Below are 225,105 nucleotides of genomic sequence, written 5' to 3'. Positions count from 1 at the left end.
GCCACTCCCATGGAGCTGGCCTCGCTGGTCGCCGGCAAGTCCGGCTACACCCTGGACCAGACCGCGGAGATCACCGCGAAGTTCTACAACACGGCCCGCGTCAAGAAGTAGCGGGGCGGCAGGACATGCAGAAGGGGCGCCCCCGGCCGGGGGCGCCCCTTCTCCGTGCTGTTGTGCGGGCTACGCCGACTTCTCCTGCGGGCCCTGGTCCTTCGGGACGATCCTCGGGACCAGCGTCGGGTTGACGTTGGAGCGGACCACGTCCGAGGTGATGACCACGCGGGCCACGTCCTTGCGGGACGGGACCTCGTACATCACCGACATGAGGACCTCCTCCATGATGGCGCGCAGGCCGCGCGCGCCCGTCTGGCGGAGGATGGCCTGGTCGGCGATGGCCTCGAGGGCCTCGCGCTCGAAGTCCAGCTCCACGCCGTCGAGTTCGAACAGCCGCTGGTACTGCTTCACCAGGGCGTTGCGCGGCTCGATCAGGATCTGGAGCAGGGCCTCGCGGTCCAGGTTGTGGACGGAGGTCAGCACGGGGAGGCGGCCGATGAACTCGGGGATCATCCCGAACTTCACCAGGTCCTCCGGCATGACCTCCTGGAACTGGTCGCTGGCCTCGATCTCGCGCTTCGAGCGGATCGTCGCCCCGAAGCCGATGCCCTTGGCGCCCGCACGCGACTCGATGATCTTCTCCAGGCCGGCGAAGGCGCCGCCCACGATGAAGAGCACGTTCGTCGTGTCGATCTGGATGAACTCCTGGTGCGGGTGCTTCCGGCCGCCCTGCGGCGGGACGGAGGCGGTCGTGCCTTCCAGGATCTTCAGCAGGGCCTGCTGGACGCCTTCGCCCGAGACGTCGCGCGTGATCGACGGGTTCTCGCTCTTGCGGGCCACCTTGTCGATCTCGTCGATGTAGATGATCCCGGTCTCGGCCTTCTTGACGTCGTAGTCGGCGGCCTGGATCAGCTTCAGGAGGATGTTCTCGACGTCCTCGCCGACGTACCCGGCCTCCGTCAGCGCCGTCGCGTCGGCGATGGCGAACGGGACGTTCAGCATGCGGGCCAGGGTCTGCGCGAGCAGCGTCTTGCCCGAGCCCGTGGGGCCCAGCAGCAGGATGTTGGACTTCGCGAGCTCGATCGCGTCGTCCCGGCCCTGCGCGCCGCCGTTCTCGCCGGCCTGGACCCGCTTGTAGTGGTTGTAGACCGCTACCGAGAGGGCCTTCTTTGCCGGCTCCTGGCCGACGACGTAGCTCTCCAGGAACTCGTAGATCTCACGGGGCTTGGGGAGTTCCTCCCACCGGACCTCGGAGGTCTCCGCGAGCTCTTCTTCGATGATCTCGTTGCAGAGGTCGATGCACTCGTCGCAGATGTACACACCGGGTCCTGCGATGAGCTTCTTCACCTGCTTCTGGCTCTTTCCGCAGAACGAGCACTTGAGCAGGTCGCCGCCGTCACCGATGCGTGCCACGAGGTGCTTCCCCTTCGCCTGGGAGACGCCTGGTTCAGCGCTCCTGGTGCCTCATATCCGACGGTACCTTGCCGGGGGCCCCGTGCGGGGCCCCCTTGACGTGGTTCACATCGCCGAATCCGGCGACGGTTCCACGCCAACTGACGGCAAGGATCAGTGGGAGTTCTTGCGGGTCGAGACGATCTGGTCGATCAGGCCGTACGCGAGCGCGTCCTCGGCCGTGAGGATCTTGTCGCGCTCGATGTCGTCGCGGATCTTCTCGATCGGCGTCGTCGAGTGCTTGGCCAGCATGGTCTCCAGCTGGTCGCGCATGCGCAGGATCTCGTTGGCCGCGATCTCGAGGTCCGAGAGCTGCTCACGACCGGTGCCGCCGGACGGCTGGTGGATCAGCACGCGGGCGTTCGGCAGGGCCATGCGCTTGCCGGGGGTGCCGGCGGCGAGCAGGACCGCGGCGGCGGAGGCCGCCTGGCCCATGCAGACCGTCTGGATGTCCGGCTTCACGAACTGCATCGTGTCGTAGATCGCCGTCAGCGCGGTGAAGGAGCCGCCGGGGCTGTTGATGTAGATCGAGATGTCGCGGTCCGGGTCCATCGACTCCAGGCACAGCAGCTGCGCCATGACGTCGTTGGCGGAGGCGTCGTCGATCTGCACGCCGAGGAAGATCACGCGCTCCTCGAAGAGCTTCGCGTACGGGTCGTACTCGCGCACGCCCTGCGAGGTGCGCTCGACGAAGCGCGGGATGACGTAGCGGTTGTCCACCTGCGGGCCGGTGTAGAGGCCGCTCGCGGAGAAGTTGTTCTGCATCTGGGTGTTCACCATCCTGGTGGCGTTCTGCGGGCTGTCGGCTGCGGGGTACTGACGGTGGTGCCGGGATCAGGCCCCGGTGCCGCCGCCGCCCGGAACGTTGGACGCGGCCGAGATGATCTCGTCGATGAGGCCGTACTCCTTGGCCTCCTCGGAGGTGAACCAGCGGTCGCGGTCACCGTCGCGGATGATCGCCTCGACGGTCTGGCCCGAGTGGAACGCGGTGATCTCGGCCATCCGCTGCTTGGTGCGCAGCAGGTACTGGGCCTGGATCTTGATGTCCGACGCGGTGCCACCGATGCCGGCGGAGCCCTGGTGCATCAGGATGTCGGTGTTCGGCAGGGCGAAGCGCTTGCCCTTGGCGCCACCGGTGAGCAGGAACTGCCCCATCGAGGCCGCCATGCCCATGCCGATGGTCACGACGTCGTTGGGGATGTACTGCATGGTGTCGTAGACGGCCATGCCGGCCGTCACCGAGCCACCGGGGCTGTTGATGTAGAGGTAGATGTCCTTCTCCGGCTCGGCGGCCAGGAGCAGGAGCTGCGCCGTGATCTTGTTGGCGATGTCGTCGTCGACCTGCTGGCCGAGGAAGATGATGCGCTCGCCGAGCAGCCGGTTGTAGACATGGTCGCCGAGGCCGCCACCGATGGACGGCTCACCCGCGGCGTAAGGCTTCAGATTCGTCACGTATCCACCTGCTCGTCTCCGACGGCCATGTGCCGTCTCAGCGTCTCGTTCTGGGGCGCGGACCGGCCGGTGCGGACGAGTCCGCCGGCGCCCGGGTACTCACGTGCCCCCGTATTCATGGACCCTAACGCGCAGGTCGGACAACGCCATCCCGCTTCCCGAACTGTTCGCTCGGAGCGCAAGCTCCCAGGGCCTTTCGGGGACCATGCCGGAGGGCCCGGACGCGGCTGCGTCCGGGCCCTCCGGGGCACTGCTCAGCGGGCTTCGCCCGGGGTGTTACTTGGCCTCGTCGGCCTTGACCTCGTCGTCGCCGTCGACAGCGGCCTCGACGGTCTCGGCGGCCTGCTCGACCTCGTCCTCGTCGTCGGACAGGTCCACGACGTCACCGTTGGTGTCGACGACCTTGGCGGCCTCGACGACGACCGCGAGGGCCTTGCCGCGGGCGACCTCGCCGACCAGCATCGGAACCTGGCCACCCTCGACGACCGCCTGGGCGAACTGGTCGGGGGACATGCCGGAGGACTGGGCACGGCGCATGAGGTGCTCGGTGAGCTCCTCCTGGTTGACGCCCAGCTTCTCCTTGTTGACCAGCGCGTCGAGGACGAACTGGGTCTTGATGCCCTTGATCGCCTGCTCGGAGGTCTCGGCGTCGAACTCCTCGACCGTCTTGCCCTGGAACTCCAGGTACTTCTCGATGGTCAGACCCATCTGGCCGAGCTGGTGGTGCTCCAGGTTGTGCTTGCGGGTCTGGACCTCGTCCGCGAGGAGCTTCTCGGGGATCGGGACCTCGACGAGCTCCAGCAGCTTCTCCAGGACGCGCTCCTGGGCCTGCGTGGCCTGGTCGTACTGCTTCATGTTCTCGAGGCGCTTGCGGCTGTCCGCCTTGAGGTCCTCAAGGGTGTCGAACTCGCTCGCCATCTGCGCGAACTCGTCGTCCAGCTCCGGGAGCTCCTTGGCGGAGACCTTGGTGACCTTGACGGTGACCTCGGCGTCCTTGCCCTCGGCGGAGCCGCCCTTCAGCTGGGAGGTGAAGGTGGCCTCGCCACCGGCCTCCAGGCCCGTGACGGCCTCGTCGATGCCCTCGAGGAGCTCGCCCGAGCCGATGGTGTACGAGACGTCGGAGGCGACGCCGTCGGGCAGCACCTCACCGTCGACCTTGGCCTCCAGGTCGATGGTGACGACGTCACCCTCGGCGGCGGCGCGCTCGACGTCCTTGGTGGAGCCGAAGCGGCCGCGCAGCTGCTCGACCGACTTCTCGACGTCCTCGTCGGAGACCTCGACGGCGTCGACCTCGACCTCGATGCCGGAGTAGTCCGGGATCTCGATCTCGGGACGGACGTCGACCTCGGCGGTGAAGGCCAGCAGTTCGCCGTCCTTCAGCTCCGTGATGTCCACCTCGGGCTGGCCCAGCGGGTTCAGGTCGGCCTCGTTGACGGCCTCGGTGTAGAACTTCGGGAGGGCGTCGTTGACGGCCTCCTCCAGCACCGCACCACGGCCGAAGCGCTGGTCGATGACGCGGGCCGGGATCTTGCCCTTGCGGAAGCCCTTCACCGTGACCTGCTGGTTGATCTTCTTGTACGCCGCGTCGAGGCTGTCCTTGAGCTCCTCGAAGGGCACCTCAACAGTGAGCCGAACCCGAGTCGGGTTCAGGGTCTCCACGGCGCTCTTCACGGTTCGGTCTCCTTGTGGCTGACTTCTGGGGGATCTGCCGTCTCGCTGCGATTCAGCGGTTCAGCGGACTTCGGCCCGGTACATCAGACACACGGGCACGCAGCTTGCATAGTAGCCGCAAGCGGCAATCAGCCCACAACGCGATCTTGCGGTCCGCCCTCGAAAGATCCCGAGGGGAACACTGATGGTGGTCGGGGTGGCCGGATTCGAACCGACGACCTTCCGCTCCCAAAGCGGACGCGCTACCAAGCTGCGCCACACCCCGTCGGTGCGACACGTAGGGTACATGCCCGGAGACCCTCTGATGTGCGGGGTTTCCCGATGCGTTTCGGGCCGGTCCCGGGCGTGGGCGCGAAATGTGGTGTGCGCTCCCCCTGTACGACCCGCTAGGATGCTGTCCGTGCCGCGGTCCTCGACCTACGGCGCGCGCGTTGCGGGTGTAGCTCAATGGTAGAGCACTAGTCTTCCAAACTAGCTACGCGGGTTCGATTCCCGTCACCCGCTCTGAAGCACGAAGGGCCAGGTCAGAGGACATTTCCTCCGCCTGGCCCTTAGTCATTCCCGGAGCTCCGATCAGCTCCGCGTGCCCCCTGCATGCCCCTTGCGCTGTGGATCTTCCTTCGTGCCCTTGGGGCTCTTCCGGCCCTTCTTCACGAGCCCGCTCAGCGCGTCGGCGATCAGCCGGTCCCGATCGGCGCTGGCGTGCTGGTAGATCAGGGCAGCGCGGGCGGTGCTGTGGCCCATGCGCGTCATCAACTCACGCGTACTGGCCCCCGTTGACGCGGCGAGCGTGTTGCCCGTGTGCCGTAGATCATGGAAGTGCAGCCCCTTGATCCCCGCTTCGCGACACGCCTTGTGCCAGAGCCGGTTGAAGTGGTTCCGGCGCGGGGTCGCCCCCTTGGCCCCGACGAAGACACGCCCGTCGGCGCCGGGTTCGGCGTACCGCTTCAGGTGCTCGTGGAGGTCCGGGAGGATCACCCCGGGGATGGAGATCGTCCTCTTGCCCGCGGCGCTCTTCGGCGCCTTGATCTCCCGCTGCCCGTTGCTCAGCTCGGCGACGGCCCGCCGGACCCGTACGGTCCTGTGCTCCAGGTCCACATCCCGCCGATGGAGGCCGATCAGTTCGCCCCAGCGCAGTCCGAGGAAGCCGGCCATGAGGACGAGGGCGCGGTAGTGCGGCTGGATCGCCTCGGCCAGCGCGTAGACCTCCTTGACCGTGGCGGTCGGACGTTCCGGGGTGTGGACGCTGCTGGCCCCCTTGACCTGGCAGGGGTTCCGCCGGATCAGCTCGTCGGACACAGCCGTCCCCAGAATGGCGCGGAGCAGGGCGTAGGCCTTGGCGACGGTGGTGGGCCCGGTGCCGGCGGCGAGCTTGTCGGCACGCCAGCTGCGTACGAGTGGCGGCGAGATCTCCGCCAGGTTGACGGCGCCGAGGCTCGGCTCAAGGTGGTGCTTGAGGAGCGAGCGGTAGAGCTGCCGCGTGGTGCTGGTCAGCTCGCGCTCCTTGATCCAGGCGACCGCGTACGGTCCGAAGGCCACCTTCCCGGCGTCCGGGTCGTGCCAGTCTCCGCGGCGCATCTCGGTCTGCTTGTCGGCGAGCCAGTCGTCCGCGTCCCTCTTCGTACGGAACGTCTCGGGTGCGGGACGGAGCTGTCCGTCCGGGCCGAGGTACCGAGCCTGATACCGACCCGAGGGCAGCTTGCGGACCCGGCCGAACTGGCGGCGCTTCCCGGCCATCAGGCAGCCACCCCCAGACGGCGACGGCGCGGCTCGACGGTGTGGGCGTCGATGTAGGCCCGGACGGCGCTCTCGGGGATACGGACGTGTCGGCCGACCTTGACGTAGGTGATCCGGCGCTCCTCGACGAGCCGTCGGGGGAACCGCACGGTGGTGCCGAGCAGTTCGGCGACCTGGACGACGCTGAGGAAACGTTCATTCATGCTGCTCTCCTTGCAGGGCTTCGCGGGCGGTCCGGCGGTTCAGCTGAATGTCGCGGGCGATGGTGGCGGCGAGTACCGACTCCCCCGGGCTGTGTCCGTGGCCGGCGTACTGCCAGGAGGCGAGAACGAGCACGGTGTCCGGCTCGACGGCGTCCAGGCCGCGGGCTTCACGTTCTTGCGCGGCGCGGTAGTCGGCGCGGGTCTGGCGGAGGGCGCCGAGGGTGGTGGAGTACTGGCGGGATTTGGTGGAGAAGTGGCCGCGGAAGCCGAGCATGTGCGACCAGGCGGCGAGCCTTCGGTCCGGGTAGAGCGGGTCGAGGTCTAAGCAGGCCCCGATCAGGCGGGCGGTGTGGTCGGGCACGTCGAGGAGGACCAGGGCCTCGCGGTTGCCGATCCGGCGGTCGAGGGTCCCGGTGTTCTCAGCTGCCTTGGTCGCGTACTTGGCGACGTACGAGGCAACGGCCTGTTCGGTGATGTCGGAGCCGTCGCCGAAGGCCTTGATGGGGCGTACGTCGAGCTGGGTGCCCCAGCGGAAGGTTCGGGCGGGCTGGTCGGCGGCGTCGGGGACGGACACCGAGGTGTAGGCGTGGGCGACTGCTGCGCGGATCGAGCGGTCGAGGAGTTCGGTGCTGGCCCAGTACGGCGGAGGGCTGGACGGACCGTCCGGTCCGTCGATGCGGATGACGGCGTGGAAGTGGATGGCGCCGCGCTTCTGGAATTCGGCGACCTTGCCGTATGAGATCCGGGCTTCCTCTTTCAGTTCGCGCTGGGTGAGGCCGGCGTACGCGGCGATCTCGCGGCGCAGGCGGGTGGTGAAGCGCTGCCAGAGCTGCCCGGCGTGGTTGTTGAAGAGGACGGCAGCGGCGTAGTCGTAGGCGGTCGGGTCGAGCGCGGTGCCGAGTTCGCGCGCGTCCTCTTGGTGGTGCTTGCCGCAACGGCAGGGGCGGCCGGCGGGGCGGTTATGGACCGGGCCGAAGGAGGGAGCGGTGAGGGTGGCGAAGACGCGGGGGTGTTCGCGGACGGTGGCGGGGATGTCGCGACGGTCGTCTCCGGCGAGTCCGGCCCGGATCAGGTGGTACGTGTCTCCGGAGTACGTCCAGGCGCAGGCGGGGCAGCGGGAGGCGCGGCGGTTGCCGCAGGCGATGCGGAGGCGGGCGCCGGGTTCGTCCTGGGTGGAGTAGCGGTGCAGGACCTCACCCGAGGTCTTGTCCTTGGCGACGGTCCAGCCGGTGATGTGGATCGGGTCGGAGCAGCCGCCGGTGCGGCGGATCTGGTCTTCCCAGCGTGCGTAACCGGGGGCCCCGGCCACCTTCAGCATGTCGCCGAGGAGGCCGGCGTCCAGCTCCGCGAGGGACGCGGGGTTGGTCACGCCGTCACCGTCCGGTGGGGTCGGCGCAGGGAGCGGCGGTTGCCGGTGCCGTGGCAGGCGAAGCAGTGCGCGGTGATCATGCGCAGGGCGCCGGTGCTGTCGCGGCCGCCGAGGGTGATCTTCACGGCGGGAAAGCCGTCGCAGTCGGGGCAGACCTGGGCGACCGTGAGGGTGGGCTGGGCCATGATGGTGCTTCCTTCCGGTTCGTTGGATCGGGCAGGAGCGCGGCGCCGGGACGGCGGAAACTTGGCGGTTGAGGCCGTCCCGGGGCCGGTCAACGGCTCTTGAACTCCTGACGCAGGGCGCGGACGAGGAAGAGCACGACGACGGCGCTGATGGACAGCGCGACGGCGGTGACCGCGACGGCCAGGAGCAGCGAGACGGCGACGGAGGCCAGGGCGAGGACTCCGACGACTGCGCCGGCGGCGAGGACGAGCGTGGTGCCGGGTGAGTGATGGACCAGGCCGCCGAGGGTGGTCCGGGCCTTCAAAGGAGCAGGCACCAAAGAGGCGCGTTCAACAGGCGCCGGGGTCGGGCGGATGGTCGCCGGGGTGTAGGTGTCGGGGCTGGGGTACTTGGGCTTGAACATGGCCGTTCTCCTTCCGGTGGGCCTACTTGTTGATCGCGCTGTCGATGGCCGGGGCGAGGAAGCTGTCCGCGAGGAGGAAACCGCCGAGGAGGATCACGGCGACGAGCCACCAGGGCGGGCGGATGAGCTTGACGCCGAGGGCGCCGACGGCGATGAGGGCGAGCCAGAGCGGGACGTCCATGGCGTTGGCCTTTCGGGTCAGCTGACGCGGCAGCGGTGGGTGCGGGCGGCGAGCTGGGCGGCGGTGGAGGAGGTGTAGTCGGAGGACCAGCCGCAGCCGTCGGTGGTGCAGACGGCGGCGTCTTTGGTGCGGCCGTGGCGGTCGCGGTAGGTGCCGATCTGGACGGGGCCGATCTTCATGAGCGAGCGGAAGTTGATCCGGGCGGGCATGGGATCTCCTGTCAGGCGAGCTGGGCGGCGATGGCCTCCGCGAGCGGGTACGGGACGCCGAGCCGGGCGCGGAGAGTCTCTGTGTCGATCTCCGAGCCGGTACGGGTCCGGTGGTCGGCGGCGATCTTCTGGGCGTGGGCGACGAGCGCGGGCGGGGCGCTGACCGTCGGTGCCGGGGCGGGCAGAGCGGGAAGCGGGTCGCCCTGTACGCCGGGTTCTGTCTCCCGCTCGACCACGGGCAGGGGTGCCGGGACGGGCTCAGGTTCGGGATCGGGCGTGCTGGGTGGCGTAGGCCGGTGGACCAGGAGGGTTCCGCCGAGGAAGGCAAGTGCGGGCCATCCGGCGACGAGGATCCGGAGCCAGTCCGGGACGTTGCCCAGGTCGAGAAGGCCGGCGGTGGCGACGTTCGCGCCGAGCGAGGCAGTCAGGGCGACGGCGAACCAGGACCAGGCGGAGCGGGCGGACTCCCCGGCGTCCCGCAAGCTGCGTAGACGGTGCCAGGCGGCGACAAGGAGGAGATCCACGCTGACCGGGTAGGCCCAGGCCTTCCAGCCGTGCTGTCCGGCGGCTTCCGCGAGGTCGTGAAGGTGGGCGAAGGAGAGGGCTCCGGCGATGACGGCCTGGACGAGGACGGCGTCCGGGCGGACCAGGCGGGTCATGGTCTTCACCTCCTTTCAGGCATGGGTGGGGTAGGGACCTGGCGCGATGAGGTCGCGCCGACCGGGTGGGGCGAGTGATCAGAAGGCAGGCGCCGAGGCAGCCTTGGGCTGGACCTTGCCGACGAGGACCCGTGCCGGGGCGGCGGGCCGGAAGGGCGCCAGTTCCGGAATGCTCGGGGTGCGGTGCGCGTGGGCGTTGCAGATGTCCACGGCCTTGCGGAGTGTGGTGTGCGGGGCCCGGATACGGGACCAGCCGCCGGAGGAGTCACCGGCCACGGCGGTGCCGGGACGGTCCTTGTCGATCTGGACAGCAGCCAGGACGGCGTCCGCGGAAATGTCCCCGAAGGCCATCTTCGCCGACGTCTCGTCGTTGACCCGGTGGGCGGTACGGCCGGTGAGCTGGGCGCGGAGCATGGTGATCCCCTTGCCGAGTTCCGAGCCGAAGCGCTGGCCGCAGATCTCCAGGTAGACGCCGGCTGCCCGGCCGAGCTGGGCAAGGCGGACCAGATCGGTGACGATCCGGTCCCGCCGGGGCTCGTCCGCTTTGCTCGCGGCGAGAGCCAGCTCCGCAACCTCGTCCACCAGGATCACGACGGGTACGGGACGCAGGTGCGCGGGCAGGTCCCAGATATCGGCGGTGATCTCAGCGTCGGGCAGGGCGACGCTGATGCGCTGTTCGGCCCGGATGAGCTGATAGACGCGGGCCATGTACTGGACGAGCGCAGCCAGCAGTTCGGCAGCATCATCCGGGTTGTCCGCCAGGGCAGTGAACCGCGCCGCCAGAGGGAAGAGCTCAACCCCGTTCTTGCAGTCGATGCCGACGAGCGCGACGTTCTGTGGTGCCAGTCCGGCGGCGAGTGTGCGCTGATAGACGGACTTCCCGGACTGGGTCGCGCCGACGTTCAGGGCATGCGGCACCTGCCGGTAGTCCCGGTGATGAACCGTCCCGTCCTCCCGCAGGGCCACGGGCACCCGGAGCCCCTCGGAGGGCATGGCCGCCGGCATGCGCACCCGCTTGAGTACGTCGTAGCCGGTCATCCGCAGCTCGACGACGCCGGAGCGGATCTCCTGTGAGACGACGTTGTGAAGGGCGAAAGAGTGCCGGAGCCGGTCGGAGGAGGCGGAGAAGTCGAACGCGTCCTGGCCGGGGCGGAGTTTCAGCCGCAGGACGAGCCCTGTCGCAGTGGGCTTCAGCCGCAGGATCCGGGGCGAACGCGCTTCCGGGACCGGGCGATTGGCGACCCTGGCGAGCGCCATCCGCCAGCGGGAGGGCGGGACAGTGAGCCCGCAGGCGTCCATCACCGAGCGGTAGCGGATCAGGACGCGGACCGTCGCCAAGGTGACCCCGAAGGTCATCCAGTACCAGGTGGGCCGCCGCCAGCGCAGGACAAGTACGAAGACCACGGCGAGGACCACCAGCAGCGTGATCCATAAGGCATCCATCGTCAGCCCGCCTTGGCGAGCGCGGTGACCGCGACGGCGCGGAAGCTAATCCCGTGGCGCTTCTGGCCGTTGAACTCGTTCTCCCACGGGCGGGCGACGAGGCCGGTCAGCGCGACCGGGGTACCCATGACCAGCTCGCCGGAGACATCGGCCTCCGCCACGGTCACGGACACGACCTCGGCGTTGCCGTTCATCACGAACAGCACGTCGACGGTCATGAGGTTGCCGCCGGTCTCGTTGTCGACGGCGACCTGGCCGGTCTTCTTGTCACGCATCTTCAGCTGCGGGGGCTGGGCAACCATCACGGTCGCACCGGTGGTGTCGACGGGAATCTGACGCACAGCAGATCACTCCTCTATAGAGGTCCGACTCCGTCACTCCTGTATAGGAGTGACATGAAGAAGATTGCCCGACTCCTATACATGAGTCAACCCGCCGCGAAGAGAAACTCGTGGCGGGCTGTGGGGAGTTGAGCGGGCGTCAGTCGCGCGCAGGGATCCGGTACTCGAAAACGAACTGGTCAGCGGCCATGAGCGTGTCGCAGACCTCCACTACGCGGCCCTCTTCAGTGACGGCGTTGCGCAGCAGGTGCACCACCGGCGCTCCAGGGGTCAGAGACAGCTCGGTCGCTTCCGCCTTGGCGGCCGGCCGGGCCTGGAGCGTCTCCACGAACTCGGCGAAGACGTGGCCGTGATCCTCAAGCCGGGCGTAGATGCCACCGGGACCGGGGTTGTCGGCGAACAGCTCGGGGATGTCCTTCGCGACGTCCCACGGCAGGTACGAGGTAGCCGTCTCGACCGGAGTCCCGTCGCGGAAGTACAAGCGCCGACGCGCGAGCACCTGAGTTCCCACAGCGACGCCGAGCCGCTCCGCGATCTCCTCCGGAGCCTCCATGGGCCCCCGGAACAGCATGCTGACGCCGGCTTCAGCGCCAGCCTGCGCGGACTCGGCCAGGTAGGCCGCCTTGCCCTCCTGCCGATGCGTACGCCGGAAGCGATCCGAGGACCGGTGCCGCACCGGCGGCCGGGCCTTCACCAGCGACCCCTTGCCATGACGGGTCTCCACGAGCCCGCTGGCCCGCACCTCCACCATGGCCTTGCGGATCGTCCCACCGGCGACGCCGTAGCGCTCCACGAGCTCGGACTCACTCGGCACCATGTCGCCGGCCTTCAGCACGCCGGCCCGGATCTGCTGCACGATGTCGTCAGCGATCTGCACGTAGCGCGGCACAGCCCCTCGGCCACCTCCTACTGCGGTTCCCATAGTCCTTCTCTTCCTCCTATGCTCCTGTACATGAGTACGGGTTCCCCGCAGGCCAAGTCAACGCCACTGCACTCCGTGTCCGTCGCCGGGGCAGTGCTGCGCGAGGACGGCCGGCTGCTGGCGATCCGTCGTGCGGACAACGGCACTTGGGAACTACCGGGCGGAGTCCTCGAACTCGCCGAATCCCCGGAGGCCGGCGTCCGCCGCGAGGTCCTGGAGGAGACCGGCATCGAGGTCCAGGTCCAGGAGCTCACCGGGGTCTACAAGAACACCACCCGCGGCATCGTCGCCTTGGTCTTCCGCTGCGAGCCGTCCGGCGGGACCGAGCGCACATCGGAGGAATCAACCGCGGTTGCCTGGCTCACCCCAGAAGAGGTCGCAGCCCAGATGTCCGAGGTCTACGCGATCCGCCTCCTGGACGCCCTGGACAACGCCGGCCCCCACGTCCGCAGCCACGACGGCCGCCAGCTCCTCACGGCGTGACACGCGACGAAGTCGTGGAGCTCGGCCAACGCCTCATGGACGGCAGCATCACCGATGAAGCCGAACCGGACGCAGCCCCAAACTCCCTCAAAGTAGGGCTCGAATGTCCCCACATCAGGAGCTACACCCTCTGGGACTTCGACCCCGACCTGAGCGCCCAGAGGGTCGTGGATCGAGCATCGGCATACAAGCCCTTCGTGCTCTGAGCCTGGCAGCGCGGTAAGAGTTTCCCTACTTCATCAAGGGCGCTTCCGCCGCCAAGGCGGCGTCGCGCGCCCGTCGCCCCGGGCCTGCGCTCCTGTCTGCGCCCCGCTCCAGCCCGGACCGCCGGCCGCGCGCCAGTGTGGCTAAGGGCTTGATGGGATGGGCCCGGCCCGATCGGTCGGCTACCGGCCAAGACTGATGCCTCCGGCGGGGGCGCTCCGACTCCGGGATGGAGGGGGCGCCGTACGCGGGTGCCGGTACATCGTGGTGAGCCAGGGAGGCGGCGGGTTACACCCGATCGTCAGGAAACGTCTTCGTCCAGCGACAACTGTTCGTAAGGCTGGGAGACCGGTGCCACATTCTCCGCCACCGGAGCGCGCATCCACCGGGAGCACACCTGAGAACCTCCAGACAACCTCACAGAGATCCGCAAGCGCTCCTTTGGCCCCACCGCCTTCGGAACTACAACTTCCCAGTTGATGCCACCAAATGATTCCAAATCGAACGGCGCCTTCACCGGGTCACCAGCCTTGACAACCATGTCGGTGTTGAAGGGTTCGACGTCAGCCACAATTCCGGACATACCCTCACCTCTCGGGTGTCGAATTGATCGCCTCACCATGAGGACCTCGGCCCTCACGTCAACAATTCGCACCTTCGATTGACCATCATTCTTGATCGTAAGCTCGACGTAAGGTCTCTCGAAGTCCTTGACCACCCACCCTCCAGAAGGCTTGGTACGGAAGTCCCCGAAGGTCGGCTTCTCGCCCTCCCCGATCGTCCCGTGAGGGACCCAGGCCCAACCCGGATCAACGGAGAGGGTCACACGGGGTCGTTCCCGCCTGTACTTCGCGAACGCCACCGCCATGTTGCACGCAGTTCCGATGGCACTTGCAGCTGCGATCAGACGGGCCACATTGTCCGCCATACCTCACCCCAATCAGCAGTCAAATGACTCGGCATCAGATACTACGAGCCTCAGAGGACGCTGAGTTCTTCGTCAGCCAACCCCACCTGCTCAGCCAGAACGCAAGCGCCCTCCGGGCCGTCTTGGGGCCGTGGGAGGGCGCTCGCTGGTGACCAACGTTGACAACTGGTGGCGGCTCAGCTGCAGGTCAACGGGTTGGTCGGTTGCTCAGCCGCAGGTGAGGGCGGCCGGGTGTCAGTTGTGGGGCAGCCGTACGGCTCAGGGTGAACGGTCAGGCACGGCAACCGTCACATGGCATGCGTGGCCGGGAGCACTGCTGACCGCAGCCTGGAGTGAGTTGAGGTCAAGGACTCTGCTGAAGACCGGTGGGTGCTGGGGGCCTTCGCCGGCCCCCAGACCCCCGCTTCGGTCGGTATCGACCGGCGCGAGCAGGTCTCGTCGTGGCTCGCCATCGTTCGCGCCGGACGACACCGCCCACCTGTCCCCGTGGCCGGGGTGAGTTCGGCGACGAGGCGCCGTCCAGGGCGCCCCGCCTGTGATGAGGTTGAGCCCGCGTCTGCCACACGGCGGGGTGGGTGGCGCGGGATCGTAACCATGTTCAGGCCGTGGCTTGGGGAGCCGATGTGGTGGCTGCAGGTCGGTACCGCTGTCCTAATGCCGAGGGCAGCACGGTTTGGGAGGGCGCACAAGGTCGTTCATCCAGTGGGGTGCTCCACCTTGTGCGCCCTCCCAAACCGTGCAGGGGCGGTGCCCATCAGGACAACGGCACCGACCTCGAAGGAGCACACCATGGCCTGCACCGACCCCCAGTGCGACAGCGGCATCATCCCCAACCCGTACTCCGACGACCCTGAAGACCTCACCCTCTGCCCCGCCTGCAACCACGGCTACGACCCCCGCGACTCCGCCGGCTGACGCTTCCCAGGGCCCCGGCGCGAGTCGGGGCCCGAAGGGTCTGCGGGACGGCGGGCTGTCAGTGCTCGGGCGTATCGTCTCGCCCATGGCAAGCAAACCCCCTGAGGACTGGCGTGCCTATATGGCCGAGACAGCCCGCGAGGTGGCAGCAGGGACGTTGCCCCCAGAGTGCGCCAGCGTGGCGGATCTCTACCCCGAGTCGTTGCTGCGCGCGACAGACGCCGCCCTGGAGGCGTTCGAAAACGAAGTGCGCGCGCTGCGGGAACCGTCCGACGCGGCTGTCTTTGGGACCGTTGAGCGAGTGGTTCTCGCACTCAACGCAATCAACCGAGACAAACAGCATGGTGGCCCTCACTTCTGCACGGAGGAGCGGGAGCAGCTGTGCGAATACATCTACCTCACCCTGAGCGAGCGCGGTGTGGACGTCGACGCTCTGGCGGCGAGGCGGGGCATCGATCCGGCGGCAATCACGGACCGCTGGCGCGACTGGTGAGGCCCGTGCTGTATAGCAGCGGTGTACCGCAACCATCGCAACCGCCCCCGTCCGCCAGTACCCCGGCGAGGCCGTGAAGCAGCATGTATGACCGTCGCCGACCGGTCTGGCTAGAGCTACGGACCAGACGTGCTCTCTGCTGGTCACGACTTGGTACAGGTGCCAGCACCGATTCATTCGGCTGCGGGAGACTGCAGCCATGAGCCAATGCGCCGGGGTCACGCGGCAGCGACGGTCCTGCAGAAACGTGGCGGGGCCAAACGGATTCTGCCATCTGCACGGTGGGGGACGCGGCATCCCTGTTCCTCGGCTACGTAGAACTCGACCCAGGCCAGTGCGGCCGTTTGCTCATCTCGGCCGCCAAAGACGTCGTAGCTGGTGGTGGAAGCTGCGTTGGTTCGTGGTCAGCCGGTTCGAGCGCTTGGGACGCACTGGCTAACTAACAGGCGCCCGTGGGCCACCTCCGAGAGCAAGCGTCATCACAGCAGTGAGCGCCCTCCCGGGCCGTGGTGGGGTCATGTAAGGGCGCTCAGTGGGGAACAACGTTGACAACTGGTGGCTGCGCAACTGCAGGTGAGGGCGGCCGGGCGTCAGTTGTGGCTGCATAGGGCTCTGCCCTCACTGTCAGCAACCGATGGGTATGACCGCTCGCCGCCATGCAGGAACAGGCTAGTCGCAGAACCCCCACGCCGAGGCTCCTTGCGCTGGCATGCTGGCAGGTCCGAGTATCGGACCGCGGCCCCAGGGAGACACGTGATCGTCAAACGGAGCATCGTCGGAGAAGAGCCTGACGAGTACGACGAGTTAGAACATCACCTGACTCAGAAACTCAACACCCCGCTCGACTGGCCGGAAGATAGCCACCTCACCGTGCGCAATGTCGCCAGGATCGCCGATGCCGTTACCTGCGACACCGCCTACAGTCGCGCTGCCAACGGTCACTTGATCGACCTGTTCGCCGCCCTCCCACTGCCGGGAACTGCAGAAGGTCAAGACTTCTGGAAGCGCATCAGAGACGCGGGGGGCCAAGCCGCCTGGAACATCATCCCGGCCAACATGGGCGGCCCCTTCTTCGACCGGATTCGTGATGGCAACGAAGGTGGCATCGCCTCCCGAGTCCTGTACTTTCTCAAGGAGCTGTCGCCATCCCAGCGCAACGATGTAGCCGAGGTCATCGGCTCAGCCCTTGAGACCGACACCATTGGTGTGAGTGGCCGCTACGGGGGCGAGCTATGGCTACGAGACGCAGAGATGAGCGCATGGCGCGTGGCGCTGGCTGGTAGGCGGGAGTTCGAGACGTCCCAGGACCGCAAGCGATTCTTCGAAGCATGGCGCAACGCCTGAACACCCGACGTACCCCCGACGGCCGAAATGATCACAGCTGACCGACCCTGGGAGAGATACGGGTCGAGATCAGGAACGTGCCAGTCGCGTGCCAGGTAGGGCGGAGAACAGCAGTCAACAGCGGTGCCAGGGAGAGCCTCAGGTTTCGCCCTGGCACCGGTTCAAGCTGGTCACGAGCCAGATAGGGCGCGGAAGATCGGTGATTCCCAGGCTCAGAGCCCAGCTGAAAGTTGCCGGCTCCCTCGCATTGGGCTGGTCAGAAATCCCCCAACACCCCCGCCCTCGATTGTCAGGCGGGCGGAAGTCTGCGGAGTCCCATTTTCGTATGCACTGAAGAAGCTGGAGTGTTCTGAGCTCGCGCCGCCAAATCCTCCAAGTGAATCATCGTGTAGTTGCCTTGTCTCGCGCGCTCACTGTAGACGTAGGGCGCAAGTATCTCCCACGTCCTGGTGATCAAAACGGCATACGAGCCAAGGATTATCCTTTCGTCTACTACCCCGTGGGCTACAAGCTTTCCCGCATCATCAAGAAAGAGTGCTACTCGCCGTATGTGCGCCTTCGGTTCGGCTGGCAGCGAGAGGTAGCCACCACTGGGGGGATATTGACCTTCGAACTCTGACAGAAGATATTCGATAGAGCGCGAGAATTCCGGGGTCCGAGTATCCTTGAACATTTCTACAATGATCGGCAGAACGTTGGAATTATGCGCCAGCCTTAACTGTCTGCGCGCTACGAGTATCGATGTAATAAGCGCAGTGATCGACACGACGAGCACCAGCACGTTCAGCGCGAGAGAGCCTTCCATGATCCGAGGTTAGTGAACGCAGCAGTGGCTCGCCGGCCGCATGGCCCGGTTCATCTCTTCTACGTACGAGCTCTTACGCATTGGTGACCGCACGGCCTGATACTCCGGCGACAAACACGCCAGATCCGTGCCAGATCGAGCGATAAGCCGTGGTCAGCCAGGACTCTTGGCGGTCCAGGCACCTGGCGACACACTCGACGATGCCGCCTCGCTCCGCATCTCCAACATCGCAACCACCGAACGTGGCTGGCTCCTTGGCCTATTCGTGGCCCAAACCCTCTGCATCGCTGCGCTAAAGCTCCCCGACCAGCTGAAACGCGTAAGACGCACGGGGCCTCCCGAGTCGTGTGCTCCACTGCGCTCCCGTTCGCGCCTTCCCGGCTTGCATGGCGGGCGGGACGATACCGGTGTCCTTATGGCTGCTCAGGGAGGGGTGGTGGGGGAGTGACTCAGCCGAGGTGCGGCGCTCCGAAGAAGAAGGGGGGCCGGTGCACGAGGCCGGCCGACGTGGGCTCCGGCCAGTGCTTCCAGCATCAGGGGGCTTGGACGGCCCGGGCTCGTGTGCAGCGCAAGAAGAAGGAAGCCGCGGCGAAGATGCAGGAGCTTCGGAAGAGGAAGTGGTCCTGGTGGTGACCGGCTTCTGACATCCACGGCTGACATCAACATGGGTGAACGACAGTGATTCCCAGCGGTCGAGCAGGACTAGTGCGTCCTGGGCTTGGCCGGTGAGGGTCGGGCGTCGGGCGAGCTTACAAAGCAGCTGTCGCAGACCGCAGGACGGCAGGGCTCGCGGCCTATTCGTGGACCGGCGGGGCATGGTAGAGATCTTCTAGGCTCTTGACCTGCTGAAACACGTGAGACGCACGGGGCCTCCGGAGCCGTGTGCACCCAGCGGCATCATCCGTGCGGAGGGGGCGTCACCGCGGCGGGTACACCGACGCGGCAATCAGCGTCTGTGTCGGAACGTGCTGACCGGCCTGCAGGCGTAGCAGTAGGTCGACAGCAGCATCCGCGATACGGCGGGGATCCTGCACGATGGTCGCGCGGAACGGTGTAGCGCCTGACTTGATCGCCGCTCGCGCGTCCGGCGTGCCGTCTACGCCGACGATGAACAACCCGGGGTGCTGGTGGCCCTGCGCCTCGTACCCCTGTACCGCGTCCACTGCACCCAGGGCCATTTCGTCGTTAGTGCAGTAGATAACGTCCAGAGACTCCCCGCGCCGGTGAAGGTAGCGCAGACGCTGGTCGACAATGTCGCGAGCGCTCTCCCGAGAGAAGCCCCCCTGAACGTTAATGTCCAGTCGGGACGGCGGCATGATTTCGCCGATCTTGGTCATGAAAGCGACCTGCCGCCCGACCTGTGCATCACCGGCCACGACGAAAATTGAGGGGCGATCCTTCCCGGCTTCCCGTAATTCCTGCGCGACCCACTGCGCTGCACGTGCACCGATTTCATCTGCATCACACCCAACGAACACGGTGTTGGGAGGGTAGTCCTGCACTTGCGCGAAGGGTCGGATGTCCACGAATACGACTGGCAGACGGGTGGTGGTACCGGCATCAGCCAGCTCTTGCCGGATGGCCTCCGGGCTGGAGCAGACGATGATGCCACCAAGAAACGACCGCCTCTTCTTCCGGATGCCGCTTAGCTCCCGCACTTGGCTCTGGCCGCTGTAATCGGGTCGTAGAAGCTTGACGATGAGGTCGATGCCGTGCTGGTCAAGAGAACGAACTGTCGAGTCCAGCAGCCCGGCAAGCCAGCGGGTCTGCTCAAACGCTGATATCAGGATGAAGACTTGAGGGCCGGACCGCGTGAGGCGCCGGGACATTAGGAATGCGGCCGGAAAGGACATCGAGGCGATGACAGCGAACAGCCAGGCGGGGACAGAGGCGCTGGCACATGAGCGGGCCAGCGCCGCGACCGCGCTTCCGCCAGCAGCCAGAATGATGCCGCTCGCCAACGAGATCCCCAGGTCGGAAAGCATCTCCCGTCGTAAACCTCGTCTCTCGCTCAAGCGCAAGTCCTCCCGTTTTGGCACCCTGTGCCTGCGATCAGTTTCAGGCACGGACGTGCCGCCCGTTTTCTGGGTAGTACCGCACATTCGGTTCGGCCGATGAAGGGCGCACACAGGGAGCACAGAGGGTGCGGAGGCGGCATACTTGATCAATCAGGTGCGTAGTAGTTGCAAGCCTCCCTCCTGAGAGCTACGCAACACGAGGGCCCCGCAGCCCAGGTGATGTGCCGCAGCGGAGCACAACGGACGATAGGCACCCCAGGCGCCACACCGGAGCCTGATGACCCTGCTGACCGATCTCCAAGAAGCGTCTTGCGGGCGAAGCCGTAGCCCGTGCGCGGCGTGGTCGAGCTGGTTGCACCGGTCATGGACCACAGACCTGCTGACCGCGTGAGACGCACGGGACCTTCCGAGCCATGTGTGCCGAAGCGGCCCCGGACTGGGTCTGGGGCCGCTCCGTTGATTCGTGCGAGCTCTTGCTAGCTGGGGTGCTCCGGCGGTCCTTCGTGGCCGGAGTGGGCTGGGTGCAGGAGGCGGTCGCCGCGGCTGGTGGCTACGCGGACCGCGTCTCGAAGCGCGGCGGTCAGGCCCGTTGCCAGGAGGCGGAGTTCCTCCGGATCCGAGTCCACGTCGGCGAGTACTTCGTCTGCGTGGGCCAGGAGCTCGGATCCCAATCCGAGTTGGATCTCTTCGGTGTCGTCGGCCAGGCGGGACAGGTAGCCGGCGGTGTCGTCTGTGCTCAGGTAGCAGGGCTTGTCTTCGGGGCCCGACCATGGGAGGAGACGCAGTTTGTTGCCGGGGGTCATTTCTTCGAGCTCCTCTCCTCGGTCATGAGGCGCGTGGTGAAGAGGGCGTCTGCTCGGTCGCCGGGGAGAACCAGGAGGGCCGCTTCGACCACGCGGCCGGTGGTGTCGGTCGCCACTCGTGTGAGCGAGATGACTGCCAGAGATGTGCTGATTCGGAGGGCGGTTGCTTCCTCTTGGGTTGGCAAGCGGGCGGTAATCCGCTCTTGGACTTCGGCCAGTGGTGGGCGCAGGTCTGCCAGGCTCACTGCTATCTGCTCCGGCAAGAAGGAGGCGGCCGGCGAGCCGGTCGGCGCCAGGTCGCGGGGGACGTAGATGTGGGCCAGGCTGTGGGGCGTCTTCCCTTCGTGGGTGGTGAAGAGGACTTCGGTTAGCGGGGTCCGGGGTGGCACGTTCAGCAGGGTGGTCAGGTGAGTGGGCGCCTCGATGTTCGTGGTGCGGGCGGTCATGCGTAAGGGTGCGGAGAAGGCGGTCCAGGCGGTCGGCGCGACTGCCCCACCGATGTACGTGATCCTGCGGAGCGGGTGGCGGACGAAGTTGCCGCGGCCGTGGATCTTTTCGACCAGGCCTTCGCCCTGGAGGAGCGCGAGGGCGCTTCGCAGGGTTGGCGTGCTGACCGTGTAGCGGGTGGCGAGTTGGGCCTCCGAGGGGAGGCGTTCGCCGGCCTTGAGGTGGCCTGTTGTGATCTGGTGACGGAGGTCGTCGGCGATGGCTTGACGGCGGGAGGGCACGGGACGGGTCACCACTTCCTCATCATCCGGAGGGCGATGAGGCGGCTTCGGGCGTGCATCGTCAGTACCTCGCCCGACTCGAAGAACAGCCGTTTGGCGCCGGCGAGCAGTTGGACGAGGTCGGTCACGCGGCACGGCTGGCCGCCGATCTGGATGACGTCGCCGCGGCGCACGCTGATCGAAGTGATCTCGATGTTGGCGGCGAGGGCGCCGCTGGGAGCCCAACCGCTCATTGGTTCACCTGCCGCGGGGCCAGTACGACGCCCGGGGTGTGGCAGGGGCAGTCGCAGGTCTCGTAGATCACGGGGACGCCTACGGGCGCGGTGGTGGGGGACGAATCGGCGCACTCGGGGTGCGTGCCGATCGCGCACGAGCTCGATCGGTAGGTGGTCCTCGTCGGCGTCGCGAGTGGGGGTGAGGGGAGGTGCCGCCCACTGGTGCGGGCGGTGGTGGGGCCCGTACGGTTGTGCACGCTGATCAGCTCCTATCGCTGATGGCCAGGTCCCCGGACGTCGTCCGTCGCGGGGACCGCTTCGTTTACGGCGGCCCAGAGGGTGCGGCCGGTCAAGCTGCTGGCGAGGAGGCCGAATCGGTCGGCCTCCGCCACCACGTCCAGGACCTCCCGCCACGATTCGGCGGGCAGCGCTTCCGGCACCTCCACTTCGATCGACGTGTACGTGGTGTGCGGCTCCACACGCGCGGCCAGCCCGAGGGCCGACAACCGGGCGGCGAGGTCCTCGGCCCTTGCTTCCGAAGCGGGCACAAAGGCCTCCGTCGCCGATTGAACACGTTGAGTGAAGCTAGTTAACTAGATTAGAGCTAGTGGACTAGATTTTCCACATGCCCGAGCAGCCGCCTTATCTCCGCATCGCCGATGTCCTGCGGCAGCGGATCGCGGAGCACGTGTGGACGGCCGGAGATCGGCTCCCTTCGCGTGCTCAGATCGCCGAGGAGTGTGGCGTAGGCGAGAACGTGGTGCGCAGGGCGCAGGAGTTGCTGATCTCCCAGGGAGTGCTGGAGGGGCGCGCGGGGTCGGGCACGTACGTTGCCGAGCCTCGTCGGCGCGTACGGGTCGTTCGGTCCTCGGCGCGTGAGCAGCCCGGCGGTTCGCCGTTCCGGGCGGACATGCAGGCCGTGGGCAGGCAGGGCAACTGGGAGAGCCGGACCGAAGCGAAGGTGCCGGCATCGGCGGAGATCGCGGCACGGCTCGGGATCGCCGAGGGAGACCTCTGCGTGCGTACGGTCTATGAGTTCCTCGCCGATGGGCGGCCGGTGCAGTTGTCCACGAGTTGGGAGCCGTACGAACTCACCGCGGGCACGCTCGTCGTCCTGCCGGAGGGTGGGCCGCATGCCGGCGTTGGAGTCGTGAACCGGATGGCCGAGATCGGGATCACGGTCAGCCACGCCGTCGAGCAGCCGGAGCCGCGGCAGGCCAGCGCCGAGGAGGCATCGCTCCTCGGGATCCAGAAGGCCGCTCTGGTCACGCATATCCGGCGGACGTACTACAGCGACCAAGGGCAGCCCGTGGAGACGGCCGACATCGTGGTGCCTGTCGCGCTGTGCGAGATCGTCTACGAGATCCCTATCGTTCGCTAGCGCGCCTATCGGCCCCAGGTCGGAACCGGCGTGCCGGGCGGAGGTCCTGGGCGGCCAGAACGGCCCACAGCGTCCTCCAGCCCCACTCACGGGACTCTGAGCGGCCGGTATGACTGTCGCTAACGGTCTCGCTAGAGCTACGGATCAGGTGTTGCTGCCGGCGTCCAGTTCTGCCTTTCGTCGGCGCGAGTAGCCCTGAAGGTCCTGCTTGATTGCCATGACCTCCTCGACCGGGATGAGGATGGGCTCGCAGTGCTGGGCGTCGCACGAGCGGGGATACGTGCCGTCAATGAGTGACACGCCACTGAGGACGACCCAGCCGTCGTCGTCGATCTCCGTGCAGAGCACCGGGTGGAAGAAGCAGTCCTCGTAGATGTCCCCTACCCGGATCCCGGCCGGGTTTCGCGGGTCGATGTCCTTGGTCATGGCCCTCAACCTGCCACACACACAGGTGGACGAAGGTTGGGAAGGGGGGTGGGGTCGGAACTACACGAGGTCGCGGAGCCTGCAGGCTCGGCGCACTCTTCTGAGCCACCCCCCATGGCCGCGTCGTACCGTCGTGCGGTGCCAGGCCGGCCCAACGTCGGGAAGGCTAGTCCGGGGCACTGACAGTGGGCCGTGTCCCCCGCGTGCCCGAGCGGGAGGGGTCCGGCGGGGAGTGTCAGGGAGAGGCGGGGAGGCTGGCGGTAAGGTGCAGGTCAGAGACTTGGCCGGTGAGCGGGTAAGTGCGTACGCGATCTTCCAAACTAGCTACGCGGGTTCGATTCCCGTCACCCGCTCTGAAGACGGAAGGGCCAGGTCAGAGGATGTTTCCTCGGCCTGGCCCTCCGTCGTTTCCGGGGCATGCAGGCCGCGAACCCAGGGGTGGCAGAACGTGAGCGGGAGAAGCATCGGGGTCGCGTGTGCGGCTGCCGCGGGGGTCGCTGTGCTCGCGGGCGTCCTCGCCGTCGGCGGGGCCCTCCTGGCGCCGGACGAGGAGAGCGACGGGGGTGGGTGGATACGGGAGCCCGCGGGCGCGGAGGTCCCGGCGCGGGCCGGGGGCGACCCCTCGCGCGACGCGGTCGCGGCCGAACTCGCCGCCGCCGCCACGGCGGCCGGGCTCACCCCGGGTGCCGCGTCCCCCGCCGAGGAGGGGGAACTCGCCGACTGCATCGCGGACTGGATCGGCGACGGCCCCGCCGACGACGGCCGGCTCGCGGCCCTCGAAACCGCCCTGGAGGAACGCGGCTGGCAGGTGACGGGCCGCCAGGGCGAGCCCGCTCCGGCGGTGTCCCTGACCAGCGGCTCCTGGCGGCTGCGGTTCACCAACGGCGGTCTCGTCGACACCCTTTCCCTGGTGGCCACCCGCTCCGGCCGGACCTGCGACGAGGCGTTCCGCCGGGCCAGGGAGACCCGGGGCCCGCTGGGCTGACCACACCCCGCCGGCACCGCATGCGGCGGCCGGTGCGGGGCCCGGGCCGTTCAGAGCTTGATGTTCGCGATCATCGTCGCGAGGGAGTTGAGGAAACGGTTCACGTCGTCCGCGATGGAGCTGGACGCCAGGAAGAAACCGAAGAGGGCCGCGACGATGGCGGGGCCCGTCTTGATGTGGTTGCCGCGGATCAGCACCACCAGGATGACCCCCAACAGAACCACCACTGACAGCGAAATGGCCACTACTGATCACACCTTCGGTCGTCCCCTGGTCGGCCCGGGGCGCACGGCCAGGCACACCCCCACATGGACCATCCTCCCACCAACGGGCCCCGGCTATCCGTCCGGTGACGAATCGCCGCCGTTACGTTTCCGCCAACCACATGTGCGCCCGGCATGTTTCGGGCCCGGGGCCCGGTCACGGAGCGGTGAGGCCCAGCAGGGAACGGACATACGCATACTTCGCGGACAGCCGCTCGCGGGTGGGGCCGTCCAGTACGGAGAGGCGTACGGGGTCGGCGTTGTGCGCGAGGTCGGCCTCCTTGACGAGGAGGGCGCCGGGGGTGGCGAGGATGCGGGCCGTGTACTGCTCGACCGGTTCGCCGGGGCGCTTGGTGACCGCGAGGACCATGTCCTTCACCGACTGCGGGAGGGCGGCGGAATCCAGCCAGGTGAGGCTGAGGGCCTCGTCCTCGATGGAGTCGTGGAGCCAGGCCGCCGCCTGCTGTTCGGGGGTGCCGCCGCGCAGACGGACGCCTTCGGCGACGGCCGCGAGGTGCTCGGCGTAGGGCCGGCCCGCCTTGTCGGTCTGGCCTTCGTGCGCGGTGCGCGCGAGAGCCTCCACCTCGATGAGGGTCAGGGGGTTGTCCGTCATGCGATCTCCCTTGCCGCCGCGCCGAGGGCCTGCGCGGCCCGGCGTGCATCCGTTTCCGTCGTACGCCAGTTGGAGAACGCCGCGCGCAGGGCCGCGGTTCCCCCGTACACCGTCGGAGTGACGAAGACCTCGGCGGCCGCCGCCTCGCGCAGGGCGGTCAGCCGGGCCGGGGTGGGGTCGGCGGCGAGGGTGAAGCAGACGACGTTGAGGCGGACCGGGGAGAGGAGGGTGAAGGCAGGGTCCTCCTCCAGTGCGGCGCCCAGCGCGCGGGCGCAGGCGATGTCGCGTTCGACGATCTCCCGGTGGCCTTCGCGGCCGTACGCGCGGAGGGTGAACCAGGCGGCGAGGGCGCGCAGCCGGTGGGAGTTCTCGGGGGTGAGGTGGACGAGGTCGGGGTGGTCGCCGAGGGGGCCGAGGTAGGCGGCGGAGTTCTGGAAGACGCGGGCCTGCAGATCGGGCCGGCGGGTGAACTGGACGGCGCTGTCGTAGGGGACGTTGAGCCACTTGTGCAGGTCGACGCAGACGGAGTCGGAGGCGTCGAGTCCGGCGGCGAGGTGGGCGTGGTCCGGGGAGAGGGCGGCGAATGCGCCGAAGGCGGCGTCGGTGTGCAGCCAGAAGTCGTGCCGGTCGCGGAGGGCGGCGAGAGCGGGGAGGTCGTCGAAGTCGACGGTGTTGACGGTGCCCGCGTTGGCGACGACGACGGCCGGGCCGGGGGTGTCGGCGAGGGCGCGGTCCAGGGCGGCCGGGTCCACGGCCTCGCGGCCGGGCAGGGTCGGGACCGGGACGAGGGAGCCCCGGCCCAGGCCGAGGACCGAGAGGGCCTTGCCGATCGAGGAGTGCGGGGCGCCGGACAGGACGCGGACCCGGCCGAGGGCGGCGACGCCGTCCTCGGCCGGGGAGACGCCGAGGCGTTCGCCGAGCCATTCGCGGGCGATGGCGAGGCCGGTGGTGTTGGACATGGTGGCGCCGGAGACGAAGGTGCCGGAGTGGGCGGCGGAGAGGCCGAAGAGGTCGCGGAGCCAGCCGGTGGTCTCGCGTTCGAGGTCCTGGCCGGCGCCGTCGAGGGCGGAGTTGGAGTTCTGGTCGTGGGCGGCGGTGAGCCAGTCCCCGGCGAGGGCGGCGGGGGTGGCTCCGCCGGTGACGAAGCCGAGGTAACGGGGGCCCGCGGAGGCCGACAGCCGCGGCTCCCAGCGCGCGCGGAAGGCGGCGAGGGCCGCGTGCGCGCCCGTGCCGTGCTCGGGGAGCGGTTCGGGGTCGAGGGGTTTGCCGGCGGGCGGCAGGACGGCGCGCTCGTCCAACGTGGCGAGCGCGTCGGCGGCGGCGCGGCGGGTGGCGTCGAGCAGGTCGGGGAGCCGGGCGAGGTCGGCGGCGAGCGTGCGGTCCATGGTGGCACGGTAGGCGGGCCGCGCCCTGCCGGGGCGGGCCAATCCGCACGAATTGGCCGGTGCGTCGGCACCGCCGGACCGGACGGACCGCGAGGGGCGGCCCGCACCGAGGACCCTGCCGGCCGGACAGACCGCGCGGATTGGCCCGCGCGACGGCACCGCCGGACCGGACGGACTGCGAGGGGCGGCCCACGCGGAGGGCCCTCCCGGCCGGACGCACCGCGCCCGTTGGCCGCGTGACGGCACCACCAGACCGGACCGGCCGCGAGAGGCAGCCACACGGAGGACCCCTCCCGGCCGCACACACACCGCGCGCATCGGCCCGCGCGACGGCACCGCCGGACCGGACGGACCGCGAGGAGCAGCCCACACGCAGGACCCTCCCGGCCGGACAGACCGCGCGAATCGGCCGGTGTGTCGGCGCCGCCGGACCGGACGGACCGGGAGGAGCAGCCCGCGCGGAGGACCCTCCCGGCCGCACACACCACGCGAGCCGGCCCGCGCGACGGCGCCGCCGGGCCGGACGGGCCGGGAGGGGCGGGCCGCATCGAGGACCCTGCCGGCCGGACAGACCGTGCGGATTGGCCGGTGTGTCGGCGCTGCCGGGTCGGACGGGCCGGGAGGGGTGGCCTGCACGGAGGGTTCGCCGGTGCGGCGTGCGGGGGTGGGGCGGTGTCGGCCGGGTGGGCCGCTCCCGTCGCCGGTGGCGGTGCGCGGCGTCGTAGGCTCGGCGGATGATCGCGAAGCGGTGGTTGAGTGGCGTTGTCGTCGCGGGCGTGCTGGCGGGGGTGGCGGGGTGCAGTACGCCGCCGGCGCCCCGGGCCGCGCCGGGGCCGACCCTCGGGCCGCAGGTCAGGCCCACTCAGCCGGGCGCCGGGGCGGGGCCGAACCGGAACTCGCCCGCCCCGGAGGCGACGCCTGCCGAGAAGTGCCCCGAGGGCGGGGTCCGGCTCGTCGAGACGGGCGGGGACGCGGCGATGGGGCTGCGGGTGGAGGGGTTCCGGCTGGTCAACTGCGGTACGGAGCCCTACGTGCTGGAGGGCTACCCGGAGGTGTCGCTGCGGGACGACCGCAACGATCCGCTGGAGGTCACGGTGGAGCACGGCGCGGCGGGGATCACCACGGGCGTGCCGAACATCGACGCGGCCCCGCAGCGGGTGACGCTGGCGCCGGGACAGGCCGCGTCGTGGTCCGTGGTGTGGCGCAACCTCGTCACCGATGCGACGGTGGCGGCCGCGACGGTGCCGGTCCTGGAGATCGCGCCCCGCCCCGGAGCGCCCCGGCTGTGGCTGCGGCTGGCCCGCCCGTTCGACCTGGGGAACACCGGGAAGCTGGGAATCGGCCCGTGGACGGCGGTGGCGGGCCGGTGATCGTCTGGCTCAACGGCCCCTTCGGGGGCGGCAAGACGCAGACGGCGTACGAGATGCACCGGCGGCTGCCGGGCAGCGTCGTGTGCGATCCCGAGCACGTCGGGTTCGGGCTGCACCGGATGCTGCCGGCGGCGCTGCGGGGCGATTTCCAGGACCTGACGGCCTGGCGCCAGGGGGTGTTTGAGGTGCTGGACCTCGCGGCGCGGCGGCATCCGGGCGTGGTGCTGGTGCCGATGACGGTCACCGAGCCGGCGTATTTCGCGCAGACCGTGGGGCGGCTGCGCGAACACGGGCACGACGTACGGCATTTCGCGCTGCTGGCGCAGCGGGAGACGGTGCTGCGGCGGCTGCGCGAGCGCGGGCTGGGCCGCGGGCTGAAGCGGGAGAGCTTCGCGGTGTCCCGGCTGGACGGGTGCCTGGAGGCACTGCGCGCGCCCGAGTTCGCGCAGCACCTGGCCACCGACCGGCTGACCGTGTCCGAGGTCGCCGACCGGGTGGCCGCCTCCGCGGGGCTGGACCTGGCCCCGGACACGGACGGCCCGCTGCGGGGCCGGATCCGGCGCGCGCTGATCGGCGTACGGCACATCCGCTTCGACTAGGCCGTCAGGCGGCCACCGGGGTGCGGCGGCTGGTGAGTGCGGTCATCCGGGCGGCGATGGTCGGGGCGGGGCTGCGCGGGAGCCGGTCCGCGATCAGGCCGTCGGCGAGGAAGAGCACCTGGTCGGCGTGGGCGGCGGCGGCCGGGTCGTGGGTGACCATGACGACGGTGGCGCCCATCGCGTCGACGGCGTCGCGCAGGAGTCCGAGCACCTCGGCGGCCGTGGTGGTGTCGAGGGCGCCGGTGGGTTCGTCGGCGAAGACCACGTCGGGCCGGGTGACCAGGGCCCGGGCGATGGCCACGCGCTGCTGCTGGCCGCCGGACAGTTCGGCGGGGCGCCGGCCGCCCCTGCCCTCCAGGCCGACGCGGGCGAGCAGGTCGGCGGCGCGGGCCCGGCCCTGGTGCGCGGACCGGCCGCCGGCGAGCCTCATCGGGAGCAGCACGTTCTGCTCGACGGTCAGCGAGGGCAGCAGGTTGAAGGCCTGGAAGACGAAGCCGAGGCGGCTGCGGCGGAGCTCGGTGAGCTCGTTCTCGTTCATGCCGGTGATCTCGGTGCCGCCGAGGCGGACGGAGCCCTCGGTGGGCAGGTCGAGTCCGGCGGCGCACTGCAGGAAGGTGGACTTGCCGGAGCCGGAGGGGCCCATCACGGCGGTGAAGCTGCCGCGCGGCAGGCTGAGGTCGATCCCGCGCAGGGCGTGCACGGTGGCGGCGCCGCGCCCGTGGGAGCGCCGTACGCCGCGCAGTTCCACGGCCGGTTCGCCGTGGGGCGGCCGCGCCGCCGGAGTGTCCTCGTGCCGCCGCCCGCTCCGCCGGAGCCCCATGGTGTGCCGCCTTTCGCCGTCGCCTCGATCGTGGTTGCGACGCTACGGATCACGGTGGGCGCCCGGCCATGGAGCGGCCCGGCGCAGCGGGGGTGGGGCCAGCCCCACCCCGGTCAGGCGGAGCGGCGGATGAGCAGGAGGGCGCGGTCGTCGTTGACGTCCTTGGCGACCTTTTCGATGAGGTGCCAGGCGGCGCCGTCCCAGCCGGAGGCGACGTAGCGGTCGGCCTCGCCGGTGAGGCGGTCGATGCCCTCGCTGATCTCGCGGTCGGAGGTCTCGACGAGGCCGTCGGTGAAGAGCATCAGGACGTCGCCGGGGCGGAGGTTCCCGCGGGCGGGGATGAATTCGGCGCCGTCGTAGACGCCGAGCAGCGGGCCCTCGCCGGACTTCTCCTGCCAGCGGCCGGTGCCGGCGGAGAGCTGGAGGGCGGGGAGGTGGCCGGCCGAGAGGAGTTCGTAGTCGCCGCTCTCCAGGTCCAGGACGAGGTGGATGGAGGTGGCGAAGCCCTCGTCCCAGTCCTGGCGGAGCAGGTAGCCGTTGGCGGCGGGCAGGAATCCGTGCGGGGGCAGGGCGCCGAGGAGTCCGCCGAAGGCTCCGGACAGCAGCAGGGCCCGGGAGCCCGCCTCCATACCCTTGCCGGAGACGTCGGTCAGGACGATCTCCAGGGTGCGGCCGCCGTTGGTGCGGGCCGCGACGACGAAGTCGCCGGAGAAGGACTGGCCGCCGGCCGGGCGCAGGGCCATCTCGCGGTGCCAGCCGCGCGGCAGGCCGGGCAGTTTGCTCTGGACGCGGATCCGCTCGCGCAGGTCGAAGAGCATGGTGCCGCCGCGCCGCCAGGGCACGCCGACGCGGCTGCGGAACTGGGCGATGACCAGTCCGAAGAACCCGCAGGCGGCGACGACGAGGACGGTTCCGGGGGTGACGCGTGCCGGGCCCTGGGTATAGGGGCCGAGCACGACGGCCTCGACGATCAGTGCGGCCGCGGAGGCGGCGTACAGGCCGAGCAGGCTGGCGGGGCGCAGCAGCAGCCCGCCGGCCACGATCGGCAGGACGAGCGCCGAGGGCGAGAACCAGACCGGCAGCATCATCGTGCCGCAGGCGATGGCGGGGACGGTCAGGAGCAGCCCGGCGAAGGCGAGCCAGTCGGAGGCGTCGCCGCGGAAGTAGTCGACCGCGGATTTGCGCAGGGCGGTGCGGCCCCGGTGCGACAGCATGCGCATCCGGGCCATGAGGGTCTCCACGCGTGCTCCGGCCATTGCTTCGGGACCCTATCCATCCTGGCTGTGGATCCGCAGGGGTACCCCCGGACCGGGGGCCTCCGGGCGCCCGAAAACGCTGCGACTGGGGCGGAATGCCCTGATAGGGATGGCCGCATGGCTCTTGAGATGCGCGTATTGCAGGCTGATGGGTGGGATGTCTGGTACGAGCACCTGGAACTGGCGTTCGGTGGTGTGCCCGGCTCCCCCCGAGGAGCGGGAACTCGACAAGTCGCCGACGGAGGCGGACCGCTCCGGCCTAGCGCTGCTGGCAGGCCGGGCACCAGAAGAGGTTGCGGGCGGCGAGATCGGCGGTGCGGATCTCGCCCCCGCAGATGTGGCAGGGCAGGTTCGCCCTGCGGTAGACGTACACCTCGCCGCCGTGGTCGTCCACCCGCGGCGGCCGGCCCATCGCCTCGGGCAGGTGCTCGTCGCGGACGGTGTCGATGCGGTTGTTGCGCACGCCCTCGCGCATGAGGGCGGCCAGGTCCGCCCACATGGCGTCCCATTCGGCGCGGGTGAGGTCCTTGCCCGCGCGGTACGGGTCGATGCCGTGGCGGAAGAGGACCTCGGCGCGGTAGACGTTGCCGATGCCGGCGACGATCTTCTGGTCCATCAGCAGGGCGGCGACGGTGGTGCGGGACCGGGAGATCCGCTTCCAGGCCCGGTCGGGGTCGTCGTCCGGCCGCAGCGGGTCGGGGCCGAGCCGTTCGTGTATCGCCTTCTTCTCGCCCTCGCCGATCAGCGCGCAGGCGGTGGGTCCGCGCAGGTCGGCGTAGTGCTCCTCGTTCAGCAGGCGCAGCCGGACCGTGTCGGTGGCGGGCGGCGCCGGGGCGGGGCCGAAGCCGAGCTTGCCGAAGAGTCCGAGGTGGATGTGGATCCAGGCGTCGCCGAGTTCGAGGAAGAGGTGCTTGCCGTGCGCCTCCGCACTCTCCAGTGCGCGCCCGTCGAGCAGGGCCGCGCTCTCGGCGAAGCGGCCCTGGGGGCTGCTCACGCGGACCGGGCGGGCGGCGAACCGCTCGGTGTGGTCCTGGGCGAGGCGGTGGATCGTATGCCCCTCGGGCACGGCGGACTCCTGGGAAGAATGAAAACGGCCGTGCCACCCCCGAGGGAGCGGCACGGCCGGAAGCGGGATCAGCCCTGCGGGTGGTGGGCCGGGATCGGGGGGAGCTCGCCGGTCTGCTCGTAGGCGGAGAGCATGTCGATGCGGCGGGTGTGCCGCTCCGCGCCGGAGTACGGGGTCTTCAGGAAGGCGTCGATGAAGCTGACGACCTCGTCCTGGGTGTGCATGCGGCCGCCGACGGAGATGACGTTGGCGTTGTTGTGCTCGCGGCCCAGCTCGGCGGTCTGGACGCTCCACGCGAGGATGGCGCGGATGCCCTTGACCTTGTTGGCGGCGATCTGCTCGCCGTTGCCGGAGCCGCCGATCACGATGCCGAGGCTGCCCGCGTCCGCGGCGGTCTTCTCCGCCGCGCGGAGGCAGAACGGCGGGTAGTCGTCCACCTCGTCGTAGATGTGGGGCCCGCAGTCGACGGGCTCGTGGCCGTTGTTCTTGAGCCAGTCCACCAGGTGGTTCTTGAGCTCAAAGCCGGCATGGTCGGATCCGAGGTACACGCGCATGGGACGAGTGTGGCACGAAGGGGCCCGGCGGCCCGCAGGGGGTGTCGCGTAAGTCACTTCTAAAGCTCAAGTAAACCCAAAGAGCGCAGATGGGACACGGCGGGACCTTGGTCCGGGACGTTCACCCAAAGGCAACGATCCGGATTGAGGTCTTCCGTCCTGCGTTCATCTCAGGTTTGAATGCCGGGGCTCGCAACCCGAGAAACCTAAGGATCCGTCCATGAGCTCCACGACGACCCTCCAGAAGGAAGGCGACCCCACCGACAACCTCGGTGAGGGTCAGCCCTCCGACGGTCTGAAGGCCGGTCTCAAGAACCGCCACCTGTCCATGATCGCCATCGGCGGCGTCATCGGCGCCGGCCTCTTCGTCGGCTCCGGTGGCGGTATCGCCAAGGCCGGTCCCGCCATCCTGATCTCCTACGCGCTGGTCGGCGCGATGGTCGTCTTCGTGATGCGGATGCTGGGCGAGATGGCCGCAGCCAGCCCGAACTCGGGCTCCTTCTCCGCCTACGCCGACCGGGCGCTCGGCCGCTGGGCCGGCTTCTCCATCGGCTGGCTCTACTGGTTCTTCTGGGTCGTCGTGCTCGCGGTGGAGGCCACCGCTGGTGCAGCCATCTTGGAGAGCTGGATCCCGGCCGTCCCGCAGTGGGGCTGGGCGCTGATCGTGATGGCGGTGCTGACCGTCACCAACCTCGGCTCGGTCGCCTCCTACGGTGAGTTCGAGTTCTGGTTCGCGGGCATCAAGGTCGTCGCCATCGGCGCGTTCGTGATCGTCGGCATGCTGGCCGTCTTCGGCCTGCTGCCGGGCTCGGACAACCCGGGCGCGGGCTTCGCACACCTGACCGACGCGGGCGGCTTCTTCCCCAACGGCTACGGCGCGGTCCTCACCGGTGTGCTGATGGTCGTCTTCTCCTTCATGGGCAGCGAGATCGTCACCCTGGCGGCCGGCGAGTCGGAGAACCCCCGCAAGGCGGTCACCCAGGCCACCAACTCCGTCATCTGGCGGATCGGCGTCTTCTACCTGGGCTCGATCTTCATCGTGCTGACCCTGCTCCCGTGGAACGACAAGTCGATCACCGAGAAGGGCTCGTACGTCGCCGCCCTGGACTCGATCGGCATCGCGCACGCCGGCACGATCATGGAGGTCATCGTCCTGACCGCCGTGCTGTCCTGCCTGAACTCGGGCCTCTACACCGCTTCCCGCATGGCCTTCTCGCTCGGTGAGCGCGGCGACGCCCCCAAGGCGTTCGCCAAGGTCAACAAGAACGGTGTGCCGGTCGCCGCGATCCTGGGCTCCACGGTCTTCGGCTTCGTCGCCGTCTACTTCAACTACGCCTTCAAGGACACGGTCTTCAACTTCCTGCTGAACTCCTCGGGTGCCATCGCGCTCTTCGTCTGGCTGGTGATCTGCTTCACCCAGCTGAAGATGCGCGGGATCCTCGTCCGCGAGGCCCCGGAGAAGCTGACCGTGAAGATGTGGCTCTTCCCGTACCTGACCTGGGCCACCGCCGCTCTGATCATGTTCGTGATCGGCTACATGTTCGTGGACGACGCCAACCGCGAGGTGGTCACGCTGTCCACCCTGGTCGCCGGCGTGGTCGTGCTCGTCGGTGTGGTCCTGGACTTCCGCCGCAAGCGGGCCCTGCAGGGCTGATCGCACGTGCAGATACGCCGGAGCCCGGCCCGCCTTCGCAAGGCGGGCCGGGCTCCGGTGCGTATCAGGGGCCGTTCAGCCGCGGCTGCCGGCCAGCTTCCAGGCGGCCGGCAGCGCGCCCATGGCCAGGGCGGCCTTGAGGGCGTCGCCGATCAGGAAGGGGAGCATGCCCGCCGCGACGGCGGCGCTCAGGGACATTCCGGTGGCGGCCATCAGGTACGGCACGCCCACCGCGTAGATCACGGCCGAGCCCAGCACCATCAGGCCGGCCGTGCGCAGCACCGAGCGGTCGCCGCCGCGCCGCGCGAGGGCGCCGACGACGGTGGCGGCCAGCAGCATCCCGAGGACGTACCCGAAGGAGGCCCCGCCCGCACCGGAGGTCCCGCCCGCGAACCACGGCACACCGGCCATGCCGACGAGGGCGTACAGCGCCAGCGAGAGGAAGCCGCGGCGGGCGCCGAAGGCGGTGCCGACGAGCAGCGCGGCGAAGGTCTGGCCCGTCACGGGAACCGGGGAGCCGGGAACGGGGACCGATATCTGGGCGGCCAGTCCGGTGAGCGCCGCGCCGCCGACGACGAGCGCGATGTCGCGGACGCGGCTCGCGGGCAGCAGGTCGGCGAGGACGGCGCCGGGCCGGAGGGAGACGGAGGCAGTGCTCATCGGGGAACTCCACGGGGTGGGGGTGGCGGGACGATCACCGACGCTAGTGCGCGCTCCCCCGCCGCCCCAGCGCTGCCCGGAACAAAGCCCCCCTCCCCGCTTTGGTGGGGATACCACAAACCCCACACCCCACGCCCGAGCCGACGTGATCCTCGTCACGAGGAAGATCAGACAACACGTCCGTTTTGCACGGACGACCGCTGCTCAGCGAGACTGTAGGGTCCCGCCAATCCTGATGCGGAACCCCCACCGCCGCTGGGCCGAACGAGAGTACGAGCACCCTTCATGCGCGAGCGCCTGGAAGAAGCACCTCCCACGACGGGCGACCTGCCCGCGGAACCCCTGAGCCACAGCCTCAAGCAGCGCCACCTGACCATGCTGGGCCTGGGCGGCGTGATCGGCGCCGGGCTCTTCGTCGGCTCCGGAGCCGGCATCGGCATCGCCGGCCCCGCGATCATCTGCTCCTACCTGCTCGCGGGTGTCCTCGCGATGCTGGTGATGCGGGCGCTCGGCGAGATGTCGGCCGCGATGCCCGCCTCCGGCTCCTTCTCGGTCTACGCGGAGAAGGCGCTCGGCCGCTGGGCCGGCTTCTCGGCGGGCTGGCTGTACTGGTTCCTGCTGGTCGTGGTGCTGGCCGTGGAGGCCACCGGCGCGGCGAAGATCGCGAACGGCTGGGTGCCCTCGGTCGACCAGTGGGTCTGGGTGCTGCTCTTCATGGTGGTCTTCACCGTGAGCAACCTGGCCGCGGTGAAGAACTTCGGCGAGTTCGAGTTCTGGTTCGCCGCCCTCAAGGTCGGCGCGATCGTGCTCTTCCTGATCCTCGCCACCCTCGCGATCTTCGGCGTCCTCCCGGACACGGAGCCGGTCGGCATGGCCAACCTCACCGGCCACGGCGGCTTCTTCCCCGAGGGCTTCGGCGGAGTGGTCGCCGGCATGCTCGCCGTCATCTTCGCCTTCGGCGGCCTGGAGGTCGTCACCATCGCCGCCGCCGAGTCGGACGACCCGGCACGCTCGGTGTCCCGCGCGGTGCGCAGCGCGGTGTGGCGCATCCTCTTCTTCTACGTGGGCTCGATGGTGGTCATCGTGACCCTGCTGCCGTGGGACTCGCTGAAGCCGGGCGAGAGCCCCTACGTCGCGGTCCTCGACTCGATCGGCATCCCGGCGGCCGGTCAGATCATGAACATCGTGGTGTTCGTGGCCCTGCTGTCGGCGCTGAACGCGAACCTGTACGGGTCCTCGCGCATGGTGTTCTCGCTGGCCGAGCGCGGCGAGGCGCCGAAGTCGCTGCTGAAGGTCTCGGGCGGCGGCGTGCCGCGGCGCGCGGTGTTCGCGTCGGTGGCCTTCGGCTTCGTGTCGGTGGTGCTGAACCTGCTGTGGCCGGACACGATCTTCCTCTACATGCTCAACGCGGTCGGCGCGGTGCTGCTGTTCGTGTGGGCGCTGATCGCGGTCTCGCAGCTGAAGCTGCGCCGGATCATCGAGCGGGACATGCCGGAGCGGCTGACGCTGCCGATGTGGCTGTTCCCGTACGCGACCTGGGCGGCGCTGTTCGGGATGGCGGCGGTGCTGGTCCTGATGCTGTTCGACGACTCGGCCCGGCCGCAGCTGCTGTGGTCGACGGGTGCGGCGGCCCTCGTCCTCGTGGTGGCCTTCGTACGGGAGCGGCGCACCCCGAAGTCCTGACCGGCCCACGGCCCACGGCCCCCGGCCCATGCGAAGGCCCCCGCGCACCCGGCGCGGGGGCCTTCGCGCGTCAGGTGCGCAGGTACGAGGCTCCGTTGACGTCGAGCACGGTGCCCGAGCTCCAGCGCGCGGCGGGCGAGGCCAGGTGCAGCACGGCGGCGGCGATCTCCTGCGGGGTGCCGACCCGGCCGAAGGGGCTCTGCGCCCGGATCCGCTCGCCCTCCTCCCCTTCGAGCCGCCCGGCGACCCGCTCGGTCGCCACGAAGCCGGGCGCCACGGAGGCCACGGCGATGCCGTGCGGTGCCAGGGAGACGGCGAGGGACTGGCCGAGTGCGTGCAGGGCCGCCTTGGTGGCGCCGTAGGCGGGGTGGTCGGGCTCGCCGCGGAACGCCCCGCGCGAGCCGATGTTGACGACACGGCCCTCCCGCCGGCCGGCGATCATGTGGCGGGCGACGCAGTGGGTGAGGTTGGCCGGGGCGAAGAGGTTCACGGCGGCCGTCTGCCGCCACGCCTCCTGCCAGTCGGCGTACGAGGTCGTGGGCAGCGGGTGCGCGACCATCACGGCGGCGTTGTTCACGAGGACGTCGATGCCGCCGAGCGCCTCCTCGGTCTCGGCCGCGAGGGCTTCCACGCGGGCCGGGTCGGCGAGGTCGCCGCTGACGAGGACGTGGCCCTCGCCCGGCAGTTCCGCGAGGGTGCGCTCGGCGTCCGCCTGCCGGACCGTGCAGTGCACCGCCACCCGGTCGCCCCGCTCGGCGAAGGCCGTGGCGATGGCCCGCCCGATGCCCCGCGAGGCCCCGGTGACGAGCACCCCCCGGCCCGTGGCGGCCAGTTCCCGTATGCCGTGGTCCATTCGTCCGTCCACCGGTCCCCCTGTCGTCGCGTCAGCCGCGTCCTGTCGGCAGCGTACGGGGATGATCACGGCCCGTCATCCGGCTGTCCGTATATCGGACGTCAATCATCCGAAGATCGGACAGAGGTGAGACTGGGGCACCTCATCACGTCCCCCCGCACACCGGACAGGCACACCCCAATGAGCCAGAGCACCCTGACACCCCTCGAACCCCCGCAGACCGACGCCGGCTCCCCGCTCGGCAACGGCCTCAAGCAGCGCCACCTCTCGATGATCGCCCTCGGCGGGGTCATCGGCGCCGGGCTCTTCGTCGGATCCGGAGCCGGCATCGCCGCCGCCGGCCCCTCGATCGTGCTCGCGTACGCCGCGTCCGGGCTGCTCGTGATGTTCGTGATGCGGATGCTCGGCGAGATGTCCGCCGCCAACCCCGCCTCCGGGTCCTTCTCGGTCCACGCGGAGCGGGCGATCGGACCCTGGGCCGGATTCACCGCCGGCTGGATGTTCTGGATCCTGCTCTGCGTGGGCGTGGCCATCGAGGCCATCGGCGCGGCGCACATCATGACCGGCTGGTTCCCGGGCACCCCGTCCTGGATGTGGGTGCTGGTCTTCATGGCGGTGTTCTGCGGCTCCAACCTGGCCGCCGTCTCGAACTTCGGCGAGTTCGAGTTCTGGTTCGCCGCCCTCAAGATCGGCGCGATCGGGCTCTTCCTGGGCCTGGGCGTGCTGGCCGTCCTCGGCCTGCTGCCCGGCACCTCCTCCCCCGGCGCCGCCAACCTGCTCCACGACGGCGGCCTGCTGCCGAACGGCGTGGACGGACTGCTGGTCGGACTGCTGGCCTCGGTCGTCGCGTACGGCGGGCTGGAGACGGTGACCATCGCGGCCGCCGAGTCCGAGAACCCCGTCGCGGGCGTGGCCAAGGCCGTGCGGACCACCATGTGGCGGATCGCGATCGTCTACGTCGGCTCCATGCTGGTCATCGTCACCCTGCTGCCGTGGAACGACCCGGCGGTCACGGCGGACGGCCCGTACGCCGCCACCCTGGACCACCTGGGCATCCCGGCCGCCGGCGAGATCATGAACGTGGTCATCCTGATCGCCCTGATGTCCGCCATGAACGCCAACATCTACGGCTCCTCGCGCATGGCCCACTCCCTCGTCTCCCGCGGCCAGGGCCCCAAGGCGCTGGGCAAGGTCTCGGGCGGGGTGCCGCGCCGGGCGGTGCTCGCCTCCTGCGGCTTCGGCTTCGTCACCGTGCTGCTGTCGTACTGGTACCCGGACACCCTGTTCGCCTGGCTGCTCAACATGGTCGGCGGGGTCATCCTCGTCGTCTGGGGCTTCATCGCCGTCTCGCAGTTCGTGCTGCGCCGGCGGCTGGAGCGGGAGGCTCCCGGGAAGCTCGTCGTGAAGATGTGGGGCTTCCCCTATCTCACCTGGGTGGCGCTGGCCGGGGTGGCCGGGGTCCTGGTGCTGATGGCGCTGGGCGAGGACACCCGGGTCCAGGTGGTCTTCACCGGCGGGCTCACCGTCGCCCTCTCGGTGACCGGGTATCTCGTGCAGCGCCGCGCCGCGGCCACGCGCTGACCCACGCTCCACCGCAGGCGGGCCCCGTGCATTCGCACGGGGCCCGCCTGCGTTTTACAGAGGTAACCCTTACGTGTGAGCCGGAATAGATACTGCTAGCGTGCAGTTGCGCATTGATTGCAATAAGCAGTTGGCACGCTGAGGGGACCGGATAACACGCATGGCCATCTACACGCTTCCTGAGCTTCCGTACGACTACGCGGCGCTGGAGCCGGTGATCAACCCGCAGATCATCAAGCTGCACCACGACAAGCACCACGCGGCCTATGTCACGGGCGCCAACAACACGCTGGAGCAGCTGGCAGAGGCGCGCGACAAGGAGAACTGGGGCGCCCTCAACGGCCTCGAGAAGAACCTTGCGTTCCACCTCTCCGGCCACATCCTGCACAGCATCTACTGGCACAACATGGCCAGCCCGAAGACCGGCGAGGGCGGCGGCGAGCCCACCGCCGCCGACGGTCTGGGCGACCTGGCCGACGCGATCACCGAGTCCTTCGGCTCCTTCGCGAAGTTCAAGAAGCAGCTGACCTTCGCCTCCTCCGCCACCCAGGGCTCCGGCTGGGGCGTGCTCGCGTACGAGCCCGTCAGCGGCCGACTGGTCGTCGAGCAGGTCTACGACCACCAGGGCAACGTGGGCGTGGCCAGCACCCCGATCCTGGTCTTCGACGCCTGGGAGCACGCCTTCTACCTGCAGTACAAGAACCAGAAGGTGGACTTCATCGAGGCGATGTGGAACGTCGTCAACTGGCAGGACGTGTCCAAGCGCTACGCCGACGCCAAGGCGAACACCCCGCTGCTGATCCCCGCCAAGGGCTGATCGCCGCACAAGCCCGTCCGCCTCGTGATCGTCTTCTCAACCTTCACCGGCGGGCGTGTTCAACGGAAGACCCCCGTGAGGACGTGACTCACGGGGGTCTTCTGTGTGTTCCGGCCGTACGGGCTACTCGAAGGACGGGCCCTTGGTGCGGGTCCGCTTGATCTCGTAGAAGCCGGGCGTGGAGGCGACGAGCAGGGTGCCGTCCCACAGGCGGGCCGCGGCGTCGCCGCGCGGGGTCGGGGTGACGACCGGGCCGAAGAAGGCGACGTCGCCCTCGGCGCCCGGAACCGAGATCACCGGGGTGCCGACCTCCTGGCCCACGCGGTCGATGCCGTCGTTGTGGGAGGCCCGCAGCACCTCGTCGTACTCGTCCGAGTCGGCGTACGCGAGCAGTTCGGCCGGCAGGCCGACCTCGGCCAGCGCCTCGGCGATCACCTCGCGGGTCGGGCCCTTCTCGTCGTTGTGGATGCGGGTGCCGAGCGCGGTGTAGAGCTTGCCGGTGATCTCGTCACCGTGCTTCTGCTGGGCCGCTATGACCACGCGCACCGGCGCCCAGCCCTTGGGGCCGAGCAGCTCACGGTAGGTCTCGGGCAGCTCGTCGAGCTTGTTCTCGTTGAGGACGGCAAGGCTCATCACGTGCCAGCGGACCTCGACGTCGCGGACCTTCTCGACCTCGACCATCCAGCGGGACGTCATCCAGGCCCAAGGGCAGAGCGGGTCGAACCAGAAGTCGACCGGGGTCTTCTCGCGCACCTGGGTCTCGGTCATGTCTCTCCTCGGTCTCGTCTCAGTCGGAAAAGGGCATCACTGGCGCATGTTCTCCGTGGCCAACCAGTACGCCGTCGCACGCATTCCCCTCGTGCGAGGATTCGACCCAAGAACGCGATCACGCACGAAGGAGTGCACGTGCCCGGTGAGAATCTGTCCCGTGACGAGGCCCGCGAGCGGGCCGAACTTCTGTCGGTCGACGGGTACGAGGTGGTCCTCGACATCAGGTCCGCGGTGGACGAGGCCGAACCGGCCGAGGGCCCCCGGACCTTCCGTTCGGTCACGACGATCCGTTTCCGTGCCGCCGCCACCGGCAGCTCCACCTTCGCGGACCTGATCGCTCCCTCGGTGAACGCCGTGACCCTCAACGGCCGGCCGCTGGACGTGGCCACCGTCTTCGACGGGGCGCGGATCGCCCTGGACGGGCTGGACGCCGAGAACGTCCTGGTGGTCGACGCGAACTGCGCGTACAGCCGGACCGGCGAGGGCCTCCACCGCTTCGTGGACCCGGAGGACGGCGAGGTCTACCTCTACACCCAGTACGAGCCGGCCGACGCGCGCCGGGTGTACGCGAACTTCGAGCAGCCGGACCTGAAGGCGCCCTACCGCTTCGAGGTGGCCGCCCCCGAGGGCTGGCAGGTGTGGAGCAACGGCGCGGAGGAGTCGCGCGAGGCCGGGGTCTGGCGGTTCGCCGAGACCCGGCCGATCTCCACGTACATCACGTGCGTGGTGGCGGGCCCCTACCACTACGTCACGGACACCTACACGCGCGGGGACCTGACCATCCCGCTGGGCGCCATGTGCCGCAAGGGGCTGGCGAAGCACTTCGACGCGGACGACGTCTTCCTGGTCACCAAGCAGGGATTCGACCTCTTCCACGAGATCTTCGACTACCCGTACCCCTTCGGGAAGTACGACCAGGCCTTCGTGCCGGAGTACAACCTGGGCGCGATGGAGAACCCGGGGATGGTGACCTTCCGCGAGGAGTACATCTTCCGCGGCAAGGTCACGAAGGCCTCCTACGAGCGGCGCTCGAACACGATCCTGCACGAGATGGCGCACATGTGGTTCGGCGACCTGGTCACCATGAAGTGGTGGGACGACCTGTGGCTGAAGGAGTCCTTCGCGGACTTCATGGGCTCGTTCGCCCTGGTGGAGGCCACCCGCTTCGACCAGGCGTGGGTCAGCTTCGCCAACAACCGCAAGGCGTGGGCCTACCGCGCCGACCAGCTGCCCTCCACGCACCCGATCACGGCCGACATCCGTGACCTGGAGGACGCGAAGCTGAACTTCGACGGCATCACCTACGCCAAGGGCGCGTCGGTGCTGAAGCAGCTCGTGGCGTACGCGGGCCGGGAGGCGTTCCTGGAGGGCGCGCGGCGCTACTTCAAGGCCAACGCGTACGGGAACACCACCCTGGACGACCTGCTCTCGGTCCTCGCGGAGGTATCCGGGCGGGACATGGCCGAGTGGTCGCGGGCCTGGCTGCAGACGGCCGGCGTGAACGCGCTCGCACCGGCGGTGACGTACGACGCCGGCGGGCGCGTGACGGAGCTCGCGGTCGTCCAGGAGGGCGAGGAGCTGCGGCCGCACCGGGTCGCAGTGGGGCTCTACCGGCTGGAGTCCGACGGAACCCTGGTCCGCTACGCGCGGGCCGGGGCGGACGTCTCGGGCGCGCGCACCGTGGTCGCGGAACTGGCGGGCGCGGAGCGGCCCGACCTGATCCTGGTCAACGACGAGGACCTCACCTACTGCAAGGTCCGCTTCGACGAGGGCTCACTGGCCACCCTGCGGGCCCACCTGGGCGACCTGACGGACCCCCTCGCCCGGGCGCTGAGCTGGTCGGCGCTGTGGAACCTGACGCGGGACGGCCTGATGCCGGCGCGCGACTTCGTCTCGCTGGTCCTGGCCCACGCGGGCCGCGAGACGGACGTCGGCGTCCTGCAGCAGCTGCACGCGCAGGCCCTGAGCTCGGTCACCCACTACGCGGCCCCGGACTGGCGCGAGCAGGGCGGCCGGGACCTGGCGGCGGGCGCGCTGCACGAACTGCGGCTGGCGGCGCCGGGGTCGGAGCACCAGCTGACCTGGGCCCGCTTCTTCGCGGCGAGCGCGGCGACGGAGGGCGACTTCCAGCTGCTGCTGGGGCTGCTGGAGGGCTCGGCCCGGATCGACGGGCTGGAGGTGGACCAGGAGCTGCGCTGGGACTTCCTGCTGCCGCTGGCCGCGCACGGGGCGGTGGACGAGGCCGTGCTCACCGCCGAACTGGCGCGGGACGACACGGCGTCGGGCAAGCGGCACCAGGTGCGGTGCCTGGCGGCGCGGCCGTCGGAGGCCGTGAAGGACCAGGCGTGGGTGGCGGTCGTCGAATCGGACGCGCTGTCCAACGCGCTGGTGGAGGCGACGATCGCGGGCATGCAGCAGTCTTCGCAGCGGGGCCTGCTGGCGGCTTACGCGGGGCGCTACTTCGAGGTCATCGAGCGGGTGTGGGCGGACCGGTCGATCCAGATCGCGATGCATGTGGTGAAGGGTCTGTACCCCTCGCTGCAGAGCGACGCGGCCACGCTCGACGCCACGGACGCCTGGCTGTCGGCCCACGCTTCGGCCGCGCCGGCCCTGCGCCGCCTGGTCCTGGAGTCCCGCGACGACCTGGCCCGAGCCCTTGCCGCACAGCGGTGCGACGCGGCGGCGGGCTGACCTGAAACCGGGCTCCGCCCGGACCCGGTCCTCAAACGCCGGACGGGCTGAAAGATTCAGCCTCGCCGGCGTTTGAGGCGCGGGGTCTGGGGCGGAGCCCCAGCAACGGCGTCGCGCCGGGTCCCCCACACCGGCGCACCCCATCGGCAGTCGAACGCCCGTACTTTAGCCCCATCTTGTCCGGGTTTGTCGACGAGCGTGTAACAGGGGTTAGCAAGGCCATGGCCTGAGGGAATCACCGCGTCATGAACCACAACGCACCCCTCCCCCTCGCCCACCTCACCGGCAGCCGCCCCCGCGTGCTCACCCTCGCCCAGCTGCGCGAGCACGGCGTCACCGCTTCCGACGCCGCCGAGCGGCCCTGGCAGCAGATCCTGCCGGGGGTGTTCCTGCTCCACTCCGGGCCCGCGACCAGCGAGGAGCGGCTGCACGCCGCACTGCTGTACGCGGGACGGCGCGGCGCGGGCGAGGCGATGATCACCGGGCTGGCGGCGCTCGCCCTGTACCGGTTCTCCTCCGCGCCCGCGCTGCTCGCCCTCTCGCACATCGACGTCCTCGTGCCCGGGACCCGGCGACTGCGGTCCACCGGGGACGTGCGGATCGTGCGCGCGCACACCCCGCCCCGCTCCCAGGAGGTGACCGGCCTGCCGGTGGCGCCCGTCGCGCGGGCCGTCGCCGACGCCGTCGCCCAGCTAGCCGACGCCGGCACCGTACGCCGCCTGCTGAGCGAGGCCGTCCGCGCCGGGCACTGCGAACCGGCCGCCCTCGTACGGGAGCTGACGGTGGGCCGGCTGCTGAACCGGCCGCACGTGGTCGACGCGGTCGAGTCGCTCCTCGCCGAGGGGCGCGCCATCGCCGAGGACCGGCTGTACCACCTCGTACGCGGCTACGAACTGCCCGAGCCCGTGTGGAACGTGGACCTGCGACTGCCCGGCGGCCCGCACCTCGGCGGGGTGGACGCGTTCTGGCCCGAGCAGTCCGTGGCCCTGGAGATCGACACGCGCGCCCCGCGTCAGGGCGAGGACGAGGAGTGGTCGGAGTCCGTGCGCAAGCGGGAGACGCTGGAGCGGCTCGGGGTGACGGTCATCCACATCACCCCGCGCAAGCTGCGCGACTGGCCCGAGCAGCAGGCCGCGGTCGTCCGGACCGCCCTGACGGCGTCCGGCGACCGCGAGCCCGCCGCCTATCTGGTGGTGCTCCCCAGGTGAGGCGAGTACTCCGGGGTGCTCCAGAGCAGCCGCCCCGGATGCAGGCCCTCCACGACCGACTCCACCCGGAAGCGGGTGCGGCGGCTCCCGTCGGCCCCGAACTCCGTCGTGGCCCGGCCGCTCAGCTGGAGGACCGCCCCGCTCTCCCAGTCCGGGAAGAGCAGCCCCGCCCGCGGATCGGCCGTCAGGTTCCCCAGGGTCAGGAACATGGCGTTGCCCGCGTAGTCCGGCCAGGCCAGCTCGGTGGGCGAGAGCACCTCGACGAAGCCGGGCAGTCCGCCCCGGTGACTGGCGTCGACTCCGTCCGCCTCCGCGGTGGTGGCGACGAAGAAGGTGTCGGCGGTGCGGACGGCCCGTTCCTGGCCGGGGGTGAGCGCGGGCCCGCGCCACAGGACGCCGGCTCCTTGTGCGGCGAGCTCCAGGGGCTGCCGTTTCTGCAGGTACTTGGGGCAGTTGGCGAAGACCCGCTCGGCCAGGACCGCGAATCCGCGACCGGTCGTCTCCAGGGTCCCGTTCAGCCTCATCCGGCGCCGGGTGCGCGGGTCGAGCGCGATGGTGCCGACCCGGGTCCCGTCCGTGGCCAGCGCGCCGGCGAGCGGATCGCCGGCCGGCAGTCCGCCGGCGACCGTGATCCGGTCCGGCCCGGTGGCCCGTACGAAGCCCGGCGGACCGGTGAGCAGGGAGGCCCACATCCGCCCGGAGGCGTCGGCCGCACCGACGACGAGGTGCGGCTGGAGCCCGAGGAAGGCCGCGGCGACGTCCCCGACTCCCGCTCCGATCGAGCGGCCGACGTGCTCGGCGAGCTCGCGCACACCGACCCGCTCCTGCACGGCCAGCGCTCCCCAGTGATACACCCCGGTCATGGGAAGTCCCTCCACCGAGTCATCTAACCTTCTAATCTCAGATTAAAGGTTAGGGCGAGAGGTGTCAACCGGTCACGTACTCTTGAACGGTTAGCGGCATCCGGGAGGCAGGCACACATGGCGGCGACGACAGCAGACCCACGACCCCTGACCGGGGAGCCGGTCTGCCTCGACCTGCTGAACACGCGGTGGGTGGCGGACGGGGAGCCGCTCGACCTGTTCGCCGGGGCCGCGGGACTGACCCGCGTCGAAGGACTCGCGCTCTGGCTGGAGAGCACCGGCCTGGCCGGCCGCTTCCGCGCCGACGCCGCGACCCTCGTCCACCTGCTGACCGCGCGCGAGGCGCTGGCCCGCGCGGTCGCGGACCCGGCCGACGAGAGTGCCCGTACGCTGGTCGACGCCGTGCTCGAACACGGCCGGATCCGCGCCACCCTGACCGCCGAGGGCCCTGGCGAGCGCGCCGAGTTCGACGACCCGACCTGGGGTCCGGCCTGGACGGCGGCCCGGGACTACCTGGAACTGCTCGCCGGCGCACCCGACCGGATCCGCAAGTGCGCGTCCGAGACCTGCGCCCTGCACTTCCACGACGTCTCGCGCAACGGCACCCGGCGCTGGTGCTCGATGGCCGCCTGCGGAAACCGGGCGAAGGCCTCGCGCCACTACGCGCGCACGCGCGAGCGCTGAGCACCCCGAATCTGTCACACCCGCTCTGAGACCGTTCATCACGGCAAGGCGGGAAAGTCTACAAATCTACTCTTCAGCAGCCTTGGTTCGCACCACTGTGCCCCGGTACGGCCGCGCTGGCGCATGCTCCGCGCTGGCGAGAGTCCGCCATGGCAGGTCTCGGTCAATGACAACTCTCCCCAAAGAGCTGTCGCGTGAGGAAAGCTGACCGGTCATCCGGCACCGAAATCCGGACCGTATCTTTCACTTACCAGGGATGCTGATGACCCTCGAATCCCCCAGTTCCATACCCGGGGCCAGACGCGTCGCCCGCGTCGCGGCCGCGGCCGGTCTGGTCGCCGCCCTCGCGGCCACCGGCGCCGGCCCCGTGTTCGCCGCGACCGGCGCGGACAACCCGGGCACCACCCCGGCGGTCAAGTCCGCCGACCAGAAGCTCGGTTCGGCCGACGCCGAGCTGCTCCAGGAGGCCAAGGCCAAGGGTGACGCCAACGTCACCGTCATGGTCGCGACCGCCCCCGGCCAGACCAAGCAGGTGGCCGAACAGCTCGACGCCGTACAGGGCGCCTCGGTGGGCCGGACGTACGACAACCTCGGTTACGTGCGCGCCACCCTGCCCACCGGCAAGGCGGAGGCCGCGCTGAAGGCGGCCGCCAAGCTGTCCTCGGTGCACGGAATCGACCTGCGGCACGAGATCCAGCTGCCGGACCCCCGTCCCGACGCCAAGGGCGAGTCGGGCACGGTCAAGAAGACCGCCGCCGAGACGTACCCCGCGCCGGACAAGAACACCCCGGCGAAGAACCCGTACAACCCGTCCTTCGAGACGGGTGCCGTTGATTTCGTCAATGACAACCCGCAGGCCGACGGCCGTGGCGTGACCATCGGCATCATGGACTCGGGCGTCGACCTCGGCCACCCGGCCCTGCAGAAGACCACCACCGGCGAGCGCAAGATCGTCGACTGGGTGACGGCCACCGACCCGATCACCGACAACGACGGGACCTGGCGCGCCCAGATCACCCCGGTCACCGCCGCAGGCGGCACCTTCACCGCGGGCGGCCAGAGCTGGAAGGCGCCCGAGGGCACCTTCCAGTGGAGCCGGTTCAGCGAGTCGATCACCGCCACCGGTGACATGGCGGGCGACGTCAACCGGGACGGGGACACCACCGACCGGTTCGGCATGCTGTACGACGCGGCCGCCGGCACCGTCCGCGTGGACACCGACCAGGACGGCGACTTCACGAACAACGAGCCGATGAAGCCGTACAAGGACGGCTACCAGATCGGCTACTTCGGCACGGACAACCCGGCGACCGAGGTCGCCGAGCGCATCCCGTTCGTGATCGAGATCCGCAAGGACGTCCCGATGGACCCGCTGGGCGGGGACTGGGTCGGCAAGAAGGCCGACTTCGTCAACATCGGCATCATCGAGTCCGAGCACGGCACGCACGTCGCCGGCATCACCGCCGCCAACAGCCTCTTCGGCGGCAAGATGAACGGCGAGGCGCCCGGCGCGAAGCTCGTTTCCTCGCGCGCCTGCTCCTGGTCCGGCGGCTGCACCAACATCGCGCTGACCGAGGGCATGATCGACCTCGTCGTCAACCGCGGCGTGGACATCGTCAACATGTCGATCGGCGGCCTGCCGGCGCTGAACGACGGCAACAACGCGCGCGCCGAGCTCTACCGCAACCTCGTCGACACCTACGGCGTCCAGCTGGTCATCTCGGCCGGCAACTCCGGCCCGGGTGTGAACACCATCGGCGACCCGGCCCTCGCGGACAAGGTCATCTCCGTGGGCGCCTCGGTCTCGAAGGAGACGTGGGCCGCCAACTACGGCTCCGGCGTGAGCACGAAGTACAACATGTTCCCCTTCTCCTCGCGCGGTCCGCGTGAGGACGGCGGCTTCACGCCGACCATCAGCGCCCCCGGCGCGGCCATCAACACCATCCAGACCTGGCTGCCCGGCGCGCCGGTGAAGGAGGCCGGCTACACCCTGCCGGCCGGTTACGGCATGCTGCAGGGCACCTCGATGGCCTCGCCGCAGGCGGCGGGCGCGAGTGCCCTGCTGATCTCGGCCGCGAAGCAGCAGAACATCAAGCTGACCCCGGCCTCCCTGCGGGTCGCGCTCACCAGCTCCGCGAAGAAGATCGACAACGTCCCGGCGCACGCGCAGGGTTCGGGTCTGATCGACGTCAAGGGCGCCTGGGAGTCCATCCAGCGTGACGCGAAGGCCAACGAGTTCACCGTCAAGGCGCCGGTCGACACCGCGATCGACCAGTTCCTGAAGACCCCGGGCTTCGGCACCGGCCTGTACGACCGCGAGGGCGGCCTGAAGGTCGGCCAGAAGAAGGTCTACAACGTCGTCGTCACCCGCACCACGGGCGTCAAGTACGGCACCCGGCACGACCTGAGCTGGCGCAACAACGACGGCACCTTCAAGGTCATCGGCGGCTACGACTACGTCACCCTGCCGCTGAACAAGCCCGTCACCATCAAGGTCGAGGCCAACGCCAAGACGGCCGGCGTCCACAGCGGCATCCTGCAGCTGGACGACGAGACCACCGAGGGCATCGACAAGCAGATCCTGACGACCGTCGTGGCTTCCGCCCCCCTGGCCGCGCCGTCGTTCTCCCTGTCGCAGTCCTCCACCGTGCAGCGCAACTCGCACAAGTCGTACTTCGTGACCGTGCCGCCGGGCGCCAAGAGCCTGGAGGTCGCGCTCAGCGGTCTCGCGGCGGGCGCCCAGACGCGCTTCATCGCGATCCACCCGTACGGCACGCCGGTCGACCCGACGGCCACGACCAACTGCTACCCGAACTACGACAACCCGGCCAACACCTGCCGCCCCGACGTGCGCTCGTACCCCGAGCCGACGCCCGGCGTCTGGGAGATCGAGGTCGAGGCCCGTCGTACGTCGCCGGTCCTGGACAACCCGTTCAAGCTGGACGTCTCCGTGCTCGGCGCGGCCTTCGACCCCGCGGTCAAGGTCCTGCCCGAGGTGAAGCAGGGCACCCCGGCCCCGGTCCAGTGGAGCGTCAAGAACGCCGGCGCGGCCATCACCGGCGGCAAGCTCAAGGGCGGCCCGCTCGGTTCCGCGAAGGTCGCCAAGCCGACCATCGCCAACGGTGAGACCCACACCACCGAGATCGCGGTGCCCGCGGGCACCTCCCGCCTCGAGGTCGCGATCGGCAAGGTGTCCGACACCGCCGCCGACCTCGACCTCGAGGTCTACAAGGACGGCGTCAAGGTGGGCTCCGCCGCCGACGGCGACTCCGAGGAGGCCGTGAGCCTGGTGAACCCGGCCGCGGGCACCTACACCGTCAAGGTGATCGGCTACGCGATCCCGTCCGGTTCCACCACGTACGACTACCGCGACGTGTTCTTCTCGGACGCCCTGGGCTCCGTCCAGGTCGACGAGGCCGCCGCGGTGAACCTCGCCACCGGCGCCACCGCGCAGGTCTCGGCGAACGTCCTGGTCACCAGCGCGGCCCCCGAGGGCCGGCAGTTCTTCGGCCAGGTCGAGCTGCTCAACGCCCGCGGCACCGCCGCCGGCACCGGCAGCGTGCAGATCGAGAAGGTCCTCCCGTAGCACCTTCCACAGGGAAAACCCGAGGGGGCGGCGCTCTGACGAGCACCGCCCCCTCGGGCCGTTCCTCCCCCCGGCTCCGCTACTTGCCCAGCGAGCGCAGCGACTCGGCGTAGGTGCCGACCGCGTGCGCGATCACGTCCAGGTTGGTGTCGAAGACCTTGAGGTCCAGGTTCTTCAGGTTGTCGCCCGCCCCGTGGTAGTTCGGGTCGTACGGGGCCCCCGCGGTGCCGCCGTGGCGCCCGGCCTGCTCGGCGGTCTTGATGCCCTCGGCGCCGGTGAAGGTGCCGCCGGCCGGGATGCCGTTCGCGATGAAGGGGCCGTAGTCGGAGCGGCCGTCGAAGTCGCTTCCCTCGTGCGGCTTGCCCTTCTTGTCGAGGAAGCCGTTGATCAGCGCCTCGATCTGCGCCGAGCCCGCCGGGCCGGCGCCCGCGCCGGTCCGGTCGGAGTCGTCGCCGTCGTAGACGAACTGCACCGGGTTCGGCGAGGCGATCATGTCGAAGTTCAGGTAGAGCGCGATGTCCTTCTTCTGCTGCTCGGACAGCTGCGCGACGTAGTGCTCCGAGCCCAGCAGGCCCAGCTCCTCCGCCGACCACCAGGCGAAGCGGACCTTGTTGGCGGGCCCCTTGCCCTTCTTGTTGGCGCCCTCGTCGGCCAGCTTCAGGGCCACCTCCAGCAGACCGGCCGAGCCGGAGCCGTTGTCGTTGATGCCCGGGCCCTCGGGGACCGAGTCCAGGTGGGCGCCCACGGTCACCACGCGGTCGGAGCGGCCGCCGCGGGTCTCGGCGATCACGTTGCGGGTGGTCTTCTTCACGTGCTCCTGGTCCAGCTCCAGCCGCACGCTCACCTCGCCCTTCGCGGCGGCCGCGGTCAGCGCCTCGCCGTCGGCCAGCGTGATGCCGGCGCTCGGGATGATCCCCTCGTCGGGCGAGGAGAACCCGCCGCGCACCGGGGTGGTGCCGCTGTGGTTGTACACGATGACGCCGAGCGCGCCGGCCGCGGCGGCCGCCCGCTGCTTCTCCACGAAGGTGCACGCGCCCCGCTTGACCAGGGCGATCTTCCCGGTGAAGGCGCCGGCCGGGTAGTCGTCCGCCGTGCAGCCGGGGGTCTCGTCGACCCGTGCGAGGGCGAGCGGGGCGGCCAGGCCGCCGGCCGGGGTGGACTTGGTGAAGGTGAAGGCGGCGGTGGCCAGCTCGCGGGAGTCCTGGCCGAGGACGGTGGTCCGCTCCGTCTTCGTGTGCGCCTCGTAGATGTCGAAGTCCTGGTACGAGACCTGGTACCCGGCCTTCTTCAGCGTGTCGTGCACGTAGGCGGCGGAGGCCGCGTGGCCGGGCGTACCGGCGGCGCGGTTGCCGCCGTTGGCGTCGGCGATCTGCTGGAACTTCGCCAGGTGGCGGTAGGCGCCGCGGGCGGTGACCTCCTCCACCAGCTCCTTGGCGAGCCTGCCCTCCCGCGGGTGGGCGGCCGCCGGAGTGGCGGTCAGCAGGACGGGTGCGGCGACGGCGGCGGCCGCGAGGGCGGCGAGCGCCGGTATGGACCGGCGGCGGTGGCGGATGGCGCGCACGGTGGATCTCCCCGAGTCGGATGTTCGTTCTGCGGTCGGCCACGTCCGGAATCCGAGCCATGGCAGATCGGACGCTAACCGGCTCCGACCTGGCGAAACGGATGTTCAGGGGCCCTGCAACACGCCCGCCACGGACTCGTCACACGGGTTCACGTTCAGGACACCGTCCGTTCCTCGGACAATGGATTGGACAAGGCTCGTGGGGTCGAACGCATGATGGCTCCACGCGCGCCCGCGTCGTACGTACCAAAAGGAGTCACCGTGAGGGTCGGAATCGTCGGAGCCACCGGACAGGTCGGCGGAGTCATGCGCGGCATCCTCGCCGAGCGGAAGTTCCCGGTGGACGAGCTGCGGCTGTTCGCCTCGGCCCGTTCCGCGGGCTCCACCCTCGAGTGGGAGGGACAGTCGATCACCATCGAGGACGCGTCCACGGCCGACTACTCGGGCCTGGACATCGTGCTCTTCTCCGCGGGCGGCGCCACCTCCAAGGCCCTGGCCGAGAAGGTCGCCGCGCAGGGCGCCGTCGTGATCGACAACTCCTCCGCCTGGCGCAAGGACCCCGAGGTTCCCCTCGTCGTCTCCGAGGTCAACCCGCACGCGATCAAGAACCGCCCCAAGGGCATCATCGCGAACCCGAATTGCACCACCATGGCCGCGATGCCGGTGCTGCGCCCGCTGCACGACGAGGCCGGCCTGTCCGCGCTGATCGCCACCACCTACCAGGCCGTGTCCGGGTCGGGCCTGGCCGGTGTCGCCGAGCTGCGCACCCAGGCCTGCGCGGTCTCCGAGGCCGCCGACCAGCTGACCTTCGACGGCGGCGCGGTGGACTTCCCGGAGCCGGCCGTCTACAAGCGGCCCATCGCCTACAACGTCGTACCGCTCGCGGGCTCGATCGTCGACGACGGCTCCTTCGAGACCGACGAGGAGCAGAAGCTCCGCAACGAGTCCCGCAAGATCCTGGAGATCCCGGAGCTCAAGGTCTCGGGCACCTGCGTGCGCGTGCCGGTCTTCTCCGGCCACTCCCTGCAGATCAACGCCCGCTTCGACCGCCCGATCAGCGTCGAGCGCGCCTACGAGCTCCTCAAGGACGCCCCGGGCGTCGAGCTGTCGGAGATCCCGACCCCCCTCCAGGCCGCCGGCAAGGACGCCTCGTACGTGGGCCGCATCCGCTCCGACGAGACGGTGGAGAACGGCCTCGCGCTGTTCCTCTCGAACGACAACCTCCGCAAGGGCGCGGCCCTGAACGCGGTCCAGATCGCGGAGCTCGTCGCGGAGGAGCTCCGCCAGGGCTGATCCCGGCGCGCGTACGGCTGAGGGGCGGATGCCGGACGGCACCCGCCCCTCCCGCACGTCACGGCCTGCGGACCTCGAACAGGAAGCAGCCGAACTCGGCGGCGCGCACGTGCGCGAGGACCACCGCGGGGTCCGCGAAGGCCTCGTCGAGGGCCCGCTCGATCATCCCGTCGGGATCCGTGCCCAGTTCCAGGACCTGCCCGCCGAGAATGTGCCCGCGGGCGTCGTACCGCCGCAGGACGCGCCGCACGCCGGGCCGGGCGAACGGGTAGCCCTGCCCGTCCGACGGTCCGCCGCAGTCCTCGGCGTGGACGAAGACGGGCCCCTGCTCGTCGTAGGCACCCGGATCCACACCCGTGGCGGCGGCCCAGCGCCGCAGCGGTGCGTACGAGACGAGCGCGATCAGCTCACCGGCCGTGCCGGGGCGCAGGCAGCACCGCAGCGGCGCCCCGCCCTCGTCGTCGGTGAACGGGACGCAGTCCCGCCCTGCGTCGTCGCGGTCGCGGAGCTCCTTGAGCGCCGCCTCTTGAATGGGCATCGCCCGGTATGCGCTGTTCATACCCGTCAGCATGGCGCAGCCGACCGCCGCAATCCGGCAGGTTTCCGACCTCGTGTTCGCCGGTGGATTACTCCGCGCCGGTGGCGCCCCCCTCGTGGAAGGATGACGGGGCAACGTCACCATCAAAGGAGATGACCGCGTGCCAGGCACGAATCTCACCCGTGAAGAGGCTCAGCAGCGGGCAAAGCTGCTCACCGTCGACTCCTACGAGATCGAACTCGATCTCAGCGGAGCGCAGGAAGGTGGCACCTACCCGTCCGTGACCACCGTGCGCTTCCAGTCGGCCGAGGCCGGGGCCGAGACCTTCATCGACCTGGTCGCACCGGCCGTGCACGAGGTCGTCCTCAACGGCAGGTCGCTGGACGTCGCGGCGGTCTTCCGGGACTCCCGCATCGCCCTGGCCCACCTGGAGGCCGGGGCCAACGAGCTCCGGGTCGTCGCGGACTGCGCGTACACGAACACCGGTGAGGGCCTGCACCGCTTCGTGGACCCGGTCGACGAGCAGGCGTACCTCTACACCCAGTTCGAGGTGCCGGACGCGCGGCGGGTCTTCGCCAGCTTCGAGCAGCCCGACCTGAAGGCCACGTTCCAGTTCACCGTGACGGCCCCCGAGGGCTGGACGGTCATCTCGAACTCGCCGACGCCGGAGGCGGCGGACGTCAAGGACAACGTCTGGCGCTTCGAGCCGACCCCGCGCATCTCCTCGTACATCACGGCGCTCATCGTCGGCCCGTACCACGCGGTGCACAGCTCCTACGAGGGCAAGGACGGCCAGTCCGTGCCGCTCGGCATCTACTGCCGGCCCTCGCTCGCCGAGTTCCTCGACGCGGACGCGATCTTCGACGTGACCCGGCAGGGCTTCGACTGGTTCCAGGAGAAGTTCGCCTACGACTACCCCTTCGCCAAGTACGACCAGCTCTTCGTGCCGGAGTTCAACGCGGGCGCCATGGAGAACGCGGGCGCGGTCACCATCCGCGACCAGTACGTCTTCCGCTCGAAGGTGACGGACGCGGCGTACGAGGTGCGGGCGGAGACGATCCTCCACGAGCTCGCGCACATGTGGTTCGGCGACCTGGTCACCATGGAGTGGTGGAACGACCTGTGGCTGAACGAGTCGTTCGCCACCTACACCTCGATCGCCTGCCAGGCGTACTCCGAGGGCTCGAAGTGGCCGCACGCGTGGACCACGTTCGCCAACTCCATGAAGACGTGGGCGTACCGGCAGGACCAGCTGCCGTCCACGCACCCGATCATGGCGGACATCCGTGACCTCGACGACGTCATGGTCAACTTCGACGGCATCACGTACGCCAAGGGCGCCTCGGTGCTCAAGCAGCTCGTCGCCTACGTCGGCATGGACGCCTTCTTCAAGGGCGTGCAGGCGTACTTCAAGGCGCACGCCTTCGGGAACACGCGCCTGTCCGACCTGCTGGGCGCCCTGGAGGAGACCTCCGGCCGCGACCTGACCGCCTGGTCGAAGGCGTGGCTGGAGACGGCCGGCATCAACATCCTGCGCCCGGAGATCACCACCGGCGCGGACGGCCTGATCACCGCCTTCGGCATCCGCCAGGAGGCGCCCGCGCTGCCCGCCGGCGCCCAGGGCGAGTCCACCCTGCGCCCGCACCGCATCGCGGTCGGCCTGTACGAGCTCCAGGACGGCGCCCTCGTACGCACCGACCGGATCGAGCTGGACATCGACGGCGCGCTCACCACGGTGCCGGAGCTCGTCGGCCGGGCCCGCCCGGCGGTCGTCCTGCTGAACGACGACGACCTGTCGTACGCGAAGGTCCGCCTCGACGAGGAGTCCCTCGCCGCGGTCACGGCGCACATCGGCGACTTCGCGGAGTCCCTGCCGCGCGCGCTGTGCTGGGCCTCCGCCTGGGACATGACGCGGGACGGCGAGCTCGCCACCCGCGACTACCTCGCGCTGGTCCTCTCGGGCATCGGCAAGGAGTCCGACATCGGCGTCGTCCAGTCGCTGCACCGCCAGGTGAAGCTGGCCGTGGACCAGTACGCCGACCCGGCGTGGCGGGAGCAGGGCCTGGCGGCCTGGACCGAGGCCACGCTGGAGCACCTGCGTGCGGCGGCGCCGGGCAGCGACCACCAGCTGGCGTGGGCGCGGGCCTTCGCGGCCACGGCCCGCACCGAGGGGCAGCTGACCTACCTGTCGGCCCTGCTCGACGGCGCGGCGGAGATCGAGGGCCTGGCCGTCGACACCGAGCTGCGGTGGGCGTTCCTGGAGCGGCTCGCCGCGACGGGCGTCGCCGAGGAGGCCGCCATCGCGGCGGAGCTGGACCGGGACCCCACGGCGGCCGGTGAGCGCCACGCGGCGACCGCGCGGGCGGCTCGGCCGACGGCGGAGGCCAAGGCTCGGGCGTGGGCCTCGGTGGTGGAGTCCGCGGACCTCCCCAACGCCGTGCAGGAGGCCGTGATCGGCGGCTTCGTCCAGACCGACCAGCGCGAGCTGCTGGCCCCGTACACCGCGAAGTACTTCGCGGCGGTCAAGGAGGTCTGGGACACCCGCAGCCACGAGATCGCCCAGCAGATCGCGGTGGGCCTGTACCCGGCGCTCCAGGTCTCCGCGGACACCCTGGACGCGACGGACGCGTGGCTGGCCTCGGCCGAGCCGAACGCGGCCCTGCGCCGCCTGGTCTCGGAGTCCCGCGCGGGCGTCGAACGCGCGCTCAAGGCCCAGGCAGCCGACGCCGCGGCCGCTGCCGCTCAGGCCTAAGGAGCCTCCGGCTCCTGGGGCTCCGCCCCAGACCCCGCGCCTCAAACGCCGGCGAGGCTGGATCTTCCGGGCGGAGCCCGGGTATTTCAGCCCGCCCGGCGTTTGAGGGCACGGGCGCGCAGCGCACGTACGGGGTCCGGGGCGGAGCACCGGGAAACGGAGAAAGGGCGGGGCGGGGAGGCGGCTCCGCGCAGCGGCGCACCCGCACCCGGCGGTCAGCGGGCGGCGGCCGCGGCGCGTAGTGCGGCCAGGACGTGGGACAGGGCGGGCGCGGCTTCGGCGCCCCGCCGGACCGCGGCGATCACGTGCCGCGTCGGCCGATCGTGCGCGAGCACCCGCACCGCCACCCCCGACACCCGGCTCGACACCATCCGCGGGACCAGCGCCACCCCCATCCCCGCCTCGACCATGGCCAGGATCGCCGTCCAGCCGGAGGCCGAGTGCGCCTGCTCCGGGACGAACCCCGCCGCCTCGCACGCGGTGCGGGTGATCTCCGACCAGGGGCCGCTGCCCCCGTAGATCCACCGGTCGCCGGACAGGTCCGCCAGCCGCAGCCCCGCCGCGCCCGCCAGCGGATGCCCCGGCGGGAGCGCCACGTCCAGCGGGTCCTCCAGGAGCGTCACCCGGGTGAACCGGGCGTCCCTCGCGGTCGGCGCATGGGCCGCCAGCGACAGCGCCAGGTCGACGCCCCCGGCCGACAGGAGCTCGTACGACTCCGCCGCCTCGGCCTCCCGGACCCGTACTTCCACCCCCGGACGGGTCGTGCGCAGCGCCGCCACCGCCGGGACCACGAGCGCCGGCACGGCCGTGGAGAAGGCGCCGACCCGGACCTCCCCCGCGTCCCCGGACAGATAGCCGGCCAGCTCCGCGTCGGCCGCCTCCAGCTGTGCGAACACCGCCTCCGCGTGCCGCAGGACGAGGTGGGCCGCGTCGGTGAGGCGGACCCGCCGGCCCTCGGCCTCCAGCAGGGTCACCCCCAGCTGCCGGGCGAGGTTCGTCAGCTGCTGCGAAACGGCCGAGGGCGTCATGTGCAGCGCCTCGGCCGTCGCGGTCACGGTCCCCTGTTCGGCGAGGGCCCGCAGGATCCGCAGCTTCTTGATGTCCCACTCGGTCATGGGCCCGAACCTACCGCCGTGCACCGAGCCCGACACCGCCCAGGATCAGCGCCATGCAGAGCAGTTGCGCGGGTCCGGTCCGCTCGCCCAGGAGCAGGAGGCCGAGCCCGGCCACGCACACCGGCTGGAGGTAGTAGACGACTCCGGCGCGGGCCGCCCCGATGATCGAGACCGCCTTGTTCCAGGCGAAGAAGGCGACGGCCGAGGAGAACACCCCGACGTACAGCAGCGGGCCGACGGTCCCGGTGGTGATCTCGAAGCCGCCCTGGACGGAGACGGAGACGGCGTAGACGGGCGCCAGCATCAGCGCGCCGAGCACGAAGGTGGTGATCAGGAAGGCGAGGCCGCCCAGTTCGGCGGGCTTGCGCCGCAGCAGGGCGCTGTACGTGGCGAAGGAGAGGGCGGCGCCGAACATCCACAGGTCGCCGGCGCCGAAGTCGAATCCGAGGGAGCCGTCGCCGACGAGCAGCAGCACGCCGAAGGCGGCGAGCAGGATGCCGAAGGTCCGCCGGGGGCCGAGCCGTTCGCCGCCGAGGCGGGCGTAGAGCGCCATGATGACCGGCGAGGCGGCCATGATCATGCCCATGTTGGAGGCGGAGGTGGTCAGTCCGGCCTGGTGGACGAGCGTGTTGTAGAGGGCGACGCCGAACAGCGAGGCGAGGGCGATGTAGCCGAAGTGCCGCCGGATCAGGGCCCGCTGCTGCCAGGCCTGGCGGGCGGCGAAGGGGGCGACGGCGATCAGGGCGATGATCCAGCGCCAGAAGACCGCCTGGACGGGCGGGACGGTGTCGGCCATTCCCCGGGTGGCCACGAAGCTGCCGGACCAGACGACCGTCGCGGTCAGGGCGAGGAGGACGCCGAGTCCGGCGGCGCCCTTCCTCCCCGTGCTGCCGGGCTCGGCGTGCGAAACGGTACGGACGCGGTCGCGGTCGCGGTCCATGACGGCCACTGTGTGTCTCCCCCTCGGAGTCGGTCGGGCTATCTGTCGTCGGACTACCGTCGCACCCTCTCATCGGTCAGGTCCATCGAAATGTTCTGATCGTTCCGTTCAGTAGAACTGAACGGTCGGGGGGTGCGGGCGGCCGCCAGCTGACCGGCGACGGTGGCTCCGAAGGCGATCGCCATGCCCACGAGCTGTACGGGCGACAGCGCCTGGCCGAGGGCGGCCCAGCCGATGACGGCGGCGGTGAGCGGGGAGAGCGGTCCGAGCAGGGTGACCGAGGTGGCGGTGAGCTGTCCGATGCCGCGGAACCAGAGCCAGTACGCGATCCCGGTGTTGATCAGCATCATGTAGCCGTAGCCGAGGAAGGCCCTGCCGTCGAGCGCGGGCGGGGCTCCCTCGACGAGGGCGGCGACCGGGATGATGAACAGCCCGCCCGCGGTGAGCTGCCAGCCGGTCATCGCCAGCGGGCCGACGCCTTCGGGGCGGCCCCAGCGCTTGGTCATGACGGTGCCCGCACCCATCGAGGCGGAGGAGATCACGCCGGCGATGACGCCGACAACGTCGAGTCTCGCCTCTGCGGTGAGGACGACCATGCTCACGCCGAACGCCCCCACGACGGCCGCCAGTACGGTGCGCAGGCCGGCCCGTTCCCCGAGGACGAGGGCGGCGAGTCCTACGACGAACAGCGGGCCGGCGGCGCCCAGTACGGCCGCGACACCGCCGGGGAGCCGGTAGGCGGAGAGGAAGAGGAGCGGGAAGAAGGCGCCGATGTTGAGGATGCCGAGGACGGCGGACTTCCACCACCACTCGCCCTTGGGCAGGGTGCGGGCCAGGGCGGTCAGCAGCAGGCCGGCGGGCAGGGCCCGCATGACCCCGGTGAACAGCGGCCGGTCGGGCGGCAGCAGTTCGGTGGCCACCGCGTAGGTGGAGCCCCAGGAGATGGGGGCGAGGGCGGTCAGGGCGACGGTGGCGAAGCGCTTCATGGCGGGTGGCTCCTCGATCGGGTGAGGAAGGCGGGACCGGGCGGGAGGGTTCAGGCGGCGACGGCGGAGGCCGGCCGGGGTTCGGGCGCCGCCCCGCTCCCGGCGTCGGCAGCGGCGGCACCGGCAGCGGCGGCGGCCGGCGGCTCGGCGTGCACGGCCTCGGCCGGCAGGTGCCGCTCCAGCCGGACCAGTGCCAGGGCGGCGCCGAGTGCGGCGACGGTGAGGACGCCCCAGGGCAGGCGGCCGTCGACGGCGAGCAGGGCGGTGAAGAGGGAGGGGGCGAGCGCACTGGCCAGCGAGTAGGACAGCTGGTAGGTGGCCAGGTAGCGGCCGCGGACGGCCTCGGGGGCGGCGGAGACCGACAGGGCGCCGCCGGAGGGGCTGTGCACGAGTTCGCCGAGGGTGTAGACGGCGACGATGACCAGCAGGGCGACCAGGGTCACGGTCTGGCCCGGGCGCAGCGTGCCGAGGACGATCTGCCCGACGAAGGCGGCGGCGAAGAGCAGGGCGCCGAGGGCGGCCGAGCGGGTGCGGCGGGCGCCGGAGCGGCGGACGCGGCCCGCGATCAGCACGCCGATCCCGGCGCACAGGACGGTGTTGACGGTGAAGGCGGCTCCGGTGAGGGAGTCGGGCGCCGCCAGCCAGGTGGAGAGGTAGAGCGGGAAGAGGACGGAGAGGGCGGAGTAGCCGAGCGCGGTGAGGAAGTTCGCGGCGGTGAGCCCGAGGAAGGGGCGGTCGCGCAGGACCATCCGGTACCCGGCGGCCGTCCGCGGGGCGGAGCCGGCCGCGGCCTCGCGGAGCGGGCGGACCCGGCTGACGAGCAGTCCGGCGAGGGCGAAGGCGAGGGAGTTGCCCCAGGCAGTGTAGGTGAAGCCGCCGGTCCCCCACAGGGCCAGCACTCCGGAGACGAGCAGGGCGCCCGCCCCCATCCCGGCGTTCTGCAGGGCCCGGGTGGACGCCTGGAGCCGGTCGCGCGCGGCGCCCCGCGCCACCTCGCCGATCAGGGATTGCTGGACGACGGAGAACGAGCGGTCGGCGAGCGCGGTGACGAGGGCGACGGCCGCGAAGGCGGGCAGGGAGCTCGCGAAGGGGTAGAGGGCGAAGCCGAGCGCCCGGATCCCGTAGAGCACCAGGTTGACCCTCTTGGCGCCGAAGCGGTCGACGGCCGAGCCGGCCAGCGGCATGAACGCCAGTCCGGCCAGCCCGGTGACCGTCATGACCAGGCCGACGAGGGTGAGGGAGAGGCCGGTGACGTGGTGGAAGAAGACGAGCGAGAACGGGATGTACATGCCGATCCCGATCGCACTGACGCCGATGCCGAGGAGCAGCGACCGCTCCCCCGCGACCTTCGCCTCCCCGGCCGTCGCTGTCCTGCTCCTGAACACTGCCATGACGGCCTCTCCCCCAGATTCGGTTGCTCGTAAGTAGCTTATCGCTAAGCTACTTTTCGTCAAGCAACTTTCTTGCGAACAATCTCAGGGAAGCGGAATACTGCACTCATGAGTGACGACAAGGACGCGGTCGACGCGATCACGGCCCAGTGGTTCGCCGTGCGCCCCGACCTGGACACGGCCCCCATGGCCGTCTTCGGACGCATCTACCGGATCGCCAAGGCCATGGGCGACGCGATGGAAGAGCGCTACGCCCGCTTCGGCATCTCGCGCGGGGAGTTCGACGTCGTCGCCACCCTGCGCCGTTCGGGCGCCCCGTACACGCTCTCGCCCCGCCAGCTCTCGGCCACGCTGATGCTCACCACGGGCGGCATGACCGGGCGGCTGGACAAGCTGGAGAAGGCCGGGCTGCTCTGCCGCAAGCCCGATCCGCACGACCGGCGGGGGCTCCAGGTGACGATCACCGACCGCGGCCTCGCGCTGATCGACGAGGCGGTCGCCGCCGGCCTGGAGGTGCAGCGCGACGCGCTGACCGGGCTGAGCGACGAGGAGGTCGGCGTACTCACCGGTCTGCTCCGCAAGCTACTGGCCGGCATCTGAGTCGTCCGAGGCGCCCGCGGGGCGCCCGAAGACACGACAAGGCGCCGGGGGTCGCCACACGGCCGATGCGAATCGGCGGTGCGGACCCCCGGCGCCCGGAAAGTCCTGCGGTCCCGGCCCCGAGGGGCCGGACCTGCTCAGGCCTGCTTCTGCTGCCGGTCCGACTTGTCGAGGACCATCACGAGACCCGCGATGACCAGGAACAGCACGATCGGCAGGGCCACGTACAGGCCGAGCGTCTGGGCGATGCTCAGGCCCGGGCCCGGGTCGTCACCGTCGTCGCGGGTCAGCGCGAGGGCGGGAGACGTCATCAGCAGCATCATCAGCGTCGTTCCGGCCGTGACGGCGCCGGCGCGCAGAGCGTTCTTCTTGTCCACGGTGCAAACGTAGCGAACACCTAAACGGGGCGCGCGCCCGGGGGTGCCGTACGAGGTCGCACGCCCCCTGCCAGCGCCCCCAGCAGGGCGTTCGCCCGGGGCGAGGCGACCAGTTCCTCCAGCGTCAGGGGCCGCCCCGCGGCATCGGCCACCGGAAGCCGCCAATTGGGGTACTGGTCCCAGGTGCCGGGCAGGTTCTGCGGCCGCCGGTCCCCCACCGCGTCCGGCAGCCATACGCCGACCATCCGCGCCGGGGTGCGCAGCAGGAACTCGTACAGGGCCCGTACGGCGGCCTCCTCGCCCTTGGTCTCCAGGCCGAGCCGGTCCAGCAGCTCCAGCCACTCGGCGGTGTCGGCGGCGTCCTCGGCCCGTTCCTCCGCGGCCGGGCGGGTCAGCAGGCCGAGCCGGTCGCGCAGTTCCACGTGCGCCCCGGCGAGCTTGGCGGCCGTGGGCGGCAGGTCGTGGGTGGTGGCGGTGGCCAGGCAGTCGGCCCGCCAGGCCTGCGGCGGGAGGGGGCTCCCGCTGCCGGCCCAGTCCCGTTCGAACCAGAGCACCGAGGTGCCGAGCACCCCGCGCCGGGCCAGCTCCTGACGGACCCGCGGCTCCACCGTCCCGAGGTCCTCGCCGATGACCAGGGCGCCGGCCCGGTGGGCCTCCAGGACCAGGATCGCCAGCATGGCCTCGCCGTCGTAGCCGACGTACGTGCCCTCGGCGGGCGGGGTCCCCTCCGGGATCCACCACAGCCGGAACAGGCCCATGACGTGGTCGATCCGCAGCGCCCCCGCGTAGCTGAACACCCCGCGCAGCAGTGACCGGAAGGGGGCGTAGGCGGTGGCGGCCAGTACGTCGGGGCGCCACGGCGGCAGCCCCCAGTCCTGGCCGCGCGCGTTGAAGGCGTCCGGCGGGGCGCCGACGGAGATGTGCCGGGCGTAGCTGGGCGACCCGGACACGTCGGAGCCCTGCGGGTGCACCCCGACGGCGAGGTCGTGCACGATGCCGACCGTCATGCCCGCCCCCCGGGCGGCCCGCTGGGCGGCGGCGAGCTGGCCGTCCGTCAGCCAGACCAGCCAGCGGTGGAAGTCCCCGCGCTCCTGCGGGTCCTCCCCCGCGTGCCCGGCGCACCAGGCGGCGTGCACGTCCAGCGGAGCGCCCTGCTCGGCGAGGAACGCGCGGTAGGCGGCCTCGCGCGCGGGCGTGCGCGGGACGGCGTACAGCAGCTCCAGGGCCTGCCGCTTGAGGTCCCACACGGCGTCCCGGTCGATGAGCGCGCCCTTCTCCAGCACCTCGCGGCGCAGCTGCGCGCCCTGCCCGGCGAGTTCGGCGAGGGCCGCGCGGTCGGGGCAGTCGGCGTACTCCGGGACGTCCTCGATCCGCAGGTGGACCGGGTCCGGGAAGCGGCGCGAGGACGGCCGGTACGGGGAGGGGTCGGTCGGGGTGCCGGGCACGGCCGCGTGCAGCGGGTTGACCTGGATGAAGCCGGCGCCGTGGGTGCGGCCCGCCCAGCGGGCGAGCTCCGCGAGGTCCCCGAGGTCGCCCATGCCCCAGGAGTGCTCGGAGAGCAGGGAGTAGAGCTGGACGAGCAGCCCGTGGGCCCGCTCGGGTGCGGCCGGGGCCCGCTCCGGGGCCACGACCAGGGTGGCCTCGGCGGTCCGCCCGTCGGATGCCCGGGCGGTGAGCCGGTGGACGCCCAGGGGCAGTCCGGGGCCCCACGCGAGCTCCTCCCCCGTCTCCTCGGCCACCACGCGGACCCGGGTGCCCGGCGGGAGGGCGGCGGGCTGCGGCGGCACGGGCTCCCCCTGCCAGAGCACCACCGTCGGCGGCAGGAGCCGCCGGGCCGCCTCCCGTGACTCCTCCTCGGCGGACACCCGGATGCTCTCGGCGTCGTCCGTGACCACCCCGAGCAGGCCGAGGACGGTCTTGACGGTGGCCTCCGGCACCTGGACGGTGACGTGCGCGGCGGGCTGGTAGGCGGTGGCGATGCCGTACAGGGCAGCGAGCCGGGCCAGGTCGTCCATCAACGGGCGCTCCTTCGTGCGTGCGGGCATGAGGGTGAGTCAGAAGCGTGGTGCAGGAGGACGGGACGCCGCGGGGGAACACGCCAGCCATACCCACTCGGAGGGACCGCATTCCTGTCATATCCGGGTCAGATCGCCCACCCGCATTGACACCCCAGCCGCACGAGTGGTGGGCTCGGGCTCATTCGTACGAGTGGGGGACGTCGCGCGACGAGGAGGCTCGGTGCAGCTCAGGGGCAGGAAACGGTCGACGGCCGCCGCCATAGCGGTGATCGGGTCGCTGCTCGGCGGCGCCGTGGCCGCCGCGCCGCCCGGCACCCTCACGGCGCCCTCCACCCCGGACACGCCGACCCGCGCACCGGGCGGCGGCGCTGCCGCCGCGCTCGGCGCCAACGGCGCCGTCGGCCCCGTGCTCGACCCCGGCGCCGACACCCCCCGGACGGCCGCGGACGGGCCCGCCGTGTGGCCCCGGCCGCAGTCGATGGCCGCCGATCCGGCGCGCGAGGTGGCGCTGGGCACGGAGGCCGTACTGGTCGCTCCGGCGGACGCCGACCCGTACGCGCTCCAGGTGGTGCGGGACGCCCTGCGCAAGGCGGGCGTGAAGACCCTGCACGAGCCGGCCCCCGGGGCGCCGGTGCCCGAGCGGGGGACCCTCGTACGGCTCGACGACGCGGGTGCGGAGCAGGCCCTGCGGGCGCTCGGCGCGTCCGCGGCGGCGGACCTGCCGGACGGGGGCTACCGGCTCGCGGTGGGGCGCCCCGGCGGCCGGGACACGGTCGCACTGGCCGGCGTGGGCGAGGCGGGGCTGTTCCACGCGGCCCAGACGCTGCGCCAGCTGCTCGCCGCGAACCGCGGGAAGGTGCCCGGGGTACTGGTGCGGGACTGGCCGATCGCACCGGTGCGCGGGATCACCGAGGGCTTCTACGGGCAGCCCTGGACCAACGAACAGCGCCTCGCCCAGGTGGACTTCATGGGCCGCACCAAGCAGAACCGGCTGCTGGTCGCGCCCGGGGACGACCCGTACCGGACGACGGGCTGGCGCACGGACTACCCGCAGGCGCAGCAGGAGGAGTTCCGCGCGCTGGCCGAACGGGCCCGCGCCAACCGGGTGGTCCTGGCCTGGGCGGTCACCCCCGGCCAGTCGATGTGCCTGGCCTCGGCCTCCGACCGGGCGGCGCTCGCGCGCAAGCTGGACTCGATGTGGGACCTCGGCTTCCGCGCCTTCCAGGTGCAGTTCCAGGACGTCAGCTACTCGGAATGGGGCTGCCGCGCGGACCGGGAGCGGTACGGGAAGGGCCCGGCGGCGGCCGCGAAGGCGCACGCGGAGGTCGCGAACGAGCTGGCCGCGCACCTGGCCGCCCGGTATCCGGGCGCGCCCGCCCTGTCGCTGCTGCCGACGGAGTACTACCAGGAGGGCGCCACCTCCTACCGGACGGCCCTCGCGGGCGCGCTGGACGCGCGGGTGCAGGTGGCCTGGACGGGCGTCGGCGTGGTGCCGCGCACGATCACGGGCGGGGAACTGGCCGGGGCGCGCTCCGCCATGGGGCAGCAGCCCCTGATCACCATGGACAACTACCCGGTCAACGACTGGGATCCGGGCCGGATCTTCCTCGGCCCGTACGCGGGCCGCGATCCCGCGGTGGCGGGCGGCTCGGCGGCGCTGCTGGCCAACGCGATGCAGCAGCCCGTCCTTTCGCGGATCCCGCTCTTCACGGCGGCGGACTTCGCCTGGAACCCGCGCGGCTACCGGCCCGGCGAGTCCTGGCAGGCGGCCGTCCGCGACCTCTCGGGCTCCGACCCGCGGGAGCGCGAGGCGGTGGCGGCGCTGGCCGGGAACACCGCGTCGTCGGGTCTGAAGCAGGAGGAGTCGGCCTATCTGAAGCCGCTGGTCGAGCAGTTCTGGAAGGCCCGTGCCGCGGGCGACCCGGCGGCCGGGGCCGAGCTGCGCAAGGCGTTCACGGTCCTGCGCGAGGCCCCCGGCCGGCTGCCGGCCCTGTCGGACGAGGCGGGGCCCTGGCTGGAGCGGCTGGCGCGCTACGGAGCCGCCGGCGAACTGGCCGTGGACGTCCTCCAGGCCCAGGCCCGCGGGGACGGGGCCGCCGCCTGGCAGGCCTCCCGGGCCCTGGCCGAGGCACGCAAGGCACTGGCGGAACCGGGGGCGGCCCGGGTGGACAAGGCCGTCCTGGAGCCCTTCCTGACGAAGGCGGCGGAGGCGGCGGACGCGTGGACCGGCGTCGCCCGCACCACGGGCACGGTGACGAAGGAGCCGGAGGCCTGGACGGTCCGGCTGGACTCCGCGCGCCCGGTGTCGGCGGTGACCGTGATGACGGAGCCGTTCCCGGCGGGGACGCGGGGCGCGGCAGTGGAGGCGCACGTACCGGGCGAAGGCTGGCGCAAGGTCGCCGACGCCGCGGCCTCGGGCTGGACCCAGGTGGACACGGCCGGGCTGAGCGCGGACGCGGTACGGCTGTCCTGGGCCGGAATGGGCGCCGCGCCCGTGGTGCACCAGGTGGTCCCGTGGTTCGGGGACGGCCCGCGCGCCCGCTTCGAGCTGACGGAGGGGGCCGCCGACGCCGAGATCGGCGGCGCCCCGCGGCGGGTGTCGGCGCAGCTGTCCGCGCTGGGCCCCGGCGAGGTCCGCGGCCCGCTGTCGGCGCAGCCGCCGGCGGGCATAGAGGTCCGCCTCCCGCAGACCGCGGTGGCGCCGCGCGGCGGGCAGGTGTCGATCCCGCTGGAGGTCGTGGTGGCCCCGGCCACCGCGCCTGGCACCTACCAGGTCCCCGTCACCTTCGACGGCGAGACCCGGACCCTGACCGTACGGGCCGTGCCCCGCACCGGCGGCCCCGACCTGCTGCGCACCGCGCGGGCGAGCTCCTCGGCGGACGAGACCCCCGCCTTCCCGGCCTCGGCGGCCGTGGACGGCTCCGCGGCCACCCGCTGGTCCTCACCGCCGGTGGACGGAGCGTGGTGGCAGGCACAGCTGCCCGCCCCGGCCCGGGTCGGCCGGCTGGAGCTGCACTGGCAGGACGCGTACCCGTCCGCCTACCGGGTGGAGACCTCCGCGGACGGCGTCACCTGGCGCCCGGGGGTGACCGTCACGGCCTCGGCGGGCGGCCGCGAATCGCTCCGCCTGGACGCGCCCGACACCCGCTTCCTCCGCATCACGTGCGACCGCCGCGCCACCCGCTACGGCTGCTCCCTCTGGTCGGCAGAGGCCTACGCGGTCACCCCGTAGCCCTGCCAAATCCAGCCCCTCCGGCGTTTGAGGGGTGGGGGTCCCCCCGGACGGAGTCTGGGGGAGGGTCTGGGGCGGAGCCCCAGCAGCGGAGCCGAGGTTCAAGACGCCGCGACCCCGATGCGCTCCAGCGCGTCCTCGGCCCCGTACGGCTGGAGGTACGGCATCCAGCGGGGGTCCCGGTGCCCCGTCCCGATGATCCGCCAGGCCAGCCCGGAGGGAGGCGCCGGCTGGTGGCGCAGGCGCCAGCCCAGCTCCAGCAGGTGCCGGTCGGCCTTGACGTGGTTGCACCGGCGGCACGCGGCGACGACGTTGTCCCAGGCGTGCTGCCCGCCCCGGCTGCGCGGGATGACGTGGTCGACGCTGGTGGCGACGGCGCCGCAGTACATGCAGCGGCCGCCGTCCCGCGCGAACAGGGCGCGCCGGGTGAGTGGAACGGGCCCCCGGTAGGGGACCCGCACGAAGCGCTTGAGCCGTACCACGCTGGGAGCGGGGACGACCCTCGTCGCGCTGTGCAGAAAGGCGCCGGATTCCTCCAGGGAGACCGCTTTGTTCTCCAGGACGAGGACGAGCGCGCGGCGGAGCGGTACGACGCCGAGGGGCTCGTACGACGCATTGAGGACCAGGACGTGCGGCACGGACTGCCTCCTTGTACGTCGGCGGCGCGTGGCTCGCGCCGGGACGATCTGCTCTCCAGTCTCTCCTTACGGCTGGTCGAAGCGCCACCACGCGCCCGTAACGGGTCCGAGGTGTTTTCAACCACACTCAGTCATCCCCAGGTGAGTCTGGTCTCTCCCTCGAACACGGCACCAAGGTGAAGGGATTGCCCCGTTAGTGTGGATGGTCTGGCCCGCACGACCTTCCCCGGACTCCCTCCGGGGGACCCCCGGCGGGCAGACCGCTCTACATGGAGGTTCCCGTCGTGCCCTGGCCCGCCGCTCTGCTGCCGTTGGCAGCCGACGTTCCGGACGCGCCCGCCTCGGTCAAGGAGGCGCAGGCCAGCGTCACCGAGGCCGCGAGCTTCATCGAGCAGAACTGGGCCACCTGGCTGAGCATCGGCCTGCGGATCCTGCTGATCGTGGTGATCGCGGCGGTCATACGGTCGGTGGTCCGCAAGGCGCTGACCAAGCTGATAACCCGGATGAACACCAGCGCGGAGGCGGTCGAGGGCACCGCGCTCGGCGGGCTGCTGGTCAATGCCGAGCGGCGGCGCCAGCGTTCGGAGGCGATCGGCTCGGTCCTGCGTTCGGTGGCCTCGTTCCTGATCCTCGGCACGGCCGCGCTGATGGTGCTGGCCGCGCTGAAGATCGACCTGGCCCCGCTCCTGGCGAGTGCCGGTGTGGCCGGTGTGGCCATCGGTTTCGGCGCCCGGAACCTGGTCACGGACTTCCTGTCCGGCGTCTTCATGATCATGGAGGACCAGTACGGCGTCGGCGACAAGATCGACGCGGGCGTGGCCTCGGGCGAGGTCATCGAGGTCGGGCTGCGCGTGACCAAGCTGCGCGGGGACAACGGCGAGATCTGGTACGTGCGCAACGGCGAGATCAAGCGGATCGGCAACCTCAGCCAGGGCTGGGCCACGGCGGGCGTGGACGTCCAGGTCAAGCCGACGGAGAGCCTGCCGCGGATCCGCGAGGTGGTCCAGGAGGTCGCCGACACCCTGGCGAAGGAGTCCCCGTGGGACGAGCGCCTGTGGGGTCCGGTCGAGGTCCTCGGCCTGGGCGAGGTGCTGCTCGCCTCGATGACGGTGAACGTCTCGGCGAAGACGATGCCGGGCCAGCAGTTCGCGGTGGAACGGGAGCTGCGCTGGCGGATCAAGGAGGCCTTCGACGCCGCGGGCATCCGGATCATCGGCGGCTTGCCGGCCGCCGATGACGAGGACGAGGCCCCGGCGGACCCGTCGGCCTCCGTCGCCGCGCCGTCGGCACTGGCGAACCCGGCCTCCCCTCAGTCGCTGGCCACCGCCCCGATCCCGCCGCCGGCCGGTCCGCGGATCACCAAGTAACCGCTGCGGCCCCCGTATCGCCCCCGCTGCCCCGCAGGTCATTCGCGAATGACCTGCGGGGCAGCGGCATTGACACCGATCACACGGTGATAGGAAACTTACCTAACAGATCGCCTCGGTGAGGGAGAGCCGCTCCATGCCCGCCGCCACACCCGGAACGCCCAGCCTGTTGCGCGCCATGAACGACCGGGCCGCGCTCGAACTCCTGCTGACGCACGGCCCGCTGTCGCGGACCCGCATCGGGCACCTGACCGGACTGTCCAAGCCCACCGCCTCCCAGCTGCTGGCCCGCTTGGAAGCCGCCGGACTCGTCCTGGCCACCGGCACCGACGGCGGCCGCCCCGGCCCCAGCGCCCAGCTGTACGCGCTCAACCCCCGCGCCGCGTACGTCGGCGGGCTCGACGTCACCCCCGGGCGCGTGCTGGCGGCCGTCGCCGACCTCACCGGGACGGTGATCGCCTCCCACGAGGTCCCGTACACCGAGGGCGCGCAGGCCGTGGACCAGGTGACCGAGGCCCTCGGCGGAGCCGTCAAGGCCGCCGGGCTGCACCGCTCCGACCTGCACCGGGTGGTCATCGCCACCCCGGGCGCCTTCGACCCGCAGAGCGGCCGGCTGCGCTACGCCAGCCACCTGCCCGGCTGGCACTCCCCCACCCTGCTCGAAGACTTGGCGGCGGCCCTGCCGATGCCCGTGGAGTACGAGAACGACGTCAACCTCGCCGCCGTCGCCGAGCAGCGCCTCGGCGCGGCCCGCGGCCACGAGGACTTCGTCCTGCTCTGGAACGAGGAGGGCCTCGGCGCCGCCCTGGTGCTCGGCGGCCGGCTGCACCGCGGCTGGACCGGCGGCGCGGGCGAGGTGGGCTTCCTGCCCGTACCCGGCCGCCCCCTGGTCCGGCAGGTCACCCGGGCCAACTCCGGCGGTTACCAGGAGCTGGCCGGCGTGGAGGGACTGCCCAGGCTCGCCGCGGAACTGGGCATGGAGGCCGCGCCCGGGCCCGCCCCCGGCGCCTCCGGCGGCCCGCACAGCCCCGAGGTCGCCGCCGCCGTCGCCCTGCTCGGGCGGGCCGCCGCCGCTCCCGAGGGCGCGCACCTGCGCTTCCTCCAGTCGTACGCCACCGCGCTCGCCACCGGCCTCGCCTCGCTCGTCGCCGTGCTGGACCCGGAGATCGTGGTCCTGTCCGGGGCGGCGATCAGCGCGGGCGGCGAGCCGCTGCGCGCCCTGCTGGAGGCCGAACTCGCCGAACTGGCCCCCTCCCGGCCCCTGCTGGTCCCCGGCGAGGTACGGGAACGGCCGGTCCTGCACGGCGCGCTGGAGAGCGCACTGGCCGCCACCCGGGACGAAGTGTTCGACACCTCCCGCTGAACCGCCCCGCCCGCCCCAGCCCGTCCCGTCCACCCCGCCCGTTCCGCCCGGCACCCTCCCCCCACCGGAAGTTTCGTCCTCCGCAGAGAGCGAGCCCCGCCATGCCCAGAACCGGACGCTTGACCACCGCAGCCGCCCTCCTCGCCGCGATATCCGCCCTCGCCACGGCCTGTACGGGCCAGAGCGCGGACACGGCCTCCGACGACCCGAAGGCGGACGTCACCCTGAACTTCTGGCACGGCTGGTCCGCGCCGAGCGAGACCAAGGCGATCGAGGACAACATCGCCCGGTTCGAGAAGGCGCACCCGAACATCAAGGTCAAGGTCACCGGCAACATGACCGACGACAAGATCAACCAGGCCCTGCGCGCGGGCGGGGACAAGGCCCCCGACGTGGTCTCCTCCTTCACCACCGACAGCGTCGGCAAGTTCTGCAACTCCCGCGCCTTCGCCGACCTGAACCCCTTCCTCCAGAAATCCGGGGTCGACAAGACGAAGGTCTTCCCCAAGACCCTGCTGGAGTACACCCAGTTCAACGGCAACCAGTGCACCCTGCCGCTGCTCCACGACGCGTACGGCCTCGTCTACAACAAGACCGCCTTCGCCGCCGCCGGCATCACCGAACCCCCCAGGACCTGGAGCCAGTTCACCGAGGTCGCGCAGAAGCTGACCAAGCCCAAGGGGGACTCGTACGAGCAGGTCGGCCTGATGCCCACCTTCCACGGCTACGAGACCAAGCCGACGCGGCTCGCGGCGCAGTGGGGCGCCACGTACTTCGACGCCGACGGCACGTCCAACCTGGCCCGGGACCCGGCCTTCGCCAAGATGCTGACCGCGCAGAAGGGCCTGGTGGACAAGCTCGGCGGCTACGAGAAGCTGGAGAGGTTCCGCAACACCTTCGGTGACGAGTGGAGCGCCGAGCACCCCTTCCACCTGGGGTTGGTCGCGATGCAGATCGACGGCGAGTGGCGGGCCCCGATGGCCGAGGAGGCCGGGGTCGCGTTCGAGATCGGCACCGCGCCGCTGCCCGTTCCGGACGAGCAGGCCGCCGACTACGGCAAGGGCTACCTCTCCGGCACGATCATGGGCATCGCCTCCGGCAGCAAGAAGCAGAACGCCGCCTGGGAACTGGTCAAGTACATGACCACCGACACCGAGGCGGTGGTGGCCTTCGCCAACGCCATCCACAACGTGCCCTCCACGCTGGCCGCCCTGGAGTCCCCGAACCTCCAGGTGACCCCCGAGTTCAAGACCTTCCTCGACATCGCCCGGCACCCGAAGTCCGGCACCACCCCGGCCCAGGCCGACGGCGGCACCTACCAGCTGACCTTCGAGGACTTCGCGTACGGGGTCGAGAAGGGCGACGTCACCGACATCCCGGCCGGCCTCGCCAAGACCGACCAGCAGATCGACACGGACATCGCGAAGGCGAAGTAGCCCCGGATGACCACCCCCACCCTGCGGTCGAAGCGCCGCCGCTCCGCCCTGCGGACCGCGGCCTTCATGTCCCCCTGGCTCATCGGGTTCGCGGTCTTCTTCGCCTACCCCCTGCTGTCCACCCTGTACTTCTCCTTCACCAAGTACGACGGCTTCCGGCAGCCCGCCTTCAACGGCCTGGACAATTGGAGCTACGTCTTCACGGACTATCCGCTCTTCTGGCCGGCGATGCGCAACACCCTGTGGCTGGTGGCGGTGATGGTGACCTGCCGGGTCCTCTTCGGCCTCGGCGTCGGCCTGCTCGTCACGAAGATCAAGACGGGGGTCGGGATCTTCCGGACCCTGTTCTACCTGCCCTACCTGGCCCCGCCCGTCGCCGCGACCCTGGCCTTCGTCTTCCTGCTCAACCCCGGCACCGGCCCCGCCAACACCCTGCTGGACGCGGTGGGACTGCCCACCCCGGGCTGGTTCACCGACGCCGACTGGTCCAAGCCCGCGCTCACCGCCCTCGCCCTGTGGGGGGTGGGCGACCTGATGGTCATCTTCATGGCCGCACTGCTCGACGTACCGAAGGAGCAGTACGAGGCCGCCGAGCTGGACGGGGCCGGGTCCTGGGCACGGTTCCGGCACATCACCCTGCCCAACATTTCGCCGATCATCGCGTTCGCGGTGGTCACCGGCGTCATCCAGGCCATGCAGTACTACGCCCAGCCCCTGGTGGCGGGAAAGGTCGCGGCAGGTGTCATCGGCGGATCCGGCCAGCAGTTCGAGCCCGGCTACCCCGACAAGTCCACCCTGACCCTGCCGCAGCTCGTCTACAACCTCGGATTCCAGCGCTTCGACTACGGCACGGCCTGTGTCGTCGCGCTCGTCCTGTTCGCCCTCTCCATGGCCTTCACCGCGCTCCTGATGCGGCGCCGTGGCGGACTGATCGGAGCAGGTGAGTGAGCACGCACGGGCGCAAGGCCGTACTGCACTGGATCGGCGTCCACGCCCTCGGCGTGGCCGCGGCCCTCTTCTTCGTCCTCCCCTTCGTCTTCCTCCTGCTCACCTCCCTGATGGGCGACCGGCAGGCGCTCACCCGCGACCTGTGGCCCCACACCTGGGAATGGGACAACTACGCCACCGTCTGGAACACGCCCGGCTTCCTGACCTGGTGGCGCAACACCCTGTTGTACGCCGGGCTCGGCACCCTGTTGACCGTGGTCTCCTCCGTGCCCGTCGCGTACGCGCTCGCCAAGTTCCGCTTCCGCCTGAGGCGGCTCTCCCTGCTGCTCGTGATCGCCATGATGATGCTGCCGCCGCAGGTGGTGGTCATCCCCATGTACCTCTTCTGGGCCAAGCAGCTCGACCTGTCCGGCACCCTGTGGCCGCTGATCGTCCCGATGGCCTTCGGCGACGCCTTCTCCATCTTCCTGCTCCGCCAGTTCCTGCTGACCATCCCCGACGAGTACCTCGATGCGGCCCGCGTCGACGGCTGCGGCGAGGTGCGCACCCTGCTGCGCGTGGTGCTGCCGATGGCCAAGCCGGGGATCGCCGCCGTCGCGCTGTTCCAGTTCTTCTCCGCCTGGAACGACTACTTCGGCCCGCAGATCTACGCCTCCGACAACCCGGCCGCCTGGACCCTCAGTTACGGACTGGAGTCCTTCAAGGGGGCGCACCACACCAACTGGAACCTGACCATGGCCGCGACCGTGCTGGTCATGGCCCCGGTGATCGTCCTCTTCTTCTTCGCCCAGAAGGCGTTCGTCGAGGGAGTCACCCTGACCGGCGTGAAAGGCTGACGGCAATGAAACTCGCAGTGGTGGGCGGCGGTTCCACCTACACCCCCGAACTGATCGACGGCTTCGCACGGCTGCGCGACACCCTGCCGGTCGGCGAGCTCGTCCTGATCGACCCGGCCGCCGACCGGCTGGAACTCATCGGCGGCCTGGCCCGGCGGATCTTCGCCCGGCAGGGGCATCCGGCCCGGGTGACCACCACCGCCGACCTCGACGCGGGGGTCGACGGGGCCGACGCGGTCCTGCTCCAGCTGCGCATCGGCGGCCAGGCGGCCCGGCTGCAGGACGAGACCTGGCCCCTGGAGTGCGGCTGCGTCGGGCAGGAGACCACGGGCGCGGGCGGCCTCGCCAAGGCGCTGCGCACGGTCCCGGTGGTCCTCGACATCGCCGAACGGGTCCGGCGGGCCAACCCGGACGCCTGGATCATCGACTTCACCAACCCGGTCGGGATCGTCACCCGGGCCCTCCTGCGGGCCGGGCACAAGGCCGTCGGGCTGTGCAACGTCGCCATCGGCTTCCAGCGGAAGTTCGCGGCCCTGCTGGACCTGCCCCCCGGCGACATCCACCTGGACCACGTGGGCCTCAACCACCTCAGCTGGGAACTGGGCGTGCGCCGCGGCGGCCCCGGCGGCGAGGACCTGCTGCCGCAGCTGCTCGCCGCGCACGGCGAGGCGATCGCCGGGGACCTGCGCCTGCCGCGGGCGGTGCTGGACCGGCTCGGCGTCGTGCCCTCCTACTACCTGCGCTACTTCTACGCCCACGACGAGGTCGTACGGGAACTCGGCACGAAGCCCTCGCGGGCCGCCGAGGTCGCCGCGATGGAGCGGGAACTGCTGGCCCTGTACGGGGACCCCGCACTCGACGAGAAGCCGGCGCTCCTGGCGAAGCGGGGCGGCGCCTTCTACTCGGAGGCAGCCGTGGACCTGGCCGCCTCCCTGCTGGCCGACGGCGGCCCGGCCGTACAGGTGGTCAACACGTACAACAACGGCACCCTGCCCTTCCTCCCGGACGACGCGGTCGTCGAGGTGCAGGCGCACGTCGGCCCCTCGGGCCCGCGGCCGCTGGCGGTCCCCCGGCTGGACCCGCTCCACTCCGGGCTCATCGCGCACGTGACGGCGTACGAGGACCTCGCGCTGGACGCGGCGCTGCGCGGCGGTCGCGAGCGGGTCTTCAAGGCGCTGCTCGCGCACCCGCTGGTCGGCCAGTTCGACCTGGCCGAGGGGCTGACCGACCGGCTCCTCGCGCACAACAAGGAGCACCTGGCATGGGCGTGAGCCTCTGTTCCGTCCTGGCGATCGACGCGGGGAACAGCAAGACCGACGTGGCCCTGCTCGGCCCGGACGGTTCGGTGCTGTGCTCCGGGCAGGCCGGCGGCTTCCAGCCGACCCGGACCGGGGTGGCCGCGGCCGTCGACGTCCTGGCCGAGGCGATGGCCGACGCCGGCCTGGACTACCGGGAGGGACGCGGCCTCGGCCCCTGCGCCGAGCACGTGTCGGCCTGCCTGGCCAACGCCGACTTCCCGGTGGAGGAGTGGAAGCTGGCGCGCGAGATCAAGCGCCGCAACTGGGGGCTCGTGACGGAGGTGCACAACGACACCTTCGCCCTGCTGCGCGCCGGCCTGCCCGTGGGCGCCGAGCCGCGCGGCGTCGCGGTGGTGTGCGGGGCCGGCATCAACTGCGTCGGGATGACCCCGGACGGGCGGACGGCACGCTTCCCCGCGATCGGGCGGATCTCCGGCGACTGGGGCGGCGGGGGCGGACTGGCCGACGAGGCCCTGTGGTTCGCGGCCCGTGCCGAGGACGGCCGGGGCGAGCCGACGGAACTGGCCCGGGCCCTCCCCGCGCTCCTGGGCCTCGACTCGATGGCCGCGCTGATCGAGGCGATGCACCTGGGCCGGATCCCGGCCGGGCGGCGGCACGAACTGACCCCGGTGCTGTTCGCGGTGGCGGCCGCCGGCGACCCGGTGGCGCTGTCGCTGGTGCACCGGCAGGCGGACGAGATCGTGGCCATGGCCTCGGTGGCACTGGACCGCCTGGGCCTGCTGGACGAGGAGGTGCCCGTGATCCTGGGCGGCGGCGTCCTGGCCGCCCGGCACCCGCAGCTGAACGACCGCATCGCGACCCGCCTCGCCGACCGCGCCCCGCACGCCCGCATCCACGTGGTCACGACCCCCCCGGTCCTGGGCGCCGCCCTCCTCGGCCTCGACGCCCTCGCCTCCCCACCCCTCGCCTACGGAAAACTCCGTGCCCATTTCGGGTGAACCCGCCCCGGAAGGCCGCCGGTCTGGAACCGTGGCGCTCGTGCAGACGTATTGAGATGAAGGGGTGACGGAGGGCGCCCCCGGGGACGGATCCCCCCGGATGCAGCACCGGGTGCTGTGGTCGACCGGCACTACGTCCATACTGCTGCGCAGGGGGTGCCTCCCGCCGTTGGCTGGGGGACTACAGGACCGAGGGGGAGGTCACGGTGGCGATCACATCACGCGCGCCCGCGCCCGGGGGCGGTGGTGCCGTGCCGCCCGCGGGGGGACCGGCTTCGCCGCCCGACGGGCCGCCCGGGCGGAGCACCGCCTGGGCCGAGGGTGTGGAGCGGCTGCGCGAGGCGGCGACCACCGAGCCCGGCCGGCTGCGGATCATCGGCGCCGCACTGGCCGCCCTGATCGTGCTGTTCGGCACGGTGAGCGTCTGGGAGATCTCCGGCCGGACCACCGCCGCCGACGACGTGGTGGGCCGCAGCCAGCCGCTGAGCGCGGACGCGGCCAGCATCTACCGCTCCCTCGCCGACGCCGACACGACCTCCTCCAGTGGCTTCCTGCTGGGCGCCCAGGAGCCGCGCGAGGTCCGGCAGCGGTACGAGAAGGACATCGCGAACGCCTCCAAGCTGCTGGTGAGCGCGGCCGCCAACACCGGCGGCAACGAGGACTCCCGCGAGCAGATCGCCCTGCTGAGCGAGCAGTTGCCGCGCTACACCGGCCTGATCGAGCAGGCCCGGGCCACCAACCGGCAGGGCCTGCCGCTGGGCGGCGCCTATCTCCGCTACGCCAACGAGCAGATGACCACCCAGCTGCTGCCCGCCGCGCAGCGGCTGTACGAGGCGGAGACCGGCCGGCTCTACAAGGACTACGACGACGCCCGGTCCTGGCCGCTGGCCTCGCTCGGTGCGGGACTGCTCGCGGTCGCCGGCCTCGTGTGGGCGCAGCGCCGCAACTACCGGCACACCAACCGGGTCTTCAACCACGGGCTGCTGGCCGCGACGGCCGCGTCGGTGGTGGTGCTGCTGTGGCTGGCCGTCGGCCACACGGTGGCGCGGTCCTCGCTGAGTGAGGCGCGGGCGGACGGGCAGGAGTCGATGAAGGTGCTCAACGACGCGCGGATCGCCTCCTTGCAGGCGCGGGCCGGTGAGAACCTGACGCTGATCGCGCGGGGCGCCGTACTGGCCGAGGACAAGAAGTCCGACAAGTACGACGTGGACTTCACGAACAACATGCAGCAGTTGGACTCCGGGCTGGCGATCGCACTGCGACTGGCCGACGACGAGGCCGGCCGGGGCCCGGTGAGCCGCGCCGTGGACGGCGTGGTGCAGTGGAAGCAACGGCACACGGCGGCCAGGGAGGCGGACTTGAAGGGCGACTACGAAGCCGCGCTGCCCCAGGTCGTCGGGGACGCGAAGCACAAGGAGAGCAGCGGGGCCGCCTTCGACACGGTGGACGCCTCCTTGGAGCAGGCCGTGGCCCACGAGCAGCAGGAGTTCACCCGGGCGGCCCGGGACGGCATCGGCGCGACGGGCGGTCTGGTGACGGGCTCGGCGATCCTGGTGGTCATCGGAGCCGGGGCTGCCCTGCTCGGTATCGGGCGCAGGCTTTCGGAGTACAGGTGAGCGCGATGCGGATACGAGCGAGGCGGGCCGCCGAAGGTCACGAGCAGTACGAGGCGCACGCGTCCCACGAGGGGCAGGCCGGGGCTCCGGGCGGCGCGGCGTCCGGGGTGCGGCGGGCCGCGGGCCGGCTGCGCGGCTGGGGCGGTGTGAGCGCGATGGCCGTCGCCTGTGCGGTGACGGCCGCGGTCGTGCTGCTGCCGCTGGCCCACGCGACGCCCGACACCGGCGGGCCGGCGGGCCGCAAGCCCGCCGCGATGGCGGCGGCCCCGGCCGCGCCGTGGGCCCAGGCCGACACCTGCCAGGACCCGGAGGCGAGCCTGCGCCCGTCCGACGTGGACGGGGCGGCCATCGCGCGGATCAAGGAGGCGGGCAAGCTCGTCGCCGGCGTCGACCAGAACAGCTTCCGCTGGGGCTACCGCAACCAGACCGCCGAGGGCAGCCGCCTCGACGGCTTCGACATCGACCTGGTCAAGGCCATCGCCAGGGACATCCTGGGCGACGAGAACGCGGTCATCTACCGGGCCATCCCCACCAGCCAGCGCATTCCGGCGCTCCAGGAGGGCCGTGTCGACATCGTCGTGCGGACGATGACCATCAACTGCAAGCGGCTGGAGGACGTCGCCTTCTCGACGGCCTACTTCGAGGCCGGGCAGCAGGTGCTGGCCCCCAAGGGTTCGCCGATCACCGGGTACGACCCCTCGCTGAAGGACAAGCGGATCTGCTTCGCGGCCGGTTCCACGGCGGAGGCGGCGCTGAAGTCCCAGTCGTACGGCTCGGTCCCGGTCACCGTGGCCAACCAGCTGGACTGCCTGGTGCGGCTCCAGCTGGGCGAGGTCGACGGCATCATCACGGACAACGCCCTCGCGGCCGGCCAGGCCGCGCAGGACCCCTCGGTGCAGCTGGTGGGTTCGCCCTTCACCCGGGAGTTCTACGGGGTGGCGATGAACAAGGACGCCTCCGACCTGGTGCGCCGGGTCAACAAGGTGCTGGAGAACTACCGCGCGGGCGGCAATGACAGCCCCTGGATGAGGGCGTACCTCAAGCACCTGCAGCCCGTTCTGCCCGGCGTGTCCGGGCCGCCGGCCCCCAAGTACCGGGACGGCTGAGGCCGGTGGCGGTTTCGGGTACGGGACCGGGTGCGGGGCCGGACACGGAGCACGTGGAGAGGGATTCGGAGGCGGCAGCGGAAGCGGAGGCACAGTCGGTGGAGGCGGGTTCGGCAGTGATGGACCGGGACGGCGTCGACCGCGCCCTGGCCCGGCTGGGCGCGGAGCACGAGGCCGTGGAGACCTCGTTGCTCGCCCTCCAGGACCACGCGGGGCGCCGGCTGCTGGAGGGCGCCGCGCTGACCGGGATCACCAAGGAGCGGTGGACGGCCGCGGACGCGGACATCAGCCGGCTGTGGACGTACTTCGACGCCTACAGCGGGGCCCTGACCGCGGCCCGGGAGGTCCGGGAGCGGCGGCGCTGGCCGAACCGCGAGGACCTGATCGAGCTGACGGAGCGGCTGCGCGGGCCCGGGGTGCTGATCGCGGGGGCCGCGGCGGAGGGCGTCGCGCTGGCGGAGCGGCTCTCGCTCGCCGAGCTGGTGGCGCGGATGAACGGTCTGTACGCGCGTTCGCTGGACGTGGTGGTCGCCGCCGACGCCGTGTGGTCGGCGCTGCCCGCCCGGATCGACCTGCTCGCCGCCGAGCTGCACCGCACCCGCTCGCTCGCCCATTCGGTGGGCGTGCGGCCGGGCGAGCATCCCTCGGGCGACGACCTGGAGGACATCACCGCGGAGCTGACGCAGCTGCGGGCGCAGGTGATCGCGGACCCGCTGGCCTTCTGGCTGCCGATGACGGGGAGCGCGGCGCCCGGCGGTGGCCGTCCGGACACGGGGCGCTACGACCGGGCCGCGCTCGCGCTGGAGGACGTACGCCGGGAGGTCGAGGCGGTACTGGACGTGCGGCAGGACGCCGAGCAGCGGCTGATCAGCCTGCGGGACGTGCTCTCGCGGGCCGACCGGACCCTGGCGGAGGCGCGGACGGCGCGCGGTGAGGTGCTGGCGAAGATCGCCGCGTCCGAGGTGCCGGCGGTGAGCGGCCCGCCCACGGTGCTGCAGGAACAGCTGGCCGCGGCGGCCGAGCACCGGCGCCAGTCGCGCTGGCACCGGCTCTCGCCGCTGCTGGAATCGCTGGAGGTCCGGGCCGAGGAGGAACTGCGACGGGCCCGTGAATCGTTGACAGCTGTGACGGCGCCACTGGCGGTACGGGCCGAGCTGCGCGGGCGGCTCGACGCGTACAAGGCGAAGGTGGCCCGCCACGGGATGGCGGAGGATCCGGTGCTGGTCGAGCGGTACGACGCGGCCCGCCGGATGCTGTGGAGCGCGCCCTGCGACCTGCGGGCGGCCGAGCAGGCCGTCCTGCGCTACCAGCAGGCGGCGGCGGAATCGCTTGTGCCGCAGCAGCCCAGGCACGAAGATCATCGACCTGAGCAGTTCCGGCCCGGGGGGCCGGGGAAGGAGGACGCATGAGTCTGGTCGGAACGGCGTGCGTTCGCCCCGGCTGCCCGGGGACGTACGAGGACATGGGCGACGGCGAGCTGTACTGCGACACCTGCGGGCTGGCGCCGGTCGGCTCGGTCGCGGCGGGCGCGGACGAGCTGGTGTCGCCCCCGACGGGGATGACGAGCGCGGCCCGGGGCTCCCTGGGATCCGGCGGGTCCCGTGGGTCGATGGGTTCGCAGGGCTCGCACGGCTCGGCGCGGTCCTCGGCCTCGGCCCGTTCCTCCCGGTCCTCCTCGTCCCGTCGCTCGGTGTCGGGTCGGCTGTCGCGGTCCCTGTCGGGTACGGCGTCCACCCGGTCGGTGTCGGTGCGCAGTTCGGGCTCGGCGGCGTCCTCGGGGCGCAGCCGGCTGGGAGCCGGGCTGGTCAACGTTCCGGAGGTGCCGCGTCCGGATCCTGCGGCGGCGGTCCTGGAGAACCCGGAGGTGCCGGAGCGCAAGCGGTTCTGCTCGCGTGCGGACTGCGGGGCGCCGGTGGGCCGGTCCCGCGGGGAGCGGCCGGGCCGGACGGAAGGGTTCTGCACCAAGTGCGGGCACCCGTACTCCTTCGTGCCCAAGCTGAACGCGGGCGACGTGGTGCGCGGCCAGTACGAGGTGGCGGGCTGCCTCGCGCACGGCGGTCTCGGCTGGGTGTACCTGGCGGTGGACCGGGCGGTCGCGGACCGGTGGGTGGTCCTCAAGGGCCTGCTCGACACCGGCGACCAGGACGCGATGGAGGCCGCGATATCGGAGCGCCGCTTCCTCGCGGAGATCGAGCACTCCAACATCGTGCGGATCTACAACTTCGTGGAGCACCTGGACCAGCGGACCGGTTCGCTGGACGGGTACATCGTCATGGAGTACGTCGGCGGCAAGTCGCTGAAGGAAATCGCGAACGAGCGGCGGAGGCCGGACGGGCGGCGCGATCCGCTGCCGGTGGAGCAGGCGTGCGCGTACGGGATCGAGGCGCTGGAGGCGCTGGGCCACCTGCACAGCAGGAACCTGCTGTACTGCGACTTCAAGGTCGACAACGCGATCCAGCAGCAGGACCAGCTGAAGCTGATCGACATGGGTGCGGTGCGCCGGATGGACGACGAGGAGTCGGCCATCTACGGCACGGTGGGCTACCAGGCGCCGGAGGTCGCGGAGCTGGGCCCGTCGGTGGCCTCCGACCTCTACACGGTGGCGCGGACGCTCGCGGTCCTGACGTTCGACTTCCAGGGCTACACCAACGTGTTCGTGGATTCGCTGCCGGATCCCGAGCACATCGACGTGTTCAGACGGTACGAGTCCTTCTACCGGCTGCTCGTACGGGCGACGGATCCGGATCCGGGCCGGCGGTTCTCCTCGGCGCAGGAGATGGCGGACCAGCTGACGGGCGTGCTGCGCGAGGTGGTCGCGCTCCAGACGGGCCGGCCGCGGCCCCAGCTGTCGACCCTCTTCGGCCCGGAACTGCGCGTTCCGGACACGCGGCTGTTCACCGACGCCGCCTCGGGCACGGTCGTGTCCCGGCTGGGCCTGCGCCCGCTCGCCTCCCCGCGGGGAGCCGGGCTGCGCGGCCGCGGCCGGGCCCGTGCCACGGGAGCGCACGCGCCGGGCGGCGCGGCCCTGCCCGGGGCGTCCGGCCCGTGGGGGCCCGGTACCCCGCCGGGAGGCGTCCCCCTGCCCGCGGGAGCTCCCGCGGCCGGGGCGCACGCGCCGGCCCCGGCAGCTGCCTCGGCGTCGCCCGCCGGCTCGTTCGGCCCGCACGGCCACGCGCTCACCGGCGGCACGCCGGGTGCATGGGCGCCCGCGCCCGGTGGTGCGGCCGTGCCCGCGCTCGGGAGCACCGCCACGCATGTGGCGGCGGCGCCCGTGCCCCGGGCCCGTCAGGCTCCGGCGGCGGGCCCCGGACCGGCCCCGCTGTCCCCGGCCGCTCCCACCGAGGCGGCGGCCCCGGCCGGAGCGACCACCCTCGACGCCGGCGACACCGCGCTGGCGCTGCCCGTGCCGCTGGTGGACGCGGGCGATCCGAACGCCGGCTTCCTCACCGGTCTGCTGGCCTCCGCCCCGGGCGACCTGCTGGGCGCGCTGGCCTCGGCGCCCGCCGACTCGGCCGAGCTGCGGCTGCGCGAGCTGCGGGCCCGGCTGGAGCTGGGCGAGCTGGCCTCGGCCGGGCGCACCCTGGCGGAGCTGGAGGCCCGGCATCCGGACGACTGGCGGGTGGTGTGGGCCCGTGGCATCGCCTCGCTGGCCACCGGTGAGAACGAGATCGCGGCCCTGTCCTTCGACGCGATCTACGACGCGTTCCCGGGCGAGCCCGCGCCGAAGCTGGCCCTCGGGCTGTGCGCGGAGGTGCTGGGCCAGCTGGACAACGCCGCCGAGTACTACCGGCTCGTGTGGATCACCGACCCCGGATTCGTGAGCGCGGCCTTCGGGCTGGCCCGGGTCCAACTGGCCGCCGGCGACCGGGACGCGGCGGTGCGCACGCTGGAATCCGTACCGGAGGCGTCCATCCACTACACCGCCGCCCGGGTGGCGGCCGTACGCGCACGTCTGCGCGACCGGTCCCCGGAGGAGCCGCTGCTGGCGGACCTGGCGGCCGCAGCCGACCAGGTGGAGGCCCTGCGGCGGTTCGGGCTGGACCCGGAGCGTCAGGAGCGGCTCGCGACGGAGGTTCTGGGCTCGGCCCTGGACTGGGTACTGTCGGGCAGCCGGGGTTCCGACCCCGGCCGGACCTCGCTGCTCGGCAGTCAACTGGACGAGCGGGGCCTGCGCTTCGGACTGGAGCGCTCGTACCGCGTCCTCGCACGGCTGGCGCGGCGTGGCGAGGAGAGGATCGAACTGGTGGAGCGGGCAAACCGTTTCCGTCCCCGGACGTGGGTGTGAGTGATGTCGATGCATCGGCTGTCGGGCTGCCCCAGCTGCGCGGAACCCCTGGAGGAGGGTGACCGTTTCTGCGGCGTCTGCGGCTACGCCGTGACCGCTCCTCCCCCGGCTGCGTCCGCGGACCACCCGACCATGCCCATCCCGCCGGCGCCACCGGCCCCGCCGGCCGCCCCCGCGGGCGGTTACGGGAGCCCGGCCGCCGCCGCGGCCCACGGCGCGTCCCACGAGGCCGCCGAACCGGCGCCCGGCTGGGGCAGCGTGGCCGCGGCCGCGCCGACGCTGGTCGACGAGCCGGCCGGCTGGAACGCCACCGCGGCGGAGCCCGGGCTGCTGCCGCAGCCGGGCCAGGCGGCCGGGTCCGCGTACGGGAGCCCGGGCCACGGGGACCCGTACGGCACCGGCACGCCCCCGGAGGGCACCCCGTGGGGAGCGGGAGGCTCGTACGCCCCCGGGTCCACCGCGGAGCAGGGGCACGTCGGCCGGCCGCGGGGCAGCGCCGCGGACGGCTCCGGGCCGGCACCGGGCGGCCCGTCCGGGCCCTCGGACCCGCAGGGCCGGGCGGACGTCCCCGAGACCCGCCACGACCGGCCGGACGGCAGTTCCGGCACGCCCCCCGAGGGGACGCCCTGGGGCGCCGCCGAAGCCCCGTACGAGACCCCGTCCCAGCCCGGCGTGGCGACCGGCGGGAAGACCTGTGTCGCCTGCCGGGCCGGCCACGTGGACACCGACGGGTACTGCGAGCACTGCGGGCACGCACAGCCCCGCGAGCGGGACCACCTCGAAGAGGAACTGGGGAGCGTCGCCGCCGTCAGTGACCGGGGGCTGCGCCACCACCGCAACGAGGACTCCTTCGCGGTGGCGGCCACCGCCCTGCCCGACGGGTCCGCCGCCACCGTGGCCATCGTCTGCGACGGCGTCTCCTCCGCGAGCCGCCCCGACGAGGCTTCGGCCGCCGCGGCCGGCGCCGCCAACGAGGCACTGCTGGACGCGCTCCCCCGTGGCGCGCACCCCCAGGAGGCCATGCACGAGGCGATCCTGGCCGCCGCCGCCGCGGTGAACGCCCTGGCCCCGGAGATCCCGGGCGCGCAGAACGCCCCCGCCTGCACCCTGGTGGGCGCCGTCGTCAGCGGCGGGCTGCTGACCATCGGCTGGGTGGGTGACAGCCGTGCCTACTGGGTGCCCGACGACCGCGCCGCGCTGCCCCGCCGGCTCACCGAGGACGACTCGTGGGCCGCGCAGATGGTCGCCGCCGGGCTGATGGGCGAGGCCGAGGCCTACGCGGACGTCCGCGCGCACGCCATCACCGGCTGGCTGGGTGCCGACGCGTACGAGCTCGAACCGCACACCGCGACCTTCAAGCCGGACCACCCCGGTGTGGTGGTGGTCTGCACCGACGGACTGTGGAACTACGCGGAGTCCGCGCGGGAGATGGCCCAGGTGCTGCCCGCGGACGCCGCGGCCCGCCCGCTGCACAGCGCGCAGGTGCTGGTGGGGCACGCCCTCGACGGGGGCGGCCACGACAACGTCACCGTCGCGGTGGTGCCGTTCGCGGCGGACCCCGAGCAGCAACAGGGCCCCGGGGTGGAGCCGGGCCCGGCAGCACGACCGGAACCGGAAGCGCGCCCGCAGGTCTGACCCGCCTGCCCGAAGCCTTAGGAGTCCCATCGATGGCGAATTTCGCCAAGCCGAGCGCCCCGCGCTTCAGCGTGGAGGTGTACCAGAACGAGTTCCTTCCCGAGGGCGGACGTGACGTCCACGCCATCGTCACGGTGACCGCCACCGGCGGTGCCACCGCGACCCGGGCGACGGCCGCCGACGGCACGGCCGCCGTCGTGATCATGGTCGACTGCTCGGGGTCCATGGAGTACCCCGCGGAGAAGATGCGGGGCGCCCGCGAGGCCACGGCCGCGGCCGTCGACACCCTGCGCGACGGCACCTCCTTCGCCGTGATCGCCGGTACGCACGTGGCCAAGGAGGTCTATCCGGGCCAGGGCCGCCTCGCCGTGGCCGACCCGGCCACCCGCGCCCAGGCCAAGGAGGCCCTGCGCGGGCTCAGCGCCGGCGGCGGCACCGCCATCGGCACCTGGCTGCGCCTCGCCGACGGCCTGCTGCGCAGCTCGAGCGCCGTCATCCGGCACGGCATCCTGCTCACCGACGGCCGCAACGAGCACGAGGAGCCGGCCGTGCTCCGGGCCACCCTCGACGCCTGCGCGGGCCGCTTCACCTGCGATGCCCGCGGGGTGGGCACCGACTGGGAGGTCAAGGAGGTCACGGGCATCGCGAGCGCGCTGCTCGGCTCCGCCGACATCGTGGCCGACCCGGCGCACCTCACCGAGGACTTCACGCGCATGATGGAGAACGTCATGGGCAAGGAGGTCGCGGACGTCGCGCTGCGCCTGTGGACCCCGGTCGGCGCGGAGATCCAGTACGTGAAGCAGGTCGCCCCGACCGTGCAGGACCTGACCGACCGCCGCACCGCGGCGGGCCCGCGCGCCGGCGACTACCCGACCGGCTCGTGGGGCGACGAGTCCCGCGAGTACCACGTGTGCGTGCGCGTCCCGGGTGCGGCCGTCGGCCAGGAGATGCTCGCCGCCCGCACCACGCTCGTCCTTCCGGCATCGGCGGGCGGGTCCGAGACCGTTCTCGCCCAGGGCCTGGTGCGCGCGGTGTGGACGACCGATCTCGCCGCGTCCACCGCCATCAGCCCGCAGGTCGCCCACTACACCGGACAGGCGGAGCTGGCGCAGGCTATCCAACAGGGCCTGGAGGCCCGCAAACTGGGCGATGTCGACGGGGCCACGGCCAAACTGGGGCGCGCGGTACAACTCGCGAGCGCCTCCGGGAACGCCGACACGGCAAGACTGCTGTCGAAGGTGGTGGATGTCGTGGACGCCGTGGCGGGTACTGTGCGGCTGAAAGCGAAGGTTGCCGATGCCGACGAGATGACTCTTGAAACGCGATCGACACAGACCGTCCGAGTGAAGAAGTCTTGAGACCTGACGTGAAGACGCAGGGAGAAGAAGGGGGAAGCGCCGCCATGCCGACCTGCCCGAACGGGCACCAGTCCGCCTCCGACGACTGGTGCGAGGTCTGCGGCCACCGCATGGGTGCCCCGGACGGCCCCCCTGCGGCGCCCTCCTACGGCTACGGCTTCCCCCCGACCGCCGGCGAGGCGACCGCCGTGGCCGAGCTCTGCCCGCAGTGCCGCACCCCGCGCGAGGCCATGGCCCCGTTCTGCGAGGAGTGCCGGTACAACTTCCTGACCCGTACGGCGACCTCGTACGCGCCGCCGGCGCCGGACCCCGGCCCGCAGCCGACCGGTGCGGGTGCCGTTCCCGGTCCCGGCCCCGGTGGGACGCCTCCGCCGCCCGTGCCCGCTCCCGGGAACTACTCCCAGGACCACTTCGAGTACCAGGGCTCGCGGCCGTCCCGGGTCAACCGGCCGGCCGAGCCGCTGCAGCGCGAGGACGACTGGCTGCTGCCGCCGCCCGCGCACGAGCAGCCGCGCGAGTACCAGCAGTCCGCGCAGCCCCAGTACCAGCAGCAGCCCCCGCCGCAACAGCGGGAGTACCAGCAGGAGTACCAGCAGCAGGCCCCGCAGGCGGCGGCGCAGGGGTACCAGCAGCAGCCTCCGGCGCAGCAGCACCAGCCGTTCGCGCCCCAGGGCGGCGCCTGGTCCGCGACGATCGGCCCCGACCGCTCGTACTTCATGGCGATGATGCAGCGCAGCGGCCCCGAGGCGGCCGGGCTCAACCTGCCCGCCTACTCCCCGGAGCAGCACCTTCCGCTCGTCGGCGGTCAGATCACCATCGGCCGCCGCCGCGCTTCCACGGGCGAGTCCCCCGACATCGACCTGTCGGTGCCCCCGGAGGACCCGGGCGTCTCCCACCAGCACGCGGTCCTCGTCCAGCAGCCCGACCTCAGCTGGGCGGTGGTGGACCAGAACTCCACCAACGGCACCACCATCAACGGCGGCGAGGAGCCGATCCAGCCGTACGTCCCGGTCCCGCTCACCGACGGCGACCGCGTCCACGTGGGTGCCTGGACGACGATCACCATCCGCCGCGGCTGATCACGCCTCCCCCAGGGGCCACACGTAGGGCCCCTGGGGATCGTCCAGCCACGACCACTGGCCCTCCGCGCTGACCGAGACCCCGAAGCGCTCGCGGGCCGGGCGCCCCTCGCTGCGCCACAGGTCCAGGGCCTCGCGGGGATGCAGTACGCCCGCGGTCAGCACGAGCATGAACTGGAACCGCTCGTTCTCCACCAGTTCGTACGGGAGCCCGTACGCCGCCCCGCCCGGGTCCGGCGGCGGCGCGGCCGTGGCCCCGCGCAGCGGGACGAAGTACGCCGCGGTGTGCAGGAAGCGGCCCTCCGCGAAATCGGCGTCCCGCACCGTGAGCGCGATCAGCCCGGTCGACAGCGGGGCCAGGATCCGCGCTCCGGGCCGGCACTGGCCGAGCCAGGCGTGCGGGATCAGGGGCAGCGTGCAGGTCACCATGATCCGGTCGAACGGGGCCCGGGAGGGGCAGCCGCGCGCGCCGTCCCCGGTGACGACGGCCGGATGGTAGCCGAGCTGGGCCAGGTGCGCCCGTGCGGACTCGGTGATCTCCTCGTCCAGGTCCACGGTGGTGACGTGCTCCTCGCCGAGCCGGTGGCAGAGGAGGGCCGCGTTGTAGCCGGTGCCCGCCCCGATCTCCAGGACGTCGTCCCCGTCGCGCACGTCGAGGGCGTCCAGCATCTTCGCCATCAGGGAGGGCTGGCTGCTGGAGGAGACCAGCCGGCCGTCGCGCAGCCGGGTCGCCAGCGGGGTGTCGACGTAGACACCGCGCAGCCAGCGGGCCCGGCGTTCGGGGTCGGGGTCCTCGGCCCAGAGCCGCTCGTGGCCGGCGCCGCGGCCGGTCCAGAAGTAGGGGACGAAGAGGTGCCGGGGCACGGCGGCGAACGCCGACCGCCAGAGCGGATCCTCCAGCACCCCGGCAGCGGTGAGCTCCCGCACCTGGGCCGCGTGCGCGGTCTCCCGCAGATCGCGCGTCTCGGTGCGTGCGGTGTGTGCGCCCATGCCTCCACTGTCCTGCGCACGGCCTTCGCGTGCGAACGCGCGGCCCCGGCCGGCCCGTGCCGGCCCCTGCGGAGGGTCCTAGGACCCCGGTCCTCCGTCCGGGTGTCTGAGACGATGGTCGGGTGAATGACATTCCGCGGGGCACGGTTCAGGAGCAGACCTTCTACGAGCAGGTGGGCGGCGAGGACACCTTCCGCCGCCTCGTCCGGCGCTTCTACCAGGGGGTCGCGGAGGACCCGCTGCTGCGCCCGATGTACCCGGAGGAGGACCTGGGCCCCGCCGAGGAGCGGTTCGCGCTGTTCCTGATGCAGTACTGGGGCGGGCCGACCACCTACAGCCAGCACCGCGGGCACCCGCGCCTGCGGATGCGGCACGCGCCGTTCCAGGTGGACGCTGCGGCGCACGACGCCTGGCTGAAGCACATGCGGGTCGCGGTGGACGAGCTGGGCCTGGCGCCGGAGCACGAGGCGCAGCTGTGGAAGTACCTGACGTACGCCGCCGCGTCGATGATCAACACGGCAGGTTAGGGCCCGGCCCCCGGATCAGACCGGACGGACCTGGAGGGCGCCCAGGCCGCCGGTGACGCCGGGACGGCGGGTGGCGACGGAGCCGTACGGGGTGCGCAGCCGCAGCCAGCTTCCGGCGGCGAGGAGCGCCACGGAGTCGGGGGCGGCGGACACGGGGGCCGACGCGGGGGCGGCGGAGGCGGGCACGGTGGCCCGTACCGGCCGCAGGAAGCCCAGGGACTGCGCGGCGTGCACGGCGCGCAGCGGGAGTTCGGTGTCGCCCAGGGTGCGGGACCAGATCTCGCGGCCGATGCGGTCGCGCTCGGACCGGGTCCGGTGCTGCACGGGCAGGGCCTCGTCGCGGGCCCGGAACTCGGCGACGGCGGCCGCGACGGCCTCTCCCATCGCCCGGGGGCCGGGCAGCCCCGGCAGCTGCCGCCAGCCGCCGCGGGGCGGGAGCACCCCGGTCCAGGGCGGTCCGGTGACCGGACCGGGCACGGTGGCCGCGGCCGAGGCCTCGTCGACGGACTCCAGGAGCTCGCCGGCGGACACGGTCAGGTCGAGCGGCGTGGCGACGGGTGCGGCGAGCCGCACCGTACGGATGGCCAGGACCTCGAAGGACGGCGGCCGTCCGAAGACGCCGAGCGCACCGCCGCCCGCCTGGAGGCGGACGGCGGCGGCGCGGTCGTAGTGCACCAGCCGGCCCAGGAAGGCGGCGAGGTCCGCCGCCTCCCCGGAATCGGCGAAGCGCAACTGCTCGTTCATGCCGCGAGGCGTCCTTCCCGGCCAGCGCCGGAAGCGGAGGCCGATGCGGTCGCGGGCGCGGACGCGGTCGCGGGCTCGTCGAGGTACTCCTCCAGGAAGCGCCTCTCCTCGGCCGTGATGCGGCGGGGCCGCCCCGCGGCGAGGTCGTAGGGCACGACCACGGTCTCGGCGCGCACGTAGACCGTCTCGGGCGCGTCCTCGGTCGCCTCGTCCTTGACCTCGTAGCGGATGGTCAGGGACGCGGCGCCTATCCGGGTCACCCAGGACTCGATGAGGACCGGCTCGTGACGGTGCACGAGGGGCAGCTTGTAGTCGATCTCGTGGCGGGCCACGACGGAGCCGCCCGTGAAGGATTCGCTGCCCTCCCCCGGCGCGAGGCGGAACATGAAGTCGATCCGCGCCTCCTCCAGATAGCGGAGGAAGACGACGTTGTTGACGTGCCCGAAGGCATCCATGTCCGCCCAGCGCAGGGGGCACCGGTAGTGGTGTCTGGCCATGACGGCTACCTCAGCCTCGGGTGAGCTTCTTGTAGGTGGCGCGGTGCGGGCGGGTGGCGTCCGCACCGAGACGCTCGACCTTGTTCTTCTCGTACGACTCGAAGTTGCCCTCGAACCAGTACCACTTGGACTCGCCCTCGTACGCCAGGATGTGCGTGGCGACCCGGTCGAGGAACCAGCGGTCGTGGGAGATGACCACGGCCGCACCGGGGAACTCGAGGAGCGCGTTCTCGAGCGAGGACAGGGTCTCGACGTCGAGGTCGTTGGTGGGCTCGTCGAGGAGCAGCAGGTTGCCGCCCTCCTTGAGCGTCAGCGCCAGGTTGAGGCGGTTGCGCTCACCACCGGAGAGGACGCCGGCCGGCTTCTGCTGGTCCGGGCCCTTGAAGCCGAAGGCGCTGACGTACGCGCGGGACGGCATCTCGACCTGGCCCACGTTGATGTAGTCCAGCTCGTCCGACACGACCGCCCAGAGGGTCTTCTTGGGGTCGATGTTGGCGCGGGACTGGTCGACGTACGAGATCTTGACGGTCTCGCCGATCTTGACGGAGCCGGAGTCCGGCGCCTCCAGACCCTGGATCATCTTGAACAGCGTGGTCTTGCCGGCGCCGTTGGGGCCGATGATGCCCACGATGCCGTTGCGCGGCAGGGTGAAGGACAGGTCGTCGATCAGGACCTTGTCGCCGAAGGCCTTGGAGAGGTTGTTGACCTCGACGACGATGGAACCGAGGCGCGGGCCCGGCGGGATCTGGATCTCCTCGAAGTCCAGCTTCCGCATCTTGTCCGCCTCGGCCGCCATCTCCTCGTAGCGGGCCAGACGGGCCTTGGACTTGGTCTGACGCCCCTTGGCGTTGGACCGCACCCACTCCAGCTCTTCCTTGAGGCGCTTCTGGCGCTTCTCGTCCTTGCGGCCCTCGACCTTGAGACGGGTGGCCTTCTTCTCCAGGTAGGTGGAGTAGTTGCCCTCGTACGGGTGCGCGCGGCCGCGGTCGAGCTCGAGGATCCACTCGGCGACGTTGTTCAGGAAGTAGCGGTCGTGGGTCACGGCCACGACGGCGCCCTTGTACTGGGAGAGGTGCTGCTCCAGCCAGTTCACCGACTCGGCGTCGAGGTGGTTGGTGGGCTCGTCGAGGAGGAGCAGGTCCGGGGCCTCGATCAGCAGCTTGCAGAGCGCGACGCGGCGCTTCTCGCCACCGGAGAGGTTGGTGACGGGCCAGTCGCCGGGCGGGCAGCCCAGGGCGTCCATGGCCTGCTCCAGCTGGGCGTCGAGGTCCCAGGCGTTGGCGTGGTCCAGGTCCTCCTGGAGCTTGCCCATCTCGTCCATGAGCGCGTCGGTGTAGTCGGTCGCCATCTGCTCGGCGACCTCGTTGAAGCGCTTGAGCTTGCCCATGACCTCGGCGGCGCCGTCCTGGACGTTCTCCAGAACGGTCTTCGACTCGTCGAGCTTGGGCTCCTGCATCAGGATGCCGACGGTGAAGCCGGGCGTGATGAAGGCATCGCCGTTGGACGGCTGCTCCAGGCCCGCCATGATCTTCAGAACGGTGGACTTACCGGCGCCGTTCGGGCCGACCACACCGATCTTCGCGCCGGGCAGGAAGTTCAGGGTGACGTCATCAAGAATCACCTTGTCGCCGTGCGCCTTGCGCGTCTTGCGCATGGTGTAGATGAACTCAGCCAAGAGAAACCGTCCGGCAGATCGATGGTGGGCAGATACACCCCATCTTGCCAGGCGTCCATACCCTGGGGGAAACGCGTATGGCCCGGCCCCCTGAGCTGGGGCGCCAGGGGAGCGGGCCTCACGCTCTGGTCACCACCGGTCGTCATCGGTAGCCGCTGGCGGCTCTCCGGCGGCCCCAGACGGCCCGGGACGGACCCTGCTCAGGCGGCCTCCGGGCGCTCGGACGCCTTCCGCGTCTTCACCCCGACGACGACGAGCGCCAGCCCCACGACGAGAACGCCGAGGTAAGCGGTGGACGGAAGGTCGACGACCTTGTGCATCCAGCCCCACTCCGTGCCGAAGAAGGTCTGCGAAGCGAAGCTGACCAGCCCCTGGGCTCCTACGACGTAGCCGATGCTTTCGACGGTGTATCCGATGGTTGTTCGCACGGATCAACCCTCTCGCGGCGGCACCGCAAGATCGTCCTCCACAGGGCCGAGAACTCCGTAGGCCAAAGGATGCAGTCGCTTGCGGGGGCCGAACCCGGAGGGCGGTCGGCAGCGTCTTCTTCAGGGCAGTAGAACCGATGGCGCTGCGCCGAGTGCAGGGCCGACCCTTCGGAGGGAACCGTGGACAACACCCTGCTGGCACTCGCCGGCACGACCATCGCCGTAGCGGGCACTCTCCTGTCCCCCGTCCTGTCGCAGCGGCTCGTCGCACGGGCCGAATCGAACCGCTTCGAACGTCAGGAACGTGCGGCCACCACCCAGTGGGCCCGCGAGCAACAGGTCGTCGAGCTGGGCAAACGGCGTGACTGCTATGTGACCGCAAACTCTGGATACCGCCGCTACCGCATCGAGCTCATGAAGTATCTGTGGCTTGTTCACAAGGGCGAGGTCGCTGTGGAGTCACGTACGACCCTGGAGGACGCACGCCACGCGATGCATGCTTCCTTCGCCGAGGCGCAGATGGTCTCCTCCGATGCGGTGCTGGCCGAGCTGGACTCCATGACGCAGACCCTCGCGCACTCGTACATGCGGATCATGCGCCTGGAGGAAGGCAACGCCGTACCCGAGGGCTCGTTCGAGGAAATACGGACCGACTTGCTGCGGGCCAACGAACAGTGGGCGGTCATGCGTGGCGCCATGCGGGCCGACCTGGGCGTGGCTTCTTGACGTGGGCCATTCCTCGTTCGCGTGGGTCGTCCTCGCTGGACGTTGGGACGAATCCCGGGCGGGCACGCGGTGGCTTTCCCCGAAGGTGGGGGCGTGCCGTAGCGGGCACGGGCGGCCGGCGGTGAGGATGCCCGTTGTGACCGCTGACCAGGACCTCGTCCCCCTCCGATCGAAGCATGCGGCACCCGTGGTGTTCGGTGCGGGAGCGGCCATCGGCGTGCTGGGCGGGATGATCGGGCTGGGCGGCGCGGAGTTCCGCCTGCCGTTGCTGATCGGCCTCTTCGGGTTCGCCGCGCTCTCGGCCGTCATCCTGAACAAGGCCATGAGCCTGGTCGTGGTCCTGGTCGCGCTGCCCGCCCGGCTGGCGGCGGTGCCGGCCGCCGAGGTGGCCGCACGCTGGCCCGTCGCGGTCAACCTGCTGGCCGGCAGCCTGCTGGGGGCCTGGGCCGGAGCGACCTGGGCGGTACGGATGCGCAGCTCCACCCTCTACAAGGTGCTGGCCGCCCTGATGGTGCTCATGGCCGGCGCCCTGCTGCTCACGCACACCACCACCCTGGACCCGCTCGCGCTGCCGCTCTGGGCGCAGGTGCCGTGCGGGGTCGTGGCCGGGTTCGGGATCGGGGTGGTCGCGGCGATCATGGGCGTGGCCGGGGGCGAGCTGCTGATCCCGACGATCGTGCTGCTGTTCGGGGTCGGCATCAAGACCGCCGGAAGCCTCTCCCTGCTGGTGTCCCTGCCGACCATGCTCGTGGCCTTCGCCCGCTACAGCCGTGACGGGAGTTTCGCGGTGCTCGGCGCGAACCTCCGCTTCACCCTGGCCATGGCCGCGGGCTCGGTCGCCGGTGCGGTGCTGGGCGGGCTGCTCCTCGGCGTCTTCCCGGACCTGGTGCTCATCCCCGCCCTGGCCTTGATCCTCCTCGTTTCCGCGGTCAAACTGGCCCGCCACCACTGACTCAGCCGCGATCATGGACGTGTCACGGGGCGGGATGCCCCTGACCTGAGGGCATCGGTCGGCCGGGGGGTCCAGTGGGAAGCGCACTCATCGGGTTGGCGGTCGCGGTCGTGGGCGTCACGGGCACGCTCATCGCGTCCGTCCTCTCTCAACGCCTGGCGGCCCGCGTGCAGGCGGAGCAGTTCGCGCGCCAGGAGCGGCTGGCCGGTGCCCAGTGGCAGCGCGAGCGGCAGATCACCGATCTGGAACAGCGGCGCCAGTGCTACGTGACGGCGAACGCCGGCTACCGCCGCTACCGCGTGGAGCTCATGAACTACCTGTGGCTCGTCCACAAGGGAGAGGTCACGCCGCAGGGGCGGGCGGACCTGGAGGACGCCCGGCACGCCATGCACGCCGCGTTCGCGGAGGCTCAGATGATCGCCTCCGACCCGGTGCTGGCCGAGCTGGATGCCATGACCAAGACCCTCTCCCGCGCGTACAGCCGGACCATGCGCCTGGAGGAGGGCAACCCGCGGCCCGGGCAGTCGTTCGAGGAGATACACGCGGTCCTGGCGGGCGTCGGGGACCAGTGGCAGGCCATGCGCGGCGCCATGCGGGCCGACCTGGGGGTGGGGCCGGCATCGGACGGCCCGCCGGCGGTCGGCCCGTGAGCGGGATCAGCGGGGGCGGTAGATCGTGAGGGCGTCGGGAAGTTCGTCGAGGACGAGGGCGGGCGGGGCCTCGGCGTATTCGCCGTCGTAGGCGAGTGGTGTGCCCTTCGGGATGTCGCCGATGCGCAGGCTGCGCAGGCGGGTGGCGGTGTGGACCGGGGAGCGGCTCAGGGGGCCCGCGAGGGCGGCGGCCAGGAGCCGGGGGCCGGGGCGGCCGCCGCCGTAGACGATCCGGAGGTCGAGCAGGCCCTCGCCGAGGCTGTCGCGGCGGCGGGGGGTGGGGCCGGTGCCGTGGTAGGTGCCGTTGCCGGCGAACAGCAGCCATACGCTCCGGGGCCTCCCGGCCAGCCGCAGTCGCACGGGCCGCTGGGCGCGCAGCACCCGCCAGGCCGCCAGCAGCGCGGCGGGGCCGCCGCCGATGCGCGGGCCCCAGCGCAGCCGGTGGCCCAGCAGCTCCGGGTAGGCGCCGATGCTGAAGTTGTTCAGGAAGTAGCCGGGGTCCGCGGCCGGCGCGTCGCCGTGGCCCGGGGAGAAGCGGCCCACGCCGACACGGACGGCGTGCCCGTCGGCCACGGCGCGGCAGGTGTCCTCGCTGCCGCCGAGGCCGAGGTCCATCGCGAAGTGGTTGAGGGTGCCGCCGGGGAACACGGCCAGCGGCACCCCGGCGCGCAGGGCGGCGGTGGCGGCCGCGTTGACCGTGCCGTCGCCGCCGCAGACCCCGAGCACGGTGGCCCGCTCGGCCGCCGCCGCCAGGGTGGGGACCAGGTCGGCGCCCTCGCACTCGATCACCTCGGCTTGGGGGAGCCGGGTGCGCAGGAGGTCGAGCCCCGCGTCCGCGGCCGTGCCCGAGCCGTTGTTGACCACCACGGTCAGCCCGGCGCCCTCGGGCAGCGCGGGCACGCCGGCGGCCGTCCGCTCGTCGCCCGGCACGACCCGGGCCTCCTGCGCGTCCCGCGCGAGGCGGCGTACGACTCCGGCCGCGGCCACCCCCAGGGCCGCGCCCGCGAGCACGTCGGAGGGGTAGTGCACGCCGGTGTAGACGCGGGAGAACGCCACGGACGCGGCGACCGGAGCCACCGCCGCCGCCCAGCCCGGGGACTCCAGCGCCAGCCCGGCGGTGAAGGCGAAGGCCGATGCCGAGTGCCCGGACGGGAAGGAGGTGGTCTGCGGCTGCGTCGCCAGCTGCCGCACCGCGGGCACCCCGTGCAGCAGCGGCCGCGGCCGGCGTACGGACCACTTGCCGACGGTGTTGATGGTCGCGGAGGCCAGTGCGAGCGAGGCGACCGCGCGCCCGGCCGCCTTGCGGCCCCGGGCCGAGCCGAAGACGGCGATCGCCGCGGCGGTGCCGCCCCACAGCACGCCGTGGTTCGCGGCCCGCCCGAGCCGGGGCAGCACCCGGTCGGCCCCCGGCCAGTGCCGCCGGGCCACCGCGTCGAACAGCAGCCGGTCCCATCGTGCGACGGCACCCTGCCAGGTCAGTTGCTGATCAGCCATCTCCCGCCCCTACCCGGGGCAGCCGATCCGAACCCGCCCCGGCGGCCACCCGGCCCAACGGATCCACCAGGCACACCCGTCCCACCAGGCCCGCACGTCCCACCCGGCAGCGCACCGGGAGGGCTACGCCTCGTCCTCCCCGTCCAGCGGGCGCTTGCGCAGCAGCAGGACCACCAGGCCGCCCAGGACCACCAGGCCCACCGCCAGGGAGGCGATGACCGGGGTGGCCGCCGAGCTGCCGCTGGTCGCCAGCCGCTCCTCGTCCGGGGAGGTCGTCGGCACGGCCACCGACGGCGCGCCCAGCGCCACCGCATCCGAGCCGGAGGCCGTGCCCGCCTCGGTCACGGGGGCCGGCGGCCAGAGCGCGGTGGCCGTGGCGGCGGCCGCGGACTCGCTGGAGCCCGCCACGATCTGCGTCTGGGCGGGCACCCCGCTGGTGAAGACCCGCCCGACCGGCACCTTGGTCGCACCGTGGACGGTGATCGAGGCCGTCCCGTCGGGGGTGCCCGCCGGCACCTCGAAGTACAGCCGGCTCCCGTTGGCGGCGGTGTTCACGGGCTGCCCCTCGCCGTCCACCACGCGCACCCCCATCGCGACGGCCGCCGCGTCCGGGACGACCGACACGCTCCGCGCCCCGGTCCGCACGGTCACCGGGCCGATCCGGGTGCCGACCGGCCCCGACACGTCGCCCGGATCCAGCCCCAGCGAGGCCGGCGGCTCCGGCAGCTGCCCGGCCGCCCGCTGCAGGTAGTCGGCGAGCTTCTCGGCCGCCGGGTCCGCCGCCTCGACGTGCACCCCGTCCGCCAGCCGCCAGATCGCCACCTGGGTCCCGGCCGCCGCGCTCTCCGCGGTGAGCGCGTCCGCCCCGGCCGCCTTGGCGAGCCCGGCCAGATCGTTCAGCTGTGGATAGGAGTGCTCCAGGACCCAGCGGATCCGGCCCGCCTCCCGGTTGCCGGCGAGCGGGCTGCCGCCCCAGCCGCTCTCGGTGTACCGGGCCTGCGGCTGGGCGTTGCCCGCCACGCCGACCCCGTACGTCTGGAGCATCCCGCCGCCGTCGACCCGCATCTCGTAGAGCCCGGCCGGGATCTGCCGGACCGATCCGTCCCCGGAGCGCAGGACCGCCTGCCCGTACGTCTTGAGCCCGTCCAGGACGGCGCTCGCGCCCTCCGGCACACGGGGCGCCACCGGGTCGGAGTCGGCGGCGGCCGTGGCGCCGGGCGCGGCGGCGAGGGCCGCGGCCAGCAGGGCCACCGCCAGCGGCCGGCGCGCGGAGCCCCGTACCGCGGCGGGAGGTTCCAGAGGAGCAGGCACAGCAGTGGAGCGAGGAACCGGGCCGGCGGCGGAACGAGGCGCGGAGCCAGGAGCGGGATCAGGAGCGGAGGATGCGGGAACGGCAATCGACACAGTCTTCCCCTTCGGGCCAAAGACCCAGGTGCCCGTGAGTACCGGGGAATCCTAACCGCCTCGAACACTCAGACCACCGCCGCCTTCTGATTGGCCATCAGTGGGGTGTCCGTTCGCACCACGCGCCGGAAGGCCGCCGTCCCGCGGTTCAGGTCGTGGCCGATGGCGGAAGCGTCGATCTCCGCGGAGACCCACCGCTTGCCGTCCCCGTCGGGCGGGTCCTCCCGCACGCGCAGCCGCCCGTGCACCACCAGCGGTTCGCCGACCGATACGGAACCGGCGAGATTGACGGCGAGCGCCCGCCGCGCCCACACCGTGTAGAAGCTGGTGGCCCCGTCCGTCCAGGCTTCCTTGCGCCGGTCGAAGTACCTCGGCGTCACCGCGAACCGGAACCGTGCCGCCGGACCGTTCACCGTTTCCTTGTAGTCGATCTGCGTGGCCACGCAGCCCACCAGCGTCACCTGGGTGTCGTTCATCCCGGCCGCCCTCCCCCGTCGTCCGTGCCCGCGCGGACCATCCGTACGAGCTACGACCCATGCTGGGGCAGGCCGCGGATCCCCGCTCCGGCCTGTGGATTACTGGCGGGTTGTGGACAACCTGCTCCCCCCTGCGGCCACCGTGGCGTACTGCTCCCGCACCTCCCGGTAGCGCAGCAGCTCCGCCGCCACCGGTTCCAGCACCCGGGCCCGCCCGCATCCGGCCGCCGCCTGCCGCAGCCTGCGCTCCGCGTCCTGCCCGTACCGGCGCGCCGGGCCCCGGGCGGCGATCGAGCAGGCCCATTCCACGAGGGGCCCGCCGATGATGCCCGACACCATCAGCAGCACCGGCGGCAGCAGTCTGGGCTCCAGGACCCCGACGATCTGCCCGACCAGCCACAGTCCACCGTAGATCTGCACGAGCGTCATGGCCGCCTGCGCCAGCACGGCCGCCGGCCACCACGTGGGCCGCGGCGGTTTGACGCTGGGCACCGCGACCGCCGCCCCCAGCGTCACCGCGATCTCGTCCAGTGCCTCCGGGAGCCGGTCGGCGCCGCGCACGGCGGTCTCCCGGACCGCCTGCGCCCACGGCTCGGGCAGGCCGGCCACCGCCTCGTCGGCGACCGCCCGTACGGCCTGCTCCACCCGCTGACGGGCGGTCACCTCCTCCTCGACCGGCGCCGGCGCGACCGTCGTGCCCCGGCCGCCGATCGCCGCCAGCGCGGCCAGACCGGCCAGGGAGCGCGGCGCGCGCCGGCTCTCGTACCACCGCCACAGCCGCAGCCAGGGCGTCCCGCACGCCTTGCCGGCGTTGCGCCGCCAGGCGCGCTCGGCGGCGAGCCCGGCCGCGTACGCCCCGACCGCCTCGGCGAGGCGGTCCTCGAACTCGGCGCGCGCCGCCTCGCCGATCTCCGGCCCCGCGTGTCCGTCGGCGACGTAGAGCGGCCGCAGGCGCCCGGCGGCGCGGTCGACGTCGGCGGAGATCCGCCGGGTGGCGGCGCCCTTCTCCTGGGTGAACTGTCCGAGGAGTTCGCGCAGTTCCCCGACCCCCTCCCCGGTCAGCGCGGACAGGCCGAGGACCGTGGCGCCGGGCTCGCCGTGCTCGCCGAGCGCGATCCCGTCGTCGTCGAGGAGCCGGCGCAGGTCGTCCAGGACGAGGTCGGCGGCCTCGCCGGGCAGCCGGTCCACCTGGTTCAGCACGACGAAGGTCACCTCCGCGTGCCCGGCCAGCGGCCGCAGGTACCGCTCGTGCAGGACCGCGTCCGCGTACTTCTCCGGGTCCACCACCCACACCACGGCGTCGACCAGCGCCAGGACGCGGTCCACGTGGTCCCGGTGCGCGCAGACCGCCGAGTCCAGGTCGGGCAGGTCGACGAGGACCATCCCCCGCAGGGCCTCCGCCTCCGAGGTCTCGCGGGGCCGGCGGCGCAGCCTTCCGGGGATCTCCAGGCGGTCCAGCAGTCCGGCGGCCCCGTCCGACCAACTGCACGCGATGGGCGCCGCGGTCGTCGGGCGGCGCAGCCCGGTCTCGGAGATCTGCACCCCGGCGAGTGAATTGAAAAGTGTGGACTTGCCGCTTCCGGTGGCTCCGGCGATCGCGACGACCGTGTGCTGCGGGGAGAGTCCGCGGCGCGCCGCCGCCTCGTCGAGGACCCGCCCGGCCTCGGCGAGGGTCTTGCCGTCGAGCCTGGTCCGGGACAGTCCGACGAGCTGGCGCAGCGCGTCGAGGCGCAGGCGCAGGGCCTGCGCCTCCGGGCTGAGCGGGGGCGCGGGCGACTTGCCGCCGTCGCTGCCCGCGCCGGAGACGGCCCGTACGAGCGCCTCGTCGCCGACGTCGCCCTCGTCGTCCTCGTCGCTGCCGTCGGTCCCGTCGTCCTCGATCCCGCCGGCGGCCCGGGGCCGCGAGCGCGCGATGAGTCCGTCGTCCCAGCGGTCGTCGGTCCGGTCGGTCAGGGCGGTCACCGCGTCACCTCTCCTTCTGCAGTACGGACAGCGCGGCAATGAGCTCGGCCTGTGGTTCCGGGGTCACTTCGAGCGCTTCGAGCGGGGCGAGCCGGCGGTCGCGCTCGGCGCGCAGCACCTGGTCGAGGTGGTCGCCGACCAGTTCGCCGCCCCGGTCGCGCAGCCGCAGGGCGGCCTGGGCGCCGATGCGTTCGGCGAGCTTCTCGCCCGCGGGACGGGCGCGTTTGCCGCCGAGGAGGGCGGCGACGAGCAGGGCCGCGACGCCGTCGGGGTCGGGTGCGGGCTGCTTGTCGAGCCGGGCCACCTCCTCCTCGGCGAGTTCCTCCAGCACGCGCCGCCAGTGCCGTACGGCCATGCCGATGCGTTCCCCCGCCTCCCTGTCGGGCGCGGGCAGCGATACCGCGCCGGCGGCGGGCTCGCGCCGCCAGGCCTCGGCGATCCGTTCGTCGGCGGCGGCGACGGCGCACTGGAGCAGTGCGGCGAGGGATTCGGCGAGGGAGTCGAGCAGTTCGTCGGCGCTCGTGTCGAGCGGGTAACCGCGCCACCGGGTCAGCGCGTCCCCGGCCAGCACGGCACCGTGGTCGAGGCGGCCCCGGACCCTTTTGCCCTCGCGCCGGTACGCGTCCTCGACGGCCGAGGTCAGCCGTACGGCGGCGGCGTGCTGGGCGGCGACGGCGGAGGCGAGTTCCGGCATCCGGCGCTTGAGGGAGTCCAGCGCGCCGAGCGCCGTCCGCCCGACGGCGTACTGCCGGGCGGCCGGGTCCTGGGCGTGGTGGGCGAGCCAGGCGAAGAGCGGGGCGACGGCGCTGGCCGGGAGCAGCCCGCCCCCGCCGGCCGATTCGGGCAGTTCCGGGACGGTGAAGCGCGGTACGTCGCCCAGCCCGGCCTTGGTGAGCAGGGCCCCGTACTGCCGTGAGACCTCGGCCAGCACCTGGTGCGGGACCCGGTCGAGGACGGTGATGAGGGTGGCCTTGTACTGCTTGGCGGTGCGCAGCAGGTGCCAGGGGACGGCGTCGGCGTACCGCGAGGCGGTGGTGACCATCACCCAGACGTCGGCGGCGCAGATGAGTTCGGCGGCGAGTGTCCGGTTCTCGACCACGAGGGAGTCGATGTCGGGGGCGTCGAGGATGGCCAGTCCGCGCGGCAGGCTGGAGACGGTCTCGATGCGCATCTCGCGGGTGGCGTGGGTGTCGCCGCGGGCGCGGTCGCGGGGCCGGGCCCGGGACTTGGCCGAGGGGGGCTCCTCCTCTTCGTGGGGCACCCAGACGCGCATCAGATCGGGCAGCACGCGCATTCCGGCGAACCAGTGATGGTCATCGGGATGGCAGACGAGCACCGGGGTGCGCGTGGTCGGGCGCAGCACTCCGGCTTCGCTGACCTGCCGTCCGACGAGGGAGTTGACGAGGGTGGACTTACCGGCCCCGGTGGACCCGCCGACGACGGCGAGCATCGGCGCCTCGGGCGCCTTCAGCCGGGGTACGAGGTAGTCGTCGAGCTGCGCGAGCAGCTCGGCTCTGGTCTGGCGGGCGCGCGGGGCGCCGGGCAGAGGCAGCGGCAGACGCACGGACGCGACCCGGTCGCGCAGGGCGGACAGGGCATCGAGCAGCTGAGGCCGAACATCCAAGGTCACCACATGCGAAGAATGCCCAATTTAGGACCATTTTTGAAGCTTATACGTCCTCTGCGCGCCGACCGCGACTCCAGTGGGACATTCTGGGCACGACGGACGAGTGGGGCGCAGGCATAACGAGTGCACAACACCAAGGGCGCCGCGGCGCAAAAGCGATGCGAGAATCGCACCTGCCTGCGATTATCGGGACCGCTTCACCGAACCTCCACATCGTGGCCCGCGAGTGAAGCAACCGGGACAAGGCGACCGGAGCCCTATCCTTGACCCGGCACGGACCGCAGTCCCACCCCCACCAGGGGCTCCAGGCCCCACCAAGGCCACCTTCCGGCCCCCGTAGCTCAGTGGATAGAGCAGGTGCCTTCTAAGCACTTGGCCGCAGGTTCGAGTCCTGCCGGGGGCACTCTCCACGTCCTTTCTCAGGCCCTCCCCCGCGGAGGGCCTTTTTTCTGTCCGGTGGCGGGACGGTTCTGCCGGTCATTCCTCCGGGACCTCCACGATCAGGAGGGTCCCGTGGCTGCCGGGGCGCACCTCGTGGTGTGTCCCGGCCGGGATGCGGTACAGCTCCCCGGGGCCCACGGTGACCGCGGCGCCCCGGACGGCCAGTTCGAGGCGGCCGTCGAGCACGATGAGGATCTCGGCCGCGCCGTGCGACTCCTCCGCCACCGGCGTGCCGTCCATGCGCAGCAGCTTCACGGAGGCGGTGCCGATCTCCCCGAGCACCTCGGAGCACCAGGCCGCGGGCATCGTCGATGCCGCGTCGAACAGGTTGACCAGACTCATGGCATGCCTCCTGGAGTCACCCCGGACGGGGGGACGGTGACGGGTGGATGCCTGGACGCTACCGCCGCCGGTACGCCGGTTGGTCGACCGTCGGGTAAAGCCTGCGGGGCACCGGCGGGAGGCGTTTCGGCGGTCACTCGGACGGGCCGTCCGAGGCTCACGCAGAGTCACCCGAACCGACGCTTCGCCGTCGCTGCGGACACGGCCGGCACCGACTTGCGGACGGGCCGTGGATGGGGTTGCGTCGAAGTAGGTGTGTGCGTGGATTCCGTCTCCCCTGTTTGGGGGTGAGCCCCCGTGCTGTTCACACATCGCACGGACGCGGGAGAGCGTCTCGCCGAGGCGCTCCTTCACCTGCAGGGGGAGGATCCGGTCGTCCTGGGCCTGCCCCGCGGCGGAGTCCCGGTGGCCTTCCAGGTCGCGCGGGCACTCGGCGCCCCGCTCGACGTGATCGTGGTCCGCAAGCTCGGCGTCCCCTACCACCGGGAGCTCGGCTTCGGCGCCATCGGCGAGGGCGGCGTACGCGTCATCAGCGAGGACATCGTCCGCAGCAGCCGGGTCCGGCAGCAGGACCTCGCCGCGGTCGAGCACGCCGAGGAGGCCGAGCTGGCCCGGCAGGCGCGCAGGTTCCGCGGCGACCGGCCGCGGGTGGCCCTCGCCGGGCGCACGGTGATCGTCGTCGACGACGGGATCGCCACCGGGGCCACGGCCGCGGCCGCCTGCGAGGTCGTACGGGCGCAGGGCGCGGCACGGGTGGTGCTGGCCGTTCCGGTGGCGCCGCCGGACGCGGTCGCCTGGCTGCGCACCGAGGCCGACGAGGTGGTGTGCCTCTCCACACCGCGCGCCTTCCGCGCCGTCGGCGAGTGGTACGAGGACTTCTCCCAGACCCCCGACGAGGAGGTCGTCGCCCTGCTGACGCGGGCGGACGCCGGTCCCGGACCGGGCCGGGCATCCGGCCCGGCCGCCGTGGTGTCCGCGGTCGAGGTGGACGCCGGCGGCCTCACCCTGGCCGGGGACCTCGCCCTGCCGGAGGGTGCCGGGGCGGTCGTGGTGTTCGCCCACGGCTCGGGCAGCAGCCGGCGCAGCCCGCGCAACCGCGCGGTGGCGGCGGAGCTGAACCGGGCGGGGCTCGGCACCCTGCTCTTCGACCTGCTCACCCCCGCCGAGGAGGCGGACCGGGCCAACGTCTTCGACATCGAGCCCCTGGCCGGCCGGCTCGCGGAGGCCACCCGCTGGCTGCGGAGCCGCGTGCCCCTGCCGATCGGCTACTTCGGGGCGAGCACCGGCGCCGCGGCGGCGCTGTGGGCCGCCGCGGACGCCGCGGACGCCGCCGCGGACGCCGACACAGCCTCCGGGATCGGCGCCGTGGTCTCCCGCGGCGGCCGCCCCGACCTCGCCGGCCCGCGGCTCGCCGCCGTACGGGCGCCCACGCTCCTCGTGGTGGGGAGCCGGGACACGACGGTGCTCGACCTCAACCGCGGGGCCCAGCGCGAACTGCGCTGCGAGAACCGGCTGGAGATCGTTCCGGGGGCCACCCACCTCTTCGAGGAGCCGGGCGCCCTGGACGAGGTGGCCGCCCTGGCCCGGGACTGGTTCGCCCTGCACCTGGTGCGGTGACGGGCGCCCGCCCGGCCCGCTTCAGCCGAAGCGGCCCTCGACGTAGTCCGCCGTGCGCGGGTCGGAGGGGGTGGAGAACATGGCCGGGGTGGGGCCGTGTTCGACGATCTGGCCGGGCGTGCCCTGCTCCGCCAGGAAGAAGGCGCACTGGTCGGAGACGCGGGCCGCCTGCTGCATGTTGTGGGTGACGATCACGATGGTGACCTCGTCGGCCAGGTCGCGGATGGTCTCCTCGATGCGGCGGGTCGAGGTCGGGTCCAGGGCGGAGCAGGGTTCGTCCATCAGCAGGATCCGGGGGCGGACCGCGAGGGAGCGGGCGATGCACAGGCGCTGCTGCTGGCCGCCCGAGAGCGCGCCGCCGGGCTGGCGCAGCCGGTCGCGGACCTCCTTCCACAGACCCGCCTTGCCGAGGCACTCCTCCACCAGGTCGTCCTTCACGGCCGTCGAGGCGCGGATCCCGGTGAGCTTCAGGCCAGCCGTGACGTTGTCGTAGACCGACATCGCCGGGAAGGGGTTGGGCTTCTGGAAGACCATGCCGATGCGCCGGCGGGCGTCCGTCAGCCGCCGGCCGCGGGCGTAGATGTCCTCGCCGTCCAGCAGGACCTCGCCGGCCAGTTCGGCGCCCGGGATCAGCTCGTGCATCCGGTTCAGGATGCGCAGGAAGGTCGACTTCCCGCAGCCCGAGGGGCCGATCAGGGCGGTGACCTGGCCTCCGGGCATGGTCAGCGAGACCCGGTTGAGGACCTTGCGGCCGCCGAACCAGGCGGAGATCCCGCGGGCGTCCAGGGAGGAGGCACCCGTGGAGGTGGCCTGGGGCAGGGTGAGCGTCTCGGTCATGGGGGCCTCGATCACAGGAGGTTGGGCAGGAGCAGGGCGGCCTGGTCGGACACCGCGAGGCCGAGCGCGGCCAGTACGGGGAAGCCGACGAGCCAGGTGTGGCCGCGGCCCCAGCGGACCCGGGCCCAGGCCAGGGCGGCCGCCGCGAGCAGCAGGGCCTGGGCCCACAGGACCAGCGGGACCCAGGCCGAGGGCTGGCCGGCCATCGGGGCCTCGTCGGCGGGCAGCCGGCCGGAGGCGCGCCCGCCGGACTGCTGGGCGGGCGAGACGAGTTCGGCGTCGACCTGGAGCACCCCGCCCGGCATGTACGGGGTGCCGTCGGCGGTCATCAGGGTCAGCAGGCCCGCCTCGCCCTTCGGCCTGGCGGGCTGCGGGTCGCCGGCGCGGCGGACGCCCAGCACCTTGTACTCGTGCTCCCCCTGCCCGGTGGTCACCGTGAAGGTCTCGCCGCGTTCCAGGTCCTCGATGTCGCCGAACGGGCCTCCGTAGCCCGCCTGGCGGCCCATCAGGATGCTGGTCCCGGGCTGGCCGGGGAGCACGGTGTCGCGGCGGTGCCCGGGGCCCGACGCCAGCACCTCGGCGGTGGTCGCCTCGCGCACGACCTCCCGTACGCCGATCTGCGGGATGGTCAGCAGGGCGACCGGGTCGCCGACCGCCGCAGGCCCCACGGGGGCGGTGGCGTTGGCGAGCTTGTCGCGCAACTGGGCGTAGCCCACGCGCCGGTCCCGGTCGTGGCGCAGGTGGCCGAGCGGGCCGACCTCGGCGACGAAGCCGAGGAGGAGCGCGCCCAGGATGGCCAGGGCGGCTCCGGCGGCCCACAGGCCGGGGCCGGCGGCCGGGGCGGGGCGCGCCGCCTTGCCCGCCGGAGCCTTCCAGACTCCGGCGGGGTCGGGGCGCACGTCCACCGGCTCGGTGGAGGTGACCGTCATCTGTCCTTCTCCGTCGTTCAGTTGCCCGGGGTGCCGGAGGCGCCCGAGAAGGTCAGCAGGCCGCGGCGGCGGGCCCACCAGACGGCCGAGCCGCCGGTCAGCACCAGGCCCGCGGCGATCAGGGCGAGGGTGGTGGCGTCCGTACCGGTGTTGGCCAGGCCACCGCCGCCGGAGCCGGAGCCGCCGGTGGTCCCGCTGCCCCCGGTGGTGCCCGCGGTGGTGCCCGCGCCGCCGGTGGTGACGTTGGTGGACAGGCCGAGGCCGGTGCCGCCGGTCGCGGTGGAGGTGGTGGTCGGGGTCGGGCTCCCGGAGGGGTCCGGGGTGGAGGTCGAGGTGGTGGTCGGGGTCGGGGACGGCGTCTGGGTGCCCGTGGGCGTCGGGGTGGGCGTCGGGCCCTGTGTGGCCGTGGGCGTGGGCGTGGGCGTCGGGGTCGGCTGGCCGCCGCCCGGGTCCGTCGTCCGGTACTCCGTGTTCGACGTGAACCACATCGACCCGGTGAAATCCCCGTACGTCTCGGTGCCGAAGGCCTTGCGGCACACCACGGTCAGGTCGTAGCGGCCCTCCAGGGTGGTGAAGCCGGCCTCGTTGGCGTAGTCGCGCATGGTCATCGTCAGCGGGATGACGAGGCCGCCCGACGGCGCCTGCCCGTACGTGGAGATCGGCGAGTTGCCCACCACGTTCTTGCCCTCGGCCGGGAAGCCCTTGCCGGTCACCTTCACGAGGATGTTGGTGGCGGGCGCCGGGCAGGCCGCCGAGGTGGCGAGGTCGACGCTGGTGGTGTCCAGGCCGGTGGCCGGGTTGATCACCGCCGTGCCCGTCGGGGCGGCCTGGGCCGCCCCGGGCAGGGCGACGGCGGCCGTGGCGGCCAGCGTCGCGACGGCGGCGGCGAACACGGCGATTCCGGCCGCGTCGCGCCGGGAGGGACGGGTGAAGTGCACGATGGGCTCCTTCTTGGCGATCTCGGGTGTGGTGCGCCGGCGCGCCGACGCGGTGGCCGCCGCCCGGGCCAGGCGCCGGCGGCGCCACAGCCACAGCCCGCACGCGGTGATCGCGAGAACCAGGGCGAGCAGCGTCCACGGAACCGTCCACAGCGACACCGAGCGGGTCAGGGACGGGAGTTTGGGGTCCACGCCTTCGCGGGTGGCGACCGCCTGGACGGAGACGACGGCCGAGGAGCGCAGCATCGGCACCACGCCGTCGGCCTTCGCCGTGATGGTCAGGGAGCTGCCGGGCAGCAGGTCGCCGAGGTCCTTGAGGCCGCCCGCGGTGACGGAGCCGCCGATCAGGCCGTTGATCCGTACGGCCTGGCGGGCGCCGAGGCGGACGTTGCCGGTGTTGCGCAGGGTGTACGTCACGGTCGCGGAGCCGGTGCCGAAGGGGTGGAAGGTGCCCGCGTACGAGGCCTTCACGTCCTCCACGGCCAGGCGCGGGGTCAGTTCCCCGGCGAGGCGGAGGTAGACGCGGGTGCCGACGCGCTGGTCGAGGCGGACCTTGTTGCCCTGGGCGTCCTGGCCGCCGCCGGCGAGGGTGGCGACGATGCCGGCGGTGTGGTCGCCGGGGGTGGCGTCCCGGGGCACGGCGAGGGTGAAGGGCACGATGACCTTGGCCTTCGGCGGGACCGTGACCGTGTCCTTCTCCAGCTTGATCCAGCTGCCCGCGTCCTTCGGCGCCTGACCTGCGGGGAGCAGGTCGAAGCCGCCGTCGACGGTGTTGACGGCGTCGCTCGCGTAGACGGCGACGGTCAGCGGCTCGTCGCCGTAGTTCCAGACGGCGATCTGGTCGCGCAGGCCCGCGCCGCCGGTGACCCCGTACGAGAAGTGGGCGCGGGCGTCGGGTTCCTTCGGGCCGGCCGGCTGCACGCCGAAGGTCGCCTTGCGGTCCTCACCGGGCGCGGGGGTCGCCGCGGTCGCGTGCGCGGCCGGTACGGGGAGCAGCGCGAGCAGCAGGGTCAGCAGCAGGGCTGCCACGGGCGGGCCCGGACGGCTGCTGCGCCGGGCTGGGGCGGTGGAGGTCATGGCGCGGGCGTCCGATCCGGGCGAAGGGGGGTGCGGTCCAGGCATAGGGGGTGCGATCCGGGCGTCAGGGGCGGGGCGGAACGGCGGAGGAGAAGGGAAGGGTCCGTTCCGCCCCGGGGCTCACGCCTGGATCAGATGGCGGTGAGGGTGAGGGTGGCGCTGTAGGTGCCGGCAACCGTCGAGGTCGGGACGTTCAGCGCGAGGTCGGCGGTGACGTGCGAGGTGCCGAGGCCGGTGCCGTTGGCCAGGGTGCGGGCGGACTTCAGGCCCGCGGTGCCCGCATCGCCGGCGGCCGCGCCGTGCGCCGCGGCGACGGCGGAGCCGGCCGTGACGGTCTGCGCGGGCGCCTTGTCGACGACCTTCGGGGACCAGCCGAGGTTCTGGCCGTTGATGGCGTGCGTGGCACCGTCGGAGAAGTCGGTGACCTGGCCGCTGACGGTCCAGCCCGGGTTTCCGGCACGCGTGTCGGTGAGGGTGACCGGGTTGATGGACCCGGCGGTGGTCAGCAGGTCGCCGTCGGCGTTCAGGACCGGCGAGGGCAGGGTGACCTGCGGGTTGGCGACGCTGATGACCAGCGCGCCGGCGTTGACGGTGGTGGTGATGGTCTCGGAGGCGGTCACTCCGGCGAACGCGCCGACCACGTACGGGATGGCGCCCGAGTCGGAGCCCAGGTAGGCGCCCGCGTCGGCGGGCACGAACACGGCGGTGAAGGAGTGGTCGCCGACCGGCAGGCTGCTGGTGGTCAACACGGCGGTGCCGTTGGCGACGGGCACGGTGCCCAGGGTGGTGGTGTTGCCGCCCACCGTGTCGGTGAACTTCACCGCGCCGGCCGCGCCGGCGGGCGTGACCGTACCGGTCAGGGTCACCGGGCTGAACTGCGGCGCGGTGGAGGCCGGGGAGACGGCGAGGGCGGTGGTGGTCGCGGTGGCCGGGACGGCCTGGACCACGTAGGAGACGTGCGCCGAGGTGGAGCCGTTGTACGAGGCGCTCGCCGGCGTGAAGACGGCGGTCAGGTCGTGCGTGCCCGCGGCGAGGTTGCTGGTGGTGAGGGCCGCGGTGCCGTTCGCGACGGTCACGGCGGTGCCGAGGTTGCTCGCGCCGTCCTTGAACTGGACGGTGCCGCCGGCGCCGCCCGGGGCGACGGTGGCGGTGAGGGTGACCGGGGTGCCCGCCTGGGCGGGGCCGGCCGGGGTGACCGCGAGGGCGGTGGTGGTGTCGGTCTTCACCGCCGGGTCGGTGTTCTGGTAGGTGGTGTTCGAGGTGAACCAGACCGCGCCGGTGTAGTCGCCGAGGCTGGTGCCGTTGAACGCGGTCCGGCAGATGACCGTGAAGTCGTACTTGCCCTGCAGGGTGGTGAAGCCGGCCTGGCTGGCGTAGTCCCGCATGGTGGAGGTGAGCGGGATGACCATGCCGCCGTTGGGGGCGGTCGGGTACGTGGTGATCGGGGAGTTGCCGACCACGTTCAGGCCGCCGGCGGGGAAGCCGGAACCCTCCACCTTCACCAGCACGTTGGTGGCGTTCGCCGGGCAGGCGCCGGAGGTGGTGAAGGCGATGCCGGAGGTGTCGGCGCCGGTCGCCGGGTTGATGTCGATGGTGCCGATCGGGGCGGCGTACGCGGCGCTCGCCCCGGCCAGACCCGCCGCGAAGGCGGCGGTCAGGGTGGCGACACCGAGGGCCAGGGCCCGTGAAAATCTGTTCTTCAGCACAACGTCTCCAGAATCAGAAGATCAGGTGAGGGATCAGCTGCCGAGCGGATCAGGGGGTCTGCTTGGTGGTGTCGCCGCAGTTCGGGTTGGTGGCGAAGCCGTAGGTGTTGATGACCGAGGTCTGCTTGCAGATCTCGGAGTTCGCGCCGACGAAGACCGTGCTCCAGGGCGCGGTGGCGACCTTGCTCGTCGGGATGACGTTGTAGACGTCGCGCTTCACGCCGAAGCCGCTGTTGAGCACGGTCGGGGCCAGGCCGTCGACGGTGCCGAGGATGGCGCGGCCGCGCAGGTCGGCGATGGTCTGCGAGGACTGCGACTGGTACTGCGCGATGGAGAACGGCACGATCGACTTGTCGTCGAGGACGCGGCCGTCGTGCTCCTGGACCGGGGCGCTGCCCTTCTTGTCCTTGATGCAGGGGTAGACGCCCGCGACGACGTCGGCGTCGGTGATGCCCATCTGGGACTCCCAGAAGCTGCGGGTGCCCGAGCCGGCCTGCGGCAGGTAGACGGTCATGTCGTAGTTGGGGCCCGCACCCACGTAGTTCGGGTCGCAGTGGTAGATCGCCTTCAGGTCGGCCAGCCCCAGCTTGCGCGGGATCGACGAACCGGGGGTGATCGCGTAGGTGACGCCGTCGACCGCGAAGGGGACGTACGTCAGGCCCGGGGCCGCGGCCGCCAGGTTCAGGGAGGAGGAGCGGGCGAAGTCCAGACAGCCGTTGTTCGCCTGGAGGGAGGTCAGCAGCGCGGAGCGGCCGGCGCCGCTGCCGTTCGGGCGGGCGATCGTGCAGTTCGCGTTGACCGCCGGGTCCTTGGTGGTGATGTTCGCGGAACCGGTGGCGTCGTACGAGCCCAGGACCTTCTGGCCGTTCACGGTGATGGCGGCGGCCAGGCCGTTCATGACGTCCTGGGTGGTGTCGGAGCCGACACCGGACAGCTGGCGGTACTGCGGCGGGCCGGCCGGGTCGGCGAAGGCGATGCTGCCGCCGGCGGCGCCGAGCGCCAGTGCGGCCGCCGCGGCGGCGAAGGCGATCTTCTTCTTGTTCACTCGGGTTTACCCCTCAGCTAGGCTGCGCCCCGGGTGGTGCCCGGCACGCGTTGGGTGAAGTTCCGTTGGCGCGGACGAATCAGACGGTTGTGGCCGGGTATCACCTCCCTTCGTCGCGGTGCGCGGCGCCCGCACGCAGGGCGCGCAGGTGAGGCAGGAGACGGGGCAGGAAGCGGGGCAGCAGCGGGCCGGCGAAGGCCGCGAGCGCGCCCACGACCAGGCAGATCAGCAGCACGTGCCGGATGGCGCCGACCACCCAGCGCGGGGTGTCGCCGGTGGCCTGGGCCGCGGGAGCGGGAGCGGCGGGCGGTGCGCCGCCGGGTGCGGCCGGAGCGGCGGAGGCCGGGGCGGCCGAGGCCGGAGCGCCGCCGCCCGCGGTGGCCGCCGCGCCGCCCGCGCCCGCCGCCCCGCCGCCGGCGGACGTGGACCCGCCACCGCCCGTACCGGACGCCACGGCGCCGCTCTGCGCTCCGCCCGCGCCCGCCGACGTACCGCCGGACGCGGCGGATCCGGCGGAGGCTCCGGCCGACGACCCGTCCGGGGCCGGCTTCTTGCCCGCCTCGGCGGCGACCCGGCGGGCGGCCTCGCGGGTCTGGGCCCGCAGAGCCTCGGGCAGCGGGGCGTAGCCGTGCGGCAGGGTGCCGGCGGCCACTCCGGGGGTCTGGCCGGGGCCGGCCGCGTAGGCGAGGAGGCTGCCGTAGTCCTTGCCCTCGGCCACCGTGAGGTCGGCGGGCACGGTCGCGGCGTAGGTGAGCACGGTGAGCGGGTAGGCCGCCGGGTCCTTGGCCGCCGGGTCGGGCGAGCTGACGCCGTCCGGGCCGGGCTTGCGCGCGCCCGCCGCGGCGATCAGGCCGGCCGGTTCGGGGCCGACGAACCGGCCCGCCGCGTTGAGGAGTTCGGCGCGCACGAGGCCGTACCGGTCGGCGGTGGCGGTGTCGGTGACGGCGAGCACGGCCCGCGCCCCGGCCGGCTGCGGCGGGTCCTTCTTGTAGGCGGGGGGCGTGGCGGTCGCGTCCCAGGAGGTACGGGCGAGGGTGTCGCCGCGGCTCGCGGCGCGGGCGGCCGCGTGCATGTCGCTGGCGTAGGGGTGCTTGTCCTGGATGCACAGCGGGAAGGACGGCCGGTCGTCGAAGGGCTGGCAGTACGGGTCGCTCTTGGGGAAGCTGTCGAGCGGCAGCGCCAGGTCCTTGTAGTGCGGGTTGACGGCCATGCCCGCGTACGCGCGGTCCCCGTGCGTCCCGGCGTTGTCGGGCACCCCGCTCAGGAACTCCCGGGCGGCGAGGTCCTGCCCGACCCACTCCCACAGCTGGCGGGTGGTGTCGGCGAGCGGCTGCGGTACGAGGGCGTCGCCGAGCCTTCCACCGAAGTCGAGGCCGGTGTACTCGGGGTTGTGGCGGATGAACTCCGGGTCGCGGCCCAGGTTCTCCGGGTTCTTCGCGGTGCTCTCGGCGAAGCGCGAGTTGCCGTCCTTGTACGACTCGGTGAGCAGTTTCGCGACGAGGCGCGGGGTCAGGCGCAGCGAGCCGAGGCGGGTGCCGTTGCGGGCCTTGACCTCGTCGGGGGCGCCGAAACCGGCCTGGCTCTCGATGAAGTAGCCGATGGTGATGCCGGAGAGGGAGACCGGCGCGTACACGGGCCGCCGGGTCTCGACGGGTGCCGCGGGGCGGCCGAGGAAGACGAGGCCGGGGGCGCCGGAGAGGAGCTTGACACGGGCCGTCTCGTCCGGGACCTGCGCGTAGCCGTAGATGGCCTTGCCGCCGGTCTGGCACAGGGCGGGCTGCCAGCGGGTGACGGCCTCGGCGGCCATCTCGCTGCCGATGGTGCCCCGTTCCTCGGCGCCGATCGGGCAGAAGCTGCCGAGCGGTTCGAAGCCGAGGGGGACGACGAGGCGGTGCTTCCAGTTCGCCGGGCTGAGCGGGGAGGACTGGAGCTGGCCGCCGGACTGGGTGGTGTACGCGGTTCCGTCGATCTCGGTGGTGCCGCGCGGGACGATCACCAGCCAGCAGCCGCGGCCGGCGGCGGCGCCCTGGGTGCCCGGGACGGCCGCGCCGCAGCCGAGGCCGGGGGCCTCGATGGCGGTCTGGGTCTCGAACCAGACCTCGCCGGCGCCGCGGGCGTTGGTGCGGGCGTAGGGCACCTCGTTGGTGCTGTTGACGTCGAAGAACTCGTTCCAGTTGCCCGGGCTGACCGGGTCGTCGCCCACCGTGCGGAAGGGGGCGTACGAGATGCCGCTCGGGGTGGGCGGCGGCAGCGGCTGGTTCTCGCCGTCCTTGAGCCGGTCCCCGTAGTTGAGCTGGCGGCTGTTGGTGTAGGCGCCGGCGGCCTGGTTGCCGGCGCCCGCGCCGAGCGCCGAGGAGCCGCCGAACTGGCACTGGTCGGTCGTGGGGCCGGTCGGGGCGTCGCCCCAGCACTGCATGATCTGCAGGTAGTTGGCGGCGTACGCGGTGTCCGACACGGTGGGCGCCCCGCCGGTCCAGGAGACCTTGACGACCTGGTCGACGAGGTTGCGGGTCTGGCTGACGGTGACCTTGAGGGCGGCGAAGTCCCCGGCGCCGGAGACCGTCGTCTCCGAGCCGTCGGCGGCGTACGCGGCCTGCGCGCCGTCGCCTCCGGCGGTGGCGACCACGGGCAGCAGGGCCAGGCAGAGCGCGCCGAGCAGCAGCCGGAGCCGGCGCGGGCGGGCCGGGGCGGCCGGGCGCGATCCGGGCCCGGGCGTCGCGGCCTCGGGGGTCACGGCCTGGCGGGTGCGGGTGCGGGTGCGGATCAGGAGGCCGCGCATCAGGAGAGCGCGCATCAGGAGCCGCCTCCCGCGCGCCGTCGGGCCAGCCGCCGGGTGAGCAGCGGGGGCCCCACGGTGAGGGTCAGCAGGATCAGCGCGCCGAGCACCATCAGCGCGGTCTGGAGCGTCCCGCCGATGCCGTTGGCGGTGGTGACGGGGATGCCGAACAGATCGCCCGCGCCCGCCGCGAGGGGCCGGCCGGTCTCCGGGTCGACGGCCCCCGCTCCGCCGTCGGCGGTCGAGCCTTCGCCGCCGCCCCCGCCGGTCGCGGCGCCGCCGGTGGCCGCCGCCCCGCCGTCGGCGCCGGTGCCGCCGCCCGAACCGGAGCCTCCGGTGGCGGCGCCGCCCCCGGAACCGCCCGTGCCCGTACCGCCGTTACCGCCGTTGCCGCCGCCGGTCGCGGCGCCGCCCGAGCCGCCCGAGGCGCTGCCCGTCTGGGTCGGGGTCTTGTTGCCGCCGGTGCCGATCTCGCACTGGGTGGCGCCCTTCTTGTCGCATTCGGAGGGCTGGGGGGCGGTGTTGGCGAGGGTGTTGGTGCCGTCGGCGGAGAAGGTGGGGTTCTTGCAGTTCTTGATGTCGATGTTCGTGGCGGTGACCCCGGGGATGCGGCGGACCTGTTCCAGACCGGCCTGCACGAGGTTGATCGGCAGCGGGGAGTAGCCGAGCCGGTCCACGGAGCGCTGGCCCTCGCAGAGGAAGTAGTAGGCGAAGGCGCCGAGCGCCTTGCCCTTCTGCGGGTTGAAGTTCGCTTCCTGCGCGGTCGGAATGATCATGTAGCTGTAGCTGGAGAGCGGGTAGTTGCGGCGGTCGCTGCTCTCGTCGTAGACCTGGCTCAGGTCCTGGGTCAGGTCGGGCCTGATCGTGGCCTTGGTGAGCGAGACGGCCACGTTCTGCGCGGTGGGCTCGGTGTAGTAGCCCGCCCCGTTGAGGATCTTGGCGACGGGGAAGCCGGTGGTGGCCACCGCGTAGGAGTACTCGACGTAGGTGATGGTGCCGACGTTGCCCTCCTGGGCCACGTAGCCGGAGACGCCGTTGGAACCGGACTGGCCGACGAATCCGCGGCCGGCCACGACGGGAAAGTTGGAGGTCTGCCCGCAGGGGGTGGAGCGGCCGGCCTTGGCGCAGTAGGCGTCCCACAGGCCGCCGTGGCGCATGGCCAGCCAGTTGGTCAGCTGGGCGGTGGTGCCCGAGCCGTCGGAGCGGACGACGGGGACGATCCGGCGGGCGGGCAGCGAGCTCGCGAGGGCCGGGTTGTCGGCCTTGATGGCCGGGTCGTTCCAGGTGGTGATCGAACCGGTGAAGATCTTGGCCACGACCTCGCCGGAGAGGCGGAGGTTGGTGACCCGACGGTTGCCGATCTTGAGGTTGTACATGAAGGCCGTGCCGCCCGCGACGATCGGCATGTAGCCGAACTTCCGGGAGGGCGCCGGGTCCACGACCCCGGAGTCCTTGATGCCGTAGGGGATCTCGGAGACGGCGAAGTCGACGGTGCCGTTGCGGAACTGGTTGCGGCCGTCGGACGATCCCGTACCGCTGTAGTTGACCGTCATGCCGTACTGCTTGACGTTGGCGCGCCACTGGTCGAGGGCGTTCTGGCTCCAGGTGGAACCGGCGCCGGAGACCGGTACGTAGCTCTCGGCGGCGGCGGGCACGGCGCCGGGCAGGGCGAGGGCCACGGCGGCGAGGAGCAGGGCGAGCGCGCGGACGAGGACGCCCGCGGGGGCACGTCCGTGGTGGGCCGGGGGTCGTCCGGGCATCGGGAACTCTCCTGATCGGTGACGTGTCGTACGGAGCCGGGCGCTCGGGGCGCGGGCGCAGGCGGTGCGGAGCATCGGGAGTGCGGGTGGCGGGCCGGTGCGCTAGGCCCAGGGCGGCGGTTCGGGCCGGCGGCCCTTCGGGGGCGGCAGCGGACCGGTGGGCTCCGCCCCCGACCCGGTCGGTCCGCCCGGCTTCCGGTCCATGGGCGGACGGTCACCGGGTGCGGCCTGCGATGCCGTCCCGGCCGCATCGTCCGGACCGTCCGCATCGGCCAGACCGTCCGGCTCGCCCGTCCCGGCCGGCTCGCGGCCGCGCTCGGCCCTGGCGGCCATGCGCTCGGCGTCGCGCGCCGAGGCGAGGACCCGGCGGTGCTGCTGGCCGCGGCTGAGCTGGCCGGGGGCCCGGCCGCCGATGACGCGGGCGAGCACGAACAGCAGCAGCACCAGCGCCATCAGCAGGGCCGCGCAGCCGAACCCGCGGGCGATCATGGTCTTGTCGGGGTAGCCGACGAGGCTGAAGGTGGCGAGCGGCAGCGACATCTGCGGCCCCTCGACGGGGTTGACGTTCAGACCGGCCGCGATGCCCGAGGTGAGCAGCACCGGGGAGGTCTCGCCGATGCCGCGGGCGGTGCCCAGGATCACGGCGGTGGTCAGTCCGGAGCGGGCGGTGGGCAGCACCACCGTCCACACGGTGCGCCACTGGCCGGCGCCGAGGGCGTAGGAGGCCTCCTTGAGCGAGCCCGGCACCAGCCGGATCACCACGTCGGAGGCGCGGATGACGATCGGCAGCATCATCACGGACAGCGCGAGGGCGGCGGCGAGGCCGGACTTGTCGTTGCCGAGGAGCAGGATCCAGGTGGCGTAGACGAACAGGCCCGCCACGATCGACGGCAGCGCGGTCATCGCCTCGACGATGGTGCGGACGAACCGCGCGTAGCGGCCCGGGACTTCGTTGAGGAACACCGCGCAGGCCAGCCCCAGCGGCACGGTGACCGCCAGGGCGATGCCTATCTGCTCCAGGGTGCCGACGATGGCGTGCAGCGCCCCGCCCTGGGTGAGCGGGTCCAGCGGGCCGGTGCCGGACATGTCCTCGGTGAAGAAGTTGAGGTGGGTCAGGGCCTCCCGGCCGCGCACGATGGCGTAGCCGACGACGAGGAGCAGGGCGGCCAGCAGCAGGGCGGCGATGCCGTGGACGAAGGCCTGGGCGAGGCGGGCGCGGACGGCCGAGCCGTTCTCGTCGAGGGAGACGAGGACCGCGTACAGCGCCATGAAGGCGAGGTAGAGGACGACGGTGAAACCGAGCGGCCCGTCGAAGGGCAGCACCCGCCCGAACAGCAGCGAGGTCAGCCCGAGGGCGGCGGCCGCGGCCCCCACCAGGGCGAATACGTCGCGGGCGTGCACGGTGGAGGTGTTGCGCCGCTGCTCGGCGGGCGCGCCGGGGCCGTCGGTGACCACCTCGGGGCGGACGGTGCGGGGGGCGTCGGCGGTGGCGGGGCCGGCCGGGTGCGTGGTGACGGTCATGCCTCGGCCCCCGCTCCGGAACGGCTGCGGGCGACCACCGAGGACGCGATGAAGTTGACGACGAGGGTCATGAGGAAGAGGGCGAGGCCGGCGGCCATCAGGGCGGACATCCCGAATTCGCTGGCGGATCCGTAGCGCAGGGCGATGAGGGCGGACACGGAGTTGGCGCCGTTCTGGAGGACGTGCGGCTGGAAGACGAAGACCGGGGAGATGATCAGGTAGACGGCGATGGTCTCGCCCAGCGCCCGGCCGAGGCCGAGCATGGTGCCGCCGATGATCCCGCCCCTGCCGAAGGGCAGGACGACGGAGCGGATGACACCCCACTGGGTGGCGCCGAGGGCGAAGGCGCCCTCGCGTTCGCCCGGCGGCGCCTGGGCGAAGGCCTCGCGCATCACGGAGCAGGCGATCGGCGTGACCATCAGCGCGACGACCATCCCGGCGATGAAGGTGGAGGAGGTGTAGAAGGTGTTCGGGCTGAGCGGATCGCGGGGGCTGTCCCCGTCGACCGCGAAGAGCGGGAACCATCCGAAGTAGGTGGTGAGCCAGCGGGAGAGGCCCACGACGCTCGGCTGGAACAGGAAGAGCCCCCACAGGCCGTAGACCACGCTGGGCACCGCGGCCATCAGGTCGACCAGGCTGATCAGGGTCTGCTTGAGGCGGCGCGGCGCGTACTCCGTGATGTAGAGGGCGGTGCCCGCGGCGAGCGGCACGGCGAAGACGATCGCGACGGCTCCGATGAGGACGGTGCCGGGGAGGACCGCCGCGATGCCGAAGCGGTGGGAGTCCGGCTCCCACGCGGAGGTGGTGAGGAAGGCCGGGCCCGCGTCGCGCAGCGCCTCCAGGGCGCGGCCGCCGAGGAAGACGCCGACCAGGGTCATGATGAGGAGCACCACGGCGCCGGCCCCGCGGGCGGAGCCCCGGAAGATCCGGTCGGCCGGGTCACCGCCCTTGGCGAGGGGGCGGGGCGCGTCGCCCCGGTCGGCGGGGTCGGGCCCGCCGACGACGGTGGTGGTGGTCGCGGTGGTCACAGCAGGCCTCCCCCGCGGACGGCCAGCCCCGGCGCGTCCCCGGCGCCGGGCAGGCGCAGGCCGCGCAGCCGCCGGGTGTAGGTGACGCCGGAGGCGACCTGCGCCCCGGCGACGGCGGACAGGAACAACTGGAGGCTGTGCCGGCACTCGCGCTGACGGCGGAAGGTGCGTACGGCCACCGCCACGCAGCGCTCGTCGAGGGTGAGCTGCCAGGTCCAGGCTCCGGCGCCCGTGTCGGTGACTGCGGCGGTGCCGGCACTGGTCCCGGTATCGGCAGCGGTACCGGTGCCGGAGCGGGCGCGGGTGCCCGTTCCGGGGGACATCACCACGAGCGCGGTGACCCGGTCGGCCTCCGCGCGGAGCCGCTGCACGGCGGCGCAGCAGGCCGTGAGGCTGCTGTGCACGTCCGGACTGCGGCCGAGTTCGTGGTTGTTGGCGCCGACGAGGCGCCAGGTCACGGCCTCGGGACCGCCGCCCTTGGCGCTCTGGTCCGAGCCGCGCCCCGGCGCCTGACGTCGTGCGACGTCCACCCACGACACGAACAGAAAACGTGGCCGAGACACCGGTCCGCCCCCCTTCCCCACAAGCCGTGCATGGCCGGAAATCGGCCACCCACCCATGGCCGCGGGCATGACAATCCACGGGGCGTAGGGCTGTGGGGCACACGGATTGGTGAAGCAGAAACGGAGAACATGTGAACGCGAAGAGGAGGCGCACGCGCCCCCCGGCGACCGCGCGCCCCCCGGCCGTCGGGCCACGCGATCGCCGCATGATCGCTGCATGATCGCCGCGTGATCCCCAAGGGATTCCCGGGAGATCCCCACGAGATCCCCACGGAATCCCGACGAGATCCCGAGGAGATCCCGGGCAGACCTACGAGATCCCGAGCAGCCTGACCGCCTGGTAGTACGTCCACGCGGTGCCCTCGCACGAGCGCTTCCGGCTGCCCGGGTACTGCGCGCAGACCCGCCTCATGTCCGCGAGGAACGCCTCGTCCAGCCGGGCCTTGGCGGCCGGAAACAGCCCTGCCGCCCGGTGGTTGCGGTAGCCGAAGTCGTGGCGGTCGCAGGCCGCGGTGAAGGGGAAGCCGAAGGGGTTGTCCGGGGAGGAGGTGCAGTGGTCGGTCGACCAGTCGAAGCCGTACGCGGCCCACGCGCCCCGGTGCTCGCGCGCGTCGGCCCATGCCTGGTAACTGGCGGCGCTGGACTGGGTCCAGCGGCTGAGCACCAGCGGTTTGTCGGCCGGGACCTCCGGCGCGGCCCAGGCGGCCGGCGCGAGGGCGAGCACTGTGGTGGCGGCGACGGTGGCGAGAGCGGGGACGAGGCGGCGACGGCGCATGGAGGGTCCTCGGGGCCGGGGCGGACGGATCACCCCGGCCAACAGGGCCGGACCCCACCCGGTTACTGCGCGCCGCGCGCCGGTCCTCCGGTGAACCCCGTACGTATGCTCCAACGGCTTTGCACGGGCGATGAGTTCCCGCCCGGGGTGTGACTTTTCGCCGCCCCTGCACACCTTCTCGCCACGACGATCGTCGTCCCATACTCCCGGAGCGGCACGGTGGCGGCCGCAACGGTCTGCGGCACGACGAACACGGGGTGGGGCACGGTGGATTCAGCGGCGGTCACGGCACGGTCGACAAGGGGCGCGACGGAGTCGGCGACGGTCACAGCGGCGTCGGCGACGGACACGGCGGAGTCGGCGACGGTCACAGCGGCAGCCGCGGGCACCTGGAAGCTCGGCGACCTGGAGGTGAACCGCGTCGGCTTCGGCACGCTGCGGCTGACCGGAAACGGCATGAGCGGGAATTCCGACGGCGCCCCGATCGACCGGGAGGTCGCCGTCGGGATCCTGCGGAGCGCGGTCGAGCGCGGGGTGAACCACATCGACACCGCCTCGTTCTACTTCTCGCCGCTGCGCTCCGCCAACGAGCTGATCAACCGGGCGCTGGCGCCGTACACCGACGATCTGGTCATCGCCACCAAGGTCGGACCGTGGCGGGACCCGTCGGGCGCATGGCTGGGGATGGCCGGTCCCGGGCAACTGCGCGGGCAGGTCGAGGAGAACCTGCGCCAGCTCGGCCGGGACCACCTCGACGTGGTCAACCTGCGCGTGAACGGCATCGTGTCGGTCGCCGAGCACTTCGGCGCACTGGCCGAGCTGCGGGAGGCGGGGCTCGTCCGCCACCTGGGCCTGTCCTGCGTCACGCCCGAACAGCTCGCCGAGGCCCAGGCCATCGCACCCGTGGTCTGCGTGCAGAACCCGTACGGCCTGGACCAGCGGCTCGCCGACACCAACGGCCTGATCGACAGCTGCCGTCGGCAGGAGATCGCCTTCGTTCCCTTCTTCGCGATCTCGGGCCGGCGGCGCGAGGCACCCGCCGACGACACCCACGGCGACGGCCTCCGTGCCGTGGCCCGCGCGCACGGGGCGACACCCGCGCAGGTCAGGCTGGCCTGGACCCTGCACCGCGGGCCGAACGTGCTGGCGATCCCCGGCACGTCCGACCCCGGTCACCTGACGCAGAACATCGCCGCCGGCGCGCTGCGGCTGTCGCAGGACGACCTCGACCGCCTGGAGGGTCAGCGCTAGGGGGATTGGGGCGCCGGAGCTTCTGCCGGGGGTGGGGGTTCGGCCGGCTGCTCGGCCGGCGGCGGAGGCGGAGGCGCCACCGGCTGTTGGGCCGGGGGCGGGGGTACGGCCGGCTGCTCGGCCGGCGGCGGAGGCGGAGGCGCCACCGGCTGATGCACCGGAGGCGGGGGTACGGCCGGCTGCTCGGCCGGCGGCGGAGGCGGAGGCGCCACCGGCTGATGCACCGGAGGCGGGGGTACGGCCGGCTGCTCAGCCGGCGGCGGAGGCGGAGGCGCCACCGGCTGATGCACCGGAGGCGGAGGTTCGGCCGGCTGCTCAGCCGGCGGCGGAGGCGGAGGCGCCACCGGCTGATGCACCGGAGGCGGAGGTTCGGCCGGCTCCTCGTGCGGTGGTGCCACCGGCTTCTCAGGGGGCTTCGGCAGGTTCTCGTCCGCCGGGGGCTTCCCGGACTTCTCCTGCGGGGGTGGCGGTAGCCTCCCGGGCTCTTCGTCTCCCGGCGGCAGGGGCGCCACCGGCTCCTCGGCGGGCTTCTCCGGGGGCTTGGCGGGGGGCTTGGCCGGTTCTTCATCGGCCGGGCGCTCCGCCGGGATGTCCTTCGCCGGCGGCGGGGGCTTCGCCGGGCCCTCCTCGTCCACCTGTGGCGGGGGCACCACCGGAGCGGGGGGCACTACTGGGGGTATGTCCGCCGGCGCTTCTGGCACCTCGTCCGCCGGGGGTGGGACCTGGGGATTCTGGTCGGGCGGGGCCTCCTGCTCGTTCGGCACGCTCGGCACCGTCGGTTCGGGTGTACTGGGCGTGTTCCACGCACTCCACGCCCAGCCCCCGAGGCCCAGCGCCGCGGCCACACCGAGCGAGACGAGGACCCCTTTCGGGCCACCGGGGACGCCTCGCACGGCGGCGGCTACGCCGGCTCGCCCGAAGGCAACGGCAGCCCTCGCAGCGGCGCCGGCCGTGGCCAAGCCGTATCCCACGGCGGTCTTGCCCGAGTTCCACAGCTGTACCGCCTTGTCAGCCGTTCTGGACAGCAGAATCCTGCCTTGCTGGAGGGCTGCGCTGCCGGCGTTCTGGATGCTCTGCACCATCGACGCAATACGGCCCTGAGCGGCACCGCCTCCGGACTCGCCCGCATGCTGGGTCAGTTCAACAGCGGTCTTCCAGTGCTGCCGATTGGTCGTAGCCGCCTCGAAAGCTTCCTCGGCGCTGGCGAGGCGAGTACTGTTGAGCCCGACGAGTTTGTGGAGATAATTAAAACGCTGCTGAATCCATGAGCGGGCCGCCTGAGCCGTCGGGGTGTTGCTCGTTTCTGTCGCCAGGGCCCCGACTCGCTCGAGCTTCGGCCCGTATTGGCGTGCCACTTCCGTGGTCTGGCGAATCACATGCTGACTGCCTCGAACCGCCCTCTGAACTGGCTCTCCGAGATTTTCCAGCTGCTGCGGGTTCAGTTGCCTCCAGCTGTCCGGGGTTGTGACCCTGCTTTGTAGATATCTGATCTGATCGTCCACCTTGATTTTATGGGTGACCTCCATTAGCTTCCCGTACTGACTGCGCTCCATGACTGTAACGGTGGCTTTATCTGCTATCTGTTGAAGGTTAAGCTTCACCAGGTCCACCGTGTGAATAGGATCGGGCATGGCGGGCCTCCGCTCAGATCTGGCTTTCTGGCCCTGGACCGTAATTACGCGAGGTAATACTCCGCTGGTCGACGAAAGATGGTGTCGACGCTCGCCGCGACATACATGACGCCTATCTCCACACTGATCCCTGATTTTTTCTTGGTCAAGAGTGGTGGGGATCGGCTCAAAGAGGCGAAACTGCGGCCTCGACCGGCATTGCCGCGGACCAGCTTGCGGACCGGTCCGTCCTTCTCGGCATCCGCGCCTCGTTCCGGCCCACGAAACCCGGCCGATCCGACGATCCGAAGGAATCGGCCTAGCCGAGGCCCGCGGCGGTGGCGCGCGCGAAGCCCTCGGGGTTGTCCAGCATGATGTTGTGCCCGCAGTCGGGGACGGACACCACGGCGACGCCGGCCGCCTCCAGGGCCTCGGCGCCGGGAAGCGGGCCGTCCGCCTCCGGCAGCAGGAAGGTGCGCGGGACCTTCAACTCCCGCAGCAGCTCGCGCATGGTGGGCGTGGTGCCCGCCGCGAGGTGGACGGCCGAGCGGTGAAGGGCCGTCCGGCCGGCGAGGCGCATCGTGGACCACCAGTGCGCGCCGACCCGGTCACGCACCTCGGCCCAGCCGCCGGCCAGGAACTCCTCCTCCGTGTAGGCGGCGATCCCGCTGCTTCCGGGCATCGCGGGACCGGGCGGAACCGGATCCAGGTTGGCGTCGACGAGCACCAGCCGGGAGACCAGGTGGGGATGGCGGTGGGCCAGCACGATCGCCACGGCTCCGCCCATGCTGTGGGCGATCAGCTCGGCGCCCGCCACCCCGGCCGCGCCGAGGGCGGTCGCCAGGGCGTCGGCGTGCGCCTCCAGGGTGTAGTCGAACCCCTCGGGCCGGTCGCTGTGCCCGTGGCCCAGCAGATCGACCAGCAGAGAGCGCCGCCCCGCCAGGAGCTGATGCGTGGCGCTCGCCGCGAAGTAGGCGGGCGAGGTGGAGCCGAGGCCGTGCACGTACACCCGGGCCGGCTCCTCCCCCGGCAGCTCGACCCAGCGGATCCGATCGTCCTGCGGAGTGACGACGGCACTTCTCACGATGCTCCCCCTCGGTCGTTCGACGGACGATCGGGCCCGTGCCGTGACCGTAGCCCGCCCCGCGGCCGTCCGGTCGGGAGTTTCCGGCCGCCCGCCACGCCACGGCGGACTTCGGCTCACCATCCGTCGTGCGCGCATTATCGTGGCCGGCATGGACATCCGCCGGGCCCTCACCCCCGCCGAGCTCGCCGCCGCCGAATCCCTCTTCGACGGGCCCGCCCGCGCGGAGTGGTCCGAGCGCTTCCTCGCCGCCCCGGGGCACGTGATGCTCATCGCCTACGTCGACGGAGTGCCCGCCGGGATGGTCTCCGGCATCGAGATGAGCCACCCCGACAAGGGCACCGAGATGTGCCTGTACGAACTGTCCGTGGACGAGGGGTACCGCCGCCGCGGGTTCGGCCGCGCCCTGACGCTGGCCCTCGCCGACGAGGCGAAGGCCCGCGGCTGTTACGGCATGTGGGTGGGCGTCGACACCGACAACGAGGCCGCCCTGGCCACCTACGACGCCGCCGGCGCCCGCGACGAGGGCGTCTTCGCGATGCGCGGCTGGCCCCTCAGCCCGTAGCCCGCGCGGCGGCGTGTCGTGCGCCCACTCGGCGCACCCTCCGCGCGCCCGCGCCGCCGCTCGCCGAGCATCGGCCGCATGACCGCATTCGTCCCGCTCCTCCCCGCCGCCGTCGCACTGCTCGCGGCGGCCACCACGGCCGCCGCCCTGCCGCCGCACCCCTCCTCCGCGGCCCGTTCCTCCGCCGAATCCGCCGTCGCCCCCTACGTCGTCGTCCTCAAGGACACCAGCTCGCGCGCACCGACCCGCGCCCTGGCCGCCGAGGCCGCGGACTCCGGCGACGAGGTCGGGCCGGTCTACGAGGCCGCCCTCAACGGCTTCGCCGTCCGCACCACCGCCGCGCGGGCCGCCGCCCTGGCCGCCGACCCCCGGGTGGCCTCCGTGGAGCCGGACGCGGAGTTCCACACGAGCGCCGGCGCCACCGCCACCGCCGCCGCCGCCGACACCCAGCCGCAGGCCCAGTCGCCCGCGCCCTGGCCGCTGGACCGCATCGACCAGCGCGAACTCCCGCTCGACGGCTCGTACACGTACCCCACCAGGGCCGAGGGCGTCACCGTGTACATCGTCGACACCGGGATCAACACCCTCCACCAGGAGTTCGGCGGCCGCGCCCGGTTCGGCTACAACGCGGTGTTCCTCGGGAGCTCCCGCGACTGCAACGGCCACGGCACGCACGTCGCGGCGACCGTGGGCGGGGAGACGTACGGGGTCGCGAAGGGGGTCTCGCTCGTCGGGGTGAAGGTGGCCGACTGCCGTGGTTCCGCGAGCCTTTCGGCCATCCTCAAGGGCCTCGACTGGGTGGTGAAGGACGCCGCGAAGGCCCCGGGAACCCCCGCGGTGGCCAACATGAGCATGGGCGGCACCCCCAGCTACGCCCTCGACGCGGCGGTGACCCGGGCCGTGAACTCCGGGATCACCTTCACCGTGGCCGCGGGCAACGACGGCAAGGACGCCTGCGCGGGATCCCCCGCCTCGGTCCCGGAGGCGATCACGGTCGGCGCGACCGACGCCGACGACCGGCGCGCACCGTTCTCCAGCCACGGCCCCTGCGTGGACCTCTCGGCCCCGGGCATGGGCGTCACCTCGGCCTGGAAGGACTCCGACACCGCCACCGCCCGCGCCTCCGGCACCTCGATGGCCGCCCCGCACGTGGCGGGGGTCGCCGCACTCGTCCTGGCGCGCGGTACGGCCCGTACCCCGGCGCAGGTGGCCGAGGAGCTGCTGCACAGCGCGGTGCCCGACCGGATCACCGCGCTCCCGGCCGGCACCCCGAACCTGCTGCTCCACCTCCCCACCAACCGCTAGACCCCGCGCAGACCCCGCACGCCCGCCCACCCCGACCAGTCGGTATCCGATGGGTCATCAGACTCTCCCTGATGGCCCATCAATTTCTGTGTGCTTCGGGCGAAAGCAAGTCATTGACTTCTCATCACCGTGACGCGTCAATATCGGCCACCGCACCGGCTCGGCCTCCCCCACACAGCGGGTGGGGGGAGGGGTTCGTCATGACGAAGGAGTCGCGACCCAGTGAGTACGAGAACGCTCAGACGAAGAGTGCTGGCCGGGGCGGGAGCCCTGTCTCTGGCCCTGACGGGCGGCGTGGTGGGCCTGGCAGGCTCCGCGCAGGCCGCGACGAAGACCACCGCCGTCTTCGAGAACTGCGACGCCCCGGCGCCGCAGCCGGACGGCTCGGGCAACCAGAACTGGACGGTCACCCTGCCCGACGGAGCCAAGGCCGGCGACGTCGTCCCGATCACGATCGACCCGGGCGCGAGCCCGCTGATCCCCGGATTCTCCGTCACCACGGTGAACACCTCCAAGATCACCCTCAAGGTCGGGACGACCACCCAGGTGGTCACCAGCCCGCCCGAGACCGTCAGCGTCATCGCCGGGCAGCCGCTCGACCCCAAGGCGTTCTCCGGAACGATCAAGATCCCGGACGGCACCGAGGGCACCACGGTCAACGTCGCCCTCGACCTGGCGGTGACCGACGCGGACCTCTCCGGTTCGGTCTTCACCACCACCTGCACCCCGGCGCCCCGCCCGAGCGCCTCGCTCGGATCGGTCGCGGTCGAGGCCCTGCCCAAGGACCCGATCACGACGAAGCTGACGCCCAACAGCGGCCCGGCGGGCCAGGAGGTCGTCGTCAGCGGCGCCAACATGCCGCCCGGCCCCGTCACCTGCTCGGCCCTGCTCGCGGGCGCGCCGACCGGTGACAACGGCAACGGCACGGCGGACGCCGCCGGTGTGGCCACCTGCACCCTCACGGTCACCAAGAAGGCCGACGCGATCAAGATCAACGGTGCGACCACCTCCAAGCCGTTCGTGTTCGTGGAGGAGCAGGCCGGCGTCAAGAACCCGGTCGACGTCGAGGTCCTCCCCGGACCGCTGGCCCTCGGCCCGAAGGACGGCCAGCCGGCCGTCAGCTTCGGCTCGGTCACCATCAACGGCAAGGCCCAGTCGGTGGTCGGCGTCTTCAACGCCGCGACCGTCCAGGACTTCCGCGGCGGCTCGCTCGGCTGGGACGTGACGGCGACCCGTACGCCGTTCCTGAACCAGGCGACCGGCCACTCGATGGCGAAGGCGCAGATCGGCATCCAGCCGTCCTGCACCGTGACCAACCCGGACAGCCCGAGCACCTGCACCGCGGGCACGCCCGGCGCGATCTCCGACGTCCCGATGAAGGTGGCCTCCCAGGCCGCCGGCGGGGACGAGCTGACCGGCGGTGAGTTCGCCGTCGGCGGCGCCGGGATGATCCAGCTCCCGCCCTTCATGTTCGCCGACACCTACCAGACGGTCGTGACCTTCTCGATCGCCTGACCCGTACGGCCCGCTCCTCCAGGGTGGTGCGGCGCTCCGGCGCCGCACCACCCCTTCCCCTTCCGGCGCCGACTGGAGACCGCCCATGCGCACCCGCAGCAGTACGCGTAGCCGCACCCGCACCTCTCTCCACGGGCTGCTCCTCGGCCTGCTGCTCCTGGGCGCGGGCCTGTTCCCGGCCACCGCGGCGAGGGCCGCGGACAACGGCACCTGGGGGGTCTTCCCCACGCCCGCGGCCGGTGCGGCGATGACCGACCGCGCGTACTTCTTCCACCAGGGCGCGGCCGGGACCTCCCTCGCCGACAGCGTGACGATCCTGAACTCCTCCGACAAGGACCTGACGTTCCAGATCTTCGCCACCGACGCGATGAACACCCCGGCCGGCGGCGCCTTCGCGCTGCTGCCGGTCGAGACCAGGCCCAAGGACGTCGGCGCGTGGATCGCGCTGCCGCCGGAGACGGCGAGCACCGTCACCGTGCCGGCCAAGGGCCGCAAGGACATCCCGTTCACCGTGAAGGTCCCGGCGGACGCGACGCCCGGTGACCACGTCGGCGGGATCGTCGCCCTGAACACCGCCGTGGAGGGCGTGCAGCAGGACGGCAAGGTCCAGGTCGGGGTGAAGCGCTCGGTCGGCGCCCGGCTGTACTTCCGGGTGCCGGGTCCGCTGACTCCGGGGCTGAGCGTGGAGGACGTGCGGGTCAGCCGGTCGGCGCCGCTGCTGCCCTGGGTCAAGGACGCCCGCGCCACGGTCTCGTACACGCTGGTCAACCGGGGCAACGTGGTCGTCGAGCCCAAGGTGACGGTCTCCGCCGAGGGCCTGTTCGGGCGCGACGTGCTGGACCGGCCGGCCCGCGAGCTGAAGCTGACCCTGCTGCCCGGCCAGCGCATCGAGCTGACCGAACCCTGGCCGGACGCCCCCCAGTCCGACTGGGTGACCGTCAGGATCACGGCGGGAGCGACCGCCCACCCCGATCTGGTCTCGCGGTCCGAGACCGAGTTCATCGCCGTCCCCTGGCCGGCCGTGGGCCTGTTCCTCGTGCTGGCGGGCGCCGGGGTCACCCTGTGGGTGCTGCGCCGCCGACGCCGCGCGGAAGACGAACAGGATGAACCCGTCCCGGACTTGGCTCAGGCGCGCTGACCGGCGAAGGTGTCCCAGGGTGACGGTATTCGGCCATCACCCTGGGGCGGGGAGGCACCTTCGATGGAACGACAGCACGGCGACGCGGCCAAGGGCACGGGTCTGCTGACCCGCATCGAGCGCGCGCTGGGCACCGGCACCGCCGTCTATCTGCCCGGCAACGGCTGGATCCGGCTCACCCTCCCGCTCGACGACGGCGGCCCGGCACCCGTCACCGTGGACGTGATCGCGGACACGAGACGGGCGCCGCAGGGGATCGCGTACCTGCTGCCCGGCGGCGGCCTGAACTTCGCGGCGGACTTCTTCACCCCGGGCGGCCCGGACGACCACAACCTCGCCCACGCACTGCGCCGCCGCGGCCTGCTCGTCGTCGGGGTCACCCCGCGCGAGGACGCCGCGTCCGCCGCCGACATCACCGCCGACTGGGGGCTCGCGGCGCACCGCCGGGACCTGGCCCGGGTGGTGGACGCGCTGGACTCCGTACTGCGGCTGCCCTACCAGTACGCCGGGCACTCCGCCGGGGCCGCCCTCGCCCTGGACGCGGCCTCGCACGACACCTCGCCGCGGCTGCGCCGGGTCGTGGCCCTCGACACGACCGGGCCGTACACCGGTGACCTGGCGCTGCGCGCGGCCGATACACGGGACGCGTACGCCACCCAGCTCGCGCAGGGCGTCCACATCGTCGATCCGGGACTCACGGCCGTGATCGCCAAGGCGGTGGCCGATCCGGACGGCGTCTCCGCGGCGCCCTGGCCGCCGGACCCGACCCGCCGCTTCACCCACGCCGGGCTCGCCCACTTCGCGCTGATCCGCACGGCCGCCCTCCCGGGGCCGGCGAACTGGATCTACGCCCGGGGCCACAGCGCCGGCGCCTACACCTTCGGCACCACCCCCGACGAGGACCGGTTCAGCCTGACCCACACCCCGCTGGCCACCTGGCACGCGGCCACCGCCGCCCTCGGGAGCGGGCTCCTCCCGACCGCGCTGATGCGGGATCTCGCCGCGGTCTGGGCGGACGACGGGAGCACGTACCGGATCGCCTGGGACCGGATCCGCGCCGAGGTGGCCTGGGTCAACACCGAGCTGGGCCGCGGCGACCACCCGCACGGCGCCGAACTGATCCGCGCGTCCGGCAACGACCGCGTCGCCTTCCGGGTGGTCCCGGGCTACGGCCACGGCGACGCGGTCTGGGGCACGGAGGCGGCGAAGGACGTCTGGTCGCTGTTCTGAGACGCGGCTCGCCCCCCGCGGTGAGGGTTGCGGGGGGCGAGTCGGGCCTACGGCGCCTGCGCGCGGTCAGCGGTGAGCGCTCAGCTGTCCACTGTCCGTGCTCGGTGCTCGGTGCTCAGTGGTTGCGGGGGAAGCCCAGGTCCACGCCGGCCGGCGCGTCCGAGGGGTCCGGCCAGCGGGTCGTGACGACCTTGCCGCGGGTGTAGAAGTGGATGCCGTCGTTGCCGTAAATGTGGTGGTCGCCGAAGAGCGAGTCCTTCCAGCCACCGAAGGAGTGGTAGCCCACCGGCACCGGGATCGGGACGTTGACGCCGACCATGCCCGCCTGGATCTCCAGCTGGAAGCGGCGGGCGGCGCCGCCGTCGCGGGTGAAGATCGCGGTGCCGTTGCCGAACGGCGAGGCGTTGATGAGGGCCACGCCCTCCTCGTAGGTCTCCGTGCGCAGCACGCACAGCACCGGGCCGAAGATCTCGTCGCGGTAGGCGTCCGAGTCGGTCTTCACGTTGTCGAGCAGGGAGAGGCCGATCCAGTGGCCGTTCTCGTTGCCCTCGACGGTGTAGCCGGTGCCGTCCAGCACCACGTCGGCGCCCTGGGCGGCCGCGCCCTTGACGTACGAGGCGACCTTGTCGCGGTGGGCGGCCGTGATGAGCGGGCCCATCTCGGAGGTCGGGTCGTTGCCGGGGCCGATCTTGATCTTCTCGGCGCGCTCGCGGATCTTGTCGACGAGGGTGTCGGCGATGGAGCCGACGGCCACGACGGCGGAGATCGCCATGCAGCGCTCACCGGCCGAGCCGTAGGCGGCGGAGACCGCCGCGTCGGCGGCCGCGTCCAGGTCGGCGTCCGGGAGCACCAGCATGTGGTTCTTGGCGCCGCCCAGCGCCTGCACGCGCTTGCCGTTGGCGGAGGCGGTGGTGTGGATGTGGCGGGCGATCGGGGTAGAGCCCACGAAGGAGACGGCCGCGATGTCGGGGTGGGCCAGCAGGGCGTCCACCGCGACCTTGTCGCCGTGCACCACGTTGAGCACGCCCGCCGGCAGACCGGCCTCGCTCATCAGCTCGGCCAGCTTGTTGGAGGCGGAGGGGTCCTTCTCGCTGGGCTTGAGGATGAAGGTGTTTCCGCAGGCCACGGCCAGCGGGAACATCCACATCGGCACCATCGCCGGGAAGTTGAAGGGGGTGATGCCCGCGACGACGCCGAGCGGCTGGCGGATGGAGGAGACGTCGACCCGGTTGGAGACCGAGGTCGACAGCTCGCCCTTGAGCTGCGTGGTGATCCCGCAGGCCAGCTCGACGATCTCCAGGCCGCGCGCGACCTCGCCCAGCGCGTCCGAGTGGACCTTGCCGTGCTCGGCGGTGATCAGCTCAGCGATGGCGTCGCGGTTGGCGTCCAGCAGGGCGCGGTAGGCGAACAGCACCTTGGTGCGGGCGGCCAGCGAGGACTGGCCCCAGGTCTGGAAGGCCTCCTTGGCGACCTGTACCGCCGCGTCGACCTCTTCGGCCGAGGCGAGCGCGACCTGCGTGGTGACCTCGCCGGTGGCCGGGTCGGTGACCGGGCCGTAGTTGCCCGACGCGCCCTCGACGGTCTTGCCACCGATCCAGTGGTTGACGGTCTTCATGCCTATTGCTCCTTCACAGATGGCGACGTCGCTGCGCGGCTTGCCGGTCGTACTCTTCACGGGCCTGGGCCGCCGCCTTGCGGGTCGCGGTCTCGGCCACAGGAACATCCCACCACGCCTGTGCCGGGGGTGGGCCCGACACAGTGTCGGGCGTTCGGGTCTGTGTGTAGACACATGTGGGACCCGTCGCCGAGCGGGCCTCGGCGAGGGCTTCGCGCAGGTCACGTACGGTGCGGGCGCGGATCACGGCCATCCCGAGGGAGGCCGCGTTGGCCGCGAGGTCCACCGGAAGGGGGTCCCCCGTGTACGAGGCGTCGGCCGCCCGGAAGCGGTATCCGGTGCCGAAGCCCTCGCCGCCCACCGCCCCCGACAGGCCGCCGATGGAGGCGTAGCCGTGGTTGTCGAGGATCACCACCTTGATCGGGACGCCCTCCTGGACTGCCGTGACGATCTCGGTCGGGTTCATCAGGTACGTCCCGTCGCCGACCAGCGCCCACACCGGCCGGCCGGGCGCGGCCAGCGCCACCCCGATGGCGGCCGGGATCTCGTAACCCATGCAGGAGTACCCGTACTCCAGGTGGTACTGGTCCGCCGACCGGGCCCGCCACAGCTTGTGCAGGTCGCCCGGGAGCGATCCGGCCGCGTTGACCAGGACGTCGGTCCCGTCGACCAGCCCGTCGAGCAGCCCGAGGACCTGGGCCTGGGTGGGCGGGAAGTCCTCGTCGGGGGCGGACACGGCGTACGCGTGGTCGACCCGGCGCTCCCACGCGCCTTTGCGCTCCGCATACGCCCTCTCGTAGGCGGGATCCACCCGGTACCCGGCGACCGCCTCCCGGAGCTCGTCGAGCCCCTCGCGTGCGTCGGCGACCAGCGGCCGGGCGGCGAGTTTGTGGGCGTCGTACGGGTCCAGGTTGAGGCCGACGAACCGGACGGCCGGATGCTGGAACAGGGTCGAGGAGGCGGTGGTGAAATCGGTCAGCCGGGTCCCCGCGGCGATCACCAGGTCGGCCTCCCGGGCCAGCTCGTCGGCGGTGGCCGTCCCGGTGTGGCCGATCCCGCCCACCTCGGCGGGGTGGTCGTACGGGAGCACGCCCTTGCCCGCCTGCGTGACGGCGACCGGGATCCCGGTCGCGTCGGCGAATGCGGCCAGGGCCGCCTGGGCCCCGCTGTGCCGGATCCCGCCGCCGGCGACGATCAGGGGGCGCGCGGAGCCCCGTACGGCCTCGGCTGCCGCGGCGAGCTCGGCGCGGTCGGGCCGGGGCCGCCGTACGCCCCACACGCGCTCGGCGAAGAACTCCTCGGGCCAGTCGTACGCCTCCGCCTGCACGTCCTGCGGCAGCGCCAGGGTGACCGCGCCGGTCTGGACGGGATCGGTGAGCACCCGCACGGCCTGCAGGGCGGCCGGGATCAGGGCCTCGGGACGGGTGATCCGGTCGAAGTGGCGGGAGACGGGCCGCAGCGCGTCGTTGACGGACAGGTCCCCCGCGTACGGGACCTCCAGCTGCTGGAGCACCGGATCGGCGGGCCGGGTCGCGAAGGTGTCCCCGGGGAGCAGGAGCACCGGGATCCGGTTGATCGTGGCGAGGGCGGCGCCGGTGACGAGGTTGGTGGCACCGGGCCCGATGGAGGTGGTGACGGCGTGCGCGGAGAGCCGGCCGCGCTGGCGGGCGTACCCGACGGCGGCGTGCACCATGGCCTGCTCGTTGCGCCCCTGGAGGAAGGGCATGGCCTCCGGGCCGGCCTCCAGCAGCGCCTGCCCGATGCCGGCGACGTTCCCGTGCCCGAAGATGCCCCAGGTGGCGGCGATCAGGCGCCGCCTGCGGCCGTCGCGCTCGGTGTACTGGCGGGCCAGGAAGCGGACGAGTGCCTGGGCGACGGTGAGCCTCACCGGGTTGCCTCCTCGGAGGGATCGGAGGGATCGGAGGGATCGGAGGGGAAGGGGAGCCGGGGGTCGATGTCCTGGCCGTCCCAGCTGCCGCGGATCCAGCCGTGGTCGGGGTGGTCCCGAATCAGCCACTCCCGGGTCTCGCCCGGCCCGGCCATCACGTTCAGGTAGTACATGTCGTGCCCGGGCGCGGCGATGGACGGCCCGTGCCAGCCGTCGGGGATCAGCACGGCGTCCCCGGTCCGCACCTCGGCGAGGACGTCGGTCTTCCCGGCGGGCGAGGGCGAGACCCGCTGGTAGCCGAGCCCGGGGGTGTCCCCGTGCGGGGCGATCTCGAAGTAGTAGATCTCCTCCAGGCGGGACTCCTCGCCGGGGTGGTGCTCGTCGTGCTTGTGGGGCGGGTACGAGGACCAGTTCCCGCCGGGGGTCAGCACCTCGACGGCGATCAGCCGATCGGCGGGGAACGCGTCGGCGGCGGCGAAGTTGTTGACCTGCCGGGAGCACTGGCCGGCGCCCCGCAGCTCGACGGGGATCTGTGCGGCGGGCCCGTACCGTGCGGGCAGCCGGTTGTTGCACCGGGCCCCCGCGAGCGCGAACCGCCCTCCCTCGGCCGAGGTCACCTCCAGGTGGGCGTCCCGGGGCACGTAGGCGAAGTCGGTCGGCCCGCGGAACACCCCTTCGCGTCCCCTCAGTTGGAACACCTCCGCTTGAGCGTCGGGGGCTCCGCCCCCAAACCCCCGGGCGCGGACCTCGCAGGCGCCCGCGAGGGGGAGCACGATCCACTCCGACTCCCCGCACTCGTGCGCGTACACCTCCCCCGGCGCCAGTTCGAGGACGACCAGCCTCGTCCAGGACATCCCCCACTCAGACACCACCGGCACGCCCCAACACCTCCTCCACCTCGTGAGAGAACGGCATAGCGGTCGAGCACGCCAGCCGCGAGGCCACGATCGCCCCCGCCGCGTTCGCGTACCGCATCACCCGCTCCACCGGCCACCCCGCCAGCAACCCGTGGCACAGCGCACCCCCGAATGCGTCCCCCGCCCCGAGCCCGTTCACCACCTCCACGGGAACCGGCGGGACCTCCGCCACCGACCCGTCGCGGTGGACCGCCAGCACGCCCTCCGGGCCCCGTTTGACCACCGCCAGCTCCACCCCGGCGGCGAGCAGCGCCCGCGCCGCCGCGTACGGATCGGACTCGCCCGTGGCGATCTCGCACTCCTCGGTGTTCCCGACGGCCACCGTCGCCCACGCCAGCGCCCGCTCGTAGTACGGTCCGGGCTTCTCGCGCCACAGCATCGGCCGCCAGTCCAGGTCGAACACCGTCGTCGCCGCCCGGGCCCTGGCCTCCAGCGCCGCCAGCGTCGCCGCCCGCGAGGGCTCCTCGCTCAGGCCCGTGCCCGTCATCCAGAACACGCGGGCCGCCCGTACCGCCTCCAGGTCCACCTCGTCCGGGGCGATCTCCAGGTCCGGGGCCTTCGGCAGCCGGTAGAAGTACAGCGGGAAGCGGTCCGGCGGGAAGATCTCGCAGAAGGTGATCGGCGTGGGCAGGCCCGCGACCTCGGTCGCCCACCGGTCGTCCACCCCGAACCTCCGCAGCTCGGAGCGCAGGTACCCGCCGAAGGGGTCCGCGCCGGTACGGGTGATGACCGCCACCCGCCGTCCCAGCCGGGCGGCCGCGACGGCCACGTTGGCCGGGGAGCCGCCCAGGAACTTCCCGAAGGTCTCCGCCTCGGCCAGTGGTACGCCGGTCGTCAACGGGTAGAGATCCACCCCGATCCGGCCCATCGTGATCAGGTCGAACGCGAACGGATCGCCGGTGCCGGTCACAGTCAGTCCTCCCACTCGTCTCCCTCGTCTCCCGCCTAAGGTGGCCGCTATGACGTCCTCCCCGCCCGCGTTGACCCGTATCCGCATCGGTTCGGCTCCGGACTCCTGGGGTGTCTGGTTTCCCGACGACCCCCGGCAGACCCCTTGGGAGCGTTTCCTCGACGAGGTCGCCGACGCGGGGTACGAGTGGATCGAGCTCGGCCCCTACGGCTATCTGCCCACCGATCCCGCCCGACTCGCCGGGGAAACGGCCAAGCGCGGGCTGCAGGTCTCGGCCGGAACCGTCTTCACCGGACTCCATCACGGGCCCGCCGTGTGGGAGGACACCTGGGAGCACGTGTCGCGGATCGCGGCGCTCACGCAGGCCATGGGCGCGGCCCATCTCGTCGTCATCCCCTCCTTCTGGCGGGACGACAAGACCGGGAAGGTGCTCGAGGACCGTGTCCTCACCCCGGACCAATGGCGTGAACTGACCTCCCAGACCGAGCGGCTGGGCCGGGAGGTCCAGGACCGGTACGGGCTGCGGATCGTCGTCCACCCGCACGCCGACACCCACATCGACACCCCCGAGAACGTGGCCCGCTTCCTGGACGCGACCGATCCCGGCCTCGTCTCGCTCTGTCTGGACACCGGGCACTACGCGTACTGCGGCGGCGACAGCGTCCGGGCGATCGAGACCTTCGCCGAGCGGATCGGCTACCTCCACCTCAAGCAGGTGGACCCGCGGATCCTCGCCGAAGTCCTCGCGGAGGAACTGCCCTTCGGGCCGGCCGTGGGCCGCGGGGTGATGTGCGAACCGCCGTCGGGGGTGCCGGCGCTGGAACCCGTACTGGCGGCGGCGCAGCGGCTGGGCGTGGACCTGTTCGCGATCGTGGAGCAGGACATGTACCCCTGCCCGCCCGACCGGCCGCTGCCGATCGCCCGGCGCACCCGCTCCTACCTGCGCTCCTGCGGCGCCCGCTGACCACCCGGAGGGAACACGACATGACCAGCACGCTCGGCATCGCCGTCATCGGCACCGGGAAGATGGGCGCCGACCACGTGCGCCGGATCGGGCGGACCGTGGGCGGGGCCCGGGTGGTGGCCGTGGCCGACCCGGACGGGGACCGGGTCAAGGAGGTCGCGGGCGCCCTGGACGGAGCGAGTGCGCACACCGATCCGGCGGCCGCGATAGCCGCACCGGGGGTCGAGGCCGTACTGATCGCCTCGCCGGGGCCCGCCCATGAGGAGGCGATCCTGTACGCCCTGGAACGGGAGCTGCCGGTGCTCTGCGAGAAGCCGCTGACCCCGGACCCGGCGGGGGCGCTGCGCGTCATGGAGGCCGAACGGCGGCTGGGCCGGCGCCTGGTGCAGGTGGGCTTCATGCGGCGGTTCGACGCGGAGTACGAGCGGCTGAAGGAGCTGCTGGACGCGGACGGGATCGGGCGTCCCCTCTTCCTGCACTGCCGGCACCGCAACGCCTCCTCGCCGTCCTTCTTCACCAGCGACATGCTGATCAGCGATTCGGTGGTGCACGAGGTGGACGCGGCGCGCTGGCTGCTGGGGCAGGAGATCACCGCGGTGACCGTGCTGTCCCCGCGGTCCACGGCGGCCGCCCCCGAGGGGCTGCAGGATCCGCGGCTGGTGCTGCTGGAGACCTCCGGCGGGGCCGTCGTCGACGTGGAGATCTTCGTCAACTGCGGCTTCGGCTACCAGGTGCAGTGCGAGGCGGTCGGCGAGGCGGGCAGCGCCCGGATCGGCGACGGCCACGCGATGGTGGTCCAGTCGGCGGGCCGGTGGGGCGGCGAGATCGTCCAGGACTTCACGGTGCGCTTCGCCGACGCCTACGACCGGCAGTTGCGGCGCTGGGTGGCCGCGGCCGCGCACGGCCGGGTGGCGGGTCCGGACGCCTGGGACGGCTATGCGGCGGCGGCCGTCTCGGAGGCGGGCCTCACGGCCGCGCGCAGCGGCGTACGCACCCTCGTGGAGCTGGTGGAACGGCCCGCCCTGTACCGCTGACCCCCCTGCCCCGCAACCGACCCCTGTGCCGCATCTGTCACAGGGGTCCCCCTTGTGTCACGCATATCCGCGTTACGCGGGTTTTCCGTCACAGGCGGTCGACAGCCCCTCCCCTTCCGTCACTCCGCGTCGTTCCCCGGGCACAACCCGAGTGATCGTCAGCGTCCATGCGCCGGCTCCCCCGACGGCCTCCCGGCCGACCCTGCCGCGTGGACCAGGAGGTGTCCCGCATGAGCGACCGACAGCTGTGGTCGTACAAGGAAATCGCCGCCCACATCCGGGTCCAGCCGGACACCGTGCGCTCCTACCGCAAGCACGGCCTGCTCCCCCCGCCCGACCATGTGGAGGGCGGCAAGCCGTACTGGTACGCCGAAACCGTCCGGGCCTGGGTGGCCCGCCGCCCCGGCAACCGGGGGCGCCGCGAGGACTGACACCTCCCCGGTGCGGGGCAGGGCCACCCGGGCCCCGCCCCGCACCCCGGCCGCTCTCCGGCCGGCCCCGACGGCCCCGACGGCCCCGGCTAGGCCGTCCCGGCGGACACCTTCTCCGGCTCCGGATCCACCCTCGGCTCCGACTCCGACTCCGACTCGGACTCCGACTCCGGCTCCGGCTCCGGCTCCGGCTTCCGCTCTGCCGCCGGCGGCAGGGACTCCCCCTCGCTCAGTCCGAACCTCTCGTGCAGTCGGCGCAGCGGGCCCGGCGCCCACCAGGTGGCCTTCCCGGTCAGCTTCATGACCGCCGGGACGAGGAGGCTGCGCACGACCATGGCGTCCATCAGCACCGCCAGCGCGATCCCGAGCCCCAGCATCTTGGTGTTGGTCACCCGCGAGGTCCCGATGGCCACCATCACCGCGGCCAGGATCACGGCCGCCGCGGTGATCAGCCCGCCGGTGCGGGCCAGTCCGGTGCGCACGGCCCCCTCGTGGTCCCCGGTCCGGTCGTACTCCTCCTTGATCCGGGATATGAGGAACACCCCGTAGTCCATGGACAGTCCGAAGGCGATGCAGAACATCAGGACCGGCAGATTGGTCTCGATGTCGCCGGTGGAGGTGAAGGAGAGCAGTCCGGAGAGGTTGCCCTCCTGGAAGACCCACACCACCGCCCCGAACATCGCCGTCAGGCTGAGGGCGTTGAGCAGGACCGCCTGGAGCGGTATGAGCAGGCTCCCGGTGAGCAGGAACACCAGCAGCAGCGTGGTGAGCACCACCACGGCCAGCGACAGTGGCAGCTTCTCGCCGATCGCCTTCTGTGCGTCGACGAGCACCGCCGCCTCTCCGGTCACGGAGGTCCGGAAGTCCGCGTCCACCGCGCGCACCTCGCCGACCAGGTCCTGGGCCTGCTCCCCGACCGCCTCGCCCTCGGTGGTGACCGAGAAGTAGGCGTACCGCGACGGGTCCGCGGAACTCACCGGCCCGTCGACCCGGAGCACCCCGGGCAGGTGGGCCAGGCGTTCCCGGTAGGCGGCGAGCTCGGCGGGCCCGGCCGCGTCCTCGGCGAGGACGGTGAGCGTTCCGCCGGGGCTGCCCGGGAAGTCGTCCCGTATCTGCTGCTGGACCACGTGCGACTCCGCGGTCTTCGGCAGCTGCCGGTCGTCGACCGTGCCGAACTTCACGCCGAGGAAGGGCAGTCCGAGGAGCAGCAGTCCCGCCGTCGTGGCCACCGCGAAGACGGGGGCCCGGCGCATCACCACAAGAGCCACTCGCGCCCAGCCCCGCCCCGGTTCGGCCGGGACCGCGGCCGGCCGGCCGCGCCGCCACAGCCGCCGCAGGTCCAGGGAGTTGACCCGCTCGCCGAGCAGCACCAGGGCCGCCGGAAGCAGGATCAGCGCGGCACCCGCGGCGAGCAGGACCACCGCCACCCCGGCGTAGGCGAAGGAACGCAGGAAGTACATCGGGAAGAACAGCATCGCCGAGAGCGAGACCGCGACGGTCAGCGCCGAGAACAGCACCGTGCGACCGGCGGTGCGCAGGGTGGCGCCGACGGCGGCCACCGGGTCCCGTCCGGCGGCGAGTTCCTCGCGGAACCGGCGGACGATGAACAGGGCGTAGTCGATGGCGAGCCCGAGTCCGAGCGCGGTGGTCAGGTTCTGGGCGAAGACGGAGACGTCGGTGATCTCGGTCAGGCCGCGCAGCACCGCGTTGGTGCCGAGGATGGCCACGATGCCGACGCCGAGTGGCAGCAGGGCGGCGACGGCGCTGCCGAAGACGAGGATGAGCAGGACGAGGGTGACCGGCAGGGCGATCATCTCGGCGCGCAGCAGGTCTTCCTGGATGGTGGCGGTCACCTCGCGCTGGACCGCGGCCGGCCCGCCGAAGGAGACCCGTACCGGGCCGTGCTCACCCCGGTAGTGCGGGACGATCCGGTCCAGCACCGCGGTGGTGGCCTTCTCGTCACCCAGGATCCGGGCGGCTATGAGGGCCTGCCGGCCGTCCTCGGAGCGCAGGGCGGGCAGCTGCGTGCGCCAGTACGAGCCGACGCCGACGACTCCCTTCTCGGCGGCGAGCTGCGCGGTCAGCTTCTCGGCCTCGGACGCGACGGCGGGATCGTCCACGCCGGCGGTTCCCGGGCCGGCATCGACGAGCAGCAGCAGATTGGGCTGGGAGGCCGGGAACTCGCGCTCCAGGGCCTTGGCGGCGTAGGTGGACTGGGCGCCCGGGTCCTCCCAGCCGCCGCTGCCCATCCGTTCGGCGGCGCCACCGCCCGCGAACACGGCCAGGGCCGTGACCACCAGGGCGAGCAGCAGCGAGAGCCGCGGCCGGGCCGTGACGAACCGGGTCCACCTGCCGCTCTCCCCGGACGACGGCGGATTCTTGACTTCGGACATGGCTCGGTGTCCCCTTCACCGTGATTGCCAGGCCAAATAGACTGGCAAACACGAGCAGTCGCTCGCGTTTCCCAAGAATGCGAGCGACCACTCGCGTTTGTCAATCGCCCACGGGAAGCAAGGGATGAGAATGCCGGGGACACCGAAGGGCAAAACAACAGAAAACGGTGAAACCGCTGCACCGCGCCGCCGCCAGGCACGGGGCGAGCGCCGGGTCTCCCAGCTCCTGGCCGCCGCCGCCGGGGTGTTCTGCCGTACCGGCTACGCCGCGGCCAGCACCAACGCCATCGCCCGCGAGGCCGGCGTGTCACCGGGCACGCTCTACCAGTTCTTCCCGAACAAGGAGGCCATCGCGGTCGAGCTCGGCGGGCAGCTGCTCCAGCAGGCCCACGAGATGCACGGACAGGCCTTCCTGCCCGAGAACCTCCAGCGACCCCTGCCCGAGCTGCTGGACGCCGTCCTGGACCCGGTCATCGCCTTCAACTGCGAGAACCCGGCCTTCTGGGCACTCATGCACGGCTCCGGCATCCCGGGCGCCATCGACCAGGAACACTGGAAGCTGCACTCCAGCCTGCTCGCCCGGATCGAGGGCGTGCTGCACACCTTCTGCCCGGAGTCCGAGCCCGCCGAGCTCACCCACACCTCGAACATGATCCTGGGCATCTTCAAGTCCTCGCTGGACCTGATCCTGGCCCACGAGGGTGCCGAGCGGGAGGCGTACATCGCGGAGCTGAAGACCGTCCTGCTGCGCTACCTCGAGCCGATGATCACCACGCCCCACTCCGGCTGAATCGCGCCGACCGAATCCCACCGACGGACCGGATTCGACCGACCCGCTGGGCGTCGAGGCTCGCTTTCATACCCCCCAGGGGTATAGTCTCGAAGAGTCGGGAGGACGGTGGAGTCGTCGGCCGCCCCTCCCGGCGACCGGACACGCCCCTGAAGAGGAGAACGACATGACCGCCGAGACGGACACCCAGACCACCACCGTCTACCGGGTGACCGGCATGACCTGCGGCCACTGCGAGGGCGCGGTGACCAACGAGATCTCCGCCCTGGCGGGCGTCAGCACGGTCAAGGCCGTAGCCGCGACCGGCGAGGTCACCGTGGTCTCCGCCGCCCCGCTCGCGGACGAGGACGTCCGCGCCGCCGTGGACGAGGCGGGCTACGAGTTCGCCGGCCGGGTCTGAGCGGCACCCGCTCCCCCGCCCGCTCCCCCGGCCGCACCCGTGGCGGCCCGCACCACCCCAGCACCCGCGGTACCCCGCCGGGCCGTGCCGGCCAGCTCATACTGGACCCGTACGGCCCGGCCCTCCCCCTGGAGCCGGAACATGAGCAGCACAGTGCACGACGGACCGATAACGGCGGTCGAGCTCTCGATCGGCGGGATGACCTGCGCCTCCTGCGCGGCCCGCATCGAGAAGAAGCTCAACCGGATGGACGGCGTCGAGGCCACGGTGAACTACGCCACCGAGAAGGCCCACGTCTCCTACACCGGTGACGTGCAGGTCTCGGACCTGATCGCGACCGTCGTCAAGACCGGCTACACCGCCGAGGAACCCCCGCCGCCCGCCCCGGCCCCGGCGGAGGACGCGGCCGGGACGGCGGCCCCCGCCGAGGCGCGGGCCGAGGCCCCCGACACGGCGCTGGCCGCGCTGCGCCGGCGGCTGCTGGTCTCCGCCGCGCTCGCCCTGCCCGTCGTCCTGCTCGCGATGGTTCCGGCCCTCCAGTTCGACAACTGGCAGTGGCTCTCCCTGACCCTCGCCGCCCCCGTCGTCGTCTGGGGCGGCCTGCCCTTCCACAAGGCCGCCTGGACCAACGCCCGGCACGGCGCCGCCACCATGGACACCCTGGTCTCCGTGGGCACGCTGGCCGCCTTCACCTGGTCGCTGTGGGCCCTGTTCCTCGGCCACGCGGGCATGCCCGGCATGCGGCACGAATTCGACTTCCGCATCGCGCGGACGGACGGCTCCTCCGCCATCTACCTGGAAGTCGCGGCAGGCGTTGTCGCCTTCATCCTGCTCGGCCGTTACCTGGAGGCCCGCTCCAAGCGGAAGGCGGGCGCGGCCCTCAGGGCCCTGCTGGAGCTCGGCGCCAAGGACGTCACCGTCCTGCGCGCGGGCCGGGAGGTCCGCATCCCGGTGGGCTCCCTCGCGGTCGGCGACCGGTTCGTCGTCCGCCCCGGCGAGAAGATCGCCACCGACGGGACCGTCGTCGAGGGCAGTTCCGCCGTGGACGCCTCGATGCTGACCGGCGAGTCCGTCCCGGTCGAGGTGTCCGTCGGCGACTCCGTCACCGGAGCCACCGTCAACGCCTCCGGGCGGCTGGTCGTCGAGGCCACCCGGGTCGGCGCCGACACCCAACTGGCCCGGATGGCCCGGCTGGTGGAGGAGGCCCAGACCGGCAAGGCCGAGGTGCAGCGCCTCGCCGACCGGATCTCCGGGGTCTTCGTGCCCGTCGTCCTGCTGCTCGCGCTCGGCACCTGGGTCGGCTGGCTGCTGATCACCGACGACCCCGCCGCCGCCTTCACCGCCGCCGTGGCCGTCCTGATCATCGCCTGCCCGTGCGCCCTCGGCCTGGCCACCCCGACCGCGCTGATGGTCGGCACCGGACGGGGCGCGCAGCTCGGCATCCTGATCAAGGGACCCGAGGTGCTGGAGTCCACCCGCCGCGTGGACACCGTGGTCCTGGACAAGACCGGCACCGTCACCACCGGCCGGATGACCCTCACCGGCGTCCACCCCGCCGAGGGCGTCGACGCGCGCGAACTCCTGCGCCTGGCCGGGTCCCTGGAGCACGCCTCGGAGCACCCGATCGCCCGGGCCGTCGCCACCGCGGCGGCCGAGAGGGCCGGCGCCCTCCCGGTCCCGGAGGGCTTCGAGAACCTCGCCGGCCTCGGCGTCCGGGGCGTCGTCGACGGACACGACGTGCTGGTGGGACGCGAACAGCTGCTCGCCGACCGGTCGATCACCCTGCCGGCCGGGCTCGCCGCGGCCAGGGCGGCCGCCGAGGCGGAGGGCAGCACCGCCGTCCTGGTGGCCTGGGACGGGGCGGCGCGCGGGGTCCTGACCGTGGCCGACGCCGTCAAGGAGACCAGCGCCGAGGCGGTCGCCCGGCTGCGGGCACTGGGCCTCACCCCGGTGCTGCTGACCGGCGACAACAGGGCCGTCGCCGAGACGGTGGCCCGCGAGGTGGGCATCGACGAGGTGATCGCCGAGGTGCTCCCGCAGGACAAGGTGGACGTCGTACGCCGCCTGCAGGCGCAGGGACGTACGGTCGCCATGGTCGGCGACGGGGTCAACGACGCGGCCGCGCTGGCCCAGGCGGACCTGGGACTGGCCATGGGCACCGGCACCGACGCGGCCATCGAGGCCGGGGACCTGACCCTCGTACGGGGCGACCTGCGGGTGGCGGCGGACGCGATCCGGCTCTCGCGCAGGACCCTGGCCACCATCAAGGGCAACCTGTTCTGGGCCTTCGGCTACAACGTGGCGGCCCTGCCGCTGGCAGCCGCCGGCCTGCTCAACCCGATGATCGCGGGGGCCGCGATGGCCTTCTCCTCGGTCTTCGTGGTGACCAACAGCCTCCGGTTGCGCTCCTTCCGCTAGTGGATCTCCTCCCCACCACGCACACAGTTCCTTCACGGGAGACGCAGATCACAGTGACCGCAACGTAACCATCCGGGGTCGTCACGGGTCTAATGGGGCGATGCAAAGAACGTCTTGGGGGACGTTCGACGGAAGCCCTGGGGGACTTCCGTGGCATCAGCCGGCCGGGACGCGTGCCCGCGGGAGGCTTTGAGCGGCCCTCCCGAACCGAACGGGTCCCGGCACACTGACGCCCCGACTCGGGTCCCGTGGGGGGAATCCGTTTCGGGGAAAAGGAAAGCGCCCCGACCGCCGACCCGTGGGGGGATCGACGGCGGGGCGCTTTTCGTATGCCTGGGGGTTGCCTGCGGTGCTGTCCGCGCGGCCGCACGCCGCGCGGTGGAGAGCCTCGGGTCAGCGGGACTCGGTCAGCGACCCTCGGGTCAGCGGGACTCGACGGGGACGAAGTCGCGCAGGACCTCGCCCGTGTAGATCTGGCGCGGGCGGCCGATGCGGGAACCCGGCTCCTTGATCATCTCGTGCCACTGGGCGATCCAGCCGGGGAGCCGGCCGATCGCGAAGAGCACGGTGAACATCTCGGTCGGGAAGCCCATGGCCCGGTAGATCAGACCGGTGTAGAAGTCCACGTTCGGGTAGAGGTTGCGCGAGACGAAGTACTCGTCGGCCAGCGCGTGCTCTTCCAGCTTGAGCGCGATGTCCAGCAGCTCGTCGCTCTTGCCGAGCGCCGAGAGGACGTCGTGCGCCGCCGCCTTGATGATCTTCGCCCGGGGGTCGAAGCTCTTGTAGACGCGGTGCCCGAAGCCCATCAGGCGGACGCCGTCTTCCTTGTTCTTCACCTTGCGGATGAAGGCGTCGACGTCGCCGCCGTCGTTCTTGATGCCCTCGAGCATCTCGAGGACGGACTGGTTGGCGCCACCGTGCAGCGGGCCCCACAGGGCCGAGATGCCGGCGGAGATCGAGGCGAACATGTTCGCCTGCGAGGAGCCGACCAGACGCACGGTGGAGGTGGAGCAGTTCTGCTCGTGGTCCGCGTGCAGGATCAGCAGCTTGTCGAGCGCCGAGACCACGACCGGGTCCAGGTCGTACTCCTGGGCCGGTACGGAGAAGGTCATGCGCAGGAAGTTCTCGACGTAGCCGAGGTCGTTGCGCGGGTAGACCACCGGGTGGCCGACCGACTTCTTGTACGCGTAGGCCGCGATCGTCGGGAGCTTGGCCAGCAGCCGGATCGTCGAGAGGTGGCGCTGCTTCTCGTCGAACGGGTTGTGGCTGTCCTGGTAGAACGTCGACAGCGCGCTGACCACGGAGGACAGCATCGCCATCGGGTGCGCGTCACGGGGGAAGCCGTCGTAGAAGCGCTTCACGTCCTCGTGCAGCAGCGTGTGCTGGGTGATCTCGTTGCGGAACGACGCGAGCTGGTCGACGGTCGGCAGCTCGCCGTTGATCAGCAGGTACGCGACCTCGATGAAGGTCGAACGCTCGGCCAGCTGCTCGATCGGGTAGCCGCGGTAGCGCAGGATGCCCTGCTCACCGTCGAGGTAGGTGATCGCGGACTTGTAGGCCGCGGTGTTGCCGTAGCCACTGTCCAAGGTGACGAGCCCGGTCTGGGCCCGCAGCTTCGAGATGTCGAAGCCCTGGTCACCGACGGTGCTCTCGACCACCGGGTAGGTGTATTCACCGTCCGCGTACCGGAGTACTACAGAGTTGTCGCTCACGTCATCCCTCACCGACGTAGTGCCTCTTCTTCGAGGTGCCCTGACTGCCTCTACCTTCCCCCATTTGGCGCAGGAGAGTGCACTCGGGGTCGGCGTTTGGTGCTTTCGACGGCACTCAGTGCCGTCAAGCTGCTCATCCTGCCCCCTCCGCACCGGTGGTGGAACCCCAAATGATCGATCATTTAGGTGATGTTTCCCACCGGTATCCGGCCGGACAGCCTGGGTGCGACCGCCGTGTACCTCCTGCCTGCGGAAACGGTACGCACCGCCTGCCCGAGGGCCTTGCGGGACCCGACGAGGACGACCAGTTTCTTCGCCCTGGTCACCGCCGTGTAGAGCAAGTTGCGCTGGAGCATCATCCAAGCTCCGGTGGTGACGGGGATCACCACCGCGGGATATTCACTCCCTTGGGAACGGTGGATGGTGACGGCGTACGCGTGGGCCAGCTCGTCGAGCTCCGCGAACTCGTACCCGATCTCCTCGTCCTCCTCCGTACGCACCGTCAGGCGCTGCTCGTCCACGTCGAGCCCGGTGACCACGCCGACCGTGCCGTTGAAGACGCCGTTCGCCCCCTTCTCGTAGTTGTTCCGGACCTGGGTCACCTTGTCGCCCACCCGGAAGACCCGGCCGCCGAACCGCTTCTCCGGCAGGTCGGGACGGGCCGGTGTCATCGCCTGCTGCAGCAGCCCGTTGAGGTTTCCGGCGCCGGCCGGGCCCCGGTGCATGGGCGCGAGCACCTGGACGTCCCGCCGCGGGTCGAGCCCGAACCTGGCCGGAATCCTGCGCGCCGCCACGTCCACGGCGAGCACCCCGGCCGCCTCGGTGTCCTCCTCCGGGAAGAGGAAGAAGTCCGGCAGCCCGTCCGTGATCGGCGGCACCCCGGTGTTGATCCGGTGGGCGTTGGTGACCACGCCGGACTGCTGGGCCTGCCGGAAGATCCGGGTGAGGCGGACCGCGGGCACCGGACCGCCCTCGGCCAGCAGGTCCCGCAGCACCTCCCCGGCCCCGACCGAGGGCAGCTGGTCCACATCGCCGACCAGCAGCAGGTGCGCCCCCGGCGCCACGGCCTTGACCAGCTTGTTGGCCAGCAGCAGGTCCAGCATCGAGGCCTCGTCGACCACGACCAGGTCCGCGTCCAGCGGCCGGTCCCGGTCGTACGCCGCGTCCCCGCCCGGCTTGAGCTCCAGCAGCCGGTGCACCGTGGAGGCCTCGGCCCCGGTCAGCTCGGACAGCCGCTTCGCCGCCCGGCCGGTGGGCGCGGCCAGCACCACCTTGGCCTTCTTGGCCCGGGCCAGCTCGACGATCGAGCGCACGGTGAAGGACTTTCCGCAGCCCGGCCCGCCCGTGAGGACGGCGACCCGGCGGGTCAGCGCCAGCTTGACCGCGTCCCGCTGCTCGGGGGCGAGCGTGGCTCCCGTCCGCCCGGCGAGCCAGCCCAGGGCCTTCTCCCAGTCCACGTCCCGGAAGGCCGGCATCCGGTCGTCCTCGGCGTTCAGGAGCCGGCGCACCTGCCCCACCAGCGACAGCTCGGCGCGGTGGAAGGGCACCAGGTACACGGCGGTCAGCGGGTCCGGCCCGCCCTGCGGATCGGGTACGGGCTCCCGTACGACGCCCTCCGGATCGGCGGCGAGCTCGGCCAGGCAGTCGATCACCAGCCCGGTGTCCACCTGGAGCAGCTTGACCCCGTCGGCGATGAGCCGCTCCTCGGGCAGGAAGCAGTGCCCCTGGTCGGTGGACTGGGACAGGGCGTACTGGAGGCCGGCCTTCACCCGCTCGGGGCTGTCGTGCGGGATGCCGACGGCCTGGGCGATCCGGTCGGCGGTGAGGAAGCCGATGCCCCAGACGTCGGCGGCGAGCCGGTAGGGCTGGTTCTTCACCACCGAGATGGAGGCGTCGCCGTACTTCTTGTAGATGCGGACCGCGATGGAGGTGGAGACGCCGACGCCCTGGAGGAAGACCATGACCTCCTTGATGGCCTTCTGCTCCTCCCATGCGGCGCCGATCAGCTTCGTCCGCTTGGGGCCGAGCCCGGGCACCTCGATCAGCCGCTTCGGTTCGGCCTCGATGACGTCGAGGGTGTCGGTGCCGAAGTGCTCCACGATCCGGTCGGCGATCTTCGGGCCGATGCCCTTGATCAGGCCGGAGCCGAGGTAGCGGCGGATGCCCTGGATGGTCGCCGGGAGCACGGTCTTGTAGTTCTCCACGGCGAACTGCTTGCCGTACTGCGGGTGGGAGCCCCAGCGGCCCTCCATGCGCAGCGATTCGCCGGGCTGCGCGCCCAGCAGCGAGCCGACCACGGTGAGCAGGTCGCCGCCGCCCCGGCCGGTGTCGACGCGGGCGACCGTGTACCCGCTCTCCTCGTTGGCATAGGTGATGCGCTCGAGCACCCCCTCGACCACCGCCAGTTGCACCGCACCGTTCGCCGCCATGACCCGAAGCTACCGGGTGGCACCGACAGTGCGTCAGCCCTGTGGACAGCGCGAAGGGGGTCCCGCCTCGCGGCCGGACCCCCTCACGGTTACCCCTCCCGTGTCGGACTTCCCGATCCCCCCAGATCCCTCCCCGGAAGTGCCGACGCACCATACGACCCGCGATACCCCCGCAGGGTTGCATCCGGAGCCACAGCTTTACTTTTCCGTTACCGGACGCCTACTCAAGGTGCCGTCAAATCACCGCACAAGCAGTGTTTCCGACATGAGTGAATCGGCGCGATGACCGGCGACCTCCAGCAGAAGGCCATCCGGGCGGCCTAGAGTTGGCCCATGGCTGAGACTGTGCGGCTGCGGGACCCGGAACCGGGCGACCTGGGATGGATCGTGCAGCGCCACGGCGCGCTGTACGCCGCCGAGTACGGCTGGAACAGCGACTTCGAGGGCCTGGTCGCCCGGATCGTCGCCGACTTCGCCCAGGACCACGACCCCTACCTGGAACGGGTGTGGATCGCGGAGCTGGACGGCCGCCCGGTCGGCTCGGTGATGTGCGTACGCGAGGACGGCGCACCCGGCACCGCCCGGCTCCGCCTGCTCCTGGTCGACCAGGAGGGACGCGGCCGCGGCATCGGCACCCTGCTGGTCGACACCGTCGTCGCGTTCGCCCGCTCCGTCGGCTACCGCGAGCTGGTGCTGTGGACCAACGACGTGCTCACCGACGCCCGCGCGCTCTACCTGAAGGCCGGCTTCACCCTGATCGCGGAGCGGCCGCACCGCTCGTACGGAGTGAGCCTGACGGGGCAGGACTGGCGACTGCCCTTGCAGGAGGGCTCCCCGCGCTGACGCCCGAACCGACCCCCGTACGGTTCGCAGCGCGCGCGGGGGCGAGCGAGGTGAGCGCGACCCCGCCGACCAGGAGCACGGCCGCCAGCCAGCGCAGTCCCGAGACGGCCTCCCCCAGCACCAGGGCCGCCGAGGACATCCCGAACACGGGCACCAACAGCGAGAACGGCGCCACCGACGAGGCCGGGTACCGGCGCAGCAGATAGCCCCAGGCCCCGAACCCGAACACGGTGGACACCCACGCGACGTACCCGATGACGCCCACCCCGGACCAGTCCAGCCCCCGCAGCGCGGCCAGGTCCCGCCCGGGCCCCTCGAACACCAGCGACAGCGCGAACAGCGGCAGCACCGGCACCGTGCACACCCACACCATGAAGTTCAGGGCGTCGGGCGGCGAGGCCTTGCGGGTCAGCACGTTGGACACGCCCCAGCAGGCGGCGGCCGCGACGACCAGCGCGAAGCCGAGCACGGGCCCGCCGGCGCCCCCGTCCACGGCGGCCACCGCGATCCCGGCGAGCGCGACGCCCATGCCGAACACCCGTACCCGGCCGGGCCGTTCGCGCAGGACCACCGCCGCCAGGACGGCGGTGAAGACGGCCTGGACCTGCAGCACCAGCGAGGACAGCCCGGCGGGCATCCCGGCCGCCATGCCGGTGAAGAGCAGCCCGAACTTCGCGATGCCGAGGGCCAGCCCGACCCCGATGATCCACTTCCAGGCGACCTTGGGCGGCCCGACGAAGAACACGGCGGGCAGAGCGGCGACCAGGAACCTCAAGGCGGACAGCAACAACGGCGGAAAATGCCCGAGCCCGATCTCGATGACGACGAAATTGACCCCCCAGACAGCGGCGACGAGCACGGCGAGAGCGGTGTGTACGGGACGCATGACCCCACCATCGCCGCGCCCGACCATGTAGCACCAGCGCGAATCCCTTCCGCACTCGATGAAGCATTGCTTACGATAGAGACATGCTCGACCTCGCCCGGCTGCGCGCCCTGCACGCCGTCTCCGTCCACGGCTCGGTCGCGGGCGCGGCGGCCGCCCTCGGCTACACCCCCTCCGCGGTCTCGCAGCAGATCTCCAAGCTGGAACGGGAGACCCGCACCACCCTCCTGGAGCGGCGCGGGCGCGGGGTCGCGCTCACCGAGGAGGCCCGCCATCTGGCCGACACCGCCCAGCAGTTGCTGGCGATCGTGGAACGTGCCGAAACCACCCTGGAGGAGCGGCGCGGGCAGCCGAGCGGGCTGCTGACGGTGGCCGCGTTCGCCTCGGCGGCGCGCGGGCTGATGCCGGGCGTACTGGCCGATCTGGCCTGCCGCCACCCCGCCCTCGAAGTGCGCCTCACGGAGGTGGACCCGCACCTGTCCGTCGACCTGGTGGCGCGAGGGGTCACCGATCTGGCGGTGGCCCACGACTGGGACATCGCCCCGCTGCCCGCGCCCGAGGGGATCGAGCAGGCGGTGATCGGCGACGACCTCTGCGACCTGGTCGTCCCGGCCGGCCACCCCTTCACCACGCGCAGGACCATCCAGCGCAGCGACCTCGGCGGCGAGCGCTGGGTCTGCCAGCCGCCCGGCCGCGTCTGCCACGACTGGCTGGTACGGACCCTGCGCACGGCCGGCTTCGAACCCGACATCGCGCACGTGGCCGAGGAGAACCACACCATCGTCGCCCTCGTCGCGGCCGGCCTCGGAGTGGCCGTCGTACCCCGCCTCGGCACCGGACAGCTGCCGCCGGGCGCGGTCGCGGTCCCCCTGGAACCGGGCCCCGTACGCCGCCTGTACGCCCTGTGGCGCACCGGCGCCGCCCGCCGCCCCGCCATCACCGAGGCCGTGAAGACCCTCCAGTCCCACTGGCCGGCGTAGGCACCGGGCAGGGCGCCGAACGCAACGCAGCTCGGCCCTCCGACCCCAGGGCGGCTCCGGCGGGGAGGGTTGGTGCGGCTCAAAGACCGGGGCTCCGCCCCGAACCCCGCGCCTCAAACGCCGGCGAGGCTGGATTTGGTGCGGCAGGGCTGGATGGTGCGGGGACGGGTGTGTGCAGGGGCGCTCCCCGCAGGGCGTCGAACACAAGGTGCCCCGGCCCTCCGACCCCCCGACACGTTCGACGCCCGAGGAGACGCACCGGAACACACCCGGCCCAAGCCGCACCGCCGAAGCCAACCGGCCCGGCCGGCCAGGCCACCGGCACACCCGGCCCCACCCCTCCCACGGCCCCCGGCACGGGCAGCGACACCGGCGGCACCGGCACCGGCACCGGCGGCAACCGGTCGTACTTGCCCAACACACCCCCACACAGCCACCCCGCCCGGAGGGCAACCGGTAGGGTCCGGCCCGTGCCGCCCCACGCCTCCCGCCGGACCCTGCTCACCGCAGCCGCCATGGTCGCCGTCACCGCCGCGGGGGCCGCCTCCGCCGCGCTCGGCACGAGCGACACCCCCGACGACCCGCGCTCCCCCGAGGGCCCGCCGGGCCACCGCCCCGACCGGGCCAGCCTGGCCCGCTTCATGGACCGGATGAGCCTCGAAGAGAAGGTCGGGCAGCTCTTCGTCTCGCGGGCGTTCGGCCACTCGGCGACCGATCCCGACCCGGCGGACGCCGAGCAGAACCGGACGCTGTTCGGGGTGCGCACCGCCGCCGAGCTGGTCTCCCGCTACCACCTCGGCGGGATCGTCTACTTCTCCTGGGCCCACAACACCCGCTCCCCGCACCAGGTCGCCGCACTCTCGGTCGGCCTCCAGCAGGCCGCGCTCACCTCCGGCGCCCGGATCCCGCTCCTGCTCTCCACCGACCAGGAGCACGGCGCCGTCGCCCGGATCGGCGCCCCCGCGACACTGCTCCCGGGGGCGATGGCGCTCGGCGCGGGCGGATCCACCGCCGACGCCCTGCGGGCCGCGCGCGTCGCGGGCGCCGAGCTGGCCGCCCTGGGCATCCGCCAGGACTACGCGCCGGTGGCCGACGTCAACGTCAACCCGGCCAATCCGGTGATCGGCGTACGGTCCTTCGGCTCCGACCCGCAGGCCGTGGCGGCCCTGGTGGCCGCCCAGGTGCGCGGTTACCAGGGCGCCGGGGTGGCCGCCACCGCGAAGCACTTCCCGGGCCACGGGGACACCGAGACCGACAGCCACGTCGGCCTGCCGGTGATGCGGCACACCCGCGCCGTCTGGGAGGAGCTGGACGAGCCGCCGTTCCGGGCCGCGGTGAAGGCGGGCGTGGACGCGGTCATGACGGCGCACATCGTCTTCCCCGCGCTCGACCCCTCGGGGGACCCGGCGACCCTCTCCCGGCCGATCGTCACCGGCATCCTGCGCGAACGCCTGGGCTTCCAGGGGGTGGTGGTCACCGACGCCCTCGACATGGCCGGGGTCCGCCAGAAGTACGGGGACGACCGGGTGCCCGTACTGGCCCTGCTGGCGGGCTGCGACCAGCTGCTGAACCCGCCGGACCTGGGGCTCGCGTACCGCAGTGTGCTGGCGGCCGTCGGGGCGGGCGAGCTGACGGAGGCCCGGATCGACGAGTCGGTGCTGCGGATCCTGGAACTGAAGTCCCGCCGGGGGCTGTTCGACGAGGCCTACACGACGGCCAAGGCGGTGGACGCCACCGTCGGCATCCGCAGGCACCGGGACGCCGCGGACGAGATCGCGGCGGGCACGACGACCCTGCTGGCCAATCCCCGCGGGCTGGTGCCGATCGATGCGGCGTCCGGACCCCGGCTGCTGGTCACGGGTACGGACCCGGCCTCCCCCACGGGTACCACGGGTCCCCCCACGGCCGTTCTGGCGCGGGAGCTGACCGCCCTGGGCTGCCGGGCCACGGCCGTGCCGCCGGCCCGTGCGGTGGCCGCCGCGGCCGGTCACGCGGCGGTGCTGGTGTGCACGTACAACGTCCCGGAAGAGGACAATCCACAACGCCGGCTGGTGACGGACCTGATCGCGTCCGGCGTCCCGGTGATCCTGCTGGCGGTCCGCAATCCGTACGACCCGGCCCGGCTGCCGGCCTGTGCGGCGGAGCTGGCCACGTACTCCTGGACGGACGTGGAGATGCGGGCGGCGGCCCGGGTGCTCACCGGGGCGGTCCGGCCCGCCGGCCGCCTCCCGGTCCCGGTGCCGGGCCGCTACCCGCTGGGCCACGGACTGACGCGCTAGTTCGCGTCAGCCCGTGGCCCACGGTCGGGACCCTGGGGTCCCGGCCCGGTCACGGCCGCAGCTGCGGCTCGCGCTCCAGGTCCTGCCGGTCGAGCTGCGCGTCGGCGGCCGCCAGCGGCGCCGCCTTCGACTCGTCGGCGATGGTGGCGGCCGGAGCCACCCCGGCCCACTGCAGGATCTTCGCGGTCGCGAGGGTCCTCTCGCCGTCCTGGAGCTTCGCGACGTTGGCCCCGTGGTTGGCACCCGGCGCGATCATGACGTAGCTGTCGCGCACGCCGTACCCGAGGCGGAACGGCTCGGCGCCCCACGGGTCGTTCTGGCCGTACACGAAGAGCATCTGGTCGGCGTTGTTGCGCACCCACTTGTCCACGTCCGCCATGGCCCCCTGCTGGAAGGTCATGGGGATGTCCCGGGGCACGAAGTTGCGCGGCGGCTGGTAGCCGTAGCGGCTCAGGTTGCCCAGGTGCGGCTGCTTGATGTCCGGGGAGCCGAGCTGCGTACCCGCCTGGTAGTAGTACGGCGTGTACGTCTCCAGGCCCTGGTCGGCGTAGGCCGAGAAGCCGGAGATCGCGTCGATCGTGTCCCAGATCTCCTGGTCGCTGGCGGTGGCGGCGGCCGGGATGGAGGCGCAGTCCGCGAGCAGGCTGTACTGCCAGAAGGCCCACACGTAGTCGAGGACGACGGCCTCGTAGGCCTTGTCCAGGTTGCCGACGGTGGTGAAGGTCCAGCCGTTCTCGGCCGCGGCCACCGCGTACTTGGCCTCCAGCGGCTCGCGGCGCACGAGCGCCTCGCGCTGCACCGCGTTCAGCTTGTCGCGGCACTCCTTGGTGCCGACCTTCGCGAAGAACCGGTCGTAGGCCGAGTCCTCCTTGTTGACGACGTCGTTCGGCGCGACGTACGCGACGATGCCGTCCATGTCGCGCGGGTAGAAGCGCTCGTAGTAGGTCGCCGTCATACCGCCCTTGCTGCCGCCCGTGGCCAGCCAGTTCTTCTTGTAGATCTTCTTCAGGGCGGTGAAGACGCGGTGCTGGTCGCTGGCGGCCTGCCAGATGTCCAGGTTCGCCCAGTTGGCCGGGTCGGGCCGGGAGGGCGTGAAGAATCGATACTCCAGGGACACCTGGTTGCCGTCGATGATGGTCGTCGGCTCGCTGCGGCGCGGGCTGGTGTTGACGTTGTAGCCGGAGGTGAAGAACACCGACGGCCGCGAGACGTCCTTGTGCAGAAGGGTCAGGCGCTGTTTGAAGGTGCCCTTCGACGGCTGCCGGTGGTCCACCGGCTGCTCGTAGTTCAGTACGAAGAAGCGGTAGCCGGGGTACGGCTTCTCCTCGATCAGGCTCATCCCGGGAATGCCGAGGATCTGGTCCTTGATGTCCGTGGCGGCCGACGGTTCCGCGGCTGTGGCCGCTTGCGCCGTGGAGCCGGCCGCGCCCACGGTGCCGATCAGCACCACGAGCGACAGCAGCCATCCGAGCGTCTTGCGCATTCACCCTCCCCTTGAGTTCACTTCGGTCGCCCGTGAACCTAGCCGGGGCAATGCACCGCTGAACAGACCTAGTTGGGCCGTGACCTCAGCACAGGATCCAGCCGGAGCTGGCCGATCCGGCACCCACGCTGCCCCTGACGTACACGCAGCGAGTGATCGCAGCGACGGTGACGGGCCCGGCGTGGCGGGTGAATCGCCCGGCGTCCCGGACGGGTGCCCCGCCGCGCGGCTGGATGCTCACCGTCATCTGCCGCCGCCCGCCGGGAACGCGGGCCACGGTCACCGCGCAGGCCTGGTTGCGGCTCTTGTAGACGCGCACCTCACCCGTGTCGAAGGACACCGTCCTGGCCAGCCGGCCCCCGCAGCCGTCGGCCGCCGCCTGTGCGGGCGGCGCCGTGAACAGTCCGCCGACGCAGAGCCACAGCACCGTCGCGAAGACCCCCAGGGACGCGACCCTGCGGGCCCGTCTCCTCCACCCCTGCAACAAGCTGTCCCCCGATCGGTCGTACGCACGGCACGCGTACGCACGTACGACGCCCGAACCCCGCCGAAGGTTGCAGCAGACAAGCACCCGGCCGGTCACACCGCACCACGGCGCGCCGGGCCGCGCCGGCCGCCCATCCCTCGTACGAGTGCATCCGCAACTCCCCAGAGGGAGAACAGGAGTTCACGATCGACCGGGAGATTACGCTAGGTCACCACCACCCCGCTCGCCGTAGCCGTGAAAGGCACTGACATGACCGACGACCTGCTCGACCGCAAGCTGGCGCGCGCCTTCACGCACCTGGACGCCGACAAGAGCGGGGTGATCGACGCCGCCGACATCTTCGCGCTCGGATCCCGGCTGCTGTCGGCCCTCGACGAGCCCGACACCTCGCCCAAGGCCGATCTGGTGATGGGCGGTCTGGCCGACTTCTGGCAGGACCTGTTCACGGAGCTGGACATCGACCGGGACGGCAAGGTCACGCCCGAGGAGTACAAGCTCGGCATGACGCGGCTGTACGCGCAGGGCGGGCCGGCGTACGACCGCTCGTTCCGGCCGATGATGCGGGCGATCCTCACGATCGTCGACACCGACGACGACGGGCGCATCGGCCCGCAGGAGTTCCACAAGGCGCAGGCGGCCTTCGGCACGGAGCTGAGCCCCGCCCACACCGAGGCGCTGTTCGAGCGGATCGACGCGGACGGGGACGGCACCCTGACGGTGGACGAACTCCTCCACGCGGTACGCGAGTACTACACCGGCACCGACGCGGACGCCCCGGGGAACCTGCTGTTCGGCGAGTTCTGATCCCCGGGGGCGTCCGCGGACGCGTCCCCGGAGCGTCCCCGGGGGCCAGGCCCGCTCAGGCCGCGGCGCGCTCGTCCTCCCCGACGAAGGTGCGCCACAGCTTGGCGTACCGGCCGCGGCGCGCCAGGAGTTCGGTGTGGGTGCCGTCCTCCACGACCTGGCCGCGGTCCATGACCACGACCCGGTCGGCGCGCGCGGCGGTGGTCAGCCGGTGCGCCACCACCAGGGTGGTGCGCTTGCCGGCGAGCCGGTCGGTGGCCTGGTTGACCTGGGCCTCGGTGGCCAGGTCCAGGGCGGCGGTGGCCTCGTCGAGCAGCAGCACGTCCGGGTCGACGAGTTCGGCCCGGGCCAGCGCTATCAGCTGGCGCTGGCCGGCGGAGAGGTTGCGGCCGCGCTCGGCGACGGTGTGCAGGTAGCCGCCGTCGAGGGTGGCGACCATGTCGTGGGCGCCGACCGCGCGGGCGGCGGCCTCCACCTCGGCGTCGCTGGCCTCGGGCCGCCCGTAGGCGATGGCGTCGCGGACGGTCCCCGGGAAGAGGTAGGACTCCTGGGGGACGACGCCCAGGCGGTGCCGGTACGCCGTCAGGTCGAGCTCCCGCAGATCGGCGCCGTCGGCGGTGATCCGGCCGGAGGTCGGATCGTAGAACCGGGCCACCATCTTGACCAGCGTGGACTTGCCGGCTCCGGTCTCGCCGACGAAGGCGACGGTCTGCCCGGCGGGTATCCGCAGGCTGATGCCGGCCAGCGCCTCCCCCTTCTCGCCGCGCTCCTCCGCCGTCCCGTACTGGAAGCGGACGTCCTCGAAGGCGATCTCCCCGCGCAGGTCCGGCACCCGCCGGGGCTCTTCGGGGAGCGGGGTGGTGGTGGGCTCGCGCAGCAGCCCCTGGATGCGGCCCAGGGAGACGGTGGCCTGCTGGTAGCCGTCGAAGACCTGGGAGAGCTGCTGGACGGGCGCGAAGAAGAGGTCGATGTAGAGCAGGTACGCGACGAGCGCGCCGGTGGTGAGCGTCCCGGCCTCCACCCGGCCCGCGCCGACGATCAGCACGGCGGCCGCGGCGCCCGAGGACAGCAGCTGGACGAAGGGGAAGTAGACGGATATCAGCCACTGGCCGCGGACCCGGGCCTCGCGGTACGAGTCGCTGCGCTCGGCGAAGCGGGTGGCGCCGGAGCCCTCGCGGCGGAAGGCCTGGACGATGCGCAGGCCCGAGACGGACTCCTGGAGGTCGGCGTTGACCAGGCTGACCCGGTCGCGGGCGAGCTCGTAGGCGGCGACGGACTTGCGGCGGAACACGATGGTGCCGACGACGAGGACGGGGAGGGTCGCGAAGACGATCAGCGCGAGCTCGACGTCGAGGACGAGCAGGGCGACCAGGATGCCGAAGAAGGTGAAGACGGAGACGACGGCGGTGACGAGCCCGGTCTGCAGGAACGAGCTGAGCGAGTCCACGTCGGTGGTCATCCGGGTCATGATCTTGCCGGTCAGCTCGCGCTCGTAGTAGTCGAGGCCGAGGCGCTGGAGCTGGGCGAAGATCTTGACGCGGAGGGCGTACAGGACGCGTTCGCCGGTACGGCCCGTCATGCGGGTCTCGGCGAACTGCGCGGCCCACTGCGCGACGACGACGGCGAGGGCGAGCCCGGCGGCCACCCAGACGGCGCCGAGGACGGCCTGCTCCACGCCCTGGTCGATGCCGTGCCGGATCAGGATGGGCAGCAGCAGTCCGGCGCCGGCGTCCACGGCGACGAGGCCGAGGCTGATGGCGAGGGGCGCCCAGAAGCCGCGGAGCAGGCGGCGCAGGCCGTAGCTCTCCTCGGCGGCGACGGCGCGGGTCTCGTCCACCTCGGGTTCGTCGGTGGCGGGCGGCAGCGCGGCCACCTGCGCCAGCAGTTCGGGCGTAGCCGGCATGCCGGCGACGGCCCCGGCCATGGAGTGCCCGGCTCCCGGCGCGGCGCCCGCGGCGGCGGGGGTCTGGCCGGTCTGCCCGTCGCGGCGCCGCCAGAGCTCGGGGGTGATGCCGGCCGCGACCCGGCGCTTGGCGTTGACCGGCTCGGAGTCGATCTCGGCTTCGAGCTCGATGTCCCGTTCGAGCTTGCGGTCGAGTTCCCGCTCGAACTCGGTCATCAGGGGCGCGTCCGGGGTCCGCGGCGAGCCGGCACCGAGCGCGTCGGGGTCGGTGAGCAGCCGGCGGTAGAGCGCCGACCGGCTCTCCAGCTCCTCGTGCGTCCCGATGTCGGCGAGCCGCCCGCGGTCGAGTACGGCGATCCGGTCGGCCAGCGCGAGCGTGGAGCGGCGGTGGGCGATCAGCAGGGTGGTCCGGCCGGCCATGACGGAGCGCAGGGCCTCGTGGATCTCGTGCTCGACCCGGGCGTCGACGGCGGAGGTGGCGTCGTCGAGGAGGAGCAGCCGGGGGTCGGTGAGGATGGCCCGGGCGAGGGCGATGCGCTGGCGCTGGCCGCCGGAGAGGGTGAGCCCCTGCTCGCCGACCGTGGTGTCGTACCCGGCGGGCAGCGCCCGGATGAAGTCCTCGGCCTGGGCGGCGCGGGCGGCGGCCTCGATCTGGGCGTCGGTGGCGCCGGGGTGCCCGTAGGCGATGTTGGAGCGGATGGTGTCGGAGAAGAGGAAGGAATCCTCCGGGACGAGCCCGATCGCGGCGCGCAGGGAGCCGTAGGTCAGCTCGCGGACGTCGTGGCCGCCGACGCGGACCGCGCCGCCGTCGGTGTCGTAGAAGCGCGGCAGCAGCAGCGAGACGGTGGACTTCCCGCTGCCCGAGGCCCCGACGACGGCGACGGTCTCGCCCTCCGCGACGGAGAGCGAGAACCCGTCGAGGACGGGCCGCTCGGAGTCGTAGCCGAAGCGGACGTCGTCGAACTCGACGGTGGCGGGCGCGTCGGCGGGCAGCTCGTGGGTGCCCTCCTGGATGGCGGGCTCGGTGTCGATGAGCTCGAAGACCCGCTCGACGCCGGCGCGGGCCTGCTGGCCGACGGTGAGGACCATGGCGAGCATGCGGACCGGGCCGACGAGCTGGGCCAGGTAGGTGGAGAAGGCGACGAAGGTGCCGAGGGTGACCTGCCCCTTGGTGGCCATCCAGCCACCGAGGGCCAGCATGGCGACCTGGGCGAGGGCGGGTACGGCCTGGAGCGCGGGGGTGTAGCGGGAGTTGAGGCGGATGGTCCGCATCCGGCCGGCGAACAGCCGGCGGCTCGCCTCGCGCAGCTTGCCGGTCTCCTGCTCCTCCTGGCCGAAGCCCTTGACGACGCGGACGCCGGTGACGGCCCCGTCGACGACGGTGGCGACGGCGGCGGCCTGGCCCTGGGCCCACCATGTGGCGGGGAACAGCTTCTTGCGGCTGCGCTTGGCGATGAACCAGAGGGCGGGGGCCATCAGCAGCGCGACGACGGTCAGCAGCGGGGAGAGCCACAGCATGACCCCGAGGGATATCCCGAAGAGCAGGAAGTTCCCGATGGTCATGGGCAGCATGAAGAGCAGGCCCTGGATCAGCTGGAGGTCGGTGGTGGCCCGCCCGACGACCTGCCCGGTGGACAGCTCGTCCTGGCGGCGGCCGTCGAGGCGGGCGATGGTCTCGTACATGTCGGTGCGCAGGTCGTGCTGCACGTCGAGGGCGAGCCGCCCGCCGTAGTACCGGCGGATGTAGGTGAGCACGTAGACGAGCAGGGCGGCGGCTATGAGCAGCCCGGCCCAGGGCCCCATGGACTTGCTCTGGTCCCCGATGACGTCGTCGATGATCACCCTGGTGACCAGCGGTACGAGCGCCATGACGGCCATGCCGGCCAGCGAGGAGCCGAGTGCGAGCAGCACGTTGAGCCTGTAACGCCAGGTGTAGGCCGCAAGCCGCTTGCCCCAGCCCTGTTTCTCCCCAGCCGCCGTCACGTGGTGCCTCCCCGTTAGTCCTGTCCTGCCGGAAGCGGCAACGTCCCGACCGGCGGATTTCATCCCGCCGCAACAATTCGAACGTGTACGCAGGGAGGCTCCGGCGCACGCGGGGAGCGGCCGGACGGGGGCCGGGGCGCGAGTCGGGCGGGTCAGAGGTGGGTCGGGTCAGGGGTGGGGCGGGGCAGCGGTGGGTCGGGTCAGAGGTGCGTCGGGGCGAACATCTTGAGGAGGGCCGGGAGGACGACGACCGAGGGGCCCGGGGTGGCGAGGGCCTTCTTGAGGTCGGCGGTCAGGGACTCCGGGGTGGTCGTGGTCGCCGGGACGTCGAAGGACGCCGCCAGGGCGGCGAAGTCGGGGCGGGTGAGTTCCGTGCCGGTGGCGCTGCCGAAGGACTCGGTCATGTACTCGCGCAGGATGCCGTAGCCGCCGTCGTCCACGATCAGCCAGGTGACGTCGAGGTCGTGCTGGCGGGCCGTGGCCAGGTCCGCGATCGAGTACATCGCGCCGCCGTCGCCGGAGACCGCCAGGACGGGCGTGCCCGGTTCCGCGACGCAGGCGCCCAGGGCGGCCGGGAAGGCGTAGCCGAGGCCGCCCGCGCCCTGGGCCGAGTGCATGGTGTTGGGGTGCTTCGCGTCGAAGGCGGACCAGGCCCAGTAGGACAGGATCGTCATGTCCCAGAACGAGGGGGACCGCGCGGGCAGGGCGGAGCGGATCGAGGTCAGGAGCGAGCGCTCCAGGGCGACGTCCTGGGTGGCGAGGCGGGCCTCGATGTCGTCGAGGACCAGGCGGACGCGCTCCGGGGCGTCGGGGTCCTCGCGCACGGCGACCGTCTCCAGCAGGGCCTGGAGGGCCAGGCGGGCGTCCGCGTGGATGCCGAGGGCCGGGTGGTTGGACTCCAGCTTGCCGAGGTCCGCGTCGATCTGGACGACCCGGCCCGTGGGGAAGAGCGTGTGGTAGTTCGAGGAGAGTTCCCCGAGGCCCGAGCCGACGACCAGCAGGACGTCGGCGTCTTCCAGGAAGTCCGTCATGTGCCGGTCCTCCAGCCAGGACTGGAGGGAGAGCGGGTGGGTCCACGGGAAGGCGCCCTTGCCGCCGAAGGTGGTGACCACCGGGGCGTCCAGGCGTTCCGCCAGCTGCTTGAGCTTGCCCGCGGCGTCGGAGCGGACGACTCCGCCGCCCGCGATGATCACCGGACGCTCGGCCGAGGAGAGCCAGTGCGCGGCCACGGCGGTGAGTTCCGGGCGGGGGGCGAGCTCGTGCGGGGTCGCGTCCGTGCCCGTGACCTGCGGAATGAACGTCTCTGCACGCAGCACGTCCTCCGGGATCTCCACCCAGACCGGACCGTGCGGAGCCGTCAGCGCCGACTCCCAGGCCTCCGCGACGACGGAGGGGATCTGGGACGGGGTGCGGGCGACGTGGACCGACTTCACCACGTCCCGGAAGGACGCCGACTGGTCGCGCAGCTCGTGCAGGTGACCGCGCCGGCCCCCGCCCAGACCGGCGACGGGGACCTGCGAGGAGATGGCGAGCACCGGGGCGGAGGCCGCGGCCGCCTCCGCGAGCGCGGGCAGGGCCATGAGGGCGCCCGGGCCGGTGGAGAGGAGGAGGGGGACCGCCTCGCCCGTGATGCGGCCGTAGGCGTCGGCGGCGAAGCCCGCGTTGTTCTCCGTACGGAGTCCGACGAGGCGCAGGTCGGAGCGCCCCACCGCGTCGAAGAGGCCGAGGGCGTGCTGCCCCGGCAGCCCGAAGACGGTGGTGGCGCCGAGTGAGCGCAGCGTCTCCACGACCAGGTCCCCGCCCGTCCGCCCCGGCGGCGGGGCCAGGGCGGCGGCCGTCTGGGCCTCGGTGGGACGGAGTACCAGGTCGTGGTCGTGCGTCACGTGCGCTTACTCGCCCTTCGGGTTCGCCTTCGCCGCCGCGCTGTGCTTATCGGCCCTGCCTCGCGGCAGCGATCTGACGGCTCATGATCGTGGTCAGCTCGTACGCGGTGTGCGAGGCCGCGACCGAGGTGATCTCCGCGTGATCGTACGCCGGGGCCACCTCGACGACGTCCGCCGAAACCAGGTTGCAGGAGGACAGGCCGCGGATGATCTCCAGCAGCTCGCGGGAGGTCATGCCGCCCGCCTCGGGGGTGCCGGTGCCGGGGGCGTGCGCCGGGTCCAGCACGTCGATGTCGATCGAGATGTAGAGCGGGCGGTCGCCGATGCGCTGGCGCAGCTGGTCGGCGACCTCGTCGGCGCCGCGGCGGTAGACGTCCGCCGAGGTGACGATGCCGAAGCCCATCTTGGCGTCGTCGTCGAGGTCCTGCTTGCCGTACAGCGGGCCGCGCGTGCCGACGTGCGAGAGCGCCTCGGTGTCGAGGATGCCCTCCTCGACGGCGCGGCGGAACGGGGTGCCGTGCGTGTACTCGGCGCCGAAGTACGTGTCCCAGGTGTCCAGGTGCGCGTCGAAGTGGAGCAGGGCCACCGGGCCGTGCTTCTTCGCGACCGAGCGGAGCAGCGGGAGGGCGATGGTGTGGTCGCCGCCGAGGGTCATCAGGCGGGAGCCGTTGCCGATCAGCTCGTCGGCGGCGGCCTCGATCGTCTCGACGGCCTCGTTGATGTTGAAGGGGTTCGCGGCGATGTCGCCGGCGTCGGCGACCTGCGCGAGGGCGAAGGGGGAGGCGTCCTGCGCCGGGTTGTACGGGCGCAGCAGGCGCGAGGCCTCGCGGATCGCGTTGCCGCCGAAGCGGGCGCCGGGGCGGTAGGAGACGCCGGAGTCGAAGGGCACGCCGACGACGGCGACGTCCGCCTTGCCGCCGACCTCGTCGAGGCGGGGCAGCCGGGCGAAGGTCGCCGGGCCCGCGTAGCGCGGGATGCGGGAGGAGTCGACGGGGCCGCGCGGCTGCGTGCTCATGGGGGGTGCCCTTCTGGAGGTCCTACAAGTGCGGTCCTTCGAGCGTAAGGCGGCGCCCACCGGGCGCGAAGTGTACGTACCATCCATAGGACGCCCCTGATCTGTACGGAGTATCCATGGAGGCCCCGGCCGCCACGCCGCCCCCGCCCACGACGCCGGTCCCCCTCGGCGCGCTGCTGCCCGACCGGGAGCTGGGCCTGCGCCTGCTCGCGGGCCCGGCCGAGGCCGATGTGCACGGGGTGCACGCCTCCGAGATGGCGGACCCGTCCCCGTACCTGCTGGGCGGCGAGCTGCTGCTGACGGCCGGGTCCGGGCTCGGCGCGGATCCCGACGGCTACGTGGCCCGCCTGGCCGAGGCGGGGGTGGCGGCGCTCGGCTTCGGCGTGGCGCCCGTGCACGAGCGGGTGCCGGCCGGCCTGGCCGAGGCGTGCGAACGGCACGGGCTGCCGCTCTTGGAGGTCCCGCCCGGCACCCCCTTCAGCGCGGTGGCCCGTACGGTCTGGCGGCTGATGGCGGGGGCGCGTACGCGGGAGCTGCGCCGGGTCACCGAGGCCCAGCAGTCCCTCGCGGCGGCGGCCGCCCGGCCCGACCCCGTCCCGGCGGTGCTGGCGCGCCTCGCGGCGAGCCTGGGCGGCCACGTCGTGCTCCGGCCGGACGACCGCTCCGCGGGGAGCCCGCCGCCCGCGCAGGCCACGGCGGCCCTGCGGGCGCTGCTGGCCCGCGTCGGCCGGGCGGGCGGGCCCGCCACCGCGACCGACCAGGCGGGCGGCTGGCACCTCACGGCCCACGCCCTGGGCGGCCCGGCACCCGCGGCAGGCCCGGCACCCGACGGCCTCCCGGGCCCCGGCACCCCGCCCGGGCCGGAAGCCCCGCCGCGGCCCCCGGCCGAGCCGGGGCCCGAACCCGTACGGGCGCTCGGCACCGCCACGCCGGCCCGCGCCCCCGGCGACCACACCATCGCCTCGGTCGCGGCCGTACTGCTGAGCCTGCTCACCGCGCACCGCCCGGCCGGACCGGAGGCGGCGGCCCTGACCCGGCTGCTCCTCGACGGCGATCCCGCCGCGGCCCTCTCCCCCGGGCCCTGGCACGTGGTGCACGCCCGCGGGGCCGGCGACCCGCAGGCCCTGGCGGCCGCGCTGGGCACCGTACTGGTGGACCCGCGCGGGGATCGCGTACGCCTGCTCACCGAGCGGGATCCGGGCGCGCGGCCCGGCTGGCGCCTCGGGGTGAGCGCCCCGGCCGCACCCGACGCGCTGCCCGCGGCCGACGCGCAGGCCCGGCGGGCCCTGGAACGCGCCGAGGCGGCCCGCACCCCCCTGGCCCGGCACGCCGCCCCGGGCTTCTCGGGCCTGGTCGGCGAGGCGGAGGCCCGCGCGCACGCCGCGGCCCTGCTCGCCCCCGTCTCCCCCGTCCTGCGGGAGACCCTGCGCGGCTGGCTGGCGCACCACGGCGGGTGGGACCGCACCGCCGCCGCCCTGGGCGTGCACCGCAACACGGTCCGCCAGCGCGTGGCCCGCTGCGCGGAGCTGCTGGGGCGGGACCTGGACGACCCGGACACCCGGATGGAGCTGTGGTTCGCCCTGCGCTGGGAGGAGCCGCCGCGGGGGCCGGGCGGCTGAAGGGCTCCCCGGAGCCCGCCCCTTCGCCCCGGCCGGGCGGCCGGCCGCGGCGACGCGCGGTTCCCGCGGGCCCGCCGGGAACGGCGGCCGCCCCTACGATGTGCCGCATGCTCGGCAGCACGTCCGCGGCGGCTCTGAGCCGCCCTTTCGGTGAGCGCCTGGCACCGGCCGCCCGGCTGCTGGTGTGCGCGACCGTCCCCTGGTTCGTGTGCGTGTGGCTCGGCACGAGCACGGCCCCCGTGCCCGCGGCCCTGCCCGCCGTCCTCATCCTGCGCGACGACGTGTTCGCGGCGCCCCGGCTGGCCCTGGAGCGGCTGGCGGGGGTGGTGGCGGGCGTGGTGCTGAGCGTGCTGGTCCTGCACTGGCTGCCGGCGGGCTCGCTGTCGTTCCTGGTCCTCGTCGTGTGCGCCTGCGCCGGGATGTACCTGCTGAGCCACAACGGCTCCCCCAACCAGCAGGTGCTGATCACCGCCCTCGTGATCTACGCGACGCCGGTGCCGGGCTATCCGCTGGCCCGGCTGGAGGAGACCGCGGTCGGCATCGCCGTCGTGGTGCTCCTCGGCCCGCTGCTGTGCCCCCCCGACCCGTACCGGGAGGCCGCGAGCGGCCTGGAGGAGTACCGCACCGGTCTCGGCGCCCTGCTGGAGCGGGTCGCGGCGCGGGCCGCCGCCGGGCGGCCCACGGGCCCGGCCCCGGCGGATCCCTTCGCCCGGTGGCGCCGCCCGTACGAGCTGTCCGCCGCGCTGGACCGCAGGACGGAGCGCCTGCTGCTCCTGCCGCCACGGCGGGCCCCGGCCGGGGCGGCGGACACGCTCCGCCCCCGGCTGCGGCTGGCCGCGCGGACGGCGCCGGCCCTGCTGTTCCTGGCGCGGGAGCTGGAGATCCGGTCCTCGTCCGCCGACGGGGAGCGGGTGGCAGGCGGCGGGGAGCGCGGAGGAGCTGGCGAGGAGCAGCCGGGAGCCGCCCCGGGCGGGGCCGACGAGGCGCTGCGCGCCATGGCGCCGCTCATCGGGGCGACCGCCTCGGCCCTCGACGCGGCCCTGCGCGGCGAGGACTGCGCGCAGCGGCTGCGGCTCGCCCGCGCGCTCGAACTGCGGCACCGGGCCGCCCACCCCGGCCGCCGCGACGCGGTCCTGCGGGCCGGGCTCCACCTCACCCACGAGGCGCTGGCCGAGCACCTCGACCCGGCCGCGCGCTGAGCGCACCGAGGTTCCCGTACCGGGCGAACGGCGCCGCCGTCCCCGCATGAGCTCGGTCACCCACTCTGGACACGGGAGACAACCCGCCGGTAACTTAATCTGAGCAAGCGCTTAGATTCAGGCGGCGGACTGCCGCGACCGAAGGGAGCCGGCCGTGCGCCGTACGGTGTTCAACGAGGACCACGAGGCGTTCCGCGAGACCATCCGCGCCTTCATCGAGGCCGAGGTCGTCCCCGTCTACGACGAGTGGTTCGCCGCCGGACAGGCGCCGCGCGACTTCTACTACAAGCTCGGCGAGCTGGGCGTCTTCGGCATCAACGTCCCCGAGGAGTTCGGCGGCGCGGGCCTGGACACCCACAAGTTCGAGGCCGTCCTGTACGAGGAGACCTCGCGCGCGGGCGTCAACTTCGGCGGCTCCGGCGTGCACGTGCTGCTCGCCCTGCCCTACATCAAGATGCTCGCCGACGACGAGCAGAAGAAGCGCTTCCTGCCGAAGTTCGTCTCCGGCGAGGAGATGTGGGCGCTGGCGATGACCGAGCCGGGCACCGGCTCCGACGTCGCGGGCATGAAGACCACCGCCAAGCTCTCCGAGGACGGCACCCACTACGTCCTCAACGGCTCCAAGACCTTCATCACCGGCGGCGTCCACGCCGACCGCGTGATCGTCTGCGCCCGCACCTCCGCCCCGAGCGCCGAGGACCGCCGCTTCGGCATCTCCCTCTTCGCCGTGGACACCAAGTCCGAGGGTTACTCCATCGGCCGCAAGCTCGACAAGCTGGGCCTGAAGACCTCCGACACCGCCGAGCTGGCGTTCGTCGACGTGAAGGTCCCGGTCGAGGACCTGCTCGGCGAGGAGGGCAAGGGCTTCTACTACCTCGGCCACAACCTGGCCTCCGAGCGCTGGGGCATCGCCTTCGGCGCCTACGCCCAGGCCGCCGCGGCCGTCCGGTTCGCCCAGCAGTACGTCACGGAGCGCACCGTCTTCGGCAAGCCCGTCGCGCACTTCCAGAACACCAAGTTCGAACTGGCCGCCTGCCAGGCCGAGGTGGACGCCGCCCAGGCCGTCGCCGACCGCGCCCTGGAGGCCCTGGACGCCGGCGAGCTGACCCCGGCCGAGGCCGCCTCCGCGAAGCTGTTCTGCACCGAGGTCGCGCACCGCGTCATCGACCGCTGCCTCCAGCTGCACGGCGGCTACGGCTACATGAACGAGTACCCGATCGCCCGCCTGTACGCCGACAACCGCGTCAACCGCATCTACGGCGGCACCAGCGAGATCATGAAGTCCATCATCGCCAAGTCCATGGGCCTGTAAGGGCCCCGGACGCGAAACACGGGGCACTTACCCTTCCCCCATGAACGAGGCACTGACGACGCTCCTCGATCTGCTCGACCTCGAGCAGATCGAGGAGAACATCTTCCGCGGCACCAGCCGGCCTTCGCTGGTCCCGCGCGTCTTCGGCGGTCAGGTCGCGGCCCAGGCTCTGGTCGCGGCCGGGCGGACCGTCCCCGCGGACCGCACCGCGCACTCGCTGCACTCGTACTTCCTGCGCACCGGCGACACGGGCGCGCCCATCGTGTACTCGGTGGACCGGATCCGCGACGGACGCTCCTTCACCACGCGCCGCGTCGTCGCCGTCCAGCACGGCCAGCCGATCTTCCACCTCTCCGCGTCGTTCCAGACGTACGAGGACGGCCTCGACCACCAGGTCGCGATGCCGCCGGCCCCGGACCCGGAGTCCCTGCCCACCGCGGCCGAGTCGCTGCCCGCGTACCGGGAGATCTTCCGCGACCCGGGCACGGTGGAGCGGCTGATCGAGACCCGCGAGGCGGTGGACCTCCGCTACGCCACGACCCCGCCCTGGGGCAGCGTCGGCGAGCCGGTGGAGCCGCGCTCGCAGGTGTGGTTCCGTACGGCCGGCAAGCTGGACAGCGCCGATCCCCTGCTGCACACCTGCCTGGCCACCTACGTCTCCGACATGACCCTGCTGGACTCGGTACTGCTCGCGCACGGCCGGGGCGGCTGGGCGGTGGGCGACGTGGTCGGCGCCTCCCTGGACCACGCGATGTGGTTCCACCGTCCGTTCCGCGCGGACGAATGGCTCCTGTACGACCAGGAGTCCCCCTCGGCGGCCGCCGGCCGGGGCCTGGGCCAGGCCCGCATCTGGACCCAGGACGGCCGGCTGGCCGTGACGGTCATCCAGGAGGGTGTCGTACGCGTCCCGCGGGCGTGAGGACGGCTCCGGGCGGGCCTCAGTCCCACCAGAATCCCCAGTGGTCGCTGCCGGTGACCGCCTCGTCGGCGTAGGCGCGGATGCTGCCGCTGCCCTGCCAGATGTTGTCGGGCGCGAAGGCGAAGTGCTCCGCGGCGACGGGCAGCGCCCGGGCGACCGTGCGCGGCGGGGCCGCCACGGACACGTGGAGCTCGTCGAAGCCGAGGGCTACGAGGCGGGCGCCGAAGCGGTCCTCCCAGGAGCGCAGGACGGTGCTGATGAGGGCGGTGTCGTTCTCGTGGTTGGTCGGCCCGCCCCAGCCCAGCGCGGTGGGCACGTCGGCCCCGCGGCCGGCGGGGACCAGCGCGAGCCGCGGGCTCGGCAGGAAACCGCTCCCGATCAGCTCGTCCGCCAGCTCACAGGCGGCGGCCTCCGGATCCGGCCCGCCCTCCCCCGCGCCCCCCGACTCCGCGAGCCCGGGCCAGCTCCTGCCGAAGGGCGCGACGATCTCCTCGCCCTCCTCACCCTCCTCGGGGTCGGGGACCACCCTGCTCCAGAACTCGCGCAGCACCGGCTCGACGTGGTGGTCATCGGGGTCGGACATCCGATCCGGCACGAACTCCCGCTCCTCCCACCACCGTTCGAGCCCGCGGCGGCCCTGGAACAGCACCGCCTGCAGCCCGGCGGCCGCGAGTGCCGGGCCGCGGTGCGCGGCGAGCGCACCGACGCCCACGCTCTCGCCGGACACCCACAGCAGCGGCTCCGCCGCCTGCCCCCACCGTCTCCGCCCGGGCCTGTCGATGACCGCCCCCGGCGGCAAGTCCAGCCCCAGGGACCGCCCTTGGGGATCGCCGACCAGCACGGACAGCGGATTGCGCGTCTTCGCAGGCTTCACCATGACCCGAACGTAACGGCCGCCACTGACAACGGGGCCTTCCGCCGCCTACGTCGTCATGCGCCCTGCAGGCCCGCCGCGTTCAGCAAGTACGCCACCATCGGGTCGTAGTGGCGCGGGTCGCGGACGTGGTCGTCCAGGGGGATCGCCACCTGGAGGGTGCCCTCGGCCTCGCCGAGGAAGAGGGCCGGGTCGTTGCAGTCGGCGTAGCCGACCGCGTCCAGGCCGCGCTGGGCCGCGCAGCCCGCCCAGCCGTGGTCGGCGACGACCAGGTCCGGCTGCGGGCGGTTCTCGGCCGTCAGGCCGTCCAGGATCGCGGCCATCGGCTCCGGCGAGTGGGTGTGCCAGAGCGTGGCGCCCCGCTCCAGGACCGCGACGTCGGCGAACTGCCACACGGAGCCCTCGTCGGCCGTCAGGCCCGAGGGGATGACGACGATCTCGCAGCCCGCGGCGCGCAGGGCCGCCGCCGTGGCCCGGTGGACGTCCAGCAGCCCGCCCGGGTGCCCGGTGGCGAACAGGACGCTCTGCCGGTCCAGCGCCGCCTTGCGCAGCCGTGCCGCCAGCCGGTCCAGGCCCGCCACGGTGAGCTCCGGGTCGATGGTGTCCTGGCCGTACCGGAACGCCGGGTCGTCCACGACCCCGCACCGCTCCGCCATCACCGCGAGCACGTCCTGCTCGTCCGCCCACCGGTCGCCCAGCTCCAGGCCCAGCCAGTAGTGCCGGTCGCCGTTGGCGAGCTTGCGGTAGTGGCTCAGGTTGTTCTCGCGCGGGGTCGCGACCTGTCCCGCGATCCGCGTGCGGACCAGATGGTCGATGAGTTCGGCACGGCTCGGCGTCTCTATCGGCTTCGGCATACGGGCCATTCTGCCGCCGCGCGGGCGGAGTCGGCGCGTCCATTCCGATCGGCGGACGCCCCGGCTCATGCCGACAGCGCTCCGAACGCCCCGTGTGCGAGCCGGCGCAGCAGCGACTCCGTCGCCTCCCGCCCCAGGGCCGCCAGGCGGGGGGTGGAGTTCAGCAGGCCGAAGACCGCGTGCACGGAGACGCGCACCTCCGCCTCGCCGACCTCCGGGTGCAGTTCCCGTACGACCTCCACCCACAGCTCCACGTACTGGCGCTGCAGCTGCCGCACGAGCTTGCGGTCGGCCTCGCGCAGCCGGTCGAGCTCCCGGTCGTGGAGGGTGATCAGCGCCCGGTCGTCGAGCGCGAAGTCGATGTGCCCGTCGATGAGGGAGGACAGGACCCGCTCCGGGGCGCCCGCCGCCTCCGCCACCCGGTGGCGGCCGCCGGTCAGCAGCCGCTCGCTGATGCCGACGAGCAGCTCCGCGAGCATGGCGTCCTTGCCCGCGAAGTGCCGGTAGAGGCCGGGGCCGCTGATGCCCACCGCGGCGCCTATCTCGTCGACGCCGACACCGTGGAATCCGCGCGCGGCGAAGAGACGGGCAGCCTCACTGAGGATCTGCTCGCGACGGGTGGGGGCGGCCGCTCTGGTGCTCATGGGAAACCATTCTAGACAGGGCCGTTAGCGCTCGTTAACCTAGGCCGTACAGGCGTTAACGCTTATTAACAGCGTGTACCGAGCAAGTGGAACGAGCAAGGGAGCTCGACCGATGCAGCAGGCACCAGTGCTGACGAGCGCCGCGGACCCGGCGTCCGAGGCCTGGCGGACCAACGAGGCCGCCCACCGCGAGCTGACCGAGGGCCTCCGCGCCCGGCTCGACGCGGCCCGGCTCGGCGGCGGCGAGAAGGCCCGCGCCCGCCACACCGCCCGGGGCAAGCTCCTTCCGCGCGACCGCGTGGACACCCTCCTCGACCCCGGATCGCCCTTCCTGGAGCTGGCCCCGCTGGCCGCCGAGGGCATGTACGGGGGCGCGGCCCCCGCCGCCGGGGTCATCGCGGGCATCGGCCGGGTCAGCGGCCGCGAGTGCGTGATCGTCGCGAACGACGCCACCGTCAAGGGCGGCACGTACTACCCGATGACCGTCAAGAAGCACCTGCGCGCCCAGGAGGTGGCCCTGGAGAACCGTCTCCCCTGCCTCTACCTGGTCGATTCGGGCGGCGCCTTCCTGCCGATGCAGGACGAGGTCTTCCCCGACCGGGAGCACTTCGGCCGCATCTTCTACAACCAGGCGCGCATGTCGGGGGCCGGCATCCCGCAGATCGCCGCCGTCCTCGGCTCCTGCACCGCGGGCGGGGCGTACGTACCGGCCATGAGCGACGAGGCCGTCATCGTCCGCAACCAGGGCACGATCTTCCTCGGTGGCCCGCCGCTGGTGAAGGCCGCCACCGGCGAGGTGGTCACGGCCGAGGAGCTCGGCGGCGGCGAGGTCCACTCCCGGATCTCCGGCGTGACCGACCACCTCGCGGAGGACGACGCGCACGCGCTGCGGATCGTACGGAACATCGTGGCGACCCTCCCCGAGCGCGGGGCCCTGCCCTGGTCGGTCGAGGCCCCGGAAGAGCCGAAGGTGGACCCGTACGGGCTGTACGGCGCGGTCCCCGTCGACTCGCGCACCCCGTACGACGCCCGCGAGATCATCGCGCGGATCGTGGACGGGTCCCGCTTCCAGGAGTTCAAGTCCGAGTTCGGCCAGACGTTGGTCACCGGCTTCGCCCGGATCCACGGACACCCGGTCGGGATCATCGCCAACAACGGCATCCTGTTCGCCGAATCCGCCCAGAAGGGCGCCCACTTCATCGAGCTGTGCGACCAGCGCGGGATCCCGCTCCTCTTCCTCCAGAACATCTCGGGCTTCATGGTCGGCCGGGACTACGAGGCGGGCGGCATCGCCAAGCACGGCGCCAAGATGGTGACGGCGGTGGCCTGCGCCCGGGTCCCGAAGCTGACCGTGGTGGTCGGCGGTTCGTACGGCGCCGGCAACTACTCGATGTGCGGCCGGGCGTACTCGCCCCGCTTCCTGTGGATGTGGCCCAACGCCAAGATCTCCGTGATGGGCGGCGAGCAGGCGGCCTCGGTCCTCGCCACCGTCAAGCGCGACCAGATCGAGGGCGCGGGCCAGGAGTGGCCGGCCGAGGACGAGGAGGCCTTCAAGGCCCCGGTCCGCGCGCAGTACGAGGAGCAGGGCAGCGCCTACTACGCCACGGCGCGGCTGTGGGACGACGGGGTCATCGACCCCATGGAGACCCGGCAGGTGCTGGGACTGGCCCTGACCGCGTGCGCGAACGCCCCGCTGGGCGACTCGGGCTTCGGCATCTTCCGTATGTGACGTGAGGACCTCACTGATGTTCAGCACTGTTCTGGTCGCGAACCGCGGCGAGATCGCGGTCCGGGTCATCCGCACGCTGCGGCAGCTCGGCATCCGCTCCGTGGCCGTCTTCAGCGACGCCGACGCGGACGCCCGTCACGTACGGGAGGCCGACACGGCCGTCCGCATCGGCCCGGCCGCGGCCGCCGAGAGCTACCTGTCGGTGGAGCGGCTCCTCGACGCCGCCCGGCGCACGGGCGCCGAGGCGGTCCACCCGGGCTACGGCTTCCTCGCCGAGAACGCGGCCTTCGCCCAGGCCTGCGCGGACGCCGGGCTGGCCTTCATCGGGCCGCCGGCCTCCGCCATCTCCCTGATGGGCGACAAGATCCGCGCGAAGGAGACGGTGAAGGCCGCCGGGGTTCCGGTCGTGCCCGGCTCCTCGGGGAGCGGGCTGACGGACGCCGAACTGGTCGCGGCCTCCACGGAGATCGGCATGCCGGTGCTGCTGAAGCCCTCGGCGGGCGGCGGCGGCAAGGGCATGCGGCTGGTCCGCGACGAGGCGGTCCTGGCCGAGGAGATCGCGGCGGCCCGCCGCGAGGCCCGCTCCTCCTTCGGCGACGACACGCTCCTCGTGGAGCGGTGGATCGACCGGCCCCGGCACATCGAGATCCAGGTACTGGCGGACGCCCACGGGAACGTGGTGCACCTCGGCGAGCGCGAGTGCTCGCTGCAGCGCCGGCACCAGAAGGTGATCGAGGAGGCGCCGTCGGTCCTGCTCGACGAGAAGACCCGGGCGGCGATGGGCGCGGCGGCGGTCGACGCGGCCCGCTCCTGCGGCTACGTCGGCGCGGGCACGGTGGAGTTCATCGTCCCGGGCGGCGACCCGTCCTCCTATTACTTCATGGAGATGAACACCCGCCTCCAGGTCGAGCACCCGGTGACGGAGCTGATCACCGGCCTGGACCTGGTGGAGCAGCAGATCCGGGTGGCGGCCGGCGCCCCGCTGGGCTTCGACCAGTCCGAGGTGACGCTGACCGGGCACGCCATCGAGGCCCGCGTCTGCGCGGAGGACCCGGCGCGCGGGTTCCTGCCGTCCGGCGGTACGGTCCTGGCCCTCTCGGAGCCGGACGGCGGCGCGGTGCGCACGGATTCGGGGCTGACGGCGGGCGTGCCGGTGGGCTCCACGTACGACCCGATGCTGTCGAAGGTCATCGCGTACGGGCCCGACCGGGCCAGTGCGCTGCGCTTGCTGCGGGGGGCTCTGGCGGACACCGTGATCCTGGGTGTCCAGACCAACGCCGGTTTCCTGCGTCGCCTGCTGGCCCACCCGGACGTGGTCTCGGGCGACCTGGACACCGGGCTGGTGGAGCGCGACCTCCCCTCCCTCCTGCCGGAGGGCGTCCCGGACGAGGTATACGCCACTGCTGCCCTGCTGGCGCAGGGTCCCCGGGCTCTGCCCGGACCCGCGCCTCAAACGCCGGCGGGGCTGGGAGTTTCGGCCAGGCCGGACGGATGGGTCGACCCCTTCGACACCGCCGATGGCTGGCGCCTGGGCGGCACCCCTGCCTGGACGGTGCGTCACTTCCGTCTCTCTGGCCAGGACGCCGTAAAGGTCCGCACCCGCCCCCTGGGCACCGACCACGAGCTGCTGATCGATGCGGCCGGGGCCAATTCAGCCTCGCCGGCGTTTGAGGCGCGGGGGTCCGGGGGCAGCGCCCCCGGGACACCGGCCCGCGGCCGGATCCTCACCCGCACCACCGACCGCGTCACCGTCGAACTGGACGGCGTGACGCACACGTTCAGCCACGCCACCTCCCCGGAGGGGACCTGGCTCGGCCGCGACGGAGACAGCTGGCACGTCCAGACGTACGACCCCGTCGCCGCGAACCTCAGCGGCGGCGGAAGGACCGGGGCCGACACACTGGCCGCCCCCATGCCCGGCACCGTCACCGTCGTCAAGGTGGCCGTCGGCGACAAGGTGGCGGCCGGGCAGAGCCTGCTCGTCGTCGAGGCCATGAAGATGGAGCACGTCATCTCCGCCCCGCACGCCGGCACCGTCACCGAGCTCGACGTGACCCCCGGCACCACGGTCGCGATGGACCAGGTCCTGGCCGTCGTCACCCCGGACGCGGATGCGGAGGAGAGCGCATGACCGGCCTGCCCATGACCGTCCCCGGCCCCGGCCTCCCGGCCCGGGTCCGGATCCACGAGGTCGGGGCCCGCGACGGGCTCCAGAACGAGAAGAGCGCCGTACCGACCGAGGTGAAGGCGGAGTTCATCCACCGCCTGGCCGCCGCCGGGCTCACGACCGTCGAGGCCACCAGCTTCGTGCACCCCAAGTGGGTTCCGCAGCTGGCCGACGCCGAGGAGCTGTTCCCGCGGCTCGCGGACCTCGACGGGGTCGCCCTGCCCGTCCTCGTCCCGAACGAGCGCGGTCTGGACCGCGCGCTCGCCCTCGGGGCCACTCGCATCGCCGTCTTCGGCTCGGCCACCGAGACCTTCGCCGCCCGCAACCTCAACCGGACCGTCGCCGAGTCCCTCGCCATGTTCGAGCCCGTGGTGGCCCGGGCGAAGCAGGAGGAGGCGCACGTCCGCGGCTATCTCTCGATGTGCTTCGGCGACCCCTGGGAGGGCCCCGTCCCGGTCCACCAGGTCGTAGGGGTCGCCAAGGCACTGCTCGACCTCGGGTGCGACGAGCTGAGCCTCGGCGACACCATCGGCGTCGCCACCCCCGGCCACGTCCAGGAACTGCTCGCCAGCCTGAACGAGGCGGGCGTCGGCACCGACCGCATCGGCGTGCACTTCCACGACACCTACGGCCAGGCCCTGTCCAACACCCTCGCCGCGCTCCAGCACGGCGTGACCACCGTCGACGCCTCCGCAGGCGGCCTCGGCGGATGCCCGTACGCGAAGAGCGCCACCGGCAATCTCGCGACCGAGGACCTGGTGTGGATGCTCGACGGCCTCGGCATCGAGACCGGGGTCGACCTGGCCGCCCTCACCGCCACGAGCGTGTGGATGGCCGAACAGCTGGGGCGTCCCAGCCCCTCACGTACCGTCCGCGCCCTCTCCCACAAGGAGTAGTCACACCATGTCCCTCGACCACCGGCTCACCCCTGAGCACGAGGAACTCCGCCGTACCGTCGAGGCGTTCGCGCACGACGTGGTCGCGCCGAAGATCGGCGACCTGTACGAGCGGCACGAGTTCCCCTACGAGATCGTCGCCGAGATGGGCCGCATGGGCCTGTTCGGCCTGCCCTTCCCGGAGGAGTACGGCGGCATGGGCGGCGACTACCTCGCCCTCGGCATCGCCCTGGAGGAGCTGGCCCGCGTCGACTCCTCGGTCGCCATCACCCTGGAGGCCGGGGTCTCCCTCGGTGCCATGCCGATCTACCTCTTCGGCTCGGAGGAGCAGAAGCGGGAGTGGCTGCCGAGGATGTGCTCCGGCGAGATCCTCGGCGCCTTCGGCCTGACCGAGCCCGGCGCGGGCTCCGACGCCGGCGGCACCCGCACCACCGCCGTCAAGGACGGCGACGAGTGGGTCATCAACGGCTCGAAGTGCTTCATCACCAACTCCGGTACGGACATCACCGGTCTGGTCACGGTCACCGCCGTGACGGGTCGCAAGGCGGACGGCCGCCCGGAGATCTCCTCGATCATCGTCCCGTCCGGCACCCCGGGCTTCACGGTGGCCGCCCCCTACTCCAAGGTGGGCTGGAACGCCTCGGACACCCGTGAACTGTCCTTCGACGGCGTACGGGTGCCCCTCGCCAACCTCGTGGGCGCCGAGGGCCGCGGCTACGCCCAGTTCCTGCGGATCCTCGACGAGGGCCGGATCGCCATCTCGGCGCTCGCGACCGGGCTCGCGCAGGGCTGTGTGGACGAGTCGGTGAAGTACGCGAAGGAGCGGCACGCCTTCGGCAAGGCGATCGGCGACAACCAGGCCGTCCAGTTCAAGCTGGCCGACATGGAGATGCGCGCCCACATGGCCCGCATCGGCTGGCGCGACGCGGCCTCCCGGCTGGTGGCCGGCGAGCCCTTCAAGAAGGAGGCGGCGATCGCGAAGCTGTACTCCTCGACGGTCGCCGTCGACAACGCCCGTGAGGCGACCCAGATCCACGGCGGCTACGGGTTCATGAACGAGTACCCGGTGGCCCGCATGTGGCGGGATTCGAAGATCCTGGAGATCGGCGAGGGCACGAGCGAGGTCCAGCGCATGCTGATCGCCCGTGAACTGGGCTTCTCCGCCTAGTCGCCGGGCTTGTCCGCTTCGCGGTGGAACGACGAGGGGGCCCGAAAAAAACTTAGGGCCCCCTTATCGTTTTCGGCCAAGGTTAGGCTAACCTTCCTCACGAACGGCACGCTGGTGGCCGCCCCGGTACGCACGAAAACGGACATCGATTATGCCCAAGTCCCGAACCTCCTCCCTCACCCGTCGCGGATTCATCGCGGCGGGCGGCGCCCTCGGCCTCGTCATGGCGCTCGCCGCGTGCGGCGGCGGCACCGACTCGGCGAAGGGCGACGGCGGCAAGGACAACGGCGCCGCGGCCTCCGGCCCCTGGACCTTCAAGGACGACCTCGGCAACGACGTCAGCACCAAGGCCAAGCCGAAGAACATCGTCGCCTTCACCGGCACGGCCGCCGCGCTGTACGACTACGGCATCCCGGTCAAGGGCGTCTTCGGCCCGACCAAGACCGCCGACGGCAAGCCCGACGTCCAGGCCGGCTCGATGGACATCTCCAAGGTCAAGATCATCGGCAACGTCTACGACGAGTTCAACGTCGAGGAGTACGCCTCCCTCCAGCCCGAGCTGCTCGTCACCAACAGCTGGGACGGCACGTACTGGTACGTCCCGGAGGCCTCCAAGGACAAGATCCTGAAGCTGGCCCCGGCCGCCGCGATCAAGGTGGGCGGCGACGTCACCCTCGACAAGGCCCTGGAGCGCACCGCGGACCTCGCCAAGTCCCTCGGCGCCGACATGAACGCCAAGACCACCGTCGACGCGAAGGCCCGCTTCGAGGCCGCGGCCGCGAAGGTGCGCGAGGCCACCAAGGCCAACCCGGGCGTCAAGGTGCTCGTGGGCTCCGGCTCCGCCGACCTGTTCTACGTCTCCACCCCGGACACCTCGGCCGACCTGAAGTACTTCAAGCAGCTCGGCGTCGAGTTCGTCACCCCGGAGAAGCTGGACGAGGGCGGCTTCTTCGAGAGCCTCAGCTGGGAGAACGCCGGCAAGTACAAGGCCGACGTCGTCCTGCTCGACAACCGCACCGGCACCCTGCAGCCGGAGGAGCTGAAGGCGAAGGCCACGTGGGCCGAGCTCCCGGCGGTCAAGGCCGGCCAGATCACCCCGCGCGTCACCGAGCCGATCTTCTCGTACGCCAAGTGCGCCCAGCTCCTCGAGGACCTCGCGAAGTCCATCCAGAACGCCAAGAAGGTCAGCTGACCCGGTCGACCCGCGGCGCCCGGTGACCCCGGGCGCCCGTAGGCCGTTCCGACTTCCAGGGGGATCCTCCGCATGACCGTCACCGCGTCCGACGACACCGCTCCGGCCGTCGCCCACTTCCGCTTCTTCGCGCTCGAAGTGGTCCGCACCCGCCGCCTCGGCCACTCGTTCCTGCGGGTCACGTTCGGCGGGGAGTCCCTCGCGGGCTTCCGCTCGGGCGGCTTCGACCAGAGCCTGTCGCTCTTCCTGCCCCCGTCCGGCCAGGAGCACACCGTGCTCCCGTCCACGGACGAGGACACCTGGTTCGCCGCCTGGCGCGGAATGCCGGACGAGGAGCGGCCGGTGATGCGCTCGTACACGGTGCGCGAGCAACGCCGTACGCCCGAGGGGGTGGACGAGGTCGACATCGACTTCGTCCTGCACGGGGATGCGTCGCCGGCCTCCCGCTGGGCCGGTCACGCGGTCGCCGGCCGCCGGATCATGGCGATCGGCCCGGCCGTCGCGGAGAACAAGTCCGTACGCTTCCAGCCGCCGGCCGCCACCGACGCGATCTGGATGTACGCGGACGAGACCGCCCTGCCGGCCGCGGCCGCGATCCTGGACCGGCTGGCGGCCGGGACCCGGGTCCGGGCCTGGTTCGAGGTCCCGCACGAGGACGACCGGATCGCGCTGGACACGCTCGCCGACGCGGACATCACCTGGATCGTGCGCGAGGGCCACGGCCGGGAGCGGACCGAGCAGGTGCTGAGCGTGCTGCGCTCGGCCGAACCGCCCGCCGCCGAGGTCCCGTACGTCTGGCTGGCGGGCGAGGCCGGCACCATTCGCGCGGTGCGCCGCCACTTCGTGCAGGAACGATCCGTCGACCGCCGCGCGGTGCGTTTCACCGGCTACTGGCGGCTCGGCGCGAGCGAGGAGCAGCTCCTCGCCGAGGCGTACGCCGGCAAGGCCCCGAGCGAGGACCCGGCGTCCGAGCTCTAGTGGACTCCCGCATCCCGTAACGCAGTTGGAGATGGGCCCTGGCTTTTCAGCCAGGGCCCATCTTCATTTGGCTTATTGGCTTAGGTTAGGCTAACCTAAACATCAGACACCCCACCCTCCCCTTCTCCCCCTGCCCGGAGGAAAGTTGATGCGCTCGCATCTGCTGAATGAGACGACTGCGGACCTCTACCGGCGTTCCGTCACCGAGGGCGTCGACCGTGTCGCCGCCAAACTCGCGACCACGGAGCGGCCCCACACCGGTATATCCGTCGACGAACTCGCCCCGGTCATCAACGGGATCGACCTGGACAAGCCGCTCGCTGACGCGGCCGCCGTCCTGGACGAGCTGGAGGACGTCTACCTGCGCGACGCGGTGTACTTCCACCACCCGCGCTACCTCGGGCACCTCAACTGCCCCGTCGTGATCCCCGCGGTGCTCGGCGAGGCGGTCCTCTCGGCCGTCAACTCCTCCCTCGACACCTGGGACCAGTCGATCGGCGGCACGCTGATCGAGCGCCGTCTCATCGCCTGGACCACCGAGCGCATCGGCCTGGGCCCCGCCGCGGACGGCATCTTCACCTCCGGTGGCAGCCAGTCCAACTTCCACGCCCTGCTCCTCGCCCGCGACGAGGCCTGCCGCATCGTCATGAAGAAGGCCCTCGACGAGGGACGCGAGCTCACCAAGGCCGAACTCCTCCCGAAGCTGCGCATCTTCACCTCGGAGGCCAGCCACTTCAGCGTGCAGAAGTCGGCCGCCATGCTCGGGCTCGGCTACGAGGCCGTCATCTCCGTCCCGGTCGACCGCAACCGCCGGATGGACACCGCCGTGCTCGCCCTGGAGCTGGAGGAGTGCGCCGCCGAGGGCCTCTTCCCCATGGCCGTCGTCGCCACCGCCGGCACCACCGACTTCGGGTCCATCGACCCGCTCCCCGAGATCGCCCGCCTGACGGCCGAGCACTCCGCGTGGATGCACGTGGACGCCGCCTACGGCTGCGGACTGCTGGTCTCCCCCACCCGCCGGCACCTCCTCGACGGCATCGAGCACGCCGACTCGGTCACGGTCGACTACCACAAGTCGTTCTTCCAGCCGGTCAGCTCCAGCGCGATGCTGGTCCGCGACCGCGACACCCTCAAGCACGCCACGTACCACGCGGACTACCTCAACCCGCGCCGCATGGCCGAGGAGCGGATCCCCAACCAGGTCGACAAGTCCATCCAGACCACGCGCCGCTTCGACGCGCTCAAGCTCTGGATGACCCTGCGCGTCATGGGCGCCGACGGCGTCGGCTCGCTCTTCGACGAGGTCATCGACCTGGCCGCGGCCGGCTGGGACATCATCGACGCCGACCCGCGCTTCGAGGTCGTCGTCAAGCCGCAGATCTCCACCCTCGTCTTCCGCTTCCTGCCCGGCGGGGAGGTCCCCGCCGACCTTCTGGACGAGGCCCAGCTCCACGCCCGCAAGGCGCTCTTCGCCTCCGGCGAGGCCGTCGTCGCCGGGACGAAGGTGGACGGGAAGCAGTACCTGAAGTTCACCCTCCTCAACCCGCAGACCACGACGGCCGACATCGCTGCCGTCCTCGACCTCCTCGCCGCACACGCCGAGCAGTTCCTGGGAGAATCCCTTGCCGTCCACCACTGAGCCCCACGACTTCATCGGTATCGGCCTCGGTCCCTTCAACCTGGGACTCGCGTGCCTCACCGCGCCGATCGGCGAACTGAACGGCCTGTTCATCGAGTCGAAGCCGCACTTCGAGTGGCACGCGGGGATGTTCCTGGACGGCGCGCACCTGCAGACGCCGTTCATGTCGGACCTCGTCACCCTCGCCGACCCGACGTCGCCCTTCTCCTTCCTGAACTACCTGAAGGACCAGGACCGGCTGTACTCGTTCTACATCCGGGAGAACTTCTACCCGCTGCGCGCCGAGTACAACGACTACTGCCGCTGGGCCGCCGACCGCCTCGACAACGTCCGGTGGTCCACCTCGGTCACCGAGGTCACCTACGACGAGCAGGCCGGCCTGTACGAGGTCCACACGGACAAGGGCGAAACCCACCGGGCCCGCCGCCTGGTCCTGGGCACCGGCACCCCGCCGCACGTCCCCCAGTCCTGCGAGGGCCTCGGCGGCGACTTCCTGCACAACTCCGTCTACATGCAGAACAAGGCGGAGCTGCAGAAGAAGAAGTCCATCACGCTGATCGGCTCCGGCCAGAGCGCGGCCGAGATCTACTACGACCTCCTCGCCGAGATCAACACGTACGGCTACCAGCTCAACTGGGTCACGCGCTCCCCGCGGTTCTTCCCGCTGGAGTACACGAAGCTGACGCTGGAGATGACCTCCCCCGAGTACGTGGACTACTTCCACGCCCTCCCCGAGGACACCCGCTACCGGCTGGAGACCCAGCAGAAGAACCTCTTCAAGGGCATCGACGGCGACCTGATCAACGCCATCTTCGACCTGCTCTACCAGAAGAAGATCACCATGCCGGGCGCGGTCCCGACCACCCTGCTGACCAACACCTCGCTGAACAGCACGGCGTACGACACCACCACGGGCACCTACACCCTGGGGCTGCGCCAGGAGGAGCAGGAGCGGGACTTCACCCTCGCCTCCGAGGGCCTGGTCCTGGCCACCGGCTACAAGTACCAGGTGCCCGAGTTCCTCGCCCCGGTGCGCGACCGGCTGAACTTCGACGGCCACGGCCGCCTCGACGCCGGCCGCAACTACAGCGTCGACACCACGGGCCGCGGGGTGTACCTCCAGAACGGCACGACCCACAACCACTCCCTGACCTCGCCCGACCTGGGCATGGCCGCGTACCGCAACGCCTACATCGTGGGCGAACTCCTCGGCCGCGAGTACTACAAGGTCGAGAAGTCCATCGCGTTCCAGCAGTTCGCCGCCCCGGAAGGCACGCACGCATGAGCACCACCACCGGTGAGATCCTCTTCAGCCGCACCGACGCGGCCCTCGGGACCTTCGCCATCCGCCCGCTGGACCCCTTCGCCGACGCGGAGCTGCTCCACGGCTGGGTCACGCACCCCAAGGCCTCGTTCTGGATGATGCAGGACGCCTCCCTGCCGGACGTCGAGCGCGAGTACATGCGGATCGCCGCGCACGAGCACCACCACGCCTTCATCGGCCTCCACGAGGGCCGCCCGGCCTTCCTGATGGAGAGCTACGACCCGAGCGAGCTGGAACTGGTCGGCCTGTACGACGCCCAGCCCGGCGACGTCGGCATGCACTTCCTCGTCGCGCCCAGCGACCAGCCGCTCAGCGGCTTCACCCGCGCCGTGATCACCACCGTGATGGCCGCCCTCTTCGCCGACGAGGAGACGGAGCGGGTCGTCGTCGAGCCGGACGTCCGCAACACGGCGGTGCACGCCCTCAACGCGGTGGTCGGTTTCGCCCCCGAGCGCGAGATCCAGAAGCCGGAGAAGGAAGCCCTCCTCAGCTTCTGCACCCGCGCCCAGTTCGAAGCAGCCACCGGCATCACCCAGGAAGTGTCGATATGAGCCTGGCCGACGCCGTCTCCCACCTCTCCCCGGAGCTGTGGGCCCGCGCGAACCGCGCGCTGGTCCGCAAGGGCCTCGCGGAGTTCTCCCACGAACGCCTCCTGACGCCGAAGCCGCTGGGCGACTCCTGGTACTCGGTCCCGAGCGACGACTCCACGGTGGAGTACCGCTTCAAGGCCGTCCTGCACGCCCTCGACCACTGGTCGGTGGACGAGTCCTCGGTCACCCGACTGCAGGACGGCGCCGAGCTCCCGCTGGACGCCCTCGACTTCCACATCGAGCTGCGCGAGACGCTGGGCCTGAGCGCGGAGGTCCTGCCCGTCTACCTGGAGGAGATCTCCTCCACCCTGGCCGGCACGGGCTACAAGTACACGAAGCCGCAGATCTCCTCCGACGTCCTCGCGAAGTCCTCCTTCCAGGACATCGAGACGGGCATGACCGAGGGCCACCCCTGCTTCGTGGCGAACAACGGCCGCCTCGGCTTCGGCGTGCACGAGTACCTCTCGTACGCCCCGGAGACGGCGAGCCCGGTCCACCTGGTGTGGGTGGCGGCCCGCAAGGACGTCTCCACCTTCACGGCGGGCGCGGGCCTGGACCACGACTCCTTCGTCCGCGCCGAGCTGGGCGAGGAGACGATCGCCGGCTTCGCGGCGCAGCTGGAGGCGCTGGGCCTGGACCTGGCCGACTACCACCTGCTGCCGGTCCACCCCTGGCAGTGGTGGAACAAGACCACGGTCACCTTCGCCGCCGAGATCGCCAACCGCCGCCTCGTGCTGCTGGGCGAGGGCTCGGACGCGTACCTGGCGCAGCAGTCGATCCGTACGTTCTTCAACCAGAGCGCGCCGGAGAAGCACTACGTCAAGACGGCCATCTCGGTCCTCAACATGGGCTTCATGCGCGGGCTCTCGGCCGCCTACATGGAGGCCACGCCGGCCATCAACGACTGGCTGCACCAGCTGATCGAGGGCGACGAGGTCCTGCAGTCGGTGGACTTCTCGATCATCCGCGAGCGCGCGGCGATCGGCTACCACCACCGCCAGTACGAGCGCGCCACCGACCGCTACTCCCCGTACCGCAAGATGCTGGCCGCGCTGTGGCGCGAGTCCCCCGTCGGCTCCCTCAAGGGCGACGAGCGGCTCGCCACCATGGCCTCGCTCCTGCACGTCGACGCCGAGGGCAAGTCCTTCGTCGGCGCCCTGATCGAGGAATCGGGCCTGACCCCGGCGGAGTGGCTGCGCCACTACCTGCGGGCCTACCTGGTCCCGCTCCTGCACTGCTTCTACCAGTACGACCTCGCGTACATGCCGCACGGCGAGAACACGATCCTCGTCATCGAGGGCGGCGTGGTGAAGCGGGCGATCTTCAAGGACATCGCCGAGGAGATCGTGATCATGGACCCGGACGCGGTCCTGCCGCCGGCGGTCGAGCGCATCAAGGCCGACATCCCGGAGGACATGAAGCTGCTGTCCGTCTTCACGGACGTCTTCGACTGCTTCTTCCGCTTCCTGGGCCCGATCCTGGCGACGGAGGGCATCTGCGAGGAGGACACCTTCTGGCAGGCGGTGGCCGACTGCGGCCACGCGTACCAGGAGTCGATGCCGCAGCTCGCGGAGCGCTTCGCGCGGTACGACCTGTTCGCGGAGGAGTTCCAGCTGTCCTGCCTGAACCGCCTCCAGCTGCGCAACAACAAGCAGATGGTCGATCTCTCCGACCCGTCCGCCGCCCTGCAGCTGATCGGCACCCTCAAGAACCCCGTCGCGGCCTTCGCCCGGCGGTGACCGGGGGTCGGGCAGACGGTTCTGGGGGTCCCCCCGGCCGAAGGCTGGGGGATGGTCCCTCGACCCCCTGCCCATCCCCCCAGCACGAAGGCGTGTCCGCGGAGCCCAGACTGGCCCTCTCCGCGGACACGCCTCACGTGTTTCCCGGCCCGCCGCCAAGGCCCGCCAGAAGTCGGTGACGATCGGCGGTGGCCGGTGTGCCGGGTCTCCCGCGCATGACGGCGACCACGGGCGGACGCCAGGACCCGGCGGACCAGCGCGGGCGTCGCCTGCACCCCCGTGACAGGCGACGCCCGCAGCATCCAAGTGTGGCTGCCGCAGGGTCGGCTGTGGAGTCGATTTCTAGAAATACTTTCTAGTTACTGCGTCCACGGCACATCCGGGTCCCGGTAGAAGCCGATGCCCTGTGCATCGAGGCGGGGCTGCTGGGCCGCCAGGCGGCGGCTGTACGAGGTCCAGTCCAGCGCGCCCGCCGGGGACCAGCCGAGCTCCGCCAGACCCAGGACCCGCGGGAACGCCATCAGCTCCCAGTCGGCCCGGCTCGCGACGTTCTCCGTCCACAGGGGGGCCTCCACGCCCAGGACGGCGGACTCCGGGACCCCGGCCAGGTAGGCCCCCGGGTTCCAGGAGTACGCCCGCCGCACCGGTACGTACCCGGCCCACGCCAGCCCCGGCTTCGTCGCCGCCTCGTACTTCATGTCCAGATACAGCCGGTCCGCCGGCGACAGGACCAGCCGGTGCCCCGCCTTCGCCGCCGCCGCCACGGCCGCCCGGTCCGCGGCCGAGGTCTTGTCGTGGCCCCAGTACTGCAGCACCGCCCCCTGCGCCGGCCTCGCCGCCGCCAGCTGGTGCCAGGCCATCACCGTCTTCCCGTGCCGGCCCACCACCGCCTGCGCCCGGTCCATGAAGGCCGCGTAGTCGGCCGCCGGCGTCACGTGCGCCTCGTCGCCGCCGATGTGCAGGTAGCGGCCCGGGGTCAGCTCCGCCAGCTCGCCGAGCACCTCGTCGATGAACTCGTACGTCCGCTCCTTGCCGACGCACAGCGAGCTGAAGCCCACTTTGGTCCCGGTGTACCGCTCCGGGGCCTTCCCGTCGCAGTTCAGCTCCGGGTAGGAGGCGAGCGCCGCGTTCACGTGCCCCGGCATGTCGATCTCCGGGACCACGTCCACGTACCGCTCTCCCGCGTAGGCCACCAGCTCCCGGTACTCGTCCTTCGTCCAGTGCCCGCCGGGACCGACGCCGACCTCGCTGCCGCCCCCGTACTCCGCCAGCCGCGGCCAGGAGTCGACCGCGAGCCGCCACCCCTGGTCGTCGGTCAGGTGCAGGTGCAGCGTGTTGACCTTGTACTGGGCGAGCTGGTCCACGTACCGCTTGACCTGCTCCACCGAGAAGAAGTGCCGCGCGATGTCGACCATCGCCCCCCGGTACGCGAAGCGCGGCCGGTCGGTGACCGTGCCGCCCGGCACCGTCCCCGGACCCGCCGCCGGCACCAGCTGCCGCAGCGTCTGCCCCGCGCGGAACAGACCGGCCGGGGTCCGCGCGGTGAGGGTGATCCCGCCGGGGCCCGACTCCAGCCGGTACCCCTCTTCGCCCAGCCCCTCGGCCTCCTCGTCGATGCCGAGCCGGATCCCGTCCCCCTGCGCCCCGTCGACCACCGGCAGCGGCAGCCCGCTCGGGCCGCGCAGCTGCTCCGCGAGGAGCTCGCCCACCCGGCGGACCTCCTCGTCGGCCCCCCGGCCGGTACGGATGACCGTGCCGGCCCCGAAGGAGTAGCCGGGCCCTTCGGCGCGCGCGGAGAGCGGCGCCGGCAGCAGCCGCTCGAAGGGGGCGAGGGCCGCGGGCGGATCGTCGCCGGGTCTGGCGTCGTCCCCGTGGGCGGTGGCGCAGGAAACGGAACCACCGAGGGCACCGAGGGCGAGGAGGGTGCCGAGCGTGCGTCGCAGTCGCAGGACTCTCATGGCCCAGGTATAGGCCAACTGGCCCGTCCGTGACGGTGGGAGAATCGCCGGATGGCGGAAATCATCCAGAAGGACGGCACTTGGAGCTTCGACGGGGACGCGGTGCGCATCGTGCCGGGCCGCGACAAGGGGGTGGCGCTGTTGCGGCAGACCCTCGGCGAGGTGGTCGTACCGCTGCGCGCGCTCGCGGGGATCTCGTACGAGCCGAGCCGCAAGGCGGGCCGGCTCCGGCTCCGGCTGCGTGACGGCGCGGACCCCCTGCTGCAGGTGACGGGCGGACGCCTGCCGGAGGCCTCCGACCCGTACCGGCTGACCGTGGAGTCGGACCGCAGCGGGGTCGCGGAGTACTTCGTGGACGAGGTCCGCAACGCCCTGCTGCTGGACCAGGTGGACCCCGGCCCGGTGGACACGTACCTGCTGCCGGGGCCGGCGGTGCCGATCGCGGTGGGCGCGGGCGACGGGACGGCGGCCTTCGACGGCGACCGGGTGGCCCTGGACTGGAACTGGACGACCGAGGAGGCCAAGCGCTCCGGCGGCCCGCGGGAATTCCGGATCGCCGATCTGCGCACGGTGGAGTGGTCCCCGTCGAAGGGCCTGGAGAACGGCTGGCTGCGCTTCACCCTGACCGGCGCCCCGCCGGCCCCGGCACCCAAGTACGACCCGCACACCGTGGAGCTCTTCGGCTTCAAGAAGGACCCGCTGATGGCCCTGGTCGCGGCGGCCGTGGCCGTACGGATGCCCCACCCGGCGGCGCCCCAGGAGGGCCCGGCCGACGCGGTCGCCGCGCCCGCGGAGCTCTCCTCGGCACCCGCCCCCGCCGAGGACCACGACGCCCTGCTGCGGCGGCTGCGCGAGCTGGGCGATCTGCACCAGGCGGGGGTCCTGACCGCCGAGGAGTTCACTGCGGCGAAACAGGCCGTTTTGCAGCGTTTCTAACCGGACCGACCCATTCCCTGGTCCAGACCAGGGGGATCCTGCCCGTTTTCGGGCAGGATCTTTGCGTTCGGCGCCGTTAGACGCCAATATCTACGAGTGCTCGATCGCCGCCCGTCGCATGACGACCTCGTCGACCACCTGGTGCGCAGCACCGCGCTGCAGCGCGGCGAGGCCGCCCGGGTGGTGCTCGACGTGCTCGCCTACTTCGACGAGACGACGGAGGAGTTCGTCCGCCGCCGCCACCGGGAACTGCAGTCCGGCGGAGCGGTGAACGCGGAGATCTTCGAGCGGATCGCGGCCGAGCTGCCGCACCGCGCCGTGGCGCCGCCGGAGCTCTCGCTCCGGCAGTTGCGCCGCATCGTCTACGGCTGAGCCGGCCGCCGCCGCACGCGGCTCCGGACGAGTACAGAACCGAACTTCAGGAGGGGCAGAACCGTATGTGTGGAATCGTCGGTTACATCGGCAAGCGTGACGTGGCACCACTGCTGCTGGAAGGCCTGGCACGGCTGGAGTACCGCGGGTACGACTCCGCGGGCATCGTGGTCAACACCCCGAAGGCACCGGCCCTGAAGGTCGTCAAGGCCAAGGGCCGCGTCCGCGAGCTGGAGTCCCGCGTTCCCAAGCGCTTCGCCGGCACCACCGGCATCGCCCACACCCGCTGGGCCACGCACGGCGCCCCGAGCGACATCAACTCCCACCCGCACCTGGACCCCGAGAACAAGGTCGCGGTCGTCCACAACGGCATCGTCGACAACTGCTCCGAGCTGCGCGCCAAGCTCGAGGCCGAGGGCGTCGTCTTCGTCTCGGAGACCGACACCGAGGTCATCGTCCACCTGATCGCCCGCTCCGAGGCCGACTCCCTGGAGGAGAAGGTCCGCGAGGCTCTGAAGGTCATCGACGGCACCTACGGCATCGCCGTCATGCACGCCGACTTCCCCGACCGCATCGTCGTCGCCCGCAACGGCTCCCCCGTGGTCCTCGGCATCGGCGAGAAGGAGATGTTCGTCGCCTCGGACGTCGCCGCGCTGGTCGCCCACACCCGCCAGGTCGTCACCCTCGGCGACGGCGAGATGGCCACCATCAAGGCCGACGACTTCCGCACCTACACGACCTCCGGCACGACGACCAACGCCACCCCGGAGACCGTGGAGTGGGAGGCCGCCTCGTACGACATGGGCGGTCACGACACGTACATGCACAAGGAGATCTCCGAGCAGCCCGACGCGGTCGACCGCGTGCTGCGCGGCCGGATCGACGACCGCTTCAACACCGTGCACCTGGGCGGCCTGAACCTGGACCCGCGCGAGGCGCGCGGCATCCGCCGGGTCAAGATCCTCGGCTGCGGCACCTCCTACCACGCGGGCCTCATCGGCGCCGGCCTCATCGAGGGCATGGCCCGCATCCCCGCGGACGCCGAGCCGGCCTCCGAGTTCCGCTACCGCAACCCGGTCGTGGACCCCGACACCCTCTACATCGCGGTGTCGCAGTCCGGTGAGACGTACGACGTGCTCGCAGCCGTGCAGGAGCTCAAGCGCAAGGGCGCCCGCGTCCTCGGCGTCGTCAACGTGGTCGGCTCCGCGATCGCCCGCGAGGCCGACGGCGGCGTGTACGTGCACGCCGGCCCCGAGGTCTGCGTCGTCTCCACCAAGTGCTTCACCAACACGGTCGTGGCCTTCGCGCTGCTCGCCGTCCACCTGGGCCGCATCCGGGACCTCTCGGTCACCGACGGCAAGCGGATCATCGAGGGCCTGCGCAAGCTGCCCTCGCAGATCCAGGAGATCCTCGAGGGCGAAGAGGACATCAAGAAGCTGGCGGCCGAGTTCGCCGAGGCCAAGTCGATGATGTTCATCGGCCGGGTGCGCGGCTACCCGGTGGCCCTGGAGGCCTCCCTCAAGCTGAAGGAGATCTCCTACATCCACGCCGAGGCCTACCCGGCCTCCGAGCTCAAGCACGGTCCGCTGGCGCTGATCGAGCCCTCGCTGCCGACGGTCGCGATCGTCCCGGACGACGACCTGCTGGAGAAGAACCGCGCGGCGCTGGAGGAGATCAAGGCCCGCAGCGGCCGGATCCTGGCGGTCGCCCACCGCGAGCAGGAGAAGGCGGACCACACCATCGTGGTCCCGAAGAACGAGGACGAGCTGGACCCGATCCTGATGGGCATCCCGCTCCAGCTGCTGGCGTACCACACGGCCCTGGCCATGGGCCGGGACATCGACAAGCCGCGCAACCTGGCGAAGTCGGTCACCGTCGAGTGACGATCTCCCCGCGTTGAAGGCGGGGATTCCCTTCAGCCCGCGTGGGCGGGCTGAAGGGCTTCACGCATCCGCCTCCGGCCGGTGGCCGGGACTCGCATCCGGGGGATGCTGCGCGTGCTGTTGATGTCCGAGCCGCCCGTCCGGCGGGCTCGGGCCTCGATCTCCATCGAGGCATTGTGGTCGGCGTCGTCCTCGTGCCCGCACCGGGTGCAGGCGAACAGCCGGCCGCATCCCTTACGGGACCCGGGATCGACCAGGCCGCAGGCGGCGCAGGTCTGAGAGGTGTGGAACGGCGGCACGGCGACGAGTACAGACCCGTACATGCCGGCCTTGTACTCAAGCTGCCGCCGCCGCTCCCCCGGAGTGTTGTCGAGGACCGACCGGTTCAGCCCGGCCTTCGCGCGGACGTTCCTCCCCGGGGCCTCGGCAGCGCCTTTCGCAGAGGCGGTCATGCTCTTCACGCGCAGGTCTTCGATACCGATCAGGCCGTGGCTTTTGGCGAGGTCGGTGGTGAGTTTGTGCGTGAAGTCCCGCCGCCGGTTGGCCCGGCGGGTAGTGAGCCTTGCGATCTGGCTGATCGTCGTACGTAGGCGGCGGCTGTACTTCCCTCCGCTGTGTTTCTTGGCGTAGGTGATCTGTCGCGCCTTGCGCTGTTCCAGCGCCTTGAGCCGCTTCTTCTCCTTGGCTTTCAGTGACGGGGGCATGAGGCGGGGTGTGGTCTCGGTGGAGACGAACGCGGACGCGGCAACGCCGAAGTCCACCCCGCACGCGGGCTTCCCGTTCGGCACGTCCGGCATGCGGCCCGTGTGGACGCCGAAGGAGACGTGCCAGCCGTTGCCGTCCCGGGACACCGTGGCATTGCGGACCGTGCCGCCGATCACTCGGGAGAGCCGGAACCGCAGCCAGCCGAGCTTGGGCAGACGCACCTCGGCCCACTTACGGTTCAGCTTGCGGACCTCGACCGCCTGGCCAGGGAGCGGGATCGACAGACGGTGCCCGCGCTTCTTCCGCGCCGGAAACCCAGCGGGGTGGCTTGGGTTCCAGAAATTGTCGTACGCACGGTCCAGACTGCGCAGAATCTGCTGCCCGGACTGCGCGGGCAGGTCACCCATCCACTCCAGGTCGGTCCGGGCGGCCGTCAGGAACTTGCACTGCTCGACAGAACGCAGGGTGTACCGACGCTGCTGCCACAGGTACACCCGCTGTTCAAGAGCCACGTTCCAAAGCGCACGCGCCGTATGCCCCCACCGCACCAGGACCTGGTCCTGGACCTCGGTGGGGTACGCACGATACTTGCGCCCCGCGTCCGCCTTCACGCGGCCTATGGTGCCGACGGCCCATCAACAAAATGCTCCCATGCGCGAAAAAGATAGAAAATGCCCTTTCATGGACGAGAACGGCCCCCAGAATCTCGGGGGCCGTTCCGTTCTTACGAAGCCGTTCAGCTCGCGGCGACCGCGCCGCTGCGGGACTTGCCGACGGCCATCGGCCAGTGCGCCAGGGCCGCGGTGGCCCCGTACCAGGCCAGCAGCCCGGACACGGCGGCGACCCAGCCGCCCGCCTTGGCGAGCCCGCCGCTGTCCATGAACGCGCCTATCGCCAGCAGGACGAGCGACAGGGTCAGCAGGCCGTAGACGCCCTGGCTGAACAGACCGCTCGCGGCGGCGACCGTGAGGGTCAGCGCGAGCATCGCGAACAGGACAAGAAACGTTCCGGCGGCTTCGTCGGAGACCGAAGCCCCCGCGCCCTTGGCCCACGTGAACCAGAAGATGCCGAGGCCCGCGAACGCGGTGCCGTTGAACCCGTTGCCGCCGCGGTACTCGAGGAGCCCGAGGAGGAACAGGGCCGCGCCGCCGACGTACATCGCGAGCGACACGGAGCTGGCAGCGGACACGCCGTCGATGACACCGGTGTGTCCGATACCGAACGCGAGAAGGGTGAGACCCAGGGCGATGTTCCCGAGGGTCGAAGTCGAGGCCGTGCTTCCCGCAGAGACACCATTGTCCACGGCGGGCTCCCTTCGATCTGCAGTTGTTTGCTGCGTCCCAGCAGCATTTATCTACCCTTTACACGAGGACACAACCGCACAACCTGCTTAACAGAGGGTCACGGAATGAAAACGGTGAGCGAACAGGTCGGTCACTCGTTCCCAGGGCGCAGCCCCGGGAGGCTGCGTGAGCCAGGAATCCCCTTCCCGCAGAGAGGGGAGCAGTCAAGGAATGACAACAACGGGTCGCTGCGCGCGCTTGGCCAGCCGGCCCGCCACCGATCCGAAGATCCGGCCCACGATCCCGTGCGTGGAGCCGACCACGATGGCGTCGGCCGAATACTCCCGGCCGACCTCCTCCAGCTCATGGCAGATGTCACCGCCCCGCTCGACCAGGATCCACGGCACTTCCGCCAGGTAGTCCGCGCAGGCCAGCTCCAGCCCGAGCACCTCGGTGCGGTGGTCCGGCACGTCCACGAAGACCGGCGGCTCGCACCCCGCCCACACGGTGGTGGGCAGCCGGTTGGCGACATGGACGATGATCAGACCCGATCCGGAGCGCCGGGCCATGCCGATCGCGTACGCGAGGGCGCGCTCACTGGACGTGGATCCGTCGAATCCCACAACGACTCCGTGCCGGAAGGCCGGATCGCAGGGGAGGCGTGTCTGTTCCACCGCGCGCAGATCGGCGGCCGACGCGGGGTCGGCGAGGCGTTTGCGCTTGCGGTCCGCGGGTTCGGAGAATTCGTGACCGGCCATGGGTGTCTCGGCGAAGAGGTCCTTGGAGGAAGCAACAGGGGCGAAATCGGCGACGCAGTGTGACGGAGCTCTGTCCGGGAAGCATCTTCCCAAGCCCATACCCACCAGGGTACGGCGACACTCCTGTCCTGCACAGGGCTTGCCGCCCTTGGAGAGCGTCCCAGGGAGCATGCCGGAGCGAGCGCTCCTTGGCAATGACCACTGTCCCCTACAGCCAGTGACGAGTCGGGGCGCCGCCACCCGTGCGCGCAGTGACCGAGCCGCGCCGCGCGGCGTTGGACACGAGTCCGACCGTTCAGGAAGAGCCCGCAGGGAGCACGCCGTGCCCGGTCATCCGGTTCACCCCGTCCAGCCAGCTCAGCCGACGCAGTCCGTCCGGTCCCTCCAGCCCACCGACTCGGGCCCGCAGTTCACCCCGTCGCCGCGCCCCGGCCTCCAGCCGGCCCTTCACCCGTCCGTGCGGTCCGCCGGACGCGCCCATGACGACCCTGCGGGTGACGTGGTGCGCTGGGCCGCCTTCAGCTGCCTGCTCGTCCCCGTGGTCCTCGTCGTCTACGGAACCTCCTTCGGCGGGGCGGCCGTCGCCACCCTCGGCCTGCTCGCCGTGACGGCCGCGTGCCGGGTCCTGCTGCGCCACTCGGAGAAGAACGAGCGGGCGGCGGCCCGGGTCCTGGCGGAGGAGCGGCCCGCGCCCTCCCGCCGCCGCCGGCACTCGCGCGGCGGGGCCGGGAACCGCCGCGGCTGCCACGGCTCCGGCGCCGGGTCCCCGCACGACTGACTCATTCGCACACCCACACACGCATGTTTTCAGCCAACTTCCCGGCAAGGTGGCTCCCTTGCCGGAATGTCCCCCCACCCCCCTCACCACCAGCGACGACGAACCCCGGGGGGCCTGGCGGCCCTACGGGTACTGGCCACGGCCGGTGGGCGGACTTCCCATTCGGGTAGCGGAGCGGAACGCTTACTGATCGAATGCTTTTCGCCAAGTTGAGAAGTCGACATAGCGCTGCGTGCTGAACTTGTCACGCCGACACCACGGGACGCAGTAGATTCGATCATGTATTTACGGCGGGGGATCCACGTGCAAGGCCGAGGGGAAACGTGCAGGTGCGACCAGACCAAGGAGTCGCGACACCCAAGGGGGGCTTAGCGCCATGAGCCAGGATTCCACCGCCGTCGTCACAGACGCCGGCCGGAAGCTCGCGGGGCGTCGCCGCAGGGAGATCGTCGCGGTGCTGCTCTTCAGCGGCGGACCGATCTTCGAGAGCTCCATTCCACTTTCCGTGTTCGGCATTGACCGGCAGGACGCGGGAGTTCCACGCTACCGACTGCTCGTGTGCGCCGGTGAGGACGGTCCGCTCAGGACCACCGGCGGACTCGAACTGACCGCGCCGTACGGGTTGGAGGCGATCGCCCGGGCAGGCACGGTCGTCGTTCCCGCCTGGCGCTCCATCACATCACCGCCGCCTCCGGAGGCGTTGGACGCACTGCGTCTGGCGCACGAGGAGGGGGCCCGGATCGTCGGACTGTGCACGGGAGCCTTCGTGCTCGCCGCCGCCGGTCTGCTGGACGGCCGGCCCGCGACGACGCACTGGATGTACGCGCCGACGCTGGCCAAGCGGTACCCGTCCGTCCACGTCGATCCGCGCGAGCTGTTCGTCGACGACGGCGACGTGCTCACGTCCGCGGGCACCGCGGCCGGAATCGACCTGTGCCTGCACATCGTGCGCACGGACCACGGCAGCGAGGCGGCCGGGGCCCTGGCCCGCAGGCTCGTCGTGCCGCCGCGCCGCACGGGCGGACAGGAGCGGTATCTCGACCGGTCGCTGCCGGAGGAGATCGGCGCCGATCCGCTGGCCGAGGTCGTCGCCTGGGCGCTGGAGCACCTCCACGAGCAGTTCGACGTGGAGACCCTGGCGGCCCGCGCCTACATGAGCAGGCGCACCTTCGACCGCCGGTTCCGCTCGCTCACCGGCAGTGCGCCGCTGCAGTGGCTGATCACCCAGCGGGTGCTCCAGGCACAGCGGCTGCTGGAGACCTCCGACTACTCGGTCGACGAGGTCGCCGGGCGCTGCGGGTTCCGCTCGCCGGTCGCCCTGCGGGGTCACTTCCGGCGGCAGCTGGGGTCCTCCCCGGCCGCCTACCGCTCCGCCTACCGGGCACGCCGGCCGCAGGCCGACGTGGCGCAGGTGGCCGAGATCAACGCGGGGCCGGTTCCGCACCAGCGCACTCCGCAGCCCCACCGGGCGGCGGCGGCCCTGGCCGCGGCGGGCCCGACGGTCACGGAGCTGTACGCCCCGGGCCGGGTCCTGCGGGAACACGCGTAACCCCCACAACGGGTACGGCAAGGGAGGTCCTCCATCGGTCACCGCCGATGGGGGACCTTCCGCATATGCGGTCCGCTCCGCAAGCGACCGCATAAGGTGGGACACATGAACGATCGCATGGTGTGGATCGACTGCGAGATGACCGGGCTCTCGTTGACGGACGACGCACTTATCGAGGTGGCCGCACTGGTCACCGACTCGGAGCTCAACGTGCTCGGCGAAGGCGTGGACATCGTGATCCGCCCGCCGGACGCGGCCCTGGAGACCATGCCCGACGTGGTGCGCGAGATGCACACCGCCTCCGGCCTGCTCGACGAGCTGGCCGGCGGGACCACCCTCGCGGATGCCGAGGCGCAGGTCCTGGCGTACGTGCGGGAGCACGTGAAGGAGCCCCGCAAGGCGCCGCTCTGCGGGAACTCGGTCGGCACCGACCGCGGCTTCCTGCTGCGCGACATGGCCGCGCTGGAGAGCTACCTGCACTACCGGATCGTGGACGTGTCCTCGGTCAAGGAGCTGGCGCGCCGCTGGTACCCGCGGGCGTACTTCAACAGCCCGCCGAAGAACGGCAACCACCGGGCGCTGGCGGACATCAAGGACTCCATCACCGAGCTGCGCTACTACCGGGAGGCGGTCTTCGTGCCGCAGCCCGGGCCCGACTCGGACACGGCCCGGAGCATCGCCGCCAAGCACACCGCGCCGGGCGCGTAGCGGTCCCGCGGAGAGGGGTGCGGGAAAGGGTGGAGCGAGCACCCTCCCGGACCCTGTACCCTTTTCTTCGGCCGGTCGGTTTTCCGACCGGACATGGTGGGTGTAGCTCAGTTGGTAGAGCACCTGGTTGTGGTCCAGGTGGCCGCGGGTTCAAGTCCCGTCACTCACCCTGCGGGAAGGCCCGGTCGCGAAAGCGGCCGGGCCTTCTGCTTTCCTACGAGGATTCGCGGACCACCAGCCGGTTCGGCAGCACGACGGACGCCTCGGCCGTCTCCCCGGCGATCCTCGCCAGCAGCACCTGCGCCATGGTGCGGCCCATCTCCTCGATCGGCTGCCGGACGCTGGTCAGCGGCGGGTCCATGTGCCGGGCCACCACCGAGTCGTCGAAGCCGACCAGCGCCACGTCCTGCGGAATCCGGCGGCCGGCCGCGCGCAGCTCCCGCCGGGCGCCCGCCGCCATGACGTCCGAGGCGGCGAAGACCGCGTCGAGGCCCGGGCGGCGTTCCAGCAGCTCGCGCATGGCCCGGCGGCCGCCCTCCTCGGTGAAGTCGCCGACCGAGATCAGCAGCTCGTCGGCCGGGTGTCCGGCGGCGGCCAGGGCCTGCCGGTAGCCGTCGAGGCGGCACTGGGCCCCGTACACGTCCAGCGGTCCGGTGATCGTGGCGACCGTGCGGCGGCCCCGCGCGAGGAGGTGGCGTACGGCCTCGGCCGCGCCCGCCAGGTTGTCGGAGTCCACGCTCGGGAGGGTCTCGGCGGCCGAGCGGCGGCCGCTGATCACCGTCGGGATGCCCAGCTCGGCCAGCAGCTCCGGCAGCGGGTCCCCGGCGTGGACGGAGACGAGCAGGACGCCGTCCACGCGGTGCCCGGACAGGTACTGGGCGAGGCGGCGGCGCTCGCGGTCGCTGCCCGCCAGGGTGAGGACGAGCTGGACGTCGGTCTCGGCGAGGGCGGCGCCGACCCCGCGGACCACTTCGGAGAAGTAGGGCTCGGCGAAGAAGCGGGCCTCGGGCTCGGGGATCACGAGGGCGATGGCGTCGTTGCGGTTGGCGGCCAGCGCCCGCGCGGCGCGGTTCGGTACGTACCCCAGCTCCGCCACCGCGGCCTCGACGGCGGCCCGGGTATGCTCGCTGACCTTGGGGGATCCGTTGATCACCCGGGAGACCGTGCCGCGCCCCACCCTGGCGCGCGCCGCGACCTCCTCCAGCGTGGGCCGTCCCCCGCTGCGCCCGTGCCCGTTCATGGCTTCCTCCCGGTGGTGAATCTACCTCTTGACGACTGTGGGAGCGCTCCCACACTGTGTCACAGAACACCCGGCACGTTCCGTCCTTCAGGGAGGATGCACATGCGAGCCCAAGCCCGAGTGCGAAGAAACCTCGTCACGGTGGTCAGCGCGGTGGGGGCGGCCGCCCTGCTGCTCGCGGGATGCGCGCAGGACCCGGCCGAGAAGCCCGACGCCGGCGCCCCGGCCGACGGCAAGGGGAAGACCACGCTCACCGTCGGGGTCTTCGGGGCCTTCGGCCTCAAGGAGGCCGGGCTCTACGACGAGTACATGGCGCAGAATCCCGGGATCCGGATCGAGCAGACCTCCATCGAGCGCAACGAGAACTACTACCCCCAGCTCCTCACCCACCTGGGCACGGGCAGCGGGCTCGCGGACATCCAGGCCGTCGAGGTCAACAACATCGCCGAAATCACCGCCACCCAGGCCGACAAGCTCGTCGACCTCGGCAAGGCGCCGGGCGTCGACAAGGCCGCGTACCTGCCGTGGAAGTGGGCGCAGGGCACGGCGAGCGCGGCGAAGGGCGGGGCCACGGTCGGCCTCGGCACCGACATAGGCCCGCAGGGCATCTGCTACCGCAAGGACCTCTTCGAGGCGGCCGGGCTGCCCACCGACCGGGCGGCGGTCGGGGCGCTGTGGGCGGGCGACTGGAACAAGTACCTGGAGGCGGGCCGGGCGTACAAGGCGAAGGCCGGCGACGGAAAGGCCTTCGTCGATTCGGCGTCGGGCGTGATGGCGGCGGTGACCGGAAGCAGCGCCCAGCGGTTCTACGACGAGCAGGGCAAGGTCGTCTACAAGACCAACCCGGCGGTGCGCGGGGCCTTCGACCTGGCGGCCTCCTTCGCCACCGACGGGCTGAGCGCCAAGCTCCAGCAGTTCACCCCGGGCTGGGACCAGGGCTTCGCCAACGGCTCCTTCGCGACGGTCTCCTGCCCGGCCTGGATGCTCGGCTACATCCAGGACAAGGCGGGGCCGGCGGGCAAGGACAAGTGGGACGTGGCGCAGGCGCCGAAGCCCAGCAACTGGGGCGGCTCCTTCCTCGTCGTGCCGAAGGCGGGCAAGCACGCCGAGGAGGCGGCGAAGCTGGCGGCCTGGCTGACGGCGCCGGCGCAGCAGGCGAAGCTCTTCGAGAAGCGGGGCAGCTTCCCGAGCGCGAGCGCCGCGTACAAGCTGCCGGCGGTGTCGGGCGCGCAGCACGCGTACTTCGGCGGCGCCCCGATCGGCGAGATCTTCGCGAAGGCGGCCGAAGGGGTGCCGGTGACGGTGGTCGGCCCGAAGGACCTGGTGATCGCGCAGAACCTGGCGGACATCGGCATGCTCCAGGTCGACCAGAAGGGCCGGTCGCCGCAGGAGGGCTGGGAGGCCGCCGTGAAGGCGATCGACAACGCCCTGGACCAGTGAGGCGCACGTGACGGACGAGACCGCTGTCCTGTCCCCTTCCGCCGTCGGCCCGCAGCGGCCGGCGGCGGAGGGGGGCGGCCGGGGCCGGCCGGGCCAGGCGTGGCGCTCGCGCCGCTACCGCTGGGACCTGCGCTTCAGCCCGTACGCCTTCGTGGCGCCCTTCTTCCTCTTCTTCGCCGCCTTCGGGCTGTTCCCGCTGCTCTACACGGGCTGGGCGGCGCTGCACCAGGTGGAGCTCACCGATCCCGACAGCATGACGTGGGTGGGGCTGAGGAACTTCACCCGGCTGTGGGACGACGAGTTCTTCTGGAACGCGCTGCGCAACACCTTCACCATCGGGCTGCTGTCCACGGTTCCGCAGCTGGCGATCGCCCTCGGCCTGGCCCATCTGCTCAACTACAAGCTGCGCGGGTCCGCCTTCTTCCGGGTCGCGCTGCTCACCCCGTACGCGACCTCGGTGGCGGCCGCCACCCTCGTCTTCGTGCTGCTCTTCGGCCGGGACTACGGGATGATCAACTGGGCGCTCTCGGCGGTCGGTTTCGGGGCGGTCGACTGGCAGAACGGCACCTTCGCCTCGCAGCTGGCGGTCTCCACCATCGTGATCTGGCGGTGGACCGGCTACAACGCGCTGATCTACCTGGCCGCCATGCAGGCCGTGCCGGGCGAGCTCTACGAGTCCGCCGCACTGGACGGGGCCTCGCGCTGGCAGCAGTTCCGCCACGTCACGGTGCCCTCGCTGCGGCCGACGATCCTCTTCACCTGTGTCGTGTCGACGATCGGGGCGACCCAGCTGTTCGGAGAGCCGCTGCTGTTCAACGGCGGGGGCGCTGCGACGGGCGGCTCGGACCACCAGTTCCAGACGCTCGGGCTGTACCTGTACGAGCAGGGCTGGGTGAACCTGCACCTCGGGCGGGCCTCGGCGATCGCGTGGGCGATGTTCCTGATCCTGCTGCTGATCGCCGGGGCGGCGCGGCTGCTGCGCGGACGGAAGGACTCCCGATGAGGTCTCTGCGCGCGGGCCGGCTCACGTACCTGGTGCTCGGCCTCTTCACGGCCGGCTCGCTCTTCCCGCTCGTGTGGACGGCGATCGCGGCCTCCCGCAACAGCACGCGCCTGGCCCAGACCCCGCCGCCGTTCTGGTTCGGCGGGAACCTGGGGCGCAACCTCCAGACCGCCTGGACGGACGCCAACATGGGCACCGCCCTGCTGAACACCGTGATCGTGGCGGGCACGGTCACCGCGGGCACCGTGCTCTTCTCCACCCTGGCGGGCTTCGCCTTCGCCAAACTCCGTTTCCGGGGACGCCGGATGCTGATGTCGCTCGTGATCGGGACGATGCTGATCCCGCCGCAGCTGAGCGTGGTGCCGCTCTACATGCTGATCGCGGAGCTGTCGTGGACCGACCGGCTCCAGGCGGTGATCCTGCCGACCCTGGTGGGCGCCTTCGGGGTGTTCTTCATGCGCCAGTACCTGGTGCACGCACTGCCGATCGAACTGGTGGAGGCGGCGCGCACCGACGGGGCGAGCTCCCTGCGGGTCATGTGGCACGTGGTGTTCCCGGCGGCCCGGCCGGCGATGGCGGTGCTGGGGATGCTCACCTTCGTCATGGCCTGGAACGACTTCTTCTGGCCGATCGTCGCGCTGACCCAGAACGGCAGCCCGACGGTCCAGGTGGCCCTGACCGGGCTGGGCCGGGGCTACATACCCGACCAGTCGGTGATCATGGCGGGCGCGCTGCTGGGCACGCTCCCGCTGCTGCTGGTGTTCATCGTCTTCGGCCGCCAGATCGTGGGCGGCATCATGCAGGGAGCGGTCAAGGGATGACGGACATGCGATTCCCCGAGGGGTTCCTCTGGGGCACGGCCACGGCGGCCTTCCAGATCGAGGGCGCCGCCGCCTCGCGCGGGCCCTCGATCTGGGACACGTTCTGCGCCACGCCGGGGAAGGTGTTCGGCGGGCACACGGGCGAGGTGGCGGTCGATCACCACCGGCTGTGGCGCGAGGACGTCCGGCTGATGGCCGAACTGGGGCTCGGCGCGTACCGGTTCTCGGTGTCCTGGCCGCGCGTGCTCGCCGGCGGGATCGGCTTCTACGACGCGCTCGTGGACGAGCTGCTCTCCCACGGGATCACGCCCTGCGTGACCCTCTACCACTGGGACCTGCCGCAGGAGCTGGAGGCCGCCGGCGGCTGGCCCGAACGGGAGACGGCCTACGCCTTCGCCTCCTACGCGGCCCAGGTCGCGGAGGCGCTGGCCGACCGGGTGGAGCTCTGGACCACGCTCAACGAGCCCTGGTGCAGCGCCTTCCTCGGCTACGCCTCCGGGGTGCACGCCCCGGGCCGCACCTCCCCCGCCGACTCGCTGCGCGCCGCCCACCACCTGAACCTGGCCCACGGCCTGGCCGCCGCCGCGCTGCCCGCCCGTTCCCGGGTCGGCATCGCGCTCAACCCCAGCGCGGTACGGCCGCTGACCGGCTCGGCGGCCGACGCGGACGCCGCGCGCCGTATCGACGCGCTCGCCAACCGGATCTTCACCGGGCCGCTGCTGCACGGCGCCTACCCGCAGGACCTGCTCGCGGACACCGCCGCGCTGACCGACTGGTCCTTCGTCCGCCCGGGCGACGAGGCGCTGATCCACCAGCCGCTGGACTTCCTCGGCGTGAACTACTACACGCCGGCAGTGGTGTCGGCGGCCCCCGGCGAGGACGGCCCGCGCGCCGACGGCCACGGCGGCACGGCCCACTCCCCCTGGCCCGCGGCGGACACGGTGGCCTTCCACCAACCCCCGGGCGAGCGGACCGACATGGGCTGGTCGATCGACCCGACCGGCCTGTACGACCTGCTGATGCGCTTCACCCGCGAGGCGCCCGGCCTGCCGCTGCTGGTCACCGAGAACGGCGCGGCCTACGCCCCGGACCTCGACGACCCGCTCCGCATCGCCTACCTGGAGGCCCATCTCGCCACCGTCCACCGCGCCTTGGCGGACGGCGCCCCCGTCGAGGGCTACTTCCTGTGGTCGCTGCTGGACAACTTCGAGTGGTCCTACGGCTACAGCAAGCGCTTCGGCATCGTGCACGTCGACTACGAGACCCAGACCCGCACCCCGCGCTCCAGCGCCCACTGGTACGCCCGCCTGGCCCGCAAGGGTGTGATGCCCGCGGGCTTGTAGATTCGCCCCCATGCGCTTCACCACGCCGCCGCGCCCCCTGGACGTGGAGTCCCTCTTCCCCGAACTGGCAGCCCACCGCCGTACGGCGACCCGGCTGCACCCGCGCGCCGGGACGGCCGGGGTCCGCGACAGCCACATCGGCGGGCCGATGCTGTGGCCGGCCGACGAACCGTGGCCGGTGTGCGAGGCCCCGCACGGGCGCGGCGCGTCGGCGGCCGGCCCCCGGCCGCTGCTGGCCGTGGCCCAGCTCTACGGCCGGGACGTGCCGGACCTGCCCGCCGGCCCGGACGGCGGCGATCTGCTCCAGGTGTTCTGGTGCCCCTTCGACGCGCACGGTCCCACGGGCGCCGGCATGTACGTGCACCTGCACTGGCGCCGCGCCGCAGAGGTGCGCCAGGTCCTGGCCGAGCCGCCGGCCCCCGGTCCGGTCGGCTTCGACGGCTACGTGCCGAGCCCGTGCGTGCTGCACCCGGAGCAGGTCACCGAGTACCCGTACATCGAGCTGCTCGCCGGAGCCCTCGGCGAACGCGTCGAGGAGTGGGAGGACGCCCAGGAGGAGGCCGCCTACGAGGCCGACGGGAGCGGAGCGGACGGCGACGGCGACGCCGACCCCGTGCCGACCTATCAGAGCGACCTCTCCATCGCTCCGGGCTGGAAGGCCGGCGGCCACTCCGCGTGGAACGTCACCGGGCCCGGGGCGATGGACTGCCGCACCTGCGGCTCGGCGATGGATCTGCTCCTGACGATCGCCACGCGCGAGTGGCACTCGGACGGTACGAGCTGGATCCCGCTGGAGGAGCGGCCGGACGACCACACCCACGCGCCGACCGGAGTGGTCGTCGGCAACCACGGCAAGCTCAACATCTTCACCTGCCCCCAAGACCCGGCCCACCCGAACGAGTTCAGCGTGCAGTAGTCCGGCCCGGCCCGGCGGGCGCGGCGCTGGACCGACTCCCTTGCCTGAGGTCATACACCGTGGCACTCAGGCCGCGAAGGCGTCGGCGTGGTCCTTCACCCAGGTCTCGAAGGTGCGGGCCGGGTGGCCGGTGAGGCGCTCGACGGCGTCGGTGATCTCGACCGGGAGGCCGTCCGAGGCGGCCCAGAAGTCGAGCAGGGCATCGGCGTAGGCGCCGGGTATGTACCCGTCGACCTCGGACTTCCACTGCTCGGCGGAAACGGTCTCGAAGGGTATGGACCGGCCGAGCACGTCACCGACTATCGCGAGCTGCGTCGCGAAGGTCAGGGACTGCGGGCCGGTCAGGGTGTAGGCACGGCCGGCGAGGGCGGGGTCGGTGAGGACGGCGAAGGCCGCCTCGGCCAGGTCGGCCTCGTGGACCGGGTCGCAGTAGGCGCCGGGGTAGGGCAGGTGGACCGGACGGCCGGACTTCACGGACCAGGCCCAGCCCTGGGCGTTGCTCGCGAAGGACCCCGGGCGCAGCAGGGTGGTGCGCAGCGGGGAGGCCGACAGAGCCTGCTCCACAGCCAGGTGGGACGCGGACAGCGGGCTGCCGGCGGCGTCCGGGGCGAGCACCGAGGAGGAGGACAGGAGCACCACGTGCTCGACTCCGGCGCTGACGGCCTCCTTGACGAAGGCGTCGATGCCGGCGGCCTCGGCATAGAGGAAGACGGAGCGGACACCGGCGAGGGCGCCGGGGAAGGTCGACGGATCGGTGAGGTCGCAGTGGACCGCACCGGGCGTGCCCCGCTCGCGGGAGCCGAGGCGGTACGGGACGCCCTGGGCGTCCAAGAGAGCACAGAGGCCGCGGGCGACCGCACCTCGGCCGCCGGTGACGAGAATCGACATGACTGGTTCCTCCTCTGGAGTTGGGGATAGAATCCACACGTGGCACAGATTCTGTGCGACACATTCTCTGCGTCACACAGATAAATTTGAAGCACGGAGGAGCCGATGTCAACCGATCCCACTCGTACGGGTGGTACGGAATGGAGCCGTGCCGAGCTGCTCGCGCGCATCGTCACCGAGAGCCAGCGGCACTACGCCGACTACTCCCTCTTCAACCAGGCGATGGCCGACCACGTCGGCCTCCACCCCACCGACATGCAGTGCGTCGCCCTCCTCGACATGGAGCCCGAACCCGTCAGCACCGGCGACATCGCCCGCCTCACCGGCCTGACCTCCGGTTCCGCCACCCGCCTCGTCGACCGGATGGTCAAGGCCGGCATCGTCCAGCGGCACGCCGACCCGAACGACCGCCGCCGCTCCCTCGTCTCCCTCTCCCCCGAGGCCCGCGAGCGGATCGGGGCGGCCTGGGACACCCCCGGCCGCGCCTTCGGCGCCGTACTGGAGAGCTACTCAGACGCCGAGCTCACCGTGATCGCCGACTACCTGCACCGCGCCGCCGAGGTCGGCCGGGCCCAGGCCAAACGGCTCACCTCGGGGGAAACCGGCTGACGGCCGAGGGCTTCCGAAGAGCGCGTTCCGGCACTACGGTCCCGCTCAACGGGCAACAGCGCGCGCCGGAGAAACGGGAGGGTCGGCGTGCGGTCGGAGGTTGTCCGTGTCCCAGCCCACCCCCGGGTCCGTCCCCGGGTCCGTCCCCGGGTCCGTCCCCACGTCCACACCCCCACCCGCCCCCTCCCCCGCAGCCGGCGGCTTCCGCCGGGTGTTCGCGCTCGGCGGCAGCGCCCTCCCCCTCTACGCGTTCCTCGCCCGGCTCCCCGCCGCGCTCTGCCCCATCGGAACGCTCCTGCTCATCAACGCCCGCGACGGCATCGGCGACGCCGGCGCCGTCGCCGCGGCGCTCTGGCTCGGCCAGGCCCTCGGCGGCCCCGTCATCGGCCGGCTCGCCGACCGGCGCGGCCACCGCCCCGTCCTGCTCGTCGCCTGCGCCGCGAACTGCGCCGTCCTCCTCGCCCTCGTCGCGGCCGTTCTCGGCGGGCTGCCGCTGGCCGCCCGCATGGCGCTGGCCGTCGCGGCCGGGCTCACCGTGCCCCAGATCGGACCGCTGGCCAGGGCCCGTTGGGCACGGCTGGCCGGCGGGGACAAGAAGCTGCTCGGGTCAGCCCTGTCCTTCGACACCACCCTGGACGAGGTCGGTTTCATGGTCGGCCCCGCGCTGGCCGGCATCCTCGCCGTCACCGTGCACCCCGCCTCGGCGCTCGTCCTCGCCTCCGCGCTGATCCTGCTGTTCGGCACGCTGTTCGCGGTGCATCCGACCGCTCCGGGCCCGGCGGTCGCCGCCCCCGGCGCGGGGTCCGGCACGCGGTCCGGCGTACGGCTGTGGTCGCCCGGGCTGGGCCTGCTGTTCGCGCTGGCGGTGCTGCAGGGGGCCGCCTGGAGCGGGGCGAACACCGGCGTCAACGCGCTCGCCGAATCAGTCGGCGAGGCGGGCGCGGCCGGGCTGGTGTGGGCCGCCATGGCCGTGACCAGCTCCCTCGCCGGCTTCGCCACGGTCTCCCGGCCCGGATCGGCGGACCTGACCGTACGGCTGCGGTGGACGATCGCCGTGCAGGCGGTGCTCATCCTGCCGCTGCTGGCGGTGTCCGGACTGTGGGGAGCGGCCTTCGCCGTCGCGGGCATCGGACTGGCCGTGGCGCCCCACCTGATCGCGCTGTTCGGCCTGGTGGAACGGGCCGGCCCGGCGGAGCGGATGGGTGAGGCCATGACCGTGGTCGGCAGTGGCCTGATCCTCGGCCAGGCGCTGGCCGCGGCCGCTTCCGGGCCGCTGGCGAGCGCGTACGGCCATCGGGCGGCCTTCGCCGTCGCGTGCGCCGCGGCGGCCGCCTCCGCCGTACTGGCCCTGTCGCTCGCGGGAAGGACCGGTACGGGCCTGACATCCCGCCAGGCCCCCGGCCCGCACGAGGACCTCGCCCCCCACTAGGGCGCCAGGTCGGCCCCCGTCAGGACGGCGAGGACTGCATCGCCGCCAGCCCCTTCGCCAGGTCCTCGGCGTTCATGACGGGGCCGACCTCGAGCTCGGCGTTGAACTGCATGAACATGTCCTCCATCAGCGCCGGCATCCGCGAGCTGTCGTCCAGGTCGAAGACGATCCAGCAGGAGCGGACGCCCTCGTGCAGCCCGAAGTACGCCGCCTCGGGCTTCACCGTGTCCATCAGCTTCTTGATCGCCTGGGGCAGCGAGCCGGTCTTGACGCCCTCGTTGGTGGCGGCCGTGTCAAAGTGCGCCCTGAGCATGACTCTCATGCGTGGCTCCTTCCGTCACGCCCACCCTCGGCGCGGCCCGGGGGCGCGGCAACATATGCGCCCCCGTCCGTGCCGCGGGGTCCGGGGCTCGGAGCCGGCCCCGGACCCGTCAGCCGGAAGACGCCCCCTGGATGTGGAAGTTGAAGTCCGTGTGCCCGAGCGAGCCCATCAGCCGGAGCCATACGGGCAGCAGCATCTCGGCGCCCCGGGCCGTCTCGATGCCCCCGAGGTCGAGGATGCTCGGCTCCGGCCAGCCGAAGGAGTGGAGCAGCTCCCGTACGGCCTTCTTCGCGTCCGCGTCCTCGCCCGAGAGGAAGACGTGGTGCTCTCCGGCGACCCGGCCCGGATCGACCATGACCAGGCAGTTCATCGTGTTGAGCGTCTTGACCACCCGCAGCGCCGGGAAGGTGCGCTGGATCAGCTCGCCCAGGCTGTCGGTGTCCACCGGGTCCAGGCTCGGCGGGAAGCCCCGCGAGAAGTCCAGCGGGTTCGCGACGTCGATCAGGATCTTGCCGTCCAGGTGCGCGGCGTCCGCCACCGTCAGCGCGGCGATGCTGACCTGCCCGCCGGTGGCGTTGACCAGGGTGTCGCCGTCCCGTGCGGCCTCCGTGAAGCCGGCGAGCCGCACCCCGGGCTGCCCCGCCTGCCACTCGGCGTACTCGGCGCGCCCGGCCGTCGCGCCGGGGTCGCGGGTGCCGATGACCACCTCGTGGCCCAGGGTGGCGAGCCGGGCGGCCAGCGTGCGGCCGACGATCCCTGTTCCGAGGACTGCGTAGCGCATGCCTGTTTCCTTCCGCTCTTCATCGCGACCACGGTCAGTAGTACCGAGGCGGGCAGGGGCCGCCCGCTAGGCGCGCCCCCGGGTACGTCGGTTGCCGCGCCGGCCGCGGCCCGCCCGTCCGCCGCCGCCCGGACCGCCGAGGGTCCGCCCGTCCAGGCCGATCCACACCCGGACCTCGGTCCCGCCGAGCACCGAGCGCCCCAGCCGTACGTCGCCGCCCGTCGACTCCGCGACGCGGCGCACGATGTCCAGGCCCAGGCCGGTCGATCCGTCGCGGTCGCCGTCGTTGCCGCGGCGCAGGGCCGCCTCCGGGTCGGCGATGCCGGGGCCCGCGTCCGAGACGAGCACGATGACGGCGTCCCCGGCGTCGTGGACGTCCACCGAGAAGGGGGTGCCCTCGGGGGTGTGCCGGAAGACGTTGCCGAGCATGGCGTCGAGGGCTGCGGCGAGCTCGGGCCGGGCCACGGGGATCCGTACCGTACGGTCCACCCCCGCGAGCCGCACCTCGCGGCCCTCGTCCTCCGCGAGCGCCGACCAGAAGTCCATCCGGTCGCGGATCACCTCGGAGGCGTCGCAGCCGGCGCCCGCGCCCGGCCCGGCCGGGCCGGTGGCCGGACGCTGTTCGCGCGCCGTACGGATGATCGTGTCGACCTCGCGCTCCAGCTGCTCCACCGCGGCCCGGGTCTGTTCCGCGGCCGGACCGTCCCCGAGCGAGGCCGTGTTGAGCCGCAGCACCGTCAGCGGCGTCCGCAGCCGGTGCGAGAGGTCGGCGGCCAGCTCCCGCTCGTTGGCGAGGAGTCCCACCACCTGGTCCGCCATCGCGTTGAACGCGACGGCCGCCGAGCGGAGTTCCTTCGGCCCCACCTCCGGCACCCGCGCCCCGAGCCGGCCCTCGCCCAGCTGGTGCGCGGCGTCCGCGAGCCGCTCGGCCGGCCGTACGAGCCGGGCGCCGAGCCGGTCGGCCACGCCCACCGAGCCCACGATCAGCGCGAGCCCGACGCCCGCGAGCACCACCCAGGCGGTCGCGACGCCGTTGCTGACCTCGCTCTCCGGTACGAAGATCTCCACCACCGCGATGTCGCCGGAGCCGAGCGCGGTCGGCTGGAGCAGCGCCGAGCCGCCGCCGGCGACCGAGGCCGTCGTGGCCCGCCCGATCCGCCGGGTCTCGGCGACGGCGTGCGCGCCCGCCCGGCCCTGGCCGATCTCCACCGGGGCGCTGTCGCCGATGGCGGGCACGTGGACGGCCATCCGCCGGGCGGCGCCCATCTGCGTGGACTCCACCGCCTTCTGCAGCTGGACCGGGTCGGTGGTGATGGACAGGGTCGGGCCGATGGTGGCGGCCTGCCGCTCGGCGTTGGAGAAGGCCCGGTCGCTGGCCATCTCCTGAACGACGAGCCCGAGGGGCACGGCGAAGGCCACGACCACCATGGCCGTGACCGCGAGGCACACCTTGACCAGCGCCCATCTCATCGGGGCATCACTGCGGCGGCTCCAGCTTGACGCCGACACCCCGCAGCGTGTGCAGGTACCGCGGGCGGGCGGCCGTTTCGCCGAGTTTGCGGCGCAGCCAGGACAGGTGGACGTCGATGGTCTGGTCGTCGCCGTACGACTGCTGCCAGACCTCGGCGAGCAGTTCGCGGCGGGCCACGACCACCCCGGGCCGTCCGGCGAGGAAGGCCAGCAGGTCGAACTCCCGCCGGGTGAGGTCCAGTACGGTCCCGTCGAGCTCGGCCTGGCGGCGCAGCGGGTCGATGGCGAGCCCGCCGACGCGCAGGACGCGCGAGGGGGGTTCGGCCCCGGCGGCGGCCCGTGAGCGGCGCAGGACGGCGGCCATGCGGGCGGAGAGGTGCTCCACGGAGAAGGGTTTGGTCAGGTAGTCGTCGGCTCCGTCGTTGAGCAGCCGGACGATCTCGGCCTCGTCGTCGCGCGCGGTCGCGATGATCACGGGTACGTCGGTGATGCCGCGCAGCATCTTGAGCGCCTCCGACCCGTCCAGGTCGGGCAGCCCGAGGTCGAGGATGACCACGTCGAAGCGGTGGTGCGCGACCTCGCGCAGGGCCTCCAGGGCCGTGCCGACGCTCCGCACGGTGTGGGAGGCGTCGGTCAGGTGCCGGATGAGGGCGGAACGTACGAACTGGTCGTCCTCGACCACGAGCACACTTGCCATGGCCCGCACCGTAGTCCATTCGGGGGACCCAGCGGGGTGTCGGGCTGCTCTTGTGACGGGTGGTGCAGTATGTGCCCTGATGCGACGAGGACTTCTTCATGCCATGGCTTGGACGCTGGCGACCGGGGCGGCGGTGACGCTGTCGTGGTGGGGCGTGCACAGCGTCATGTCGGGGACGGCCTACGATCCGCCGCTCGCGGTGCCGCTCGCCACCCAGCCGCTGTCCTCCTCGACGCAGCGCGCGCAGCCGTCGGACGCCCCGGCGGAGTCCGCGGCGCCGTCGCCCTCCGCCTCGCCGACCCCGGCCGCGCCGTCGTCCGCCGGGGCCTCCCCCGGCAAGCCGTCCCAGAAGCCCGCGGCCACCCCTTCCCCCTACGGGCAGGGGGAAGGGCAGGATCCGGGCAAGGTGAAGGCCTATCCGGTCTCCGGCGGCCGGGTCGTCTTCTCCCTGGGCGCGTCCTCCGCCGAGCTGGTCTCGGCAACGCCGGCGGCCGGCTGGCGGATGCAGGTGTGGAAGCAGGATTTCTGGATCCGGGTCACCTTCACCCGGGACGGCCGCGAGGTATCGGTGTTCTGCACCTGGCACGACCACCCACCGCTGGTGGAGATCGTCGACCCCTGAGCCGGACCGTCCCCGACAGGAAGTCTCAGGCCGGGACCGTGCCCACCAGCACGAACTCGTTGTACGGGAAGACCTTGCCCATCGGGCGGGGGAAGGGGAAGGAGTAGGTCCGCCGGACCGCTATCCCGGCCCGGCCGGCGTGGCTGCGCAGCTCCTCGAAGCCGACCCAGCGGATGTGGGTGGCGTCGGACCGGAAACCGACCTCCTGCGGGGTGATCATGACGACCTGCCCGCCCGGCTTGACCAGCGGAAGGTACTGCTCCAGCAGCGACGCCGCGGTCTCCTCGTCGACGTGCTCCAGCAGGTGCGCGGCCAGCAGGCTGTCGAAGGACCCGGGACCGCAGTCCGGGGCGGCGGCCAGCCCGTCGGGCGTGTAGGCGTTCAGTCCGCGCTCGCGGCAGGTCTGCACCGAGTGCGGGTTGTGGTCGACGCCGACGCTGTCCGGGCCGCAGTTGAGCAGGTTCCGCCCCAGCCCGCAGCCGATGTCGAGGACCCGGCCCAGGTTCAGCCGCTGCAGGTTCCAGCGGTACGGAGCCTGCGTGGGCAGCAGCCGCTTGATTCCGGACTGCTCCAGGCGCGCCAGCCGCTGTGTGTAATCGGAGCCGGCGGTGCTCGGGGTGGTGCCGGGGGTGGGGGCACCAGGGGTTGCGGGGAAATCAGACATCGTGTTGCCGTCTCCTGAACGCGTCGTAGCAGGGCAAGCCCTCCTAGGGGTTCACAGGCTACGCAGGGAGGCCGTCCTCGGGGAGTACTCCGCAGATCTTTATCGGCAACTGCACAAGGTGCATCCGGAACCGATCCGTGATCACACCCGGCCGACGATCCGGAACAGGTCTCCGAAACTCCGGCCAGTCCCGCGCCGGAGGGCCCCGTGCGGCTACCGGAAGACCGAGGGCGGCGGCTGCGGCGAGGCCACCGCGGAGGCGTCGGCGACGGGGGTCGCGCCGCCCGCGAAGTCGGCCAGCGCCCGGCCGTGCTCGACCCGGCCCGGGTGGGGGTCGCTCGCGACGCGGCGGGTGAATTCCGCGACGGGCAGCTCGCGGTCGGACGCCACCAGGACGGCATTACCGAAACGTTTCCCCCGCCACACCACCGGATCCGCGGCCAGCGCCAGCTCCCCGAACCGGGACGCCGCCGTCGCGATCTGGCTCCGCAGGTGGGTCAGCGGCGGACCGTCCGCCAGGTTGGCCACGTACCACCCGGTGGGCGCGAGGGCACGCCGTACGTCGTCCAGGAACTCGGTGCTGGTCAGGTGCGCCGGGGTGCGCGCCCCGCTGAACACGTCCGCGATCACCAGGTCCGCCCAGCCGTCCGGCACCTTCGCCAGGCCGGCCCGGGCGTCCACCGCGCGGACCCGGACCCGCGCCTGCGGATCCAGCGGCAGGTGTTCCCGTACGAAGGCGACCAGCGCGGCGTCGATCTCCACGATCTGCTGCGTCGAGCGGGGGCGGGAGGCGGCCGTGTAGCGGGCGAGGGTGAAGGCGCCGCCGCCCAGGTGCACCACGTTCAGGGGCTGCCGGGCGGGCGCGACGAGGTCGATCAGGTGGCCGATCCTCCGCTGGTAGGCGAAGTCCAGGTATCCGGGGTCGTCCAGGTCCACGTGGGACTGCGGGGCCCCGTCGATCAGCAGGGTCCAGGCTCCGGCGCGCTCGCGGTCCGGCTCCAGCTCCGCCCGGCCGCCGTCCACCTGTCCGGTGACCGCCTCCGCGCCGCCGCGTCCGCGCTGCTTGCCCTTGTTCCTGTCCTTGCCCGCCACCACCCCATTGTGCCGGGCGGCGGCCGGTGAGGGGTCAGCGGCAGTTGTCCGCGGCCTCGATCAGCCGCGCCGCCTCGCCGAGCGCCGCGCGCAGCACCTCGGGGTCGGTGACCGGCCCGACGGCCTCCGGCGGGAGCAGCCAGCCGGTGGAGCCCGCGGCGGCGGGCGAGGCGACGTCGCCGAAGCGCATCCCGCGCCCGTTGGTCTGCGTACAGGCGCTGCCCGGCAGGTCCCAGGCGTCGGCGGTGCCGGGCGGGACGAGGAATCCGAGGGTGTCGCCGGAGCCGTCGTGCAGGACGGGGCCGACCCCGCCGGCCTGGCTGGCGGCGCGGCGGATGATGTCCACCGCTTCCAGACCCTGCCGCGTGGGCACGGTCACCAGGTCCAGATCGAGGTCCGGGGCCGCGCCGGGCTCGGACGCGGTGTTCGTTCCAGTGCTCTCCATGCCGGCCTCCACCAAGGGAACCCCTCCTCGATCCGTATCCGCATGGGTTCAACGCACGGGAACGTCAACGGGTGCGGCGGCAAGACGCTGCAAAGGATGGCAGTTCATGGCGGATCGCGGGTGAGATATCCGTTTTGTAGCCAAACATCGCATGAACACCCCCGCGCTGGCGGTACGTTCATGCGCGCCGGGCCTCACCCTCACACGTCACAGCACCGGCGCTGCGGTCCTTGCCAGAGAGGTCACGTCCATGGCGGCGTCCCCCCACTCACCCAACTCCACGTTCCGGCGACTGCGCGGGCAGCACTCCCCGGCCGAGTTCGCGGCCCTGGTGCGCCGGGCGGCGAAGGAGATCGGAGAAACGGTTTCCTGCGACGCCCGCTACATCGGCCGGGTCGAGTCCGGCGAGATCCGCTGCCCCAACTACGCGTACGAGCGGGTCTTCCTCCATATGTTCCCCGGCCGCGCCCTGGCCGACCTGGGATTCTCCCCGCGCGAGAGCGTGCGCGGCCGCTCGGCGCAGCGCGATCCCCTCTCCGTCCCCGTCCACCGTTCCCCTTCCAGTGCCAAGGAGAGCGACGTGCTGCGTCGCGCGTTCATGGCGGGCGGCTCCGCTACCGTGGCGGCCGCGACGCTCAGCCTCACCCTGCTCGGCGACGCCCGCCGGCTCCCCTCCCGCGCCGGCGAGTCCGAGGCGGCCGCCGTCGAGGACGCGGTACGCCAGATCCGCCTGCTGGACGACCGGCACGGGGCCGACGCCCTCTACCGCAGGGCCGCCGAGCCGCTGCGCACCGCCTACGCCCTGCTCGACGCCGGAGCCACCCGGCAGTCCACCGAGGACCGGCTGCACGCGGGCGCCGGCGAACTGGCCGTCTCGGTCGGCTGGCTCGCCCACGACTCCGGCCGCTTCGACGACGCCCGCTCGCACTACGCGGAGGCCCTGGCGACGGCCCGGGTCGCGCGGGACGCGGGCCTGGAGGCGCACGCCTTCAGCAACATGGCCTTCCTGGCCCGGGATTGCGGCCGCTCCCGCGAGGCGGTACGGGCGGCCCAGGCGGGCCGCCGGGCCGCGCGCTCCCTCGGTTCCCCGCGGCTGCTGTCGCTGCTCGCCCTGCGGGAGGCCGGCGGCTGGGCGGGGCTGGCCGACCGCAAGGCCTGCGAGGAGGCGCTGACCCTGGCCCACACGGAGTTCTCCCGGGGCGAGGCGGACGCCGACCCCGAGTGGATGTCCTTCTTCGGCGAGGCGGAGCTGGAGTTCCTGGAGGCGCGGTGCTGGGCGGCGCTCGGGGAACACGCCCGCGCGGCCCGGCACGCCCGCCGCGCCGCCGACCTCCAGGACCCGCACTTCGCCCGCAACGTCGCCCTCTACACCGCCGAACTGGCCGGCGACCTGGCCCGCGCGGGCGCCCCGGACGAGGCCGCCTGGGCCGGTGGCCGGGTGCTGGACCTGTTGACCGAGGTCCAGTCCACGCGGGTCCGGTCGATGCTGTCGGAGACGGCGGGCGCGCTTGTTCCGCATCAGCGCTCTCCTCGGGTGGGGGCCTTCCTGACGAGGCACGCGGCGGTCTGACCCCGGCGGGTCACCGCGGTCAGCCGCCGAGGTACTCGTAGACCCCGCCGTCGGGGTGGCGCACCACCGCGCGGCGGCCGTTGGGGGTGGGGGCGGGGGCGGCGATCACCTCGCCCCCGGACGCGGCGCAGTGCGCGACCGCCGCGTCCAGGTCGGCCACGGAGAGGGTGGCGGCCACGCCGGCGAACCGCTCGGCGATCGCGTCGGGCCCGCTGAACAGGAGGAACGGGCCGACGCTCGCCAGGTCCAGGCCGGCGAACTCGAACCGGGTGGCCGGCTGGCCGGTCAGCCGTACGTAGAAGTCCAGGGCCGGACCGAGATCGTCCACGCGCCGCCGCAGCACCACGGAGGTAATCGTCATGCCCTTATCCTCCCAGCCGCCCGACGCCTCAACTCCCTTGCGGTGAGGCCGGTTTCCCGCGCGCGGCGCCACTGCGGGGGCTCCACTCCCGCGCCTCAAACGCCGGCGAGGCTGAAAAACCGGGGCTCCGCCCCGCACCCTCCCCCAGACTCCGTCCGGGGGACCCCCACTCCTCAAACGCCGGAGGGGCTGGATTGTGCGGCAGGGCTGGATGGTGCGGCTCAAAGATCGGGGCTCCGCCCCGCGCCCCGCTCCTCAAACGCCGGAGGGGCTGGAATGTGCGGCGGGGCTGGATGGTGCGGCTCAAAGAACGGGGCTCCGCCCCGGACCCTCCCCCAGACTCCGTCCGGGGGGACCCCCACCCCTCAAACGCCGGCGAGGCTGAATTCGGCTCCCGCAGGGGACGGGTGTGTGCAGGGGCGCTCCCCGCAGGGCGTCGAACACAAGGTGCCTCGGCCCTCCGACCCCCCGACACGTTCGACGCCCGAGGAGACGCACCGGAACACACCCGGCCCCACCCGCACCGGCGCAGCCAGCCCGCCCCGGCCCGGCCCGGCCCGGCCCGAGCGGCGCAGCCAACCCGTACACCGGATCCCGCCGACCCCGCCCGAGCGGCGCAGCCAACCGGCCCGGCCCCAAGGGGCCTACGTGTCCAAGTGGCCGGTGTCGTTCCAGCGTTCCAGGGCGGGGGCGCCGTAGGCCCAGCCGAGGACCGAGAGGGAGGTGGGTTCCAGGCGGATGCGGGCGCCGAAGGAGGCGTCGAAGCCGAGCCAGCGGGCGGCGAGGGTGCGCAGGATGTGGCCGTGGGCGAAGACCAGGACGTCGCGCTCCGCCGAGCGCGCCCAGGCGACCACCTCGTCCGCGCGCGCCGCGACGTCGGCGACGGACTCACCGCCCGGAACCCCGTCGCGCCAGATCAGCCAGCCGGGCCGGACCGCCTGGATCTCGGCCGGGGTCATGCCCTCGTAGTCGCCGTAGTCCCACTCCATCAGGGTGTCCCACGGCTCCGCCCGGACCCCGAAGCCCGCCAGGTCGCAGCTCTCGCTCGCGCGCAGCAGCGGGCTGGTGCGCACCTCCAGGCCGGGCAGGCCCCGCCACGGGTCGCGGGCCAGGCGTTCGCCGAGGAGTTTCGCGCCCTGCCTGCCCTCCTCCAGCAGCGGCACGTCCGTGCGTCCGGTGTGCTTGCCGAGCTGGGACCACGCCGTCTGGCCGTGGCGGGCCAGCAGGATGCGGGGGGCCATGCGAATCTCCCGATTGGTGCGAGATTGTGCTTTTTTACGATGGTTTCCTGGTCCGTCCATCATCCATCACGCCCCCGGCCTTCCCTCCGGCCGGCCTGCCCTCCGGCCGGCCCGGACCAACGCTCCCAACGTCCCGTTTCCGCACTCCGCACACGATTGTCAGTGGCGGATGGGACACTTCCGCCCGTGAGCTCCTACCCGCCCAGCAGCCCCGCGCAGCCGACCACGCTGCGGCAGCGGCTCGCCGGCCTGCGCGGCCCGGCCGTGCCGCCCCGTCCGCTCGACGCCCGGGCGCTGGCGGCCCTCGCCGCCAATCCCGGCTGCGGCAGACGGGCCCTGCTCGACGGCGCCGGCGTGGACAAGAACGCCCTCGCCACGGCCCTCGGCTCGCCCGCCGCCTTCGGGCAGTCGCAGTTCGCCATAGTCCGCGGGAACTCTTTCGAGGCCAAGGTCAAGGGCGACGGCGGGGCCGAGCTGCTGCGGCTGGTCCACGCACACCTCGCCCCGGCCGCCGAGCCCCCCGGCGCGGCCGCCCGCGTCCCCGACCTCACCGCCGCCGGGCCCGAGGGCCGCGCCGCCCGTACCGCGCTCGCCCTGCGCGAGGCCACCGCGGCGCAGGCGTGGACCCTGCTGGACCATCCGATGCTGGCCCTGGAGGTGGCCGGCTCCCCGGCCTACCTGGAGCCGGACGCCGTCGTCGTGCATCCCGACGGCCGCTGGACCGTCGTGGAGATCAAGTCGTTCCCGATGATCGACGGGGCCGCGGACGCCGCGAAGGTCGGCGCCGCCGCCCGTCAGGCCGCCGTGTACGTGCTGGCGCTGGAGAAGACCGCCGGGAAACTGGCGGGCGCCGAGGTCGGGCACACCGTGCTGCTGGTCTGCCCGAAGGACTTCTCCAACCTGCCGACCGCCGCCCCCGTCGACATCCGTCGCGAGCGTTCCGTGACCCGGCGCCAGCTGGACCGGCTGACCCGGGTCGAGGAACTGGCCGCGGCGCTGCCCGCAGGCCTCAGCTTCGACCCGGCGACCCGGACCACCGAGGAGCTCGTCGAGGCGGTGGCCGCCGTCGACGCCGCCTACGCCCCCGAGTGCCTGGCCGCCTGCGAGCTGGCCTTCCACTGCCGGGACCGGGCCCGTACCGCGGGCGCGGTGACCGCCCTTGGCCGTTCCGTACGGGGCGAGCTGGGCGCGCTGACCACCGTCGAGGAGGCCCTCGCGGCGGCCGCCGGGGCCGGCTGCGCCGAGGATCCGACCGCAGCCGCCCTGCAGCGTGCGGCCCGGCTGCGCGCCGAGGCGCTGGAGTCGGCGGCGGGGGTCGTCGCATGAGCCTGCTGACCACGCTGGCCCGGCTGGAGGCCGTACGGGCGGGCCGCGCCCAGCCGCTGGCGACCGTACGGCACCGCCACCTGAGCGAGCGCCCGATGGTCTTCGTGCCGCTGACCACGGCCGGTGAGGCCGGGGCTCCGCTGGGCGCGCTGGTGGGCACGGACCGGCACGAGCCGCAGGTGTTCGTGATACCCCAGCCCCGCGACCGGGACCTGCGCTGGGCGTTCCTCGCGGACCTGGCGGTCCACGTGCTGGCCCACATCGACGCGTACGCGGACGCCGTGGAGCCGGCCGAGCGCAGCGAGACCGACCCGGAGACGGGCAAGCGGGTCAAGGTGGAGACCGAGCTGTGCGTGGACGCACCGCAGCTGATCGTGCCGAGCCGGGCGGGCATCGAGTACGTGCGGCTGCTGGGGCGTTCGATGCGGTTCCGGCGCACCGCCGAGGAGGAGCCGGAGAATCCGTATCCGGCGCCCTCGCAGGTGCCGATGCTGGGCCGCTGGTTCACCCACCTCGCCGAGCGCTCCCGGGTGCCCGGCTCCTCGATGCTGCTGGCGGCTACGGACCTGCTGTCCCGGCACTGGGCGACCGGCCAGAGCAATCTGGAGGACCAGCACCTGGGCGCGCTGCTGGGCTGGATCGACCCGCCGGAGGGCCTCTCGGGGGCCGAGGCGGCGCTCCGGGCGGAGCTGGGCCGGGACGGGGACGGCCGGCTGCTGTGCCCGCCGGCCGGTCCGGCCACCGACCCGGCCTTCGACAACAAACTGCTGGCCCCGGCCATCGCCCGCTACGACGCGGCGCGCACGGCCCTGGCCGCCGGGCCCGGGGACGACGGCCACGGGGTGCGCAAGGCTGAAGAGGTCCGCAAGGCCGGGGAGGCCGTGCGCCGGCTGGTCGTGGACCAGATGGCCAACACCTGGTGGGCTACGTGGGAGGCGATCGACCTGCTGCGCGCCCTGCCGCCGGGCGAGCGCGCGGAGGAGCGCTGGACGCGCGACCGCTGGTCGTACACCGGCCACCGGGACCGCGTACGGGCGGGCGAGCCGCCGCAGCCGCGCCGCGACGACGCGGTGACGGCGGCCCAGAAGCTGGCCACGCGGGAGACCGAGCAGGTGCGGCTCGACGCGCAGGAGGCGCTGGACGACCCCCTCGTCATGGCGGGCCGGCGCCTCGCGGGCGAGGCCTTCGCCGGCGAGGTCACCGAGGTGGTGATGGAGTGGACGGAGTCGAAGCGGCCGAGCCCGCGCCCGCTGGTGACGGTGGCCACGGAGGACCGGCCGCAGCTCGCGGAAGGGGGCGGCGGCAAGGTGTTCCGTTCGCTGGACGGTCGTCCGCAGAGCGCGCAGTTCGTACGCTTCGAGGAGGGCGGGCGGCTGGTGCTGCGGCTGCTCGACAAGATGGGCCGCGGCCGGGAGCCGGAGCCGGGCTCGGTGCCGGAGAAGGGCGACCGGGTGTGCTGGACGCTCTTCGAGCACGACGCGCGAGGCGGCCCGAAGCTCCCGGAGCCGGAGCAGACCCCGTGGACCCACGGCGGCCCGCCGGGGCACCTGAGCGCCGTTGCCCTGCCCGACGCCGTGACCGACGAGGACCTGCTGTGACCGCGACCGCATCCTTCGACCCCGGGGCGGCGGCCGCCGAGGCGACCGCCGCGATCCTGCGCGACACCCTGCACGGGGCCGAGCGGGGCGTGGTCGTCGACTCCCCGCCCGGAGCCGGCAAGTCCACGCTCGTGGTGCGGGCGGCCCGGGAGCTGGCCGCGGCCGGGCGCCGGCTGATGGTGGTGGCGCAGACCAACGCGCAGGTCGACGACCTGGTGCTACGGCTCGCCGACAAGGACCCGGAGCTGAAGGTCGGCCGGCTGCACAGCAGCGAGGGGGACTCCTACGACCCGGCGCTGCGGGAGCTGCCCTCGGTGACCCTCTCGGCCAAGCCGGGGGACCTCGCGGAGCTGCCGGTCACCATCTCCACGGCGGCGAAGTGGGCCTTCGTCAAGGACGTCGAGCCCTGGCAGCACGCCATCGTCGACGAGGCGTACCAGATGCGCTCGGACGCGCTGCTGGCCGTGGCCGGGCTGTTCGAGCGGGCGCTGTTCGTGGGCGACCCGGGGCAGCTGGACCCCTTCAGCGTGGTCGGCGCGGAGCAGTGGGCGGGCCTGTCCTACGACCCCTCCGCGTCGGCGGTGAGCACCCTGCTCGCGCACAACCCGCAGCTGCCGCAGCACCGGCTGCCGGTGTCCTGGCGGCTCCCGGCCACGGCGGCGCCGCTGGTCTCCCGCGCGTTCTACCCGTACACGCAGTTCCGCAGCGGTACGGGCCCTGGCGAGCGGCGGCTGTCGTACGGGGTCCCCTCGGACGGGTCGGGCCCGGACCGGGTGCTGGACGAGGCCGCCGAGGCGGGCTGGGGGCTGCTGGAGCTGCCCGCGCGGCACACCCCGCGCACCGACCCGGAGGCCGTCGGGGCGGTGGCCCAGGTGGTGCGCCGCGCCCTGGACCGCGGGGCGGTGACCTCCGACGAGCAGTCCGAGGGCCCGTCCCCGCTGACGGCCGACCGGATCGCGGTCGGCACCGCCCACCGCGACCAGGCGGCCGCGGTCCGCGCGGCGCTGGCCGCGCTCGGGGTCACCGGGGTCACGGTGGACACCGCGAACCGCCTCCAGGGCCGCGAGTACGACCTGACGGTGGTCCTCCACCCCCTGTCGGGCCGCCCGGACGCGACGGCCTTCCACCTGGAGACGGGCCGCCTGTGCGTCCTGGCCTCCCGGCACCGGCACGCGTGCGTGGTGGTGGCCCGGGCGGGCATAGCGGAACTCCTGGACGACCACCCGTCGACGGAACCGGTCCAACTGGGCGTGACGGTGAAGTTCCCTGACGGCTGGGAGGCCAACCACTCGGTCCTGGCCCACCTGGCGGAACACCGCGTCCCCTGGCGGCCGTAGGGGCGGGTGGGCGGACTGCCGGGGGCTCAGGGCTTGCGGCGGGCGCCCTTGCGTTCTCGGAGGAGTTCGCCGACCTCGGCCAGGGTGCGGAGCTGTTCCGGGGTCAGGATGTCGATCAGGTGGCGGCGGACCGACTCCACGTGGAGGGGGGCCGCCTCCGTGATCGCGGTGACGCCCGCGCCGGTGAGGACGACCTCCGCGCCCCGGCCGTCCGTCGCCACCTCCTCGCGGCGGACGAGGCCGCGCTTCTCCATGCGGGTGAGCTGGTGGGAGAGCCGGCTGCGGGACCACTGCATCAGTTCGGCCAGTGCCGTGATCCGCGTGCGGTGGCCGTCCGTGGAGCCGAGTACCGACAGGACGTCGTAGTCGGCCTCGGAGAGCCCGCTGTCCTGGCTGAGGTCGCGCGCGATCTCTGCGTTGACCAGCGGGAACATGCGCCGCCACGCGTACCAGGCGTCCTGCTCGGGATCCGTGAGCCAGCGGGGCGGCTCGGATGCGGGGGTCATGTCTTCCACTTTAGCCAGGTCGGTGACACATCATCTATCTCGTTGACACGTCATACACCTTGCGGGTTTTATAGGTGACACATCAACAACCGCAACACCCGGGAGCTCCTTCCATGACCCGCCTGCACGTCATCTCCGCCGCCACCCGCCCCACCTCCTCCGGCCGCCCCCTCGCCCGCTGGGTCACGGAGCAGGCCCGCGCACACGGCGGCTTCGAGGTCACCCCCGTCGACCTCGGCGAGATCGCGCTGCCCTTCCTCGACGAACCCGAATACGCCTCCACCGGCAACTACGCCCACCAGCACACCCGCGACTGGAGCGCCCTGGTCGACTCGGCCGACGCCTTCCTCTTCGTCCTGCCGATGTACAACGGCGGCTTCAGCGCGCCCTTCAAGAACGCCATCGACTTCCTCTACAACGAGTGGAAGGGCAAGGCGGTCGGCCTCGTCAGCTACAGCGCCGGACCCACCGGCGGCGTCCCGGCCGCCGAGATGCTGCTGCCGGTGCTCACCCGCCTCGGCATGCTGCCCGCCGAGCGCTCCGTCGCGATCCCCGGCATCCCCAAGCTGATCGGGGCCGAGGGCTTCGAGGCCCCCGAGGCGCTCACCGGCGAGCTGGCCGGCGTACTCGACGACGTGGCCGCGCTGGTCGCACGGCGCGCCGCGGAGTCCGTCACGGTCTGAGCAGGCTCCCGGCGAGGCGGGTGGCCGTACGCGGCGTGCGCGTACGGCCGGCGCCGAAAGGCCCGGCCCGGGGCCCATCTGCCCGTATAGCCTGCGCCGATGACTTCAGAAACGATCACTGCGGCCGCGGCGGGCACCTGGCGACTGGGCGACCTCGCCGTCAACCGGGTCGGCTTCGGCGCGATGCGGCTCACCCACCTCGCCGACGGCTCCCCCAGCGACCGCGAGCGGGTGACCGGCGTGCTGCGCCGCGCCATAGAGCTCGGCGTGAACCACGTGGACACGGCCTCCTTCTACTTCTCCCCGCTGCGCTCCGCCAACGAGCTGATCAACCGGGCACTGGCCCCGTACGCCGACGACCTCGTCATCACCACCAAGGTCGGGCCGGGCCGCGACGCCGCCGGGCAGTGGTGGTGGGCGGAGCCCGGGCAGCTGCGCGCCCAGGTCGAGGAGAACCTCCGCCAGCTGGGCCGCGACCACCTCGACGTGGTCAACCTCCGCATCCCGCGCCGGGAGACGACCGGATCGATCGCCGAGCACTTCGGGGCGCTCGCCGAGCTCCGCACGGCCGGCCTGATCCGGCACCTGGGCATCTCCAACGCCCGCCCCGACCACCTCGCCGAGGCGCGGGCCATCGCGCCGGTGGTGTGCGTCCAGAACCCGTACGGGATCGGTTCCCCGGCCGAGGACCACGCCTTCCTCGACGCGTGCGGGGAGCAGGGCATCGCCTTCGTGCCGTTCTTCGCGATCGCCGGCGCCGGCAAGGAGGCGGGGGCGAGCGCCGAGGACAGCCCCGAGGTACTGGCCCTGGCCGAGGCCCACGGGGTGTCGGCGGCCCAGCTGCGCCTCGCGTGGACGCTGAGCCGCGGCCCGCACGTCCTGGCGATCCCGGGCACGGGGAACCCCGACCACCTCGTCGAGAACGTCGCCGCGGGAGCCCTGCGCCTCACCGCCGACGAGGTCGCACTCCTCGACGCCCTGTGACCCGGCGGGGCCGCGCCGCCGGCTCCGGCCGATCGCCCGTGCGACTCCCCCGCCCCTGAGACGGCCGGCCTGCTCGTGCGCCCCGCCGGTCGTACAGGCGTTCCGGCCCATCGCGTGGGGTCTTGCGTGGCGTTGGACAATGGACGGTGGCCCGGAAGCATTTCGCACGCGCAGCAGGAGGACACGGATGGCAGAGCCCGAGCGGACCGAGCGACGGCTGCGGCCGGCGCCGCTCCTCTTCGAGCCCTCGGAGGCCGCGGGGGACCCGGAGCACTTCTTCGACCTGGAATCGATCGAGGACCCGCGGGAGCTGCTGACCCGGGCCACCGAGCTGGCCCTCGCCTTCCGGGCGGCCCAGGACCGGGCCGTGGAGTTCCAGGCCCTGGCGGCGGCCCAGCTGGCGGACCCGCGGCGCTTCGACCGGCTCCCGCCCTCGGCGATCGCCGAGCAGGCGGAGTGGACCGAGGACTACGCCCTGAAGATGATCGAGTTCGGCGAATCCCTCCAGCGCGCCACCGGTACGCCGTAGCGGGGGCCCGGGCCGACCGCTGCGCGGAGCCTCCTGGGGCTCCGCCCCAGACCCCGCGCCTCAAACTCCCCCAGCTACCGCTGGGAGGGGCCCCCAGGCGAGGCTGGAATGGCGGAGCCGTGGCATATGCGGAGCGCACGATAGCTCAGCCATACCCCCCGCGTCCGGGTTTCCGGTAACTCCCGGAAAGCGGTTCACTACGGCCGGTAGACCTTGGCATATGACGACCCTGACGACGACTCCCGGTTGCACCGCCCTCGACGCGCGGACCGCGCGTACCGCGCCCGCCACCCACGTCACCCGACAGGGCGCCGCCTGGCTCGCCTCCGCCTCCGCCCACCCCGGGAGCACCCTCGCGCGCTGGGAGGCCCGGCCCGGCGTGCCCGCCACACTGCCCTGCGGGAGCGCCTTCGACGTCGTCAACGTTCCGCTCGTCCTCGGGCGCCGCGTCCTGGACCTGCTCTGGGCCGAGGGCCCCGGCTCCGGTCCGGTCGCCGTGCACCGCGGCCGGATGCTGCTCTTCGCCTCCCCCGGCACCGCCCACCGGCTCCCGGCCCTGCTGGCGTGGGAGGAGCGCGGAGGTTCCCGTACCGCCCCGGTGCCCCTGTGCCACGGCCCCGGCGACGCCGTCACCGTGCCGCCGCTGGCCGCCGGCCCCGGCCCCTCCCGATGGCTGGTCGCCCCCGCCGCGCGGACGCCCTGGCTTCCCGGGCCCGAGGCCCTGCTCTGGGCCTTCGTCCGGGCGGCCCGCAGCCCCGCACCGACCGGACCTGGGGATATCGATTTTTCGTTCCGCGGATCCTCCTGCTAATGTCTTCCTCGTCAGCAAGCGCCGCTAGCTCAGTTGGTTAGAGCAGCTGACTCTTAATCAGCGGGTCCGGGGTTCGAGTCCCTGGCGGCGCACAGACAAGAAGAAGGCCCCCACGCAAGTGGGGGCCTCCTTCGTCGCATCCGACGTATCCGGGTCACGTCGTGATCTTCACCGTGTACGCGCCCGACCGGGTCCGGTCCGCCACCTCGATGGTGATCCGCTCCCCCGGCACGGTGTACGTCTCGCCCACCTCCAGCGGTGCGTCCGCCAGCGGCGGGTACACCGAGCGGTCCCAGCACGCCTCCGTGTCCGGATGCGCGTCCATCACCTCGATGGGGCCGCCGCCGGACGCCGCCTCGTTGCGCACCCGGTAGACCAGGACCCCTTCCGTGCAGGTGTCCCCGTCGTTGCCGGCGGAGCCCCGCGCCTCGACGGCGATCGCGCTGCCGGGGCCCGTACGGATCACCGCGAGCCGGGTGCCGCCGGTGCCTCCGCTCGGCGGGGCCTGGGCCAGCGGCTGGAGGGTGTGCAGCGAGGAGCCCGACTGCACGCAGTCCACCTGTGAGCCGTCCAGCCAGCCCAGCTTCCACTTGTGCCAGGCGAAGAGGTCCGGGGCCATCCCGAACTGGCTGCCCATGACGTCCCAGTCGCCCACGTACGTGTCCCAGTCGCCCTTGCCGTCCGTGGGCCGGTGGTAGAGGTCGGGCAGGTCGAAGACGTGGCCGGTCTCGTGGGCCAGCACGTTGCGGTCCGGCGGGTGGCGCTCGAAGACGGTGACGATCCGCCGCAGTTCGGTGCCGTCCGCGACGATCGGGCGGTCGAAGTTGACGACCTTCGTGGCGTCGGAGTCCACCCCGGGCGCGTCCGGGTCGGCGACGAAGTACACGACGTCGTACTTGGCGAAGTCCACCTCGGCGTCGGCGGCCGCGACCGCGTCCCGCAGGTAGGCCGCCCGGTCCCCGGGGGCCCAGTCCCGCCTTATCCCGTACGCGGTCGACGGCTTGGGCATCCGGATCCACTGCTTCTGCGGGTGCGGGACCAGCCGGAACCGCCCGTACGAGGCCTGCTCGAAGAACTCGCTGGTGGCGGGGAAGTAGTCGCCGGTGAGCTCCGAGGTCGTGAGGGTGTTGCGGTGGTCGGGGAAGGAGAGGAAGACCATGACCGCATCGAGCGTGCGCTCGGGCTTGGGGTAGGCGCCGTTCCAGCTGTCCAGGCCCAGCGAGTGGTGCGCACCCGTCCGGGTCAGCACGCAGGGTCCGGCGCCGGTATCGGCCACCGCGGGTCCCGCGACGAGCGACATGGCGGCGAGCGCAGTGAGGGAGGTGAGCGCCGCGGCGGTACTTCGGATGCGGGAACGGTCCACTCCCCCGGGTGTCTGCTGTCGCGCCACATCGACCTCCCGGTGGTGGATTCATGCCTGTTTAGCCACCTTGAGGCGATTGTCTTACTAATGCCCTGTTCCGCTGCCCCACACGAGTGAGCAATGGGGCAAGTCGGTGACCCCCGGACTTCACGCACCTGCCTACAGAACGTCACTACCGGTCACGCGAGATCAGCCAGGGCCTTCGCATGTTCACAGCCGCGCAGAAACGATCAAGCGATCTTGGTCCGACGATCCGTCATCACGCCGAACTCCGGGACTTCACGCGGCGACGCCGCTGGATAGGGCCTCCCGGCAGCCTCTATGATCGGCACACTTTCCTGCACGGACACTCACGAACACTGCGGGGCCAACGGTGAGCGGAACCTCAGAAGGAACCGGTTCGGCGGCCGACAGCATCCGATCGGCCATTACGGAGCGTCACCCGGCAGTGCCGGCAGTGCCGTCGCGCGCCGATGCGGAACGGCGCGACTACCGGGCCGCCTTCAACGCGGCCCACCTCGCCATGGCGGTCGTGGACCGCGACGGCTACGTGGTCGCCGCGAACGAGGCCTTCGCCGGACTGCTCGGCAGCGAGCCGCACGCGCTCGTCCACCAGTGCGCGGCCGACCTCGTCGACCTGGCCGCGGAGGCCCGCACCTGGGCCGCGTACCAGGAGGTGCTCCGCGGCCGGCAGGCCCGGCTGCGCTGCACCCGCCGCCTCAAACACCCCGACGGGCACTCGCTGTGGACCGAGGTCACCCTGGGCCCCGTACCCGGGACCGGGGACGTCCTGCTGTCGGTCTCCGACATCAGCGACCGGCGCGATCTCCAGGCCCGACTGCGCCATCTGCAGATGCACGACCCGGTCACGCGGCTGCCCAACCGGGCGCTCTTCTTCGAGCGGCTCTCCGCCGCCCTGGAGGCCTCCTCGTACGAGCACGGCGGCGGCACCGGCCGGATCGGGCTGTGCTACCTGGACCTGGACGGGTTCAAGGCCGTCAACGACACCCTCGGCCACCGGGTCGGCGACCGGCTGCTGACCGCCGTCGCGGCCCGGCTGACCCAGTGCGCCGACCAGTCCGGGTACGGGCGCACCGGCGGCCACCTGGTCGCCCGGCTCGGCGGCGACGAGTTCGCCCTGCTGGTCGAGGACTCCACCGGCACCGAACAGCTCGCCGACCTGGCCCGGAGCGTACTGGCCGCCGTACAGGAGCCGTTCGACCTGGCCGGACAGCGGCTGTCCGTCTCGGCGTCGATCGGGGTGGTGGAGCGGGCGACGGACGGCACCTCGGCGACCGGCCTGATGCAGGCCGCCGACACGACCCTGTACTGGGCCAAGGCCGACGGCAAGGCCCGCTGGACCCTCTTCGACCCGGAGCGCAACGCACACCGCATGACACGGCAGGCGCTCTCCTCGACGCTGCGGCCGGCGGTGGAGCGCGGGGAGTTCGAGCTGGAGTACCAGCCGCTGGTGGACCTGGAGAGCGGAGTGGTGCGCGGGGTCGAGGCCCTGGTGCGCTGGAACCACCCGCAGTTCGGCACGCTCACGCCGAATCGGTTCATCGGTATCGCGGAAGAGGACGGATCCATCGTCCAGTTGGGACAGTGGGTCCTGCGGACCGCCTGCCGGCAGGCCCGCCGCTGGCAGATCGAGCAGCCCAGCGACGCCCCGGTCTTCGTGTCGGTGAACGTGGCCGTGCGCCAGGTGTGGGACTCCGACCTGGTGGGCGACGTGGCGGAGATCCTCGCCGAGACGGGCCTGGCACCGCAGCTGCTCCAGCTGGAGCTGACCGAATCGGCCGTGATGGGCTCGGCGGGCCGCCCGCTGCAGGCCCTGCAGGCGCTCAGCGACATGGGCGTGCGGATCGCGATCGACGATTTCGGCACCGGCTATTCGAACCTGGCCTACCTCAGCCGGCTGCCGGTCTCCGTGCTGAAGCTGGACGGCTCCTTCGTACGGGGCTTCCGCTACGAGGAGGGCACTCACCCGAACCCGGCCGACGAGACCATCGTCGAGGCCCTGGTCCAGCTCGCGCACCGGCTGGGGCTGACGGTGACCGCGGAGTGCGTGGAGACCGCCGGGCAGGCGGCCCGGCTGCGCCGCGTCGGCTGCGACACCGGGCAGGGCTGGCTGTTCTCGCGCGCGGTGGCTCCGGACGTGATCGCCGGCATGATCGGACGCCAGCCGCCGGCCGCGCCCGACGCACGGCCCGACGGGGCCGCCCCGCAGCCGACGGGCCCCTGAGTGTGAGATACGTCCGGAGGCGGAACCAAACGGCCTAGCCTGGTGGGCAGTTGTCCGCCGCGGGCCCCCTTGTGACGATCTTCATGCTGTCGAGAACCGGACAGTCATCCGATCGAGGGGGAACCATGAAACTGACCCGTGCTGCGCTCGTACTGGCCGCGGGCGCCCTGGCGCCGGCGCTGCTGCTCTCCACCCCGTCCTTTGCCGCCACGCCCGCCGCCGTGCCGGCCGCCGCGTCGGTGGACTCGGACACGGAGAACGCCGTCGCCATCGCCAAGATCCTGGCCGACCCGGCGAGCGGCAAGGCGGTCAAGCGGGAGGCGAACAAGGCCCTCAGCGGCACCCCGGCCGACCGCGTCGCGTTCCTGGCCACCGGCTTCGCCAAGGCCCAGGACGAGGACAACAGGTTCGCCATCGCCAAGATCCTGTTCGCCAACCCGGCCACCGGCAAGGCCGTCAACCGCGAGGCCAACAAGGCCCTGAACGGCACGGCCGCCGACCGGGCGGCCTTCCTCAAGACCGGCCTGCGCCTGGCCCAGGCCGAGGACGACCGCGTGGACGTCGCGCGCATCCTGGCCCGCCCGGGCATCAGCGACGCGCTGCGCGCGGCGGCCGAGAAGGCGCTGAACGGCACGCCGGAGGAGCTGCGGTACTTCATCACGGTCGGCCAGTACCAGGTCTGACCGCCCGCCGGAACCGAAGCGGCAGCCCTCCGGGGAGGGCTGCCGCTTCGGCGTACGGTCAGAGGCTCCGGACGAACGCGGTGAACGCCGCCGGGGCGACCGTGAAGGCGGGGCCGTCGGGGTTCTTGGAGTCCCGGACCGCCACCAGGCCGTCTCCCCCGGTGGTTCCGCTGTACGAAGCCTTGCGCCAGGCGGCGGTGCCGAGGGGGGCGCACTCAACGCAGTCGCCGCCGGTGTTCCCGCTGTAGCTGGACTTACGCCACAGCACGTCGGTCAGGTTCTGGCTGCTCCCCATAACGCTCCTCCATTACCTGCGCGATCAACACCGCCGAGTCCTCTACGGAGAGCGCGGCGGCCTGCAAGTGAGCGTAACGAAGCGCGGCTTCCCTGACCGTGTCGGGGTTGGCCGTCATGTGGCCCGAGATCAGGTCTTCCGTGTAGACGATGTCCGGATCATTGGCGAAGCGCAATCCGTTGAACGACCCGATCAGGCCAGCGTGTTCACCAGCTGCGCAGGGGAGCACCTGGATCTGGACCCACCGGTTCTCATGGAAGCTCAGCAGATGAGCGAGTTGCGCACGCATCACCTGGCGACCGCCTATCGGCCGGTGCAGCACTCCTTCATCGAGCACCACCCAGACCATCGGCGACCTCTCCTGGTGCAGGATCCGATGACGTTCCATTCGAGCTGCGACCAACTCATCCAGCCGTTCCGGCAATCCGGTCGCCAGCACCGCCCGCGCGTACGCCTCCGTCTGGAGGAGTCCGTACACCACCTGCGACTGGTAGGCGGAGATGAACGCGGCCCGGGCCTCCATCTCCGCGTAGGCCTGGAACCACGTGGGGAGCACGCTCCGCAGGACCAGCCCCACCAGGCGGGAGAAGTGGCCGTCCGTGCCCAGTGCCGCGTCCACCCGTTCCGAGAAGTCGCGCGTGGGGACCCTGCGGCCGTTCTCGACCATGCCGATCAGCGAGCCCGTGCAGTAGATGATGTCGCCCAGCTGCGACTGCTTCAGCCCGGCTCCTTCTCTCAGACGGCGCAGCTCATAGCCGTAGTAGTCCAGCGGCGAGGCACTGGGATCGATTTCACGGGCCTGAACCATGCGACGGCACCCCCAAGCGGAAACGAGCTTGTGGCCGAGCGTAGTGGGGTCGACACGGAGAGATGTCCGGAATCCGGCAACCATGTCACACACCTCCGCCCCGCCCCCGGAGAGGGGACAGGGCGGGGTGTCGCTCGGCGCGGGGTGGGGGGAGATCAGCAGGCGCCGAGGTCCTTCCAGACACCCCATTCACCGGTGGTGCCCGGCGTCTCGTTCTGCGTCCACCACTGGGCCTTGTACTTGCGGCCGTTGTGGGAGACCTCGTTGCCGGCGGTGTAGACGGTGCCCGCGACGTACGCCGGGGTCGAGCCGCAGCCCGTGGTCGGCGGGGTCGTCGGAGGCGTGGTCGGCGGCGTCGTGGGCGGAGTGGTCGGCGGCGTGGTCGGCGGGACCGTGGTGCCGCCCAGCGCGTCCGAGATCTGGTTCAGCAGCGTGGTGTTGTTGTCCAGGCCGAGCAGGGAGTACATCATCGCTCCGGCCAGGCCGCGCTGCTTGCCGTAGTCGACCCGGGCCTGGATGGACTTCTGGCTCAGGCCGGTGAAGAACTCGCCGTCCTTGTAGAAGTACGAGGCCTTGGCCTGGTCGTCCCAGAAGGTGCTCGCCGGGTTGTCGACGATGCCGCCGAGCTCCTTGTAGTTGGCGATGCCGGCCTGCTGGCTGGTGGGCCGGGCGGCCGAGGCGCCGGTGGCGGACTGGGCGAGGCCGCCCGCGGTCCCGGCGGGGACTCCCTTCCAGCCGCGGTAGTAGAACTCGTAGCCCAGGGTCAGCTTGTTGGCGGGGAAGCCGCCGGTGATGCCGTAGGCCGGGTTGCCGTCGATCCAGGAGTCGACGGCGTTGTCGATGCTGTACTTCTGGGTGCCCGGCGCGATCGGGTCGGTCGGGTCGTTGGCGCCGGAGTACAGCGGGGACTGGTGGTACGTCGGCCCGTCGCCGTCCCAGGCGCCGTGCATGTCGTACGTCATGATGTTGGCGTAGTCCAAGTACTGGCCGATCTTGTCGGTCTCGATGTACTTGATCTTGTCCTGGCCGGCCGGGAGGGCCGAGGTCAGCAGGAACTTCTTGCCGCCGTTGGCCGCGCCGTAGGCGTCGAGCTGGGTGCGGAACTCCTTGAGCAGGAGCGTGAAGTTCTGCTTGTCCTCGGGGGCGTAGTGGTTGCCGAGGTGGCCGCCGGACGAGCCCGGGTACTCCCAGTCGATGTCGATGCCGTCGAAGATGCCGGCGGCGACGCCCTGGCCGCCGTAGCCGCCCTCGACCGGCAGGTTGCCCTTGATGTACTGGTCGATGCAGGAGGACACGAGCTTCTTGCGGGAGGCGTCGGTCTTCGCCGCGTCGCTGAAGTACTTCGAGTAGGTCCAGCCGCCCAGCGAGATGTTGATCTTCAGGTGCGGATACTTGGCCTTCAGCTGCTTGAACTGGTTGAAGACGCCGACGATCGGCTGGTCCCACTTGTCGGCGACCCCGCTGACGCTGTCCGCCGCGCTGAAGGACTTCTGGTAGTCGGCGTACGAGTCGCCCGCGCCGTCACCGGCGTTGGGGTTGTTGTCGTCGCCCGCCGCCTTGTTCGCCTCGAAACAGGTGAGTTCGGTGGGGTGGATGTTGCCGAACGAGTAGTTGATGACGTCCAGCTTGCCCGCTATGCCGCGGGTGTCGAGGTGCTTGGGGTAGAAGGCGTTCCCGTACACGCTCCACTGGTCGTAGTAGGCGATGCGGACACCGCCGGCCGCGGCGGCGGTTCCGGCGCCGGCGGCCTGGGCCGTGCCGAGTCCCGCGAAGGAGGCAAGCGCTCCGGCTGCCAGCGCGGCCGTTGCGGCGGCCGCGATGAGGGGTTTACGGATGTGCATGAA

196 protein-coding genes, 5 tRNA genes and 2 pseudogenes (1 of these 203 cut by a window edge) are annotated in these 225,105 nt (G+C 72.1%); 100 read left to right on the top strand and 103 right to left on the bottom strand.

Annotation, left to right across the window (positions count from 1 at the left end):
• Positions 1 to 111: the 3' end of a hypothetical protein gene (locus ACIPYQ_RS01780; RefSeq protein ID WP_401245241.1), read on the top strand. The gene continues 837 nt to the left of window position 1, outside the view; 111 of the gene's 948 nt are visible here — the last part of the coding sequence; its start codon lies beyond the left edge, outside the window; it ends in the stop codon at positions 109 to 111.
• Between the two features lie 69 nt (positions 112 to 180).
• Here ACIPYQ_RS01780 and clpX read toward each other — a convergent pair whose 3' ends face one another.
• The 5 genes from clpX to ACIPYQ_RS01755 form a co-directional block, all read right to left on the bottom strand.
• Positions 181 to 1,467, bottom strand: a complete 1,287-nt coding sequence (clpX, locus tag ACIPYQ_RS01775; RefSeq protein WP_030710841.1) for an ATP-dependent Clp protease ATP-binding subunit ClpX — start codon at positions 1,465 to 1,467, stop codon at positions 181 to 183.
• Between the two features lie 153 nt (positions 1,468 to 1,620).
• Positions 1,621 to 2,286 (bottom strand): ATP-dependent Clp protease proteolytic subunit, encoded by a 666-nt coding sequence (locus tag ACIPYQ_RS01770; RefSeq protein ID WP_150257432.1) that lies wholly within the window; start codon positions 2,284 to 2,286, stop codon positions 1,621 to 1,623.
• A 54-nt stretch (positions 2,287 to 2,340) separates the two neighbouring features.
• A complete protein-coding gene (locus ACIPYQ_RS01765) occupies positions 2,341 to 2,958 on the bottom strand; it encodes an ATP-dependent Clp protease proteolytic subunit (protein ID WP_030649990.1) in 618 nt (205 codons plus the stop codon).
• Positions 2,959 to 3,234: 276 nt separating this feature from the next.
• Positions 3,235 to 4,629, bottom strand: coding sequence for a trigger factor (tig, locus tag ACIPYQ_RS01760; RefSeq protein WP_361760073.1), 1,395 nt, complete (start codon positions 4,627 to 4,629; stop codon positions 3,235 to 3,237).
• 188 nt (positions 4,630 to 4,817) lie between these two features.
• Positions 4,818 to 4,894, bottom strand: a tRNA-Pro gene (locus ACIPYQ_RS01755).
• Between the two features lie 168 nt (positions 4,895 to 5,062).
• On the opposite strand from ACIPYQ_RS01755, the gene ACIPYQ_RS01750 reads away from it, so the two are divergent.
• Positions 5,063 to 5,133: transfer RNA gene (locus tag ACIPYQ_RS01750), tRNA-Gly, on the top strand.
• Between the two features lie 69 nt (positions 5,134 to 5,202).
• Here the strand turns inward: ACIPYQ_RS01750 and ACIPYQ_RS01745 are convergent.
• The 11 genes from ACIPYQ_RS01745 to ACIPYQ_RS01695 form a co-directional block, all read right to left on the bottom strand.
• Positions 5,203 to 6,366 carry a tyrosine-type recombinase/integrase gene (locus tag ACIPYQ_RS01745; protein ID WP_401245238.1) on the bottom strand — a complete coding sequence of 388 codons (1,164 nt, stop codon included), beginning with the start codon at positions 6,364 to 6,366 and terminating at the stop codon, positions 5,203 to 5,205.
• A complete protein-coding gene (locus ACIPYQ_RS01740; protein ID WP_362235102.1) occupies positions 6,366 to 6,569 on the bottom strand; it encodes an excisionase family DNA-binding protein in 204 nt (67 codons plus the stop codon). Before ACIPYQ_RS01740 ends, ACIPYQ_RS01745 begins: the two co-directional genes overlap by 1 nt.
• On the bottom strand, positions 6,562 to 7,938 hold the full coding sequence (repSA, locus tag ACIPYQ_RS01735; protein ID WP_401245235.1) for a replication initiator protein RepSA: 1,377 nt from the start codon (positions 7,936 to 7,938) through the stop codon (positions 6,562 to 6,564). Before repSA ends, ACIPYQ_RS01740 begins: the two co-directional genes overlap by 8 nt.
• Positions 7,935 to 8,123, bottom strand: coding sequence for a hypothetical protein (locus ACIPYQ_RS01730; protein ID WP_401245233.1), 189 nt, complete (start codon positions 8,121 to 8,123; stop codon positions 7,935 to 7,937). Before ACIPYQ_RS01730 ends, repSA begins: the two co-directional genes overlap by 4 nt.
• Positions 8,124 to 8,212: 89 nt before the next feature.
• A complete protein-coding gene (locus ACIPYQ_RS01725; RefSeq protein ID WP_401245231.1) occupies positions 8,213 to 8,527 on the bottom strand; it encodes a SpdD protein in 315 nt (104 codons plus the stop codon).
• 22 nt (positions 8,528 to 8,549) lie between these two features.
• The gene (locus ACIPYQ_RS01720) at positions 8,550 to 8,708 is read right to left on the bottom strand and encodes a hypothetical protein (protein WP_401245229.1); all 159 of its coding nucleotides are present in this window, start codon (positions 8,706 to 8,708) and stop codon (positions 8,550 to 8,552) included.
• Between the two features lie 17 nt (positions 8,709 to 8,725).
• Positions 8,726 to 8,917 carry a mobile element transfer protein gene (locus ACIPYQ_RS01715; protein WP_401245227.1) on the bottom strand — a complete coding sequence of 64 codons (192 nt, stop codon included), beginning with the start codon at positions 8,915 to 8,917 and terminating at the stop codon, positions 8,726 to 8,728.
• An 11-nt stretch (positions 8,918 to 8,928) separates the two neighbouring features.
• Entirely contained in the window at positions 8,929 to 9,576 is a 648-nt protein-coding gene (locus ACIPYQ_RS01710) for a DUF2637 domain-containing protein (protein ID WP_401245225.1), read from the bottom strand.
• Positions 9,577 to 9,654: 78 nt separating this feature from the next.
• Positions 9,655 to 11,019, bottom strand: coding sequence for an FtsK/SpoIIIE domain-containing protein (locus ACIPYQ_RS01705; protein WP_401245223.1), 1,365 nt, complete (start codon positions 11,017 to 11,019; stop codon positions 9,655 to 9,657).
• Positions 11,020 to 11,021: 2 nt separating this feature from the next.
• Positions 11,022 to 11,360: a hypothetical protein gene (locus ACIPYQ_RS01700; RefSeq protein WP_401245221.1), complete on the bottom strand. Its 339-nt coding sequence runs from the start codon at positions 11,358 to 11,360 to the stop codon at positions 11,022 to 11,024.
• Positions 11,361 to 11,499: 139 nt separating this feature from the next.
• A complete protein-coding gene (locus ACIPYQ_RS01695) occupies positions 11,500 to 12,282 on the bottom strand; it encodes a GntR family transcriptional regulator (protein ID WP_401245219.1) in 783 nt (260 codons plus the stop codon).
• An 18-nt stretch (positions 12,283 to 12,300) separates the two neighbouring features.
• Between ACIPYQ_RS01695 and ACIPYQ_RS01690 the strand changes: the two genes are divergently transcribed.
• Positions 12,301 to 12,765, top strand: coding sequence for an NUDIX hydrolase (locus ACIPYQ_RS01690; protein WP_401245217.1), 465 nt, complete (start codon positions 12,301 to 12,303; stop codon positions 12,763 to 12,765).
• Positions 12,762 to 12,971 carry an e9imm peptide gene (locus tag ACIPYQ_RS01685; RefSeq protein ID WP_401245215.1) on the top strand — a complete coding sequence of 70 codons (210 nt, stop codon included), beginning with the start codon at positions 12,762 to 12,764 and terminating at the stop codon, positions 12,969 to 12,971. The genes ACIPYQ_RS01690 and ACIPYQ_RS01685 overlap by 4 nt, the downstream gene beginning before the upstream one ends.
• A 299-nt stretch (positions 12,972 to 13,270) precedes the next feature.
• Here ACIPYQ_RS01685 and ACIPYQ_RS01680 read toward each other — a convergent pair whose 3' ends face one another.
• Positions 13,271 to 13,885 (bottom strand): hypothetical protein, encoded by a 615-nt coding sequence (locus tag ACIPYQ_RS01680; RefSeq protein ID WP_401245213.1) that lies wholly within the window; start codon positions 13,883 to 13,885, stop codon positions 13,271 to 13,273.
• Between the two features lie 801 nt (positions 13,886 to 14,686).
• Between ACIPYQ_RS01680 and ACIPYQ_RS01675 the strand changes: the two genes are divergently transcribed.
• The 3 genes from ACIPYQ_RS01675 (at position 14,687) to ACIPYQ_RS01665 (ending at position 16,649) form a co-directional block, all read left to right on the top strand.
• Positions 14,687 to 14,812 (top strand): hypothetical protein, encoded by a 126-nt coding sequence (locus tag ACIPYQ_RS01675; RefSeq protein WP_401245211.1) that lies wholly within the window; start codon positions 14,687 to 14,689, stop codon positions 14,810 to 14,812.
• A gap of 85 nt (positions 14,813 to 14,897) precedes the next feature.
• Positions 14,898 to 15,305 carry a hypothetical protein gene (locus ACIPYQ_RS01670; protein WP_401245209.1) on the top strand — a complete coding sequence of 136 codons (408 nt, stop codon included), beginning with the start codon at positions 14,898 to 14,900 and terminating at the stop codon, positions 15,303 to 15,305.
• 753 nt (positions 15,306 to 16,058) lie between these two features.
• Positions 16,059 to 16,649, top strand: coding sequence for a hypothetical protein (locus ACIPYQ_RS01665; protein WP_401245207.1), 591 nt, complete (start codon positions 16,059 to 16,061; stop codon positions 16,647 to 16,649).
• 289 nt (positions 16,650 to 16,938) lie between these two features.
• Here ACIPYQ_RS01665 and ACIPYQ_RS01660 read toward each other — a convergent pair whose 3' ends face one another.
• The 6 genes from ACIPYQ_RS01660 to ACIPYQ_RS01635 all read right to left on the bottom strand — a co-directional run bounded on the left by ACIPYQ_RS01660 (position 16,939) and on the right by ACIPYQ_RS01635 (position 21,766).
• Positions 16,939 to 17,454, bottom strand: a complete 516-nt coding sequence (locus tag ACIPYQ_RS01660; protein WP_401245206.1) for a hypothetical protein — start codon at positions 17,452 to 17,454, stop codon at positions 16,939 to 16,941.
• 917 nt (positions 17,455 to 18,371) lie between these two features.
• Positions 18,372 to 19,439 carry a sugar ABC transporter substrate-binding protein gene (locus tag ACIPYQ_RS01655; RefSeq protein ID WP_401245204.1) on the bottom strand — a complete coding sequence of 356 codons (1,068 nt, stop codon included), beginning with the start codon at positions 19,437 to 19,439 and terminating at the stop codon, positions 18,372 to 18,374.
• Between the two features lie 509 nt (positions 19,440 to 19,948).
• Complete coding sequence (locus ACIPYQ_RS01650) at positions 19,949 to 20,275, bottom strand: hypothetical protein (protein WP_401245202.1); 327 nt, start codon at positions 20,273 to 20,275, stop codon at positions 19,949 to 19,951.
• Positions 20,272 to 21,015 (bottom strand): GntR family transcriptional regulator, encoded by a 744-nt coding sequence (locus ACIPYQ_RS01645; protein WP_401246083.1) that lies wholly within the window; start codon positions 21,013 to 21,015, stop codon positions 20,272 to 20,274. The genes ACIPYQ_RS01650 and ACIPYQ_RS01645 overlap by 4 nt, the downstream gene beginning before the upstream one ends.
• Positions 21,012 to 21,236 carry a hypothetical protein gene (locus tag ACIPYQ_RS01640; protein ID WP_401245200.1) on the bottom strand — a complete coding sequence of 75 codons (225 nt, stop codon included), beginning with the start codon at positions 21,234 to 21,236 and terminating at the stop codon, positions 21,012 to 21,014. The genes ACIPYQ_RS01645 and ACIPYQ_RS01640 overlap by 4 nt, the downstream gene beginning before the upstream one ends.
• A 251-nt stretch (positions 21,237 to 21,487) precedes the next feature.
• The gene (locus ACIPYQ_RS01635) at positions 21,488 to 21,766 is read right to left on the bottom strand and encodes a hypothetical protein (RefSeq protein WP_401245198.1); all 279 of its coding nucleotides are present in this window, start codon (positions 21,764 to 21,766) and stop codon (positions 21,488 to 21,490) included.
• A gap of 77 nt (positions 21,767 to 21,843) precedes the next feature.
• On the opposite strand from ACIPYQ_RS01635, the gene ACIPYQ_RS01630 reads away from it, so the two are divergent.
• Entirely contained in the window at positions 21,844 to 22,599 is a 756-nt protein-coding gene (locus ACIPYQ_RS01630) for a GntR family transcriptional regulator (RefSeq protein WP_401245196.1), read from the top strand.
• A 144-nt stretch (positions 22,600 to 22,743) separates the two neighbouring features.
• Here ACIPYQ_RS01630 and ACIPYQ_RS01625 read toward each other — a convergent pair whose 3' ends face one another.
• Positions 22,744 to 23,025, bottom strand: a complete 282-nt coding sequence (locus ACIPYQ_RS01625) for a hypothetical protein (RefSeq protein WP_401245194.1) — start codon at positions 23,023 to 23,025, stop codon at positions 22,744 to 22,746.
• Positions 23,026 to 23,473: 448 nt separating this feature from the next.
• Between ACIPYQ_RS01625 and ACIPYQ_RS01620 the strand changes: the two genes are divergently transcribed.
• Positions 23,474 to 24,010: a hypothetical protein gene (locus tag ACIPYQ_RS01620; protein WP_401245192.1), complete on the top strand. Its 537-nt coding sequence runs from the start codon at positions 23,474 to 23,476 to the stop codon at positions 24,008 to 24,010.
• Between the two features lie 50 nt (positions 24,011 to 24,060).
• On the opposite strand, the gene ACIPYQ_RS01615 is transcribed toward ACIPYQ_RS01620, so the two are convergent.
• The 3 genes from ACIPYQ_RS01615 to ACIPYQ_RS01605 form a co-directional block, all read right to left on the bottom strand.
• Entirely contained in the window at positions 24,061 to 24,255 is a 195-nt protein-coding gene (locus ACIPYQ_RS01615) for a membrane protein (RefSeq protein WP_030026959.1), read from the bottom strand.
• 175 nt (positions 24,256 to 24,430) lie between these two features.
• Positions 24,431 to 24,886, bottom strand: coding sequence for an HD domain-containing protein (locus ACIPYQ_RS01610; protein ID WP_401245190.1), 456 nt, complete (start codon positions 24,884 to 24,886; stop codon positions 24,431 to 24,433).
• On the bottom strand, positions 24,883 to 26,271 hold the full coding sequence (locus ACIPYQ_RS01605) for a pyridoxal phosphate-dependent decarboxylase family protein (protein WP_401245188.1): 1,389 nt from the start codon (positions 26,269 to 26,271) through the stop codon (positions 24,883 to 24,885). The genes ACIPYQ_RS01610 and ACIPYQ_RS01605 overlap by 4 nt, the downstream gene beginning before the upstream one ends.
• A 734-nt stretch (positions 26,272 to 27,005) precedes the next feature.
• On the opposite strand from ACIPYQ_RS01605, the gene ACIPYQ_RS01600 reads away from it, so the two are divergent.
• Together ACIPYQ_RS01600 and ACIPYQ_RS01595 are read left to right on the top strand one after the other, a co-directional pair.
• The gene (locus tag ACIPYQ_RS01600) at positions 27,006 to 27,641 is read left to right on the top strand and encodes a DUF4232 domain-containing protein (protein WP_401245186.1); all 636 of its coding nucleotides are present in this window, start codon (positions 27,006 to 27,008) and stop codon (positions 27,639 to 27,641) included.
• A complete protein-coding gene (locus ACIPYQ_RS01595) occupies positions 27,638 to 28,240 on the top strand; it encodes an AAA family ATPase (protein WP_401246080.1) in 603 nt (200 codons plus the stop codon). Before ACIPYQ_RS01600 ends, ACIPYQ_RS01595 begins: the two co-directional genes overlap by 4 nt.
• A 4-nt stretch (positions 28,241 to 28,244) precedes the next feature.
• Here ACIPYQ_RS01595 and ACIPYQ_RS01590 read toward each other — a convergent pair whose 3' ends face one another.
• The 4 genes from ACIPYQ_RS01590 to ACIPYQ_RS01575 form a co-directional block, all read right to left on the bottom strand.
• The gene (locus ACIPYQ_RS01590) at positions 28,245 to 29,060 is read right to left on the bottom strand and encodes an ABC transporter ATP-binding protein (protein WP_401245184.1); all 816 of its coding nucleotides are present in this window, start codon (positions 29,058 to 29,060) and stop codon (positions 28,245 to 28,247) included.
• Between the two features lie 113 nt (positions 29,061 to 29,173).
• The gene (locus ACIPYQ_RS01585) at positions 29,174 to 30,316 is read right to left on the bottom strand and encodes a PP2C family protein-serine/threonine phosphatase (RefSeq protein ID WP_362238536.1); all 1,143 of its coding nucleotides are present in this window, start codon (positions 30,314 to 30,316) and stop codon (positions 29,174 to 29,176) included.
• 259 nt (positions 30,317 to 30,575) lie between these two features.
• Positions 30,576 to 31,382, bottom strand: coding sequence for a DNA-formamidopyrimidine glycosylase family protein (locus ACIPYQ_RS01580; RefSeq protein WP_361760052.1), 807 nt, complete (start codon positions 31,380 to 31,382; stop codon positions 30,576 to 30,578).
• Between the two features lie 68 nt (positions 31,383 to 31,450).
• Positions 31,451 to 31,936, bottom strand: a complete 486-nt coding sequence (locus tag ACIPYQ_RS01575; RefSeq protein WP_401245181.1) for a ribose-5-phosphate isomerase — start codon at positions 31,934 to 31,936, stop codon at positions 31,451 to 31,453.
• A gap of 220 nt (positions 31,937 to 32,156) precedes the next feature.
• Here ACIPYQ_RS01575 and ACIPYQ_RS01570 point away from each other — a divergent pair, with 220 nt between their 5' ends.
• Entirely contained in the window at positions 32,157 to 33,590 is a 1,434-nt protein-coding gene (locus tag ACIPYQ_RS01570; RefSeq protein WP_361760049.1) for an amino acid permease, read from the top strand.
• A gap of 75 nt (positions 33,591 to 33,665) precedes the next feature.
• Here the strand turns inward: ACIPYQ_RS01570 and ACIPYQ_RS01565 are convergent, their stop codons facing one another.
• The gene (locus tag ACIPYQ_RS01565; protein WP_401245178.1) at positions 33,666 to 34,250 is read right to left on the bottom strand and encodes a biotin transporter BioY; all 585 of its coding nucleotides are present in this window, start codon (positions 34,248 to 34,250) and stop codon (positions 33,666 to 33,668) included.
• A gap of 285 nt (positions 34,251 to 34,535) precedes the next feature.
• Between ACIPYQ_RS01565 and ACIPYQ_RS01560 the strand changes: the two genes are divergently transcribed.
• Positions 34,536 to 35,933, top strand: coding sequence for an amino acid permease (locus tag ACIPYQ_RS01560; protein WP_401245176.1), 1,398 nt, complete (start codon positions 34,536 to 34,538; stop codon positions 35,931 to 35,933).
• Positions 35,934 to 36,003: 70 nt separating this feature from the next.
• Here the strand turns inward: ACIPYQ_RS01560 and ACIPYQ_RS01555 are convergent, their stop codons facing one another.
• The gene (locus ACIPYQ_RS01555; protein ID WP_361760163.1) at positions 36,004 to 36,786 is read right to left on the bottom strand and encodes an SDR family oxidoreductase; all 783 of its coding nucleotides are present in this window, start codon (positions 36,784 to 36,786) and stop codon (positions 36,004 to 36,006) included.
• A 180-nt stretch (positions 36,787 to 36,966) separates the two neighbouring features.
• Between ACIPYQ_RS01555 and ACIPYQ_RS01550 the strand changes: the two genes are divergently transcribed.
• Positions 36,967 to 38,367, top strand: a complete 1,401-nt coding sequence (locus tag ACIPYQ_RS01550) for an amino acid permease (protein ID WP_401245174.1) — start codon at positions 36,967 to 36,969, stop codon at positions 38,365 to 38,367.
• A 160-nt stretch (positions 38,368 to 38,527) separates the two neighbouring features.
• Positions 38,528 to 39,184: a superoxide dismutase gene (locus ACIPYQ_RS01545; RefSeq protein WP_401245172.1), complete on the top strand. Its 657-nt coding sequence runs from the start codon at positions 38,528 to 38,530 to the stop codon at positions 39,182 to 39,184.
• Positions 39,185 to 39,307: 123 nt separating this feature from the next.
• Here ACIPYQ_RS01545 and ACIPYQ_RS01540 read toward each other — a convergent pair whose 3' ends face one another.
• Positions 39,308 to 39,952, bottom strand: a complete 645-nt coding sequence (locus ACIPYQ_RS01540) for a DsbA family protein (RefSeq protein ID WP_351303809.1) — start codon at positions 39,950 to 39,952, stop codon at positions 39,308 to 39,310.
• A 138-nt stretch (positions 39,953 to 40,090) separates the two neighbouring features.
• Between ACIPYQ_RS01540 and pepN (ACIPYQ_RS01535) the strand changes: the two genes are divergently transcribed.
• Together pepN (ACIPYQ_RS01535) and ACIPYQ_RS01530 are read left to right on the top strand one after the other, a co-directional pair.
• Entirely contained in the window at positions 40,091 to 42,646 is a 2,556-nt protein-coding gene (gene pepN, locus ACIPYQ_RS01535) for an aminopeptidase N (protein WP_401245170.1), read from the top strand.
• Positions 42,647 to 42,891: 245 nt separating this feature from the next.
• Complete coding sequence (locus ACIPYQ_RS01530) at positions 42,892 to 43,854, top strand: hypothetical protein (RefSeq protein ID WP_401245168.1); 963 nt, start codon at positions 42,892 to 42,894, stop codon at positions 43,852 to 43,854.
• Here the strand turns inward: ACIPYQ_RS01530 and ACIPYQ_RS01525 are convergent.
• Positions 43,830 to 44,717, bottom strand: coding sequence for a pyridoxamine 5'-phosphate oxidase family protein (locus ACIPYQ_RS01525; RefSeq protein WP_401245166.1), 888 nt, complete (start codon positions 44,715 to 44,717; stop codon positions 43,830 to 43,832). The genes ACIPYQ_RS01530 and ACIPYQ_RS01525 overlap by 25 nt on opposite strands.
• A 117-nt stretch (positions 44,718 to 44,834) precedes the next feature.
• Here ACIPYQ_RS01525 and ACIPYQ_RS01520 point away from each other — a divergent pair, with 117 nt between their 5' ends.
• Positions 44,835 to 45,401 carry a CGNR zinc finger domain-containing protein gene (locus tag ACIPYQ_RS01520; RefSeq protein ID WP_401245164.1) on the top strand — a complete coding sequence of 189 codons (567 nt, stop codon included), beginning with the start codon at positions 44,835 to 44,837 and terminating at the stop codon, positions 45,399 to 45,401.
• Between the two features lie 262 nt (positions 45,402 to 45,663).
• A complete protein-coding gene (locus tag ACIPYQ_RS01515) occupies positions 45,664 to 48,987 on the top strand; it encodes a S8 family serine peptidase (protein ID WP_401245162.1) in 3,324 nt (1,107 codons plus the stop codon).
• A 79-nt stretch (positions 48,988 to 49,066) separates the two neighbouring features.
• Here ACIPYQ_RS01515 and ACIPYQ_RS01510 read toward each other — a convergent pair whose 3' ends face one another.
• Entirely contained in the window at positions 49,067 to 50,548 is a 1,482-nt protein-coding gene (locus ACIPYQ_RS01510) for a M28 family metallopeptidase (protein WP_401245160.1), read from the bottom strand.
• Between the two features lie 261 nt (positions 50,549 to 50,809).
• Between ACIPYQ_RS01510 and ACIPYQ_RS01505 the strand changes: the two genes are divergently transcribed.
• A complete protein-coding gene (locus tag ACIPYQ_RS01505; RefSeq protein ID WP_401245158.1) occupies positions 50,810 to 51,841 on the top strand; it encodes an aspartate-semialdehyde dehydrogenase in 1,032 nt (343 codons plus the stop codon).
• Between the two features lie 58 nt (positions 51,842 to 51,899).
• Here ACIPYQ_RS01505 and ACIPYQ_RS01500 read toward each other — a convergent pair whose 3' ends face one another.
• On the bottom strand, positions 51,900 to 52,400 hold the full coding sequence (locus ACIPYQ_RS01500) for a DUF1203 domain-containing protein (protein ID WP_401245156.1): 501 nt from the start codon (positions 52,398 to 52,400) through the stop codon (positions 51,900 to 51,902).
• A gap of 139 nt (positions 52,401 to 52,539) precedes the next feature.
• On the opposite strand from ACIPYQ_RS01500, the gene pepN (ACIPYQ_RS01495) reads away from it, so the two are divergent.
• A complete protein-coding gene (gene pepN / locus ACIPYQ_RS01495; RefSeq protein WP_401245154.1) occupies positions 52,540 to 55,131 on the top strand; it encodes an aminopeptidase N in 2,592 nt (863 codons plus the stop codon).
• Positions 55,132 to 55,346: 215 nt separating this feature from the next.
• Here the strand turns inward: pepN (ACIPYQ_RS01495) and ACIPYQ_RS01490 are convergent, their stop codons facing one another.
• Genes ACIPYQ_RS01490 through ACIPYQ_RS01475 form a run of 4 tightly spaced genes read right to left on the bottom strand, consistent with a single transcriptional unit; the run spans position 55,347 to position 59,563 of the window.
• On the bottom strand, positions 55,347 to 56,246 hold the full coding sequence (locus ACIPYQ_RS01490; RefSeq protein WP_401245152.1) for a LysR family transcriptional regulator: 900 nt from the start codon (positions 56,244 to 56,246) through the stop codon (positions 55,347 to 55,349).
• A gap of 10 nt (positions 56,247 to 56,256) precedes the next feature.
• On the bottom strand, positions 56,257 to 57,186 hold the full coding sequence (locus ACIPYQ_RS01485) for a DMT family transporter (RefSeq protein ID WP_401245150.1): 930 nt from the start codon (positions 57,184 to 57,186) through the stop codon (positions 56,257 to 56,259).
• A gap of 53 nt (positions 57,187 to 57,239) precedes the next feature.
• Positions 57,240 to 58,172 carry an EamA family transporter gene (locus tag ACIPYQ_RS01480; RefSeq protein WP_401245148.1) on the bottom strand — a complete coding sequence of 311 codons (933 nt, stop codon included), beginning with the start codon at positions 58,170 to 58,172 and terminating at the stop codon, positions 57,240 to 57,242.
• A gap of 50 nt (positions 58,173 to 58,222) precedes the next feature.
• Positions 58,223 to 59,563, bottom strand: a complete 1,341-nt coding sequence (locus tag ACIPYQ_RS01475; RefSeq protein ID WP_401245146.1) for an MFS transporter — start codon at positions 59,561 to 59,563, stop codon at positions 58,223 to 58,225.
• A 108-nt stretch (positions 59,564 to 59,671) separates the two neighbouring features.
• Between ACIPYQ_RS01475 and ACIPYQ_RS01470 the strand changes: the two genes are divergently transcribed.
• Positions 59,672 to 60,163: a MarR family transcriptional regulator gene (locus tag ACIPYQ_RS01470; RefSeq protein WP_361770690.1), complete on the top strand. Its 492-nt coding sequence runs from the start codon at positions 59,672 to 59,674 to the stop codon at positions 60,161 to 60,163.
• Between the two features lie 137 nt (positions 60,164 to 60,300).
• On the opposite strand, the gene ACIPYQ_RS01465 is transcribed toward ACIPYQ_RS01470, so the two are convergent.
• Both ACIPYQ_RS01465 and ACIPYQ_RS01460 read right to left on the bottom strand, forming a co-directional pair.
• The gene (locus ACIPYQ_RS01465) at positions 60,301 to 60,540 is read right to left on the bottom strand and encodes a hypothetical protein (RefSeq protein WP_361770692.1); all 240 of its coding nucleotides are present in this window, start codon (positions 60,538 to 60,540) and stop codon (positions 60,301 to 60,303) included.
• A 20-nt stretch (positions 60,541 to 60,560) separates the two neighbouring features.
• Complete coding sequence (locus ACIPYQ_RS01460) at positions 60,561 to 62,585, bottom strand: 4-alpha-glucanotransferase (RefSeq protein WP_401245143.1); 2,025 nt, start codon at positions 62,583 to 62,585, stop codon at positions 60,561 to 60,563.
• 193 nt (positions 62,586 to 62,778) lie between these two features.
• Between ACIPYQ_RS01460 and ACIPYQ_RS01455 the strand changes: the two genes are divergently transcribed.
• A complete protein-coding gene (locus tag ACIPYQ_RS01455; protein ID WP_401245141.1) occupies positions 62,779 to 65,790 on the top strand; it encodes a beta-N-acetylglucosaminidase domain-containing protein in 3,012 nt (1,003 codons plus the stop codon).
• 101 nt (positions 65,791 to 65,891) lie between these two features.
• Here ACIPYQ_RS01455 and ACIPYQ_RS01450 read toward each other — a convergent pair whose 3' ends face one another.
• Complete coding sequence (locus ACIPYQ_RS01450) at positions 65,892 to 66,428, bottom strand: HNH endonuclease (RefSeq protein WP_361756919.1); 537 nt, start codon at positions 66,426 to 66,428, stop codon at positions 65,892 to 65,894.
• 269 nt (positions 66,429 to 66,697) lie between these two features.
• Between ACIPYQ_RS01450 and ACIPYQ_RS01445 the strand changes: the two genes are divergently transcribed.
• The 14 genes from ACIPYQ_RS01445 (at position 66,698) to ACIPYQ_RS01380 (ending at position 85,714) form a co-directional block, all read left to right on the top strand.
• Positions 66,698 to 67,795 (top strand): mechanosensitive ion channel family protein, encoded by a 1,098-nt coding sequence (locus ACIPYQ_RS01445; RefSeq protein WP_361756922.1) that lies wholly within the window; start codon positions 66,698 to 66,700, stop codon positions 67,793 to 67,795.
• 136 nt (positions 67,796 to 67,931) lie between these two features.
• Positions 67,932 to 69,158: an ROK family protein gene (locus ACIPYQ_RS01440; RefSeq protein WP_401245138.1), complete on the top strand. Its 1,227-nt coding sequence runs from the start codon at positions 67,932 to 67,934 to the stop codon at positions 69,156 to 69,158.
• 101 nt (positions 69,159 to 69,259) lie between these two features.
• Positions 69,260 to 70,594 (top strand): ABC transporter substrate-binding protein, encoded by a 1,335-nt coding sequence (locus ACIPYQ_RS01435; protein ID WP_401245136.1) that lies wholly within the window; start codon positions 69,260 to 69,262, stop codon positions 70,592 to 70,594.
• Positions 70,595 to 70,600: 6 nt separating this feature from the next.
• The gene (locus tag ACIPYQ_RS01430) at positions 70,601 to 71,542 is read left to right on the top strand and encodes a carbohydrate ABC transporter permease (protein ID WP_401245134.1); all 942 of its coding nucleotides are present in this window, start codon (positions 70,601 to 70,603) and stop codon (positions 71,540 to 71,542) included.
• Positions 71,539 to 72,378 (top strand): carbohydrate ABC transporter permease, encoded by an 840-nt coding sequence (locus ACIPYQ_RS01425; protein WP_401245132.1) that lies wholly within the window; start codon positions 71,539 to 71,541, stop codon positions 72,376 to 72,378. Before ACIPYQ_RS01430 ends, ACIPYQ_RS01425 begins: the two co-directional genes overlap by 4 nt.
• Before the next feature lie 5 nt (positions 72,379 to 72,383).
• Positions 72,384 to 73,649, top strand: a complete 1,266-nt coding sequence (locus ACIPYQ_RS01420; protein ID WP_401245130.1) for a 6-phospho-beta-glucosidase — start codon at positions 72,384 to 72,386, stop codon at positions 73,647 to 73,649.
• Positions 73,640 to 74,635 (top strand): N-acetylglucosamine kinase, encoded by a 996-nt coding sequence (locus tag ACIPYQ_RS01415; RefSeq protein WP_401245128.1) that lies wholly within the window; start codon positions 73,640 to 73,642, stop codon positions 74,633 to 74,635. Before ACIPYQ_RS01420 ends, ACIPYQ_RS01415 begins: the two co-directional genes overlap by 10 nt.
• A gap of 206 nt (positions 74,636 to 74,841) precedes the next feature.
• Positions 74,842 to 76,251, top strand: coding sequence for a hypothetical protein (locus ACIPYQ_RS01410; protein WP_401245126.1), 1,410 nt, complete (start codon positions 74,842 to 74,844; stop codon positions 76,249 to 76,251).
• Between the two features lie 155 nt (positions 76,252 to 76,406).
• A complete protein-coding gene (locus ACIPYQ_RS01405; RefSeq protein WP_401246078.1) occupies positions 76,407 to 77,357 on the top strand; it encodes a glutamate ABC transporter substrate-binding protein in 951 nt (316 codons plus the stop codon).
• Between the two features lie 119 nt (positions 77,358 to 77,476).
• Positions 77,477 to 78,766, top strand: coding sequence for a hypothetical protein (locus ACIPYQ_RS01400; protein WP_401246076.1), 1,290 nt, complete (start codon positions 77,477 to 77,479; stop codon positions 78,764 to 78,766).
• Positions 78,763 to 81,642 (top strand): tetratricopeptide repeat protein, encoded by a 2,880-nt coding sequence (locus tag ACIPYQ_RS01395; protein ID WP_401245124.1) that lies wholly within the window; start codon positions 78,763 to 78,765, stop codon positions 81,640 to 81,642. Before ACIPYQ_RS01400 ends, ACIPYQ_RS01395 begins: the two co-directional genes overlap by 4 nt.
• A gap of 3 nt (positions 81,643 to 81,645) precedes the next feature.
• Entirely contained in the window at positions 81,646 to 83,277 is a 1,632-nt protein-coding gene (locus ACIPYQ_RS01390; RefSeq protein WP_401245122.1) for a protein phosphatase 2C domain-containing protein, read from the top strand.
• A gap of 32 nt (positions 83,278 to 83,309) precedes the next feature.
• Positions 83,310 to 84,635 (top strand): VWA domain-containing protein, encoded by a 1,326-nt coding sequence (locus tag ACIPYQ_RS01385; RefSeq protein ID WP_401245120.1) that lies wholly within the window; start codon positions 83,310 to 83,312, stop codon positions 84,633 to 84,635.
• A gap of 44 nt (positions 84,636 to 84,679) precedes the next feature.
• Complete coding sequence (locus ACIPYQ_RS01380; protein ID WP_401245118.1) at positions 84,680 to 85,714, top strand: FHA domain-containing protein; 1,035 nt, start codon at positions 84,680 to 84,682, stop codon at positions 85,712 to 85,714.
• On the opposite strand, the gene ACIPYQ_RS01375 is transcribed toward ACIPYQ_RS01380, so the two are convergent.
• A complete protein-coding gene (locus ACIPYQ_RS01375; RefSeq protein WP_401245117.1) occupies positions 85,715 to 86,704 on the bottom strand; it encodes a methyltransferase domain-containing protein in 990 nt (329 codons plus the stop codon).
• A gap of 122 nt (positions 86,705 to 86,826) precedes the next feature.
• Here ACIPYQ_RS01375 and ACIPYQ_RS01370 point away from each other — a divergent pair, with 122 nt between their 5' ends.
• Positions 86,827 to 87,231 carry a globin gene (locus tag ACIPYQ_RS01370; protein ID WP_361756955.1) on the top strand — a complete coding sequence of 135 codons (405 nt, stop codon included), beginning with the start codon at positions 86,827 to 86,829 and terminating at the stop codon, positions 87,229 to 87,231.
• 15 nt (positions 87,232 to 87,246) lie between these two features.
• On the opposite strand, the gene ACIPYQ_RS01365 is transcribed toward ACIPYQ_RS01370, so the two are convergent.
• The 4 genes from ACIPYQ_RS01365 to ACIPYQ_RS01350 all read right to left on the bottom strand — a co-directional run bounded on the left by ACIPYQ_RS01365 (position 87,247) and on the right by ACIPYQ_RS01350 (position 90,575).
• Positions 87,247 to 87,975 (bottom strand): hypothetical protein, encoded by a 729-nt coding sequence (locus ACIPYQ_RS01365; protein ID WP_361756958.1) that lies wholly within the window; start codon positions 87,973 to 87,975, stop codon positions 87,247 to 87,249.
• Positions 87,972 to 88,472, bottom strand: a complete 501-nt coding sequence (locus tag ACIPYQ_RS01360) for an acyl-CoA thioesterase (RefSeq protein WP_401245114.1) — start codon at positions 88,470 to 88,472, stop codon at positions 87,972 to 87,974. Before ACIPYQ_RS01360 ends, ACIPYQ_RS01365 begins: the two co-directional genes overlap by 4 nt.
• Before the next feature lie 10 nt (positions 88,473 to 88,482).
• Positions 88,483 to 90,147: an energy-dependent translational throttle protein EttA gene (ettA, locus tag ACIPYQ_RS01355; protein WP_361756964.1), complete on the bottom strand. Its 1,665-nt coding sequence runs from the start codon at positions 90,145 to 90,147 to the stop codon at positions 88,483 to 88,485.
• A gap of 200 nt (positions 90,148 to 90,347) precedes the next feature.
• Positions 90,348 to 90,575, bottom strand: coding sequence for a hypothetical protein (locus ACIPYQ_RS01350; protein ID WP_401245112.1), 228 nt, complete (start codon positions 90,573 to 90,575; stop codon positions 90,348 to 90,350).
• Between the two features lie 180 nt (positions 90,576 to 90,755).
• Between ACIPYQ_RS01350 and ACIPYQ_RS01345 the strand changes: the two genes are divergently transcribed.
• The 3 genes from ACIPYQ_RS01345 (at position 90,756) to ACIPYQ_RS01335 (ending at position 92,903) form a co-directional block, all read left to right on the top strand.
• Positions 90,756 to 91,301, top strand: a complete 546-nt coding sequence (locus tag ACIPYQ_RS01345; protein ID WP_401245110.1) for a hypothetical protein — start codon at positions 90,756 to 90,758, stop codon at positions 91,299 to 91,301.
• A gap of 136 nt (positions 91,302 to 91,437) precedes the next feature.
• Positions 91,438 to 92,253: a sulfite exporter TauE/SafE family protein gene (locus ACIPYQ_RS01340; RefSeq protein WP_401245108.1), complete on the top strand. Its 816-nt coding sequence runs from the start codon at positions 91,438 to 91,440 to the stop codon at positions 92,251 to 92,253.
• A 74-nt stretch (positions 92,254 to 92,327) separates the two neighbouring features.
• Entirely contained in the window at positions 92,328 to 92,903 is a 576-nt protein-coding gene (locus ACIPYQ_RS01335; protein WP_401245106.1) for a hypothetical protein, read from the top strand.
• A gap of 6 nt (positions 92,904 to 92,909) precedes the next feature.
• Here ACIPYQ_RS01335 and ACIPYQ_RS01330 read toward each other — a convergent pair whose 3' ends face one another.
• The 5 genes from ACIPYQ_RS01330 to ACIPYQ_RS01310 all read right to left on the bottom strand — a co-directional run bounded on the left by ACIPYQ_RS01330 (position 92,910) and on the right by ACIPYQ_RS01310 (position 99,863).
• Positions 92,910 to 94,397: a bifunctional phosphatase PAP2/diacylglycerol kinase family protein gene (locus tag ACIPYQ_RS01330; protein WP_401245104.1), complete on the bottom strand. Its 1,488-nt coding sequence runs from the start codon at positions 94,395 to 94,397 to the stop codon at positions 92,910 to 92,912.
• A 123-nt stretch (positions 94,398 to 94,520) separates the two neighbouring features.
• Positions 94,521 to 95,708 carry a thioester domain-containing protein gene (locus ACIPYQ_RS01325; RefSeq protein WP_401245102.1) on the bottom strand — a complete coding sequence of 396 codons (1,188 nt, stop codon included), beginning with the start codon at positions 95,706 to 95,708 and terminating at the stop codon, positions 94,521 to 94,523.
• A 161-nt stretch (positions 95,709 to 95,869) separates the two neighbouring features.
• Positions 95,870 to 96,277, bottom strand: coding sequence for a single-stranded DNA-binding protein (locus ACIPYQ_RS01320; RefSeq protein WP_361756985.1), 408 nt, complete (start codon positions 96,275 to 96,277; stop codon positions 95,870 to 95,872).
• Positions 96,278 to 96,376: 99 nt separating this feature from the next.
• Positions 96,377 to 98,239 carry a GTPase gene (locus ACIPYQ_RS01315; RefSeq protein ID WP_401245099.1) on the bottom strand — a complete coding sequence of 621 codons (1,863 nt, stop codon included), beginning with the start codon at positions 98,237 to 98,239 and terminating at the stop codon, positions 96,377 to 96,379.
• A 4-nt stretch (positions 98,240 to 98,243) separates the two neighbouring features.
• Positions 98,244 to 99,863 carry a dynamin family protein gene (locus ACIPYQ_RS01310; protein WP_401245097.1) on the bottom strand — a complete coding sequence of 540 codons (1,620 nt, stop codon included), beginning with the start codon at positions 99,861 to 99,863 and terminating at the stop codon, positions 98,244 to 98,246.
• Positions 99,864 to 100,196: 333 nt separating this feature from the next.
• On the opposite strand from ACIPYQ_RS01310, the gene ACIPYQ_RS01305 reads away from it, so the two are divergent.
• A tRNA-Arg gene (locus ACIPYQ_RS01305) sits at positions 100,197 to 100,269 on the top strand.
• Between the two features lie 74 nt (positions 100,270 to 100,343).
• Here the strand turns inward: ACIPYQ_RS01305 and ACIPYQ_RS01300 are convergent.
• Positions 100,344 to 100,649: a cupin domain-containing protein gene (locus tag ACIPYQ_RS01300; protein WP_361756993.1), complete on the bottom strand. Its 306-nt coding sequence runs from the start codon at positions 100,647 to 100,649 to the stop codon at positions 100,344 to 100,346.
• Between the two features lie 297 nt (positions 100,650 to 100,946).
• Here ACIPYQ_RS01300 and ACIPYQ_RS01295 point away from each other — a divergent pair, with 297 nt between their 5' ends.
• Positions 100,947 to 102,266 carry a phosphoribosyltransferase family protein gene (locus ACIPYQ_RS01295; RefSeq protein ID WP_401245095.1) on the top strand — a complete coding sequence of 440 codons (1,320 nt, stop codon included), beginning with the start codon at positions 100,947 to 100,949 and terminating at the stop codon, positions 102,264 to 102,266.
• A gap of 21 nt (positions 102,267 to 102,287) precedes the next feature.
• Here ACIPYQ_RS01295 and ACIPYQ_RS01290 read toward each other — a convergent pair whose 3' ends face one another.
• The 11 genes from ACIPYQ_RS01290 to ACIPYQ_RS01240 form a co-directional block, all read right to left on the bottom strand.
• Entirely contained in the window at positions 102,288 to 103,103 is an 816-nt protein-coding gene (locus ACIPYQ_RS01290) for a phosphate ABC transporter ATP-binding protein (RefSeq protein ID WP_361756999.1), read from the bottom strand.
• A gap of 11 nt (positions 103,104 to 103,114) precedes the next feature.
• A complete protein-coding gene (locus tag ACIPYQ_RS01285) occupies positions 103,115 to 104,032 on the bottom strand; it encodes a sortase (protein ID WP_401245093.1) in 918 nt (305 codons plus the stop codon).
• 17 nt (positions 104,033 to 104,049) lie between these two features.
• Positions 104,050 to 106,047: a WxL protein peptidoglycan domain-containing protein gene (locus tag ACIPYQ_RS01280; RefSeq protein WP_401245091.1), complete on the bottom strand. Its 1,998-nt coding sequence runs from the start codon at positions 106,045 to 106,047 to the stop codon at positions 104,050 to 104,052.
• A gap of 131 nt (positions 106,048 to 106,178) precedes the next feature.
• Positions 106,179 to 107,753, bottom strand: a complete 1,575-nt coding sequence (locus ACIPYQ_RS01275) for an Ig-like domain repeat protein (protein ID WP_401245089.1) — start codon at positions 107,751 to 107,753, stop codon at positions 106,179 to 106,181.
• Between the two features lie 49 nt (positions 107,754 to 107,802).
• A complete protein-coding gene (locus ACIPYQ_RS01270) occupies positions 107,803 to 108,798 on the bottom strand; it encodes a substrate-binding domain-containing protein (RefSeq protein WP_361757011.1) in 996 nt (331 codons plus the stop codon).
• Positions 108,799 to 108,898: 100 nt separating this feature from the next.
• The gene (locus tag ACIPYQ_RS01265; RefSeq protein ID WP_401245087.1) at positions 108,899 to 111,592 is read right to left on the bottom strand and encodes a hypothetical protein; all 2,694 of its coding nucleotides are present in this window, start codon (positions 111,590 to 111,592) and stop codon (positions 108,899 to 108,901) included.
• Positions 111,592 to 113,334, bottom strand: a complete 1,743-nt coding sequence (gene pstS, locus ACIPYQ_RS01260; RefSeq protein WP_401245085.1) for a phosphate ABC transporter substrate-binding protein PstS — start codon at positions 113,332 to 113,334, stop codon at positions 111,592 to 111,594. Before pstS ends, ACIPYQ_RS01265 begins: the two co-directional genes overlap by 1 nt.
• A 102-nt stretch (positions 113,335 to 113,436) precedes the next feature.
• Positions 113,437 to 114,855, bottom strand: a complete 1,419-nt coding sequence (pstA, locus tag ACIPYQ_RS01255; protein ID WP_401245083.1) for a phosphate ABC transporter permease PstA — start codon at positions 114,853 to 114,855, stop codon at positions 113,437 to 113,439.
• Entirely contained in the window at positions 114,852 to 115,883 is a 1,032-nt protein-coding gene (gene pstC / locus ACIPYQ_RS01250; RefSeq protein ID WP_401245081.1) for a phosphate ABC transporter permease subunit PstC, read from the bottom strand. Before pstC ends, pstA begins: the two co-directional genes overlap by 4 nt.
• Positions 115,880 to 116,413, bottom strand: coding sequence for a hypothetical protein (locus ACIPYQ_RS01245; protein WP_401245079.1), 534 nt, complete (start codon positions 116,411 to 116,413; stop codon positions 115,880 to 115,882). Before ACIPYQ_RS01245 ends, pstC begins: the two co-directional genes overlap by 4 nt.
• A 343-nt stretch (positions 116,414 to 116,756) precedes the next feature.
• A complete protein-coding gene (locus ACIPYQ_RS01240) occupies positions 116,757 to 117,221 on the bottom strand; it encodes a phospholipase (RefSeq protein ID WP_401245077.1) in 465 nt (154 codons plus the stop codon).
• A gap of 219 nt (positions 117,222 to 117,440) precedes the next feature.
• Here ACIPYQ_RS01240 and ACIPYQ_RS01235 point away from each other — a divergent pair, with 219 nt between their 5' ends.
• A complete protein-coding gene (locus ACIPYQ_RS01235) occupies positions 117,441 to 118,472 on the top strand; it encodes an oxidoreductase (RefSeq protein ID WP_401245075.1) in 1,032 nt (343 codons plus the stop codon).
• Between the two features lie 1,037 nt (positions 118,473 to 119,509).
• On the top strand, positions 119,510 to 119,740 hold the full coding sequence (locus ACIPYQ_RS01230; protein WP_401245073.1) for a hypothetical protein: 231 nt from the start codon (positions 119,510 to 119,512) through the stop codon (positions 119,738 to 119,740).
• Positions 119,741 to 120,401: 661 nt separating this feature from the next.
• Here ACIPYQ_RS01230 and ACIPYQ_RS01225 read toward each other — a convergent pair.
• Positions 120,402 to 121,166: an alpha/beta fold hydrolase gene (locus tag ACIPYQ_RS01225; protein ID WP_401245071.1), complete on the bottom strand. Its 765-nt coding sequence runs from the start codon at positions 121,164 to 121,166 to the stop codon at positions 120,402 to 120,404.
• Positions 121,167 to 121,317: 151 nt separating this feature from the next.
• On the opposite strand from ACIPYQ_RS01225, the gene ACIPYQ_RS01220 reads away from it, so the two are divergent.
• The 5 genes from ACIPYQ_RS01220 (at position 121,318) to ACIPYQ_RS01200 (ending at position 126,919) form a co-directional block, all read left to right on the top strand.
• Positions 121,318 to 121,731: a GNAT family N-acetyltransferase gene (locus ACIPYQ_RS01220; RefSeq protein WP_401245069.1), complete on the top strand. Its 414-nt coding sequence runs from the start codon at positions 121,318 to 121,320 to the stop codon at positions 121,729 to 121,731.
• A 78-nt stretch (positions 121,732 to 121,809) separates the two neighbouring features.
• Entirely contained in the window at positions 121,810 to 123,036 is a 1,227-nt protein-coding gene (locus ACIPYQ_RS01215) for a S8 family peptidase (protein ID WP_401245067.1), read from the top strand.
• Positions 123,037 to 123,258: 222 nt separating this feature from the next.
• A complete protein-coding gene (locus tag ACIPYQ_RS01210; RefSeq protein WP_401245065.1) occupies positions 123,259 to 124,551 on the top strand; it encodes a hypothetical protein in 1,293 nt (430 codons plus the stop codon).
• Between the two features lie 85 nt (positions 124,552 to 124,636).
• Positions 124,637 to 125,689 (top strand): WxL protein peptidoglycan domain-containing protein, encoded by a 1,053-nt coding sequence (locus ACIPYQ_RS01205; protein ID WP_401245063.1) that lies wholly within the window; start codon positions 124,637 to 124,639, stop codon positions 125,687 to 125,689.
• Between the two features lie 63 nt (positions 125,690 to 125,752).
• Positions 125,753 to 126,919 carry a hypothetical protein gene (locus tag ACIPYQ_RS01200; protein WP_401245061.1) on the top strand — a complete coding sequence of 389 codons (1,167 nt, stop codon included), beginning with the start codon at positions 125,753 to 125,755 and terminating at the stop codon, positions 126,917 to 126,919.
• Positions 126,920 to 127,034: 115 nt separating this feature from the next.
• Here the strand turns inward: ACIPYQ_RS01200 and ACIPYQ_RS01195 are convergent, their stop codons facing one another.
• From ACIPYQ_RS01195 to iolC, 4 genes are read right to left on the bottom strand one after another with little or no spacing between them, the layout of a single operon-like run.
• Positions 127,035 to 128,534 (bottom strand): CoA-acylating methylmalonate-semialdehyde dehydrogenase, encoded by a 1,500-nt coding sequence (locus tag ACIPYQ_RS01195; RefSeq protein WP_401245059.1) that lies wholly within the window; start codon positions 128,532 to 128,534, stop codon positions 127,035 to 127,037.
• 13 nt (positions 128,535 to 128,547) lie between these two features.
• Positions 128,548 to 130,422 carry a 3D-(3,5/4)-trihydroxycyclohexane-1,2-dione acylhydrolase (decyclizing) gene (gene iolD / locus ACIPYQ_RS01190; RefSeq protein ID WP_401245057.1) on the bottom strand — a complete coding sequence of 625 codons (1,875 nt, stop codon included), beginning with the start codon at positions 130,420 to 130,422 and terminating at the stop codon, positions 128,548 to 128,550.
• Positions 130,419 to 131,276, bottom strand: coding sequence for a 5-deoxy-glucuronate isomerase (iolB, locus tag ACIPYQ_RS01185; protein WP_401246074.1), 858 nt, complete (start codon positions 131,274 to 131,276; stop codon positions 130,419 to 130,421). Before iolB ends, iolD begins: the two co-directional genes overlap by 4 nt.
• 7 nt (positions 131,277 to 131,283) lie before the next feature.
• Positions 131,284 to 132,264, bottom strand: coding sequence for a 5-dehydro-2-deoxygluconokinase (gene iolC / locus ACIPYQ_RS01180; protein ID WP_401245055.1), 981 nt, complete (start codon positions 132,262 to 132,264; stop codon positions 131,284 to 131,286).
• 34 nt (positions 132,265 to 132,298) lie between these two features.
• Here iolC and ACIPYQ_RS01175 point away from each other — a divergent pair, with 34 nt between their 5' ends.
• From ACIPYQ_RS01175 to ACIPYQ_RS01165, 3 genes are all read left to right on the top strand, one after another.
• Positions 132,299 to 133,213 (top strand): sugar phosphate isomerase/epimerase family protein, encoded by a 915-nt coding sequence (locus ACIPYQ_RS01175; protein WP_401245053.1) that lies wholly within the window; start codon positions 132,299 to 132,301, stop codon positions 133,211 to 133,213.
• A 20-nt stretch (positions 133,214 to 133,233) separates the two neighbouring features.
• On the top strand, positions 133,234 to 134,247 hold the full coding sequence (locus tag ACIPYQ_RS01170) for a Gfo/Idh/MocA family protein (protein ID WP_401245051.1): 1,014 nt from the start codon (positions 133,234 to 133,236) through the stop codon (positions 134,245 to 134,247).
• A gap of 230 nt (positions 134,248 to 134,477) precedes the next feature.
• Positions 134,478 to 134,678: an AlpA family transcriptional regulator gene (locus tag ACIPYQ_RS01165; RefSeq protein ID WP_030655426.1), complete on the top strand. Its 201-nt coding sequence runs from the start codon at positions 134,478 to 134,480 to the stop codon at positions 134,676 to 134,678.
• Positions 134,679 to 134,767: 89 nt separating this feature from the next.
• Here the strand turns inward: ACIPYQ_RS01165 and ACIPYQ_RS01160 are convergent, their stop codons facing one another.
• Complete coding sequence (locus tag ACIPYQ_RS01160; RefSeq protein WP_401245048.1) at positions 134,768 to 137,071, bottom strand: MMPL family transporter; 2,304 nt, start codon at positions 137,069 to 137,071, stop codon at positions 134,768 to 134,770.
• A 130-nt stretch (positions 137,072 to 137,201) separates the two neighbouring features.
• Between ACIPYQ_RS01160 and ACIPYQ_RS01155 the strand changes: the two genes are divergently transcribed.
• The 3 genes from ACIPYQ_RS01155 (at position 137,202) to ACIPYQ_RS01145 (ending at position 140,679) form a co-directional block, all read left to right on the top strand.
• Entirely contained in the window at positions 137,202 to 137,861 is a 660-nt protein-coding gene (locus ACIPYQ_RS01155) for a TetR/AcrR family transcriptional regulator (protein WP_361757072.1), read from the top strand.
• A gap of 166 nt (positions 137,862 to 138,027) precedes the next feature.
• Positions 138,028 to 138,261: a cation transporter gene (locus tag ACIPYQ_RS01150; protein WP_319724103.1), complete on the top strand. Its 234-nt coding sequence runs from the start codon at positions 138,028 to 138,030 to the stop codon at positions 138,259 to 138,261.
• Positions 138,262 to 138,402: 141 nt separating this feature from the next.
• Entirely contained in the window at positions 138,403 to 140,679 is a 2,277-nt protein-coding gene (locus tag ACIPYQ_RS01145; protein WP_401245046.1) for a heavy metal translocating P-type ATPase, read from the top strand.
• 422 nt (positions 140,680 to 141,101) lie between these two features.
• Here ACIPYQ_RS01145 and ACIPYQ_RS01140 read toward each other — a convergent pair whose 3' ends face one another.
• Complete coding sequence (locus ACIPYQ_RS01140) at positions 141,102 to 142,391, bottom strand: citrate synthase (protein WP_267718657.1); 1,290 nt, start codon at positions 142,389 to 142,391, stop codon at positions 141,102 to 141,104.
• 182 nt (positions 142,392 to 142,573) lie between these two features.
• Positions 142,574 to 144,820, bottom strand: coding sequence for an ATP-dependent RecD-like DNA helicase (locus tag ACIPYQ_RS01135; RefSeq protein WP_361757081.1), 2,247 nt, complete (start codon positions 144,818 to 144,820; stop codon positions 142,574 to 142,576).
• A 330-nt stretch (positions 144,821 to 145,150) separates the two neighbouring features.
• On the opposite strand from ACIPYQ_RS01135, the pseudogene ACIPYQ_RS01130 reads away from it, so the two are divergent.
• A pseudogene (locus ACIPYQ_RS01130) lies at positions 145,151 to 145,663 on the top strand (GNAT family N-acetyltransferase); the annotation flags it as partial.
• On the opposite strand, the gene ACIPYQ_RS01125 reads toward ACIPYQ_RS01130, so the two are convergent.
• Entirely contained in the window at positions 145,569 to 146,549 is a 981-nt protein-coding gene (locus tag ACIPYQ_RS01125; protein ID WP_401245043.1) for an EamA family transporter, read from the bottom strand. The pseudogene ACIPYQ_RS01130 and the gene ACIPYQ_RS01125 sit on opposite strands and share 95 nt — an antisense overlap.
• 83 nt (positions 146,550 to 146,632) lie before the next feature.
• Between ACIPYQ_RS01125 and ACIPYQ_RS01120 the strand changes: the two genes are divergently transcribed.
• Together ACIPYQ_RS01120 and ACIPYQ_RS01115 are read left to right on the top strand one after the other, a co-directional pair.
• Entirely contained in the window at positions 146,633 to 147,529 is an 897-nt protein-coding gene (locus tag ACIPYQ_RS01120) for a LysR family transcriptional regulator (RefSeq protein ID WP_401245041.1), read from the top strand.
• 470 nt (positions 147,530 to 147,999) lie between these two features.
• The gene (locus ACIPYQ_RS01115; protein WP_401245039.1) at positions 148,000 to 149,808 is read left to right on the top strand and encodes a glycoside hydrolase family 3 N-terminal domain-containing protein; all 1,809 of its coding nucleotides are present in this window, start codon (positions 148,000 to 148,002) and stop codon (positions 149,806 to 149,808) included.
• 49 nt (positions 149,809 to 149,857) lie between these two features.
• Here ACIPYQ_RS01115 and ACIPYQ_RS01110 read toward each other — a convergent pair whose 3' ends face one another.
• Both ACIPYQ_RS01110 and ACIPYQ_RS01105 read right to left on the bottom strand, forming a co-directional pair.
• A complete protein-coding gene (locus ACIPYQ_RS01110) occupies positions 149,858 to 151,291 on the bottom strand; it encodes an aminopeptidase (protein WP_401245037.1) in 1,434 nt (477 codons plus the stop codon).
• A gap of 85 nt (positions 151,292 to 151,376) precedes the next feature.
• Positions 151,377 to 151,775, bottom strand: a complete 399-nt coding sequence (locus ACIPYQ_RS01105) for a hypothetical protein (RefSeq protein WP_401245035.1) — start codon at positions 151,773 to 151,775, stop codon at positions 151,377 to 151,379.
• A gap of 252 nt (positions 151,776 to 152,027) precedes the next feature.
• Here ACIPYQ_RS01105 and ACIPYQ_RS01100 point away from each other — a divergent pair, with 252 nt between their 5' ends.
• Complete coding sequence (locus ACIPYQ_RS01100) at positions 152,028 to 152,582, top strand: EF-hand domain-containing protein (RefSeq protein WP_401245033.1); 555 nt, start codon at positions 152,028 to 152,030, stop codon at positions 152,580 to 152,582.
• A gap of 55 nt (positions 152,583 to 152,637) precedes the next feature.
• Here ACIPYQ_RS01100 and ACIPYQ_RS01095 read toward each other — a convergent pair whose 3' ends face one another.
• The 3 genes from ACIPYQ_RS01095 to speB all read right to left on the bottom strand — a co-directional run bounded on the left by ACIPYQ_RS01095 (position 152,638) and on the right by speB (position 159,366).
• Positions 152,638 to 156,531 (bottom strand): ABC transporter ATP-binding protein, encoded by a 3,894-nt coding sequence (locus ACIPYQ_RS01095; RefSeq protein WP_401245031.1) that lies wholly within the window; start codon positions 156,529 to 156,531, stop codon positions 152,638 to 152,640.
• 137 nt (positions 156,532 to 156,668) lie between these two features.
• On the bottom strand, positions 156,669 to 158,351 hold the full coding sequence (locus tag ACIPYQ_RS01090) for a thiamine pyrophosphate-binding protein (RefSeq protein ID WP_401245029.1): 1,683 nt from the start codon (positions 158,349 to 158,351) through the stop codon (positions 156,669 to 156,671).
• Positions 158,352 to 158,397: 46 nt separating this feature from the next.
• Positions 158,398 to 159,366, bottom strand: coding sequence for an agmatinase (gene speB, locus ACIPYQ_RS01085; RefSeq protein WP_361757108.1), 969 nt, complete (start codon positions 159,364 to 159,366; stop codon positions 158,398 to 158,400).
• A gap of 116 nt (positions 159,367 to 159,482) precedes the next feature.
• On the opposite strand from speB, the gene ACIPYQ_RS01080 reads away from it, so the two are divergent.
• From ACIPYQ_RS01080 to ACIPYQ_RS01065, 4 genes are all read left to right on the top strand, one after another.
• The gene (locus ACIPYQ_RS01080; RefSeq protein ID WP_401245026.1) at positions 159,483 to 160,985 is read left to right on the top strand and encodes a PucR family transcriptional regulator; all 1,503 of its coding nucleotides are present in this window, start codon (positions 159,483 to 159,485) and stop codon (positions 160,983 to 160,985) included.
• 107 nt (positions 160,986 to 161,092) lie between these two features.
• Positions 161,093 to 162,184, top strand: a complete 1,092-nt coding sequence (locus ACIPYQ_RS01075; RefSeq protein ID WP_401245024.1) for an FUSC family protein — start codon at positions 161,093 to 161,095, stop codon at positions 162,182 to 162,184.
• Between the two features lie 154 nt (positions 162,185 to 162,338).
• Positions 162,339 to 163,496, top strand: a complete 1,158-nt coding sequence (locus tag ACIPYQ_RS01070) for an acyl-CoA dehydrogenase family protein (RefSeq protein WP_030840472.1) — start codon at positions 162,339 to 162,341, stop codon at positions 163,494 to 163,496.
• Between the two features lie 40 nt (positions 163,497 to 163,536).
• Positions 163,537 to 164,415: an acyl-CoA thioesterase II gene (locus tag ACIPYQ_RS01065; RefSeq protein ID WP_361757117.1), complete on the top strand. Its 879-nt coding sequence runs from the start codon at positions 163,537 to 163,539 to the stop codon at positions 164,413 to 164,415.
• A 19-nt stretch (positions 164,416 to 164,434) separates the two neighbouring features.
• Here ACIPYQ_RS01065 and ACIPYQ_RS01060 read toward each other — a convergent pair whose 3' ends face one another.
• The 3 genes from ACIPYQ_RS01060 to ACIPYQ_RS01050 are packed head-to-tail and all read right to left on the bottom strand — an operon-like array spanning position 164,435 to position 166,787.
• On the bottom strand, positions 164,435 to 165,292 hold the full coding sequence (locus tag ACIPYQ_RS01060) for a DUF4253 domain-containing protein (protein WP_401245021.1): 858 nt from the start codon (positions 165,290 to 165,292) through the stop codon (positions 164,435 to 164,437).
• Between the two features lie 53 nt (positions 165,293 to 165,345).
• Positions 165,346 to 166,152 carry a phosphatase gene (locus tag ACIPYQ_RS01055; protein ID WP_401245019.1) on the bottom strand — a complete coding sequence of 269 codons (807 nt, stop codon included), beginning with the start codon at positions 166,150 to 166,152 and terminating at the stop codon, positions 165,346 to 165,348.
• A gap of 56 nt (positions 166,153 to 166,208) precedes the next feature.
• Positions 166,209 to 166,787 (bottom strand): TetR/AcrR family transcriptional regulator, encoded by a 579-nt coding sequence (locus ACIPYQ_RS01050; RefSeq protein WP_401245017.1) that lies wholly within the window; start codon positions 166,785 to 166,787, stop codon positions 166,209 to 166,211.
• Between the two features lie 112 nt (positions 166,788 to 166,899).
• Here ACIPYQ_RS01050 and ACIPYQ_RS01045 point away from each other — a divergent pair, with 112 nt between their 5' ends.
• The 10 genes from ACIPYQ_RS01045 to ACIPYQ_RS01000 all read left to right on the top strand — a co-directional run bounded on the left by ACIPYQ_RS01045 (position 166,900) and on the right by ACIPYQ_RS01000 (position 180,209).
• Positions 166,900 to 168,516, top strand: a complete 1,617-nt coding sequence (locus tag ACIPYQ_RS01045; protein ID WP_401245015.1) for a carboxyl transferase domain-containing protein — start codon at positions 166,900 to 166,902, stop codon at positions 168,514 to 168,516.
• Between the two features lie 16 nt (positions 168,517 to 168,532).
• Positions 168,533 to 170,647 (top strand): biotin carboxylase N-terminal domain-containing protein, encoded by a 2,115-nt coding sequence (locus ACIPYQ_RS01040; RefSeq protein WP_401245013.1) that lies wholly within the window; start codon positions 168,533 to 168,535, stop codon positions 170,645 to 170,647.
• Positions 170,644 to 171,579 carry a hydroxymethylglutaryl-CoA lyase gene (locus ACIPYQ_RS01035; RefSeq protein ID WP_401245011.1) on the top strand — a complete coding sequence of 312 codons (936 nt, stop codon included), beginning with the start codon at positions 170,644 to 170,646 and terminating at the stop codon, positions 171,577 to 171,579. Before ACIPYQ_RS01040 ends, ACIPYQ_RS01035 begins: the two co-directional genes overlap by 4 nt.
• 7 nt (positions 171,580 to 171,586) lie before the next feature.
• Positions 171,587 to 172,747: an acyl-CoA dehydrogenase family protein gene (locus ACIPYQ_RS01030; RefSeq protein WP_401245009.1), complete on the top strand. Its 1,161-nt coding sequence runs from the start codon at positions 171,587 to 171,589 to the stop codon at positions 172,745 to 172,747.
• A gap of 151 nt (positions 172,748 to 172,898) precedes the next feature.
• Positions 172,899 to 173,939 carry an ABC transporter substrate-binding protein gene (locus tag ACIPYQ_RS01025; protein ID WP_401245007.1) on the top strand — a complete coding sequence of 347 codons (1,041 nt, stop codon included), beginning with the start codon at positions 172,899 to 172,901 and terminating at the stop codon, positions 173,937 to 173,939.
• Positions 173,940 to 174,011: 72 nt separating this feature from the next.
• Positions 174,012 to 174,917: a siderophore-interacting protein gene (locus ACIPYQ_RS01020; protein WP_401245005.1), complete on the top strand. Its 906-nt coding sequence runs from the start codon at positions 174,012 to 174,014 to the stop codon at positions 174,915 to 174,917.
• Between the two features lie 148 nt (positions 174,918 to 175,065).
• Entirely contained in the window at positions 175,066 to 176,556 is a 1,491-nt protein-coding gene (locus ACIPYQ_RS01015) for a pyridoxal phosphate-dependent decarboxylase family protein (protein ID WP_401245003.1), read from the top strand.
• A complete protein-coding gene (locus tag ACIPYQ_RS01010; protein ID WP_401245001.1) occupies positions 176,540 to 177,841 on the top strand; it encodes a lysine N(6)-hydroxylase/L-ornithine N(5)-oxygenase family protein in 1,302 nt (433 codons plus the stop codon). The genes ACIPYQ_RS01015 and ACIPYQ_RS01010 overlap by 17 nt, the downstream gene beginning before the upstream one ends.
• Complete coding sequence (locus ACIPYQ_RS01005; protein WP_361766560.1) at positions 177,838 to 178,431, top strand: GNAT family N-acetyltransferase; 594 nt, start codon at positions 177,838 to 177,840, stop codon at positions 178,429 to 178,431. Before ACIPYQ_RS01010 ends, ACIPYQ_RS01005 begins: the two co-directional genes overlap by 4 nt.
• Positions 178,428 to 180,209, top strand: coding sequence for an IucA/IucC family protein (locus tag ACIPYQ_RS01000; protein ID WP_401244999.1), 1,782 nt, complete (start codon positions 178,428 to 178,430; stop codon positions 180,207 to 180,209). The genes ACIPYQ_RS01005 and ACIPYQ_RS01000 overlap by 4 nt, the downstream gene beginning before the upstream one ends.
• 359 nt (positions 180,210 to 180,568) lie before the next feature.
• Here the strand turns inward: ACIPYQ_RS01000 and ACIPYQ_RS00995 are convergent, their stop codons facing one another.
• Entirely contained in the window at positions 180,569 to 182,167 is a 1,599-nt protein-coding gene (locus ACIPYQ_RS00995) for a beta-N-acetylhexosaminidase (protein WP_401244997.1), read from the bottom strand.
• Between the two features lie 51 nt (positions 182,168 to 182,218).
• Between ACIPYQ_RS00995 and ACIPYQ_RS00990 the strand changes: the two genes are divergently transcribed.
• From ACIPYQ_RS00990 to glmS, 3 genes are all read left to right on the top strand, one after another.
• On the top strand, positions 182,219 to 183,103 hold the full coding sequence (locus ACIPYQ_RS00990; protein ID WP_401244995.1) for a DUF4429 domain-containing protein: 885 nt from the start codon (positions 182,219 to 182,221) through the stop codon (positions 183,101 to 183,103).
• A gap of 96 nt (positions 183,104 to 183,199) precedes the next feature.
• Positions 183,200 to 183,475, top strand: coding sequence for a hypothetical protein (locus ACIPYQ_RS00985; RefSeq protein ID WP_030008735.1), 276 nt, complete (start codon positions 183,200 to 183,202; stop codon positions 183,473 to 183,475).
• A gap of 65 nt (positions 183,476 to 183,540) precedes the next feature.
• On the top strand, positions 183,541 to 185,358 hold the full coding sequence (glmS, locus tag ACIPYQ_RS00980) for a glutamine--fructose-6-phosphate transaminase (isomerizing) (protein ID WP_401244993.1): 1,818 nt from the start codon (positions 183,541 to 183,543) through the stop codon (positions 185,356 to 185,358).
• 32 nt (positions 185,359 to 185,390) lie between these two features.
• Here the strand turns inward: glmS and ACIPYQ_RS00975 are convergent, their stop codons facing one another.
• From ACIPYQ_RS00975 to ACIPYQ_RS00965, 3 genes are all read right to left on the bottom strand, one after another.
• On the bottom strand, positions 185,391 to 186,674 hold the full coding sequence (locus ACIPYQ_RS00975) for an RNA-guided endonuclease InsQ/TnpB family protein (RefSeq protein WP_401244991.1): 1,284 nt from the start codon (positions 186,672 to 186,674) through the stop codon (positions 185,391 to 185,393).
• Positions 186,675 to 186,799: 125 nt separating this feature from the next.
• Positions 186,800 to 187,366, bottom strand: coding sequence for an acetate uptake transporter (locus tag ACIPYQ_RS00970; RefSeq protein WP_361766575.1), 567 nt, complete (start codon positions 187,364 to 187,366; stop codon positions 186,800 to 186,802).
• A gap of 204 nt (positions 187,367 to 187,570) precedes the next feature.
• Positions 187,571 to 188,104, bottom strand: a complete 534-nt coding sequence (locus tag ACIPYQ_RS00965; protein WP_319722977.1) for a universal stress protein — start codon at positions 188,102 to 188,104, stop codon at positions 187,571 to 187,573.
• A gap of 322 nt (positions 188,105 to 188,426) precedes the next feature.
• Here ACIPYQ_RS00965 and ACIPYQ_RS00960 point away from each other — a divergent pair, with 322 nt between their 5' ends.
• The 4 genes from ACIPYQ_RS00960 (at position 188,427) to ACIPYQ_RS00945 (ending at position 191,308) form a co-directional block, all read left to right on the top strand.
• Positions 188,427 to 188,882, top strand: a complete 456-nt coding sequence (locus tag ACIPYQ_RS00960) for a hypothetical protein (protein WP_401244988.1) — start codon at positions 188,427 to 188,429, stop codon at positions 188,880 to 188,882.
• A gap of 376 nt (positions 188,883 to 189,258) precedes the next feature.
• Positions 189,259 to 190,431: a helix-turn-helix domain-containing protein gene (locus ACIPYQ_RS00955; protein ID WP_361766581.1), complete on the top strand. Its 1,173-nt coding sequence runs from the start codon at positions 189,259 to 189,261 to the stop codon at positions 190,429 to 190,431.
• A 105-nt stretch (positions 190,432 to 190,536) separates the two neighbouring features.
• Complete coding sequence (orn, locus tag ACIPYQ_RS00950) at positions 190,537 to 191,139, top strand: oligoribonuclease (RefSeq protein ID WP_030760509.1); 603 nt, start codon at positions 190,537 to 190,539, stop codon at positions 191,137 to 191,139.
• Positions 191,140 to 191,235: 96 nt separating this feature from the next.
• Positions 191,236 to 191,308 (top strand) — tRNA-His (locus ACIPYQ_RS00945).
• A gap of 45 nt (positions 191,309 to 191,353) precedes the next feature.
• Here ACIPYQ_RS00945 and ACIPYQ_RS00940 read toward each other — a convergent pair.
• Positions 191,354 to 192,379, bottom strand: a complete 1,026-nt coding sequence (locus ACIPYQ_RS00940) for a LacI family DNA-binding transcriptional regulator (RefSeq protein ID WP_362242286.1) — start codon at positions 192,377 to 192,379, stop codon at positions 191,354 to 191,356.
• Positions 192,380 to 192,481: 102 nt separating this feature from the next.
• Here ACIPYQ_RS00940 and ACIPYQ_RS00935 point away from each other — a divergent pair, with 102 nt between their 5' ends.
• Genes ACIPYQ_RS00935 through ACIPYQ_RS00915 form a run of 5 tightly spaced genes read left to right on the top strand, consistent with a single transcriptional unit; the run spans position 192,482 to position 197,902 of the window.
• Entirely contained in the window at positions 192,482 to 193,819 is a 1,338-nt protein-coding gene (locus ACIPYQ_RS00935; RefSeq protein WP_361766587.1) for an extracellular solute-binding protein, read from the top strand.
• A 7-nt stretch (positions 193,820 to 193,826) separates the two neighbouring features.
• A complete protein-coding gene (locus ACIPYQ_RS00930) occupies positions 193,827 to 194,822 on the top strand; it encodes a carbohydrate ABC transporter permease (protein ID WP_401244985.1) in 996 nt (331 codons plus the stop codon).
• Entirely contained in the window at positions 194,819 to 195,643 is an 825-nt protein-coding gene (locus tag ACIPYQ_RS00925; protein WP_361766590.1) for a carbohydrate ABC transporter permease, read from the top strand. Before ACIPYQ_RS00930 ends, ACIPYQ_RS00925 begins: the two co-directional genes overlap by 4 nt.
• On the top strand, positions 195,640 to 196,986 hold the full coding sequence (locus ACIPYQ_RS00920) for a GH1 family beta-glucosidase (RefSeq protein ID WP_401244982.1): 1,347 nt from the start codon (positions 195,640 to 195,642) through the stop codon (positions 196,984 to 196,986). Before ACIPYQ_RS00925 ends, ACIPYQ_RS00920 begins: the two co-directional genes overlap by 4 nt.
• A 10-nt stretch (positions 196,987 to 196,996) precedes the next feature.
• On the top strand, positions 196,997 to 197,902 hold the full coding sequence (locus ACIPYQ_RS00915; RefSeq protein ID WP_401244980.1) for a hypothetical protein: 906 nt from the start codon (positions 196,997 to 196,999) through the stop codon (positions 197,900 to 197,902).
• Positions 197,903 to 197,968: 66 nt separating this feature from the next.
• On the opposite strand, the gene ACIPYQ_RS00910 is transcribed toward ACIPYQ_RS00915, so the two are convergent.
• Complete coding sequence (locus ACIPYQ_RS00910; protein WP_401244978.1) at positions 197,969 to 198,790, bottom strand: NAD(P)H-binding protein; 822 nt, start codon at positions 198,788 to 198,790, stop codon at positions 197,969 to 197,971.
• Between the two features lie 105 nt (positions 198,791 to 198,895).
• On the opposite strand from ACIPYQ_RS00910, the gene ACIPYQ_RS00905 reads away from it, so the two are divergent.
• Positions 198,896 to 199,399 (top strand): MarR family winged helix-turn-helix transcriptional regulator, encoded by a 504-nt coding sequence (locus tag ACIPYQ_RS00905; RefSeq protein ID WP_401244976.1) that lies wholly within the window; start codon positions 198,896 to 198,898, stop codon positions 199,397 to 199,399.
• Positions 199,400 to 199,505: 106 nt separating this feature from the next.
• Entirely contained in the window at positions 199,506 to 200,828 is a 1,323-nt protein-coding gene (locus tag ACIPYQ_RS00900; RefSeq protein ID WP_401244974.1) for an MFS transporter, read from the top strand.
• A 19-nt stretch (positions 200,829 to 200,847) separates the two neighbouring features.
• On the opposite strand, the gene ACIPYQ_RS00895 is transcribed toward ACIPYQ_RS00900, so the two are convergent.
• From ACIPYQ_RS00895 to ACIPYQ_RS00880, 4 genes are all read right to left on the bottom strand, one after another.
• Positions 200,848 to 201,150, bottom strand: a complete 303-nt coding sequence (locus ACIPYQ_RS00895; RefSeq protein ID WP_361766608.1) for a DUF3303 family protein — start codon at positions 201,148 to 201,150, stop codon at positions 200,848 to 200,850.
• Between the two features lie 109 nt (positions 201,151 to 201,259).
• Positions 201,260 to 201,931 carry an NADPH-dependent F420 reductase gene (locus tag ACIPYQ_RS00890; RefSeq protein ID WP_401244972.1) on the bottom strand — a complete coding sequence of 224 codons (672 nt, stop codon included), beginning with the start codon at positions 201,929 to 201,931 and terminating at the stop codon, positions 201,260 to 201,262.
• Between the two features lie 66 nt (positions 201,932 to 201,997).
• On the bottom strand, positions 201,998 to 203,401 hold the full coding sequence (locus tag ACIPYQ_RS00885; RefSeq protein ID WP_361766614.1) for a HAMP domain-containing sensor histidine kinase: 1,404 nt from the start codon (positions 203,399 to 203,401) through the stop codon (positions 201,998 to 202,000).
• Between the two features lie 7 nt (positions 203,402 to 203,408).
• Positions 203,409 to 204,098, bottom strand: a complete 690-nt coding sequence (locus tag ACIPYQ_RS00880) for a response regulator transcription factor (protein ID WP_361766617.1) — start codon at positions 204,096 to 204,098, stop codon at positions 203,409 to 203,411.
• A 79-nt stretch (positions 204,099 to 204,177) separates the two neighbouring features.
• Between ACIPYQ_RS00880 and ACIPYQ_RS00875 the strand changes: the two genes are divergently transcribed.
• Positions 204,178 to 204,720, top strand: a complete 543-nt coding sequence (locus tag ACIPYQ_RS00875) for a hypothetical protein (RefSeq protein ID WP_401244969.1) — start codon at positions 204,178 to 204,180, stop codon at positions 204,718 to 204,720.
• 25 nt (positions 204,721 to 204,745) lie between these two features.
• Here ACIPYQ_RS00875 and ACIPYQ_RS00870 read toward each other — a convergent pair whose 3' ends face one another.
• The 3 genes from ACIPYQ_RS00870 to ACIPYQ_RS00860 all read right to left on the bottom strand — a co-directional run bounded on the left by ACIPYQ_RS00870 (position 204,746) and on the right by ACIPYQ_RS00860 (position 206,921).
• On the bottom strand, positions 204,746 to 205,384 hold the full coding sequence (locus ACIPYQ_RS00870) for a class I SAM-dependent methyltransferase (protein ID WP_361766623.1): 639 nt from the start codon (positions 205,382 to 205,384) through the stop codon (positions 204,746 to 204,748).
• Between the two features lie 213 nt (positions 205,385 to 205,597).
• Positions 205,598 to 206,476, bottom strand: a complete 879-nt coding sequence (locus ACIPYQ_RS00865) for a fused MFS/spermidine synthase (RefSeq protein ID WP_361766626.1) — start codon at positions 206,474 to 206,476, stop codon at positions 205,598 to 205,600.
• Between the two features lie 34 nt (positions 206,477 to 206,510).
• Positions 206,511 to 206,921: a hypothetical protein gene (locus ACIPYQ_RS00860; protein WP_401244967.1), complete on the bottom strand. Its 411-nt coding sequence runs from the start codon at positions 206,919 to 206,921 to the stop codon at positions 206,511 to 206,513.
• A 250-nt stretch (positions 206,922 to 207,171) separates the two neighbouring features.
• Here ACIPYQ_RS00860 and ACIPYQ_RS00855 point away from each other — a divergent pair, with 250 nt between their 5' ends.
• Positions 207,172 to 208,491: a tetratricopeptide repeat protein gene (locus ACIPYQ_RS00855; RefSeq protein ID WP_361766632.1), complete on the top strand. Its 1,320-nt coding sequence runs from the start codon at positions 207,172 to 207,174 to the stop codon at positions 208,489 to 208,491.
• Between the two features lie 19 nt (positions 208,492 to 208,510).
• On the opposite strand, the gene ACIPYQ_RS00850 is transcribed toward ACIPYQ_RS00855, so the two are convergent.
• Entirely contained in the window at positions 208,511 to 208,852 is a 342-nt protein-coding gene (locus tag ACIPYQ_RS00850; protein ID WP_361766635.1) for a VOC family protein, read from the bottom strand.
• A 644-nt stretch (positions 208,853 to 209,496) separates the two neighbouring features.
• The gene (locus ACIPYQ_RS00845; protein ID WP_401244964.1) at positions 209,497 to 210,093 is read right to left on the bottom strand and encodes a histidine phosphatase family protein; all 597 of its coding nucleotides are present in this window, start codon (positions 210,091 to 210,093) and stop codon (positions 209,497 to 209,499) included.
• Between the two features lie 186 nt (positions 210,094 to 210,279).
• Here ACIPYQ_RS00845 and ACIPYQ_RS00840 point away from each other — a divergent pair, with 186 nt between their 5' ends.
• Genes ACIPYQ_RS00840 through ACIPYQ_RS00830 form a run of 3 tightly spaced genes read left to right on the top strand, consistent with a single transcriptional unit; the run spans position 210,280 to position 214,354 of the window.
• Positions 210,280 to 211,419, top strand: a complete 1,140-nt coding sequence (locus ACIPYQ_RS00840; protein WP_401244962.1) for a hypothetical protein — start codon at positions 210,280 to 210,282, stop codon at positions 211,417 to 211,419.
• Complete coding sequence (locus tag ACIPYQ_RS00835) at positions 211,416 to 213,017, top strand: hypothetical protein (protein WP_401244960.1); 1,602 nt, start codon at positions 211,416 to 211,418, stop codon at positions 213,015 to 213,017. Before ACIPYQ_RS00840 ends, ACIPYQ_RS00835 begins: the two co-directional genes overlap by 4 nt.
• Positions 213,014 to 214,354, top strand: coding sequence for an AAA domain-containing protein (locus ACIPYQ_RS00830; RefSeq protein ID WP_401244958.1), 1,341 nt, complete (start codon positions 213,014 to 213,016; stop codon positions 214,352 to 214,354). The genes ACIPYQ_RS00835 and ACIPYQ_RS00830 overlap by 4 nt, the downstream gene beginning before the upstream one ends.
• 26 nt (positions 214,355 to 214,380) lie before the next feature.
• On the opposite strand, the gene ACIPYQ_RS00825 is transcribed toward ACIPYQ_RS00830, so the two are convergent.
• A complete protein-coding gene (locus ACIPYQ_RS00825) occupies positions 214,381 to 214,860 on the bottom strand; it encodes a MarR family winged helix-turn-helix transcriptional regulator (protein ID WP_401244956.1) in 480 nt (159 codons plus the stop codon).
• Positions 214,861 to 214,973: 113 nt separating this feature from the next.
• On the opposite strand from ACIPYQ_RS00825, the gene ACIPYQ_RS00820 reads away from it, so the two are divergent.
• The 5 genes and pseudogenes from ACIPYQ_RS00820 to ACIPYQ_RS00800 all read left to right on the top strand — a co-directional run bounded on the left by ACIPYQ_RS00820 (position 214,974) and on the right by ACIPYQ_RS00800 (position 217,959).
• Positions 214,974 to 215,543: an NADPH-dependent FMN reductase gene (locus tag ACIPYQ_RS00820; protein WP_401244954.1), complete on the top strand. Its 570-nt coding sequence runs from the start codon at positions 214,974 to 214,976 to the stop codon at positions 215,541 to 215,543.
• Between the two features lie 99 nt (positions 215,544 to 215,642).
• Positions 215,643 to 216,527 (top strand): aldo/keto reductase, encoded by an 885-nt coding sequence (locus ACIPYQ_RS00815; protein WP_401244952.1) that lies wholly within the window; start codon positions 215,643 to 215,645, stop codon positions 216,525 to 216,527.
• 187 nt (positions 216,528 to 216,714) lie between these two features.
• Positions 216,715 to 217,056 carry a hypothetical protein gene (locus ACIPYQ_RS00810; protein ID WP_361768257.1) on the top strand — a complete coding sequence of 114 codons (342 nt, stop codon included), beginning with the start codon at positions 216,715 to 216,717 and terminating at the stop codon, positions 217,054 to 217,056.
• Positions 217,057 to 217,276: 220 nt separating this feature from the next.
• A pseudogene (locus tag ACIPYQ_RS00805) lies at positions 217,277 to 217,895 on the top strand (hypothetical protein).
• Positions 217,886 to 217,959 (top strand) — tRNA-Lys (locus ACIPYQ_RS00800). The pseudogene ACIPYQ_RS00805 and the gene ACIPYQ_RS00800 overlap by 10 nt, the downstream one beginning before the upstream one ends.
• 62 nt (positions 217,960 to 218,021) lie before the next feature.
• On the opposite strand, the gene ACIPYQ_RS00795 is transcribed toward ACIPYQ_RS00800, so the two are convergent.
• Positions 218,022 to 219,257: a M6 family metalloprotease domain-containing protein gene (locus tag ACIPYQ_RS00795; RefSeq protein ID WP_401244949.1), complete on the bottom strand. Its 1,236-nt coding sequence runs from the start codon at positions 219,255 to 219,257 to the stop codon at positions 218,022 to 218,024.
• 346 nt (positions 219,258 to 219,603) lie between these two features.
• Here ACIPYQ_RS00795 and ACIPYQ_RS00790 point away from each other — a divergent pair, with 346 nt between their 5' ends.
• Positions 219,604 to 221,475: a putative bifunctional diguanylate cyclase/phosphodiesterase gene (locus ACIPYQ_RS00790; protein ID WP_401244947.1), complete on the top strand. Its 1,872-nt coding sequence runs from the start codon at positions 219,604 to 219,606 to the stop codon at positions 221,473 to 221,475.
• A 125-nt stretch (positions 221,476 to 221,600) separates the two neighbouring features.
• Complete coding sequence (locus ACIPYQ_RS00785; RefSeq protein ID WP_401244945.1) at positions 221,601 to 222,158, top strand: ALF repeat-containing protein; 558 nt, start codon at positions 221,601 to 221,603, stop codon at positions 222,156 to 222,158.
• 58 nt (positions 222,159 to 222,216) lie between these two features.
• Here the strand turns inward: ACIPYQ_RS00785 and ACIPYQ_RS00780 are convergent, their stop codons facing one another.
• The 3 genes from ACIPYQ_RS00780 to ACIPYQ_RS00770 all read right to left on the bottom strand — a co-directional run bounded on the left by ACIPYQ_RS00780 (position 222,217) and on the right by ACIPYQ_RS00770 (position 225,102).
• Positions 222,217 to 222,453, bottom strand: a complete 237-nt coding sequence (locus tag ACIPYQ_RS00780; RefSeq protein ID WP_401244943.1) for a DUF397 domain-containing protein — start codon at positions 222,451 to 222,453, stop codon at positions 222,217 to 222,219.
• Positions 222,413 to 223,261 (bottom strand): helix-turn-helix transcriptional regulator, encoded by an 849-nt coding sequence (locus tag ACIPYQ_RS00775; RefSeq protein WP_401244941.1) that lies wholly within the window; start codon positions 223,259 to 223,261, stop codon positions 222,413 to 222,415. The genes ACIPYQ_RS00780 and ACIPYQ_RS00775 overlap by 41 nt, the downstream gene beginning before the upstream one ends.
• A gap of 155 nt (positions 223,262 to 223,416) precedes the next feature.
• Complete coding sequence (locus ACIPYQ_RS00770; protein ID WP_401244939.1) at positions 223,417 to 225,102, bottom strand: glycosyl hydrolase family 18 protein; 1,686 nt, start codon at positions 225,100 to 225,102, stop codon at positions 223,417 to 223,419.
• Positions 225,103 to 225,105: the final 3 nt, after the last annotated feature.

It is taken from the genome of Streptomyces sp. NPDC090045, from assembly GCF_044747975.1.
Taxonomy (GTDB): Bacteria; Actinomycetota; Actinomycetes; order Streptomycetales; family Streptomycetaceae; genus Streptomyces.
The sequence above is the reverse complement of the archived record's forward strand: the minus strand, read 5'-3'. Positions and strand labels throughout refer to the sequence as shown.

What these genes read in the sequence shown, in the direction of transcription:
- ACIPYQ_RS00810 (WP_361768257.1), top strand. Translation starts at nt 216,715, where the DNA reads ATGGCAGAGCCCGAGCGGACCGAGCGACGGCTGCGGCCGGCGCCGCTC.
- orn (WP_030760509.1), top strand. Translation starts at nt 190,537, where the DNA reads ATGAACGATCGCATGGTGTGGATCGACTGCGAGATGACCGGGCTCTCG.
- ACIPYQ_RS01385 (WP_401245120.1), top strand. Translation starts at nt 83,310, where the DNA reads ATGGCGAATTTCGCCAAGCCGAGCGCCCCGCGCTTCAGCGTGGAGGTG.
- ACIPYQ_RS00940 (WP_362242286.1), bottom strand. Translation starts at nt 192,379, where the DNA reads ATGAACGGGCACGGGCGCAGCGGGGGACGGCCCACGCTGGAGGAGGTC.
- ACIPYQ_RS01060 (WP_401245021.1), bottom strand. Translation starts at nt 165,292, where the DNA reads ATGGTGAAGCCTGCGAAGACGCGCAATCCGCTGTCCGTGCTGGTCGGC.
- ACIPYQ_RS01080 (WP_401245026.1), top strand. Translation starts at nt 159,483, where the DNA reads ATGGAGGCCCCGGCCGCCACGCCGCCCCCGCCCACGACGCCGGTCCCC.
- ACIPYQ_RS01380 (WP_401245118.1), top strand. Translation starts at nt 84,680, where the DNA reads ATGCCGACCTGCCCGAACGGGCACCAGTCCGCCTCCGACGACTGGTGC.
- ACIPYQ_RS01200 (WP_401245061.1), top strand. Translation starts at nt 125,753, where the DNA reads ATGGAACGACAGCACGGCGACGCGGCCAAGGGCACGGGTCTGCTGACC.
- ACIPYQ_RS01690 (WP_401245217.1), top strand. Translation starts at nt 12,301, where the DNA reads ATGCTCCTGTACATGAGTACGGGTTCCCCGCAGGCCAAGTCAACGCCA.
- ACIPYQ_RS01025 (WP_401245007.1), top strand. Translation starts at nt 172,899, where the DNA reads ATGCCCAAGTCCCGAACCTCCTCCCTCACCCGTCGCGGATTCATCGCG.
- ACIPYQ_RS01165 (WP_030655426.1), top strand. Translation starts at nt 134,478, where the DNA reads ATGAGCGACCGACAGCTGTGGTCGTACAAGGAAATCGCCGCCCACATC.
- ACIPYQ_RS01545 (WP_401245172.1), top strand. Translation starts at nt 38,528, where the DNA reads ATGGCCATCTACACGCTTCCTGAGCTTCCGTACGACTACGCGGCGCTG.
- ACIPYQ_RS01745 (WP_401245238.1), bottom strand. Translation starts at nt 6,366, where the DNA reads ATGGCCGGGAAGCGCCGCCAGTTCGGCCGGGTCCGCAAGCTGCCCTCG.
- ACIPYQ_RS01095 (WP_401245031.1), bottom strand. Translation starts at nt 156,531, where the DNA reads ATGAAATCCGCCGGTCGGGACGTTGCCGCTTCCGGCAGGACAGGACTA.
- ACIPYQ_RS01160 (WP_401245048.1), bottom strand. Translation starts at nt 137,071, where the DNA reads ATGTCCGAAGTCAAGAATCCGCCGTCGTCCGGGGAGAGCGGCAGGTGG.
- speB (WP_361757108.1), bottom strand. Translation starts at nt 159,366, where the DNA reads ATGAGCACGCAGCCGCGCGGCCCCGTCGACTCCTCCCGCATCCCGCGC.
- ACIPYQ_RS01035 (WP_401245011.1), top strand. Translation starts at nt 170,644, where the DNA reads ATGACCGGCCTGCCCATGACCGTCCCCGGCCCCGGCCTCCCGGCCCGG.
- ACIPYQ_RS00820 (WP_401244954.1), top strand. Translation starts at nt 214,974, where the DNA reads ATGACCCGCCTGCACGTCATCTCCGCCGCCACCCGCCCCACCTCCTCC.
- ACIPYQ_RS01695 (WP_401245219.1), bottom strand. Translation starts at nt 12,282, where the DNA reads ATGGGAACCGCAGTAGGAGGTGGCCGAGGGGCTGTGCCGCGCTACGTG.
- ACIPYQ_RS01475 (WP_401245146.1), bottom strand. Translation starts at nt 59,563, where the DNA reads ATGGCAGTGTTCAGGAGCAGGACAGCGACGGCCGGGGAGGCGAAGGTC.
- ACIPYQ_RS01205 (WP_401245063.1), top strand. Translation starts at nt 124,637, where the DNA reads ATGCGCACCCGCAGCAGTACGCGTAGCCGCACCCGCACCTCTCTCCAC.
- ACIPYQ_RS00995 (WP_401244997.1), bottom strand. Translation starts at nt 182,167, where the DNA reads ATGAGAGTCCTGCGACTGCGACGCACGCTCGGCACCCTCCTCGCCCTC.
- ACIPYQ_RS01725 (WP_401245231.1), bottom strand. Translation starts at nt 8,527, where the DNA reads ATGTTCAAGCCCAAGTACCCCAGCCCCGACACCTACACCCCGGCGACC.
- ACIPYQ_RS00825 (WP_401244956.1), bottom strand. Translation starts at nt 214,860, where the DNA reads ATGACCCCCGCATCCGAGCCGCCCCGCTGGCTCACGGATCCCGAGCAG.
- ACIPYQ_RS00990 (WP_401244995.1), top strand. Translation starts at nt 182,219, where the DNA reads ATGGCGGAAATCATCCAGAAGGACGGCACTTGGAGCTTCGACGGGGAC.
- ACIPYQ_RS00910 (WP_401244978.1), bottom strand. Translation starts at nt 198,790, where the DNA reads ATGTCGATTCTCGTCACCGGCGGCCGAGGTGCGGTCGCCCGCGGCCTC.
- ACIPYQ_RS01075 (WP_401245024.1), top strand. Translation starts at nt 161,093, where the DNA reads ATGCTCGGCAGCACGTCCGCGGCGGCTCTGAGCCGCCCTTTCGGTGAG.
- ACIPYQ_RS01125 (WP_401245043.1), bottom strand. Translation starts at nt 146,549, where the DNA reads ATGCGTCCCGTACACACCGCTCTCGCCGTGCTCGTCGCCGCTGTCTGG.
- ACIPYQ_RS01400 (WP_401246076.1), top strand. Translation starts at nt 77,477, where the DNA reads ATGGACCGGGACGGCGTCGACCGCGCCCTGGCCCGGCTGGGCGCGGAG.
- ACIPYQ_RS01360 (WP_401245114.1), bottom strand. Translation starts at nt 88,472, where the DNA reads ATGGCCAGACACCACTACCGGTGCCCCCTGCGCTGGGCGGACATGGAT.
- ACIPYQ_RS01730 (WP_401245233.1), bottom strand. Translation starts at nt 8,123, where the DNA reads ATGGCCCAGCCCACCCTCACGGTCGCCCAGGTCTGCCCCGACTGCGAC.
- ACIPYQ_RS01440 (WP_401245138.1), top strand. Translation starts at nt 67,932, where the DNA reads ATGCCCGCCGCCACACCCGGAACGCCCAGCCTGTTGCGCGCCATGAAC.
- ACIPYQ_RS01590 (WP_401245184.1), bottom strand. Translation starts at nt 29,060, where the DNA reads ATGGGGCTCCGGCGGAGCGGGCGGCGGCACGAGGACACTCCGGCGGCG.
- ACIPYQ_RS01520 (WP_401245164.1), top strand. Translation starts at nt 44,835, where the DNA reads ATGGCGGCGACGACAGCAGACCCACGACCCCTGACCGGGGAGCCGGTC.
- pstS (WP_401245085.1), bottom strand. Translation starts at nt 113,334, where the DNA reads ATGCCCGGACGACCCCCGGCCCACCACGGACGTGCCCCCGCGGGCGTC.
- ACIPYQ_RS01045 (WP_401245015.1), top strand. Translation starts at nt 166,900, where the DNA reads ATGCAGCAGGCACCAGTGCTGACGAGCGCCGCGGACCCGGCGTCCGAG.
- ACIPYQ_RS01515 (WP_401245162.1), top strand. Translation starts at nt 45,664, where the DNA reads ATGACCCTCGAATCCCCCAGTTCCATACCCGGGGCCAGACGCGTCGCC.
- ACIPYQ_RS01470 (WP_361770690.1), top strand. Translation starts at nt 59,672, where the DNA reads ATGAGTGACGACAAGGACGCGGTCGACGCGATCACGGCCCAGTGGTTC.
- ACIPYQ_RS01040 (WP_401245013.1), top strand. Translation starts at nt 168,533, where the DNA reads ATGTTCAGCACTGTTCTGGTCGCGAACCGCGGCGAGATCGCGGTCCGG.
- ACIPYQ_RS01145 (WP_401245046.1), top strand. Translation starts at nt 138,403, where the DNA reads ATGAGCAGCACAGTGCACGACGGACCGATAACGGCGGTCGAGCTCTCG.
- ACIPYQ_RS01715 (WP_401245227.1), bottom strand. Translation starts at nt 8,917, where the DNA reads ATGCCCGCCCGGATCAACTTCCGCTCGCTCATGAAGATCGGCCCCGTC.
- ACIPYQ_RS01215 (WP_401245067.1), top strand. Translation starts at nt 121,810, where the DNA reads ATGACCGCATTCGTCCCGCTCCTCCCCGCCGCCGTCGCACTGCTCGCG.
- ACIPYQ_RS01500 (WP_401245156.1), bottom strand. Translation starts at nt 52,400, where the DNA reads ATGAACAGCGCATACCGGGCGATGCCCATTCAAGAGGCGGCGCTCAAG.
- ACIPYQ_RS01280 (WP_401245091.1), bottom strand. Translation starts at nt 106,047, where the DNA reads ATGACCTCCACCGCCCCAGCCCGGCGCAGCAGCCGTCCGGGCCCGCCC.
- ACIPYQ_RS01195 (WP_401245059.1), bottom strand. Translation starts at nt 128,534, where the DNA reads ATGAAGACCGTCAACCACTGGATCGGTGGCAAGACCGTCGAGGGCGCG.
- ACIPYQ_RS01415 (WP_401245128.1), top strand. Translation starts at nt 73,640, where the DNA reads ATGGGCGTGAGCCTCTGTTCCGTCCTGGCGATCGACGCGGGGAACAGC.
- ACIPYQ_RS01540 (WP_351303809.1), bottom strand. Translation starts at nt 39,952, where the DNA reads ATGACCGAGACCCAGGTGCGCGAGAAGACCCCGGTCGACTTCTGGTTC.
- ACIPYQ_RS01000 (WP_401244999.1), top strand. Translation starts at nt 178,428, where the DNA reads ATGAGCCTGGCCGACGCCGTCTCCCACCTCTCCCCGGAGCTGTGGGCC.
- ACIPYQ_RS01525 (WP_401245166.1), bottom strand. Translation starts at nt 44,717, where the DNA reads ATGACCGGGGTGTATCACTGGGGAGCGCTGGCCGTGCAGGAGCGGGTC.
- ACIPYQ_RS01670 (WP_401245209.1), top strand. Translation starts at nt 14,898, where the DNA reads ATGGCAAGCAAACCCCCTGAGGACTGGCGTGCCTATATGGCCGAGACA.
- ACIPYQ_RS01120 (WP_401245041.1), top strand. Translation starts at nt 146,633, where the DNA reads ATGCTCGACCTCGCCCGGCTGCGCGCCCTGCACGCCGTCTCCGTCCAC.
- iolB (WP_401246074.1), bottom strand. Translation starts at nt 131,276, where the DNA reads ATGTCCTGGACGAGGCTGGTCGTCCTCGAACTGGCGCCGGGGGAGGTG.
- ACIPYQ_RS00855 (WP_361766632.1), top strand. Translation starts at nt 207,172, where the DNA reads ATGGCGGCGTCCCCCCACTCACCCAACTCCACGTTCCGGCGACTGCGC.
- ACIPYQ_RS01550 (WP_401245174.1), top strand. Translation starts at nt 36,967, where the DNA reads ATGAGCCAGAGCACCCTGACACCCCTCGAACCCCCGCAGACCGACGCC.
- ACIPYQ_RS01285 (WP_401245093.1), bottom strand. Translation starts at nt 104,032, where the DNA reads ATGACGGTCACCTCCACCGAGCCGGTGGACGTGCGCCCCGACCCCGCC.
- ACIPYQ_RS01220 (WP_401245069.1), top strand. Translation starts at nt 121,318, where the DNA reads ATGGACATCCGCCGGGCCCTCACCCCCGCCGAGCTCGCCGCCGCCGAA.
- ACIPYQ_RS01435 (WP_401245136.1), top strand. Translation starts at nt 69,260, where the DNA reads ATGCCCAGAACCGGACGCTTGACCACCGCAGCCGCCCTCCTCGCCGCG.
- ACIPYQ_RS01150 (WP_319724103.1), top strand. Translation starts at nt 138,028, where the DNA reads ATGACCGCCGAGACGGACACCCAGACCACCACCGTCTACCGGGTGACC.
- ACIPYQ_RS01135 (WP_361757081.1), bottom strand. Translation starts at nt 144,820, where the DNA reads ATGGCGGCGAACGGTGCGGTGCAACTGGCGGTGGTCGAGGGGGTGCTC.
- ACIPYQ_RS00845 (WP_401244964.1), bottom strand. Translation starts at nt 210,093, where the DNA reads ATGGCCCCCCGCATCCTGCTGGCCCGCCACGGCCAGACGGCGTGGTCC.
- pstA (WP_401245083.1), bottom strand. Translation starts at nt 114,855, where the DNA reads ATGACCGTCACCACGCACCCGGCCGGCCCCGCCACCGCCGACGCCCCC.
- ACIPYQ_RS01395 (WP_401245124.1), top strand. Translation starts at nt 78,763, where the DNA reads ATGAGTCTGGTCGGAACGGCGTGCGTTCGCCCCGGCTGCCCGGGGACG.
- ACIPYQ_RS00780 (WP_401244943.1), bottom strand. Translation starts at nt 222,453, where the DNA reads ATGGGGAGCAGCCAGAACCTGACCGACGTGCTGTGGCGTAAGTCCAGC.
- ACIPYQ_RS01055 (WP_401245019.1), bottom strand. Translation starts at nt 166,152, where the DNA reads ATGGCCCGTATGCCGAAGCCGATAGAGACGCCGAGCCGTGCCGAACTC.
- ACIPYQ_RS00935 (WP_361766587.1), top strand. Translation starts at nt 192,482, where the DNA reads ATGCGAGCCCAAGCCCGAGTGCGAAGAAACCTCGTCACGGTGGTCAGC.
- ACIPYQ_RS01640 (WP_401245200.1), bottom strand. Translation starts at nt 21,236, where the DNA reads ATGAGCGGTTGGGCTCCCAGCGGCGCCCTCGCCGCCAACATCGAGATC.
- ACIPYQ_RS01575 (WP_401245181.1), bottom strand. Translation starts at nt 31,936, where the DNA reads ATGCGCGTGTACCTCGGATCCGACCATGCCGGCTTTGAGCTCAAGAAC.
- ACIPYQ_RS00850 (WP_361766635.1), bottom strand. Translation starts at nt 208,852, where the DNA reads ATGACGATTACCTCCGTGGTGCTGCGGCGGCGCGTGGACGATCTCGGT.
- ACIPYQ_RS00885 (WP_361766614.1), bottom strand. Translation starts at nt 203,401, where the DNA reads ATGAGATGGGCGCTGGTCAAGGTGTGCCTCGCGGTCACGGCCATGGTG.
- ACIPYQ_RS01290 (WP_361756999.1), bottom strand. Translation starts at nt 103,103, where the DNA reads ATGACCGAGACGCTCACCCTGCCCCAGGCCACCTCCACGGGTGCCTCC.
- ACIPYQ_RS01710 (WP_401245225.1), bottom strand. Translation starts at nt 9,576, where the DNA reads ATGACCCGCCTGGTCCGCCCGGACGCCGTCCTCGTCCAGGCCGTCATC.
- ACIPYQ_RS01015 (WP_401245003.1), top strand. Translation starts at nt 175,066, where the DNA reads ATGCGCTCGCATCTGCTGAATGAGACGACTGCGGACCTCTACCGGCGT.
- ACIPYQ_RS01005 (WP_361766560.1), top strand. Translation starts at nt 177,838, where the DNA reads ATGAGCACCACCACCGGTGAGATCCTCTTCAGCCGCACCGACGCGGCC.
- ACIPYQ_RS01705 (WP_401245223.1), bottom strand. Translation starts at nt 11,019, where the DNA reads ATGGATGCCTTATGGATCACGCTGCTGGTGGTCCTCGCCGTGGTCTTC.
- ACIPYQ_RS01050 (WP_401245017.1), bottom strand. Translation starts at nt 166,787, where the DNA reads ATGAGCACCAGAGCGGCCGCCCCCACCCGTCGCGAGCAGATCCTCAGT.
- ACIPYQ_RS01560 (WP_401245176.1), top strand. Translation starts at nt 34,536, where the DNA reads ATGCGCGAGCGCCTGGAAGAAGCACCTCCCACGACGGGCGACCTGCCC.
- ACIPYQ_RS01110 (WP_401245037.1), bottom strand. Translation starts at nt 151,291, where the DNA reads ATGCGCAAGACGCTCGGATGGCTGCTGTCGCTCGTGGTGCTGATCGGC.
- ACIPYQ_RS01375 (WP_401245117.1), bottom strand. Translation starts at nt 86,704, where the DNA reads ATGGGCGCACACACCGCACGCACCGAGACGCGCGATCTGCGGGAGACC.
- ACIPYQ_RS00905 (WP_401244976.1), top strand. Translation starts at nt 198,896, where the DNA reads ATGTCAACCGATCCCACTCGTACGGGTGGTACGGAATGGAGCCGTGCC.
- ACIPYQ_RS01420 (WP_401245130.1), top strand. Translation starts at nt 72,384, where the DNA reads ATGAAACTCGCAGTGGTGGGCGGCGGTTCCACCTACACCCCCGAACTG.
- ACIPYQ_RS00895 (WP_361766608.1), bottom strand. Translation starts at nt 201,150, where the DNA reads ATGAGAGTCATGCTCAGGGCGCACTTTGACACGGCCGCCACCAACGAG.
- ACIPYQ_RS01300 (WP_361756993.1), bottom strand. Translation starts at nt 100,649, where the DNA reads ATGAGTCTGGTCAACCTGTTCGACGCGGCATCGACGATGCCCGCGGCC.
- ACIPYQ_RS01585 (WP_362238536.1), bottom strand. Translation starts at nt 30,316, where the DNA reads ATGGCCGGAGCACGCGTGGAGACCCTCATGGCCCGGATGCGCATGCTG.
- ACIPYQ_RS00890 (WP_401244972.1), bottom strand. Translation starts at nt 201,931, where the DNA reads ATGCGCTACGCAGTCCTCGGAACAGGGATCGTCGGCCGCACGCTGGCC.
- ACIPYQ_RS01330 (WP_401245104.1), bottom strand. Translation starts at nt 94,397, where the DNA reads ATGGCTGATCAGCAACTGACCTGGCAGGGTGCCGTCGCACGATGGGAC.
- ACIPYQ_RS01675 (WP_401245211.1), top strand. Translation starts at nt 14,687, where the DNA reads ATGGCCTGCACCGACCCCCAGTGCGACAGCGGCATCATCCCCAACCCG.
- ACIPYQ_RS01100 (WP_401245033.1), top strand. Translation starts at nt 152,028, where the DNA reads ATGACCGACGACCTGCTCGACCGCAAGCTGGCGCGCGCCTTCACGCAC.
- ACIPYQ_RS01405 (WP_401246078.1), top strand. Translation starts at nt 76,407, where the DNA reads ATGGCCGTCGCCTGTGCGGTGACGGCCGCGGTCGTGCTGCTGCCGCTG.
- ACIPYQ_RS01155 (WP_361757072.1), top strand. Translation starts at nt 137,202, where the DNA reads ATGCCGGGGACACCGAAGGGCAAAACAACAGAAAACGGTGAAACCGCT.
- ACIPYQ_RS01720 (WP_401245229.1), bottom strand. Translation starts at nt 8,708, where the DNA reads ATGGACGTCCCGCTCTGGCTCGCCCTCATCGCCGTCGGCGCCCTCGGC.
- ACIPYQ_RS00785 (WP_401244945.1), top strand. Translation starts at nt 221,601, where the DNA reads ATGAAACTGACCCGTGCTGCGCTCGTACTGGCCGCGGGCGCCCTGGCG.
- ACIPYQ_RS01610 (WP_401245190.1), bottom strand. Translation starts at nt 24,886, where the DNA reads ATGACGGACAACCCCCTGACCCTCATCGAGGTGGAGGCTCTCGCGCGC.
- ACIPYQ_RS00925 (WP_361766590.1), top strand. Translation starts at nt 194,819, where the DNA reads ATGAGGTCTCTGCGCGCGGGCCGGCTCACGTACCTGGTGCTCGGCCTC.
- ACIPYQ_RS01065 (WP_361757117.1), top strand. Translation starts at nt 163,537, where the DNA reads ATGAACGAGGCACTGACGACGCTCCTCGATCTGCTCGACCTCGAGCAG.
- ACIPYQ_RS01565 (WP_401245178.1), bottom strand. Translation starts at nt 34,250, where the DNA reads ATGAGCACTGCCTCCGTCTCCCTCCGGCCCGGCGCCGTCCTCGCCGAC.
- ACIPYQ_RS01650 (WP_401245202.1), bottom strand. Translation starts at nt 20,275, where the DNA reads ATGACCCCCGGCAACAAACTGCGTCTCCTCCCATGGTCGGGCCCCGAA.
- ACIPYQ_RS01445 (WP_361756922.1), top strand. Translation starts at nt 66,698, where the DNA reads ATGGAGGTTCCCGTCGTGCCCTGGCCCGCCGCTCTGCTGCCGTTGGCA.
- ACIPYQ_RS00860 (WP_401244967.1), bottom strand. Translation starts at nt 206,921, where the DNA reads ATGGAGAGCACTGGAACGAACACCGCGTCCGAGCCCGGCGCGGCCCCG.
- ACIPYQ_RS01170 (WP_401245051.1), top strand. Translation starts at nt 133,234, where the DNA reads ATGACCAGCACGCTCGGCATCGCCGTCATCGGCACCGGGAAGATGGGC.
- ACIPYQ_RS01460 (WP_401245143.1), bottom strand. Translation starts at nt 62,585, where the DNA reads ATGCCCGCACGCACGAAGGAGCGCCCGTTGATGGACGACCTGGCCCGG.
- ACIPYQ_RS00965 (WP_319722977.1), bottom strand. Translation starts at nt 188,104, where the DNA reads ATGGCCGGTCACGAATTCTCCGAACCCGCGGACCGCAAGCGCAAACGC.
- ACIPYQ_RS01655 (WP_401245204.1), bottom strand. Translation starts at nt 19,439, where the DNA reads ATGCTTTCCGACCTGGGGATCTCGTTGGCGAGCGGCATCATTCTGGCT.
- ACIPYQ_RS01660 (WP_401245206.1), bottom strand. Translation starts at nt 17,454, where the DNA reads ATGGAAGGCTCTCTCGCGCTGAACGTGCTGGTGCTCGTCGTGTCGATC.
- ACIPYQ_RS00920 (WP_401244982.1), top strand. Translation starts at nt 195,640, where the DNA reads ATGACGGACATGCGATTCCCCGAGGGGTTCCTCTGGGGCACGGCCACG.
- ACIPYQ_RS01240 (WP_401245077.1), bottom strand. Translation starts at nt 117,221, where the DNA reads ATGCGCCGTCGCCGCCTCGTCCCCGCTCTCGCCACCGTCGCCGCCACC.
- ACIPYQ_RS01625 (WP_401245194.1), bottom strand. Translation starts at nt 23,025, where the DNA reads ATGACCAAGGACATCGACCCGCGAAACCCGGCCGGGATCCGGGTAGGG.
- ACIPYQ_RS01365 (WP_361756958.1), bottom strand. Translation starts at nt 87,975, where the DNA reads ATGAACGAGCAGTTGCGCTTCGCCGATTCCGGGGAGGCGGCGGACCTC.
- ACIPYQ_RS00775 (WP_401244941.1), bottom strand. Translation starts at nt 223,261, where the DNA reads ATGGTTCAGGCCCGTGAAATCGATCCCAGTGCCTCGCCGCTGGACTAC.
- ACIPYQ_RS01390 (WP_401245122.1), top strand. Translation starts at nt 81,646, where the DNA reads ATGTCGATGCATCGGCTGTCGGGCTGCCCCAGCTGCGCGGAACCCCTG.
- ACIPYQ_RS00875 (WP_401244969.1), top strand. Translation starts at nt 204,178, where the DNA reads ATGCGACGAGGACTTCTTCATGCCATGGCTTGGACGCTGGCGACCGGG.
- ACIPYQ_RS01530 (WP_401245168.1), top strand. Translation starts at nt 42,892, where the DNA reads ATGAACCACAACGCACCCCTCCCCCTCGCCCACCTCACCGGCAGCCGC.
- ACIPYQ_RS01555 (WP_361760163.1), bottom strand. Translation starts at nt 36,786, where the DNA reads ATGGACCACGGCATACGGGAACTGGCCGCCACGGGCCGGGGGGTGCTC.
- ACIPYQ_RS01020 (WP_401245005.1), top strand. Translation starts at nt 174,012, where the DNA reads ATGACCGTCACCGCGTCCGACGACACCGCTCCGGCCGTCGCCCACTTC.
- ACIPYQ_RS00955 (WP_361766581.1), top strand. Translation starts at nt 189,259, where the DNA reads ATGAGCCAGGATTCCACCGCCGTCGTCACAGACGCCGGCCGGAAGCTC.
- ACIPYQ_RS01600 (WP_401245186.1), top strand. Translation starts at nt 27,006, where the DNA reads ATGATCGCGAAGCGGTGGTTGAGTGGCGTTGTCGTCGCGGGCGTGCTG.
- ACIPYQ_RS01490 (WP_401245152.1), bottom strand. Translation starts at nt 56,246, where the DNA reads ATGACCGAGTGGGACATCAAGAAGCTGCGGATCCTGCGGGCCCTCGCC.
- ACIPYQ_RS00915 (WP_401244980.1), top strand. Translation starts at nt 196,997, where the DNA reads ATGCGCTTCACCACGCCGCCGCGCCCCCTGGACGTGGAGTCCCTCTTC.
- ACIPYQ_RS01605 (WP_401245188.1), bottom strand. Translation starts at nt 26,271, where the DNA reads ATGGACCGCACGCTCGCCGCCGACCTCGCCCGGCTCCCCGACCTGCTC.
- ACIPYQ_RS01770 (WP_150257432.1), bottom strand. Translation starts at nt 2,286, where the DNA reads ATGGTGAACACCCAGATGCAGAACAACTTCTCCGCGAGCGGCCTCTAC.
- glmS (WP_401244993.1), top strand. Translation starts at nt 183,541, where the DNA reads ATGTGTGGAATCGTCGGTTACATCGGCAAGCGTGACGTGGCACCACTG.
- ACIPYQ_RS01430 (WP_401245134.1), top strand. Translation starts at nt 70,601, where the DNA reads ATGACCACCCCCACCCTGCGGTCGAAGCGCCGCCGCTCCGCCCTGCGG.
- ACIPYQ_RS00815 (WP_401244952.1), top strand. Translation starts at nt 215,643, where the DNA reads ATGACTTCAGAAACGATCACTGCGGCCGCGGCGGGCACCTGGCGACTG.
- ACIPYQ_RS01630 (WP_401245196.1), top strand. Translation starts at nt 21,844, where the DNA reads ATGCCCGAGCAGCCGCCTTATCTCCGCATCGCCGATGTCCTGCGGCAG.
- ACIPYQ_RS01570 (WP_361760049.1), top strand. Translation starts at nt 32,157, where the DNA reads ATGAGCTCCACGACGACCCTCCAGAAGGAAGGCGACCCCACCGACAAC.
- ACIPYQ_RS01030 (WP_401245009.1), top strand. Translation starts at nt 171,587, where the DNA reads ATGTCCCTCGACCACCGGCTCACCCCTGAGCACGAGGAACTCCGCCGT.
- ACIPYQ_RS01265 (WP_401245087.1), bottom strand. Translation starts at nt 111,592, where the DNA reads ATGCGCGCTCTCCTGATGCGCGGCCTCCTGATCCGCACCCGCACCCGC.
- ACIPYQ_RS00835 (WP_401244960.1), top strand. Translation starts at nt 211,416, where the DNA reads ATGAGCCTGCTGACCACGCTGGCCCGGCTGGAGGCCGTACGGGCGGGC.
- ACIPYQ_RS01320 (WP_361756985.1), bottom strand. Translation starts at nt 96,277, where the DNA reads ATGAACGACACCCAGGTGACGCTGGTGGGCTGCGTGGCCACGCAGATC.
- ACIPYQ_RS01740 (WP_362235102.1), bottom strand. Translation starts at nt 6,569, where the DNA reads ATGAATGAACGTTTCCTCAGCGTCGTCCAGGTCGCCGAACTGCTCGGC.
- ACIPYQ_RS00870 (WP_361766623.1), bottom strand. Translation starts at nt 205,384, where the DNA reads ATGTCTGATTTCCCCGCAACCCCTGGTGCCCCCACCCCCGGCACCACC.
- ACIPYQ_RS01485 (WP_401245150.1), bottom strand. Translation starts at nt 57,186, where the DNA reads ATGGACCGCGACCGCGACCGCGTCCGTACCGTTTCGCACGCCGAGCCC.
- ACIPYQ_RS00770 (WP_401244939.1), bottom strand. Translation starts at nt 225,102, where the DNA reads ATGCACATCCGTAAACCCCTCATCGCGGCCGCCGCAACGGCCGCGCTG.
- ACIPYQ_RS00880 (WP_361766617.1), bottom strand. Translation starts at nt 204,098, where the DNA reads ATGGCAAGTGTGCTCGTGGTCGAGGACGACCAGTTCGTACGTTCCGCC.
- ACIPYQ_RS01480 (WP_401245148.1), bottom strand. Translation starts at nt 58,172, where the DNA reads ATGAAGCGCTTCGCCACCGTCGCCCTGACCGCCCTCGCCCCCATCTCC.
- ACIPYQ_RS01175 (WP_401245053.1), top strand. Translation starts at nt 132,299, where the DNA reads ATGACGTCCTCCCCGCCCGCGTTGACCCGTATCCGCATCGGTTCGGCT.